The organism is Mucilaginibacter sabulilitoris, assembly GCF_034262375.1.
GTDB lineage: Bacteria > Bacteroidota > Bacteroidia > Sphingobacteriales > Sphingobacteriaceae > Mucilaginibacter > Mucilaginibacter sabulilitoris.
Map to the genome: position 1 here is coordinate 5,532,323 of NZ_CP139558.1, position 230,686 is coordinate 5,763,008.

Here is a 230,686-nt window from a genome sequence, read left to right on the forward strand (position 1 = left end):
AGTACAAACCAACTTTTTGAAAACCGTTACCATTGTTGCAGCCGTCAACCCCATCACCATAAAAGAAGATACGGTTGAGTACAAGGCCAGCGCTTATAAGGTACGTGAAGGCTCCCCGGTTGAGGACCTGTTAAAAAAACTGCCGGGTGTAAGCGTTGATAAGGATGGTAACGTTACTGCACATGGCAAAGCAGTAACCAAAGTACGGGTAAACGGTAAGGATTATTTTACGGGTGACGTGCAAACAGCTACACAAAACCTGCCTGCCGACATTGTAGATAATATACAAGTAATTGATGATTATGGCGACCAGGCTAATTTAACCGGCATAAAAACCGGCGATCCCGATAAAATACTGAACATCACCATACAAAAAGGAAAAAGCCGGGGCAATTTTGGCCAGGGAAGCGTTGGTGTTGGTAACGATGACCGCTACCAGGCGCGTTTATCGGCCAATACATTTTTGGACGCCCGCCAGATAGCTCTTATCGGTACTTTAAACAACACCAATACCAACTCATTTAACCTGGGCGGCAGCGGTGGCGGCGGTGGCAGGGCCGGTCGTGGTGGTGGCGGAGGAGGCGGTGGCGGTTCGCAGATCAGCACAGCAAATGGTATTACCACCAACCGTTCCGTAGGTACCAATTACCGCGATGACTGGAGCAAAAAAATGACCGTTTATGGCAGCTACAGTTTTGCAGACAAGGATAAAGACCAAAACAGCACTACGGTTGAACAGAATCTTTTTCAATCAGGTACGCTTATTAATACTGATGACAGCAAAGATCATAACCACGGCATTAACCACCGGTTTGATTTTAACATGGAGTACAAGATTGATACTACAAATTATTTAAAAATAAACCCCAGCTTTTCATACGGCACATCAAACGATGTAAGTACTGATGTTTTCAGCAATACACGTAATAATACACTGGTTACGGGTAATGAACTCGCCCTGACCGATGCTACCTCAAAAAGCGGTGGCTTTAATGTACTATACAACCATAAATTTCATAAAAGAGGCCGTAATTTTAGTGTAAATGCTGGCATTAGCCTTTCATCAGGTGATCAGAGCCTTCATGATGAATACACTACCAAACAGGATACGATTACAACCCAGCTCTTTCAGCAGATAAATTCTAATAATAATTCACAGCGGGCTAATGTTCGCTTATCCTATATTGAGCCTATTGGCAAGTCAACCTATCTGGAAACAAACTATAGTTATAACTATTCAAACACCGATAATAACCGATACAATTATCGCATTGACCCGGCAACTGGTAAGCAAACTTATGTCGATTCGTTAAGCACCCTTTATAATAACCAGTTTATTACCAATCGCTTTGGTGTAAATTTAAGAGGTATAGGCGCTAAATATAATTACACCATTGGTATGGCCGTGCAACCGTCAACCCTTAATGGCGAATCGCATAACCAGCGCTTTCATACCAATACCATGAATTATATACCTACCGCGAGGTTCATTTACAACTTTTCACGTAATCACTCTTTTACGGTTAATTACAGCGGTTCAAACAGTCAGCCTTCATTTACACAGTTGCAGGTTCAGCCCGATTATTCTAATCCGCAAAACAGGGTTTATGGTAACCCCGATCTGAAGCCGTCATTTACTAATAATTTGAACCTGCGCTATAATCAGTTTGATATAGCGAGCGGTAATTCCCTGTTCACCAATATTTCTATCAGCGAAACACAGGATGCCATAGTGACTAATACCAAACCTGTTTTTGATAGTACACAAACACCCGGCAGTACCACACAGCATGACAATACAATACAGGAAACCCGCTACTTGAATACCAACGGCCTTTATAATATTAACGCGAACTACTCCTTTTCAAAACCATTTGCCGAACGCAAATTCACGGTATCATTAAACGGCAGCGCGGGTTACAATAATAATGTATCATATATTGAAGATGAGCGTAACGTAGGCAAAAACTGGACGCTAAGCCAGGGCGTCCGGATCAGGGCTGATATTGATAGCATTATGGACACTGAACTAAGCGCCAACTATAGTATCAATACCACCCGCTACAGCATTCCGTCATCCTTAAATACTGATGCCAGCACCTGGACGTTGGGTTTAGACGGGCGAAATTATTTCTTTTACAGCTGGGTGCTGGGTTATAATTTATCGCAAACCATAAACCATGGTTTTAGCAGCACAGTAAAGGCTAACCCTACCCTGTTAAGCACTTACCTGGAATACCAATTTTTGAAAAAACATATAGCCTCGCTGCGTTTCCAGGCTTTCGACTTGTTTGATGAAAATAAAGGTGTAACCCGTACTGCCGTGGGTAACCAGATCATAGATACGCGTACCAACCGCTTAGGCCGGTATTTCATGGTTACGTTTACCTTACGCCTGCAAAAATTTAAAGGCAGTCGCCCGGGTGGTGGTGGCGGCGGTGGTGGCCGAAGAAGAGGTTAATATAAAACGTTGCTTTTTTGAAATTGAGTAATGCTGTTTTATATTTACCCAAATTGAATTTCTGTTGAAAAGAATAATACTATCAATTACAGCCCTTTTTTATTTAAGCACCGGGTTAGCGCAAGAAACCGTCATCAGGAAACATCGCCTTACGGACGAGATAACTGAAAAAATATCGGTTTTAAAGAGCGATAAGGCTACCCGCCAAGGTTTGTACCAAGCGGTAAATGAAAAAAACATAGCCATTGCCAGCGGCAATTTTGAGAATGACAAAAAAGCTGGGGTATGGCATTATTATAACCCCAAAGGCCACTTGCTTCAAAATTATGATTATACCAATAAGAAATTATTGTTTGAAGCTCCCGAAGACACAACCTCAAGTTTGCGGTATTTTGTTGATAAACAGCTAACCGATACCGACCGTACCACCAAACCAGTTAAAGCGGGAGGCCGGTATTTTGGTTATTTACCCTATTTAAGCGTATTTAAACTTCCGAAGGACCTGGAAAACATCAACAGGATGGTCTCCTATGCTGTTGTAGAACTGCTGGTGAGCCCGGGCGGCAGGCTGGCCGATTTTAAAGTGCATATATTCAGCGGCGAGAGTTACCACCGGGTATTTAACATGAGTACCAATATGCCCAACGAAGAAGACAAGGTATTTACACCCGCAACGCTCAACGGCGAACCAATAGGCTGCCGTATCATGATCAGATGCTGGATTGATAATTATGGTGGAATAATGATGCCTTAGAGATCCTCCCTTGTCATCCTGAGGTACGAAGGATCTGTTCGCGAACTATACAAGGGGTAAAACAGATGCTTCACTCCGTTCAGCATGACAAGTGGAGTAAATTAAAAAAGCCCGTTAGTACATAACGGGCTTTCAAATTTATATGACCAACACCTGCTTAGTGAGCGTGGTGACCATCCGGGCCATGCGCGTGGCCATGTGATAATTCTTCCGGAGTTGCAGGGCGTACATTTAATATACTGCCTTTAAAATGCAATTCCTGACCAGCCATCGGGTGGTTAAGGTCAACAATAACTGAATCTTCGGCAACAGATACTACCTGTGCTTGGAAACGGTTACCGTTGTTGTCCTGTAAAGGCAAAATGCTGCCAATTTCAGGAATTTCCTGACCCTGGAACATTTCTTTTGGCAGGTTAGCTACAGCTTCTTCATCATATTCGCCGTAAGCATCCTGTGCAGCAAGACGAAACTCATAAGTATCGCCGGTTGACAATGTGCTCAGGTTTTCTTCAAATTTGGGCAGCATCTGGCCGGCTCCAAATAAAAAGGTTAACGGTTGTTCTTGTGTGGCGCTTTCGGTTAAAACTTCGGCTCCATCCTGGTCAACATACAAATCGTAAGTTAATGACACTACGTGCTGTGGTTCAATCTTCATTGTAAAGTATTTTTAAATAAGCAATCAGGCTTCTGCCATTTGTTTTAAGGCGGCGGCCGTGTTATTAGCAGGTAATCCGCAGGTTTTATCTTTACAAACAAAAATTTGTGTTGACATACCAAACTTATCCTGCAACAAAGGTAAACTTCCTTTTGTACCACCCAACATTATTTTGTTGGGTATGTAATTATTTTCCATTTCCTTTCGCATAGTTTCGGCTTCGGTACCTGTTATTGCAATTTCATAGGTTCCAAATACTTCTTCCAGCAATAATATGGTCCAGTTTGAATAAGCTGTACTATATTTAGCCAGTTGCGGCATTATATTGCGCAACAGCTGCGCCGAAACTGCTGCATACCTTTCTTCATCAAAAAGCAAGCCTAACTTTTTAAGGTTGCGTGCCATGACCGAATTACTGGCCGGGGTTACCCCATCCATAATTTCCGATTTTCGTGCTATCAATTGTTCATCATCATCGGCTGTGTAAAAGAAAACACCGCTTTGTTCATCATAATAATGCGCTATGGCGCTATCAGCCAATTCTTTGGCTTGTTGCAGCCAGGTTTCATCAAAAGTAATTTCGTACAGGCTTATAAACGCGTCTATAACATTAGCATAATCATCTAAAAACGCTACAGGGCTATCATCTGCCGTATTGCTGTTATAAACCCTTGATAGCCTGCCATTTTGGCTTAGTAAATTATTAACAATAAATCCGGCATTTTTAAGTGCCAATTCAAGATATGCCGGTTTATCAAAAGCACGGTACGCATTGCACAGGCCTTTTAGCATTAAGCCATTCCATGATGCCAGGATCTTATTATCGAGGCCCGGTCTTATGCGGTACCTGCGGGCCTCAAATACTTTTTTGCGGCTTGCCTTTATTTGTATCAACAGGTCATCAACTCCAAGTCCCAATTTCTTAGCCAGTTGTTCGTCGGTTTCCCTGCGAAATAAAACATTAGAATGTTCCTCTTCCCAATTGCCATCATCGGTAATATGGTAGTAAATACAGAACAAGTCTGCATCTTTTTCTAAAATCTGTTCAATTTCCGCTTTGGTAAAAATATAAAACTTGCCCTCTACTCCTTCACTGTCGGCATCAAGCGCAGAATAAAAGCCCAGATCTGGTGAGGCCAGCTCTCTTGTAGAAAATTCAATAATCTCATCTACTACCTGCTCGTACAGTGGGTCGTGGCTCCAGGTATTTGCATCGGCATACAAGCTGATCAACTGGGCATTATCGTACAGCATTTTTTCAAAATGCGGCACATGCCAGCGACCATCAACCGAATAGCGGGCAAAGCCCCCGCCTATATGATCATAAATGCCGCCATAGGCCATTTTATGTAAGGTGAGTTTTACCTGTTTGGCAATTTCATCGTCTTTCATTAAATGGGCATAGCGCATGAGCAATTGCCAGTTGTAGGGCTGCGGAAATTTAGGCGCGCTACCGGTGCCGCCTTCATATTTATCAAAATAACGTTTCCAGTTGTCACCAATCAGTTCCAGGTCGGCTTTGGTATATTCAGGCTGTTCTGCAATAAATTCTATCGATTCATATTGCCGGATGCCTTCGGTAAGGCGTACGGCATACTCTTCGGCTTCTTCAGGTTTTTGTTTATAAAAATCGGCGAGGTTAAATAATAAAGATGTCCAGTCGTTTTTCCGGAAGTATGTACCTCCATATATGGGTCGCTGGTCGGGCAGGCAGATACAGTTAAGCGGCCATCCGCCACGACCGCTCATAAGGGTTACCGCGCTCATATATATCTGATCAACATCAGGGCGTTCTTCCCTGTCCACTTTAATGCAAACAAAATATTCGTTCATCACGGCGGCAACCGCATCGTCTTCAAAACTTTCGTGTTCCATTACATGGCACCAATGGCAGGCAGAATAACCAATACTCACCAGTATGAGCTTATTTTCGGCTTTCGCCTTATCCAGGGCTTCTTTACCCCAGGGATACCAATTTACCGGATTATTGGCATGTTGCAATAAATAAGGAGATGTTGAATTAGCCAGGCGGTTCATAAGCAGATGTTGTTTGATTGCAAATATGCGGATATAAAAGTACCTGTAAAGTATACCGGGTTTATTTGTAAAAGTTTTTACTGAGAAGTGTTTTTTATAATGAAAGCGACTCACCCGGTCTGCGCTTCACTGGGCGACCCTCGTCGTAAGCCTCACCCAACCCTCCTAAAGGAGAGGGCTTTAAAATGTTTTTTTTAGTCTCCCCTTTGAGGGGAGATTTAGAGGGGGCTTCAGGCGCAGGCAGGGTGATTTAAATAGTAACAATCCCATTACTCTCCCTATAAAAATAAGCGAAATTCACTTATAAGCAACCGGTTATGTATTCAAATTGTCAACTTCACAAATTATTTACGTTTCTTTGCGCCTTTATTTTTAAAAAACTCGAATGCGCTATTTTAAACTGATCGACCTTTTATGCGCACTGGGCTTAATGGCCGGTGCAATACCCGTGGCAGCGCAAACTGCCGATACCTCAAAATACAATCACCAGGATGTGTTTGGCCCAGTTACCTGGCCTGTTACCGGCGAAAACACCCGGTCGGCAGGTGGTCAACCTTCCCCTAACTACTGGCAAAACCGTGCCGACTACCAGATAAAAGCGACCCTGAACGAAGGCCGCGATACCACTATAAATGGTGAAGTTACCATTACCTACACTAATAACAGCCCTGATAAGCTGGACTATCTATGGTTACAATTAGATCAGAACCTGTTCCGTCCCGACTCACGCGGCGCAGCAACTACGCCGGTATCGGGCGATCGTTTTGATGTACGTGGTTTTAGCAGAGGCGGGTACCACATTGGTTCGGTAACAGTTACGTATAAAGGCGAAACTTATACCACTACCCCCGTTATAACCGATGCCCGTATGCAGCTGCGTTTAAAAACACCGCTTGATGCTAAAGGCGAAAAAATACAGGTAAAGATCAATTATGATTTTGCCATCCCCTTTTATGGAGCCGACCGCATGGGCCGCAAAAAGTTTAAACAGGGTTATGTTTATGAAATAGCGCAGTGGTACCCCCGCATGTGTGTGTATGATGATGTAGAAGGATGGAACACACTGCCTTACATGGGCCTTGGTGAGTTTTACTGTGAATACGGCAACTTTGATTATTATATAACTGCTCCTGCAAATATGATTGTAGTTGGTTCCGGCGATCTGCAAAACCCGGAGGAAGTACTTTCCGCAACACAAATCAGCAGGCTTGCCAAAGCAAAGGAAAACGACAAAACAGAAATGATTGTTAAACCGGAAGAAGTTGGCAAAGGTGCAACCCGTCCGTTTAAAGGCACCTTAACCTGGCACTATAAAATGGAAAACAGCCGCGACATTGCCTGGGGTGCGTCGAACGCGTTCATATGGGATGCCGCCCGCGTTAATTTCCCATCTGGTCGTAAAGGCATTGCCATGTCGGCCTATCCGGTTGAAAGCGCTGGTAACGATGCCTGGGGTCGCTCAACCGAGTACCTGAAAAACAGCATGGAGATCTATTCAAAAGCCTATTTTGAATACCCGTGGAACTCAGCCGTTAACGTATCTGGTGTGGCTTTGGGTATGGAGTATCCGGGAACTATATTTTGCCTGAGCAACTTTAAAAAAGGACAGCTCTGGGGCGATGTTACACATGAAATTGGCCATAACTGGTTCCCTATGATTGTAGGATCAAACGAACGCAAATACATGTGGATGGATGAGGGTTTTAACACTTTCATTAACGAGTATGCCTCCCAGCAGTTTAATAACGGCGAATACAACGACACTACCAAGCAGGCTCAAACCATATTGGCTTCTTTTCGTAACAGCAAAGACCCGTTGATGACTGCTCCTGAAGCTATCGGCCTGAACGACTATGGCCAATACTATAACAAAACAGCTTTAGGCTTGGATATGCTTCGCAATGTAGTGCTTGGTCCGGAGCGTTTTGACTATGCCTTCCGCGAGTACATCAAACACTGGGCGTTTAAACACCCACTACCTTATGACCTTTTCAGGGCCATGAACGATGCTGCAGGCGAAGACCTCAACTGGTTCTGGAAACCCTGGTTCTTTACCACCTGGAAAATTGACCAGGCCGTAAACAATGTAAAATATATTGACAACAATGCAGCGAATGGCGCAATGATCACGCTAACCAATAACGAAAAAATGGCGATGCCTGTAGACATGAAAATTACACAGGCCAATGGCAAAACAGAAACATTGCATCTGCCGGTAAACATTTGGCAGCGTGGCGGCGTGTGGACATTCAAATACCCATCCACAACACCTATCAAAACTATTGTGATAGACCCGAATCATGAGTTACCGGATATTGATCTTAAAAACAATGTTTACAGAATGAATTAAGATTCAATTCTCGAACAAATAAAAAACAGCGATGAGGCTTTGCTTCATCGCTGTTTTTTTATACTTTTCTTCCCTTTATGAAGAAATATCTTTTTTCCTTTTCTCTCTTCGCTTTCCTGTTAATTACAAGCCTTGATGCATTAGCTCAAACTCCACAATCATGTCCGGCAACCGCCAAACGTCATCAATCCCCCGCAAAAACAACATATTATATCAACCCGCAAACCGGCGATGACGGTAACACAGGCATCAACAGTAAAATGCCCTGGAAAACTTTTAAACCTGTAAACAGCCTCATGCTTGCCGCGGGCGACAAAATAGAGATCATGGCTCCCGGCGATTTTAACGAGTCGTTGGTATTAATAGCAAAAGGTAAGAGCATGGCACATGTTACGGTAAACTTCGCGCCGGGTACATATAACTTTTACCCAAAAAATGCTTTTAAAAAACAGTTCCATATCTCCAACACCAATGATAAACCTTATGAGCTAAAGGCAATTGCGCTTTATATAAACAACTGCCGCTTTGTTGATATAAAAGCACAGGGTGCTAAAATACTGTTACACGGTAAAATGATAGAAACCTGTGTAGATCATAGCGAAAACGTCAGCATTAGCGGCATTACTTATGACTACTTCCGCCCTACAGTATCCGAATTGCAGGTTATGAATACCGGGCCGAATTTTGCCGATCTAAAAATCCATCCTGATTCTAAATATAGTATTAAGGATAGCCTGCTCACCTGGGAAGGCGAAGGCTGGCGACACAAGCCAATCGAACTATGGCAGGTGCTTGATCGGCAAACTGGCGATCTGCAGCGGACCGACATTGCCGTAAATGATATTAAATATGCAGAAACCGATAATAATATGGTTCGCGCCTATTTTAAAAAGGATCCCGGATTTAAAACCGGATTGATCTATCAAAACCGCGATGTAACCCGCGATTGTGCGGGCATTTTTATACAGCGCAGTAAAAACATCATCCTTAAAAATATTCGCATCAATTTTATGCACGGCATGGGTGTGGTGAACCAGTTTTGTGAAAACATCAGCATGGATGGTGTTAGCGTTAAACCTGATCCAAAATCGGGACGTACCTGCTCAGCCTGGGCCGACATACTCCACTTTTCGGGTTGCCGTGGTAAAATCGAGATCAAAAACTCCTATCTTTCAGGAGCTAATGATGATGCTATTAATGTTCATGGTACTTATTTAAGAATCATGGAATCGCCCAAACCTAACCAGGTCAGAGTACAGTTTATGCATGATCAAACCTATGGGTTCGATGCTTTTACAGCCGGTGATAGTATAGCTTTTATCCACTCCGAAAGTTTACAGCAATACGCAGATAACCTGGTTGTAAATGCTAAAAAACTCAACGATAAAGAAATGCTGCTTACTCTAAAAAGGTCTGTACCTGGTGGCATTAACCCTAAAGATGTAATAGAGAATACCACCTGGACACCACAGGTTTGGATACATCGCGATACTATTACCAAAATACCAACCCGCGGCGTATTGGTGACCAGCAGGCGCAAAGTAATTATCGAGGACAATATTTTTCTGCATATCCACATGAGCGCTATATCCATTGCCGATGACGCGGCCAGCTGGTATGAATCGGGCATGGTAAAAAATTTAACTATCCGCCATAACCGTTTTGTTCAATGCGGCGAGCCGGTAATTATCATTTGCCCTGAAAATACCCAATCGAACACGGCGGTGCATCAAAATATATCTATCATCAATAACAATTTTGATTTACAGGGGCAGCAGGTACTTTCGGCCAAAAGCACTTCGGGCGTACAGTTCCTGAACAATAACATTAAAGCAAGAAAGGTAGCTGATATAAAGGATATGATGACTATGAAGGATTGCACCGGAGTAAAAACATCAGGTAATACCATCAGCCAATAGATTTTTTCTTTGTTACTATAATAAATAGCGATGGGCGAAAACCACATCGCTATTTTTTTGCATGCCGTGCGGTTTATGCTTAATATTATAACAAACTTTAAATTAAACCTTTATGGCCTGCATCAAGACGTTTATTTCCGTTATCATATTTGCATTTATTTTATCTACCAACGCACTATCGCAAACAAGTCATAAGCTCAGGGTGTTGGTGTTAACCGACATTGAAGCCGACCCGGATGATTCTCAATCCATGATCAGATTTTTGACCTACAGCAACCAGTGGGATATTGAGGGTTTAATTGCCACTACTTCCATCCACCAAAAAACCCGGGTAGCGCCCGAAACCGTACGTGAAATTTTAAACGCCTATAAAAAAGTCCAGCCCAATTTATTAAAGCATGAAAAAGGGTATCCCACCTTTGAATATTTAAGTGCGAAGGTAAAAAAAGGGCTGCCGGTTTATGGCATGGAGGGTGTTGGTAAAAACCACGATTCGGAAGGTTCTGAGTGGATCATTAAAACACTTGAACAGCATGATGCACGACCAGTATGGATATGCGCATGGGGTGGCACCAACTGCCTGGCGCAGGCTTTATGGAAAATTCAACAAACCAAACCGGCTGCTGAGGCACAGGCTTTATATAAAAAGATAAGGGTTTACACCATTTCAGATCAAGATGATTCCGGTCCATGGATTCGTAAAACTTTCCCCGGTTTGTTTTATGTGTGCAGTCCGGGTTATACCTATGGGCAGGCAACATGGCTGGGTATGTCATTTTCTTTCCCCGGCTCAAATACACAGGTAATTAGTAACGATTGGCTGGCCAAAAACATACAGCAGGGCCATGGACCACTGGGTGCTGCCTACCCCGACGTTGCTTATGGCATGGAAGGTGATTCTCCGTCTTTCTTGGGGTTAATTCAGAATGGATTGAATGACCCGGAGCATCCAAACTATGGCGGCTGGGGTGGCAGGTATGAGTTTTACACTCCGCCATTATCAAAAGCACCTGATCCCTTTGCGCGACCAAACTGGCCTGTTACAGAGCAGGAAACCCGCCCGCTTTGGGCTAATGCAGAAGATTCCGTTTATGTCGATATTGATAGAAAAGGTTACAAAAGCATTCAAGCCACTATATGGCGATGGCGTCAAGAATTTCAGAATGATTTTGCAGCCCGCATGACCTGGACTACCCGAAATTACGCCGCAACCAACCATCCGCCTGTACCCATGTTGGCTCATGCCGATCATTTCACCGTAAAATCCGGACAACTATTTCATTTAAACGCGAAGGGAACTCACGATCCTGACGGCGATTCGTTAAGTTATTTATGGTTTCAATACCCCGAAGCCGGAACCTATAAAGGTCTGGTAAGCTTTAAACCATACTCATCCAACCTGTATGATCTGCCTGTTACGGCGCCGGTAGTGACATCGGCGCAAACCATTCATTTTATTTTAAAAGTTACAGATAAAGGCACGCCGGCTTTAACCCGGTACAAGCGTGTAATTGTAACCGTGCTTCCCGGATAATGAGGTCTTCAAAACTTTTTGAATGCATTTTAGAAAAGTTTGCTTATATATGCCCTCAAATTTGTATAAATCTATTTCGCATTTATGATCATTGAACCAAGAATACGCGGCTTTATTTGTTTGACTACCCATCCAAAAGGCTGTGAGCAAAATGTTATAAACCAGATTAATTACGTAAAATCAAAAGGTGCTATCAATGGCGGCAAAAAAGCTTTGATCATTGGCGCTTCAACCGGCTTCGGGCTGGCATCCAGGATCACCAGCGCGTTTGGTGCCGGAGCATCAACCATCGGTGTTTACTTTGAAAAACCACCTGCCGAAGGCAAACCTGCATCTGCCGGATGGTATAATACCGCGGCGTTTGAAAAACAGGCCCACGAAGCAGGTTTATATGCCAAAAGTATAAATGGCGATGCTTTTTCTGACGAGATCAAACAAAAAACCATCGATCTGATCAAGGCAGATCTGGGTCAGGTTGACCTGGTGATATACAGTCTGGCTTCTCCGCGCAGAACTAATCCTAAAACTGGTATCACCCATAACTCGGTGTTAAAACCCATTGGTGAAGTATTCACCAATAAAACGGTTGATTTTCACACCGGGGTGGTATCTGAAATTTCAATAAACCCTGCTAACGAAGAGGAAATAGCCAATACCGTTGCCGTTATGGGCGGAGAAGACTGGCAATTCTGGATCGATGACCTAAAAAAGGCCGGTGTTTTGGCTGATGGCGTACTCACTGTTGCTTACTCCTATATTGGCCCCGCAGTTACCGAAAAGGTTTACCGTAAAGGCACCATCGGTAGGGCTAAAGACCATCTGGAGGCTACTGCAAAACAGATCAACGAACAGTTGAAAGATATCAATGGCAAAGCGCTGGTATCGGTTAATAAGGCACTGGTAACACAAGCCAGTTCGGCTATTCCGGTTATTCCGCTTTATATTTCACTGCTTTATAAGATTATGAAGGCAGAGGGTATACATGAAGGCTGTATTGAGCAAATGCAGCGTTTATTTGAACAACGCCTCTATACCGGTGGTGAAATGCCTACCGACGAGCAGGGCCGTGTGCGCGTTGACGACTGGGAAATGCGCGACGATATTCAAGCCCAAGTAGCTGAATTGTGGCTACAATCAACCACCGAAACGCTGCCCGAACTGGGCGACCTGAAAGGCTATAAAACCGATTTCCTGAACCTGTTTGGTTTTGACGTTCCCGGAGTAAATTACCAGGAAGATGTGAACGAAATGGTAGCAGTACCGGGATTGGTGAGCTAAAAACTTCTTTGCAGACTTACGAAGTTTTAAAAACTTCGTAAGTCTCTTTTTTATCAAGCAACGTATATTAACGGCATACCGGATAAAATTAAATTCATTCTACAAACTCCAGAATATCACCTGGCTGACAGTTCAATATACGGCATATCGCTTCAAGGGTTTCCAGTCTTACAGCTTTAGCTTTCCCGGTTTTAAGTATCGACAGATTGGCCATAGTAATGCCTACTTTTTCGCTAAGCTCTGTTAATGACATTTTTCGCTTTGCCATCATCACATCCAGATTTACAATTATAGGCATGATTTATACGGTTAAATCCTGTTCGTCTTTCAATATTTTGCCCTGTTTGAAAGCTCTAAACAACAGCAAAAATACAATTCCTATGCCCATGCTTATCCAATCGTTATTTAAGCTCTGGATATTGAATACTGCATCCTCCGTAAAATAACTATGGAATATAACAGGCATCAGCATATTTAATAAAAACGCCAGTACAGGAAAACCAAGTAAACTCAATGCGATAAGCCGTAACCTGTTTATATTTTTTTTGGTAAACGAGAGGCCTTTTGACACATCAATAATAAAATTTAAAAACGCGGCTATCAGGTACAAAAAGTATAATGCAATTATTATCACAATAATCAGCATAACTGGATTTATGATATCTCTTGCCGTTTTACTAATAGGTATCATGATACAGTTTTCACGACTGTCATACCTGAATTTTACGGGCACATCGGCCTCATGTACGAGGTAATTTTTAGTACCATTCTTGTTGAGCAATACTTTATCAATAACAGCTTTGCGTACGTAAGATTGTTTATGCTCCACATAAAACTTTACAGAATCTAAATCAAACTGTACAAATGTTGATTTCTTCAATTTCCAGCCGGGCAGTTTAATATAATATTGCTTTACGCCCGGAATATCCAGCTTATCATGATTTATACTACAGGTATCGCAAAGCATACCTCCGCCCATACGCATCACCCCGCCCATCTGCGCACCTCCCAGGTCAAGAAACTCACCATTCCGTAACTGACGGGTCAGCTTAACCTTTTGTTTCAATTCCAGATACTTAAAATAAGGCAGGGATGCAGGAACCTCGGGATCAATTTCAGGCAATTGCTTGCTCCAGGTATAAGTATCACCGGGCACATTGTCGGTATGGTATATTGTATTAACGCTGGTGAAGTAAAGGCTTGTTATTATCATAACGCTATAAAAAATCACAACGCTAATAATTAAACCATTAACCAGCATGTTGGTACTGATCTTGATTTTCATAATTTGATTATCGGTTTAATGACACAATAGTATTAAATTTTATTGAATTACAAATATATTTTATTGAATTACAATAAATAACTATCATTACATAAACTTATTTGGCTTTACTTTTAAATCATTTTATCTATCACCTTCCCACTTATTGTTGATATTTTTATCGCGTCCATCGTCAATCTTCCTTTCCCCTTTCGGCCCAAAATATTAATTTCGCTGTTTCAAGAAAAGAGGAAACAGATTTTGGATTATTTACAGGGTTTAAACCCCGAGCAAAGGGCAGCGGTTGAGCAAACCGAGGGTCCGGTGATGATTATTGCCGGCGCCGGATCGGGCAAAACAAGAGTTATTACTTACCGTGTGGCGCACCTGATACGCAAGGGTGTGGATTCTTTTAATATACTGGTGTTAACCTTTACCAATAAGGCGGCGCGCGAAATGCGCGAGCGTATAACCCATGTAGTTGGCGGCGAAGCTAAAAATATATGGATGGGTACTTTCCACTCGGTTTTTGCCAAGCTGCTGCGCGTGGAAGCTGAAAAAATTGGCTATCCGAGCAATTTTACCATTTACGACACTGACGACAGCAAGAGCGTATTGAGGGCCATTTTAAAAGAAATGAACCTTGACGATAAACTGTACAATGTAAACTTTGTACTCAACCGTATATCAGCTTCTAAAAACAACCTTATATCGTGGCAGGAATACAATAAGAATGAGCAGATACAGGCCGACGATTTTTCGAGCGGACGCGGCCAACTGGGCAAAATTTACGAAATGTACGCCACCCGCTGCTACCGTGCCGGCGCTATGGATTTTGACGACTTACTGTATAAAACCAATGAGCTGCTTAAGCTACACCCAGAGGTATTGAACAAGTACCAGCATAAGTTTAAATACCTCATGGTTGATGAGTATCAGGATACTAACTTTTCGCAATACCTTATTGTAAAAAAACTGGCCGCTGTAAATGAAAATTTATGTGTGGTTGGTGATGACGCCCAAAGTATCTACGCTTTCCGTGGCGCCAATATCCAGAATATCCTCAATTTTGAAAAGGATTACCCCGATTTGAAAGTATTCAAGCTGGAGCAGAATTACCGCTCAACCCAAAATATTGTAAATGTTGCCAACAGCATCATCAGCAATAATAAAGAGCAGCTTAAAAAGAATGTTTTCTCTGAAAAGGAAACGGGAGACAAGATAAAGGTAATGCGCGCCTTCAGCGATAATGAAGAAGGTAAAATGGTTGCTGAAACCATTATGCAGGACAGGAGTCTGAAAGGCAGGAAATGGCACGATTTTGCCATTTTATACCGTACCAACGCACAGTCACGTTCCATGGAAGAGGCCCTGCGTAAACTTGGCATCCCCTATAAAATTTACGGTGGATTATCATTCTACCAGCGTAAAGAGATCAAAGACCTGATAGCTTATTTTAGGCTTACCTTTAACCCCAATGACGAGGAAGCGCTTAAACGCGTTATCAACTACCCAAAACGAGGCATTGGTGATACCTCTGTTGATAAGATCATTGTAAGTGCCGATCAGCATGGCATAACCCCGTGGGAAGTAATTGTGGAACCAGGTAAATATTTCGACGGTAAGGCTCCCTCTACCCTTAATACCTTTGCCACCATGATCCAAAGCTTCCAGGTGCTTGCAAAAACAAAATCGGCTTATGAGTCGGCCTTATATATTGCACAGCACTCGGGTTTATTAAAAGATCTGTATGAGGATAAATCTGTTGAGGGGTTAAACCGTTACGAAAACATACAGGAGCTACTAAATGGTATCAAGGAATTTTCTGAACGAGAAGATATTGAAGAAAAGGGCCTGGATGTTTTTATGCAGGATGTGGCGCTGCTCACCAATGATGATAAGGACAAGGATAAAGACGCCGATACGGTTTCATTAATGACCATACACTCTTCTAAAGGACTTGAATTTCCGCAGGTTTATGTGGTGGGATTAGAAGAAAACCTATTCCCATCACAAATGTCGCTCAATTCGCGCAGTGACCTGGAAGAGGAACGCCGTTTATTTTATGTAGCAGTTACCCGTGCCGAAACAAAGCTTACCATTAGCTATGCCACCTCAAGATTTAAATTCGGCACGCTTATTAGCTGCGAACCCAGCCGTTTCCTGGATGAGATAGATGCCAAATACCTTGAACTTGATTATAGCGCAAAACCGGCAAGCAGCGGCAACCCGTTTTTTGATGATGAGCGTAAGGCCTGGAGTGGCGGTAAACAGGCCGATGCATTTTCAAAACCAAAACCGGCCACATCGGCCCCGGTAAAAACCACATCAATACTGGCCAAGGCCCACGTACCCTCGCCAAACTTTAAACCATCAGACACTTCAAACCTGCAGGTGGGCATGGAAGTTGAGCATGAACGCTTTGGTTTTGGTAAAGTGCTGAGCCTGGAGGGTAATAAGCCAGATATTAAAGCTACTATATTTTTTAAAGAGATAGGCCAAAAACAGTTGCTCCTGAAATTTGCCAAACTTTATATTATCAACAATATAAACTAAGGGTTAAATCCCTATTTCGTGTAATTTTTTCCCCACCTTTTCCCAAATCCCGTAAAAAGCACCTTATTTACAGTGTTTTTTACGGGATTTTGATGATGGCATACCATTTGGATATGTTTCATGACTTAATTATGAGGAAATAAAGCCATGAGCGATCACACACAAAAGAAAACTAATAAATCTGTAGGGAAAAACATTAGAGCATTACGTCACCAGCGCGGATGGAGCCAGGAAGATGTGGCAAACCGTTTGGGTATTTCTATTCCCGCTTTTTCAAAAATTGAAACTGGCGTAACTGACATTAACTTATCGCGCCTGGAGCAAATTGCAAATATCTTTGAAATAAATGTGGCACAAATGCTGGCCATTGATGCCGAAGAGATTGATGTTACTCCATCAAACTTAAGTATTGCTCAAAAGAAACTTATTGATCGCGAGTCGGAGATTTCAAATCTACAACGCAAGGTAATTTTACTTTACGAAGAATTGCGTAATAAGAGCATTTTAGCCCTGTAGTTTTTTTTAAATGTGTTCTGTAAACCTTACAGTTATGGTTTTACAATTCATTTATTACTACACAACAATGATCAATTTGCCCTGCTGAAATTAAATATTGGTTAATTATATTTAATTTCAGTGAATTTTACTGGCAAATGTAAAATAAGTGCGCCTATTTACGTTTTATATGCTCCAAAATTAAAAATTTGGAGTAAAAATTGTGGCATATACATTTTATCATAAATGTATATGTCAAATTATCTTATATCTATTTCAAAAAACCAGGCTTTGAAAGATGGTACCATCCACGACCCTAAGAGCAAACTTAAGATTAAGGCATTTGACCTTTTACAATCACGGTTTAAACCCAGGCAGGGCGAAGTAAGATTTTTTGTTACTGCTGGCGACGAAACGCTTGCCTTTGAAACGGAAGGTTATAACAAGCACCGTCAGTTGCTTATTTTGCAAATGATATCCTGGTATTGCATTTATCTGGGACTATTTGAGGCGCAAATACACTCCACCTGGCCCTCAGCTTTTAGTCTTAACTAAATTAATAAATACTACACTAAAACATTGTTGATCAGGAGTTAGTTCCTTGTGACGGATTGTGGAGCATGTCGCTCATTTCTATTATCTTTTCATCAATTTCCGAAACGCATTTATCCATCATATCAATACATTCCTGCTGATCAACCAACCCTTCTTTTTCAAGGTTAATTAATCCACGCAAGGTAGCGATGGGTCCCCTGATCTGGTGAGAGAGGTACGAGGAGTGTTCCGAAAGCTTTTTGTTCTTGATCTGAAGGTCTTTTGTACGCTCGTCAATTATTTCTTCCAGGTGGTGGTTAATACGGTCAAGGTTATCTTTTTGTCTTAAAACTTCCCCATTCAACATGGTAAGCTGTGCATTGGTTTTTGCTTTACGCTTAACATTACCTACTAATAAGCCGATAACAACCAACAATAAGCCAGCAACCATGCTCACCGCCCAAAGCCTTGACCTGTCATAAGCCTGACGTTCGGCTACCCGTTCATTTTCCTTAATTTGCTCCTCTTGCTTGCGTTTCGCCTCAATCAGGTTCATCTGAACCGAGGTATTCAATTTATAGGTTGTACTGTCAAGTTTATAAATTTCCCGTAAATAGTATAAGGCCCGTTCGAAGTTTTTGCGATTATATTCCAGCTCATATGTGGTATGCTTGTAATCGTAATCAAGTTTGGGGTCTTTAACCAGTTGGGTATAGGCTACACCCTCTTTTACAATTTTTTCTGCCTCATCATATTTTTTTTCAGTAATGTATAAAGAAGCGAGTGTAAGGTTAATGCTGGCTACCGACTCATTTAAGTCCTGGTGTTTTGCAGCTCTATTAGCCTTTAATAGCAGCTCTAACGCCTTATCGTACTGATTAAGCTGATAATAAATAACGCCTCTGTTTTGCAACGCCTGTACCAGGTTTACCGAATCCTTAAGCTCTTCAAAAACAATATTACTTTTTTCGTAATAATTCAGCGCCTGCTGCAAGCTACTTTTACGTGTATAAACGTTACCTATGTTTAATTCAAGTGAAGCTATCAAACGTCGGTCCTTTATCTTAGTGGCTATTGCCAGGGATTTATTCAGGTAATCAAGGGAGCGGTTATAATCGTGGTCCCTGAATAAAATACCTATATTGTTATATACTTTTGCCTCGCCGCTTAAGTTACCCGCCTTTACGAAAAAATTAACCGCGTTTAAATAATTATCAAAAGATTTTTCTGGTTGATCAAGATAATATCTTCCTATACCTAAAACACGGTAAGCTTCGCCAATACCATTAAAATAGTTTATTTTTTTAGCCATTTCCAAAGCCCTTGTGGCATCGGTAACAGTCTGTTCCGGATCTGTTAAGCGGTTGCCATAAGCCTGCCTGTTTAAGTTTATAACCGCAGCTGTATCAATTACCGTCACTTCGTCAAAATCCTTTGCATATACAGTAAGCGATATAAAAAAGACTAATAGAAATGTATAGGTTTTTCTCATCAGAGGACTTTTACGTTCAATTAGCGTGAAAGTTATGAATTATGCTCTAATATATCTAATAACGACGACAAAAAACGTTGTGGAAAAATATTTTTATTTTTTTCTTTTAAAAACGAAAAACATATTTATATTTGCATTGTAATTAATTGATATACAATAATTTACTAAATATAAATATATATTAACATGTATTTTAACGAGCATAAAAAGGGCAAAATCACTATAATAAACAGTGAAAAATACTTGAAGGGTTTATATTTTAATTATTATACTATCTAATAATGCAAAATAATAGAAAGAGGGGTGTTTTTTTTACTTTACCAATATTCTTATAAAGTTTAAAAATACTAATTATTTAGAATATAATAACTGTAAAAAATGACACAATTCGCTATACATATTTTGTGAAAAAAAAATAGATTTTGTGTAAAAAATTGATAACAGGCAATAGTTTAACACATTATGAAATTTCAAGAAAGAACAATAAAACGGGTATTATACCCTATTATTAAATATTAGTTACAATATTATTTAACAACAGTTAATCGAATAGAATAATAATATAAATATTAACCATTATGAAAAGGATCATCTTATTAACATTACTTGTAGTAAGTACAGGAGTTTTATCATCATCATCAAATAAAACTGCGAAACAACAAATTGCAAGTTTTAATAAAACGGCTTCTGCATTTAAGAGAGATTTAGGCAGTGCTGACTAAGTTTTAAATTTTTATCGAATAAGTTTTACCCAAATGGACAGAATAAAAATACTATAAATCATGAAAAAATTAATCCTCTTCACATTAGCCCTCCTTTTTACAGGCATCATTTCGTCTTGCAAAAAAGAACATAAACAAGCTGAATTATCCTTTGTCCATTTATACGCGAACGGCTTCAAAAGAGATTTGGGCAGTGCCGATTAATTTGAAACATGATTAAAACAATAAACGCTTAAACTAAAAGGGAATATGAAAAAAATTATTGTGATAGCAATTGCAAGCCTAAGCATAGCAGGTCTGGCATCATGCAAAAAAGAAAATGTAAGGCACGAAACGGCCGGTATTAACCTCACAGTATATAGCCCCAAAAGAGATTTAGGCAGTGCCGATTAACTAAGTAACAACAAGAAATTATCATAAACAATTAAAAATATTTAATCCCTACAAAAAATTCAAAGTCATGAAAAAATCAACAATCATTGCAGCTTTAGCTCTAAGCACTTTCTTAACTTCAACAACTGTTTCATTTGCTTCAATTAACGAAGGTGGTAAAAAAACTACTGCTGTATCTGGTCCAAAAAGAGATTTAGGCAACGCCGACGCTGTTTCTGGCCCAAAAAGAGATTTAGGTAACGCTGACTTCGCCGCCGTTTCTGGTCCTAAAAGAGACTTAGGTAACGCTGATTTCGCTGCTGTTTCTGGTCCTAAAAGAGACTTAGGTAACGCTGACTTCGCTGCAGTATCTGGTCCTAAAAGAGATTTAGGTAATGCTGATTTTGCTGCTGTTTCTGGTCCTAAAAGAGACTTAGGTAATGCTGATTTCGCTGCAGTTTCTGGTCCTAAAAGAGATTTAGGTAACGCTGACTTCGCTGCTGTTTCTGGCCCTAAAAGAGACTTAGGTAACGCTGACTTCGCTGCTGTTTCTGGCCCTAAAAGAGACTTAGGCAACGCTGACTTCGCTGCTGTTTCTGGTCCTAAAAGAGATTTAGGTAACGCTGACTTCGCTGCTGTTTCTGGCCCTAAAAGAGATTTAGGTAACGCTGACTTCGCTGCTGTTTCTGGCCCCAAAAGAGATTTAGGTAACGCTGACTTCGCTGCTGTTTCTGGCCCTAAAAGAGATTTAGGTAACGCTGACTTCGCTGCTGTTTCTGGCCCCAAAAGAGACTTAGGTAACGCTGATTTCGCTGCTGTTTCTGGTCCTAAAAGAGATTTAGGTAACGCTGATTTCGCTGCTGTTTCTGGTCCAAAAAGAGATTTAGGTAATGCTGATTTTGCCGCTGTTTCTGGCCCAAAAAGAGATTTAGGTAATGCTGATTTTGCCGCTGTTTCTGGTCCTAAAAGAGATTTAGGTAATGCTGATTTTGCTGCTGTTTCTGGTCCTAAAAGAGATTTAGGTAATGCTGATTTTGCTGCTGTTTCTGGTCCTAAAAGAGATTTAGGTAATGCTGATTTCGCTGCTGTATCTGGTCCTAAAAGAGATTTAGGTAATGCTGATTTCGCTGCTGTATCTGGTCCTAAAAGAGATTTAGGTAATGCTGATTTTGCTGCCATATCTGGTCCTAAAAGAGATTTAGGTAATGCTGATTTCGCTGCTGTATCTGGTCCTAAAAGAGATTTAGGTAATGCTGATTTCGCTGCTGTATCTGGTCCTAAAAGAGATTTAGGTAATGCTGATTTCGCTGCTGTATCTGGTCCTAAAAGAGATTTAGGTAATGCTGATTTCGCTGCTTAATTATTAAGTAGTAAACACGAGAACGATATTCACTAGGTTGATAATTTTCAACCTTTATAAAGTAAAAGTTTTACAAACGCGGTTCATACTAATAGTGGTATGAACTTCTGCTGTCTAAATCAATAAACATCAATATATTTGCTGCAAACAGATAACTATGCAGCACATAAAACAATATGTAAGCGATAATAAACAACGCTTACTTGATGAATTATTTGAACTATTGCGTTTTCCTTCGGTTAGCGCCGATCCTAAATACAAACCTGAGGTATTAAAAACCGCGGAGTATGTTGCGCAAAAATTGCGCGACGCCGGCGCCGATCAGGTTGAAGTTTGCCAAACCGCCGGTTACCCCATTGTTTACGGTGAAAAAATAATTGATGCGTTAAAACCTACTGTATTAGTTTACGGACATTATGACGTACAGCCACCAGATCCGCTGGAACTGTGGAAAACTCCTCCTTTTGAGCCCACCATACGCGACGGTAAAATATATGCCCGCGGCGCATGTGACGATAAGGGTCAGTTTTATATGCATGTAAAAGCATTTGAACTGATGATGCAAACCAACATCCTGCCCTGCAATATTAAATTTATGATTGAGGGCGAAGAAGAAGTTGGCTCAGCAAATCTGGGCATTTTTGTAAAAGAAAACAAAAACCGCTTAAAGGCTGATGTGGTGCTCATTTCTGATACCTCGATGATCAGCATGGAACACCCTTCGCTGGAAACCGGGCTACGCGGGTTGTCATATCTTGAAGTAGAAGTAACGGGACCTAACCGCGATCTGCATTCGGGTGTTTATGGCGGTGCGGTGGCCAACCCGGCTACGATACTGGCCAAAATGATCGCTTCATTACACGATGAAAACAATCATATTGCTATACCGGGCTTTTATGACGATGTTGTGGAGCTTACCCCCGCCGAACGTACCGCGCTGAATAACGCTCCTTATAATGAAGAAGAATACAAAAAAGATCTTGAGGTTGATGAACTTTGGGGCGAAAAAGGCTATACCACCTTTGAACGTACTGGCACCCGGCCTACGCTTGAAGTGAACGGTATCTGGGGCGGCTACACAGGCGAAGGTGCCAAAACCGTATTGCCATCAAAGGCCCATGCTAAAATATCTATGCGCCTGGTACCCAACCAAACATCCGATAAAATAACCGAACTGTTCACCAAACATTTCTTAAGCATAGCCCCGGCTACTGTTAAGGTAAAGGTAACCCCTCATCATGGCGGCGAACCGGCTGTAACACCAACAGACAGCGTGGCCTACCGCGCTGCGCAAAAAGCCATTGCTGAATCGTTTGGTAAAGAACCTATCCCGACACGGGGTGGTGGAAGTATCCCTATTGTTGCCCTTTTTGAAGCGGAACTTGGTTTGAAAACTGTACTGATGGGTTTTGGTCTGGACAGTGACGCCCTGCACTCTCCGAACGAGAAATATGATATTTTTAATTACTACAAGGGCATCGAAACCATTCCCCTGTTTCATAAATATTTTGCCGAACTGAGTATATAAATACCTTTTGTCATCCTGAGGAACGAAGGATCTGATCGCCAAATAGATCCTTCGTTCCTCAGGATGACAATTTGTTTATCCTTGAAAGCTATTGGATAAATCCATTATTTTTTTTACTTATTCCTCAAACACCCTCTAATCCGTACTGTTTTAAAACATCTGCAGGTACGCCCTCCCATTTGCCTGGCGAATTTCCTTTGTAACCTAAATCGGCGATACCTATTTTACTGGTAAAAAAGCCAATAGCTGTAAGGTCGCGCATTTTATTAAAGAAAGTAACGCCGGGCAGCATATCAGGTTTTGCTTGCATAGGGTAAGCAATTTGAGTTATTATGTCAACCTGCTGCTTAGCTGTACAGCTCTTAAATTCATTATTGTACAAATTAAGGCATTTTACATCAAGCCAACGCAGGCCACCCCGCATAGGTAAAGCATGTTCCGGTTCATCTTTTACAATAAACTCAATAAAATCTGTCACCTTTGCATCAGATGCACTGCCGCTATGTTCATCATGCGGAATAATAATATCAGCCAATACAGTAATGGTAGCTAACTCATGATCGGTAAAAAACTTTTCGTCCTGAAGTTTTTTCTCCCTTTCAGTTTCATAAGTCTGCCTACCGAGCTCTGTAATAGGTTTCTTATTCTCAGCTTTTTCATCAGGTGTTGTTTTACATGCATCCAGCAGTACCGCTGTTGATACCGATAAACCTATGGCCTTTAAACTATCTCTTCTGTTCATGAGCTAAATGTTTTGTTTTCTTTTTTGATCTAAAATATATTCAGCAGTACGCATAGAAAGCGCGAGAATAGTCCAGGTTGGGTTTTTCTCTGATTGCTGCGTAAATGCCGCGCCATCAACCACAAAAAGATTGCGGCAGTCATGCGCCTGGCACCATTTATTTAATGCCGACTTATCGGCCTTATCTCCCATTCTCACCGTTCCTACCTCATGAATACCTTTACCCGGTTTATCCAAACCATAGTTTTTATCAGGCCCTGCGGGCTGACCAAGCGGTATACCTCCCATCGCTTTTATCAGTTCCTGGCTTGTTTCCTGCATGTGCTTGGCTTGTTTAATTTCCTGGTCGCCCCATTTATAATTAAACTTCAATACAGGGATACCGTATTTATCAACTACAGTATTATCTATTTCACAATAATTATCCTCTTTGGCAATGTCGGTGCCGTGACATCCCACGCCGGCCAGTGTTCCATAAAAACGACGGTAATCATCTTTTAACGATTTGCCAAAGCCGCCTCCCGGTTTCATCTTTCCATCGGGCCCGGGCAGGTAACCATTAATATAAGGTACCAACGAACCTTCAAATCCAAAATAACCGCCGTATGATGGCATCATCATACCACCAAATATTTCAAGATGATATCCCCGGGCAAAATCAAGCTTTTTATGATCGCCCCACCACGGCGCATACAGATGCAGACTACCCACACCATCTTCATTAAAACGCCTGCGATTAAGTAATTGCGGCAAAATAGCGGCTCCACCTCCCTGCGTTGAATCGTGCAGGTATTTGCCTACTACATTACTGCTGTTAGCCAAACCGTTAGGATGTTGCGGAGATTTGGAATTAAGCAGAATGCGAGCTGACTCACAAGTACCCGCAGCCAGGATAACCATTTTTGCTTTTACCGTATATTCCTGCATATCATCCTTATTAATATATGATGCGCCGTTGGCAAGACCATCAGTTCCGGTTAATATTTCGCGCACTACCGCATTGGTAAGCACGGTGAGATTACCGGTTTTTATGGCAGGTATAACCAGGCAGGAGGAGGCCGAAAAGTCAGCATATATTTTACAGCTCCGGTTACATTGTCCGCAAAAAAAGCATGATCCACGGTCTTTGTTACCCAGTAGAGGCGCGGTAAGTACAGAACCGCGACCAGCTATTACCTTAATACCTAAACCCGTAGCCGCTTTCTTTACAAACAGTTCATTGAGCCGGGGTTTTGGAGCCGGTAAAAAGACACCGTCGGGATCATTTTCTAATCCTTCGTTAGAGCCGTACACGCCAATGAGTCGGTCAACCTTATCATAATAAGGTTTAATATCATCGTAAGTTATGGGCCAGTCGTCGCCTACACCAAAGCTGCTGTATGCCTTAAAATCTTTCGGTCCCATTCTTAATGAGATGCGTGCCCAATGGTTGGTACGCCCACCAAGCATTTTTGAACGGAACCATTGAAAATTGCTATCACCTTTTTGAGTATAAGGTTCACCGTCAATTTGCCATCCACCATAAGCCGCATCGAAATCGCCCATGGGGCGGGTAGCGTTACCCCCGCGCCTTAATGATTCATAGGGCCATTTAAGCTGCAGCGAATCTTTAGCCGGATCAAAAAAAGGCCCGGCTTCCAGCATAAGCACCTTTACTCCTGCGTTTGCCAGCACGTACCCAGACATGCCACCACCCGCGCCCGAACCTATAATGACTACATCATAGACTTCGGCCGACTTTTTAATCTGAATATCTTTCATACCCTAGTTAAACTGCTTTACCGGTCTTTTCAACCAGTTTTTTTGTGGCCAAAACTCCGGCGTCGTCATCCAGGTATTTACTTTCGGGTGCATACATTTTAAACAAGCCACCTTCATATTCAATACTCACCCAACCATTAAAACCCGACTTTTTGATGATACTGAACATTTTATTAAAATCCGTTTCGGTATCATTGCCTTCAGCATCAAATAGATGTGTTTTAGCATGCACACCTTTGGCATAGGGCATAAGCTCGGTAATACCTTTATACCGGTCGTACTCTTCCAGGCATTTTGTTTTCATATAGGCCTCGATAGTTTGTGCTTCGGGTTTGGTACGGTTGATGCAAAAGTTTCCAAAATCGGCCAGGGTACCGCAATGGCTGTTATTTAAACTTTTCATAACACCAGCGAGCCAGGCGCCGTTGCAGGATATACCTACGTGATTTTCTACTATAACATCTACCTTACTTTTACTTCCATACTCAATTAATTTGGTCAAACTATCCTCTGCCGCTCTGGCTACCTCATCGGGTTTCCCATCTCCCTCCACATTCACCCTGACCATGGGGCAACCTAAAACAGCGGCAGCATCTATCCACTTATAATGCTTTTCAATAGCTTTTATCCTTTCTATCGCATTTGGATCGCCCAGTACACCTTCCCCATCAACCATTATACGCAGGTTATAGCAGCCATTATCGGCCGAGCGCTTTTTGAGTTCGGTTAAAAACTGAGTATCTTTTGCTTTATCGGCAAAAAACATGGAGCAGTAATCCAGCCCTTCAATTCCGAAGTCTTTTTTTGTTTTGGCCGGAAAATCAAGCGGATCGAGCTTTTTGCTCCAGAACTGGCTGGCTAATGAAAACTGCGAAAGGGCAAGTTTAAAAAACAATCCATCCTCCTTGTTCTCTGTTTTTGCATATAAATAATTGGGAATAGCGGCGGCTAATCCAATGCCTGCGGCGCCCATCACAGCAGTGGTGAGAAAGTCTCTTCTGTTTAATGTCATGAGAAAAAAAATAAGTGAGGTTTCTATTTGGTAAAATTTACAAAATAAAGATATGACTTAATTTCTATTTAGCAAATTTTACCAAATAGAAAATTTAATTCAGTATTTTTGAGCTTAATTGATGTATTTTAAGCTTTATGGATACGATAAGCGAACTGCAAGACTTTGTAAAAAACGGATATAAGCATTATATACCCCACATATCGATAGACAGCGCCATATTTGGGTACCATGACCACCAGTTGAAAATATTATTATCAAACTATAAAGCCCTTGATGGTTATTGTTTACCCGGTGGTTATATTAAGCGCACCGAAACACTGGATGAGGCTGCCAACCGTATAGTTATGGAACGAACGGGATTAAAGGACCTTTACCTGCAACAATATAAATCATTTGGCGACCCCGACCGGATAAAATGGAGTGAAATTGATTTTGAAAACTTTTTGAAGAAGATTGGTGTAGAACCTATAAAAGACAGCTGGTTGATGGACCAAACCATTTCTGTTGGCTATTACGCGCTTACTGATTTTTCGCTGGTAACCCCACAGGGCGATTTCATGTCGGATTTTTGTGCCTGGTTTAATATTAACGAAATCCCCCCCTTGCTTTTTGATCATGACCAAATGGTAAAAGATGCATTGCATACCCTCAGAATACAATTATACTATTACCCAATTGCCGAAAAGCTGCTGCCTCAAAAATTTACCCTTACCGAAATTCATTCTGTTTACGAAACTCTATTAGGCAAAAAGCTGGACATTCGTAACTTTCCGAAGAAGCTTGTATTCCTTGGCCTGATTAAAAAGCTGAGCGAAAAACGTAACATAGGTCCTCACAGGGCCCCTTTTTTATACAAATTTGATATAAAAACCTACAATAAAGCCCTTGAAATTGGAACAACATTATCCTAAATATGCCAATTTTGCATTTTATATAACGCTAAAATAATATTACCCTTTTATTTATATTTACCTATGAATAAGGCATTTAGTTTTTATTTTTTACCAAATATGTAAAAAATACACTAAGGTAAACAAGTAAAAAAGGGCAGCTGTTAGTTAATTGTTCGGGAGATAATAAAACTTGATATATGTTGAATATAGTGGCAAAAATCTAAACAGATCGTCGATGTTGATATTTGGGAGAGATTGACTTTTGATAAGCGTTGGATTGCACGATTGGTTTCTGATATTAATATGACATTTTTTATCATTATAATTAAAACAAATCAGCAAAGTAAGAAGTATTATTATATATAAAACGTACTATTATGGAAGCCAAGGACAAAGCAAAAAACGACGCCGCAAAAGAGGTTCGTGAGCAAAAAGCAACAAAACAGGAGAAAAGCGCCGCGGCCAAGGCTGCAAGCAGGTCAAAAAGACGACCACTTTTGTAATCCCCCACTAAAAAGGTATCAGGTCGATGGGCACACAGTTCACCGGCCTGTTTTATTATATTTTAACGTGTTCGCAATTGGCCAGAAAAGCTTCATTAGCATCCGCGCCAATACCCGGCTCATCGCTGATATTTAGCTTGTACCCTTCGTAAGTTACTCCTCCTATACAGGGGTCCTGCAAATGGCCCAGCATACAGGTATCCATATCATAAAATTTAATATTAGGACTGGCATATACAAAGTGCAGTTTCGCGCTCAGTGCAATGCGGCTCTCAAGCATCCCCCCCATCATGCAGGCAATACCCTTTGCAGCTGCCTCATCATGTATTTTCTTAGCTTCCAATATACCACCTGACTTAGCCATTTTTATGTTAATATAATGACATGAACCGCTGTTGATCTGTTTACGGGCATCATGATGGGTATAAACACTTTCATCGGCCATAATCTTTACCGGCGATAACTGCATGAGCTGTGGCAGGCGATCATCATACCAGGTGCGCATAGGCTGCTCGCAAAATTCAATATCATAAGCGCCCATTGCCTGCAGCGCAAACACGGCTTCGTCAAAACTCCAGCCCTGATTAGCATCAATACGTATCTTTAAATTGGCACCTACAGCCTCACGGATCTGCCTGATACGTTCTACATCTTCAATGGCATTTTTACCCAACTTAACCTTCAGAATAGTTGCGCCCGAAGCCTTAAAATCAAGCGCCTTTAATGCCATAGCGTGCGGCCCCGATATACCAATGGTAATGTCTGATTCCACCTCCCGCCTCTTGCCGCTTAATAATTGGTATAACGGCAGGCCTACATTTTTAGCAGCAATATCAAACAGGGCCATGTCAAAAGCGCTTTTTATGGTGGTGTTACCCGCGGTAAAATCATGCAGCTGCTGCATACGGGCGGGAATATCCAGCGCATCCTGGCCTTTCCATAGCCGGGCAAATTCGCGGGCCATTACCAAACACGTATCCTGTGTTTCGCCGGTAATCACCGGAAAAGCCGAGCACTCGCCAACGCCATAAAATCCTGCATCGGTGTGTATCCTTATAAAAACATTCTGCGCATGATCCATGGTTCCGGTAGCAATAGTGAATGGATCCATCGGTATGCTGAAACGGTATATATCTGTATGGGTAATAATTACTGGCGTATTTTTCAAGATTTGAAGTATTTAAAAACTAAATTAAAACAAATTATCACAGACCTTACTATTTACCAAACGACTTAACCTGTTCATAATTACATAACCATTTTAATTGCTGCATTTTTAACATTCAAGTAGCGAAAAACAAATTAAAGTAACATTTTGATTCAATAATTTGCACATTAATACTATTACATTATATTTGCGTTACTACAATACAGTACAATTCAATTTTAGCCTCTTTTACTCTTATTCACAGAGAACTTGTCAGGCTAACTTAAAACTTTTCTTAACAACAATACAATTAACATGGCTTTAACAAACACGCCTGAAAAATTTGATTATAACTCAACCAGGAATAAGCTTATCCTGTCTGAATATGGCCGCAACGTACAAAATATGGTAAAATATATTGTAGCGCTGCCCACTAAAGAAGAACGCAACCGCTACGCGCAAGTGGTAATTGACCTTATGGGTTTTTTAAACCCGCACCTGCGCGACGTTGCCGATTTTAAACATAAACTCTGGGATCACCTGCATATCATTTCTGATTACCAGATAGATGTTGATTCACCCTACCCCAAGCCATCGCCTGATGCCATACACCTTAAGCCTCAGCCATTAAGATACCCGCATCAGCGTATTAAATACAAGCACTATGGCAAAACCATTGAGCTGATGATAGAAAAGGCAAAAAGCATTGACGACCCGGACCGTAAACGCCACATGGTACAGGCTATAGCCAATTTCATGAAAATGGCCTATGTACAATGGAATAAGGACTCGGTTGCTGACGAAAGTATACTGGCTGACCTTTTCGCCCTATCAGGCGGAACATTGAAGCTGGAAGATAATGTTAATCTTAACCGTGTTGAGTTCCGTCCTAATCCGAGCAATAACAACCAGAACAACCGGGCCCGAAATAACAACCAGAACAACCGGAATAACAATAATCAAAACAATCGTAACCGGAATAACAATAATCAAAATAACCGTAACCGGAATAATGGCGCCAAGAAATATTAATTAGTAACCGCGTGCTAAAAGGCAAAGGCCTGGTTTTATAAAAACCGGGCCTTTTGTTTAAAATAATATTGAGAAAAGCCAAAAACGGGCTGAGTCCAATCGATAAATAAACGGTAGAACTAATGAGCTAATGCTAATGCAGATGTCCATTTATTTTATAATCTTTGCCGGTAATTAGCATAGTTTTTACTATGTTGAAGTATGTTAAACGAATCATCATCCAATCAATTATAAAACTCCTATGAATAACGCATTTGTGATAAACGGCGGGAAACCGCTAAAGGGCGAGATAACTCCACAGGGAGCAAAAAATGAAGCATTGCAGGTAATTTCGGCGGTATTGTTAACCGATCAGAAAATTACTATCAGTAATATACCCGATATAAAGGACGTAAATAAGCTGATAGAGCTATTGGGGGATATGGGCGTTATTGTAGAGAAAATCGATGATGATACTTATACCTTTACAGCCAAAGATATTGACCTGGATTTTTTTCAGTCAGAAGCTTTTAAATCAAAAGGGGGCGGCCTGCGCGGATCCATCATGATAGTAGGGCCATTACTGGCACGCTTTGGTAAGGCGGCTATTCCTAAACCCGGAGGCGACAAAATTGGTCGCAGACGTTTGGACACCCACTTCCTGGGATTTGAAAAACTGGGCGCACGGTTTGATTACAACCCAGACAATGGCTTTTTCAATGTGGATGCTTCGAACCTGCAGGGTACTTACATTTTGCTTGATGAAGCATCTGTAACCGGCACAGCTAATATTGTTATGGCTGCTGTTTTGGCCAAGGGTGTTACTACCATATATAATGCCGCTTGTGAACCTTACCTGCAGCAACTTTGTAAAATGCTGAACCGCATGGGCGCCAAAATAAGTGGTATAGGTTCAAACCTGCTTACTATTGAAGGTGTAACTTCACTTGGCGGTACCGAGCACCGTTTACTGCCTGACATGATTGAGATTGGCTCGTTCATTGGTCTTGCTGCCATGACCGGTTCTGAAATTACTATAAAAGATGTAAAATATCCTGAACTGGGTATGATACCCGATGTATTTAAACGCCTGGGTATTAAACTGGAGCTACGCGGTGATGATATTTATATCCCGGCACAAGATCATTATGAGATAGAAACTTTTATCGATGGCTCCATCATGACCATTGCCGATGCACCATGGCCAGGCTTTACCCCCGATTTGTTGAGTATTGTGCTGGTGGTAGCTATACAGGCAAAAGGATCGGTGCTTATTCATCAAAAAATGTTTGAAAGCCGCCTGTTCTTTGTAGATAAATTACTGGATATGGGCGCGCAGATCATTCTTTGCGACCCTCACCGCGCTACCGTTATTGGGTTAGACAAGCAGGTGCAGCTGCGTGGTATTTCCATGACCTCGCCCGATATACGGGCAGGTGTGTCATTACTAATAGCAGCGCTATCGGCGCAGGGCAAATCGACCATTTATAATATAGAGCAAATTGAACGTGGTTACCAGCATATTGATGCCCGTTTAAAAGCGCTTGGTGCGGATATAACAAGAATTTAAGCTAAAAAGCTGAAAGCATTAGAATGCTCAAATAATTTAAAGGCTTAAGATAAAGTACTTACTTATATAGTAAAAAGCTTTTTATCTTAAGCCTTTTGCTTTCTGCTTTTTTTTAATAGCTTTAGCTTTCAGCTTTGCGCCTTTGGCTCAATAAACCTATTTCTGAACAATGTCATACAAAAACCGAAGGTCTACCTACGTTTATTTTATACTGATTTTTGTATTTGTAAAGGTTGCTCTCAATTTATTTGCTATAAGTCATTTCGGTTTCCACCGTGATGAGTTTTTACACCTGGTACTTGCCGATCACCTTGACTGGGGATATAAGGAAGTGCCTCCCATTATTGCTGTACTGGCCAAACTATCTATAACATTATTCGGCGATTCCGTTTTCGCGGCACGTATTTTCCCAACTATTTGCAGTGGGCTTATCATCTGGTTCACGGGACTTATTACCATGGAATTTGGCGGGCGCAAATTCGCTATAACGCTTACCAGCCTCGCACTTATATTTTCACCTGCTTTCGCAGCAAGTGGTTATCTTTTTCAACCCGTAGTGTTTGATCAGCTTTGGTGGGTGTTAACCGTTTGGCTGCTTATTAAATACCTCAACACCACCGATGTTAAATACCTGTATTGGCTTGGCCTGGTGGTTGGACTGGGGATGCTCACCAAATACACCATGGCATTTTTCACGTTCGCGCTCATTGTGGGTATCCTCATCAGCAAACAACGTAAACTCTTATTTAACAGGCATATATTGGGCGCAGCTGTGGTGGCTTTTTTAATTTGTTTACCTAACCTGATATGGCAAATTCATCACCATTGGCCTTTAGTAAGCCACATGAAGGCCCTGCGTGAACAGCAGCTCAATTACATTACACCTGCTGACTTTATTGAGCAGCAGCTCACCGTACATGGTATTGCCTTATTCGTTTGGTTTACCGGTTTCCTTTTTTTAATATTCTCTTTCAGGTTGCGCAATTTCCAATTTTTGGCCATTGCCTATGTATTGATATTCCTTTTTTTATTAAAAATGGATGGCAAAAACTATTACCTGTTCGGCGCTTACCCTATGCTGTTTGCGGCGGGAGGCTTTGCCTTTGAACGGTTGCTAAAAACCAACGGCTATGTACTGCGCACATTTGTGGTGGTGTTGTTTGTGCTTCCGAACTTGTTTCTGTTCCCGATGGTGTTACCTGTTTTATCATTGCAGCAAACATTGGGTTTCATTGGGTTTATAAACAAAAATGTTCCGGCATTTAATTTCATAACCACCTGGGAAGATAGAAAACAACACTCCCTAACACAGGATTACGCGGATATGTTTGGCTGGGACGAGCTGGCAAAAAAAGTTGGCCAAGCCTACCGCAGCTTAACACCTGAACAGCAAAAACAGACCATTATTTATGCTGATAATTATGGCGAGGCGGGCGCCTTGCATCATTATCGTAAACAGTTTAACTATCCCGGTGTAATATCACTTAACAGCAGTTTTTCGCTTTGGGCGCCTGACAGCCTTAAGTGTAAATACCTAATTTATGTGGATGATGATAACGGCGGCAACATCAAACAATTTGTTGACGGAAAGATGATCGGTTCATTCAAAAAATTAGGCGAAATTGAATATCCCCTTGCCCTTGAAAAAGGTACCGGCATATACCTGATAACTGATATTTTGGCTCCACTACAGGAAAGATATACTAAAGAGCTGGCCAGGAAAAGACAGGAATAAAAGAGGCTAAAGCCACGTCTCTTTATTGAGAAGAAACATTTTGGTTATTTATAATGAGTTAGCTTTAACACTTGACCATCTTTAGCAGCCAGAATTATAAGAAATCCGCCCCCGAGCATCCCTTCAGGTAACGTCCCGTTTAAAACCCAATAACCGTTTATCTTATAAACCTCGTATGGTCTTTCTTGTAATATTTGATCTTTGCCGTATACTTTAAATAAAATAGGTTCAGAAACAGCAATAGCAGTTTGTTTATTTGATATTACTTTATCAACTTTTATTTTAACGTCCGTTTTATTTACCAAAGCATCTTTAAGTTCACTTTTAGCTACCTCCAACCCAAGCATTTGATGCTGTTGTGCTAAACTAAATAGAGGCATTAAGATTACTAATAAGGTTAGGCCAATTTTCATTGCTAAATCTTAATAAAAATGCACCATGCAACAGCATAACACCTTTTACCTTTATCCTTTTCGCCTTTAACCTAAAAAATTAAGCCGAAATTGCGTTTATAATATCATACTGGGTAATGATCTCAATTTTACCCTCATCCTCAACCAGCACGGCTATATTATCCTTATTGATCATTCCCGAAATTTTATCGATAGATGTGTTCAGGTCAACAAACGGAAATGGCGCTGTGGTTATGTTTTTTATCGGTTGTGATTTGATGGAAGGGTTTTCGATCAGCGAATCCAGAATATCACTTTCGGTGATCTTGCCTATTACCATCCCCTTTTGGGTAACCGGTATTTGCGATATATTAAGTGATTTGATGGTATTGATGGCCTCGAGCACGCTTTTTTCGCAATCAATGGTAATAATTTCCTGGTACTCTTTTTTATTGATGATATCGTGGGCGGTGAGTTTGCCATCCTTTAAAAATCCACGGTCGCGCAGCCAGTCGTCGTTATACATTTTACCGAGGTAACGTGTACCATGGTCAGGGAAAATGATAACTACTACGTCGCCCTCCTTAAAACGGTCTTTCATTTGCAATGTACCAGCCACTGCAGATCCGGTTGAGTTACCGGCGAAGATACCTTCCTTACGAGCAATTTCACGGGTCATCAGCGCCGCGTCTTTATCGGTTACTTTTTCAAAGTGATCAATCAAGCTGAAATCAACGTTCTGCGGTAAAAAATCTTCGCCAATACCTTCGGTAATATATGGATAGATCTCGTTTTTATCCATGATACCGGTTTCCTTGTATTTTTTAAATACCGAACCGTAAGTATCAATACCCAGTACCTGTATGTTTGGGTTTTTCTCTTTCAGATAACGCGCTGTGCCTGATATAGTACCACCGGTACCCACACCCACTACAAGGTGCGTGATCTTACCTTCAGTTTGTTCCCATATTTCCGGACCGGTTTGCTCATAATGGGCCTGCGAATTGCTCAGGTTATCATACTGGTTTGGCTTCCATGAATTAGGCACCTCCCGCTCCAGGCGAGACGATACAGAATAATATGAACGCGGATCCTCAGGTTCCACATTGGTTGGGCAAACAATAACCTCGGCGCCAAAAGCGCGCAGGGCATCAAATTTTTCTTTTGATTGTTTATCGGTACTGGTAAAAATACATTTGTAACCCTTGATTACCGCCGCAATAGCCAGGCCCATACCGGTATTCCCCGATGTACCTTCAATAATGGTACCTCCTGGTTTAAGCTTGCCACTTTTTTCGGCATCCTCAATCATTTTAAGAGCCATACGATCCTTAATGGAGTTGCCCGGATTGGTGGTCTCAATTTTAGCCAAAACCGTAGCAGGAATATCCTTTGTAACCTTATTTAATTTAACCAGAGGCGTTTGGCCAATGGTTTCTAATATATTGTTATACCACATAATTTAAATATCTACTAACCCGGTATACTTAGCCTGGTAATACCTCAAAATTAACTTTCTTAAGCGATATATTGTAATTTAAATTGGTTCAGTTGTTCACTAGTTTATTAAGCCATTTGTCTTATCTGATTTAGATTAAGTCAATATTTCAATCAATGAACAAATAAACCAATGAGCTAACTTAAAACTTCAAATGTTTTACCGTTAAGCCGTTGTTGATTAGTTGTTTTAATGATTCAATACCGATATGTAGATGCGTTTCTACATATTGCTCCGTTACTGTCGAATCACTTTCGGCGGTTTTAACACCTTCGGGGATCATAGGCTGATCAGATACCAGCAGCAGCGCACCTGTCGGAATTTTGTTGGCGAAACCGGTGGTAAAAATAGTAGCGGTTTCCATATCTACTGCCATAGCCCGCAAATCTTTCAGGTATTTTTTAAAGGTTTTATCATGCTCCCAAACCCGGCGGTTAGTGGTATAGCAAGTTCCGGTCCAGTAATCGCGCGAGTAATCACGTATGGTGGTTGATATGGCTTTTTGCAGGGCAAATGATGGCAGCGCGGGCACTTCGGGCGGCAAATAATCGTTTGAGGTACCCTCTCCCCTTATGGCAGCTATGGGTAATATCAGGTCGCCAACATTATTTTTCTTTTTTAACCCGCCGCATTTACCTAAAAATATAACCGCTTTGGGATGTATAGCGGTAAGCAGATCCATTACAGTGGCGGCAACCGAGCTGCCCATACCAAAGTTAATAATGGTGATACCATTGGCAGTTACACTTTGCATTGGTTTTTCGACACCCATGATAGGGGCGTTATCATGCCATTGCGAAAACAGCTGTATATATTTTGAAAAGTTGGTGAGTATAATATATTCGCCAAAAGCTTCCAGCGGACGGCCGGTATAACGCGGCAACCAATTGGCCACAATAGCTTCCTTAGTTTTAAGGCCCGATTTTATGGGTGTATGTACCTCTTTTACTACCGGTGCATCGGTAGGGTCTTTTTTAACATTCAATTCTTCATTCATATTTTTTCCTTTAATAGCTTATTATCAAGTAGTTAGTATAAGGTATCGGGATAGATATCTTTGATATTCGACAGAGTAAAGTCTTGATACATGATACTACCCTATTTGATACTATCTACCTGATACTGAATAAAACCTGTTTATACAACAAACCCCGGCGTTGCACCAGGGTCTGCATTTATTTTAATAAAGATAGCTGATTAACTATATCAAATTGTTACGCTACTTTTAATTTTTTCAGATCCGATTTTTCAAATTTTTCGTGGGCATAATCTAATGTTACCTGCAGGCGTTTCACATCTTTTTTAGACGGGAACTCAAACATGGCATCAATCATAATAGCCTCGCATATTGAACGCAAACCCCTCGCCCCAAGTTTAAATTCCATTGCCTTGTCAACAATAAACTCCAGCACTTCGTCGTCAAATTCAAGTTTTACGCCTTCATATTCAAACAGCTTTTTGTATTGTTTTAAAAGGGAATTTTTAGGCTCGGTTAATATATTACGCAACGCGGCCCTGTCAAGCGGGTTTAAATAGGTAAGTACCGGTAATCGGCCTATCAACTCAGGTATTAAACCAAATGATTTCAGGTCCTGTGGGGTGATGTATTTGTAGAGGTTTTTCATATCAACCTCCCCATCATCGCGTTTTAGTTTATAACCCACTGTTTGTGTACGCAGCCTGTTGGCTATTTTACGGTCGATGCCATCAAAGGCGCCCCCGCATATAAACAATATATTACTGGTATTTACCGTGATCATTTTTTGATCGGGGTGCTTACGTCCTCCCTGTGGAGGTACATTCACCATAGTGCCTTCCAGTATTTTTAACAAAGCCTGCTGCACACCTTCACCAGACACATCGCGGGTGATGGAGGCATTATCACTTTTACGGGCTATTTTATCAACCTCATCAATATAAACAATACCTTTTTCGGCCAGTGTTACATCATAATCGGCAGACTGCAACAAACGGGTAAGTATACTTTCCACATCCTCCCCCACATAACCAGCTTCGGTCAATACGGTAGCATCGCAAATACAAAACGGAACGTTAAGTATTTTAGCCATGGTTTTTGCCAGTAAGGTTTTACCCGTACCGGTTTCGCCCACCATAATGATGTTTGATTTTTCTATCTCAACCTCATCCTTATCAATACGCTGGTTTAAGCGCTTATAATGGTTATATACTGCTACAGAAAGTATCTTTTTGGCATCATCCTGACCTATAACATACTGGTCAAGATGTGTTTTAATTTCGGCGGGTTTAAGCAAAGCCGGTGCAGAAGGTGAAGCTTTAACTTTACGCACCTTTAACTCCTCAGCCAATATTTCATTAGCCTGATTCACACATTTGTCACAAATATGTGCGTCAAGACCCGCAATCAACATCAGGGAATCCTGTTTTCCGGCACCGCAAAATGAACACCTGATTTCCTTACTGCTCTTATTCATCTGATTTGTTTGTAATCCAAAATTAACTAATTGGAATGATAAAAAAAAGTAATGAGTTTTGAGTATAGGGTTTTGAGTTAAAACGAACAACTGTTAAGATATCATTATCACTCAAAACCCGGAACTCAATATTCATTACAGGCCAACTTATTTAGCGCCTTTACTACCTTTTAAAATCTCGTCAACCATACCAAATTCCTTGGCTTCTTCTGCAATCATCCAGTAGTCACGATCTGACGCGTCCCAAACTTTTTCAAAAGATGCACCACTATGATCGGCAATGATCTGGTACAACTCTTTTTTCAATTTGGTGATCTCATGGTAAGAGATCTCAATATCTGACTGCTGACCCTGAGCACCGCCCGATGGCTGATGAATCATTACCCTTGCATGTGGCAATATAGCCCTTTTACCTTCGGTACCTGCGCATAATAATACAGCTGCCATTGAAGCTGCCATACCTGTACAGATAGTGGCCACGTCATTTGATATAAACTGCATGGTATCATAAATACCTAAACCTGCATAAACTGACCCACCGGGTGAGTTTATGTAAATCTGGATATCGCGTTTACTATCTGCCGACTGCAAGAACAGCAACTGGGCCTGGATAATGTTTGCGATATTTTCATAAATGGCATCTCCCAGGAAAATGATACGGTCCATCATGAGGCGTGAAAACACGTCCATCTGGGCAACATTTAACTGGCGTTCCTCAATAATATAAGGAGTCATGCCGGTAGGCGTATATATACCACTTGGCATTCTGCTCCTGTCAACACTGGCTATAAATTTATCTACGTGAAGGCTGTTAAGACGATGGTGTTTAACAGCATAATTTCTGAATTCGTTCTTATCGATGTTACTACTCATGGTTTTTGTTATGTTGTTTTTAGGATGCAAGATTTTACTTGCGTTAAATATAGTTTTTAGTTGAATACAATTTTAGAAAGATAGTTTGTATTAAGTAAAAATATTCATGTGGTGAAGTATCTGACACACGTCATTGCCAGGTAGGAAACAATCTCTGCGGAGATAGATCAGACTGGCATGATGCTCTGTACAGCATAGAGATTGCTTCGTACCTGGCAATGACGCGTTTTTTATTTGCATACAAAGCTCTGATACAACAAAAGCAACCTTGTGAGTTGCTTTTGGTAAAATATTTTAGATTATAGACTTACGAAGTTTTAAAACCTTCGTAAGTCTGATACCGGATATCTTATTTTTCCGAAACCAATTTATTAAAATCAGTAAACAGGATATCTTTTTTATCTAAGGTTATTACGCTTTTAATAAAATCAAATACCCTTAATGCTTTTACTTCTTCAAATATTTTGTTAGCATTCTCTTTATTTTGCAGGTATTGTACAGTGTACTGGCCTAATTGCTCATCAGGAATAGGCTGAGGGCTGTACATTCTGAATTGCTGATCTAACCGCACTTTAGCAAGTTCAAATACTTCTTCGTATTTAATCTCGATCTTATTGTCCTTAATGATCTTGTTTTCAATCAAGGTCCATTTAAGGTTGGTAGCAAAATCATTATAACCACCTTCCAGCTCTTCGTCTGTAAGTTTTTCGTTAGTAGCCTTTAACCAGCGTTTTAAAAATTCGTCAGGTAAATTAAATTCAACTTTGGCTACGCTTAGTTTGTAGATATCGTCCTGCAGTTTGCGTTCTGAATCCTGAACCATCATAGCTTCCAGCTCTTCAGTAATTCTAGCTGTAAATTCCGCTTCGGTAGTTACTGTACCTTCACCAAATAATTTGTCAAAGAACTCCTGATTTAAATCGCTTTCTTCTAAACGGTTAACATTTTTAACAGTTAATTGAAAGTTTGATTTTAAATCAGCTGCCTCATCTTCTTCAATTTTTAATAAACCGGCAACTTTTGGCGCATCGTTATCAAAAGCTTTCTGAATATCAAACGTTAATACATCATCTTTTTTAAGGCCGATCAATGAAGCTTTAATAGCTTCGTCTTTGATCTGATCTAAACGTACAGATGCAGTATTGCTTATACCATCCTCAAAAACAGAACCATCTGGAGAAAGTTGAACCAATTCTGCATAAAGAACGTCATCATCTGCCGATACGTCAGGATTTGTCATTTTGCCATAACTGCGGCGAATATTTTTGATACGTGAAGCAAGCGTTTCGTCATCAACTTTGATCACATATTGGGTTGCTTTATCTTTTGATGAAAAATCAATGTTGAACTCAGGCGCCAAGCCCAGTTCGTAATTAAATTCAAAATTATCGTTGAAATCCCAATTGTATTCTTTATCGTCATCAAGCTTTGGCAATGGCTGTCCTAAAACTTCCAGCTTTTGCTCATCGATATATTTATTTAAAGAGTCTGATAACAAGTTGTTGATCTCATCAACTAAAATACTTTTACCGTACATTCTTTTTATATGTGATGCCGGTACCATTCCGGGACGGAAACCTGGTAATTTAGCTTTTTTAGCATTTTCTTTTATGGCTTTGTCAACACGTGGCTGGTAATCTTCAGGGTTGATGTTGATTTTAACAACTGCATTCAGGGCGTCTACTTTTTCCTGTGTAATATTCATCTTTTTACCGGGTAATTTAATTTAATCCTTTGAAACGTAGCCTGAAAACCAATTTGGCTATACAAATTTCGAGGCGCAAAATTACGAATTTATTTTGAATTTATTTAATCGCGCGTTGCTGCCGGAGTAAATTTATTAACCTGGTTTTTTTTAGGTTTAATCGTTTTCAGATAGGCGTATATGGCTTCAAGATCGCCGGTTTTCATGGCGCCATACCTGTACCATGGCATAATGGTTTGGTATTCACCCGGTTTTACAGCTATCGGTTTACTGCTGCTATCGGCATATTCTTTAAACCTACTCAAAAACTGTTCTTTTGTCCAGCTACCAATGCCGGTTTGCTTATCAGGTGTAATATTGGCTGATCTTACTGTACCTGCTCCCGGTACAGTATAGGCATGCCCCCCAGCATATTCCAGTCCTTCAATCAGTTTCCCTTGTTTATCCTGAGTATGGCAATCTTTGCAAGCAGCAATGGTAACCAGGTATTCACCATATTTAACGGTATCACGTTCGTTGGGTATGGTACCCAGCGTAGCCTTTTGCGGCATGGTATGTACCAATATATTTAAAGGGAAGTTGAGCTTGCTTTGAGGATAACTGACCTCGATAGGTTGAACACTGCGCAGATAAGCAATAATAGCATAAACATCCTCCCTTCCCATTTTTGAATAAGACGGCCAGGGCATTAGCGGGAAAATAGCCGAACCGTCTTTTTTCACTCCAGTGGTAATGGCCCTGAACAGTTCGCCGTCTGTCCAGTTTTTTAAATGATACGGTGTAATGTTAGGTACCTGTACGTCGCCTGGAAAACCCACATTGGCATCAAACTTTTCGCCCCCTGCTCCCAGTGTACCCGGCTTCATGGGGCCTGCAAATATGCTCCAGTCCCGGGTAGAATGGCAATCCATACATAAGGTGATATTATTGGCCAGGTATTTACCACGTTCAATACGCTGCGGTGTAGCCTCAACTTTAATGGTTTCCGGTTCGCCCACATTAGGCAAAGCCAGCGTAACATAACTTATACCGGCTACAACAATTAATACCACAACTATAACAGTATAGAGGGTATATTTTAAAAACTTTTTCATGATAAGATAAGGGGCATTAAATTTTGGCGTATCAATCAGTCAACTTTTTGAAGATGTGACGCGCCCGACTTATCATTATTTACGGTGGATGGTGAACCTTTATACTGAATATCTGAAGCGCCGCTGGAGTGCACGTTTAACGTTTTTAATACGTTAATCTTGCAATGGCTCGCGCCCGATGTGTTGATGGTATAATCGCCAACAACAAAATCAAAAGCGTTTATTTTACCTACACCACTAAAATCAACACTATGCGATGCTGCCTGCCCCTTTAAGTTCAATTCACTTACGCCGCTGCCCTCGCTTTTTACATTGGCCGCGTTTATATCGAGGTTAACTTTTGAAGCACCCGACAAGTGAATCGCAAGATCATTGGTTACTATTTTGCCGGTTGATGAAACCTCAACCGCGCCTGATGACCTGATCTCGTTAAGGTTACGTATTCCAACATTTACTACCAGGCTATCATCAAAACAGGTTGTTTTTTTTAGCTTAATGGTTAGTTTATCCCCATCAACGGAGGTGGAAATATATTTAAGTAAATTATCATCACCTGTAATTGAAATTACTGAGGAGCTATCCTGTTTTAGGTGAATTTTAAACGCACCCGATATTTCGATCTTTTTAAAATCATTTGCTTTGCGCTGCTCTGTGCCTGTCTTTCCCGACCCATGCACGCAGGCAAACTGGCATGATGATAATACACTTAATGATGCGCAAGCCACAATGGCAATGGCTAAACTTGTTTTCTTCATAGTTTTTTAATTGTGAGACGATATTTAGTAAGTTGAAGTTACATAAAAATAAAAAAAGCTACCATACAATGTGGTAGCTTTTTAGAATATATGATGAACTTTTGCAAAAGTTGGATGGATTAAAGACCAGCAAACTCGTCAACTACTTCTCTGTGAGCCAAGCCATTAAGCGTATCCCTGTAGGTTTCGGCGACAAAGTTATTATTGTTTACTTTAGTTGATATCGCGTGATTTAAAGTATATACACTTGAAGTACCGGCTAAATCAATTTTAGCGTAATCGTTCACATTAACATTAGCATTGTAGGTATCTACATTTAAACTGGCGGTAGCATTATTATGCAGGTTAACTTCAAGGTCGATGGCAGAAAGTTTGCCGAATGATTTTACCTGTGCATTGTCATAAGCGCTTATGGCACGCAGGTCATTAGCAGTTACCCAAACTACCAGTTTTTCGGGTTTGTATGATGTAATACGTAATACCCCGTTTTGGCTTTGAACCAGTGCGCTTTCGGCATAGTAACGATTGTAAACTTTTACCTGGTCAGCATTGCCTGCAGATACATACAATTCAACGTTGCCACGGATTTCAATTTTATTGATCTTGCTTACATCGGTTAAAACAGTAGCGTTGCTATTATTATTTACTGATGCATAAGTTGAGCTTGTTATTCCACCTACTAAAACTAACATAGTGATGATGGTAAATAATTTTGTTTTCATGTTATTAATATTTTGATTTTCAATTAATTGTATTGCCTTATTTTTTAAATACATCTATATGACGCCCCCAATTTTAAAACGTTACAGCTATTTTGGGCCAATTAGATGTATGGCGGTATTTTATCGGCGAACGGCACATTTATATCGGTGAATGGCGTAAATATTTTTTTGATTTTTTTGTGGATATGGCTGTTTTTTGCTGCCGCCCGAATTTCTTGTATAACTTTGCGCGGTTTCAAGCCAGATATACACTTATTATGAAGATCCACGTTATGGGCGCCTCCTGTGCAGGTTCAACCACTTTGGGTACAGCCTTGGCCAGAGAGCTCGGCTATCCTTTATTTGACAGCGATAAATACTTCTGGGAAACATCCGAACAACCTTTTACCGTAAGGCGTGATTCAGAGCTGCGCAATGCCATGATAACACACGATATCTCCGGGCAAGAAAATTGGATATTGAGCGGGTCTTTGGTAAGTTGGGGACCTGCATGGCTCCGGATGTTTAACCTTGTGATATTTTTATATATCCCCCACGACATCAGGATGCAGCGGCTCGAGGCCCGCGAACTGGAACGATATGGAGACCGCATTTTTACCGATCCCGAATACATTGTCAAATACCAAACCTTCAGGCAATGGGCATCGGGCTACGATGACAATATTACCAATGGCCGAACTCTCCAGGTACACCAAACATGGTTAAGTAAATTAACCTGCCCGGTTTTAGAAATAAAAGGCGATACCTCCATACAGCGACGTGTAGAGATAGTGTTAAATAAAATAAAAGAGATCCGCTAAAAATAAATAATAAACTCTCGGTATTTATTCGGTTCTCAAACTATTTACAGGATTAGCCAGGGCAGCCTTTATGGCTGTATATCCCACCGTTAACCAGGCTATAATTATAGAAGAAAAAATAGTAGCAGCAAAAAACCATAAACCAATCATAATATGATAAGTGTAACCCTGCAACCATTGATGCATAAAATACCAGGCTAATGGCGCCGCGATTAAAAACGCTACGATAACCAGCATTGTAAATTCCCTTGATAATAGGATTACAATATCTTTGACAGGGGCACCAAGCACCTTGCGTATACCAATCTCTTTTCTGCGTTGTAAAGCCATAAAAGATATTAAACCATACAATCCCAGGCATGAAATAAAGATAGCAATACCTGAGAATATCGTATAAAGCTTTGAAAGCTGATTTTCCTGTTTGTAATAATTGGCGATAGTTTGATCTACGAAATTATATTCGAGTGTAAATTCAGGAAAATCCCTTTTCCATATACGCTCCATAGCAGCGGTGATTGATTTTGTTTTCCTCAGATCGATTTTTATACTGGCTATTCGATATCCGTTTTTATTGGTTGTCATTACCACAGGATCAATAGGGTCACGAAGCGAATTGGTATGAAAATCTTTCATTACACCTACAATTGGAAAGGTTTGTCCGCCCACGGTAACAGGCATACCAATAGCATCTTTGGGGTCACGGATGCCTAATTTTCTGATCACGGTTTCATTAACCACATACTCATGAATAGTATCAGAAGCAAAATAAACCCTGCCGGCAACAATAGGGAGTTTATATACATCAAAGAAATCAGGCTCGGCCATTTTGATATTAACTATCACATCGGGAGTAATGCCTTTGTGGCCCTCTTTATTTAAATCGGTAAACGAGCCGCCATCGTTAGATGAGGGTAAAAACATGCTGAAGCTAAGTTTTTCTATGCCCGGGACATTTAGTAATTCATTATGCAGATAATCGATTTTTGTGCCGCCAAGGCGATCATTGGGAAATCTTGCATAGATGACAGCGTCTTTTCTAAATCCCATATCGGCCGTGCGGAAATAGTCCATTTGCGAAGCTACTACCAGCGTCCCAATAATGAGCCCCTGTGCAATTACAAACTGAAAAACTACCAATCCCCTTCTAAACAAAACACCTCTTTTTTGATCGCTGCTCGCGGCACCTTTTAAAACAGTTACCGGTTTAAACCCAGAAAGCACAAGTGCGGGGTAAAACCCGGAAAGAAATGACACCAACACTAAAGAACCAGACAAGAACACCATGAGCCTGGGGCTATAAAGCGTGGTAGCAGTCAGATGGATTTCAAGCAGATTATTTATAGCAGGTATAGTTATAACAACAATGATGAGGGAAATGAACATGGCAAGTAAGCTGGTGATCCCTGTTTCACCTAAAAACTGAAATATCAATTGCACCCTACTGCCTCCCAAAACTTTCCTGACACCTACTTCCCGGGAGCGGTTAACTGCCTGGGCGACAGTTAAATTGATAAAGTTTACGCAGGCCACAATAAGTAAAAACAAACCTATGAGACTAAGCGCCAGGATCAGGTCTTTACTAAATGTGCGCCCCGTATAATTTCCATACCTTTCATCATAATGCAGTTCGTTCAACGGTTGAGGCGAAAGGTTATAATCCGGATTTATAGGTTTAATATGCCTGTTGGTAAAGTCGCTAAGTGATTTAGTAAGCTGGCGTAGCGTGTGCCCGCTGGCAAGCTCCACAAAACAATAATTTCCGTCATTAATACCACTCCAGTTGCTTAAGGTATTTTGATTATAAAGGGTAGTATAGGACAGTACAGCTTTTATCGGAAAATCCGTGTTCGGCGGTGGGTTATCAAGCACACCGGTAACTTTTACAAACACGCCGTCCATTTTAAACATTTTTCCTACTATGCCTTTCCAACCCCCAAAGTATTTTGAAGCTGTAGCTTTAGTTAATAATACAGTATTCGGTTCGCTGATAGCTGTTTTTATATCGCCATCGACCAATTTAAAATCAAATAGTTGAAAAAACTGCGGTTCGGCAAAAAAGACACCGCTTGTTTCCTTAAACCCTTTTAATACGGAGCCGTCCTTAGCGGTTACAATTATCTGCACATCACCGCTTTTGGTTATTGCGGCGGCATTGGCTACTTCGGGCAACTCTGCACGTATCACTGATGTTACGGGCACCGGCACACCCGTTCTATATCCCCGGTTAACTGGGTTTCTCCCGATCCTCACCACACGGTATATCCTATCTTTTTTTATATGGAAGCCATCAAAGCTTTCTTCATACTGAACCACGAGAAATATTAAAAGGAAGGCGGCAAAACCTACAGTAAGACCCGCGACATTAATCACCGCGTTACTTTTATGTCTTAGTAGATTTCTTACCGCCGTTTTGAAGTAGTTTTTTAACATAGCGCTGTGATTGAAGTGATCAAAATCTCTATTATATAAAGTTGATCCTTACAATTTCAAAACAGATGCCATGCTATTAAATATCTGAAAATGTGATATTTAAATATTATTTATCAATACAAGTGTTCGTTTATGATACAAGTAATGTTCGATTTTAGTTATGACTTTTAATCATAACAAACATTTTCTCTATCGGTGACTAGCTTGTTCCTACCTATCCAGCGGTATCCAGGTTTCCATATCCACATGGCCACGGTTTCCCCAGGCATAATAAGGGATCAGCCTCACATCAACCGCATTTTGCTTGGGCGCCGATATCTCCTTGTATAATTTATTTTTCCAATTGGCCTCATCACGTACATCGGCTTTACCAACAAGACTCATGATATCACTGTTATCTATTTTGATCATCTCGGGTTGGAGCTGATTTTTTGATGAAAGTGCGATATTAAATACTTTTTGCCCTTTTGCTAAATCGGCAGATTCGAGACAGTATACCACGGGACCACGTTTAACGGCCACCTGATTGCGGGTTTCCTCAACCAAAGGATTAGCTTCCATCATGGTTACTGGCATAGGCAGATTTAACTCTATCTTATCACCAGTTTTCCAATCACGGTTAATCTCTGCATAACCGCCGCGTGAAAGTGTTTGAGTAACAGCTTTACCATTTATCGTTAAAACCGCATCTTTGCTCCATCCCGGAATACGGAAAAACATAGAGGCCGACTTACCCGGGGCCTGTTCAATCTTGATACCAATCTTACCATCCCAGGGGTAATTGGTTGTTTGGGTTAATTTTATTGCGGAACCATCCTTCAGTTTGGTTTCGAGCGTATTGCCACCATAAAGATTAAACCACAGTCCTTTATCAGATATGCTGTAGGCGTAATCACTAATTTCAGATATGGTACGCACCACATTAGGCGGGCAACAGTTTGATAGTTTAATATACCCTACCCTGTCTTTTGACCAACGTTGGCTGAACGGCAGATCATCAGAATAACTCAACGGATTAGTATACAGGAAATCGCGGCCGCTTAAACTAATACCGGAAAGCACACTGTTATACAGGGCCAACTCCATCACATCAGCATATTTCGCATCTCCCGAAATTTGCAGCATGCGCCAGTTCCATAACACATTGCCAATATTGGCACAGGTTTCATTATGCGCGGTAAAATTGGGGAGCTGATAATCGCGCCCGTAAGCCTGATGCACCTTTTGCACATCATTCGGGTTATAAGATGTACCGTCGGGCGAAACACCGTCGTAAAGTGAACCGCAACCGCCTGTAATGTACATTTTACGATTCACCACATCGTTCCACATCAAGGTGAGAGTATGCATCAGGGTAGTATCCCCCGTTTCAGCATAAACATCGGCAACGCCTGCAAAAAGATAATTGGCACGTACCGCGTGCCCCATAGCTTGTTTTTGCTGCCTGAATGGGATACGATCCTGGTTATCATCTGTTCCATTCTCCATCAACCCACGAATGTTGATTAAATTTTTGGCCAATTCGAGATACTTAGGATCGTGTGTAGTGCGGTACATCTCCACTACGCCCATATAATGCGATGGGCAAATAGCGTTTCGTGCTAATTCAGGAGAAGCTGTTTTATAAAATTTGTAAAGATAGTCTGTTGCTTTAACGGCCAGTTTCAGCATACTGGTTTTACCCGTAGCACGGTAATGCACACAAGCAGCGGTCATTAAATGGCCCAAATTGTAGGTTTCGAAATTTAAACGGTCATTAAAGGCTTTTTCCTTACTGCTGCTTTTACGTTCTTCAATAATGGTTGGGGTATGTATATAACCATCAGGCCTTTGTGCTTTGGCTATTACCGCGATAGTTTTATCCATCAGGGCATCCAGCTTAGGGTCGTGGGTTGACGCGTACATGCTGGCTACTGCTTCAAACAGTTTATAAAAATCGCCGTCATGAAACGGCGGGCCCTCATGCGATCCGGTATCCAGCCCGGCAGCTATTTCAAAATTCCGAAACGCGTGACTGATCTTTGGGTCGGTATATATTCGCCATAGGTTGGGGATCATGGTATCACGGCACACCTTAAACCTGTCGGCCCAAAAGCCATTTGTCCAGGTAACATTACCCATATCCACGCTGCTTAACTTGGCAAATTTACTTTTGTCGGTGTTTACCAAAGCCTTGTTTTGGGCATAGGCACTCCCCGTTAATACTACCAAACAAACAATCAAAAGCTTCATCATTTTGCTCCACATATCTCTAAATTTTATTAATCCCTTAAACTTATAATTTTTACCGGCCCTAATAAACCCGCCGGCAATAATGACCTACCTTCTAACCGATAAACTGCATTAGTCCAGGTAACACGTTCCTTTTCAGGCAAAGCATGATCACCCATTAAACGGTTGGCCCAGGTATTGCTAACTTCAATTTTTAGCCGGTTAACACCTTTTTTTAAGGCTTTGCTGATATTTACCTGATATGGATACGCCCAGGCCACACCACAATTTATCCCGTTTACATACACTTCGGCAAGGTTCTCTACACTACCTAAATCGAGCCATATTCCACTCTTAGCGATATTATTCCATGTAAACGACTGACTATAGCTTGCTGTACCCGAGTAATATTTGATATTATTTTCTTCACGCTTAGACCAATCCTCCAACTGATCAAATATTACAGCCTTTTCAGGCCCGGCGTATTTTGGATTGAACTGAACTTTCCATGCACCGGTAAGTGTTTGCACCGGGATTTGAACGGACCAGTTTTTACCCTTGGCAATTCCAGAAGCCACAGCTTTTTCACGCAGGACGATAAACACCGAGCCGTTTGGAGCCAAATGAACAGGTAACATGGTACGCCCATTTTTTGACTGCCATTGATTTACGGCATGAATTTCACCTGTAAGGGCGTCCCAAAGTTCGGGCACAAAACCTGCTGACCTTAAAGATATATCAAGAGTGCGTTCCGCTGCCTGTTGGTTTGATATAAAGTACAGTTCAAAATCTGATGAGCGCCTGTGTGCCCAGGCTATGTCTTTGGCTTTTTTATCGTTTTCCTGTGCTGTAAAATCACGAGCGACACCCAACTCATCAAATGTATCTTTTTGATACGGACCGATAATTACTTTACCTTTTTGAGCCGCATTACTCAATAGTCTTTTACCTTCCTTCGCAACCGTCGCATCATCAGCCATACCGGGTGCACGCATTGGCTGATTATTAATCAATACCGTTGCCCCTTCATTTACCAATTCCTGTAAGCGTTTTACAACCTCTGGCGACGTAAGCCCCGAATCCGGAGACATGGCGTGCGCGCCGGGTATCACCAGCATAGCATAACTTGCACCTCCGGGCAGCGTGATCCTGCCATTTTTCACTGTAGCTAAACGCAATAAGGCATCACGGTTAAAGGAATCGTAAGCATAACCTCGCAGCGGATCTGTCCAGTTTTCCGGTAAAGCCATGTTGGCCGAGTGGCTGGCATCAGAGATACTGTTTACTATAGGTTCGCCTTTATTAGCCAGTCTTTCCTTTTCCTGAGCCACCATTTCAGCGCCGAATATCCCGGGCAAGGTATTAACCAATCTATCAGGTAATATCGCCCGCCGGGGTGTTTCCTCGCCCGTAAACACGGCTATATCAGTTACCGGATGGCCTTGCTGCAGCAAGGCCTGGCACCGCTGTATATAATCAAACCATGCTTTACCGGGTTTCCACCAGGTTTGGTCGCGCTGAAAAAACATGCCGATGCCGTCCAGCGTCATACCGGGTTTACGGTCGAGCCATGGATTGTGCACATTTACATGAAACACATAGCGATTAATACCCAGGGCAAAATTCAAATCGGCCATGGCTTTCAACATGGCAGGATGTTCGTCCCATAATAATCTCAATTCGGTAAAAGCTTCGGCCTGGATAATATTTTTTCCGTAAATGTGCCCTCCCGAAATGGCATCGAGCATATCATTGGGCTTATCATGTGTAGGACTGCGAAACCAGAATTCACCCATCGGCACATCAGCCAGTTGATAATGCAGCATGCCGTCGCTCATCATTGTTGGGGCCACGCTTTCGGCCGTAAAAGTGCAGCCTTTTTCATATGCCAGTTTGGCCATAGTGCCATAAAAATTATCAACCAACAGCTCGGCAATGGTTTCGCGCACATCGCTCAGTACTTTTTCAGATTCACCGGCGCTTTGCACCGGTATACCAGCCATTACGGGCAGGTAAGGTAGCAGATCATACCCCCTGCGTTTTTTAAATTCTGCCGCAAATACCGGCGACCAGTTTTGGCTGCCGCATTCCCAGCTGTCGATATGGAATATCTTTAAAACTTTCTTCGCCAGTTCCGGCCCTGCTTGCCTTACCGCCTCCCCAAACCAATGATCAAACTGTACTTTAGCAGCTTCGGGATTAAATTTATCACATTCCAAACCATTACCCGCGCCACCAGTTGCATTGGTGTGCCCGGTGGAGGTGTGCCCTATACGCAAAATAGTCCATTGCCCTGCGGGTACATTCCAGTTAAGCCGGCCATTGGCATCGAGCTCATTGGTTAAATTAATGATCTTATCTTTAGGGATGCATAGCTCCTGAGGTAGTTGTGTGATGGTAGTACGTTTGCTTATACGCCATACTTCACCCGTTTTACTCTCATACTGGTGAATGCGAGGTTCGGCAGATAGCTCAATACCCGAAAGTTTAAGCGAAGGTTTCCATTTGGCAAAATCAAGATCTTCCGCGCCCGGTTCTGAGCCTGTTTTATCGTATACAAACCTGAAATATCTTGAGGTAGTGGGCACAATTTCATTTGTTATTTCTGCATCACCATCCTGCCAGCCGTGGCGCGGTGGCTGCAATTTACCTAACGAGCGAAATATTCGGCCATCGTCGCTTACTTCTACCTGTAAACGTTCAGATTGATAGTTACTGGCTGTGGTATGAATTACCAGCGAACGGCAGGTAAAAGGCTTTTCAAATTCCAGTTGTATCCAGCAGGGTTCATTAGTGGCAAAGCTTTTTTTGTTGCCGTTTTCGGCAAGATATTGCAGATCAGTACCGACAATACTGGTGGTTACCTTTGGCCGGGCATCATAACTACTTGTACCCTCACCCGGTAAAGAAGGATACGCCAGCACCTCAATGTCTTTATAGTAATTTTTGTAATGCGCGGGTTTAGGTAACGTATCCTGATAGGTTCTCCCCCCTATAACCAATGTTTTTGACCATACCACTTTTTGCATAGAAAGCTCCGGCGTAATCCAGGGGCCACCGGCCAAAGCAAAACCATCGCAATCATGCATGGCCAGTTTAACACCTATGCGGTCGGCTTCCTGCATGGCAAATTTAACCATGGCCCACCATTGCGGTGTAAGCTGCTCTATGGCAGGGGTTAAATATGGTGGATTAGCTACCCCTTTTATAGGCATCAAATAAGCGCCGCCAATACCAGCCTGTTTCATGGCCTGCAGATCGGCAGTAATACCTTCACGGGTCACGGCGGCCTGCATCCAGTACCAAAATACCCAGGGTTTAGCCGATTCGGGTGGATGAAGAAATGCCTGTTTTAGCTCATCTTTTGAACGGGAAACACTTCGTACCTGAGCTGTTACCTGCAATACCAAACAGCTAACACAAAGGGTAAGTATAAAGGTGAATTTCCTCATGCTATTATTTGAATTTTATTTTACGGGCCGCATCACCTGCTTTATCAGCAGCACCACTGTAAGGCGCGATATAAAAACTATAATGATAATTTCCCGATGGTATGCGATATTGCTCAAGTGGCTCGGCTACTTCACTCCAGCTATCATTACCTCCCACGCCCATCTGCTTCAGATCAATGTTGAGGGTAATAAAACTCGCGTCTTTCAGCTTGTTGGTGTGTTTGGCATGTACTATATTATCCTCCGTGTAAGGCCAGGCGCTCATACTAAGCAAACTATCGGCTACCACCAGCAGACCACCGGTCTTGTTGTCAGATAACAACATCCAGCGTACATCTGTACGGTTACCATTTTCCTGCGGCACCACATAGGGCTCCATAAACTGATGAATGGGTTTCGAATAAACACCTGCGTCAGACCCTGTGCGCCTGTCGACGTAGTTCTCATACGGGCCCCGGCCGTAATAGGTGATGTTGCTATCGGCCCGGAGGATAGCCGTTTGCATACCCACTTTAGGCAAGTTGGGAAGGTTTTTATCGGCGTGTAAATCATACTCAATTTTTATATTGCCATCCCCTTTTATTGAATATACTATTTTTACTATTGCGCTATCACCAATTAAAGTATAAGTGCTGTTAACTTTTACAACTCCCTTTTGGGGTTGCTCTACAGTAATACTTTTTAGCTTAGGTTCATTATTAAACCATGACTTTAATTTCTTCTCAGCTTTCCATCCGCGATGATCATTATCTGTGACAGGTCTGGTAAAGTGCGGTAACAAGGGTGCAAATATCTGCTGTTTTCCATTCCATAAGTAAGAGTTCAACGCACCATTCGTTTTACTGATTTGAATTTTAAAATTGCCCCCGCTGATATTATATACAGATGCATCATCCGCTAAAGTAATATTGGGATAATTAGCAGACCTAGATTTTGTGACAAGTGTACTCGAGTTAAGTTCAAACTGATCTTCAGCCACCTCATACCCTTTTGCTGCCCAGGGTTTATCTTCCGCAAGTGTAAAATGAATATCAGCCAGGTATTCGTGACCGGACTTTAATGTGGGCAGATAAGACTTTATGCTAATAACCGTATCCCCATCAGCTACAAGGTTAATATGCGGCAATTGTTTTTTAGCGATGATATTGCCATCTTCCCGTACCTGCAGGTACACATCATATTCATTCAGGTTAGCTACACTATGCCAGTTTTTGATATGGATGAGCCCTTTAGCTGCATCGGTTAATTCGCAAACAGCGGGTTGAAAAACATGCTTGCATTCGTATATGGCAGGCTTGGGACGACCATCTGACGCCACGATTCCCTTGATGGTGAAATTATCAAAATAATGCTCGCCATAGTCGCCGCCGTAGGCATAATATGGTGTACCGGCTGAATCTTTCTTTAACAAACCCTGATCTTTAAACTCCCAGATTGCACCACCGATAATGCGTTTGGTTGACCGCCACTGATCCCAAAATTCTTTCAGGTTACCATTAGAGTTGCCCATCGCGTGGGAATACTCCACAAAAAATATAGGCCGGGTATCGCCGTTCTGCTGGTTAGCCAGCAAAGGAGCTGTATACAAGCCGGGATACATGCGGCTCACAATATCCACATAAGGCTGATCGATTGGGTTTTGCAAGCGATGAGAATGGTCGTTAGTTTTAGGATAGCGCGGATCTGTCGGATCAATATATCCTTCTGCCTGTGGTGTTCCCTGTGCCGGTTCGTAATGCACCGGGCGGGTAATGTCAAAATCATGGATCCAACCGGCCATTGCCGCATGATTAGGCCCGCGCCCGGCCTCGTTGCCTAAACTCCAGATGATAATGCTCGGATGATTTTTATCGCGCATCACCATGCGTGTAGCCCGGTCGAGATAGGCGCCGGTCCACATGGGGTCGTTACTTAATTTTGAACCCAAACCATGCGTTTCCAGATTGGCTTCATCAATTACGAGGATACCGTACTGATCGCACAGGTCGTACAAGTATGGGTCCATTGGATAATGACTGGTGCGGATACAATTGAAATTAAATCTCTTGATCGTGCGCACATCGTTCAAAATATCCTCGCGCGACAAGGCCTTACCTTTTATCGGATCGTGATCGGGACGGTTTACACCATACAGGTAAGTTATCTTCCCGTTGATAAGCAACTTGCCGTTGCCCTTACCAAACTCAATACTCCGGATACCAACTTTGCAGCTTTTTACTTCAAGCGTGTGACCGGTGCTGTCAACCAGCGAGAGTGTCAGCGTGTACAGGTTTGGTTCTTCATCACTCCACTTATCGGGGTTTTTCAGTTTGGTTTCCAGCAAGCCGAATTTTACATTGTCTAACCGCGGATATATTTCATTAATAATGCTTTCTACACTGCGTTCAATCGGTTTCTGTAAAACCGCCTTGTTGTTTTTATCAAAAAGCCGAGCCTCGATCTTATATCCAGGAACAGCTTTACCGGTAAGGTTCTCTATCCGCGGGCGAATGCTGAACACCGCGTCTTTATACTGTTTATCGAGTTTGGCCTGCCATTGAAAATCGGCTATTCTCAATTTTGGTTCGGCCAGCAGCATTACCTCCCGGTGGATACCACTCATGCGCCATTGATCCTGGTCTTCCAAAAAGTAGCCATCGCTCCAGCGGATCACCTGTACCGATACCACATTTTCTCCGGCCTGCAAATACGGGGTAATATTAAACTCGGAGGGTAAAAAACTATCCTCACCATAGCCTAAGAATTTCCCGTTCAACCACACCTTAAAACCAGAACTAACACCGCCAAAATGCAGGGTAATATTCATATCCTTCCAGTTGGCTGGCAAGGTAAATGTGCGTTGATAACTGCCTACACCATTATAATCCTGCGGCACATGAGGCGGATTAACCGGCCGGAAAGGGTAAACCGCGCTTTTGTATATCGGCCTGTCATATCCTTGCATTTCAATACTTGATGGTACAATGATCTTTTTCCACCCGCTTACCCGGTTCCTATAAAAATCCTTTGGTGCATCGGTAGGTTTTGATGCATAGCTAAAATCCCAATAACCATTTAACGACAGTATCCTGCCCGACTTTTCCCGATCACCTGCTAAAGCTTCCTGCACACTGGCATAAGAATAAGCTGTTGCGCGTGCCGGGTCGCGGTTAATGCCATCAACCTGTGGGTTTTCCCATGGCTCTGCATCGTAAACAACAGGCACATTGGGTATAGGAGCAGGGGTTTTATCAACCAACTGAGCGTAACCGCTAAGGGTAAATAACAGATTAACTATTATGGCTATGTATTTTCGCATCTATTTTAGGTAGCTCCTATGGAGCAAAACTCTTTTGTTATTTTTCTAAAAATGTTTTGTCCCTCTGGGACATTAAGTATGCCAACAAATCCTCTCCTTTGGAGAGAATTTAGGAAAGGTTACAGCGCACTATAATCAACCGTATATTTCGTCCCTTTGGCAATGCTCAGTTCATAAATATTTTTACCTTTTGCTTTTACAGAGCCTTCTTTACAAACCGGCGTAGAACTGCTCGCAAAACGTAAAATTCCTGTACCGGTATCGCCACTTACCTTAATTTGTTTGGTACTGCAGTACACTTTTATATCTCCTTTTGGTGTGGGAACACTGCCTTCCATCCATTGCAAGCCACCCAGTTTTGGTTCTATAGTATATTGCTGATATGCCGGTGCAGTAGGTTTAACACCCAAATAGTATTTACCCAACAGGTATATGGGGCTTGCACCCCAGGCATGGCACAAACTTTTACCAAACGGACGACCATACATGGCATAGTGCGCAGATCCGCTTTTGTTAGGATCATATTCCTCCCAAAAGGTGGTGGCTCCCAGTTTAAGCATGCCTCCCCAGTAATCTTTCATTTCTTTAAGCACATAACTTTGCTCTCCCATAGCGCAAAGGGCTTCCAGTTCATAAAAGCGCATGTACGGGGTGGTTATCTTTTGAACTTTATCGTTCAGCAGTACATATTTTTTAACATCATGCTTTTGTGCCTCAGTGAAATAGTTAAAGAAAATGGAGAACATGTTGGCATAGCGGGTTACATTATCTGTTTGCTTACCATTTACACGGCTATGCACCAAAGCATGTTTCTGATTGTTCCAGTAATAAGTGAATATTTTTGATTTTAACCCTGTTGACAATTGATTATATCGCGTTGCACCCGGCTTATCCTGCATGATATTGGCACACAAAGCCATAGTTTCCAGGCTACGGCAGAGCAGCAATTGTTCAAAACTTACTTCGCCCTGTTTGCTCAGTTTATCCGCCCAGTCAATAAATACCCAATCACCGGGCAAACCTTCCATCAGCCCATCCTTATCCCTGCGAGATAAGCAATAGCTCATCAGGCTTTGCATGCGTGGGTACATTTGTTTAATAAAGCTTTTGTCGCCTGTGTACTGATAATAATCATAAATACCCATAAACCAGTAAAAGGTATAGTCCATAATGGTATTAATGTGACTGGTCACCGGATCTTTTCCCCTGAGTGCATATAAAGTGCGGGTAACAGTAGGCGAATCAAAATAGAGATAATAATTCATCAAATAGCTTTGATAGGCATCACCCGACCATACCCACCTATCGCGTTTAATGCCATCAATAAAGAATTCGCGGGTGTTCAGATGCAGGGTATAAGCCGACACATCCCATATTTTATTGATCTCGTCGTCAGAACAACGGAAGCTCCCTCTTTGCTCTACCGGCGAATATTCATACAGCATGGATATGTCATCTGCACTCACATTATCATCAAACAAAACGTTAATATACCTGAAAGCCCGTGAGCCTTCCATAGTAAAATCAGCCTTTTGCGGCTGGTTAATATGTATACTGTCTAACAGTTCGCAGGTAGCGGTAGCCAGCGCTTCTTCTTTTGACTCACCATAGCAAACCTTAACATTACCGGTTCCTTTTAGTCCGATCAACTTAGCGTAACCGAAAGTCTCCTTACCAAAGTCAACCAGTATGGAGTGTTCTTTTCTTTCTGTTTTTTCCGGACGATGTTCTTCAGTAGGCAAACGAAATGTAGATGGCGTTTTATCAGCCGAATCAAAATTCCATGCCCCGGCAGCTACGTACTGTGTAGCCGATACATCCGATGTTTTGCCTGAGGCGTCAATCCATTCCTTGTCTTCATAGGTAACCAGCCATGATGTGTCCGATGCCAGATGCGGCCCCTTTACATATATAGCAGGTACACCACCCTGGTTATACACCTTTAGGCTTAACCTATGCTTACCTGCCGGGATATTAATAGATTTTGGATAACCAGAGAAAGCTTTTCCATCAAGCTTCACATTATACTGCCCTTCAACAGCAAGTTCTACTGTTTCGGCATTGGGCAGCACGAAGTCCTTATGAAAATCAATAAGCGCGTAATGGCTGTCGAGTTTCCAGAACGGCGGAAAAAATGCCCCGCGTTCGGTACGCCTGTTTTGCATTTTATTGCTTAGCCATACTTCATAATCACCCGGGTACCAGATCCATGTTGCTTTCTGCGCTCGGGCCATGTCTGCAAAAAACATAAAGCCAAAACAGAGCATAACAACCGACCAGTTTTTAAATTTCTTATAGGTATAAATGATATTCATGATTAATGTCCGTTAAAAATGATGTATAAAATGATCATCACCACTGTAAGTAATGCCCAGGCTAACTTTACGCGCTTAGTTGGTTTTGCAATCCTGCTGATTTCCTCCGCATCGGGTTGATATATCTCGGGCGAGGAATCCAGTAAGGAGATAATAATTGCTGATACAGTAAGGAAAACAAAAATATAAAATGACAGCAGCAGATAATGCGGCCAAAAGTGATACTGATCTGAAGGAAAAACCCACAAATAAACTACACCTGTACCCAAACTAAAGGCAGAACCGACGGAAAGTACAATATTCACCGCTTTGCGGGTGGTACGTTTCCAGTAAACCGTTAACAAAAAAACCACTGCCAGCGGCGGAGCTATAAAGCCCAGTACCGATTGAAAAACATCAAACAGGTTTAACCCTTTAATACTATCAATAGCCAGCGCCATGCCAATGGCAAATATGCAGCCGGCTACAACTGTTATTCTCCCAACCCTGATCAGATCTTTATTGGTAGCATTAGGGTTTATCTTTTCGGCGTAAACATCCATGGTAAACACGGTGCTTAACGAATTTAATGAGGAACCTATGGTACCAACTAAAACAGCTATCAATACTACAATCACGAGACCATTCATACCGGGTGGAAAAAGGTTGGTAACCATGGTCATATAGGCCAGCGCCGGGTCACTCAGATGCGGGTATAGGATAAAACATAAAATACCGGTAAGAATAAATAAAGGCAGCGATAATATTTTGAGCCAGCCTATAAAATTCACACCCAACTGTCCCTGTTCCAAACTTTTGGCACCTAACACCGATTGTACCATCGCCTGGTCGGTGCAGAAAAAGGCAACTGCGGATATCGGGTAACCTAATAAAATAGCATACCATGGATATTTAACATCGCTGGCCGGATGGATCAGATTCCAGTAATTGCCTGGTACTTTATGAAAAACGGCCGATAACCCACCGGCTTTATTTACACCCAAAACGGTTAAGGTTAAGGACACACCAATGAGTAGCAGCATTTGGAACACGTTTACTTTAGCAATGGCTTTTAACCCACCCGTAAAAGCGAATAACCCCGCGAACGAAACCAGCACAATCACTGATTGCCACATAGGTATACCCAATATTTGCCGCACCAGGAAACCACCGGCAAACAAACCTAATGACAGCCAGGAGATAAGCATTTTAATAAGGGCATACCAGGCCAAGATATTACGGGTTGAATCGCCATAACGGTTACCCATAAATTCGGGCATGGTTGACACTTTCGCTGCAATATATTTTGGTGCGAAAACCAGTGCCAGCAGCATCAGGAATACAAAAGCGTACCAATCGAAATTAACAGCGACAATACCGGTTGTATAACCAATACTGGCAAAAGCCAGCAACATGGATGGCCCAACATTGGTACCCCACATGTTGAAACCGATGCTCGACCAACTCAGTGATTTATTAGCCAGGAAAAGCGTTTCGTCAGATTTCTTCTTGTTACCGAAGCTGGCCCGATAGCCGATTATCATGAGAATAATCAGGTAAAAGGCTACCACAGCATAATCTAATGTGGTTAAACGTGACACGATATTGCTCATGGCGATGATCATGCGCTTAACTGGTTAGCGGTTAAATGAAATTCAGCTAAAATATCATCTACTTTTACCGGCTGGCCAGTTTGCAGCGAACGATCCATAGCCTGTAACAGCGCTATAGTACCTATCCCCTCTTTAATATCCGGGTAAGCGGTATAGCCTTCGGTAAGGCTGCCTGCAAAATATTCTAAATAGTTTTGATATTCACCGGCATGGTGGCTTTTGCCTTCAAAACGGAAGTAGTGTTTTAATTTATGCTCCCAGGTAAGCATACGTTCCTCACCTGTTTTATCGGTTATAGCATAGCGCAGGTCCATATAATCGCCCTGACTACAACCTTCCATACCTCTTAATACGCAGCTCATTTCGCTATCCCGGGTTACAGGTTGTACCGGACCTGTATAGCAGCCGCTTACCCGGGCAATGCGGCCATCTTTTGCTTTAAAAATAAAATGCATGGTATCAGGGTTCTTTAAACCGCCCTTCGCTCCGTTAGCACTCAGCATGCCATAGCCCATTACCTCTTCAATATTGGGCAAATACCAGCGTATAAAATCGGTTGGGTGGCTTAAGCCGCCGTACAGCCATTTAAATGCCTGTTGTAATGACCATGGTTTTTCAAGAAACCAGCGGTGGTCGGCATGGTAATAAGCTTCGACGGTGATCAGCTCACCTATCAGCCCGTCTTCATAATCCTTACGTTGCTTTTTCATCGGCTCAAAAAACCGCGAACTTTGACCAACAAATACCCGTTTACCGCTTTTTTCTACCAGTTCCAACAATTCAGCAGCTTTACTCAAATCATCAATAAAGGGTTTGGTACAAACTACGTGCTTACCATGCAGCAGCGCTTGCTTTACATGGTCGGCATGCAGGTGATCGGGCGTATAAATGGCTATAATGTCAATTTCCGGGTCATCAAGCATATCCTGGTAATTGGTAGTATAATGATGGAAGTTAAACTCTTCGGCCCTGCGTTTACACATCTCTATATTCATATCGCAAACCATCTTCAGCTCTAGTTTATCGCTTTGCAATGCTGCCGACATGGTACTGCGGCCTTCGCCTAATCCTAATATTCCTATCTTCATTAATTTTTGCATCATTGATCTACTGAATTATTGATTTTATTTCTGTTTTAATATTCCCAAAGGCTTAAAAAACACCCATACTTCGCCGGGTTTTGTTCCAGGCAAACCTTCCTGATATTTTGCCATCAGTTTGTTCCATTCATCTACCCGTGGATTGTTCTTTGTTGTTAATGGATTGAGTTTATCAAGGCTTTCACCTTTGGGTATGCTGATCACCAGCATTAACTGCCTGCCGTTTTTAAATACCAGTAACTGCTGAAAATTCGCATTGCAGAACCCTTTGGATACCTCGGGCCATTGCTGAAATTGAGTAGCGTGATAGTTCAGGTATTCCTGTTGTAGTTTGGGATCATTTACCAGGTTGGCGCTTAATACTATGTTTTCCCATTTTGTTGAACTGATGGTATCCGCACACATCTTTCGGTTGAAATTGTAAAATGGGTTATCGAAATATTTAACCGTGTCCTGTGGGTATTCTGATTTTATTCTACTGACAAGTTCATCGGGATTAGGTATAGCAACATATACAGCAATGCGGTTTTTCCACTGAGTGATATCATCTGTATCAAGTGCAAAACCTTTAGCCAGGTTATTAAGTGCATGTGAATGGAATACGGAATCTTTAGGGCCTATGATCTCCACAATAACAGGTCTTTTTACTTGCTCGGATTTCGCTGATGAAGTGCTGTTTGATTTTGCGGCAGGTTGTTTACAGCCCGAAAAGCACCCGAAACCAATTGCAATACATATTAATACCATTTTAAATATCTTTTTGCTCAATCTCATTTTGATGTATCTATTTTATGATTGATGGGGCGATTATCCGGATTAACCGATCTATACTTTAGCAGATACTGGTAAGGAGCTTCCAATCCGGCAGTATTCTTAATATTGGCAGCCACCTGTGGACCATTATTTTCCCATACATCACCAGGCCCGTTGGCATTCTGTAGGAATTTCTCGGCTGGGCACCAGTTGTTTTTAACGGTGATATAAGATGAGCCTTCGTCGCAATAGAGATAAAACCAGTGTACCGGATCGTGGGCGTACGGAGCTTTATAAATGCTATCTACAACATTATTGCTGATAACAGAACCGGGCTGTGCTGATAACGTATAGATACCCGCCACATCATACATGTTGCGGGCATAATGATGTATTTTATTGGCAGTGATATGATTATCACTCATTATGTTGGCAGTCTTTGTCCACCCCCAACCAACGCTGATACCGGTATAGTTTACATCACAAACCTCATTGTGCGCAATGGTAATGCCTTTTACGTAGCCAGCGCCAATACCTACGCACCCCCAATCCTCGTTGGTGGCATCGGTTATCAGGTTATTTTCTATCCTATCATTGGTGCACACTTCCCTTTTATCCGTTGGGTTATATGGTAAATGAACCTCCACTGCCTCATCTGAATAAACACCTGTAAGTATGGCTGTACCGCCGATATCCTTAAACAGGTTGCCATTTACTTGATTATCGTGCGTGCCACGCTTATGATCCAACCCTGTTGAGGCCATATGCTCAAACCGGCATCCCTCAAATGTGGTGTGTTCTGCGAAGGATACTTCAACAGCAGCCGCAGGCCGACCAACCCAGGCCTGGTTTTCCAGTCCCTTTTTATCGGGCGTGCCCGGTATTTTGAGTTTGTAAGCATCCAGCATATACATGCCTGCCTGATGGGGTACCAAACCAGCCTTTGAGGGATATAGCCAGGTGCTATGTTGAAATGAAATATTTTTAAAACTAACATAACTTACCGGGTGATCTATAGTACCTTCTACCTTTACAATATTTTCAAGATAAGGAACTGTTACCTCGGCTGTATTCATGTCCTCGCCGGGGCGCGGGATATAATAAACTTTGCGATGCTCTGTATCTAAATACCATTCACCGGGCTGGTTTAGAAACTGCATGGCATTGTTTAAATAAAAAGCAGAATTACCGGTTTTTTTGGAGATCCACGGCGCAGGCCAGGGATGTTCTGACTGGATACGGCTTTCGGGTTGATAAAAGGATAGCTTTGCACTATCTCCCTGTACTTCAACTGATTTAATGCGCAGCATAGCTATAGCCCACCATTGGTGAATAAACATTTCCATGCCTTTTACATGGGTTAGGTCTGATGATTTTGGTTTTAGTATCCAGCAGGTTTGGTTTTGATGATCCCAGGATAAAATGCGGTTCATAACCGGTGCATCCGTTTCCCTTGCGCGAATGGCTTTGTTATTGTTAATCCAAAGCTGTCTGAATAATAAAGCCTCATTGCCAATTAAGGGGGCATCGGCTTCCCATACTTTTCCTTTAGCTTCTTCAGGCAAGCCTAGTATATTGCTTGTTAATTTATGCCAGCCAGTTATATTAATCCCTCCACTTATTACCGACTGGCCATCTGCGGCACCTTCAATAATGGTAGGATTATCAACCGTACCGGAATCCTCCGGCCGAATGAATAGAGGTTCTGATAACTGGTAAACACCTTTTTCAATCCGGATGTGAATACCCCCTTTTACGGAAGGGTCATTCAATCTGCGTAATTCGCGGGCTTTTCTAAGGGCCATCGCGACTGTTAACAACGGTTGCTGTTGCGTACCGCTATTTTTGTCCGATCCGTTGGATGCAACCCAAATTTCAGCCGCAAAAATGCTGTTTGTTAAAAGTAAATTTAACAGCAACACAAAAATAAATATGCGGCTAAAACTCATATCAGCAAGTTATTGGTTCGAAGTTTGAAAAACTGATTTTAAATAGGCCGTGTTAGCACTATAATTCCATTTCACATTATGCACATCCTTGGTATCTCGTGAGCGCTCAATCACCAGCCAGCCGCTCCATCCCATTGTATCAAGAGTGGCTTTTACTTTTTCCATGTTAATCTTTGGGTCATTCTGCAGCCATTGGCCATCGGTATCGGTACAATGGATCATTACTATGTTTTTCTTCCCCAGTATTTGCAGCTCCTTTTCCAGATCGCGGTTATTATCAAGCGCGTTCTGGAAGTTGAAGTAACTTTTTATGGCTGGCGAACCAATATCTTTCAATAACTGCAATTCACTTTTAGCATCCAGCGAAGTCTCGATACCGATTACAACACCTGCATTTTCGGCAATTTTGCCAACTTCTTTCAAGCGGGAAACAATAGCGGGGCGCAGATTAGGGTATTTAACCAAATCTCCCTTAATACCCATTGGTAAAAAGCCCACCTTTACATTCATTTGCTTCATGGTATTAATGCAATCGGTAACTGCTCTTACCGCTGTTGGCCGTTCGGCAAACGACTGCGCAAAAAAACCGGTCATACCCATAGACGGTATTTCAAGGTTCAGTTGCTTGGCTTTATCTAAAAACTGCTTCCGAACCGAATCTTTGGCCAACTGATTATCAAAGGTTTCACGATTACCCAATCCTCCCATATCTACTTCAACACCATCGGCACCAATATCTTTGGTAAGCTGAAAAGCACCCAGCTTTTGCCTTTTCAATATCATCAAATCAACTACAGCAACTTTATACCTTTGATTTGCTCCTGAACTTTGGGCAAAGGCGTATTGCAATGGTAAACCCATTAACAAAGCCATGCCTAAAACCATTATATACTTACTTTTCATAACTTAATTTTTTGTTGCAGCTGCAAAAACCTTCTGTAACTGATCAAATCCTTTTATCGCATCAGCAGGCAATTTTTCGCCTTTATCGCCAAATACATACATGGCGGGTTCTTTTTCAATGGTTACTTTTGATTCATCAATCTTTCCACTTTTATCTTTTATAGCGTTGATGTTCAGATGGAAATTCTTAGCAACGAACTCATATAACGGGAAGCGTTTGGAAGGACCAAAATCATGTCCTTCTGTCGGGAGATGTACGTTTTCTACCGAATTACCTACACCATAATAGCCGTACATCTTTTTGAGATAAGGAAAATCATGCTCAGGCATATGAGCTGTCCAGTCCTGACCATCAGATATCAGCAATTGCGGATGTGGGGCAGCCATGGCGGCAAGCTCTACATTGTCTGTTCCACCACCGCATTGGTGTATCGGCATGCCGCTTTCGCAGGGGCAACCGCCATAAAAGTATGATGATACGGCAACAACAGGTGCACTCAGCTTGATGCGATCGTCCATAGCAGCCATCAGTACTGTATGGCTACCGCCGCCTGAGCCTCCACTGATGCCTACCCTTGACGGGTCGGTTTCTTTTAAAGAAAGCACATAATCCAATATCCGGATAGCCCCTAACGTCTGAATGGTTTGTGCCAGGCTGCGGCGATGATCCTCATACTTAAATTGCAGTAATGATTCGCCCCAGGCAAACAGGTCATAGCTGTAGGCCATAGCGCCCATACGCGCCAATGTTGCACAACGGATCTGACAATCGGCCCGGTAACGCTGTTGCGGCCAATGCCCATCTGGACTTAAAATCACGGGTATTTTTCCCTTTATTTTTGAAGGTTTATATAGTGATCCGTTGATGTATAAACCTGGCAGTATTTCTATAGCGATATTTTCAACTGTATAGCCGTCAAATATTCTTTTAGTTGTAATGATTGGTTTTGTTGCGGGTTTAGCCGGTAAGGGTGACAATTCTAATGCCTTATATAACTGTGGCCTTAATATTGCCTTTCTTGCTTCCCAGCTATCTTTATCATGATATTGCAACGCGATGCGATCAAGCTCTTTCCAGCCGTCGGCCACTGGCCAGCGGTAATATTCATACTCCTTTAATTTGTACATGCCAGGACCTTCCTTGTTTACTTTCAGATCGAGTGGCGCAAGTACATTATCCAGCGTTGTATCTACATCAGGACGAAAACGCCATTCGGCATAATTTATCCATTTGTCCTTAACTTGCGCCGGTGAGTATTTGATCTTTACGTGATATTTCTCCTGTATCTGATCCAATACATCCTTTAGCGGCTTTTTGTACTGAGCATCAGTAGTTTGCTGTGCATAAATAGTATGCATGCCCAATAAAAGACATATCAACAAAACAAATAACTTTTTTCCGGCCATAACCATTTATTTTAATACATCCACTTCACCTTTTATTACAGGCAATGTATATCCCGCCACCTTTGGCCACTCACCATTCTTTATTTCCTTCAAATCCAGTTTTGACGGATCAATAACCACGTGTTTTATCTTTTTACGGCGCCAGGTATAAACTATATGCACCATTCCATCTGATGATTGTATCACCGATGGATAAGAATACTGACTAATAGGCGAATCCTCCAGAATAGCAGCAGCATACCAGTTAACGCCATCCTTAGAAACTGATACGTTTAACGGCGTACGTGCCCCTTTTGCAGCTGTACCGGGCGGCAATACATGGTTATATACTAGCAACTGTCTACCATCCTTTAGCGTTACCGCATCTGTACCTGAGTTGTTATTAGGCAGGTTGGTTTTTTCAAGTGGCGACCATGTTTTCCCGTTATCCTTTGACCAGGATGTTAGTATTGCACGGTTCTGGCTACGGCATAACACCTGCAGGCTGCCGTCTTTATGAAACAAAATACTTGGCTGTATGGCTTTCAAATCTTTCCCGTCGTTGATCGGACCTATCAATGTCCATGTTTTTCCGAAGTCTTTACTTGCCTCAAAATGTACCTGCCAGCCGCTACCTTCAGTACTTGATGGACTTAACAATGTACCATCTTTCAGCAATACCGGTTTATTTTTAATGGGCCCTAAAATATTATCTGGCAAAGCCCTTTGAGCTGACCACGTAATGCCTCCATCGGCCGACGTTCTCATGAACCCTTTCCATTTGGCAGGACTTGGGCCTATTTTGTAAAATAATAACAGATCGCCTTTCGGAACCTGATATAGCACAGGATTCCAACAGGCGTAACGTAAAGTATCGTTCTGTATACCATTGGCTACGTTAACCCCTTCGATCCACTTACCATTAACCAACCGGCTTACCCAGATACATACGTCAGGATTACGCTCCTTTGTGCCGCCAAACCATGCAGCTACCAAACCCTTAGGCGTTTCGGCAATGGTTGATGCATGGCATTCCGGATAAGATGCTTTGTCGTAAATAAATTCATCCGTCACTATTCCTTTGCGCCATGGGGTGGTTTGTGCTAAAACATTCCCGGCCATTACGCAAGTGCTTAATACAATGAGCAAAACCTTTTTATACATAACTTTAATTTTTTAGCGTTCAAAATTTACTGTGCCGGTTTCTTTGCAGCAGCATCGGCTGCCTTTTTAGCTTTAACAGCGTTTACATAGGCCTTAAATAGTTCATGCCAGTTACGGCCGTTACTGTTCAGGTACTGCTCATTTTTAGTTTTATAGATCTCAAATATGGCCGATACCTGTTTAATGTTCTTAAAATCAATTGCCTGTTCACGGGCTTGTTTCAGGTTAGCCAGGATAGCCGCCTCTTCAGTTGCCGTCAAATCGGGCACAATAGCTTTATAGCCTGCAAGGGTAAAGGCTACTTTGCCAATGGTATATTTATCCAGTATCAACTCTACCTGCTCATCGGTTAAATCTTTACGCAAACCGGTCATGAGATTTTCATGTACCGATTTGGGAAGCGAGGAATTGATAATGATCTGGCGATCCATTGTGCTCAGCATTTTGCCGGTGGCAGGATCAATACCCGCAGGCACGGATTCATAAGAGTGGCTGTTGTTCCAATCACGCACTGCTTTCAGGTGGGTAGCTATCACTTCCTTTACCTGTGTTGCTTTTGCAGCGTCGTTAAGATTAAGCGAGCTTACCCAATCGGTAGCCTTTTTATCAATTTCGGCATCGGCTTTAGCCTGTGCCTCGGGCGATGGCGCAGGTTTCGCAGCTGCCTGATCCTGTGCTTTACTTATGTTCGACAGCATCAGTAAAGATGCTAATGCCATACCTGCTATGCTTAATTTTTTCATCGTGAATAATATTTTATAATTGGTTTAACTTTTAACTTCAAAATCATAACTGCCTGATCCAATTTCAAAAACAGCCTTTCCATTTTCCATTTTGAGGAATTTAATGGTCTTTACAAAGCTTACCTTCTGGCCACCTTCAATTATATTCCCATTAGTATTTGTAGGTAAATAAACTTGCGCCTTACTATTAGGGGGTATGATAATATGCCAGACAAAATTGCTCTTATTGCTCGTCCAGTTACTTTTTACCATACCATAAGGGGTTTGATATGAAGCGTTAACGCTATCGAGGTTTTTAATAACCGAAGGGTTCATTACGATTTCCTTAAAACCGGCATTAACCGTTTTAATTCCCGCCAGATTCTGGTAAAACCAGGCAATCAAGTCGCCAAGCAACATAATATGGTTGCGCGAGTTCATTGCGGGATTGGCCGTATCACCGTTCCACAACTCCCAGATGGTTGTAGCACCATGCTTAGCCATATAACCCCAGCTTGGGTAATCGCTGTTTGATGCTATCTGGTAAGCCATATCCGGCCTGCCATATTCTGTAAGGCCACGCATAAGCCATTGGGTGCCAATAACCCCGGTACTGATATGACCGTTCGCTTCGTTCTGCACTTTATCGACTATATTTTTAAATACTGCCTGTCGGTTTACTGAGGGAGTAATGCCGAAATAAAGGGGCAGTAAATTAGCAGTAACCGTATTATTGTCGTACTTAAAATTCTTTTTGTCGAGGTATTCTTGATTAAATGCTTTACCCACATTCAACTGCAAAGAGGCAAAAGCTTGGACATCGGCGGGTTTATGAAGCAATCTGGCAAATTTTTCCATTAGCCCTGCTAAATGATAATAATATGCTGTTGCAATGAGCTGGCCATCAGTATTACGCGCCGGATCTTTAGAGTGGATAAGCTCTGGCGATTCAGGTGGCACACACCAGTCGCCGTATTTGTCTTTTGTCACCAGGTAATCCTTCATATACTTTACCCGCATATAATCCATCCATTTTTTCATGGAAGCATAATGCTTTTCAATTGGCGCTTTATCAGCAAACTGACGGTATAGCATATCGGCTACCAAAATATAAGTACCGGGCCAGGTCATGTTATCGCTGTAGTAATTCCAATAAGCCGGGGCAACATCAGGTATCGCGCCATCTGGTTTTTGCGATTCGGCAATGTCATCAAGCCATTTAGCATAAAGGTTACCGTTAGCAAACACAAAACTTTCGCCTAATGAACCAACCGCACGGTCGCCCAGCCAGGGCATACGCTCATTACGCTGCGGGCAATCAACCGGCATCCCTTTGTAATTACTTAAGATTCCCCAGTAAGCGTTTTGATAAATCTGGTTTACAAGTTGGTTGGAGGTTTCAAAATGTCCTATGGTTGTCATGGCATCATATACTACCTGCCCTTCAAAATCAGATAATTCAGGTTTGGCGGGATAACCGCTGATTTCCACATACCTAAAACCGTGGTAAACAAATACCGGGTGCCAGGTTTCTGTTTCACCTCCTTTCAGGGTATAAACATCTGTTACCTTAGCATCACGTAAATTGGCTACGTATAATTCGCCATTAGGTTGTACGGTTTCGGCATAGCGTAATGTTACTCTATCGCCACGATTACCTTTTACCCTCATTTGCAACCAACCAGCCATGTTTTGCCCCATGTCCATTATCCAGGTACCGGGTTTTAGCTGGGTAATGCCAACAGGTTTTACAACGCTCATCACTTTGATGGGCTCATTCATCTGTGCCACTAACTTGCCACCTGGTGATTCTACCAATCCGGCGTTTAACCATTTACTATCATCAAAGCCGGCGTTGCTCCATCCAATAAATTCTTTGGTAGCATCGTATTCCTCACCATCATATTCATTGTTGGTACGAATTGGACCATCTGCGGTGAATTTCCAGCTGCCATCGCTTATAATTAACTGCTTGGCACCATTGGCATATTCCACCTCCAGCTGCAGCAGCATTTTTGGAAAACCAAATTCTTTGATCTTTTTGGGCTTGTACTTTGGGCGCATCGTAAAAAAACGGCCATTACCCAATACCGTGGCAATAGCATTCGTGCCTTGCTTAATATTTTCAGTAACGTCAAAAGTGCTGTACTTTACCGATTGTGTATAATCGGTTGGAGGTTCGGCCAGCACCTGATCGCCAATAATTTTACCATTTACGTATAGTTCGTAATGCCCCAGGCCAACAATGTAAACGGTGGCCTTTTTTATGCCCGGTTTAACATCAAACTGTTTACGGTAGTAGCGGGCCGACAAACGGGAAAACTTTGAAACACTATCCCAGGGGAAGCCATTATCATAACCTACCCAGCGGGCTTTCCAGTCAGCAGCATTAAGCAAGCCTTCCGTCCATTTAGCGGGTTCGCTCCATTTACTTTCGCCGGTGTTAGTCCATACTTTAACCTTCCAATAACAAGCCATACGACTCTGTAATGGCTTGCCTGCATAATTAACCATAATAGACTGATCAGAATTTACCTTATGAGAATCCCACAAATCGCCATGGTTGGCTGCCAGCATTGCAGGACTTGAAGCTACAAGTATCTGATAAGCCGCTTGATTGGTATTACGTGCATCGCTCAAAATCTGCCAGCTTAAACGCGGATGAATAGTGCCAATACCCAAGGGATTTTCCAGCATTTCGCATTTCAGGTTTTGCAGGCTAATATTAGCATAACAATTTAAGCAGATGCTTAAAACAGCAGTAAAAATGAGGGCGATATGTGTTAATATCCGCTTCATTATTATTTGCCCGAGAAATCAAAATACAACGTTAATGGCAACGAATCTTCAATGTTCTTGTCGTAATTAAAGTATTTATTCTTTTGTCCGCTTGCTCCCAGATATTCAGGTTTCTGCGATTTGGTTCCTATAGGTGTTATGCCATGCATAAATGATATATCGCCTGACGGAAAAGCTGGTGCTACATTGTAAACTTTTTTAGGGTTTGCAGGCGTAAATAACCGCATAAATACATCCTGGTTATTGCACACTATGGTTATCGGCTGGCTTGTAGTTTCCAGTTTCATCCAGTACAGATTAGAATAATAACCTTTAAATTCAGGATATACTACATTTCCCTCTCCGGTGATGGTGTTGTTATAAACTTTATTCCAAACGTCAAGAGACGTTCCCTTCATCCGGTTTTTCCACACACGGTATGGGCCATCGCCTAAATAGGTTACGCCTTTTACTTCTTTTTCGGGGAAAGAGAAGTTTACACCGAGCATTGTCGCTTCCTCTCCAATCGGCCAGTATCTTACATCCAGCTGAACCCATCCGGATGGATAAATGACCCACTTAAGCATAGGCTCGGTTTTTTTAGGCGGGAATTGCGCTTCAATAACCAGGTTATCCCCTTCGTACCGGTGATTCAGTTTTTGAAAGCCCGACTGGTCTTGTCCTTCTATCAATACGGGTCCGTTATTAAAAGGAATATTGCCTTTAGCGTTTTTTACTTTTACCATTATGCCGGAGTTCCGGTTAAACTCCAGTTCGAGACCATTGTTAGCCTTAACTTTAAACAGCGAATCTGTTTCTTCTATTGAGGCTTTGCTACCCCCGGTTTTGGTGATCATGCCCGCAGTAATTTTATCATGACTGCTGATAGGGAAACTCCATGTAAATATTTCGTTTTTAGAAGGATCAATGGCAGTTACATACAACACGTCAAAACTTTGCCAACCGGCAGGTAATTGCAGTTGCAGGTTACCATATTGACCAGGGATTACGTCCGGCGATGTAATAACACCTGTTTTAGAGGCAACACCCGCCTTGTGATACGGATTATCAAGCTTAACCAGTTTATAGCTAAAGCTGCACTGTTTCAGGTTGGTATAGAAATATCGGTTCTCTAATCTGATAGCTCCGTTAAATGCCGGAGTTATTTCTGTTGGCTCCACGTAAACAGGGCTCCAAACTTCCTTGATAGTATAATAACTTCCTTCCTTTTCGTGATAAGGGCCTACAATACCATCCGGACCATGGTCGAGGTCAGTATCCAGTTCGCCATTCTTATCTGTGCGCACTACAGCTTCATCAGCAAAATCCCATATAAAGCCACCTGCCGATAGTGGGGTGTGCCACATCTGATCCCAAAAATCATCCAAACCAGCACCTGCCCCACCATCGTAAAGACCGTGCAGAAACTCTGTTGGGAAAAATATATCATGCCCATGCATGGCAGTACCTGTGCCGTAATCATAATTGATATAATGCTGGGTATTTGTACCCCTGAAAATACCCCATGGATGTATCAGCGGGCGCTTCTGTATATCCAATTTATCAAATAAATGGTCAAGGTCGAAGTTAAAGCCACCTTCGTTACCGTTGTCCCAAACTACTATAGATGGATGATTTATATCTTTTTCAATAAGTTCTTTCACCAATTTAGAACCAACCTGCGTATCATAATGCTGATGCCAGCCGGTCAACTCGTCGAGCACAAATAATCCCAGTGAATCACAGGCATCCAAAAAATGATCATCAGGAGGATAATGCGACATACGCACCGCGTTCATGTTCATATCCTTCAGCATCTTTACATCCCCGATGCTTATATTTTTGTTAAGCGCCCTGCCGGTTGTTGGCCAGAAAGAATGACGATTAACCCCTTTAAACTTGATCTTTACGTTATTTACATAAATACCATCGTGCACTCGTAATTCCACCGTGCGGAAACCAAACCTTTGCTTAACGGTATGTGTTGCCTTGCCATTCTGATTAAGGGTAAATACCACATTGTATAGGTTGGGTGACTCCGGAGTCCATAATTTAGGAGAAGCGATCCGCGTGGCTATGTTAACCAATGTATCGCCGACGTTCACTTTAGCCGTAAAAGCCGCTCCTATTTTTTGACCGTTGACTGCGTATATCTGCCCTGTAACAGTACCGGCTTTAGCAGACGAAAGTTTTAAAGCAGCCTTTAAATTACCATTGGCTTTCGCATCAACCGCGTAATAGTTGATATGCGCCTGAGGCATTGCCTCCAAAAATACCGGACGAAAAATACCGCCGAAAATCCAGAAATCGCCTTTTCTTTCGGCTGCATTAACCGAAGGATTCGCAGAGTGTTTAGAAACAGTTACCTCCAGCAGATTGGTTTTGCCATAATTAAGCAAACTGCTTATATCATATTTAAAACGATAAAATGAGCCCTGGTGGATAGCCCCCGCTGATTTGCCATTTATTTTAACTTCGGTATCGGTCATGGAACCATCAAAAACTATATTTATAGCTTTTCCCTGCCATGCAGAGGGTACCGTAAATTCATATTTATACAGCCCTTGTTCCTTGCCCCTTAAACTATCTTTGGCCAATCCATAATTATATTTGCCAAAGCCTTGAAACTCCCAGTTTGATGGTACCGGGATGGTAGTCCATTTGCCGGAATTACGCCCCTGGGTGCAGAAAAACTGCCAGTTAACGGTATGATCGCTACCCGTGCCTGATAAATACATTTTTTGTGTTTCCTGGGCGCGGGCTTTTAACCCGGTTACAATAAACAGTGCACATATACATATTTTTAAGCAGGCAGATCTCATAGGTTTATTAGTTTGAGGTTAAGGTGAATTTTAAAGGATTATCTGTGCGAAATGGTACCGCCGGTAATCCGTTCTTATTATAAAAATTAGGTTGGGCCGACTCTGACCATGCAAAGCGGGAGGCCATAGGGTTACTTACAGAGGAAGCCGATACTACCACAGTATTGCCTTTTATTGTAGCTTCGGCAGGCACAAATTTGCCGTCCTGGCCGGCTATGGTAAAATCGGTAAGCGGTTTACCGTCATGGCTTACCAATCCGCTGCCTTGATAATTAAACTGCAGGATGATTTTATTGCCGCTCACCTTCATGCTTTTGTACATTGGCCCGGAAAAGACTACGTTCTTTTGCCCATAAGTGTTAGCCAAAGCCTGTAATTCCAACCGGTGACCTACCTCCCATTTAAATGGGGGGTGAATATTTTTCAAATCATCGTTCAGATCGGTAGTTACGATCATACCTGTATGTGGAATTTGCAGCGCCAATGTTTGCGCCTCGCGGAGTTCAGGCTCAGTAAATTCTGTAAAAGGCACTTCGCCTTTACTTTTAGAATAATAGAACGGCGCTATTTGCACGTAATAAAACGGCATATTTTTATTGCCCCACAGCTTGCGCCAGTTATTGATCAGCGCCTCCATTTTGTAGGTATAACTAATGGTTTCGGCCAAAAAGCAACTGGTTTCGCCCTGGTACCATAAAAATCCTTTTATGGCAAATGGCGACAAAGGCTCTATCATTTTAGCATAGAATTTACCAGGGTCATTTGAAATTTGAATATTATTGGCCTTAAAGTAAGGAATTGCATCATATGCCTCCTGTGGCGCCCAGGGCTCAATATGGCTACCACTTACAGCCGATGAAATGATACCTACGGGAACTTTTAAATCATCATTTAAATTTTTACCGAAGAAATATCCGGCTGCCGAAAATGCCCTTAAAGCCGAATCTTCTGCCACACTCCAGCCCGAATGGGTAGCATCTGGTTTTTGCAGATTTTTTTGGGTAACCAGAAATATCCTGATCTGGGGGTTATGTGCGCGTTGCAATTCATCAACGGGAGAATTAACCGTACTGGTATCGGGCTTTTTTACCTTGCTGTTCTTACGCATTTCATACTGCATATTTGACTGTCCGGAGCACAACCAAACTTCGCCAACCAAAATATTATTAAGCTTTATGGTATTGATGCCGGCGATTGTTAGCGTTGCCGGTTCAGCAGATGCAGGCATGGGGCTAAGCGTTACCATCCATTTACCTTCGGCATTAGCTACAACTGTTTTGGTTTGATTTTTAAAGTTAATGGTAACCTTTTCGCCCTTAGCAGCAGTACCCCAGATTGGTACAGGCTGATTACGCTGCAGCACCATTCCGTTACCTAATATTTTAGGCAAAACAATCTGCGCCCTGCTTTTGGTAAAATAAAACAAGCTTATGGCCATCCAGCAAAAAAAAGTTGCTCTCTTCATCCTTAATAGTTGCTTGTTTTAAATGATTTTATATAGAACACTGCCTGTTTAACAGCCTCGCCAGGTTTAGGCAAATCATAATCCTGATCTGTAGGAGTATCCGCATTGGGGAAACGCCTAACGTCGCCAGTTCTGAAAACTACGCGGTTAACGGTAAGCACAGGCGCGAAAAATAAACTGGTTAAAACATCCTTCCCGTTTACGTTTACAGTATAAAAGCGGGTATTTGTATGCAGTTTTAAAATAATGTGGTAAGATTTCCCTGCTTCGTATTTCATAATATTCTTATCGCGATAGCCCGCTTTGGTATAAAACCTGCCAGCCGAATCAAGTGTAAGCCTGATAGCGGCATCGCCCTTTTCATTCTGAAATTCTATGTCCAGCTTACCGGTATTATTTTGGCCTGGAACTATGGTAAAATCGGCCAGTAGTTTTTTTGATGCGGGTACAACCCGCTCTGCTTTAGCATAATCAAACGGGTCGCTATCCTTTAAAGTCAGACTGCGTTCTCCGTCAGGGGCTTTTTCTATCGTAACCGGAGCCCATTGCGGACTGTAGGTATTCCATTTTTCCAGCTCCTTACCTGCCGGCATATCGTTAAATACTTCATTAGCATGCGCATCGGAAACTTCAGTTACTGGTACAGGTATAGATGATACCCAAATGTCCTCTTTATTCATACTATAGGTAACCCATAGTTTGCCGTCGGGTGGCATACCGTTACCTTCTTCGATACCGCGTACATATTGAGGGCCATAAGATTTATAAGCTCCGCCGTAACGTAACGAAGTGATCTCTCCATTCACCAGTAAAAGGTTAGTATAATTCAAACCGTCCTGACTTGTAGAAATAGCCAGCGGCCACCGAAACTCTGACGGATTATAAACCGTAGCGTATTTACCGTCAGACGTACGTTGCCCCCATATTTTGGCATTACTATTTACAAAGTGCGGAGCTCTTGAAGCATTTGCCGGCCAGGTTTTACCATTGTCGGTACTGATAGCAGTGAGCGCGTTTTTCCATAAACCTACTACCCTCCCATCTGTCAGATGATAAAAGTTAAAGGCTTTATACTCTTTATGCAGCGGTATTAAAGGGTCTTTTCTGTCGGTTTCCTCAGCCCATTGCATCATCATTAATGGGTTATCCATTAGTTCATCACACGCCTGTACAAAGCCTTTATCCTTACTCTTTTTATAAAATGGATAGCTGGTATTTTTTTCAGCCCATTTAGGATTGTAATGGATAAAATAGATGGGGCCATATTTACCATCGGGCAAAACCTCACGCACTACACGACCTATACCCAAACCATCATTAGGATCATCATGGCCATCTAAACAAATACCGTAAAAACCAAGTACCAGCAAACGTTTTGATTTGGCGGTATAAAACCCCATACGCTGGTGCATTACCGAATACAGGTCCTTAGCTACGCCCGGATGTCCTTCTTTTGTAGTACCATCGGGTATTTTATACTGAGGGAATACTACGGTTGGTTTTGACCAGGTTTGACCATCTTTGGAAGTAATTACCAGGGTTTGACCCGGAGGAACACTCTCGCCAACCTTGTCACTCAGGTATTCCACATAAAAAGTATTGTTCCAGTAAGCCAGCATGGGCGCATGGTTATAGGTAAAACCAAAGCCATCTGCCAGTTCAGGATGTTCGCGATTGGCACGAAATATTTGCTGACTATGTACACCCACTACCGGGCTTAGTTGCCCGTGATGATAATCTACATTAACAACAGTATTACCGGTGTAATGCACCGTATCCTGCGCCATTGTGGTAAAAGCAGTTAAAATTAATATAGACAATATACTAAATGTTTTATTCATGTCGGCTTTGTAGTTTTTCAACCGCGTTCCTTTAACAGTAAGTTCAGTTGCTTTTTAGTCACTTTAAATATGGTACCGTGCTTATGCCCTTCGGGCACTTTTACACTGTCTGATATATCGGTAAAAGTTTTAAAGTCGGTAGTGCGCATAGCACCATATCTTTTCAAACGGTATGAGTCATAGTAGATCAACCAATTGTCACCGGCTTTGGTCATCGACGGCCCTTCGCTGTACATTTCGGTAAAGCGTTTAGTGTAATTGGTATAAGGCCCAAGCGGGTTATTGCTGAATGCCACCAATATGTTCCGGTTTGGCCGGGTATTATCTTTCATCACCAGTACGTAATCATTTTTTGCCCGTTTAACAATTTCAGCATCAATTACGCTGAATCCCGGATCGAGGAATAATTTTGTCGGTGCAAAGGCTTTAAAATCTTTAGTTGTGGTGTAATACAACCGGTGATTATTGTTTTCGGGTTCCTCACCTTTTGGGAATCGGTTAGGGATAGTTGAGGCCCAAACAATTATAAACTGACCTGCTTCATCATCGTAAAAAAGTTCCGGTGCCCAGGCATTAACCGCTGTTGGCTCATAAGCCATTACATTAATATGCTGCTGAGCCGACCAATGAAGCAGATCTTTTGAACTTGCGTAACCGATACCCTGGTCATCCTTCCAGCCTGTTGTCCATACCAGGTGATAAACACCGTCAGGTCCCTGTGCTATGGAGGGATCGCGCATGATCTTGGCATTACCGGCCTCAGGCTTTAGAAATACATGGTTAAGGGCATTCCAATGGTAAGCATCATAACTGTACAAAAACCTAAGACCTCCACCTGCAGGTTCACGAAACGAAGTGAACATGTATACGCTTTTGCTTGTTTTGCATGATAGTATCAAAACAGAAACAAATGCTAAGACTATATATTTTACAGATCGGTTCATGTGTACTATTTTATGATATGTTTATATAGCATCAATGATCAGTACCCAATCATTGCCATTTGCTTTTTGGCCGGGAGGTTTAAATTTAAGCGTTTTTGCTTTGGCAACCGTTCCAATCCCTGTAATTTGTCCGTTACGCGGGTTATACCACGATGCCTTTATTTTAGTTCCGGTCAGTTTATCTGTATTGATGTTTATTTCCCTGCCTGTATAAGTGTACACAAAAGCATAGTTTTTACCGCGGGTGGCAATTAACCTGTCATATTTTTGACCCTGGCTACCCACAATTAAGGATTGATCAGGTATCCGCTCAAAATACGGACGGGATAACATCAGCTTTTTCAGGTAAACCATTTGTTGTGCACCGGCATCGTTAATAGAATTAAACCAGTATCCTTTTGAACCATACGCAGTTTTCTTCTCGCCGGGTTTGTGCATTTGCATTACATCGTTGTTACCATAAGTATAACCGCACGCCCCTGCAAATACCGACCAGTAACCATAACGTCTTACATCAGCCGCTGTCCATCTTGGCAGGTTAACATTATGCAAACCATGTGGTATTCTTTCATAAGATGGCTCGGCATCAAGTGTAGGCTTTATGGGTGTTTTAGCATAATCAACCTGCACATATTTCCAATTATCTTCACCATAGTTCAGATCCTTTTTGGAAGTGTCCTGTGCATAGGTACGGTGACCTGATTGAAAACAATTGAAGCTTAACCACAGCTGGTCATGAAACCATGTAGATGATTGTGTGCGACCACGTGGATGGAAGGTAATTAGATGCTCCTTATCCAGCTCATTCAACGTACTGCCAATAGCATTCCATGTTTTCAAAGAATCGGTTCCGGGAATATCCCCGCCATTCATCCAGATAATGTTCGGACGGTCACGGTATCTTTTAGCCAAAAACTCAGCATATATTTTCGCTTTGGCTGCACCAATATGATTTCCCTTTACTACTGATCCCCATACAGGTACCATTGCAATATATATCCCCTTTTCGGCGGCTTTACTAACTATCCAGTCAATATGATCCCAATAATCGTATTCGTTGCCTTTACCAAAAGTATTACCAGGAGTAACTTTAGGCATGGCTATATTTTTACCGCTTAAAGCCGAATCGCCATAGACATTCGCTTCGCCTATGCTGTGCACCACCATCACCTGAATTACGTTAAACCCTTGTTTACTGCGGGTATCCAGATATTGTTCAGCTTCTTCCCTTTTCAGTTTTGAAAACAGAAGCCAGCCGGTATCACCCAGCCAGAAAAAGGGCTTACCATCGGCAGTAAAATACCGGTGATTATCGGATACCTTTAAAGGTTGCATGGCTGGGTTATCGCTCCTAAAGGAGAAAAACAAGACGCATGCAAATACTAACCAAACAATTTTCTTCAACATAAATAATTAGTTATGGGTTAACCATAAAATGGAAGTTCCGGCTTTCGGGCTTTTTATTTCGATACCATTGCCACCTTTGATTTGTTCTCCCGCAGTGGCCTTGCCTGTCTGGGGATCTATCCATTGAGTTTTATAATCGCCAGCTGCCAAATCCAAATGAATGGCCTTATCAGCACTGTTGTAAACAATATAACCCTTTACCGAACTTAAAGCCCATTGGTCTTTCGGTGTACCTGGTAAAGCAACTGGTTTCATACTGCTTGCTGCAGTTAAAAACTTCCCATCGGTTTCGGCGGGTAATACCGGTAACGAACCACCCGCTATAAAAACAGCCCATCCAAAATGATCATAACCATCGGCCGAGTATAATACAGCCTTATCCGGATATTTTGTACGGTATTCATTTACAGCACGATAAACCTGCTCAAATGATGACGCTTTAGGTTTAAAAATACGGGCCTGCTGGCGCGGAGCAAGGCTTTGGCCTCCTATCGGTGCATAAGCCGTTCCGTTGGCCTGATAATACCAATACCTGATATCAATAGCGTTAATAACCGACGCCTTTGTTGGATCAGCCAGGATGGCGTCCTGCACATCCTTTGTGGCGCTGAGTCCTATAATTTCTTTCTTTTTATGGGTGACTTCCCATTGCTTAATGGTTTCAACCCAAAATTGCACAAAGTGAAGCGGGCCGGTGAACTCTGCCCCAATCAACTGAATCACACCGTTATTTCCCGCAAAATTGTCAAGACATTTATTGATATAAGCCTGGTGCAGTTTACGCCTTGCAGGATTTGTTTCATCATAAAACTGTTCGGCCATAAACTGGCGTTTGTCGCCTGCATAGGGCACAGGTTCCGGAAAACCACTGCTGTTGATATTGTTGGCGGTACGCCATGGAAAATCAGTATAATGCGCCCCGGCTTCAATAATATTATGCTGGAAATAATTCTGATGAACAAGAACCAAGCCTTTCTGATCGGCCAGATCGGCAAATTTCTTTAAGCGATCCCAATACCATGTATTGTATTTGGTAAGATCATATTTGCTTAGCCCGTCATAGGCAAGCTCTTTACCGCTACGGGCAAAAGGCAGTTCATAAAACGGCGCCCATACATCGCCGTCCATACGGCGGATGCGCTCATGATCATCACGGCGGCGGTCATACCATAAACCGTAATTATGTTCAAATGCCACAATATTATCTTTAACCATCCAGTTACTCACCTGATCCAGATCGTCGGTTAACCCGGTTCCGGTTTGTCCGGGCACCCAGCGGGTAATAGCCGGTTTGGCGGTTGTTGATGTATAATCGGGATGAACCGTACCGTTCCACCATGGGGTTTCAAAATGCTTACCAGCCATCACTGTATTACCGCGTACCAACCAACCATTTTCAACGCTCATTTTAGGAGCCTCGGCAGTTGATGCGGGTTGCTTATAAGTAACCTGATCAATGGTTTTAACACCAGTTGACGCAGTACTGATCGGGTTTCTTTCAGATGCTTTCCCAATCCAATCGTTAATGGTTACAGCAGGTTTTCTTGCCTGGGCCATTAATTCTGCAGCCTGCTCAACAGTTGGGCTGCTTGACGGCTCCGTTGCCGGATATAAAATAGCAGCTTGTTTGCTCACATCCTTATTTAAACGGTTGGCCAGTTGTGTATAGTAAAAGCTGCGCGGATTAATAGTGCTATTTGATGTTGACCAGTAACCGTCGCCTGCAAACTGTGCCCACGTACCAAAAGCCCAGTTTTGAGCGGTTGGCGGTTGGTAGCAATCCACGCGGGCGGCAGTACAGTTCCAAAACAAGCTGTTGGCCGTATTCCAGCCAGCCCCTTGTCCATCCTGACCACGATTCATATAACTCAGCGCCTGACCATCTATATTGCCTATATCAAACAATATTCCTGATGCCCAGCTATCGATAGAGCCGCTGAAACTGTATGATTGAGATGACAAACATTGTACAAAAGCATTTGGGCCCGGAGCGCAATATCCCGCAGCAAAATCATGAAAACCTTGTTCTGAATATAAGCGTTGAAAAAGGGTTTGACCGCCCATAGTAAGGAATGTATTACGACGCTGCCCCCCTATTTCGGATATTGGAGCAAGTGATCTGCAATCCTCAACAGTGATACGGTTGCCCGTTGGTGTTATAAATACTGCTGAGCCGGCGAAATGTTCAAACGTTACCTGGCGTACCCAGGCATCAGAAACATTTTCCATGGTAATAGCCATCCAGCGATGAGCTTCATCCTTTGGGTTTGCTGTATCATAAGCAGATCGCAGCAATAAGTTTTCGATACCTACCTGTGCTATCCGGCCCGGCCATTGGTAGGCAGCAACTAAGCCTCCGCCATAAGCAGTATCTAAAGCTGTGGTAAGCGGAGCATCAAGCGTAATTATATCGCCATTAACTGTTGTTACTTTACGATCCCAGTAAAGATCGCGTTCGCCGGGTTTCCAGGCTAAGGCGGTAAGATCGCCGCCAAAATGATCTGTTTTTAAGGTATTGATCCAGGCTTGTGTGCTTGGCCGGTGTACTAAAACCATATCTCCGGCTTTAATACCAGAGCCTGCGCCTATATGCAGGGTGTTGGCGTTTACAGGTACATAAGCATCTGTAATTTTAATTTCTTTTTGAGTTTGCCTGTCGTTTTTACCTAAAACATGTATAAAAGTTTCCCGGTCTTTCCCGGCTGCGAGTAATATGGTTCCGTTTGTTCCCATGCCGCTGCCCCGCAAAATTATTCCAGAGGCATTTATCTTAAGACTACCATTAACCTGATACGTTCCTTTAGTTAGCAATACCGCTCCACGGATACCATCCTGATCAGCAGATAATGAGGCTACATAATCTAAAGCCGCCTGTATCCGTAAAGTGGCATCGCCAGATTTTACCGGTACTACAATACGTATTGGGGCTTCGGGTATAGCTTTTTCAGAAGCCATGTAGCCGCAATATGAATAATCAGGAATACGGTCGCCGTTGGGGGCAATGGTATAAATCAGCTTCCCGCTTTTGTCGGCAGCAACAGGAGGTTGCGGTTTGACTACTTTCTTTTTATTCTGAGCAAACAAGGGTGCATGCAATTGCACACACCCTAACATTAACCAAATCAGAACATAAAGATTTTTATTAAGCTTAAATCCAAACATCACCGTTCGTATATACTTATTTTATATTAGCCAGTTTCTTTTCGCCTTTCATGGCTGCTGTATTCAAATAAACCTCAATATTGCTATAGCCACTGCCATCTTTTGCAGGCTGTGCAGAATCATCCGGGTTTTTAGGATTTAACCCATGTGCTTTTTCCCAGTCATCAGGTAATCCGTCATTATCAGCATCTTTGTAAGGTGTACCTTTGTACTCAGGGTAACCACCAACTTGCCATGGCGAAGTGATGATGCCCAGTTTATAAGAGTCTCTTGGTAATTTACGTACCTTAAACTGATAATCGGTATCGGTTTTCATTTCCTTATAAGCAATTTTACCGGTACGTACCTGCTCGGTTATACGAATATCAACAGGATCGCGTTTTGGTAAAGTAGCACCTGCATTCGCGATAACAAACTTAAGCGCGTCGTTAGCCGAAAGAATATTTACGGGGGTCATCGCGAAAGGTACATTTGATTTCATATAATCTTTATACTCACCTGCATCAGATAATTCTTTACCTCCCGGACCCTCAACTTGTATACCACCAGCCCATGGATCTTTTGTAATTGCAGGATAGCCTTCCATTACGTTACCAACGGCATATACACGGCCAAATACTTTTTCCTTTAGCTTGCTGCGACCTGATTCTGGTTTAAGTATGCGATGCCCAACCGGTTCGTCTTTCGGAGTAACCGGACCCGGTTTAAAATAATTGTTAATGATATTATAATTAGTAGTATAGTCGCCACCATCCATTGAGCGGTGGTGCCAGTTGAATACTACGTTATTGATAAAGTTATAAACACCATTCCAGCCTACTGATGGGTTACGACCTGTATTATCAGCCCAAAGATTGCGGAGCATAGTACTGTTTTCACCACCGGTAGTGCTACCGAAAGCGTGGTTCCAATAGTCAAGCGATTCAGAGTAAATACAATTTTGTATAGTGATATTAACCGTTCCTAATTTCTGTTCCTTTGAGCCATCCTCCGGATCAAACATGTGCCTGTACATCGAAAAATTTTCGTCAAGACCCCAGCTTGCAGATACGTGATCGGCAATGATGTTACCTATAGGGTTGCCGCCTAAAGCATCGTCCCTGCGGCCAACATTGGTTTCGCCACGACGGAAGCGCATGTAACGGATAATTACATCATGAGTGTTTACCCAAAAGGATTCTCCTGCAACACAAATACCATCACCAGGCGCGGTTTGGCCTTCAATAGTAATATAAGGAGCCCTTACTATAATTGGAGTTTTAATACGGATTATACCAGCAACGTTAAATACGATAATACGGGCACCGCCTTTTTCACAAGCATCACGCAAGGTTCCGGGTCCACTATCAGCAAGACTGGTTACTACATAAACCTTCCCTCCGCGACCGCCAAACGTAAATTTACCACCGCCCTCAGCACCCGGAAACGCGAGTATTTTAGCCTGCGGCAAATCGGTTGGCCTTGCAGCCCACGGCACGTATACTTTTCCTTTTCGCTGATCGGCCTTAATGATTGGTAATGCTACCTGCCATGCTGAATCTGAGCGGCGTGTTGCCTCTTTCATCAATGCTTCACTCTCTTGTTTAACCTTCGCCGGTATATCGGGATATTGCGCAAAAGCCGGCTCAGTAAAACCCAACGCTGCTGCTATTAAAAATAGGCCTGTGTGTTTTTTCATATTTAAATTCAAATTATTAGACTTTTAAAAGAGCAGAAAACAGTTCGTCCTCTGCTCTTTAATATTATTGCTGCGGATCGAAAGAACCTCCCCAACCCTTATTTTGAAGTATATTGGGGTCGCTGCTTATTGTAGCTGTAGGTATACCAAAGAAATCAACAGATGTTTGTACATTCAATGTGTATTTATTATCGAGCGTTACCGGGGTTATCGTAAAATAAGCATAGGCTGCGTCCGCAGTCAGCTGATCACGACCCGGATATGGAGGAAACAGGCTGGCAGGAGCACCTGCATTCAATGTGATCCTGATTCCAGATCTTCTTGTTCCATTAAGCGTGCTTTGCAGCATATTTCTTCTTCTCAGGTCCCAGAATCTTTTACCTTCGTAAGCCAGTTCAATTTTTCGCTCAAGCATAATAGCGTTGATCATTTGATCATGATTCATAGTAGGAGCTAAACCATAAAGGCCATCGCCTCCAGCCTCAACTCCGGCACGCTGACGTAAAGAGATTAATGCACTATATGCTTCCTGGCCCTGATTTAGATTACCAATTTCTGCCGCGCATTCACCTAAATTCAGCAACACTTCTGCATAACGTATCTCAATCCAATCATTTCCTGAATACATAACATTAGCGGCTGCCAGCGTTGGATCAATAGCCTTGCGCAAATAGAAACCGGTTGTTGTAGCTGACCCGGTAATTGGCTCAGTTGTTACAATTTTGTTTGATGATGGGTCGGTGTAATAGTAAGTCCATAACCTGAACGCATTATTGCTGTTTATTGGCCAGTTACAGCCATTAAACCCTATAGTTTTATCAAACCGCGGGTCACGGTTTTTGTAAAATGATTGCAATGTGTACGGATATTTAGTTGACGCATTAGGCGCCAAACCATCAAGCATTGGGTATGATTGTACCATTTCCCATATTGGTTGGTTTGATACAGATGGATTACCAGTACCTGTATAAGCCGGTCTTGTAGAAAGATCGTAACCATTATTATCCTTTTGCTGATCGCCGGTAGCTGAATTATACCCTGTAACCATTATGGCTTCGGTATTTGAATAGCCTTCAACAAACCATAGGCCTGCATAATCGGGCATTAATTTATTACCCGCTGCATCACAAATATTTTTTGCTTGCAGGTTAGCATCATAAGCCTGTTGCCACCTGGCACGATCATTTGTTGGATTGAACTCCGGGCTTGCCCAGGTTAGCAGAACCCGACCTTTAAAAGCTGCTGCAGCCTGAGAAGTAATTCTGCCGTAATCATTCTTAGAATCAGGCCATCTTTGTGGTAAACTTTTAATGGCAGAATCTAAATCGGCAACAATTTGTTTAATACAATCCGACGTTTTGCTTCTGGGTAACAAGGCCGCTTGTTTATTTGCATCACCCACCGCATCTAATGGAGTTAATACCAAAGGAACTCCCCCATATAATCTAACCAAATCAAAATAACGATAAGCTCTCCAAAATAGAACCTGTGCAGCAAATCTCTTTTTTGTATCTGGAGTCAGTTTACCGGCTGCCAGATCGCGTAAAAAGGTATTGATTATCCTGATTTTATTATATGGGCCCGATGTGTTACTACTGCCGATGTCATTAACATCATTGTTAGTGAGGGTGCCTTGCATAAATTTATTATCATTATAAGCTTCATCACAAATACCATTTAAGGTACTTGATACAGAGCCTCCGGTATTACCATACCAGTTAGGTAAATTCTGACCATATATAAAGTCGACATTTTGTTTTACCAAAACTGAGTCGCCAAATATCAAATCGGGAGAAGCGCTTGTAAGATCTTGTTTGTTTAATACTTTCTTACAGCTTGTTGATAGCAATGTATAAACACACCCTGCTAAAATTATAATATATAATTTTTTCATCTTAATAGTCTTTTAAAATCCAACATTTAAACCAAACGAATATGTTTTAATAGTAGGATAAGTGTCAAACGTACTTCCATTATCTCTGTAATCGCTATATGGATTATAGAAGTTAAACGGATTAGTTGCCACCGCATACACCCTCAAACTTGCAACACCTAACGCATCGGCAAATTTTTTAGGTAAATTATAACTCAAATTCATATTTGTTACCTTAAAGGTTGTTGAGCTTCTGTACCATAAAGCCGACGGCTGGTCATATTGCTTAGAAAAATAAGGGGCTGGATATTTTGCGTCCTGATTAGTTGGCGTCCAATGGTCTGCCCAAAAAGCTGGCGCATTTTCAAGTGCGCTTGCGGTTTCTTTTGCATCTCCTTCAACCTGTCCGTATCCGCCATATGATATACCCATGGTAACTCCCAGTGTTATTGATTTATATGAACCTCCGAAGTTTAATCCCACATTATAGTGGTTGCTTGATTTTTTGGCAATATAATCTAAGTCTTCAGTATTAATTTTACCATCAGGGGCGGTATATTGGTTGTTTGCATCTTTTGGCCCTCTTACATCCTGATAATACGGCATACCTGGTTGCGGAGCCTCTCCGAATAAAGTATAGCCCGGATGCGTTGTAAGCCAGCTATCAACTTGTGCCTGATTTTTGAAAATTCCAAGATAACGGTAACCTAAAAATCCAGGATCGTCTGACTTGCCAGCGACATCAAGATATGTACCGATATCGCCCGGCTTCTGATCAATTAATACATTTCTTGCATCTGACCAGGCGAAGTAAGGATTGAAGTTATATGTAAAATCTTTTCCTATATGATCTTTCCATCCTACAGATATTTCATAACCAAAGCTGTTTATGGACAGCTTATTTTCAGCCGGAAGAGCTGCTCCAATTAAAAATGGAACAGATGCAGATAGCTTAGTCAACATGTTATAACGATGGTCATGATAATAATCAGCGCTTACTGACAAGCGGTTTGAAAAGAATTCTGCATCAAAACCTACATCTACCTTCAGGTTACTATCCCATGTTACATCAGGATTTGCCAGCAGAATGTTTGGTTCAACCGTTGTACCTCTGTCCAAAGTAGTATTCGAGCTGCCTCCGCCGTTGCCAAAAACAGCCGCATGCCCGGTGGCAAATTTATAACTGTTTACAAATTGCCATGGTGAAGTATTATCGTTTCCTAATAAACCTACTGAGCCTCTGATTTTGAAGAAATTAATAAATTTCAAATTGTCTTTAAAGAAATTTTCATCAGACATTACCCAACCGGCAGATCCCGAAGGGAAATAACCCCATTGGTGGCCTGGTGCAAAATTCGTATTAGCATCAGCTCTGAAAGCTAATTGTAAAATATACTTACTATCGTAATTATAATCTAAGCGAGTAGCATAAGCTTTTCTGCCATACTCTTTTACCAGGCTGGCCTGATTTGATGATTGCGTACCATAGGTAAAGTTCTGATTGTCCTTACCGCCAACAAAAGTACCGTCAGCTTCGGCAGCCACACCTTCCATGTAATTTTCTGATTGCTCATAAAGTGCAAGGAAAGAAATATCGTGTTTACCAAATTTACGCTGATAATTGATGATGTCGTTTAACTGGTAAGTGTTAGTATAGTTCGGGTTTAACCTTACACGGTCGCCGTTCTTAATTGGAGGAGGGGTGCCTACTATTGTACCACCTGGTATATGCCCGTTAGTACCCGTGCCCGAATATTGGTAGAACTGATGGGTTGAACCATACTGTTTACCAAAGAAATTATTTATATTTCTGTTATAAGTTATAGTAGCGCTTAAGCCCGGTACAAAAGGCACATCATATCGTCCGTTAGCAGCTACGTTAAGTATATAATTATTTTGCTGTGTGTAATCACCTGATTTTTGAATTTCAAAAAAATTGATATTATCTTTTGATGCATTACCGCTTGGGGTAAGCAATACAGGATTACCATCAATATAATATTTTGTCCACTGCGGAGTCTTTGCAAGTGTACCAACGTCATCATCTAAACTCTCCCCGCTGGTTTTAAACCAAAAGCTTTTTGACTGGTAAATATCACCACTAACTGATAAGCCAACTTTAAGCCCTTTAGCAACTTTTGCATCAGCGCTTGCACGATAAGTCCATTTGTCGGTGTTAACTCCATCAAAATTTGAACCCTGTTTTACATAGCTGCCCCCGGCAAAAAAGGTAGCCTTGTCTGTACCACCGCTTACGTTTAACGCATGGCGCTCAACCGTCGCTGTTTTCCATGCCACAGGTAGCCAATAAGTTTCGTTGGCCGGATTTGCAAAGTAACTAAGCTCATCCGGAGTATAATATCCGGCAACCTTCGCGTTAGTTACTGTATTAAAGCCAAGTTCATTCAGATTATAGTTATTTTGTGTTTGGTAGTAATCATTAAGATAGGTAGCTTGCTGCAAGCCAGTCATCATTTTAGGCAGCATGGCAGCGTCAGACAAACCGTATGAACCTGCATACTCTACTTTAGCATTTCCAGCTTTACCACGTTTGGTTTTAACTATAATTACACCATTTGCACCCTGTACACCGTAAATTGCTGCGGCTCCATCTTTTAGTATAGAAATACTCTCAACCTCACTTTGGTCAAGCAGGTTAAAATCTGCCGGAGTTCTGAAAGCATCGTCAATAATATAAAGCGGAGCTGTTGTGACTGAGTTAAGGTTCCCAAATTTAGGATTTCGGATAGTTATAGCTCCCGCCGCGCCTGGCCGGGTATCGCCCCCACTAACAGATACATTTGGCAACTGGCCTTTTAAAGCCTCTGACAGGTTAGTTGTAGGGATATCCTGAATAGCTTTAGTGTTGATTGTTGCAACGGCACCGGTTAAGTGAACCTTTTTTTGTGTACCATAACCTACTACTACTACTTCGTCCAGACTGTTAGAAATAGGTACCAATTTAAAATCGGCGTTCATTTCACCTATTCTCAAAGTCTTTTCCTGGTATGCATAACCAATGTATCTTACACCAACCACTATGCTTTGTAAGTTGGTAGCCGTAAGTGAAAAGTGCCCGCTGGTATCGGTAGTAGTACCAACGTTACTGCCTTTAACCTGAACAGCAACGCCTATAAGTGGTTCATTTTTGTCGTTGCTCCTAACCGTTCCAGTTATGGTTCGGTTTTGCGCCATTAGTGTACTACCTGTTAGAAGCAATACGGCAAACAAGAGGAAAATTTTTCTCATAAAAAATTAATTTGGGTTTCATATAATTGGGTTAATTAGTTGGTTATAATCTAAAATGCGCTGTAATTAATACTTCTCAATTATTAATTACAGCATTTGGATTGCATAAAACTGTCAGTTTTTAGCGTTCCTTTCTTTTATACGTTTTTGCCATTCTTCGCCCTCCTTTTTCATATCGTAGCCTTGTGCTGATAAATAATTATTTATGCGGCCTTTAAATTTGCCAAACCAGGCATGTTTTTTTTCTGACGACTCTGCATCTATCGCATTTTCACGGGCCTCTATTAACCATCCTTTGATCTTTCCTTTTTGCTCCTCCGTAAGATTTGGTAATTCATCCTGATATGCAGTATAAGTAATGGGATATACTCTATAAGTCATACCATCCTTTACTTTGTCTATTTGTTCGGCATTTAATTGTGTGCTTAATTTTGAGAGGTAGGCAGAGTGCAAAACCTTCAACTGTTTGTTTACATTACTGTCTATATCAGCCATTTTCGCATTCGCAGCTGTTTTGTCATCGCCTGCCTGTTCTTTTATTTGCTTGCGTTTTGCATTTCGCTCCTCATATATATTGTTTAAATCGCGGTATTGATCTACAATAATATCAAGTACCTTTTTAAACTTTACCGAGTCGGTAATACCTAATGCATCTACTATTTTACCTGAACGTAGCGTAATTACTTGTGTATAACTGTCCTGACTGTTGGCTGCCGGCGACGTTTGCGCACAGGCTAACATAACTCCCGAAAAAGTTATCATCAACGTTATTATATATTTTCTCATTCTCATCATTACTAATTAAAATCTATTTTAAATACATTTCTCTCCCGCCGAAATTAAAGGAGATACCGATAAAGCCTATAAATTAAACTTGCATCATCCTTCTCATTCTGCTATAATTTAATTGTGTTTATCACAATTAATTAAATACACATATTTTATCAATTATCTAAATAAAACTAAAATGTACGTTAATTACGTTGGTTTATGTTCTTGGGGTAAAGCACTCCGTAAAACAGGATGCTTTAACAAATATCAAATATTAGCCATTGCTATTTCTACCTGTATTTATCAATTTATTGTACGATCCTATCATAACGCCATTTTTTGCCCGTATCTTAACAACGTCAAAAGAATGTTACTTTTTTATAAACGGTGTTTACTTAAAAATTCATAATTTTAAAAATTATAAACCAATCAATACACAGAATACAATCTGTTTTTTATAACCCAGTTAGTGATTTTTTAAAAATGAAGCCCCATTTTCTTAAGGTTGCTGTAAAACCGCAAAACTCATTTAGTATCAGGCATGACATTTTACCCACCTTCAGGGGTATATGGCATTACCATCCGGAATTGGAACTTCACTATGTAATTAAGGGAGAAGGGGTGCGGTTTATTGGTGATAATATCAGCAATTTTTCGCCGGGCGAAATCACATTGCTTGGAGAAACACTTCCACATTGCTGGCGCTGTAAGGATGAGTATTTTCAACCTGATTCTGGTTTGAATGTAGAAGTGATCGTTATTCACTTTTTACCAGACTGCCTGGGCAAGTACCTGCTTAATTTACCCGAAGCTTATTTGTTGCCCAAACTATTTGAAAAGGCTAAAAGCGGAATGGTAATTGGTGGCACTGCAAAAACAGAATTAGCCAAACTAATGCGAAAAGCGGTAAATGCTACCAATCTCGAACGCATCATCGTGTTGCTGTCCATACTTAAAATATTGGCCGAAAATGAAGACTTTGATCCTATCATATTATCACCTAACGAATTCCATCAATCTAACGAGTCTGATACTATTCGCCTTAATAAAGTTTGCTCCTATACATTAGCTAATTACAAAACCGAAATTAGTTTAGAGAAAATAGCTGCCATAGGAAACCTTAGTGTAACTTCTTTTTGCCGATATTTTAAACTGATGACCAAAAAAACCTATTTTGATTTTTTAACCGAGATCAGGATAAGTCACGCCTGTAGGTTTTTAATTGAAGATAAACTACCTACCGAAGTATTATGCTTTGAATGCGGATACAACAATATTTCGAACTTTTACCGTCATTTTAAAAGGGTTACCAAAATGACCCCACTGGAATACAAAAGAAAATACCTGAAAGGACAGCCAACTAACTGACCTTTAGTAATTTTTTATACCAACACTGTTTTGCAAATGTGTGTAGTCGCTAAATAAATGCTCAATCTGGCTGCGAACAGAAGATGTAAAATTGCCTACTTCGCGCCTGGTAGTGGTTGATATTTTCAATCCGCGTTTTGTTAAACAATATTTCGCCACTACCGGGTATACATTATGCATAACATCCATATTATCAATCAGAAACTGCTGCACCATATCCACTTCCTGTTGCAAAACCGGGTTAGCATAATTATTGCATAACCAAACAATCATTTCAGGAAAAAAATTGCCCTGGATACAAGAAAGCCCCGCAGAACCAGCTTTCAGCGATTCAACCGCATGCGCCATATAAGCGTCATATAAGCCAAACGCCGGATTAATTTTCTCGGCTTCCAGCTTTTGTATTACTTGATTGATATCCAGGCAAGTATCTTTATGATAAATAACCCTGCCCGTTGCCACAAAAGCGTTTAATTGTGATGGGGATAATAATCTTTTGTATGGAACAGGACATTCGTAAAACCCTAATGGAATGGATGAAGTTTGGTCAATCAGTTCAAAAACACGGTCATTAAATAGTTCATCCGATTCGTTTTGATCGGCCAGTAAGCTGGTAATGGCTATTACAGCGGCAGTACCGGCATCGTGTATCCTTTTTACAAAATCTGCTTGTTTGCTAATTTCCCCGCCAAATGTACCGGTGGCCACTACTGGCACTGCCCCATTGGCAACTTTTATAACGTGCTTAATTACCTGCAGGCGTTCCTCACCGGTAAGTTCAAACATTTCACTGGATAAGCAGTTGGCAAACAAGCCCGATGCGCCGGCCTGCAAATACATTTCGGTTAATCGCGTAAGCGCATCATAATCAACATCACCATTACTTTTGAAAGGAGTAAGCATTACGGGTATAAAACCTTTATTTTTTTGTTCCATTTTAGTGTTTTTTTGATGTGTTTTTGTCGATTTTAACAAATTTTCACATCGAAAGCTGCCTTGTTTTGGTTAATAGTATTCCCGTAAGGAAAATAGTGAGCGTACCCGCCACAATAATCATATTGGTATTTAAAGTACTGCGGAGTGACGCGTATTCATCAGGAATAATTGTTGGGAATGTGAGCCACAAAATAACCACTAACCCTATCAGTGTAGCGATGATGGCCTCATGGTTGCGGGTTTGCCTGCTAATGATACCCAGCAAAAACAACCCAAGCATACCCGCGGCAAATATGCCCGAAAGCTGCCACCATAAATCGAGTATACTTTTTACACCTATCATGGCTATCCCCGCTCCCATGCCCGCTAATCCGAATATTACAGTGCCAATGTGCAGTAAATTAAGTGTTTGCTTTTCGTTAAGCTGAGGTTTAAAGTATCGCTTGTAGATATCTACTGTAAAAACCGTTGCTGATGAATTCATACCTGAGCTAATAGTGCTCATGGCTGCTGATAATATGGCCGCTACGATAATACCAACCAATCCCGCAGGTATTTTAGTTACCATAAAATGCGGCATTATTTTATCTCCATAATCGGCTGGTGTTAGTTTGGTCATTAAACCGCTAATCTGCTCGGGTGTAGCTGTTAAAGGCAGGCGCTCTATAGCCGCCTGATGTTTTATGCTTAAAATAAGATCGGGGTGCTGACTGTAATAGGCATATAAACAGGAGCCTATCACAAAAAACAGAAACGATGCAGGCACATATATCCACACACACAACCATACCGATTTTGCAGCCTCTTTGGTTGATTTAGCAGCATGATAACGTTGTATATAGTTCTGATCCATCCCAAAGTTATTGAGATTGATAAAGAACCCGTAAAACAACACCACCCAAAAAGTTGGCCCGGTAAAATTAAGGGAGAAATCGCCCAAACTAAATTTATGATCGGCCTTGCCAATATCCATGATCTTTGTAAAGCCGCCAGGTATGTTGGTAACTACCAGATAGATAATTAATATAGCGCCCAATGTTTTAATAATTCCCTGTACTACCTCTGTCCATATTACTGCTTTTATTCCACCCGATACAGTGTACAGGATAATGGCAATTCCCATGATCAGCATGATCATTTTCATAGATATGCCGGTAAGCGCCTGAAGACTCAATGCAATACCAAAAAATACCGATCCCATACGGGCCAACTGTGTTAATAAAAAGCAAACAACTGCATAAGTACGTGCCCACGGGCCAAAGCGTTTTTCAAAATGAGTATAGGCTGATATCTCCCCGGTACCACGATAAAATGGTACAAAATATTTTACCGCTACCCATGCTGCCAACGGCATCGACAGGCTAAAGACAAAAGCATTCCAGTTACCACCGTATGCCTTGCCCGGCACGCCCAAAAAAGTGTTACTGCTTAAAAATGTGGCATATATAGAAAGCCCGATAGCCCAACCCGGTATTAAACCTGATGCCATGGTAAACTGTTCGGCATTCTTATTTTTACGCGAAAAATAAAAGCCAACCAATACCATCCCGATCAGGTAAATACCTATAATGGTAAAATCGAGCACAGGCAACACTTTCATGCTTTAAATTGGATTTTCATTAAGATTTATATATAGTGGTTTACTATTGTATAGGCAAATGTAGTATTGTACTACTGCCCTTTCATATAATATTTTTTCAGGGTATTGTATGATATTATCATTTGGCTTTACAACTGCTAACGGCTTGCAACACTAATTTGAGCCGGTTGCAATCCATCGGCCGCTGCACTGATTGTTATAGATCCAGCCCTTATTTTTGACTGTATAACAGCGAGCCCTAAACCATTGAATACACGGTGCTCGTTACCCGCAAAAGGGTCAAGATCTGTTTGCGATCCATTATCAACGGCTTTTAATATACCGCTACCTCTTACCTTAAATTTAATAAGCTGATTGGCATTGGGCACCAGATTGCCGTTTTTATCCAGAACTGATACGGTGATAAAAGATAGATCTTTGCCATCGGCTTTTAGGTTTATTCTGTCGGCTTTAAGCTGTATGCGGTAAGGCTCGCCGGCTGTGGCAACCTGTGTTGTTAAAACAATCTTACCATTTTTGCGCGAAACTGCTTTTAATATGCCTGGTTCATATTTAACCCGCCACATTACATGCAGATCATCGCCGTTCTTTTTCCTGATGCCCAATGATTTGCCATTCAAAAAAGCTTCTACCTCATCGGCATTATTATAATAGGCCCAAACATCAACGGTTTGGCCAGGTTTCCAGTTCCAGTGCGGCAACAGGTGCAAAACAGGCTTGTTTGTCCACTCGCTCTGATACATGTAATAAACGTCCTTGGGGAAGCCTGCCAGATCAACTATCCCAAAGTAAGAGCTGCGTGCCGGCCACAAATACGGTGTTGGCTCGCCTATGTAATCAAATCCCGTCCACACAAATAATCCCGACAGGAAATCATATTTCTTAATGATCTTCCACGTTTCTTCATGAGTTGAACCCCAATAAGCCGATACATTGTCATAGGCCGATACGGTAAAATCAGCATTGCCATTTTTCAAAGGCGTTTTACCATCCTTTGGCCAGCGCCTGATGCTGTCTGACGGCATATCATAATGCCCGCGAGTAGCCAGTGCCGACATATTTTCGGTTGCAATAAATTTTTGACCCGGATAATTCTTCTGAAAATCAGCATAAACTTCCTGGTGATAATTCAATCCAACCAGATCAAGCGCTCCTGACTGATAAATAAAATTCTTTTTAGGATCAGCATCACTCAGCGCCGAAGTAACCGGCCTTGTTTTATCCAATTGTTTCACCAAGCCAACCAGCTCGCGGCCAATGCTAATACCTGTACTATCAAACTGTTCCCTGATCTCATTACCAATGCTCCAGACAAATATGGAAGGATGGTTGCGGTCACGCAGCACCTGATCCTGCAAATCCTTCACATGCCACTGATCCCAGTCCTGGTGATAGTCGAACTTGCTTTTCTTTTTCTTCCACATGTCAAAAGCCTCGTCCATTACCAAAAAGCCCATCTTGTCGCACAGGTCAAGCAGTTCCGGAGCAGGCGGATTATGAGATGTGCGAATAGCATTGCAACCCATAGTTTTTAATATTTGCAGCTGGCGCTCAATAGCGCGTATGTTTACCGCAGTCCCCAAAGCCCCCTGATCATGGTGCATACATACACCCAATATTTTCATGGGTTTGCCATTTAAGCTAAACCCTTTATCAGCATCAAAATTAAAATAGCGGATGCCTGTTTGTGTGGTATGGTCGTCAACTACTTTGCCGTTTTCCAACACTTTTACCACTACTTTGTACAGGTATGGATCGGTAACAGACCATAAACGTGGATTATTTACCTGCAACGATTGGTCAACGGTAACAACCGTATCAGTAGTGTTATTTATGGCCGATATTTTTTGTACAACCAGCTTCCCTGCGGCGTCATATACTACGGTTTGAACAGCTAATTTTTTATTTATTGCAGGCGATTGATGTACAGCTACATTCAGGGCTATCTCCGCTGATTTTTCATCAACATGCGGGGTAGTTATAAACGTACCCCAATTGGTAAGGTAGGTTTTGGCAGTTGTTGCCAGCCAAACATTACGGTAAATACCTGAGCCGGTGTACCAGCGCGAATTTGGCTGATCGGTGTTATCTACCCTTACAGCAAGGGTATTTTGCCCGCCAAATTTCAGGTATTTACTAAGATCATACCGAAAGGATATATACCCGTTTGGCCGTTTACCAAGATAATGCCCGTTTATCCAAACCTCGCTGTTATGAAATACCCCATCGAAATCAATAAACACATTCTTGTTTTTTGCAGAAGCAGGAATTGTAAAGCTCTTCCTGTACCAGCCTATGCCCGCAGGTAAACCACCTTCGGCTTGTGTGGTTGGATTTTTTGCATCAAACCGTCCTTCAATACTCCAGTCATGAGGCAAATTTAAATTGCGCCATTTGGCATCGTTAAATGCAGTATTTTTTGCCTGGGGTTCATCACCCAAAAAGAATTTCCATCCGGCATCAAAATTCTCGGTTTTGCGTGTATTTTGGGCCTGTACCGTGATTGCACAACTAAACCAGATCAACAATAAAAAATAGCGGTAATTCATAAACTTATATTAACTCGTACGAGGCGCATGTGATACGTCTCTACATCCTTCATTTATTGTTTCTTCTTTTTAACCGGTGGTGTTACGAAATTCAACTCACTTTTACCCATATCTTTAGACGTAGCCACCGCAATACCCCGCTGATCTGATTTGTTAACCGCGCAGTAATAGTGATAAACCACACCCTTATATTTCACCACGAATGATTTATGGGCGAACATATTATCATAAGGTTCTGACGATTCAATGAGCTTTTCTCCAGTCCAATCCGTCCAGTGCACCAGGTCGTAAGAGGCTGCAAAGCGGTTAAACACGCCCGATGTACCGGTTTTCCAGAAAGCCCCGAAATAAAACATCACATAAACGTCACCTATCTTTTGAATGTAAGGGTCTCCGGTAATGCCGTCGCCATGATTCAGCACCGGATCTTTACCAAAACGCTGCCAGTGCAGCATATCATCAGATACGGCCATGCCTATACGCTCGGCTCCGCGCTTTTTGTTCACGCTATCGCCATTGGCATTGTAATACATTACGAAAGGATGCCCGGTAAGTTTCGTTTTATCCCATATTACGGTTTCTTTGTACTGGGTATGATTATCCCACCAGCTTACGTTGGCGTCGGTACTTGACAATACCGGATGCCCTAATCGCTGCCAATCATGAACGGTGCCCGGATCTTTGTCGGTATAGGCTATACTGATAGACAGCAAGCCTTTTTCATACCCGGTGCTATGTCCTCCGAAATATGACATCCAATACTTATCCTGATATTTTTGCAACTCATAAGAGCCTCCCCATTTATAATCCTGTAAGGCTATATATCCAGCTTTCTGGTTACCGTCCCATTGCGAAGTGTCAGAAAAAGACAAAATGCGGCCCTGGGTTTTCCAGTGCAGCAGGTCTTTACTATCGGCCAGCCAGGTTTCATAACCCCGGCCATTAAATATAATGTAGGTCATGTACCACTTGTTCCCTTTTCTGAAAACACTTGGGCAGTCGGCTTTTCTCGAATTGCTGTCGGGCACTATAACCAATCCATACTTATAAGGTGTCTTTACCTGCTGATATATATCCTGCATTACCTTATCGGGTACAGTTTTAGCCTGGGTTTGCGCGTTTGCTTTAACTGATGCTATGATGCAAACCAATAATAAAATGTGCTTAAATGTGTATTTCATACTTTTCTTACAATCGTTTTACCTGGCAGTGAAGGTGTAATTACCAGAACCGGCCTTAACCAGTGCTTTACCGTCACGGTAACCTATAAACTTCATATCTTTCCTGCTTTTTATATTTTGCCCGTCCGCGGTAATCAAAGCAGTTTTATTCACCGGCAGACAGATGGTAGCAGTAGTATTTGCGGGGATGCTTACGCTCAGTTCAAACTTACCCGCTGCCTTTTTCCAGCTGCTTGATATAGTGCCATAAGGCGATTGGTAACTGGCACTGGCCGAGGTTACATTCCCTACTGTTTCGGGCCTGATCTCAATTTTGTTAAACGCAATGGCATCATCCGCGGGGCGGATACCTGCCAGCCCGCTATAAAACCACTCCATTAAATGGCCCAGCATAAAGTGATTGTTTGATACAGAAGGCAGTGCTGCCCATGATTCGGTTAAAGCAGTTGCCCCATGAGCCAGCTGATAGCCATAACCCGGCACATCATCACGGCTATTCATATCAAATATCACATCTGAGCGACCTTCGTCATCCAATACCCTCAGCAGGTAGCGGTAACCAATATCCCCCGCGGTAAGGCTATTACCACGGTCGCGGATATCTTTCACAATGTTGTTCACCACAGCCGTTTTATATTGCGGCTCAACCAGGCCTGCATAAACGGACATGGCATTTGCAGCCTGACTGCCGCTGCCATATTGTTTGGTTTCGGCATTGAAGAATTTTTTGTTATAAGCTGATTTTACTTGTGCTGCCAGTTTTTTATAAGCTGCAGCATCTTCCGTTTTCCCTAACATCACCGCAATTTTACCGGCAATATCCAGATCGTAATAATACAAGGCCGATGCAGTGATACCTTTAGGGGTTAATTGCGAAACACCGGGATGCTTTGGCCCAAGATCATACCAATCGCCCAGACCCTGGTAAAGCAGGTGATCTTCTGCTTTTTTATCAAGATAAGTGAGATAGCGTTTCATCATATCATAACTTTCGGTCAATACCTGTTTATCGCCATACCACTGGTATACATACCATGGCAAAATGATGGCATTACTCCCCCACTCCGGCGAATCGCGAAAAGGTTCATCAAACTTTACAAACTCAGGCGCTATCTCCGGAATCAACCCATCCTCGGTTTGCGCTATACGCATATCATTGATGCATTTATGGGTTAAACCGGTTATATCATAATTATAATGTAACGAACTGCCAACCAGATGCGCCTCTTCCAGCCAGCCCAGCTTTTCGCGGTGAGGGCAATCGGTAAATACACTAGCCATATTGCTTTTCATGGCCCAGTCAATCAGCTTGAAAGTCCGATTAAACAGCTCATTTGAGCAGGTAAATTTGCCCATAGTAGCCGCGGCGTTACGGGTATGTAAACCTTTTATAGCTACTATTACCGGTTTACGCGATGTATTGGTCTCATTTTGCGGTGTTGCACCCTCAACCTGTAAATACCGGAAGCCGTAATAGGTAAACTGCGGTTGCCAGGTTTCCAAGCCATCACCCTTTAAAATATAATTGTAATAATGAGGGTTACCGGATGCTTTTTGATTGGCGCTCCCGTCAGCATTAACCAGTTCGGCCGGAATGATCCTTACCGTATCGCCTTTTTTGCCCTGAACGGTAATTTGTGGAATACCCGAAAAGTTTTGCCCGAGGTCATATACCCATTCACCCGAACTGAGCTGCTTTTTACTTTCAGGAGTAAATTCCTGCATGATCTTTAGCGGATCGGCCATTTGCGCATTTAACAAAGACGGCCCGTCCACAACTATTGCCTTTTGCCATTGGTTATCGTTAAATCCATTGGCATTCCACCCTGCTTGCTCCAGGTTTGCATTATAATCTTCTCCACCATAAATGCTGGTAAAGGTTATAGGACCCGGCGCTGTTTTCCAGGAGGCATCACTCACTAAATTCTCTGTCTTTCCATCCTGATATTCCATCACCAGCCTGCATATCATTTTGGGGTGACCATATCCGCCGGTAAGTTTGCGGTAACGTTTATCGCGCGGGATATAATAAAACCCGTTGCCCAACATTACTCCTATGGTATTTTGACCTGCGATAAGCTGATTGGTGATATCAAATGGCACATACAGCGCTTGTTTGTTGTATTGAGTCCATCCGGGATCGAGGAAATGGTCGCCCACCTTTTTGCCGTTCAGGCTCAGGTCAAAATGGCCCAATCCGCATATATAAAGTGTAGCTTTTTTAAGTTGATTACCGATACTGAATGTTTTACGGATGAGCGGTAATACGTCATTGGCCATGCCCAGTTTTTTGGGACCTCTGCCATGATAAAATGGAACAATGGCTGATGTATCGGGCAGTTTATCATACGCTATCCAGTCGGCTCCATTCCAGTCTGTTTTACTCAGCAAACCCATTTGCCAATTGGCCGCTGCACTCCATGCAGAAACCTGCTGGTGATTATCCCATACCATCACTTTCCAATAGTATGTTTTAGATGCCTGCAGTTTTATGCCTTTATAGATCACCTGCAACGAAGCAGACGAACTCACCTTTTTTGAATCCCACACATTACCGGTATTGTTCTTTAACTTATCAGCATCATCGGCTACTAATACCCTGTATGCGGTTTGCAATACGTTGTGCTGCCCACTTTCCAACTCCCAGCTTAACCGCGGCGATGCCGATTCAATACCCTGCGGATTTTGCTTGTATTCGCATTGCGGGTTAATAACTTTTATCCCCTGCGCAAATAACTGCACAGGTAATATCAACAGCAATAAATAAATTCTTTTGATCATGATGTTATAAGTTACTGCATTTCAATACCCGATATGCATAAGCCTGTTGCCTGTATACCTGTAATAACCAGTTTATAATTGCCTGCATTAATACTTGTGCCGGTTGTGGTTGCCACCGTGCCCGATTTGTTTTTAGGTACAGGCTTAAAGCTAATATTTTCTTCGTTCATCAACGTACCATCGGCGGCAAGTAACTGCATTTTTGCAGTGAAAGTTTTATCGGTTTGGTTATAATATTTAATGCGCAGGGCATACATAGCGCCCACACCCGGTGTTACCGGGAACGATACGCCATTACTGCCATCTTTTGTAAAGCGAACTACGTTTTTACCATTCAAAGTATCTTTTACTATCCCATCGCCCTTTAATTCGGCTGTTTCGGTTTTGTAGCTAACCGTTTTACGCAGATCGGTAGCAGGTTCTAATGTAGTTACCGGCAGTACGATAACGGTGTACATGTATTTACCTTTGTTTTCGCCCAATGAAACAAGGTCGCCTTTCTTAAATCGCTGGCGATAAACTGCCAATTTGTGCCCGCCATCGGCGTCGGTTTCTACAAACTGACCTGTTACCTCATATTTACTTAGCCATGCGGGCCGTTGTTGCGGATCTGCATCCATGGCTACAAAAACGTCTGCGTCGGCATTTACTTTAAAGGAAGCTGATGAAACGGATTTTATATTATTTGTCCGGATCCAGTCGGCACCGTATAAAACCGGAGGCAGGTTGCTAAAGGTAATTTTGTTATCTGCATATTGTTTTTGCCCAATGTCAAGCCAACTTTGTACCGAACAGCCCTTATCAGCTTTTAATTGCTCAATTACACCATGGTTATAAATGCCCGATTTTGCTATAGGATTTAATGAACTTACCGCGATAGCTGAAATAATGGCTTCACCAGCTTCAGCATCCGGGAAAGAAACCGTTAATGTTCCACCGGTTACGTGAGCGGCGACCGTTTTCTTCATGGCATTAGCATAACCGGCTTCTTTAAAAATATCGAGGTTTTTAATTTTGGTTATGCCGTTAACAGCTACATCAAATAAGCGCCATCCGGTGCAATCCATCCCCCCTCCGGTACCATACCAAGGTTCCGTAAAATAGAATTCAACTCGATAATCACCATCCGGTACTGGAAAGTTAAACCTGAGCTTATCCATGCCATATCTGAATGTCTGGAACAAAGCTTCATCTTTAGTGCCAGAAATATGATCAAACGTGCGCTGCTGACTGGCAAAAAAGGCCGGCATGCCGGGATAATCGTCAGTCCAGCTTAATGAGCCGGTTTGTTTTTTATTGTCCTGGTGCTTGTCTGCTACCCATATATTTCCGTAACTGTCTTTATAATCAGGGCCTCCGCAATTTATACGATACAGGTAATTATACCCTGCGGCAGGTTTAAGCAAAACAGTGTTTTGGATAGCTGTTTTTAAATGCGGGGCAGTTGGCAAATGATTAAGCACGATCTGGTCATGCGTCACCGCCTTCCCATTTACATATCCAATAGCATACAAAACATTGTATTTTATATCAACCGCATCCCATTGAAAATGGGTACCGACGCCGCCACGCTTCTTTTTTCCAAGCGAAATATGCTCAACATCGTTAAACAGCTCCACCTCATCGCAATTGGAATAAACAGTTATGCTATCCTTTTTACCTGCTGTTAACCAGCGGTTTGGCCAGGTATGTGATACAATGTAAACCATCGGTCCCCTATCTTTTGGAGCATAGTTGGCCCGGTACATATAAAATGCGTCCGTAGGTTGCCCCCAGGGAGTAAACAGCCCTTTATAATTTATGGGGCCAACCCTGTCCAGCTCACGTTGCCCTTCGCCGCCTTGTATGCGGCCCGGATTTTCGTGCGAATATAACAGCCACTGAAAATGCCCTGCAACCTGATCTTTAACCGATTCGGCCAGGCGCACTTTGGTTTCCATCAGTTGGTTTAACCTGTCCTCGCTTAGCGGACCGTTTTGGTTAAAAGCTCCTTCCGTATGCAAACCAAGGCTTCTCCATGCACCGTATTCGCCTACCAGGACCTGTTTTTTAAGGTCTTCGCCATAAGTTAGCGGGTTGCCACCATACGTACCTGTCCAGTTTTGAGGTACGTCCCAGTCGGTGCCGGAACCACCGTTGCAGGTAGTAATTTTGCGCTGGAATGAGGCTGTTGGGTCAAGTTTGCGGATCAGTTCGCTGCATTCCCGGGCAAAATCAGTTGGTAACTTGCTTTCGTTCTGTAAACCCCACAAAATAACAGAAGGGCTATTGCGGCGTTCCTTGATCCAATCAACCAGCAAAGCCTTATAATTTGCCCTGAACTCAGGCGAATTGAACCAAATATGTGCCGAATATTGCGGCCACCACAGGATGCCCAGCTTATCCCAATATTTGTTATATTCCAGATTATGAGGCTGATGCGCGTCTCTGAAGGCATTAAAACCAGCAGCTTTTACCTGCGTTACTCTCGATTTGATCTCGGCATTGCTGAAAGCCTGGCTTTTTCCCATCAGGTGCTCGTACTCGGCAACGCCGTTTATAAAGACTGGTTTTCCATTCAGGTAAAACCGGTTGTCGCCGTTATTCCGACCGATAGGCCAGCTGATCCAACGGATACCGTAGGGTGTCTTGATTTGGTCTTTCAGGGTACCATTTTCCCATATTTGCGTGATCAAATTGTATAAATACGGGTCATTTAACGACCATAAATGAATGTTTTTAACATTTTTCAGCGCATTTTTGACCACTATTTTATCTCCTGACTCCACATTGCCGGTAGAGCCCGTTTGCGCAACTGACTTCCCCTTCTCGTCAACCAAAATATTTACAATTTTTACATTTGCTGACAGGTTACCATAATTTTTTATCTCTGTTTCGAGGTTGAGGGTAGCTGATTTTTCCGACACGGTGGTATCGTTCCAGATGTGTACCCCAAAAGGTTCAATCCGCACGGGATTGGTAACTATCAAATGCACCGGCCGGAAGATACCCATAGGCTGCGAACCTTCCGAAAAACCGGTTTCGTCTGAGCAGCCCCCGCACACCCACGGCAGATCTTTAATGTAGGCTGGATGATCGGCCCTGACGGCTAACAGGTTTTGCTTACCCGCTTTTATAACATCGGTAACATCAAGGGTAAAAGTGGTGCGGCCGCCGGCATGGTAACCTACTTGCCTGCCATTCAGCCACACCGTTGCGTAAGAACCCACGCCTTCAAACCATAAAAAATATCTTTTGCCTGTTTGCTTTACCGGTAAGGCAAACACCTTGCGGTACCAGGCATACCCATGTTTGTTTCCATGTTTCAGGCGGCGATAGCCTTCGTACGTATCCCAGTTATGGGGTATATTTGCGGGCAGCCAGGTTTTTGTTGAAAACCCCGCCTGTTCAAAACCTGCATAGGCTTTACTATTTTGCTCATCGGCAATGGTATGCCAGTTAGTGTTGAGCAATATATCCTGCCGTGTATTTTGCTGAGCGGATGCGATATTCGGCATAAAAGCAGGCAGCAGACCGATAAAAAGCACAATAGCCAGCTGATGTTTCAGCCCGCTAACGCGTGTTTTTATGTACCCAATACCTCCCCCCATTTTATAATTGTTTCAGATCGGCACTAAACCGGTAGGTTTTACCTTGCTGTGTGTTAAGGCTCGTAGTTTTGTCCTGATAGCGCAGATGGCAAACGCCGCCTGTTTTTGACAGCACCTCTACACTTTGCAATTTTCCGTTTTGCCAGGTAAAATTCAGTTCAAAGCCGCCGCGGGCGCAAATGCCTTTAATATTGCCCTCTGCCAGCGCAGATGGCAGCGCCGGAAGCAGTTCAATATCATTACCCTGGCTTTGCAGCAGCATTTCGGCCAGACCTGCCGCGCCGCCAAAGTTCCCGTCAATCTGAAACGGTGGGTGTGCGTCGAACAGGTTATGATAAACACCACCTTTTTCTTTTCCGGAGGTTACATCGGCTGGTGAAAGCAGTTTCCTGAACATCATGTAAGCATGATCGCCTTCGCGCATCCGGGCCCATATATTTACCTTCCAGGCTATGCTCCAGCCTGTGCCTTCGTCGCCACGGTATTGCATTGATTTTTCGGCAGCCTTCATCAATCCGGGTGTGTCCCAGGTAATATCGGTGCCCGGAAATACTCCCCACATGTGCGACACATGGCGGTGCGTATCGGCAGTATCGTCCTTATCTTCCATCCACTCTTGCAACTGGCCATATTTGCCAACCTTGTTTGGCGCTATCTTGTTATATGTTGTCCTCAGTGTATCTGCAAATGTTTTGTCGATGCCTAAAATTTCTGATGCCTTGATGCAATTTTTAAACAGGTCGCGGATGATCTGGTGATCCATGGTCGGCCCGACCACCAGTCCGCCATGTTCCGGCGAATTGGATGGGGCGCTGATAAGGTATCCGGTTTTAGGGTCTTTCACTAAAAAGTGTACAAAAAACTCCGCCGCGCCCTTCATTTCGGGATAGGCATGGTTCTTTAAAAAATCTTCGTCCTGCGAGTATAAATAATGCTCCCACAGCTGATGGCAAAGCCAGGCGCCGCCGCTCACCCAGATACCATGATTTGAGGCATTTACCGGCGCGGTACCCCGCCACTGATCGGTATTATGGTGCAGCACCCAGCCCGGCGCTCCATAGTGTGCCTTTGCTGTTTGCCTACCGGTTTGTACCAGATCATCAACTATACTGAGAAATGGCTGGCTGCAAGCAGAAAGGTTTAGCACCTCCGCAGGCCAGTAATTCATCTGTAGGTTAATATTGGTGGTGTATTTACTGCCCCACGGTGGTGTAAGCAAATCGTTCCATAAGCCCTGCAGCGTTGCCGGACCATTGCCGGGGCGTGAAGAAGATATGAGCAGGTACCGGCCATACTGGGCATATAGCGTTACAAACTCCGGATCGGGAGTTTCCCCGAACTTCAGTATCCGCTCATCGGTTGGCAGGTCCGCGTTAGATCCTTTGCCCAGATCGATAGAAAAGGTGTTGAAATACTTTTGATAATCTTTAACGTGTGCTGTTTTGACGGCGGCGTAGCTTTTATTGGCGATAGCCGCTATTTGCTTTTTACATATTGCCCCGGCATCTCCCGAAACATCATGATAGTTTTTAAAATTAGTTGCGGCAGCTAAATAAAAGGTGGCTTCGGTAGCGTCCGTAACACTGATATTATTTGCGGTTACCGATACCCTACCGCCTTTATGCTGAACATGCAGATAACTTTCACCTTTTAACACCCCGTCATGTATTTTTAATGACAGCGCCAGCGTATGATCATCTATTTTGCGGGTGATATAGTTTTTATGCAGACTTTTCAACAATGCCTTTAAGGTGATGCTGCCCGGTTTGCTAGCAGTTAAATGAATAGCGATCACCTGGTCGGGCGCACTGCTCAGGTATTCGCGGGTATAGGTTATACCGTTCGCTTTGTAAGTTACATGGGCTGTAGCGTTACTGATATCCAGGTCGCGTTTATAATCTGCTACTGTTTGTTTAGGAAATTGCAGATATACATCGGCAAATGGCTGGTAGTCGGCGTTGTAGCGCGGGTATGATGGCGGGTTTTCATTCTGTACCCAGTATTTCCATTGTGATTTTAACAGGATGCCATTCTCGGGTTTCTCTCCTTCTGGATAAACGGCGAATTTTTCTTTAACAGTAGTAAGTCCACCTTTGTCAAAAAAATTAATGACCTGAACTGCTATAGTGTTTTTACCAACATGCAGCAAACCTGCCGGAATGGTATACTTACGACTATTAGTATTTGCCGATGAACCAATGAGTTTACAGTTAACGTAGGTAAAATCCATATCGCGCACGCGGCCAATATTCAATATCATGTTTTTGCCTGTCATGTTCGCCGGAACATCAATGGTAGTCCTCAACCAAACAGCACCATCAAGGCCTTCAAAACCGGGAATAGTTTCCCAGCCATTTGCTGCAGGGAACGTGATGGTTTTCCATTGGCTATCATTAAAACCGGCAGCGGCAGGTGCTATAGCCGAGCTTACCTTTTTTAACCAGGCGGCAGAATCCGCTGCATAATTAGCTTCATTGCTTTTCATGCCCATAAAATGTTGCTGGGCCAACGCCTCGGCTTCGGGTTGTTTGCCGTCGAACAAGAGCTGACGTATGGGTTGCAAATACTTTACCGCCCCTTCGCGCTCATAATGGCGCGGGCCGCCTGTCCACAGTGTTTGTTCATTAAACTGGATACGGTCTTCATCTGCTCCACCAAATATCATGGCCCCTAAACGACCGTTCCCGATGGGTAAAGCATCAGTCCATTTTTGAGCTGGCTGTTTATACCACAGTTTTAAATTGGTTTGCGCACTGGCCGAACCAGCTGTAAGTGTTAGTATTGCAGCAAAGCCTAATTGTTTAAAGGCCAATGATAGCATGTTTTTCATAGCCTAAATTTAATTAAACAACCAGCGTAAATCCTTAATATTTCCAGCATTGCTTAAACCGGCATCATAAACCGGGATAACAGCGCTATCGTCAACTATACCTAAAATTAAACAGGCTCCCTTACCCAGGGTAAGCGTATTGGTACCTGCTTTAAAAGTGTAAGAATGAACATTAACAGGCGGCATCCCTTCAATTTGTATGGCATTGGCAATTTTACTATCGGCCTGGCCGTAATCATTGGCGCTGGCATCAGTTTCCAGCTGCGGCGCGGGAGAATAACCAGCATCTTTGGTGCTGAAAAAGCCCACTAATACTTTTACAGGTTTACTGTTGGTAAATTTTAGTTCTGTACCATTTTTAAGCTGACTGGCCTTGTTTAGTTTTATAGCTTTTAATCCGGCCAGTTCAGGTGCCACATTTTTTATCGCGACGGTTGTATCTGCAAACACCTGCTCACCGGCAGTAAGTTTATAATAGCCTGCCGATTGGATATTTACAGCGGCATCGGTTAAAACAATCTTTTCTGTTTTTTTGGCCGAAGCTTGCGGCGATTTCAATGAATCAATGTTCCGTTTAAAATTATCAAACTCCTTTTGGTAAACCGGTAGCAACTCTACCCACGTTTTCATTTTGGCATCGTTGCCCCCAACCGGTATTTTACGCTGCTTGGTTTGCATGCTGTTGGCATACAGATAAGTACTTTTGGTCAAATCGACCAGTTCCCTGAAATATTCCAGGCTACTTTGCAATTCGGGCAGGGCTTTTTCAAGGTCGGCCACGTTATCTGAGTATTTATAACGCAGCACCCACAACGCCGCTTTTGCCTTATAAGCGTAGCTGTTGGCCAGCGCGTTATAGCAGTACATATCGTTTTTGAGCCTGTTAAACTCGGCTTTGTCTTTTGTTATACCTGCCGATGCCTGGTCAATAGCTTCAACCGCTTTGCGGCCCTGGGCTATTACACTGTCAATCACTTTAACAGGGGTTTCGCCAATATGGGGCTGATGCTTCCATTCCTTTTCGACGTATTCACTCATCATTTCGCCTACGGGGCCTTCGGAATTATAAAGCAAGGAGAACAGGCCAAATTTCTCGGGGTTAACAAACTGCGCCATCAACATACCCAGTGTCATGGTTTGGCGGTTACCATCGGTAATACCAAAACGCCTTAACAATTCGGGAGCAATATTGCCTGATTGCTCATAAGCCGTTAAAATATCCTTGCCGCCTGTTTGATTACTGCCATATTTACCGGCAAGTTGTTTTGCCCAATAATTTATTTCGTCTGAGCGGTCGCGGTGACAATTCCAGGCATAACGGGCCCATTCTTTATACCAGATCCAGTCACGGTCAATTTGCAATAAACGCGTGTTACCGCTATTATCGGCAGTGTATGGCCAGTCCCAGTAGGAGGCCTGCGGATAAATATGTAAGCCATTGGCGCCATAGCTATTATGCATAGCCAGCACACATTTCTGTATAAAATCGGCCGACCCATAACGGAATGGCTCGAGGTTGGCCAGAATATGCACGTTTTCTATCTGCACGGTGCCAATGCGGCTTAAAGTACGGTGCAGATCGGCCCAGGGGCCATGGGGCTCATACGTGGTAAGCGCCTCGCCGTTATATTTGGCCATAGTGTACAGGTTGCTATATAATGGCTTGGCATACTTCATTACCGAAGGCGCGTCGCTGTCATGTGCACGCAGTACAATAGGCGGCTCATCGGTACGGTTTAATGCTTTTAAGCCATCCTGTACGCCCGGGATAATGGTTTTGGTGAACCAGTCTATATCGTCCTGCCCTACACCTTCCATGGCTTCGCCCAGGGTAATGAGCAAACCTACGTTAGGATATTTTTGCACAAAAGTGGCGATTGATTTGCGGGTATAATCGGCAATAATGGGCACTATATGGCGGTTGCGGTCCTGCGTTTTGAGGTTGTTTTTTTCGGCAAATGGCTTGGATACAATAATGTTGTAAAAACCCTGTATCAGCCAGATACCGCGTTTATCGGCCTCACTGGCCAAAAAGCGGTACATGTCTTCATTTTTTTTGAAGGTAGCATCATCCACCTCTACAGCGTAAGGATATTCCTTTACTTTTACCAGCGAGGCAAAAGGGTGACCGTTCCAGAGGTAGAGGGAATTCATCCTGTTTTCGGCCAGCGAATCAAGGTATCTTAACCATAAAGCCTTATTATAAAACCAGGGAAAGTTTTCGGGCGTGTACGGATATTCATAAACACCACGACCGGGCAACAGGGCAGGTTTCTGCACTCCTACACAAGCGCCACGCAAAACCATTTCGGGCTGATCTGTTACCGATAGTTTAGCAGGCAAGGCGCGGGCACTTTTAATACGATCGGCCAGTTCAAGGCAGCCATATAAAGCCCCCGAGTTATCGGCACCTGCTATAATCGTAGTATTACCATTGCTATTGATGGTGAAACCTTCCTTACCGGGCGTTTTAGCAATGGAGATGTGCTGCTTTGATAATGCGGCTTTAATAACAACGTCCTGTGAAAGACCGATGAAAATGATATTGCCCGCAACGGCCTTAGCGCCTTTTTGCGTGGTAACGGTGTACCCTGCCTGCTGCAAGGCCAGTTTTAATTTTTGAGCGCCATAGTCGAGCCGCTCATGGTGTTTTGCGGGCAATACGATGGTTAACTTTTTAACCGGGTTTTTAGCTGTTACCGATAAGGCAAAACAACTGAATAACAGTATAAAAAAAAAGTGGCAAGTGTGGGCTGTTTTTATTTTCATTTTCAAAATCATTTGCCGCAAAGCCATTTCAGGGGACTTAACTTTGGTAAAGCAGGTATGTTAAGATGGTATTAAGATTTGTACTTAATTGGTTGTATAATATCCAAAAATATTGGTCTGAGATGGTTTTTTCATCTGATATTTTTTCAAGGTACTATACGATATTACCATTATCACCAAGCTATTAAGATGAGCTCGTTCATATCCGTTGACTAAAATCAACGAATATGAATTTATGGAATAACTAATAATAAACTATTTTATACAGTTTATTAAAGATGACATGGTCAGTAGCGCAGTAAAGATCTGCTATGGTTAACCAGGCAGCTTTACCAGCACATGCTTTAACAGTTTGCTGCGTGTAAGCACCTTGCCGTCGGCATAAATGATAAACCCTTTGCCTTTATGATATTTGGTTCCGGTTTTATCCCACAAGATGCTGATGGTATGGCCGTGATACAGCACATTATCCAAAGCAAACCATTTCCATTGATTTTGCGGAATGAGGGGATAAATTTCGAGCATATTATCTGCCCGTGGTTTCAGGCCCACTAAATCACTGATTACCAGATCACAGAAACCCGAGTGGTTGTAATAGCTGCTGCGCGGATTGTCGCCTTTAAGCCAGTAACCGGTCTTCTCGTCCTGGTATTCACCTAAATAAGGCACGCCTCGCTTGATGTGCGACATGGCATATTTATGCAATTCGTTATAAAAAACAGTTGGCGTCATACTGCCTTTGTTCTGGTAGTTGGTAAGCAGATTTGCCAGCCCCTTAAGGGTTTGCGTAGTGGCGAACGGCCATACCGCCCCATCCCACTCGCAGCCATGCCCGGTACCATGCGTCCGGAACAAGGGGTGCCGCCGTTCGGCTGTGGTGATACCCCATGGCGCGTTGAAACCTTTGGTATCGGTTAACTGATCCCATTGTTTGGCATAGTCCGGTTTATCTGCCGGCAGGTTAAAATACCAGGGAATAAAACCAAGTTCCTCACGTGCATCGGCGAAATTTCCGTTGGGCTTTCGCACTTCAAAAAATGAGGCAGAATCGCTCCAAAGGCTGTCCTGTACCAGTTTTTTTAATTCGGCTGCCTTTTGGGTGTATTTGGTTTGCAAGGTATCGTTCCCCAGCAGCGCCGCCATTTTGGTGAGCGCTATGGCGTTGCCATACATATAACTGTTGATGGTAGGCCGGATATTTTTAATTTTTCTCGCCCCGCTGATGGATTCTTCCATGGCGTCGCGCACGTCAAACTGCCAGAATAATTTGGAGGGTAATTGCTTTTCGGTCTCCCATTTGTTATAATCTAAGTTTAGTGGAATCAATGCCTGCCGTATGAAAGGTTTATTGAGGTTAACGAGGTAATAATTGTAAACCGCATCATCAATCCAGCTGCTGAAGGCATGCAGGTGTGGCTTTTTCTGCTTTGGATCGGCATACAGCCAGAAGTTGATATACTGGTTAATATACTGCGGATCATGCAGCCAGCGGCCCTCGTAAACCTGGTGACCAAGCGCGCTGCTGGAGCTATTGTAAACCCCGGTAAAGCTTACCGGGGTAATAAATTCGGTAAAGATGAATCCGTCGGGTGTTTGCTTGAGGTGTTTTCGGAAGGTCCACCAGCGGTAATAATATATTTTCTGGATAGCCGAATCGGGACATTCAAACAGCGGTACGTTGTTGGCGAGCCATTCATACGCATGATCGTTGGTGATGTAATTCTTTACCGTTTCGGTATCAATAGCATTAAAATAGCCAACGTAGCTTTTCAGCTTATTTGGGTTGAGCAAATGTTTTTGCTGCGCGAAAGTATTACCCGCAGTAAAGCCAAACAAACCGGCAATCAACCCCAGTATTACAGATATCTTCTTCATTATTTTATATTTCAACCATGGCTTTAATTACACCATTGGCCGGATTGAGCCAGCTTTCAAACTGATCTTTCACCTCGTCAAATGTTACCCGATGAGTGATATAGGTTTGCGGGTCAACCAATCCGTTTTTCATGGAGCGGATAACGTGCTCAAAATCTTCGCGGGTAGCATTGCGGCTGCTCATGAGGGTAGCCTCGCGCTTATGAAATTCCGGGTGGCTCACGATGATCTCGTCCCTTTGCAGGCCAACTAATACGTATCTTGCCCCATGAGCCATATATTGAAACGCGCCGTTTATAGCCCTTTGGTTGCCTGTGGCATCAATTACCACGGTTGGCATATCGCCATTGGTGATGGAAGCCAGGCGCTCCGTCATGTTTTCGTCTTTTACGTTTATGGTATGGGCCACCTTTAAATTATCCTTGCAAAAAGCCAGGCGCTGCAGGTTAACATCGGCAGCAATGACGCTTGCACCGGCAATACGGGCAAACTCCATAATACCCAAACCAATAGGTCCGGCACCGATTACCAGCACAAACTCACCAGGTTGTACATTGGCCCGGCGCACGCCATGCGCGCCTATGGCCAGAGGTTCAACCAGCGCCAGTTCATCAAAGCTTAAACCTTCGCCATGTACCAGTAAGTGCGATGGCACCTGCAGATATTCGGCCATACCGCCATCGGTGTGTACGCCGCAAACCTGTATATTAACACAGCAATTAGGTTTACCCGAACGACAAGCTATGCAAAGCCCGCAATTAAAATAAGGTATAAAAGTTACTGATTCGCCTTTTTCAAAACCCTGCGCATTGCCGGCATCAATGAGTTCGGCAGCCAGCTCATGGCCCAGCACTCGGGGGTAGCTAAAGAAAGGCTGTGTACCTTCAAAAGCATGCAGATCGGTTCCGCAGATACCTATCCGTTTAATTTTAAGCAGGGCGTTTCCGGGTTTTACCTGGGGAGCTTCGGCGGTGCCGTATTCCAGTTTTCCGGGTGTTATACAGGTTAGTACTTTCATTATTTACACAAATATCATTTTACAAAGAAACGCCTCTTTTCCACGGAATAAAATCATCCTGACCATGCCTTACGGCACTTACTTCAATTTCGCCGCTGGCTACTTTCACTACATAGTCCAGTATCCGTTCGCCGGCCTGCTCAATGGTTTCATCCCCTTCTACAATAGTACCGGTATTGATATCGATTATATCGCTCATACGATTAAACAAAGTGGTATTAGTAGCGATTTTTACTACAGGAGTTATCGGGTTACCGGTTGGCGTGCCCAACCCGGTAGTAAATAAAACAACATTGGCACCTGAACCAACTTCGGCAGTGGTCGATTCCACATCGTTACCCGGGGTACATAATAAATTCAATCCGGGCTTGGTCACCTTTTCGGGATAATCCAGCACATCGGCTACCGGCGACGTACCGCCTTTTTTGGCAGCTCCCGCCGATTTGATAGCATCGGTAATCAAGCCATCCTTAATATTGCCCGGCGATGGGTTCATGTAGAAACCGGAACCTGCCTCCTCGGCACGTTGGCTGTAGCTGCTCACCAGGCTTGCAAAACGTTCGGCTTTATCTTTATCAAAGCAGCGATCAATCAGGTTTTGTTCTACACCACACAGTTCAGGAAACTCAGCAAGTATAACCGAACCTCCCAGCGCCACCAGCAGATCGGATGTATAACCGATAGCCGGATTAGCCGAAATGCCCGAAAATCCATCAGAACCACCACATTCCAAACCGATAACCAGTTTGCTTAATGGTGCAGGTTTACGCACATTGGCATTGGCCTGCATTAAACCGGCCAGTGTTTGACGGATAGCCTGTTCCAGCAGGTCAGATTCTTTACCTGTTTTTTGCTGATCTAATATGTAAAGCGGTTTATTAAAATCTGGCGACCGCTTGTTAATTTCTTCCTGTAATATCCTTACCTCTGCGTTTTGGCAGCCCAGGCTTAATACAGTAGCGCCCGCAACATTTGGGTGGGTAATATAACCTGCCAGCAAGCCACATAAAGTAGTAGCATCCTGACGGGTACCGCCGCAGCCTCCTGTGTGCGATAAAAATTTAATACCATCCACATTCGGGAACAGCTTATCGCCGGTACTTTGGGCTGTGCCGGCGTCAATTTCGGTATACAAAACCTCATCTATAGTACTGCCCCCTTTTATTTTATTGATCAGTTGCTGTGCTTTTACCTCGTAAGTTTTTTTGCGGCCATAGCCCAGCTGTTTTACAAGCGCTTCCTGCAATACCTCAATATTACGGTTCTCGCAAAACACCATGGGTACCACCAGCCAGTAATTGGCAGTGCCTACGCTGCCATCTTCCCTGTGGTAGCCGTTAAAGGTTTGACTTTGCCATTTGCTTACATCGGGTTTGTGCCAGTCGGTATGGCTGCTGCCTGTTAAAAAGCTATTGGCAGCATGTACCACATTACCTGTTGATAATAAACCGCCAACGGGGATATGGCTTTGCGCCTTACCAACCAACACACCATACATAATAATTTCGCCACCTTCGGCAATATCGGCAATGGCAAATTTATGTTTAGCAGGTATGGTATCAACTAATTTATAGGAGTTGTTTTGGTAAACAACCTCTTCACCGGCCTGCAGATCGGTAAGGGCTACCAGAACATTATCTGCCGGATGTACTTTTATAATTCTTTGTTTCATGACGGTTTAATATTAAATAGTGCTCAGTTCCAGCTGCCCTTTCGCGTTAATCAGATTAAATTGCTCAATTACGGCATCTTTAAATCCGGGTAAGGCGCTCAGGTCAGCATCCCACAGTTCCTTATTACTTAATACGTTTTGTACTACAGTATTGATATCAGCATTTTCCCAAACTTTTGAAAAATATTCAGCCTGACTATCAGTAACCTTATAAATATGGCCATTTGCTGTTCCGGTATACTGGCCCAGTGTACCGCCTTTAAGTTGCATAAACCTGATGAAAGCCGCGAAACCAAGCGCCATACACTCCGGCACGGCATTGCTCTGCTTGTAATGGTTAAGCAATAAAGGGATCACCCTCATTTTTATTTTGGTGCTGTACTGCATGGAAATGCTTAACCACTCGTGCCTGATGTTCGGGTTGCGGAACCTGTCCAAAACCTTACCAGCAAACTCCGTTGCTACGGCATCATCAATCTGATAAGGGATGGCAGGTTTAATTTCATCAAGCATTAACCGGGTAATAAAGCGGGTAAACTGCTCGTTGTCCATGGCTTCTTTCACCGTTTTAAAGCCCGACAGGTATGCTACCGCGCAGCTTAACGTATGTGTACCGTTCAATAAACGCAGTTTTAACTCCCTGAACAATTCAATATCAGGTGTTATAACCACCCCTTTATCGGCCTGACTGAATGATAATACCGACGCTATTTTCTCGTCGCCTTCAATTGCCCACAGGCTATAAGTTTCAGACATGATGCTCAGGTTATCAGTGTAACCATTTTGAGCTTCAAGCGTTGTGTTTAATTCTTTATCGGGGCTGCCGGGTACAATCCTGTCGACCAGCGAATTGCAAAAACTGTTGCTGCTTTCCAGCCAGTCCATGAAGGCAGGTTCCAGCTTGTTGAGATGGGCAAGCTCCAGTACTATTGATTCTAATTTTTTACCGTTATCAACAATCAGTTCGGTAGGTATAATGGTCAGGCCGCTGTCAGCGCTGCCGTTAAAGGCCTTATAGCGTTCATACAAAACAGCAAGCAGCTTACCGGGGAATGATTCCGGCGGATGTTTGCGTATATCTTCCTTTACCAGTTTAATGCCTACCTCGGTGGTATTGGAAATTACTACCTCCAGATCGGGACTTTGGGCTACCTCTAAAATGGTGTCCCACTCCTTAGCGGCTGATAATACCCGGCTGATGGATGAACAGATCATTTGCTCGTTTACCTCTTTGCCATTTTCAATCCCTTTTGAATAAATGGTGTATAAGTTATCCTGTTTATCAAAATCAGTTACCGAACCGGTGTCTGTTGATTTTACCACTACTATCCGGCCGTTGAATATGCTTTTACGGTTGGCCTTGTCAATGTAATAATCGGGCAAGCCTCTTAAAAGCACTCCTGTACCAAATTGTAATACTTTTTCGGGCAGTTCAAATATTGACGTTCCGGGAAGTTCAAGACCGGGAACATTGATTTTTTTTAAGTTGTATTTTGATAAGATCATTCTACTAATTGCTTTGGGGTATCTATTTAATTTGATTTACTATTACTTTGCTGTTGTTTGTTTTACCAGCCACTGCACTACATCGTTGGCTGCTTTAAAGTTGTCAAAATCGGCCGGCAGTTTACGGCCATCGGTATATTCATTGTAAAACCACGGATCACCTACTGCCAGTACTGTGCCTTTGCCATACCTGGCTGTGGCAACAACGATATCGTTTTTGTTGCTGAGCCGGGCCACAGCAGGTAATGTGAGCTGTAGAGTACTTAGCTCCTTGATGTATATCTTTTTAGCGGTTTTAAATATGGTATTGTCATCGGGTATATTTATTGCCCCCATTTCAAACTGGCGACCAACAACACGGTTAACACTGTTTTCATTAAACTGTATGCCGAATTTGGCCATCAACTTGTTCAGGTGTTTAAATTCGGCATTGCCAGTATCATTATTTAAAACCAGCAGTACGCCGCCTTTTTTAACCCAGTCGCTTATGGCTTTAACATGTGATTCCTCAATGTATTTCGCATCCGGATTTTCTTTAGGGATATCAGGATCTGTAATAACATAAACCGCCGCTTTTTTAAGGTTTGCAGCATCGGGGGCTTGGTATAAGGTTGCTGTATGTAAGCCGTACGTATTAAAAATATGCCCGAATAAAGAGAAACCATTATTGTCCCACTCCTCCCATTTATAGTGAAAAGGGATATTGGCGCCGGTCATATCTTTATGATGCTCATTATTAAAATAGCTATCGAGCAATACCGTTTTACCCATGCCGGCTTTTGCATTTGCCAGGCGCTCTATTTCGGCGCTGGCCAGCATAAAGCTGCCTACGCCTTTGGTTTCGTTTACTACAGGGCGTTCGCTGGTATAGTATTTATAGCTGCCATCCCTGTATGGGTTTCCACCCAGGCCAACAGCGCCGCAAACACCTTTGATATTAACCTGTCCGGCAGCATCGGTTTCTATAAACTGTTTCAGGATACCGGCATAGGCTTTTTGCGCCACTGGCAGGTATTTAGCGGGCAGATAACCTTCCCTTACACCTTTGGCTAATGTGTAAACAAACATGCACGATGCCGAGGCCTCCAGGTAATTGTCTTTTTCTCCTGCTTTATCCAATACTTGGTACCATACACCGGTATTTTTGTCCTGGTAGTTGGTAATAGCAGCAGCAAAACGATTTAAAATTGTCAGTAACTCGGCACGTTTTGGATGATTTGCCGGGAAATAATCCAGGGCATCCACCAATCCCATACCGTACCAGCCATCAGCGCGTCCCCAAAATACAGGAGATTGCCCTGTTTGCGGGTTGGCCCATTTTTGTTTTTTACTTTGATCCCAGCCATGGTATAATAAACCGGTTTTAGGGTCGCGGGCATGTTTTTCCATCAGGATAAACTGGTTCGCTACATCATCAAAATCAGCATCTTCATGAAACACGGCAGCATACTGTGCATAAAAAGGGCCGGCCATATATAAACCATCGAGCCACATTTGATCTGGATATATTTTTTTGTGCCAGAAACCGCCTTCGGGTACGCGCGGGTGCTTGCTCAACTGGTTACGCAGCAAAGTAACTGCTTTATAGTATTTGGGAGTGTTTAAAACATTGGCCAGCATAAGCACACTACGCCCGGCCAAAATATTATCAAGCGTATAATTTTCGGCTTTGTAGGTACGAATGGCACCATCGGCAGTTACATACCTGTCTGCAGCGCGCTGTATGTATTTAAAATATTCATTGTCAGCAGTTTGCAGCCAAACACTTTGCAAGCCTTGCAAAACCACACCCTGGTCATACGACCAGTTATGCCCCGGTAAAGAGTCCTGCCACAAATGCATAGCGGTAGCCGCCATCCGCTGCGACCAGGGTTTTTCTGTTTGCGCATGCAACAGCAAGCCCGAAAAAAGTAAAGTAAATGCCAATAATAATTTCTTCATCATACAGATTATTTTAATGCTGATACATCCCAGTTATCATTACCGCCAAGGATGTTTTTTACGGTGTATTTTTTTATTTCAGATTCGGTAAGCTGGTGCGACCATGCTGCCCTGCCCTGCACACTGGCTCCCTTGCCTGTACTTTTATATTCGGCAAAAAAAGCTGTCTTCTCATTTTCGGGATTACGCCAGTTATCCCAGCCTGTTGCAGATACCGGGCTGGTCATATCAGTATTGATAAACACAGTTTTTCCGTAAGGGCGCCACGGCCTGCCCAGTAAAACTTTGGTCACGCTATCGGCAGCGGTAAGTGTGCAATTAAAAAATACAAACCCGAACTGCTGACGTGGCGTTGTAGCCGGAGCTGTAATAAACGAATTCCGGAGATTTTTGATTGTACAATGCTCAAATACCGCGGTTGCTTCGCCAAAAATAAAATCGGTAGTACCTTCAATGTAGCAATCCTTATAAAACTCGCGGCTACCCTCTGTAGCGGCATATAAGGTATCCTGATTACCTAACAGGCGGCAATTAAACACAGCGCACCTGTCGCCCTCAACGTGCAGTGCCACGGCCTGACCAACAGGTCCCGAGGCATTTACGATAGTTAAGTTTTGCGCGATAAAATCATCACCCTGCACCAGAACGGTGTAGGTGGTATAGGTAGTAAATTTTGGCTTGCCGAAAGCATCCTTTCCCTGCGGATTTTCCTTGCCTGAATAATCGCTGTTGGTAATAATGGTATTTTCCTTGTCCTCCCCAATCAGCGAAATCCTGGTTTTCCATGAAGGAATAACCAGCTTTTCGTGATAAGTGCCTTTTTTAATAAAAATAGAAATCTGCTGCTGCGACAGATCGCGCACGGCATTCACAGCTTCCTGTATGGTCTTAAAATCGCCGGTACCATCCTGCGCTACTGTAAAATGGGTTGGATAGGTAACTGCCTGCGCCAGCAAGACAAGCGGTGCAAAAAGGGTTAGCATTAATAACTGTAATCTCTTCATCTTTTCCCTCTCCAAACTATTTTACTACTAATACATTGTTAGCTACCCCCGCGCCAAATACAGCCTTATTTTTTGCCTTTGATGTATCCGTATTTAACAACTTAATCCCCGCCGATTTTTTACCGCTGATTTTGAAAAGCAACTCAGCGTTCTTATAAGTTACATGATCAAACATGATGTTACTGCCATTTTGGATGTTGATAAGCGGATTGCTGTCTTTACTTTGCAGGTACACATTTTTCAGGCTCACATCCTGCCCTTCAATAATATCAGCTCCTTTGTCGGTTTGAAATGTACTGTTTTCTATGTGGATGCCCTTGATGCTCATTTCGGGCAATCCCCTGATCATAAGCGCTTTTTCTGCGCCGTTGCACGCTACATTATTTACATAGAAATTCCGGAACGATGGGGTGGCTTCCGTTACCGGGATAGTAGCCTCATCTTTAACTACATCATCTTCGCCGGGCGATTTACCGCCGTAGTACATATCAAACAATATGGCCTCATGAAGAATAGCCCGCATACTGATATTTTTAATAAAGATATTTTCGACAACGCCGCCGCGGCCACGGGTAGTTTTAAAGCGTAATCCAATATCGGTACCGATGAAGGTACAGTCGTACACAAAAATATTACGTGCACCGCCAGACATCTCGCTGCCTATTACAAAACCACCGTGTGCACGGTAAACCACATTATTGCGTACCACCACATTTTCAGTTGGCTTACCTCTCTTGCGGCCTTCCTCGTCGCGGCCAGATTTGATACAGATGCCATCGTCGCCGGCATCAAACGTGCTGCCTTCTATCAGCACATTTTTACACGATTCCACATCAATACCGTCGCCGTTTTGCGCGTTCCAGTTATTCCTCACCCTAACATTCTGCACATTCAGATCTTCGCACAACAGGGTATGAATATCCCAGGCCGCGGAATTTTGAAGTGTTACTCCCTGCAGCAATACTTTTTTACAATTGGTAAGCACCAGCATGTTCGGCCTGAAAAAATCTTTCATGGGCTCATTATCGGCAAGGGTTTTGCCCCGGCCCAAAATACCTGCGCCTGGTGTTTGAAGGCCCTTTACATAACTTGCAGATGGGTACCAGGTTTTTCCGTTCTCGCTCACTATACCGCCAGATGCCACCAGCTTTTTCCATTCGGCTTCGGTGAGCCTTTCTTTACTGATGGCGCGCCAAACTTCGCCATGCCCGTCAATAATACCATCGCCGGTTATGGCTATATTAGTCAGGTTAATACCCGAAATTGGCGATTCGTTACGTACGGCTACATGTCCTTCATAATTCCCCTCAACCAGCTTGTACTGGCTTTTATCATCAGTAAACTGCAGCAGCGCAGCCCTGTTTACATGCAGGTTTACATTACTTTTCATTACCACAGGTCCGGTGAGCCAAAGCCCCTGCGGAATAAGCACAACGCCTCCTCCTTTCGCACTGCAGTCGGCAATAGCTTTATTGATGCTGCCTGTATTTAGTGTAAGCCCGTCGGGCTTTGCGCCGTACTTTAAAATATTGAAAGTATCTTTTTTAAATACCGGCATACTTACCCGCGGTAAATTTTTCCAGGAATATGGCGAAACCTGGGCTGATGCCGACAACGCCCCTGCAACAAGCAGGGCCACTATACCGAATGATCCTTTTACAGACATGTTTTTATTGTAATGGTTGTTATAATTGGTGCAGGACAAGTACAATTCAAGAGTTTTTAATCACCCGAAAGCAGCCAATCCCTAAACAAGATTAATTACTCTGGGTTAATAAAAAAAAGATATGCCCAACTAAAACTATGCAATCGTTCCCGGAAACGATTGCAGGATTTCCGGCTTATTAATTGTATTAAAGTAAACTTTGCAAACTCTAACAAATTTCATTTTTTACAGTAATTTAGCCGCATAACAAATGATTCCTATAATTATAAAACCGTTTGATCTTAACAGGATCAGTACAACAAATCATGTTTGAATCTTACACCATAAAGGATATAGCAAAGGCTCTTGGTTTATCAACATCAACCGTATCAAGAGCGTTAAACGGGAGTTATGAGATAGGCGCCGAAACCAAAAAACTCGTACTGGAGTATGCCGAGAAGGTAAACTACCGCCCCAACCCTATTGCTTTAAGCCTTAAGGAGCAAAAAAGCCATTCTATTGGCGTAGTGGTGTGTGAGGTGGCCAATGACTATTTTTCGCAGGCTATTAACGGTATCGAATCTATTGCCTATAACCGGGGCTATCATGTTATCATCACGCAAACGCACGAATCGTTTGATCGGGAAACGGCCAACGTGCAACACTTGCTGTCAAGACATGTAGATGGCTTGCTGGTTTCCTTATCTGCCGAAACAGCCGATACCTCACAATACAAATATCTGCATGAGAAAGGTTTTCCGATTGTATTTTTTGACCGGGTTGCGCCTGATATTAATACGCATAAGATTATCGCCAACAACTTTAAAGGGTCATTTGATGCTACAGAACTTTTGATAAAAGAGGGCTTTACCAAAATTGCGCACCTCACCAGTTCAAGCAACCTGGTGATTAGCCGCGAAAGGTTTGATGGTTTTAAAGCCGCGCTTGATAAATACAGCCTTCATTTTAAGCCCGGCTATTTAAAATATTGCAACCATGGCGGCATGATACAGGACGAGGTTGAGTTTGCCGTTAAAGAGCTGTTAAACATGGACGAACGCCCCGACGCCGTTTTTATAGGCAGCGACAGGCTTACCATCAGCTGCATGCACATACTCAAAAAAATGGGTATGAAAGTCCCTGAGGATATTGCCATTGTGGGCTTCACCAACTCAGATGCTACGGAATTATTTGATCCGCCTTTAACGGTGGTACGTCAGCCGGCTTTTCAGATAGGGCAGATGGCTACCGAAATGCTCATCAAAACAATTGAAAGCAAATGGCCGGTTGAAGAATTCACCACAGAACAGGTAGAAACCGAACTGATTCCCAGGTCATCATCCCAAAAGCCGCTTTAACGCAGGTACTGGTACAGGAAGGCGGCTATACCCGCACCCACTACCGGGCCTAAAATGGGAATCCAGGCGTAGGCCCAGTCGCTGGTGCCCTTGCTTTTCATGGGTAAAATAGCGTGCATAATACGCGGGCCAAGGTCGCGGGCGGGGTTTATGGCATAGCCTGTTGTACCCCCGAGGGCCAAACCTATCACCCAAACCAGCAATGCCACCGGAACAGCCCCCAATGAACCCATGCCAACGGGCGTTTTACTTGGCGTAATTTCGGCTCCTGAAATATAAAAAATAGTAAATATCAACACAAAAGTACCTATGATTTCGCTGGCAATGTTTGATATGTAGTTACGCACTGCAGGGCCTGTACAATAAACCGCCAGCACAGACCCCGGATCATTGGTACGCTGAAAATGGTCATAATACATCAGCCATACCAGGAATGCCCCGGCAGCCGCGCCAAGCATTTGCGCCGCTATGTAAGGCAGCACGCTTGCCCAGACAAACTTACCCGCAATGGCCAGCCCGATGGTAACTGCCGGATTAAGATGGGCCCCGCTGTAAGGCCCGGCAACAACCACCCCTACAAAAACGGCAAGCCCCCAGGCGGTGGTGATCACCATCCACCCGCTGTTATTTCCTTTGGTATCTTTTAAAACTACATTGGCAACTACGCCATCACCTAAAAGTATAAGCAGCATAGTGCCTATAAATTCAGCCATGAATGGAGACATATTTATATAATTTAATGGTAAATAATTGGCTGGTTAAAATAGTTACAATAATTCAGAATCGGGCAATTCTTCGGCAGATACCTGTGCCGTGCGGATAGCTTTGCGCCAACCGTGTACTGCCTTTTTTATCTCTGACTCGTCGCCCTCCGGCACAAACTCTTTTTCAGATTGCCACAACTGTTGTATCTCTTCTACACTGTTCCAATACCCTACCGCAAGACCAGCCAGGTAAGCGGCCCCAAGCGCAGTAGTCTCTACTACATTAGGCCTGATCACCTTACAATTGAGCAAGTTTGATTGAAACTGCATCAGCAGGTCGTTCTTAGTAGCGCCGCCATCAACCCTAAGCTCTTTTATCTCCATTCCACTATCAGCTTCCATGGCTTTCAGCACATCCATTGTTTGGAAGGCTATGGATTCGAGCGCGGCCCTTGCAATGTGCGAGGCGGTTGTACCGCGGCTAAGACCAACTATGGTTCCGCGTACATCGGGTTTCCAGTATGGCGCGCCAAGCCCTGCAAAGGCGGGCACAAAATATACACCCTGGGTATCGTTCACGGCCAAAGCCAGCTGCTCTACCTCGGCCGATGATTTAATTATCCCCAAACCATCGCGCAGCCATTGCACCACCGCGCCACCAATAAATATGCTACCCTCAAAGGCGTATTGTATTTTGCCATTAATTTTCCAGGCTATAGTAGTTAACAGGTTATTTTTTGACTCCATAAACTGATCGCCAATATTCATCAGCATAAAACAGCCGGTACCGTAGGTGTTTTTAACCATAGCCTTATCAATACACATCTGGCCAAAAAGCGCTGCATGCTGGTCGCCGGCTATACCCGCGATAGGTACTTTTGATGCAAAAATAGTGGTAGCTGTTTCGCCATAGATCTCACTTGATTGTTTTACCTCGGGCAACATGCTTTTCGGAATGTCGAAAATCGCAATCAGCTCATCATCCCATTGCTGAGTTTGTATATTAAAAAGCATGGTACGGCCGGCATTGGTAACATCGGTGATGTGCACGCGGCCGCGGGTAAATTTCCAAACCAGCCAGCTATCTACTGTACCAAATGCCAATTCGCCTTTGTTGGCTTTTTCACGTGCGCCTTCTACGTTATCCAGTATCCACCTGATTTTTGAGGCCGAAAAGTAGGCATCTATAACCAGACCGGTTTTAGAGCGGATGAGATCAGTATGGCCGTCCTGCTTTAGCTTATCACAAAAGGCAGCGGTACGGCGGTCTTGCCAAACAATGGCATTATAAACAGGCTCACCACTAACACGGTCCCACACAATAGTTGTTTCGCGCTGGTTGGTAATGCCGATGGCCTTCAGGTTTGTTCCGTTAATGCCCATCTTAACGGTTGCCTCGGCTGCCACACTTGCCTGGGTGCTCCAGATCTCGTTCGGATCATGCTCTACCCATCCCGATTGCGGAAATATCTGTGTAAATTCTTTTTGCGCGACAGATCTAATCTGTCCTTTATGATCAAATATGATAGCCCTGGAGCTGGTTGTGCCCTGGTCTAAAGCTAAAATGTAATCTTCCATAATGTATGTTTCCCTGGTTTTGTATATAATATAATTGGTATGGTATTGTTTAATTAAGGATGATAAGGTTCAAGCAGGTAGCCATTAGCCAAATCGGTAAAAGTCTGTACCTGTTCTACTTCCCAGGCCTTGTTTTTACCAAGTTCCTTTGCTATTAAGCTGGCAACCTCTGGCGCCATATCAATGGCGGCACGCGCGTTCAGGAATAAAGCCCTCACCCGGCGGGCCAGAACATCCTCCACACTACGGGCCATTTCGTGCCTCACTGCCCATACTACCTCAACTTTAAGGTAAGGCATATCCGGGTGCAATTTACGGGCCCACTCTGAATTTTCTTTTAGCAGGGCAAGTATGGCTTCTTCATCGCTTCCGTAAACATATAAATGATCGTTACGGTCAACATTGGTTTTGCTTCCGTGTATAGGCAAATCTTTGGTTACGCTTGGTTTGGTGATTAATTTACCAATTTCAATAGCTTTATCAATAGTATCCTCTCCCATACGCCGATAGGTTGTCCATTTTCCGCCTGTTATGGTGATCAGACCTGATTCAGACACCAGCAGTTTATGGCTGCGCGATATCTCTTTTGTTTTTGATGATCCGCCTTCCGGGGCCGCCAGCGGGCGCAGGCCGGCAAACACGCTCAACACATCCTTACGGGTTGGTACTTTTGTGAGGTACTTTTTGGCGGTACGGATAATAAATTCAATTTCTTCTTCCAGTGCACGGGGTTCCAGACTGTGTTCGTTAAGCGGAGTATCAGTGGTGCCAACCACCAGCTTATCATGCCACGGCACGGCAAAAAGCACACGCCCATCTTCTGTTTTTGGGATCATCAACGCATCCTCGCCTGGCATAAATGACCTGTCGAGCACAATATGTACACCCTGGCTTGGCCTCACCATGGCCCTTTTGCCGGGCTTATCCATCTGCAGCAGGTTATCAACAAATACGCCTGTAGCATTAATAACCGTTTTTCCTTTCAGCTCATAGCTTTGTCCGGTTTCTACATCGGTAACAACAACACCCGTTATTTTTTGCTGATCGCTTTTAAGTAGGCTCACTACCTTAAAATAATTAAGAACGGTTGCCCCTTGTTCAAGTGCGGTTTGAGCAAGGTTAACCGCAAGCCTTGAATCGTCAAACTGCCCGTCGTGGTATACAACCCCTCCGTACAACCCTTTCTGATTAATGGTAGATAATTTAGCGATCACATCCTTTTTTGATATGTGCTTTGCCCGGCCAAACCCCAGCTTGCCCGCCAGCAGATCGTATATGGTTAAGCCGATGGTATAAAAAGCGCCGCCCCACCATTCATAATTGGGAATAATAAACGATTCATTTTTTACCAGGTGCGGCGCGTTTTTAAGCAGCAACCCACGTTCATACAAAGCCTCACGCACGAGGCCAATATCGCCCTGGGCCAAATAGCGCACCCCGCCGTGTACTAATTTGGTACTGCGGCTTGATGTGCCCTTTGCAAAATCAGCCTGTTCAAGCAGTATGGTTTTATACCCCCGCGAAGCCGCATCCACCGCGGCGCCTAAACCGGTGGCCCCGCCCCCCACTATAATTACGTCCCATATTTTTTCGGGGCCTACTATTGACGTTACGATATCGTCCCGATTTGTTTCAACCATGATTACTGCATTATTAGCCTGTATTGAGCTATTTCGATTTAAATTTCAAATTTATACAATAATAACAATTCGAAACAAATCAAAATATTAACAAATTGAATTTTTAAGAAAAAGCCGCGAAAAACGCACGATTGATAATTGGTTTACAAAAACAACTATAATGTTTTGCGATTTCGAAACAAAATGAAATAAAACACATTATATACCCGGCAGAACTACAAATTATATAGAAAAGCTTTAGCGATATTGTTACTTTTGGGCAATATATTAATTGAACACATGAAGAGTATAACGGAGAGGCATCAGTTAATTTTAAAGAAACTACAAGATACAGGGCATGTAAGCGTACAACAATTAAGCGCCCAAATGAAAGTATCGGAGGTAACCATCCGAAAGGACCTGAAACTACTGGAGGATAAAAACCTGCTTTTCAGGACTCACGGGGGCGGATCAAAAACTAACCCATATACCAGCGACAAGCCAGTATCAGAAAAAGAAAAACTAAACGCGGAGGAAAAAAACAAAATAGCTAAAGTGGCTGCCTCCATGATAGGCAATAACGACTCCATCATTATCGCCTCCGGAACAACCATGGTTGCGCTGGCCAGGTCAATTAATCCTCAAAAACACTTAACCGTAATTACCTCGGCCCTGAATGTGGCTATGGAGCTTTCTAGTCATCAAAACGTTGATGTTTTACAATTGGGCGGGCAACTTCGCCAAAATTCATCGTCGGTAATGGGACCTTATGCCGAACAGATTTTACAGGATGTATCGTGCAGTATTTTATTTTTAGGTGTTGATGGCATCGACCTGGAAATGGGGTTAACAACCACCAGCCTGATGGAAGCCCGTTTAAACCAAAAAATGATTGAGGCGGCCCAAATCACTATTGTTTTGGCCGACAGCTCCAAATTTGGGAAGCGCGGACTGGGTAAAATTTGCGCGCTTGATCAAATTCAGCACGTTATAACCGATAACGGCATTGCCCCAGCAATGGTTAAGCTATTGGAAGATCGTGGCATTAACGTTACCATAGTTTAGGTACCGGGTATTTGCTATATTTATAAATAAATATCCACACAATGAGCCTTATCATCAAACTGCTTATAGCCCTTATTGGCGTTATACATTGCTACATACTTTGGCTGGAGATGTTTGCCTGGACCACACGCGGTCCTAAAGCATTCAATAAACCTATTGAAGAGCTAAAAAACAGTAAAACACTGGCCGCAAACCAGGGCTTGTATAACGGATTTTTAGCCGCCGGCCTGTTCTGGACATTTTTTATTACCGACGAGCGATGGCGCGATAATGTGGCTTTGTTCTTTTTATCATGCGTAGCTATTGCGGGTTTGTATGGTTGTTTCACCGTAACCAGGAAAATACTTTATTTACAGGCTGTACCCGCCCTACTAACTATAGCATTAATTTTACTTAACAGATAACAAGCTCATTTTCTGATGCTTTTATTTTCTTCACAAGCAGATAAATGATACTGAGGCCTTTTATTTAATTAAAGGCATTCGGCCTAAAAAACGTCTCTGTATATTTATAGCCGTATTGCATTGCTGTAACCGGTTTACAAATTACAAGCTTACCTATGAGGCATTTTTTTTATCTATCTGCATTTTTTATTCTCACATTTCTGTCTTCCGGGCAAAAAGTCGCCGCCCAACAATCTAAACCCAACGTCATTATCATCTATACAGACGATTTGGGCTATGGCGATATCAGCTGTTATGGCGCTAAAAACGTACATACACCCAACATTGATCGTATTGCCGCAAATGGACTTTTATTTACTAATGCTCATGCTACTTCGGCTACCTGTACGCCTTCGAGATATTCATTGCTGACAGGGCAATATGCCTGGCGTAAAAAAGGTACAGGTATAGCCCCTGGCGATGCCGCTTTGCTGATAGACCCAGCCCGCCCTACCCTACCAGCGGTATTTAAAACCGCCGGATATGAAACCGGGGCAATTGGTAAGTGGCATTTGGGTTTGGGTGAAAAAGGCATCGGCCCAGATTGGAATGGCGAAATTAAACCCGGGCCAATTGAACTCGGCTTTAACACCTCATTTATTTTACCGGCCACGGTTGATCGGGTACCGTGCGTTTATGTTGAGGGGCACAGGGTAGCTAATCTTGACCCCTCCGATCCCATAAAAGTTGATTATAAAAACCCGGTTGGAAACTGGTCAACCGGCGCTAACCACCCGGAACTGTTAAAGTTAAAGCCCTCGCACGGGCATGACCAAACTATTGTAAATGGTGTAAGCCGGATAGGATACATGACCGGAGGAAAATCAGCATTATGGGTTGATGAGGAAATAAGCAGCGTGATAACTAATAAAGCTGTAAAATTCATTGAAACCAATAAGAGTAAACCCTTCTTCCTTTATTTTGCTACGCATAACATCCACGTACCCAGGGTTGTGAATAAACGTTTCGCCGGTAAAAGCGGCATGGGCGCAAGAGGTGATGCCATATTGGAACTGGACTGGACCACAGGTGAAATTTTAAAAACGCTTGACAGCCTGAAGCTAACCAATAACACCCTGATCATATTCACCAGCGACAATGGCCCCGTACTGGATGATGGGTACCAGGATGAAGCAGTTGCAAAATTAAATGGCCATAAACCTGCGGGTGCGCTAAGGGGCGGCAAGTATAGTGCCTTTGATGGCGGCACAAGGATTCCGCTTATTGTATCATGGCCGGGGCATGTTACTAAAGGTGTCTCAAACGCACTGTTAAGCCAGATTGACTTTTTAGCCTCATTTGCCGCATTTACAGGACGTCCGCTTAAAGATTCACATGACTTGGATAGCAAAAATGCCATGGATGTACTACTGGGCAAAAACACTACGGGCAGGGATCATGTTATTGAACAGGCGTTAAACAACACTTTGTCATTAATATCCGGCGACTGGAAATATATTGAACCAGGCAATGGGCCGCGAATGAACACCGAAGTGAATATTGAATTGGGCAACGACCAAAAACCGCAGCTTTACAATATCAGAAATGATATTGGTGAAAAACATAATTTAGCCGATGCAAACCCCGGCAAATTAAACGAGTTGAAAAATTCCCTGCAAAGTATTAAAAACCGATAATTGGCACTCTTATTTATAATAAATGCGCATTAAAACACAATTCTTTATTTATATACCATTGGCTCTTTGCTGCGCCTGCAAACCTAAAAGCCAGCCTGTGGTCAGTACCAAGCCGCAGCTAACGGCTCAAAAGAAAAAAAAGCCGGTTTGCTGCGAATCAAATATCCCCAGCAGGTTTGCCAGTTTGCAAACACCGTCTGAAAGTTCCCTTTCGGATATTCCCGCGGGAAACAGCACACATAAGGGAATGGTATGGATAAAAAACGGAACCTTTATGATGGGCGGTGATAATAAGCAGGCCGCAAATGATGAGTACCCTAAACATAAGGTAATGGTAACCGGGTTCTGGATTGATGCAACTGAGGTAACCAATGCTGAGTTTGCCCGGTTTGTTAAAGCCACAGGCTATGTTACCACAGCAGAAAAAAAGCCCGATTGGAACGAGCTTAAAAAACAACTGCCTCCAGGTACCGCAAAGCCTGATGATAAATTGCTGGTACCGGCGTCGCTGGTATTCAGTTCGCCAAAACAAGCTGTTGATTTAAATGATTATGGTCAATGGTGGTCATGGCAGACCGGAGCCAACTGGCGCCATCCCCATGGCCCTGGCAGTAACATTCTTGGTAAAGAAAACTATCCTGTTGTACAGGTTTCATGGTACGATGCGCAAGCTTACTGCAAATGGGCCGGTAAACGCCTGCCTACCGAAGCCGAATGGGAATGGGCGGCCAGGGGCGGCCTTACCAATAATATATACCCCTGGGGTAACGAACCTGTTGATTCAGGAAAACCCAAAGCCAACACCTGGCAGGGAAGTTTCCCATACAAAAACCTGCTGACCGATAAGTTTTACTTCGCGGCGCCTATAAAATCGTTCAAAGCCAATGGTTATGGGCTGTATGATATGGCCGGCAATGTGTGGGAATGGTGCAATGACCTGTACAACGATAAATATTACGCTTCCATAAATAAACCTGCTGGGGTAGCTGACCCGCAGGGGCCTGCCAAAAGCTTTGACCCCGAAGAACCATACGCTACAAAACGTGTAATAAGAGGCGGTTCCTTTCTGTGTAATGACAGCTACTGTTCAGGTTACCGCGTAGCCCGCCGCATGAAAAGCACCGAAGACAGTGGCATGGAGCATCTAGGCTTCAGGTGCGTACGGGATAGATAATACCGATTCGGTTTTTATATTACTTAACAAAAAAAGCCGCACATAATATGGAGGGCACTGAAAAAGTCCCGGAAAATCCGGCAAAAATGAAGGGGTTGTTCAATAAGCACGAACAACCCCTTTTCCTTGTCTTATAGGCCTACAAGTCTCATCGCCGAGTCGTATAAACGATTCTCAACGTATCAAATTGATTTTTTTAAGCCCTCCTTTTTACCTCACATATTAATTGGACTTTTTCAGTGCCCTCCCATTTTGGAGAGGCTTTTTTTAATACATTTAAAAGTTATATATAATTATACCTTAAAAAAATAGACTTGAAAGCACATTACCGGCACTTGGCATCGATGGCTTAAGTCCCAGAAATTTAGAGTATTGTGCCACAGTAAGAGCGGTTTTAAGTTTACCAGATAAGCCGCTTATTAAGCTGGAAGATTTGCTGGCATACGCGGTTTTATCAGTATTAGCCAAAGGCATGATGCTGGCTTTACTTTTTAAATAATCGGTAACATCGGTTGAAACGGCAGGCTTTTGAACCGCAGTTAATCCTAATGCGGGCGTAAGTTTAGCCATAATAGCATCTTTAACGCCACTGATATTACTAAGCGACGGCAACGACGATGTACTTACATTTTTAGATGCGGCTGCGCTCTGCACCTTTTTTAAAATTCCTTGTGAAAAAGCGGCACTGGTTGTAATGCTTAATGCTAAAGCAACTAATAGGATCTTCATGGTAAATATGATTTTTAAGTTATAACCAAAAATAAATAAAAAAGGAAAACAAAAAACTATATATTCAGAATGATACATCCGGCTAACCTGGAATTTCATCTTGTAGTATCAGGCTCTGTATTAACACTGATAGTGCTCCTTGTTGGGAAATTAGCAGGCACCGGGTAAGTTACCTTACCTTTGGCAAGCCATTCTGTAGCCCTTATCAAAATTGTTTGAAAATCGATACTGCGATAACTAACGGGATATATATCACCTGACCATAAATGCCCCATGCTTGATGCATACACGTTTCCTTTTCCATATTTAACCACCCATTCAACCGGCCAGTTTTTATTGGTTTCAGCATCGAATGCGTATGATAATATGGTAACATTCTCCGCAGGGCCGCGGGCGTATTTATATAGTTCAATATCGGGCGTCACCCATTCGTTTGGAAACCCTTTGTTGATGGGATTGGAATTAAGTTTATGAATGAGCAGATCGCTCCTGTTACCGTGAAAAGTGCCCTCTCCCTCGCCGGGTGGAACACGTTGAACGGCTTTGTTTTTATCTATATAAAGCGCATAACCCGTTTCTTTTGAACGCCAGCCCATGCCTATCATACGATTATAAGCATCCCAATGAGCAAAGGCGTTATTGGCCGAATGAAGTATATATAATCCCCCACCCGAACTCACGTAGTTTTCCAGTTCCTCTTCTATTCTGCGCGGCCAGCGCAGGCTTGGGTTTTGAATATTGTTGGTGTTTTGAATTACAACATCGTAGTTTTTAAATCCGGGATCCCAGGTAGCCCAGGCGGTATCATTTACTGTTCCAGGCGCTGTAGAAACAGCAACCTCAAAAAGCCCCGATTTATCAAGTATCTTTTTTACCTGTTTGGTTGTTTGCCGCCAATCGTGATTGCTAAAGCCGTCAACTATAAGTACGCGAATGAGCTTATCATGATTATTCTGCGCGTAAGTTACAGTGCATAATAAAGCCAGCACAAGGCTGGCTATCATATTCTTCATTTATTTGTTATACGTTATTTTATAAATAGTTCCCTTACTGTCATCGCTCACATAAAGTGAACCATCGGAGCCTTGAGCCAGGCCGCAAGGGCGGTGGTCCGCATGGCCCGGATCTTTTTGCGGACCTGCAAAGCCATCGGCAAAAACCTCCCATTTACCATCGGGCTTGCCATTTTTAAACGGCTGAAAAACCACAAAGTAACCGGCCTGTGGCTCGGGAGCTCTGTTCCATGATCCGTGGAATGCGATGAAAGCTCCGTTTTTATATTTTTCCGGAAATTGGTTGCCTGTGTAGAACAATAGGCCATCCGGCGCCAGGTGGCCAGGATAAGCGGCTACAGGGTCGACATATTTAGCATCAGCTTCTTTCACACCATCTCCCCCATATTCGGGGCCTTGCATCTTTTTATGTTTTACATCGTCATAGTATAAATATGGCCAACCGGCATTATCACCTTCTTTAAGCGCGTACATACACTCGGCAGGTAATAGAGCCGATTGCTGAACGGTATAAAATTTAGGAAAAAGATCATGCAGGGCATCACGGCCATGCTGCATTACAAAAAGCTGGTTATCCTGTGTATTCCAGTCCAGACCAACCACATTGCGCAAGCCGGTTGCAAAACGCACGCCATCACTTTGCTTCTGATTTAACTTATCGGCCTTAAAACGCCAAATACCACCCGCCGAATCTAAAATAGGGCATCCTTTTCCCTGCGGATCAAACTCACTGCAAATATTTGAATACGCGCCTATGTTTACGTACAGGTTCCCGTCATTATCCAACGCTATGGCTTTGGGCCGGTGAGCTCTTTTTGTGGTGAGATTACTCACTACGGTTTCGGGATGTTCGGGATCAACTACCTCATTGTTACTGTTCAACTTAAAACGGTAAACATCACGATCTGACGATGCATAAAGATATCCGTTCTTAATTTGTATACCTGTTCCACTAAATGAGCCAAAGCTGGTTTTTATATCGGCTTTATCGCCATTATCATGTAAAACGACTATACCTTTACCGTTTTTAAGTCCGCCAAGGTGCACATAAATATCGCCCTGCGGGGTTACCGCCATGTGTCTGGCACCGCCCAGATTATCAGCAATGGCTGCTGCCTTAAATCCTTGCGGAAGCGTAAGGCCTGCATTATCTGCTACACTTTTATGCGTCAATGTGCTATCACTCTTCATTTTAAATGACAGCAATCCGCCCATTGCAATAATGGAAAAACAACATGTAAAAATTATTTTTTTGTTCATGATAGGTTAAATTGATGATGAAATAAAAACAACTATAAGCACCCTCAGTAAAAACGATGATATCAATTATAACAATTAAAATTTGTCGTCATTGACTTCTATCCAGAAGTTATCAGGGTCTTGTAGGTAAACCTGTTTAATACCGTCGGGCCTTAATTGCGGCGATTTAGAATCACCTTTCCAGTTCCCATATTTCACATGCATCTCGTCAAGGTGTTTTGTAAAATTTTGCAGATTAGGTACCGCATACGCAAAATGTGAATTGATATCGTGTTCGGTAACCGCCGCCGCGCCCTGAATAATATGCAGCTGATTATGCTCGCCGGTTTTAAACCACACGTGCTTGCCATCGTGAAATGGTTCGGGTATCACTTCAAGCTGCATCACGTCTTTATAAAACGCTGCGCTTTTAGCCATGTCTTTTACATAAAGCGCTACGTGATTAGCCCGGGGACCTCTTTGGGCAAATGCGTATTGCCCTGCTGTTAATGCCAACAGAATTAATAATGCTGTTTTTTTTATCATAATGTATTAAAGATTTAATGAATTAGCCTTTTGTTCAAATGTAGATACTAATTTCAACGCATAATAATTTTCCTTTGCATCTTTCCTGCTTTATATCATTATTGTTGCATGAAGGTTTTTATTAAATTTCTCATTTACCACATTTTGTTATACAATGCAGTTACTTCATGTGTTAATTACACCCGTTTTATTTAACTTGCAGCTAAATAATTAACCATCTGTCCAAATATTTTCCCATGAAAGCTTTAAACAATGGTGTTTGTAAAATTATCTTGCTTGTAAATATATTTTTGATACTTACGGGTACTTAAAATTTATCTTTCACAACTTATCGCATTATTATACAATTCTTGACCAGGCAAGCATTTCACCTTGTCACGTGCTATTTTTTGCATAAATTGTATTAAAAAAATCTATAACAGGTGTTATTTATGTCGACTAAAAGCCTAAATATGTTTGATCGTGTTATTCATTATATGAGAAACAATGGTCAGTTTTCAAAAAGAATAAAAAAAAGATATGAAACATTCTGGCACGATTCACAGGCAGAGGAAATAAGAAATACACCCATGAGCCAATACGACAGCATTGAAAAATGGAAAGCCGCTCCGTATTGGCAACGAAGGCTAAGCAATAAACATAATGCCCGTGAATTTGCCAAAAAGAACGGTTGTAAAGTACCCGATTTGTATTGGAAAGGTACCGATATTGAAAACCTTGATTTTTCAAAGCTACCGTCCCATTATGTTATTCGCCCCACCATAGGCCATTCCTGTAATCATGTTTTTGTTATGGATAACGGGCAAAATCTTTTTGATAAAAAACAGTATTCACACGAAGAGATAAAGAAAATTTTAAAATGGGAAGTGACTAAGAACCCCGTCCTGGAGTTTTTGGTTGAAGAGTTTTTGCAAAATGAAGAAGGAAACTATGCTATACTTACCGACTACAAATTTTATTGTTTTAATGGCGAGATAGCCTGCTTATACGCTATTAACAGATTAAGTCCCAAAAGTGGTTTCGGTACATTTTATGATGAGCATTGGAACCAGTTAAAAAAGGTACAGTTCAATTACCCCCCAATAGACAATCAAAAGGCACCACATTGTTTTAAGGAAATGGTAGAAACCGCTAAAAAGCTAAGCAAAAGCTATGACATGTTTGTACGTATTGACTTATATGCTACGGCTAAAGGCTGTGTTTTTGGTGAGTTTACACCCACGCCATCAATGGGAATGAACTTTACAAGTTTTGGTAAAAAGTTAATGTTAGCCTACTGGGATAAATACTGCTATGGTTACATTTAGTCTAACCCGATTTCAGGACACCTGATCCCGATTTGTTGCTTTATATACACATTCCTTCACAATAAAATTCCATTATGTTCTATTTGTGTGTACTAAAAAGAGGATCGCTTGGAATACACTTTATTAAAAAACACACAACTAATAAGAATATCCTATAATATATACAATAATACTTTCGAGAATAATTTGAATATCAAGTCATTTATTACACATACAGTGTATTTTTTTTGTTAATTATATTCAGCGTCAAAAATTCAGGCATGCATATTGTTAATTAAAATAATAATCTGCCTTGAGCGGGTTATTTTTAATTAATAGTAGTAGGGAGACTAGCAGGGGTGCTAATCTCCCTCTTTTTTATAAGGAGTCGTATCAGCGTATAGCAAAATTATTAGCACCGCGTTAATGGGTAATAATTTCCCCAAAACGTGCAAGTGAATTAAATAAATTTCTCAGAACGAGGAGGTGCTGTTATTTATTGAGAGGGCAAAAGAAATATTATTAATGATACACTTACGCAGTGGCTTTGGTGCGCCTTAATTCTTCAAATAATTCAATTATTTTTTTTTGCAGATCAATGATCTGGGCTTCATGCTCCATCAAACGCTTATTGGCTATTTCAAGTTCAATCATACGCTGCGGGTCTGGCTTACTCTCCTCTTCCAGGGTAATTAGCTCAATTATGGACATTTCAAATAAGCCTGCCATTTGCTCAAGCCTGGATAAACTAATATCCGTTACTCCCATTTCAATCTTTGATAAGGCTAGAATAGAAATATCAATCCGTTTTGCAACATCATCCTGGCTCCATCCTCTTTGATAACGCAGATATCTGATCTTTTTCCCAATTGTATTCATGTTACTAAAATAAACAGAAATTGATAAAAAATATTATAGAAAATAAAGATCAATTGCAAAACTGCTTGCAGCGTAACATCTCAGCCATCCACTGTAATAAATTATAAAATTTTATATCACGGATGTTCCGAAAACGGAGATGTAACAATTGTGTAAAATCTGCGGCAGACAGTCCTAACAATGTCATACTTAACTTAAGGTTAAGGTAATCCATTGCAATTATATTAATTTTACTTTTTGGGAGAATTGTTAACTGACAGGATCCAACCTATGTAACAAAGTTGTAGCAAAGACGAATATCGTCTGATTGAAAGCAGTTAAAAATGAGGAGAGGGCGTATATTTCAAAGTTAATATACAAACTTTACAATTTTATAAATTCATTATTACTTCATAAACAAACCTCATATTGGTATCATCACGAGCTTGTTTAAATAGTAATTGATGTTAAAAACACTATTTAAAGCTAACCGGATTCATCCAGGAACATCATTTTAATAAGATGCACCGGGCCTAAATGAACCAGGTTAAGCAAAAGGAACTTATTCTTCTGCAGAACAAAAAATAATTCCTAAAAAATCTAAAAAAACGTAACTTTCCTGCGAATTTTACGTATTATGTATATTAATTAATAATTAATACGTTGAGACTTATTTTAGCAGTCTTTCTTTAAGGTCGGCGTTTAATTGTGTTACCGTTATAATAGTTGAAAAGAATGATCAGCAGACAAAGAAAACGCGCTTTAAATATCATCAGATGCCATAAAAATGTGGAGGTTTTAAATTTGATCAAATCTGAACAAGCTAAAATTGAAAATCTGAAAAGCGAGCTATGGACTACACCCAGTCCTGAATTTATCCGCTATTTAAACGGCGACGTTTATATTATCAACGGTTTTACAAAACACCAGACTGTAAAAATTGAGCTTGAGGCATTGATGACAGCAATTGAAAAGGCTGAGTTAAATTTTAAAGATTATCATCGTCATCTGGATTCGTTATTGAACCAAATCAATGCTATTAATTCCCAGTAATTAACCGGCTTATCCTATAATATAATCCAAACGCTACTCAACATAATTTTCATCAGATATTAGTTTCAGCTCGTTTAAGGCGATTTTGAGTTGGTTAATTACCTCCCGGGGCGTTATAAACTTCATGCAAATATTATCTTCGCAACTAAGCTTTCCGCAGCCGGTACCATGATCACATGGAACTGACTTATTTAAGAGCAAAACCTGATCTTCAAAAAAACTAAATGGTTTCCATACATTTTTATTTACTGTGCCGCTGAACAGTACAATAACCTTTTTCTTTAATAAAGCGGCTATGTGCGAAAACCCGGAATCCAAACCTAAAAACAAGCTGCATTTTTTCAATATATAAACTGATTGAAGAATAGAGTATTTGCCAATGCACGGAACCACGTTTGGCATTGCCGAAATGATATTATGCTGTTCAACAGACAAATCCTGATTTATGCCTACTACATAAACAGGTATTTCTTTTGATAGCGCTTCAATTGTTTCTATGAAAAATTCAACGGGCCATTTTCTGGCCTGGGCACCTGTACCTATATGAACTACTAAAAACTGGCTCGGGAAATTCAGATCGGGAATTTCTTCATAAGGCATATCTTCCTCGTTCCAATAGTCAGATAAATGATTGGGAGGCAGCTTCAAATAATTAAAAAGGGGGTTAAACAATCCGGAAACATGCCCTTCATGTTGAAATGGCAATACAACATCTAACAAAGCCCCGCCGCCGCCAACATCATAACCAACGAACAACTTTTTACGAACAAAAAACTTTATGAAAAAGTTATTCCTCAGGTCGCCCCTTACATCGTATATTAAATCGGTTGTTATTTTACTTAACTGATTTATATAGCTTAAATAAGACGTCTTGTTATTCCTTGCAAAGTAAGGGGCATCTGCAATTGTTACCGAATCAACATATTTTAGCCTGCTTGCAATGGTAAAATTTTGACTGCTCACTAATAGATTAATATGATAACCGGTAATGCTCTTCAGCACTTTTATAGCCGGCAGCATAAGTATCATATCGCCGATATGTGCAAGCTGAACAATGGTAATTTTACTAAAATTTTGTGTGCTTAGCTTTTTATTCGATGCTTTGGGCACCGTCGTATACAGTAATCTATCAATTAGTTTAATCCTTTTTATTGTTTTCCCGGGCATATTGGGAGAAAACCTATACTTTATTTCTTTCATTTCAAGGTAGTTTTCGTATCATCTGTAACTTATAGGACTTATCACAAACAGGTTTAAAAATGACTAAGGAGGATTTTTTCGCTTAACGAATTTTAATAAGCGTTTACAGCAGTAAAGGCAGGGAATATTCGGCTATACTGTGCATGTAGCGGAACATATTTCAACGGCTAACCTGGGCAAGTTGCCTGATATATTTATTTAATTAACTGATCAGGGATCTGATTCCGGATTTTTTCGATTATTGACGTGGAGGAATATCCACTTACAAAGTCAATTGTTTTTACTTCTCCGCCATTGGCTATAACTTCCCTGGCGCCAATTATACTCTCAACCGAATAGTCTGCCCCTTTAACCAAAATATCCGGCATAAGCTTATTTATTAAGTTAAGGGGGTCATCTTCGGTGAATACAACTACTGCATCTACAAAAAACAACGAGGCGAGCAATGCAGCCCGGCTATTTTGATCATTAACAGGCCGGTCTTCGCCTTTAATACGTTTAACCGAACTATCGGCATTAAGCCCAACAATAAGTTTATCGCCAAGCGTAGCCGCCTTTGAAAGATAAGTAAGATGCCCGATGTGCAGTAAATCAAATACACCGTTTGTAAAAACCACCTTTTTTCCTTCGCATTGCCAATCCTGCAGGCGCAGTTTGAGTGTGCCGGCATCACTTATCTTGTTCAGTAATAATTGTTCAAGGCCAATTTCCATAGTTATTAAAACAGATTATCAACGGCTTTACAAAATATATGCCCAATCAATATGTGCATTTCCTGTATACGTGCGGTAGTATTTGAAGGCACAATGATATTCACATCACACATACCTTTCATTTTACCTCCGTCTTTACCCGTCAAGCCAATGGTTCTGCAGTTTAATTTTTGTGCCGATTGAAAAGCTTTTAAAATCCCCTCGCTATTACCACTGGTTGAAATACCTATAAACAGATCGCCGGGTTGCGCTAATGCTTCTAATTGCCTTGAAAAAACAAAGTCATAACCGTAATCATTGGCAATAGCAGTAATTGCCGATGTATCAGTAGTTAATGCAATACCTGGTAATGGTTTACGCTCTTTAACAAAGCGGCCGGTTAATTCTGCGGCAATATGCTGGGCATCGGCAGCGCTGCCGCCGTTACCTGCAATTAATACCTTATTCCCGTTTTTGATAGTGGTACTGATAAGTTTACTGCCTGCCTCAATATCTGCAACAAGTACTTCAATAATTTTTTTTATGGTGTGGTAATGCTCATTAAGTTCTTCTAAAACCATTTGGGCTGATGTTAATAGTTAATAAGATTTGGTTTGATATTCAAATTGTATTTGCACTGTTTACGCGCAGTTTTAAAGCAATGGTTTAACTTGCTGCTTTTTGCTTTCGGCAATATCCTTTATAATTTCTGCTACAGTGGTAGTGGCGCTTCCCATGTGGCGTATTACAATAGCTGCAGCATGATTAGCCAGCTCACATGATTCTTCTAAATTTAACCCGATGCCCAAAAAATAAGCTATGGTTGCTAAAACAGTATCTCCTGCACCTGTAACATCAAAAACTTCGGTAGCTTTTACAGGCAGGGCAATTTGATCATCCTCGCTCAAAATTACCATCCCTTGTTCCGACAGGGTAACTACTAAATAATCGGCAGCAGTTTGTTCAAAAACAACATTGGCGGCGTGTTTTAGGCCCTCCATTGTATTGATCCTGTCTATTTTTGCAGCTTCGGCAAGTTCTTTTCTATTAGGTTTAATAATATAAGCGCCTCTGTATTTAGTAAAATCGGTACCTTTAGGATCTATGATCACCCTTTTACCGCAATCTTTGGCTGCCTCAATAATCCGCTGGGTTAAAACCGGCGAAAACAAACCTTTGTTATAGTCAGATAAAACAACCAGATCGACCTCATTAATGCAAGCCATGATCTTATCCATCAGCGCATCTTCGATATCTAAAGGCAGTACATCTGTAACTTCTTTATCTAACCGTACCAACTGATGACTTCCGACCAGCACACGTGTTTTTACTGTAGTTGTTCTGTTATCCTCTTTAATAATAGTATCAATCTCCGTTCCTTCATCTGTTAATAACCGGATAAGCTGGTGTCCCATTCCATCATTACCAATTACTCCGGCAACAGTTACCTGTGCTCCCAGGGATACCAGGTTTTGCACTACGTTACCAGCCCCGCCCAAAGTGGTTGATTCGCTGTTTACATTAACAACAGGCACAGGTGCTTCGGGAGAAAGCCGGGTTGCGTTACCCCATATGTAATGATCGATCATCAGATCGCCTATTACCAGAATTGTTGGTTTTTTTGTTGGTTGCTGAATATAATTTAACGTGGCTGCATTCATAGGTTTTGCTTTTTATTTGTTAAGGGGATTCTGTTAATAAGCGTTTTCTTCTCCTTTTATAATATTGGCTACGGTCATATAAATTATTTTCAGGTCCATCCACATCGACCAGTTTTCAAGGTACCAGATATCAAATTCAACCCTCTTTTGCATCAAAATAGGATCTTTAGTTTCACCGCGGTACCCATTTACCTGGGCCCACCCGGTTATTCCTGATTTTAAAAAATGACGTACCATGTATTGGTTGATGATTTCACTGTATTCTTTTGTCATGTTCAGCGGATGCGGGCGCGGGCCTATAACACTCATATCGCCCAGCAGTACATTAAAAAACTGCGGTAATTCGTCGAGGCTTGTTTTGCGCAGGAAACGGCCGATCTTAGTAATTCGGTCATCGTCTTTGGTGGCTTGCTTATCCGTTTCATTATTCATTTTCATGCTCCTGAACTTATAGCATAAAAACGATTCATTATCCTTACCGCTTCTTAACTGTTTAAACATAACAGGCCCCGGGCTTTGTAGTTTTATAATTAACCCAATAATTGGATAAAGCCAGCTTAATAAAAATATGATCACCAATGAGCTGAATACAATATCAAATAGCCTTTTCTTAAACCTGTTTTCTACCTCTTCCAGTGGCTCGTTCCTGTTACTTAATACAGCAAACTCACCCATGTAACTCAGTTTTAAACTATCGGCCATTGAACCTGATATATCTGGAACCAGTTTTAAACGAAGGCAATGTTTTTCTGCTTCTCTTTGCAGGAAAGCGTATTCTCCAATCCGTTCAGGCGTCAGGGATACATATATATCCTTTATTCCGCTTTTTGCCGCGTAATCTATCTGCTCCATTATGGCCGGCAAAATTTTCCCTGAATTATCCAGGTATGAATTGTTTTCCTGATTTAAAAAACCCTCAAAAGCAAAATGATTATCACGATCCTGAAAAAAACCAGCCAATCGCAACCCCATTGAGTTTAAACCAATAACGGCAACCGGACGGGTAATCTTAAAGTGTTTTTTTAGATTACTTTCAAAAGTAGAGCCTACAAACCTTGTTGAAAGCATACCAAACAGCGTCACTCCATAAAAAATCACTAATTCACTAAATGATATGTGATGACTTGACAACATCACATACGAGAAAAACAGGATTGTGTACAGCAGAAAGCTCTTAATTGTTAACCGGTATATATCCTCCAGTTTATGTTTTACTTTACCGGTATAAAGGCCAAAAGTTATAGCAGCAAGTATCCATAGATAATTGGTTACTATTAATACACTCATGTCGATACCAGTTTTGGGATTAAAAAAACCGTCTACCATTAAAAATGACAGGTTGACAACTACAATATCAATAACCGACATTAGCAAATAAATCAGGTATAAGTAACGTGTTTTCATAGTGATTTGAATTAATGCATGTTATGATTTGGTTAGGGAGAAAACATAGTTATCTGAAGTACAACTATGTTGTTTATTCACAAACTGATAAAGTCTAACCCTATCATTTATGATTGTATTAATCAATAGCTTAAATACTTAACAATAATACAATTTAACCAGCTTAAAACAGGGCGAATTAAATCAATGGGTAAATAATGTATAAAAACGAGAAATAATGTACCGTTTTTGTGCACACTTGTTCAGGCATAAAAAACAGCTGATGAATGTTAACGGCGCTGGGCAGCCTTACCCAAATTAACCATAAATTTTTCACGGGCAGTAATTACAGATAAATAATACCTGATATAAAATACCACTATTTTTTCTGCTAAACGCAGGTCTCTGCCTTTTTTTTGAATGAGCTTAATACTTCTTACCGGCGGCCTGAGGTCATAAATAAAACTCATGATTGATTGGAATTTACTTTTATTGCCTGGTTTATCAAAACCAGCTTGTCCTCCGCCTACACGCTTTGCTTTGCTTATCAATTCGGTTATACTATGCCTAGCCGGATGATTAATTATAGCATCATCAGCATATTTAATATTAAAACCTGCATTACGGGCCCTTATTGACCATTCATAATCACCACCAGATAGCAGATTTTCTTTAAATAGGCCTATTTTATCAAAAACATGCCGATAACTAAACATATTTCCGGTAACACCGGTACCATCCTGGTTTACATACAGATCCTGATTAAAAGCATATATTTTTTCATATAGTTCAGCTTCTGTAAGCTTTTTTGAATGATAATATAAATTGATCCTGCCCGCTATCCGGTCACAATCACTGTTACCTTCTAAAAACTTTACTGCATTTGTTATCCAGTCTTTATCAGCAATGCAATCAGAATCTGTAAAACCTATGATTGTTCCTTTTGACAACGCTATACCGGTATTACGTGCAGCATATGATCCGGGAATTTTTTCTGTAATTACTTTACAATTTTCGGGTATAAAAAAACCTGCAGGAATTTTATCCTCCGTGTAGTTATTTACCACAATAATTTCAAAAAAGTTGCGATCATAGCTTTGTTCATTTAGCGAATTGAGACACAACGATAATCTTTCCCAATCTTTATAGGTTGGGATAATTATTGATACCATTTCTTTGTTCATAAGTTAAGGGTTTATTTAAGGCAAATTGTTTCCATAAAACAGGTGGCTTTACGCTGGCACTATAAGCGCCTTTAAACGTTTTAAAAACACTTTTGCATTAAGGCTCACCACCTTTGAGTATTTAACATCTAAATGATACTTACCCATGAGTTGGTTAACATACTCAGGTATAGAAAGATAATTATTCATCAATTCGGTATATATGTAAGTATCAATAGCCCTGGCCAATTGGGGTGTAAGTTTGTTTGAAGCCCGTAGTTCATCTTTAATTTTTAGTCGCAGGCTGATGCGGTTGTCCATTATCTGTTTCAGTTTTGCCTTATTGCGGCTCTTGGAAACGGAGTTATCCGAAAAATAAACTATTGTTTTTACTGAATCATCAACCGCTACCTTTGCGTTATTTTTTAAAAGGCGAAAAAGCAGATCATATTCCTGTGAAGAGCTAAGTGTTTCATCCCAGCCGTTAACATCAAAAAATGCCGGTTTATACCATAAATTTGAACTGGTAATACCCAGGTTTGATGTAATTAAGCCTCTCCAAACATTTTTATCTGCATGTCTGATTATTTCAACAGTCCTGTTCTTTATTTTATAAATAAGTAAACAAGCACCAGCAATTATATCGGCCCCTGTGGTAAGCGCTATATTAAACTGCTGCTCCAGTTTATCCGGAAGCAACTCATCATCAGCATCTAAAAACTGTATCCAATCTCCTTTAGCTTTATATAAACCATAATTACGGGCGGCAGGGGCTCCTTTTTTAGGCTCGTCATAAACGAAAATCTTATCAGGAAATTCCGACTGGTATTTATTCAACAATGCTAAAGTGCCATCAGATGAATTATTGTTTACTAAAATAATTTCAATATCCTGATAAGTTTGATTTAAAACACTATCAACGCTCCGGTTTATAAAACCCTCACAATTATAGCAGGGAATAACTACTGAAATCATTTGTTAATTAGCTTTATCAATTGGTGATACGGACTTTTTTCTTAAACCTGCCAGGGTGGCTTTGAGCTCGGAACCCATCATTAAATAAATCACACCTGAATAAGCGGCACAGAGAATAAGCCCGCCTATGATATAGTTTACACCGGCAACATTTAACAGATATGCGACAGCAAAACTACAGACCGATGCAACTATTGGAGCCTTAAGAGCTATCAAAAATTCAATTACCGATATTTTTATCGGGATGAGGTAATTGAAAGAGTATTGTGCTACCAGAACTACTACAATTTTATTGAGTAATACAGCCCAGGAAGCACCTATTATTCCGTAATAATATATACCCAGCGCTAATGTTGGTAAAAATATCAGCGCTTTAAATATCTGCTGCTTCATTTCAAGGCCGGGCCTACCCAGTCCTCTTAACAGGGAGGTATTACCACTTACCAAAATGTGGCACATTACCGAAACTGATAATATTTGTAACGGACCTACCGTTTGCTGCCATTTTGCCCCAAATACGTGATTTATAAATTGACTGCCCTCTACAACAAAGAAAATCATTACCGGAAAAACAAAAATGCAGTTAAACAATACTACCTTGAGGTAATATTTTTTAAGCGAAACCATGTCACTTTGGTTTTTGCCATATATGGGGTACATTACATTATTGATAACAGCCATTAACCTGCCCCTGAAGGTATCAGTTAATACAAAGGCCAACGTATATACCCCTAAAGCAGAGGCACCTAAAAGTTTCCCTATTAATAAATAATCAATGTTATTATACAGGTAATTTAAAATATTTGAACCCGTTGTATAAACGCCAAACCCAAAGACTTCTTTAAAGGCCTGTTTATCCATTATAAACGCAGGTTTCCAGCCTGTGGCTTTAAAAAATAATGGCATCGCGAAAAACACGTTCCCTACCGAGTTAAAAACCAGGGCCCAAACCCCTGCGCCCCTTAAAGCCATGATTAGCGCAATAACACCAACTACTATATTTGAAATATTATCAATAAGCGCCAGTTTTTTGAATTTCATTTGCTTGGTAAGCTGTGCTTTATGCACCAGGTTTACAGGGCTTACCAAAATACCAATACTAAGTACCGGGACAATGAGTTTAAGGATAGGTTTGTCATAAAACATGGCAGCTAAGGGGCCCACTCCTAAACTCATTATAACAAATAATAAAACAGACCAGATTACTCCCGTCCAGAATGCCGTATGGTAATGTTCATTACGTAAATGTTCATCTTTACGCTGTACCAGCGCGGCGCCCACTCCCAAATCATTAAGGATCTGTACAAATCCGGTAAACACCGTCGCCATTCCTACCACTCCAAACTCACTTGGGAACAGGAGCTTGGCAAGTACCAACTTTAAAATAAAATTAAATGACTGATTTATAACCAGCTGGATAAAATTCCAGAATATTCCGGAAGCGACTAACTTTTTATCCGTAGTAGACGCGGTTTCAGTAAGTACACTACCCATTTGATTTAAAATGTTTTTTTAGATCAATAATCATATTTTTTATATAGGCTTTTTGCAGATGTTAAATCAATCCTATTGATTATGTAAAACAGGATATGATTTTGTTTTACTTAATTCGGGCTGAGGGTTGGCAATCTGGTGGTATAGGCGCAGGTGGTTTTTGATGTAATTATCCACAGAAAAATCATCGGCATACTTGACACAATTTTTCTTTTTATCAGCTATTTCGTTTTTATTATCCAGGATATGCCCTATTACTGTGGTGAGGTTATCTTCATCCGGCGAATAAATCCATGAACTATTAGGGTCGTAAATTTCCTTGAGCCCTCCCCTGTCTGACTGGCAAACCGGCACCGAATACGATAATGACTCTATCACTGTGCGGCCGAAAGGCTCGTTCCACAAAGCAGGAACTATCAAAACATCAATTTGTTGGTAAAAGTCATCAGGTTTTGATACCCCCATAAACTCATACTCGATACCTTTTAATTTTCCCTGAAGCTGAGTTATAAACTGAGGATCGCCTTTGCCTGCAAAAATAATTTTCAGGGATAATTTTTGCGTGTCACTCAACTTAGCCAATTCATTTGCCAGGTATAACACACCTTTATCTTCCGCTATTCTTCCAATATATCCAAAATGGATTTTTTCGGTAACCGGTCTTCCTTCTGCATCCGCCGAGCTTTTGGCAGCGTTATAAACCACGTTACTAAGCTGATCAGGAATTTGTAAAAAGGCCTTATGCTTGTTCAGTATATATTGGCTTATTCCTATAAAATAGTCAGGGTACGAAATAAAATTTCTTTTTACACTGTTGGTTACCTTACATGGCAAGCACAGGGTGTCGCAATTTTTATCGTTGTTAAATAAACTGCATTTATGGCAAAGCAGGTAATAATCGCGCGTAGTGTGCACCAGCGGTATTTTATTATCTTTTATAGTTTTCCAGATAAAAGGCGAAAACCCCTGTATGGTATTGGTATGAACAAGATCGGGATGTATTTTTTTAAGAATTGCCGATATGCTGAAATGATAAAATATATTACAGCTATCAATAAAATGCCATAAAGATTTTAAAGCTCCATTTGCATTGCCCGCACCGCCGTAAGTAGAATATATATTCCGTTGTTTTAAGCTTATTACCGTAACACGGTTAACACGATAAACTTTATTAGCAGGGCCTGTAGTAAGTACATACACCTGATTACCCGCTTTTGTTAATCCTTCGGCTAATAGCTGAACCGATATTTCGGCTCCGCCAACAAATGAAGGGTAATAAAAACTATTTATAAGTAAAATTCTCATACGGCTTTATTGTATGAACCATCGGTATCCATAACTACGGGCGCAACTGCTTGGTCGGCTAAATATTTGCTCAATACATATGATCTTATTTTTTCAACAAAGCAGCTTTCATCAAAAGATTGAGCATGAGCGCGTAGAAAATCAGGATTAAACTCCAATTGTTCAAACAGATTAACCGCATTTGTTAACGCCGGCACAGTTTGTTCATCAAAAAATACCGCAGTAGCTCTTGATGCATCTCTTTTAAAGGGAATCATGGTATCTAACACACCTCCTTTACCATAAGCAATAACCGGCCTTCCGGATGCATTTGCCTCAAGCGGAGTAATTCCGTAATCTTCTAACTGTGGAAATATAAATGCTTTACAGTTAGCATAAAGCCTTGCCAGGTCGGCCGCGTCTAAGCCGGTTAAAAATGTAATATTACTGCCGGCGTTTTCCTTTATTTCTTTTTCCCTGGATCCCTTGCCTACAATAACCAATTTTTTATCGGGCATTTGATTAAAGGTCTCAATAACCAAATCAACCTTTTTATATGATTCAAAACGCGATACCACTAAATAGTAATCGCTTACCGATTGAGATACATAAAAGTTTTTACACTTTACCGGTGGGTTAATTACGGTAATTTCATTTGCTGGACTGTAGGCGTTCTTGATACGATGCACAACTTCCTGTGCATTTGTAATAAACCAATCGGTTCTTTTTGCAGATTCAATATCAATTTTCTTCAATATCGAAATTACTTTCCCATATGCAGCTCTTTTCAGCGGGTTAGCGTGTGTAACTTTAGCGTACGATTCAGTATCCCATACTAAGCGGAACGGATTATGGCAGTAGGTGATAACAAGCGCATCATCAGCTGTTTGTACAAACTTGGCACAATGCGTGGTTGATTGCAGGATCACATCGTAATCGCTTAAATCCAAACGCTGCATGGCCAAAACACCTAAAGGGTAAAAAAAGAGCTTCATTCTTTTTTCACTCTTAATATATTGTCCAAACCTGCTGGTTATAATGTTGCAGTCTTTAAACTCCGGATAAGTGTTATTTGCGTCATACGCCAAGGTATAAATAGGAGCATCAGGAAATGCATTGTGAAAACTTAATGCTACCTGCTCTGCACCGCCTTTACGTACAAGATCATCATGCACAATTGCAATTTTCATATATAGATGTTTAATTATTGAAAAATCCTCCTGTATATCTGCCTCGCTTTAATTATACCTCTGCCCAAGTATCAAAATCAACCATTATAGTGTGGGCGTTGAAATGAAATTAATGGTTAAAGCCAGTTATATTTTTTTGCTACACAGATAAAACAGCGTCGATAATGGAACTTTCGGATGCCGGATCAAAATATTTTGTCTTTTCATTGGTGATGCCTTTAAAGGCCTGTATGTCTGAAAGCACTAAAAGACAGTTATTGCTTATGGCTTCAATAACACCAGGCTTTGAATCACCGTTAGATGAACAATTGACAAAAACACTGGCTTTTTTATATAAGTAACTAACCAACTCTTCATCAAAGCTGTTGATTATAGTAACATTGGTTGATGATACCCATTCCATTACATAAAATGACTCACTTTTTTCTTTTATGACGACGACTAATTTTCGCCCCTTCAGTTTTTCAGATGAAAAGGCTTTTAATAATATTTTCAAATTCTCCTGCTGATCAATTGTGCTTATCAGCAGAAAAAAAAAATCCTTTTCTTTTGATGGAGCAATGTCTGGCTTAATCTCAGGCGCTACATATGATACCGACATCCCCGATGATCCTGTTAAATCAGGCTCAATTGTGGCAGTTTTAACCAGGTAGCATTTAACATTGCCGACAATTACCCTTATAAGCCGCAATAATAAACCGGCCTTTGGTTCACTAAGGTCAAATGCCAATGAATAGGGTTTCATGTTCGATATTTGTAAACCGTTAAATAGCTTACTTTCCAACAAATTGCTTGTAACCCTCGTAAGCATCCTTTTTAATATACTGGCCCGAGCTGTCTTTATAAATAAGGCCATAGCATGCTTCTTCCGGATAGCGTTTTTTCAAGGATGACTGATCAAATAATTCATAAATGAAAAAACCTTTGATAATCCCCTGATCTATAATTTTTCTGATGTTTTGGGTGATGTAATTATTCTGCCTGACAAAATCTACACTGGTAGTGCCCTTGAACTGATTAAACTCTGTTATCCAGATAGCTTTATTAAACCGCTTACTTATGTAAGACAACACATTACCAACGGTTGGTTTTACATTGGTGATATCACCCATATTTGAATACCAGTGACACCCGATTATGTCATAATTCACATTATTTTCCTTCAGCAACTCCAGATAGTAATAATGTATGTAGCTAACAGACAGGGTGATTTTTATATTAGGCTTAACTGCTTTTAGCCCATCTATAAAGCCTTTTATAGTGGCTATAAACTTTACTGCTTTTACGGTATCATAAGAACCCTGTTTAACCTTGCCTCCGGTGTTATGTAACCTGATTTTATTATCTCCTTCGTTATTTACCTCCACTACCGGAAAGTAATCGCCATAACGCGCACCAAAATTTTTTCCTTGCTGGTAAGCTATTTGGTAAACGGAGTCGGCATTGTTGCTTTTAAGTCCGCTTTGCATAACCGCCGGAAGGGCCGAAATATTATTTTTTTTTAACGAGTTTAAAACTTTAATAAAATCAGGCTCTTTTTTGGCATACCCGTTCGCATCCAGTAAAACATCAAACCGATAACTGCTTAATTTAAGATCGGTTATAGCACTTATTTGTTCATCCAGATTATTGCTATAATCCCGTTGTGTTAACGGATGACCATTTATGCCCCATACAAATGGTGCATTATTGTTTTGGGCTTTAACCGTTATACTCAAAAAGCACAACAAGATTACAAGGCGCATAACTTTGCAAGCTTTTAACATGGTCATATCAGCATTAAACATTAAAAATATCAGCTTATCAGAGCTTGCTTAAATTCGGGTTTTTGGCTTGCTTTAGTTAGTACAAAACCTAACCCTATGAATACCCATAATGAAGGATAGGCAAATTCAGGAACAGATACCATCATTATCAGATAAACAATCAGCAGCCCAATGCTATAACATGTGGACAAAATGGGTACAGATATTTTTAGCCATATATTTTTTAAAACAAACCAGGTGAAAACAAGAAATCCGATAACACCATTATTGGGTAACAAAGTGGAGAAAAAATCTGTTGAGCGTACATATCCAAAGCCTACGCCAAACGCCTGGTTAAATCCGTTAAGGCTCGCCCAAAATTCTATCTGGGTCATAAAGCTCTTCCCTCTTTCGCGCGAAGAACTGGCGTCTCCTTCTATTTTACCACCAAAAATAAAGTTGTATAAAGCATCCAACAACTTTTGGAATATACTTAACTGGAGCACAAAACAAATTACAATGATGGCAATACACGCATAAAAGAAAACTTGATAATGCCTTTTATAAATACACCAGTACGCCATAAACAGCATTATAAAAAAGTAGGCTGTAGTTGAAAATGTAAGTAGCAAACACCCCAGAAGCAGGTACGTGTCAAACCGCCTTTTTAAAGCAAATGTGATAACCCAAAACGGAAATACGGTAAAAACAAACATGGAAGGTTCGCCTGTATACGATTTCAGGCGCATTAATCCAATTCCCCCTAAGCTAAACGTTTGAAATAAGGAGGCTGATCTGTTTCCATATCCCACGGTACGATTAACCACAAAATCGCCGTTTATACCTGTTGCTGCAAATAAAAGAAACTCATACAAACCATAAAAGCACAATAAGCGCAGCCCCCAGTAAATGTAATCTATTGTCTTTTCGTCAGCGAAATATTTAACATAGCCATATACAATAAAACCAGCTATAAGAGACAGTGACTGTGTTATATGCGAAACACGATAAAATGTCTTGGTTAAATCGCCCCTGTTGATCAACTTCAGATCATCGGTAAGTTTTAATTGGCTCACCAGGTTAATAAACTGCGACCCTATACTTAAAACGATTATGATGCAAAAAAAGTAAAGAAGTTCAAGGTAAAACTGTTTCTTTTCTTCCTTTAACGGTGATAACGGTATTATAAAAAATAGCAAGCCCGTGAACACCGCAGTAATTGTTGTGCCGGGTATTGAAGGCACAAGAACAAATGAAGTAACAGGAAAAAATAACATCAGGATATTGACATATTTTTTCACAAATGTCCCGGTATCCTGCACTGGGCTGTGCAAAGTTTGGCTATGTATCATGTTTATACAAATAAGACGATATTATGGCAGCGGTTTTGAAAGCTTAGGAGATAATACTTACCGTGTAAGCTTATCTTTCGCCGTACCCTATGCCATAGCCATAGCCAAAATATCCCGCCTTTGAAAAATTGACATCATTGATAACCAGGTACAAATTATCAACATTATCTTTTGTTTTGATCTCGTTGATAATTCCTATCTGTGCTTTATCGGTATAATTATGCCTGCAAACATAAATTGTAATATCCACATGCTTCTGAATAATCAAAGCATCTGAAACCAAACCTACCGGCGAACTGTCAATGATGACATAATCAAATTTCTCTCTTAAATCTTCAATAAGATAATTCAACTTATCACTAAGCAATATTTCACTGGCATTGGCCACAACCGGACCCGATGTAACGACAAAGCAATTCGGGTGGAATAAACTGGGTTTGATAAGGCTGTCTACATCCAAATCCTCCAAAACATAATTGGAGAAGCCGAAATCGTCGTTATTAATACCCAGCGCATGGGATAATTTGGGTTTACGCAAATCCAGTTCAATCAGCACTACTTTTTTGCCGGTCATGGCTAAGGTATTACCTAAGTTGCGGGTTAAAAAGGTTTTGCCCTCACCATTAATACTTGATGTGATCATGATAACATTTGATCGCTGATCATCAAGTATATTGCCCAGCTTTGTTCTTAAGGTTCGCAGGCTTTCTGTTACCTGTGACCGGGAATAAAGATCAGCTTTAGATCTGCCCGATAATGACTGATGACCTATCTTTCCAATAATTGTTACGTCGGTATGTTGTTCAATATCATCTTCCGAGCTTATTTTAGATGCCATCATTTTTCTGGTGTTCACCAAGCCAAAAGGCATGATCAACCCTAAAAAGAACGACATAATGTAAATAATAGGTTTTATTGGCTTTGCGGGTTCTTTACTGCTCTTTGCGCTATCAATTATTCTTGAATAAGGCATATCTGCAGCCTTAGCCATTGATGTTTCTTCCCTTTTTTGTAGCAAATAAACATACAGCTGTTGTTTCAGCTCTTGCTGTCTTGAATAATCCATTATAGTGCGCTGCTTGCCAGGTACGCTTCGTATGGAGCTGGTCAAAACATTGTTTTGCTTGTTTATTCCGCTGCTGCTCAGCTCCATTTCATTTTTGTAGCTATCAATGCTTTGCAATAAATTATGCCGTACAACTGCTATCTGCTGATCCAGGTTAACAATTACAGGGTTGGTTTCTGTATAAGATAATCTTTGCTTTGTCCTTTCGTTCTGCAGTTCATTGTACTGGCTAAGGCTCGAGGCAAAAGACGAATTCTGAATGTTTAGCGAACTTGGGATAACTTTATCATTCCCGGGATCATTTAAGCGCTCTTTCAGATCTTTAATAATTGAAAGCTGAATTTGCTGTTGCTGGTATTTATTGTCGTTGTCGCTTGCGTTACCTACCAGCACTTTTGCCTGCTCATCAATATCGGTGATATTATTGCTGCTGCGATAATTCTGATACTTCTTTTCTACGTTGGTTAACTCATCGCCAACAACAGCTAAACGACCATTAATAAAGTTGATCGTACTGTCAATGATGCTTTTCTTATGCTGAATATTATCGTTCAGATATTGGTTCATCAGATTTTGCAGAATAACCTCACCTTTTTTAGAGTTTGGATAATATAAAGTTAAAGCAATGGTTGTTGTACCTTTATCTGTGAACTCCGCATCGTAATTTCTGGTTATATCAGCTATCGCGTCATCTTCAGACACAATTTGGGTAGAATATTCTTGCTGATAAATGGGTACCCCCGGCCGTCTTGTCAGGCTGATATTATACTGAGGAAGATTTATTTGTTCACCAAATTTAACATTGCGGTCAATATTTTCTTTTTCATTAACAATATGTACCATTTTATTGTTAATCACATCAATTACGTATTCACGTCTTTTCAGCGAATCAACTTTGGTGTTCAGTATTTTAACATCAAACGGCGACTCATCATATATTTCAGTTGCCAGAAACCCGCTGTTTAAAAACAACTTTATGTTGAGATGCATACCCTGAACCACTTCCTTTATGAGGTTACGTGACAGTAACACATCGCCTTCGTTTTTCACAACCTCGGTAAGGTTTAATGCAGATGCAACTCCGCCATTAGCATAGGCCGAACTGGCATCGGGATTATTGGGTTGCTGCTGTAAAAGCAATGAACTACTTATAAGATATTGCTTTGTAGCATAAGTATTATAAACATAAGCCAGCCCAATACAGAGTACAAGACTTATTGCAAACAAATACCAGTAATTTTTAAATTGTAACAGAATGCTCTTAAAATTCATGATGCTTTTCCTTTTGAGAATAGATTTTAATGTCGTTGTTGCTGCAGGTTCAATTAACAGGATAATTTTATTGTGCTTAAGGTATTTACCAATAGCGTTTGGCTAAGATTATAGCCGAAACGACAGTTGCTGCAAGCGTAATGTATTTGATTAAGTTATTATCGTTATTTAACACCTTGGTTTTAAGTGGCTCAACATACACTACATCGTTTTGCTTCAGGTAGAAATAAGGAGAATTAAGCGTTTCCTTTTTCGTCATATCCAACTTTACCGAGAAGCTCCTTCCATCAGGCTGTTTACGTATAAGCAATACATTACTGCGTCGACCATAGATTGTCATATCGCCGGCATAACCTATGGCATCTAACAATGTTACCTGCTCATTTGGAAGAATATAAGCTGCCGGATGGTTTACCTCTCCCAGTACAGTAACTTTAAAATTAGTAAACCTCACATCAACTACCGGATCGTTGAATGACTTTACAGCTTTTTCCCGTACCGCCGCCCGGGCTTGCACAGTGGTTAATCCGGCCAATTTTATTTTTCCTAACACAGGAACCTCAACATCTCCTTCTTTACTAACCAGGTATCCGGCAAGTGGGTTTGCAGAACCTGAATTTGGGTTGCTGCTGTTCACATAAACCCCATTTCTGCTGTTGATACTTACAGTAGCAGCCGGATCAGTTGTATTTACATTTATTGCCAGGATATCATCAGGTTGAATGATAGGTTCAGTATAGGAAGCTAAAGCCAGCGGTGTAGCTGTATTTGCCTCAGACATATCCTGAAAGTATTTGATTTTCTTGGTGTTAGCACAAGAACACATCAGGAACAGTATAATAACCGTAAATGAAAGCGATACCGGGAAACATGTTTTTTTCATAAAAATTAAAATGAGTTATTATGTAGTTTAGTACTATATCAACCATGCTCTTAAATTACGGGCCTTATTAATAATCGGCCTGAATAAACGCGTGTGGAGGTTAATATAGATAGTTGAGCAACCTACATTGTCTTTTTTATCTCGCTGCATTATAAAGCTTCGCCATTTCGCTTACAGAGCAATTACTTTTATTTAAGACAAATTGTCAGCAATGGAAAATTATAGCTGTTTAACAATATTTTTTCCATTGAATTCTAACAAATATTATCAAAATATTAAAGAATATCGCCTAAGTTTTGGTGTTGATACATAAATGTAAAAATTTGTGTAGCAGATGAGAAAAGTGAGAAATCACCTATTCAACAAGCAATTTTGACGATAAATTCCCGGTTAATGACGTTGTATTGATGATGTAAACACCGCGGTCTAACTTGCTAAGTAAGGTTATATATAAACTTGCCGTTCCCGTGTCATCGGTCACAAACTTTTCAGTTTGCAGCAGCTTCCCCGACATATTACTTATCGATACCGACACATTCTCGCCCTTGGCAAAGTTGTTTGCATTTAAATAAAAACTACTACCTGAATTCGGGTTCGGATAAACGGTTATTTTCTTTGTTCCCACATCAAGCAGCCTGTTAACTTGTAACGCTGCTACAGAAGTATTTGAAACCTGAAATAGCTCTACACCGGCAATACCTACCCTATCGGCAGTTGGGTTAAACCTTAAGGTTAAAACACCATCATTTACGGTGGTACTGAAATCTTTAACCAGGGCAGTTCTATATCCTACTTCCCTGAAAATATCGAAATTGGTCAACACCTCCTGGTTTTCTATAAATGTTGAAAACACCCTCGACGCCGGAGCGGTCCAGTAATTTTCAACAAAATGCATCCTAACCAGGTAATCGCCATTGGTAACAGGTATTTCTAACCTTGTTTCAGCAAGCGCTGCTGCTGCTGATAAATAAGAGAGATATAACGAATCAATATCAGTACCCGCCACACCTGTTGGAGACACCTGCTGATCAAGCTTTACCGATCCTTTGCGAAAGTTTTTATCAGTCTCATACACGTTATTACCTATTGTTACATTAGCATCTCCTCCGCCGGCTTTTATCCGTCTGATTACATTCACGGTACTGGTACTGCTATTGCCAATGCCATAAAGCGGGATGCGAAGCGGTGCAGAGGCGCTGTTATAATTTACCAGCAAAGCCGCGTTTTTAATGCCCACCGACGATGGTGTAAATTTCACTGTCAAAGGTGTAGTTACCTGTACTTTAAGGGTTGATGTTTTCAATGCGGTTACGCTAAACTCGCTGGCGTTGGGCCCGGTGATGCTTACCCCCTTTAATGCTATATCCGAATCGGTTGTACCATCAGGGTAAGTTAGTCCGGTATTTTTAACGGAGATAGTAACCGATGTGGATGCTCCTGTAAGGGTTGGATCAAAATTCACAGCAGTTACGGGCGTTGCAGCCAGGTCTGAATAATGAACCGATCCCGAATCAGGTTTTATATTATCTACGTAATATACATTATCCTGATAATCATAGTTAGTGGCTGCAATGCCCACATAATCACAATCCAAAATGTAAGCATTAGGCACAATATTTCCATTGGCATCCATTACCTTCATTACCCTGATACCTATAAGTCCATCAGCATTCTTTGTCCTGTCTGAGTACGAACTTCCTACCTTAATTCCAAAAGCAGTGGTTGGGTTAAATGTACCCATGGCAGGTGAACTGGAAGTATTTGCAAGCCTCGGCATTAATGACTGGCCATCCAAACTGTTGTGTGTAAATACGGTATTAGGCGTTGGTGAACCCTTCCTGTAATATTGGAAAGATTCAACTGCCGCGCAGCATCCGTGATAGGCAGCCATTTGATGAACAGTTACGGGTTTGCTCGGATCGGCCTTTACAAAATAGGAAGCAACCACTTCGCTTGAATTGGGTACACGAGTGGTACCATTAATATTGCCATCATCATGCCCAAAACCTGTGGTTGTTTTAAAACCAAATGCCGATATAATTTGGCTGGCATAAGGCTCATATATACTCTCACCTTCTTTTTGCCAAAGACCAACAAGTACAACTTTTTTAACCGGGGCCAGGCTATCGTTGCTGGCGATCGTTAACGTATCTGTAAAGAAGCTACGCGTTGAAGCAGCATCTCTGGCTCTGAACTGTATGGTTATCTGGGTAGAAGTTCCCGGGTTTATCCCTATAGGTACTGTTCCGGTAGAATCGCCGCTTGCTGTGACTATTTTCCAGGCTGCGGGTTTAGATAAGGTTAATTTATTTATGTTCAACCTTGCTGTTCCCTCATTACCTATCTGGAGCTTTATTTTATCATGATTGGCGTTATATGGCGTAATGGGATCTGTCCTTCGCCATGGGACCTGGATCAATGAAAATATTAAACGGTCATCTGAAGGGAAGGCGTCAGGGTTTTTCAAAACCATATACACTCCTTTTGATGATTGCGCGGCTATACTAAATGTATAATCACTGGTTATTCTCTGGTTATTATTAGCGTCAACCGCCTTTACTTTCAGAGTGTAATTACCCGCTGCAGTGATACTGAATGGTGCTGTATAATTAACATAAGTACCATTGTTTACTGAATATTGTAATGAAGCGAGCCCCGAGCCGCCCAAATCGTTAGCGGTTATAATTACTTGTACCTGACCATCATATACACCTGCCGATTTCAGTGTACCTGTAAATCTTGCACTTGCCGTGGGCAAGGTAGCATCTGTAACGGGGGTGGCAGGAGCAAAGGTTAAATAGTTCATTTTGGTATTACTACCTCCATTGGCATCAATGGTTAACTTGCCATCGCTCACCTGTACAGTTGCAATCGCCGATTTATATTTCGAAGATGCAGAAGGTATAAAATCACTTATTGTTGGTAATCCTTCTACATTTATCTCGTGATTGCTATCATAGTAGCCATCATCACCCGCACTTACTGTTACGCGATATAGTCCGTTGGGTACAACATACTCCCAGGTACCCGGTCTTTGACCGGCGGTAGAAGCCTGCATTTGTACAATTGAGCGCAGTTTTTCGTCACTGGTACCGGTCCGGATACGCATATTAGCCTGCAAATCTGCTGGCTGTTTGGTCACAGGGTCTATCCAGCCATATTTCCGGGTTGCATCAAAAGGCAGGCCTGTATCCCCGGTATAGCCTGCCGGTACAGTTGAACCTGATGGTAAGAAATCAATATTTACGCTTTGCGATACGGGAATATCCGTACCGATAATTGAAAAATCATCAAAACTATAAGTAACCGCTGTTGTCGCGTTCCGGTGGGTGGCATATATGGCGGCATAGGCTGTACTGTTAGTTAAGCCCATGCCTGTTATGTCCACACCCGTTGAAGAGTATCCTGTACCAGCATTTGTGAAATTTACACCATCGGTTGAATACAGACCATCTACTGTGTTAGTTGAAGGATCAATTACCAGGCGCAAACTCACTGTTTTTGTATTTAACCCACTTATTGCAGCGGTTATACGCTGATCAGGATTAGCTTTTCCGGATACTGAGCTTGAAACATCATTTAACTCCTTCCTTAACTCTACCTTATTTCCGCTTACCGTTAATTTAATATAAGTTTTATCATCCAAACCATACCAGATACCAGCCTGCTGAGATTGCGTACCATTTACCGGATTGATTAGCTTCACGTCAATCTGCAACTTCTTATCGGTAGGTATCTTTACTCCTAAAATATTCAGCTGGTTGTTATTGGTCAAAAAATCTATACCTTTGTTGGTTACCAGTTGCAGCCGGCCGCCAGTGAGCGTTATTTTTGATGGCTCATACCCCGGAACAAGGCTATTAGATGGTTGCCCGTCGACAGCTAATCTTGTGCCCGAATAGTCATTTACTGTAGTAAATCCCGTACCCTGTCCATTCTTATCTGCTATAGTATTATTTACGGGAGCATTGAATGATAAACTATATGGCAAGGTTACCTGTAACGATGTACAAGGAAGGGTACTTAAGGGGCTGCAGCCATCCTGTGCATAAACAGCATTACAAAGCAGGCATAAAAGCAATAGCGCTAAATTTGCCTTGTACAGCTTTGCCAAACCGAAACCGGGGTAATTGTTTTTTTTCATGACAGTTTTTGAAATTGTTTTGGAAGAGGTTTTTATGGAGACCGTTAATACGGATTGATTCCTGACAGAAGAATTAAGCAGCAGCCTCCTGATTAACACAAGAGGCTGCGCCACTAATATTTATTTATATCACTTTTTATTTAATGCATTTTTGAAACTGAAGCCTTTGCGATATTCTGATCTTCAGATTTTTTATTTACCCGCAACAGTGTAATTTGTGACGTTAGGTTAGGATTATCATTCCAGTTAAATTCACTGATATATAAATTCCCATTCATAACATCCTCCGTAATATCAAGCGGGTTGGCAAAACCGGCCATCCCATCCAGTCCATAATTACTGGCGCCCGTAGCCGCGCGTACAATATCATATAAGTGCCCGTCTTTTAAATGGGCTGGGTTGTTATCTTTAACCATTGAACCGGGCTCCAAAACCATTATATCGCCACCGCCACTAAACCTGCAAACTAATAGCTTCCCTTTAAGTGCACCATTAAAGGCATCGTTTTTATATTCAATTACGCCATTAGGCGATTTATTAAAACCAAAATCAAACGCTGCCCCGCGATAATTCACATCCGGCTTGATTGTGGCCGGGTAAACAGGATTATCACTATACCCGCGATTTATAACATATTCGCCCCTGAGCGGGTTAGGATGACCAAAAAAGCCTACCGGTTTGTTGGGGTCTATTCTGAACAGCCAATCGTGCTGAACCGGCACATTCATGGTTGAAGGAACATCCGGACCATTATAAAAGGTTCCATCAGGTCTTCGGGTACCCTTTACAGATTCGGGAGAATTTCCGCCTCCTCCCGACCCATTAGCCGGAACATATAACTGCCCATTGCTATGCCAAACCAAATCATAGGCGTTACGGATGCCCGACGCATAGATAGTAAGCGGGGAATTTACACTATATGGATTGTATGTACCATCGGGCAGTCGGTAAGGACTGGCCGACGCATGGTTAATTAAATTTTGATCGGCAGTTGTTTGTACATTAAGGGGTAACTTTATCTTATTAAGCTTCTTAATATTAAGTCGTAATATAGCTCCTGCCAGTAAGGTTTCGTCCCTTTGCCAGCCCTTATCATATTTCCCGGCCGAAGTATTACTTCCAACTGATATGTACAATGCACTATCGGGGCCAAATGCCATACTGTTAACCATATGGTCTCTGGTTGATCTGGGTAGTTTGGTAACAACCTGCTCTTCATTTTGCAGATCCGCGCCGCTTAATCTGGATATATTGCCATCAAACATAGGGGCGGCAACCAAACCTGATGATGAATATGACACCCACGCAATCAGGTTTTTTGCTGTTGATCTTATATCAAATGTTAAACCTATGGCAGTTGTTTCACCACGCTTTTTTACGAGTGTATTAATAACCCGCATGTTATTCAGCATTCCCTGGTTATGGTCAACATCATACCTTTCAATGCTGCCGTCCATTTTTAAAGCGTAGAACCGGCCATCGGGACCAAAAGTTAAAGAAGTGTACTTTTTATTTTGTGTTCCAGGGATTGATATTTTCGTAAATCCGGCTTTTAAAAGATTACTTGAATCTACTGGTGCTGCCACCGTAGAAAAGGTTGTTTCAAATGGTAAAAACGAAGCACCGCTATATGATTTTACGCTATCGGTTATAATAAATTTATATACAGTATTGGCTTCAAGTGGTCTTAACGGCGAAAAGCTTATCGCGTCGCCCCCGCCTGTTCCCTGAACATTTCCCTGAACACTGGAAACCTCACCGTTACTGATTTTCAACAATTTAACCGTTTTGGTGTTTATAGTAGCATTATCAACTCCCCCTTTAAAGCCATCTACTGCGGGTACTGACAAGTTATTTGCCGCTATTACTGAATTATTCACTACCCTGGCACCGTTAACCGGGTTTGATGATATTACATAAGGCCGGTTGTGGTCAACAACCCTTAATTCGAGATTCATTGAAGCGCTGCTATATCCATCGGCCGATAGTTTAACACTTGCTAAATAATTACCTGGGGGCAATTTTCTCGCCTGGGAATAATCTAACGTCACTGAGGTATCACTTGCCGATTTTACCGGTAAAAATTTCAGCCAATTTTTGGCGGATCCGGCATAAAGAGCTGTTAAATTATAAGCTACGTCAGCATTTACCGAATTGTGAAGCCTTAATGTACATACTTTAGCATCATTGCCTGTATTTTCAATGAGTAAATTTTGATTATTTGCCGAAAGATAGACGTAGGGAGCGATGTTAACGGGTGCAATTTCAATATAGCAAATTTTGGTGTTTGTACCGCCGTCTGCATCAATTGTCAAGAAGCCATCACTTACCGTTACCGTAACAGTGGCTGTTTTAAACCTGCCCGGACTTCTTAACCTTCCCAGCGGTTTAAAATCTGATATCGCTTTAACTCCCTCAACGTTGATACAATTATTCTCATAAGCCTTGCCCACTTCGCCATCGCCTACAGCCACATTAACTTTATAAACACCATTAAGTAATTTAATTTCCCAATAGGCTTCAGTTTTTTCTCCCTGAAATACTCCGTACAAAAAAGTGTTTATATTATTAGCCTGCATGTGAACAAATGTCGAAAGCAGAACATCCTCGGGTTCTGTACGCGCTCTGCCGTTACCCCTTAGATCAATCGGTTTACTATCAGCTCTCCTTTTCCAACCGTATTGTAGTTGCGCGCCTTCGTAAGTATCTGGCCGGTAACCAAATGATTCCCCCATGTCTTTAAGCCATCCTGGCGGCGGGCTTGTTTTATCATCCTGAAAATTTATCTTAACCGGCTCTATCAACGGAGTTTCAGTCAAGTAAAGAAAAGCTTCTGAACTTTCTTTTTGCCTGTGGGTAGATGCCTTAATTATTGATTTATAATTATTACAAAGAAAAAACGCCAGGGCGCAAAATAAAATAACATATAAATAAACCCCTCGCTTCATGCTTTTTAAGAAAATACCACTCATCTTGTATAATTAAAAATTAATCAGTACCCGCGCAAGGCACTAACTTAAATTAAGGACTGTTAATAAGGATTTTTGCATATTTAAACCCACTTGAATAAACCGCCCTTATTATATAATATTTATTACGGTCGGGCTTAATTTCAAAATGGGTATCTGCTTGTCCCTGCGCATTTGTTGTAATTTTTATCGTTTTAAGCTTTTTACCATCCATACTGTATAAAGAAATGGTTACGACTTCATTTACTTTAAAATTTCTAAGTTTTACATATAGCGGCCCGCCACCATTAGGATTCGGATAGGCCTGTAAAACGCGCTCATCACCTTTCAGATCTTTGGTCGCTTCTTTCTCGCCGCCATTTTTCTTTACTGAATCTATTATCTGGGCGCCGCTGACGTCTACCACTTTTATGGTATCCTCTATACTGGTTACCTTAAGCTTTGCATTTAAGGCATCTTTTAATGGCGAACGCAGATATACTTTAAATGTCAGGGAACTATTTTTTTTCAGTATTAAGGGAGCTTTTTTGTTAGGTAGGGGTATATTGGCTATTTTAACTTTGGAGGCATCAGTTCCATAAATGCTAATGTCTTTTACTTTTACTGTCCTATCTCCCCTATTGCTCAATGTTACTTCATACTCTTTATCCTGATACTCATTAGCTGCAGTTTGTGGGACAGCTGTGAGGGAGAGCATTGCGGGTGGTGGTGATGAACCCGTTACCTTTAAAAGCGTGATCTGCGAAATAAGGTTAGGATTATCATTCCAGTTATACTCAATTACATATAAATTGCCGTTAACAACATCTTCAGTAATATCCAGCGGATTAGCGAAGCCCGACATACCCACCAGGCCGCTGTTCCCCGAACCGGTAGTAACCTTAACAATATCATAAATACGATCATCGCTGCCCACGGAGTTATCTTTCACTAATGAACCGGGCTGCATAACAATAATATCGCCGCCACCGCTAAAACGGCAGACCAATAATTTCCCTTTTAGCACACCGTTAAAAGTATTGCTCTTATATTCCAATGCTCCGTCTGGTGAGTTATTTAAACCAAAATTGTACGCAGGGCGATAGCGTATATCGGCCACAATTGCGGGCGAATAAAGCGGATTGTCTGCAAACCCACGGTTTATTACATATTCGCCCCGTAACGGATTAGGATGACCATAATAACCTACAGGTTTATCTGGGTTAACCCTAAACAGCCAATCATTTTGCACTTGTACACCTGTAGTAGCGGGTATAACCGGGCCATTGTACAATGAGCCATCGGGCCGTCGCGTGCCGGCTACCGATGCGGGAGAATTCCCGCCTCCGCCAGATCCGTTGGTTGGAAGATATAACTGGCCGTTAGTATGCCAAACCAGGTCATAGGCGTTACGTACCCCCGATGCATAAATAGTTAATGGTGAATTGCTGCCATACGGATTATAGGTACCATCGCTCATGGTTGCTGCTACAGCAGGAGCGCTATTGATAACACTTTGGGTGGAAGTTGTTTGTACATTAAGCGGTAAAACAAACGCATTAAGCTTAGTAGTATCCAATCTTAACACCGTGCCAGAGAGCAAACTTTCGGCCCTTTGCCAGTCATTATCAAACGACCCTGCAGAGCTGTTGCTTCCCTGGCAAATATAAAGCGCGTTGTCTGGACCGAAGGATAATCCGTTAACCATATGGTCACGGGTAGAACGGGGAAGCTTGGTAACCATTAATTGCTCGTTTTGCAAGCTATCACCAGATAAACGCGAAATATTACCATCAAATGCAGGTGCGGTAGTGAGTCCTGCCGAAGAGTGCGAAACCCACACGATTACATTTGTCGCGGTTGATCGTGGATCGAAAGCTAAACCTATAGCCGAACGGTTTCCATATTTATTAATAAGGGTTCTTATTGTTTTATCAAGCGTAAGTGACCCGTCGGCATGATTAATAATGTACCGCTCAATTGCCCCATCGAGCCTTAATGCATAAAACTTATCATCGGGTCCTATTTTTACCGAACTGTATTTTTTATTTTGTGTTCCAGGTACAGCAATTTTGGTAAACTGTGCGTTAAGCAGCGTAGATGAATCTATTTTGGCTGCTTCGGTTGTAAAAGTAGCTTCATAAGGTGCAAACGCAGCACCCGCATATGACTTTACATCTGATGTGATAACAAACTTATAGATAGTGTTGGGCAACAAGCTTGATGATGGAGAAAAGCTTATGGCGTCTCCGCCGCCTGTTCCCTGTACCACACCGGGTACCAGCGTTAATGAAGTATCTACTTGCTTGTATAATTTTACACTTGCATTTGTAATAGTGCTGTTATCAACCCCTCCCTGAAAACCTGCTACAACAGGCACACGCAAATTATTGGCAGCAATACTTACTGTGCTTACCGGAATATTTATAGCTCCGTTTGCCGGCGTTGATGAAACAACATAGGGCCTTAAGCTATCAACAACACTTATTTGTACAGGAAGTACCGCACTTGTAAACTGACCTGAGGTTGCTTTTACCGTAGCTTTATAAATACCTACGGGTAAATTTTTAGCTGCAGTATAATTAAAAGCCACATTTGGTTGTACCCCTGTTTGCGCAGGATTTAAGCTAATCCATCCGGTTGCACCGCTTGCATAGGTTACTGCTACATTGTAGGCTGTTGCCAGATTATTTGAGCTCCCTAATGATACCGAAACCGAATTGGTAACAGGCGATCCCTTTTTTATAAGTAAATTTTGATTAGTTGTGGCCCAGTATAAGTATGGATTTAAAGATACCGGAACGATGTTGGCAAAGTTGAGCTTGGTATTAATACCGCCATCGGCATTTATAGTTAAATATTCATCAGCCACTGTTACCCTTGTTGTTGCTGATTTAAAACGGCCGATGGTGCCTTGTTTACCACTGGGTATAAAGAGGTTTATGGCGTTCACTCCCTCTATATTAATGCTATGCTTTTCGGGCGAGGCATTAACCGTACCGTCGCCAACCGAAACCGTTACATCATAGGTTCCGTTAGGTACTTTAGCTTCCCAATAACCTTCTATCTTTACCCCGTTAAATGTACCGCCAACAGTGCTTATGGTATTGGCCTGCATATGTATTAAAGTAGCAAGTAAAATATCTTCGGGCAGGTTACGGTTACGCGTGTTGGGCGTTAGATTGAGCAAACTTCCGTCGGTCCTTTTTCGCCAGCCAAATTCAAATCCGCTTCCCTGGTACAAGCCTGTTCGCAGGCCATAAGGCTGTCCGTAATCTCTTATATAACCTAACGGAGGTACGGTTTGTGGGTCCTGAAAGTTAATCTTCATTGTTTGCTGCTGTACAGCATTTATAACATTAAGATTAACTAATAATGTAGCCGGTTGGTAACCAGGCGCAGCAGCAGTAACTATGGCCTGATATGTACCTGCATTAGTAGTAGAATCTATAGCAGCAGAGTTAAATACTATGGTATCGGTAGGGTTTTGAGGTAAGTTCAACCAATCAGCATTGGTTTTTGTTAACGTATAAGTAGGGTGCCCCTGGGTTGATTGGATGCATACCAGCTGCGGTATAACATTCCCCCCCTTTATTAATGTAAAGTTCAGCGTGGCTGGTGCAAAAGAGAGTACTTTTACAGTGGCTGGTTCAAGATTAGTTATCGCCAGATCATCAAAGTTATAGGTTATGGGTGCGGTCCCATTTCGATAACTTGCATATATACCGGCATAAGCCGTACTATCAATCAAACCCATCCCGGTTATGTTAACCGTGCGCGAAGTATAGGCCGCCCCGGCACTAATAAAGTTAACTCCATCGGTTGAATAAAAACCCTCGGCTGTACGCGCTGCCGAATCGATCACCAAACGTAATGTTACTGTTTTAGTATTAAGTCCGCTTATAGCCGCGGTTATACGCTGATCGGGATTGGCATTTCCGGTAGCGTTGCTTGATACATCGTTAAGCTCTTTTCTTAACTCTACCTTATTTCCGTTTATATTGAGCTTAACATAGGTTCTATCGTTTAAACCATACCATAACCCGGCCTGTTGAGATTGTGTGCCATTGTATGGGTTTATTACTTTAACATCCAACTGTAGCTTTTTAATTGCCGCAATTTTCACCCCAAGAACATTTAGCTGATTATTAGCAGTTAAAAAATCAATTCCTTTATTGCTCACCAACTGCAATCTGCCGGCAGCAAGCGCTATTTTTGATGGTTCGTAACCCGGTACCTGGGTATTGGATGGCAGCCCATCTGCAGCTAACCTAACACCCGAATAATTATTTATTGTTGTAAAGCCTGTTCCAAGCCCATTTTTATCGGCTATGGTATTACTTACAGCAGAATTGAATGACAGATTATAGGGTAAATTAACCTTTACTGCACTACATGGCAAGGTACTTACATGATCACAGGTATCTAATTGCGGGTATGCCATTACTTCATAGCAATGAGCATAAGCAAAATTAATGATACTTAATATGCTAAAACAAAACGATAATATAATTCTAAGTGTCAAAATTTTGGCCATAGTCAATCGTAAATTTTGGGGGAACCAATAAATGAATGATTTTAGGAATGAAACAGTACTTGTAGCATTCCTTATCGAACCTTTGCGGTCTCGAATGTTACAGCTTAAATCTTGAATACGCTTCGCTCTTTCGCTTACATAGCAAGCGTTTCGGCAAATAAATATTGCCTTTTGTAAGTCACAAGTTTACTTAATATGTGGCAAAAAAACGGCTTTACAGAGCTGCTTGTACAGTAATTGTGTAATTGTGAGAAAAAAATCAGGCATTATATATCGTGGCTTTATTGGCACTGAACAATTTGTTAATAAGCCATTTTTAACATATAAGTGCTATAACTGTGCAAAAATCCAGTGTCACTTTACAAGTTTTCACAAATTGCTGCACAACCTTACCACAGCCCAAAATCATGCCTCCTTTTGGGTTAATTTAGAATAATTAATAATCTATGCGATTTTTTAACATTTAAAAACAACAGAAAAGGGATTTAGAGCACTAAAGTCAATAAATACAATACCTAATTAAATACATTACTTATGAAAAACGGTGAAAAAAATTGGATGGTGCTTTATACGAGGTCAAGGTGGGAAAAAAAGGTTGATCAACTATTAAAGGATCAGAACTTCAATTCTTTTTGCCCGCTTGTTAAAACAAACAGGCAATGGGTTGACAGAAATAAGGTAGTCGAGGTTCCATTATTCAGGTCATACCTTTTTGTTCAGGCAAATCACCAGGAGCAATCCAGGATCATGCAAACCTCCGGAGTAGTAAATTTTATATCGCACTGTGGTAAACCGGCAACAATTAATGATACCGAGATTGAACGGATAAAACTCATTGTAAAACAATATACCGATATCGAGGCCATATCTTTAGAAAACATCAATATTGGCGACTCGGTAAAGGTTATTAATGGGCCCCTATTAAATCATAAGGGAGAAATAGCCCAGGTACAGGGCAGATCGGTTGTTATGGTTATAGATAATATCAATTGTGCTCTTACCGTAAAAATAAATCGCAAGGAGCTTTCACATACAAATCAGTTATTGTTTTCTTAAAAAATGGTATAAGATTTTTTTTCGTTAATATATGAACTATGGCTTAAGTGAATATAACTTATCAACAGCATTCCGTTTTGATAAACCTTTTTAAATACTCACTTAGTTTCTGTTCAAATTATAGATAATCGATTATGGATAAACATTACGGTCAAATAGTTGAACTAATTATCAGAAAGAATGGCTTCAGCATAAGTGAACTTGCGCGCATTACACGTATGAACAGGAGGTCGGTATATAATTGGTTTAATCAAAAATATTTAAAAAAGGATATTATTTATCAGATAGGGATAATCATTAATCACGATTTTTCGGTAGAATTTCCTGAGTTATTCAGGAAAGATGATTTTAAAATTCAAAACCCCTCAAATTTAAATGATCTTACATTCTGGGAGGCACCGAATCCATCTTTATGGAAAGATAAATACATTGAGTTATTAGAGAAATACAATACACTGCTGATAAACAAAATAGAAAGCAACATGTAGTGTAAAAAATCCTTTTTTAGTACAGATCAGTTAATTAGAACCGTATTCCTTTCAGAATACGGTTTCTTTTTAAAAGAAAATATTTGAAAAAAATCACTATTGGGAAATAGTATATTATAAGGGGTATTAAAAACGTATAATTATATCGGGCATAATTAGGTAAGAAGCTCCTGATATAAATCAGCGTAAATAAATAAAGCAGCATGAATTTCATGCTGCTTTATTTATTTACGAATTGTTAAGTTTTAAGGAACCAATATCACAGAATTCCATGGTACGTTAACCTTTCTAACTGCCGAGTTACGGAATATTTGTTTTTCTTCCCTGCTGTATACGCTCATCTCTACTCTCTGATCCTTATCTGTAGGGGTTATCGTTATATCCAGGCTATATTTGGTTTGATACCTGAAAGTATACGTTGCTGTACTGGCATCAATATCATAATCATTAAGCTTCTCCCCTGTACCAAAGGTTACATGGCATTTACTTTCGCAGGTTACTATTATTTTTCCATAGCCGTAATAGCTCTCAGTTGGGGTTACCTCCTGTACTTTTTTACAACTTGTCCCCACCATTATTAATATGGCCGATAATATTAACCCTACCTTTTTTCCTCGGTTTAAAATCGACAAAAAGGGCGCAATACTCATGCCTACCGGTTCAATCTCACTAAATTTTTTGTTAAAATTTTTCATACTCGTACTGTTTAATTAAGTAAATGTAAAACATCCATATAGTAGAATTCCGGTTAAACTCAAAGTGTATATCATAATGTGAAAATGTGTAGAACTCTGAGAAATGATGGAAAAACTATCACAATAAGCAAGTAAATAAGTGAACAGGTGTCCACTTTTCATAAATTTTAATCCGGTGACTTTGGGGATAATTTGTAATGATGTTTTTGATTGAGGTTAGCCCTTTTATTTGAAATTGTGTGAATTTAATTGTTCAAATAACGGGAAGGGGGGTTTACAAAAAATTACTGTTTAAAATGATAGATTTGATTGACTATGAAATTGTATTCATCAGAATTAACAATTTAACAAATAGAATATTCAACTAATACAATTAATATGGAAGGGTTAATTACAGTATTGTTTTTAGCGAATATTCTGGTTTGGGCTTACAACAGGTCAAAGCAAAAAATGAATTAGCATCCCTAAGCGATTCTTTGCGTACTATCCGTTAACCAGTAATTTTTTTTCAAAATGAGTAGGCTTATTGTATTGGATGATAACCAGATTGAACTATTCATTATCAAAAAAATGTTAATGAAATACAAAGCATTTGATGATACGCTATATAGTACGGATGGTAGAAATGTGCTCAAATTTCTGCAGTTGAACAAGTTAAAAGAAAGCAGTTTGCCCGAATTACTTTTTATTGATCTTCACATGCCCAAATTAAGTGGCTGGCATTTTTTAGACAGGTTAAAAACTTTTTACCCAGAATTGCAAAAACAAATAAATGTGTATATCATCACTTCGTCCGTAGACCCGCGCGACATTAGGAAAATGGATAACTACCCCTTTGTTAAATCTTATCTGATCAAACCCTTAACCGGCGAGGTTTTAGAGTCAATTGTACGCGATATTAATTAAGCGACATTTAACCAGCATTTAAAACCTGCCTGTGTGAATTATTATTAAGCGTATGTATAACAGGTATTATTTAATTGTGAAATCCCTTCACAAATTATAAAAATTTTAACTTTTTTCTTGATTTTTAAAACAAACTGCAACAATATATGTATATTGTTAAAGCATTTTGATTTTGAAATTATCATTTTACGTATTTGTCCCTATATATTACGTGTTTATATTAAAAGGGTATTCATTATTAATACTAATTTTAAATTAAATACCATGCTGATCCTTCTTGATAAAGCAAATTTTGAAACTGGAATATGATTGTTAAAATTTTACTTATTTAATTGAGCTATGGACAAACATTACGGCCAAATAGTTGAATACAGGGTTAGGAAAAATGGTTACTGCATCAGTGACCTGGGTAGGTGTATGAAAGTAAACAGAAGATCCATTTACAACTGGTTCAATCAAAAACATTTAAAAAGAGATGTTATATTTAGGATTGGGTGTATCATAAGACATGACTTTGCCCAGGAATTTCCTGAAATTTTTGAACCGGATGACTTCAAGGTTATTTATAATGTACCTGAGCTGCCAACGCGCAATCCTTTGAGCTTTGATTATAACGAACAAGAGTGTTGGAAAAATAAATACCTCACTCTATTAGAAAAATACAATGAAGCTCTATTACAGAGCACAGAAGTATCATCTGAGTACAGTTCGTTAATATCTTCTCTGGAATTGCCGAAAGAAGCCTAACTCCTGAATCTGAAAACTGTAATCTCTCAGCTTAGCATTATGCTTTAGCTGTCATGCTACTTCCTGCGCTGTGTTCTGTTCAGTTATAATCAGATCAATTCCTCCTATCTTCTTGTTTACTACTTTTCAGTTAATTAAATCATTAACATATCGTTAAAAAAGCTATATTTTTTGCGTTAAAAGCAAAATCACATTGCTTTATTACAAATTTTTCAAACTTTTTTTTGTAACAAATTCAATACACTAAGTTTTTCGTAAAGTGCTGAAAACTAAAGCAAATAAGCGTAAAATATACAGTTTAAAATTGTTTCAAGGTATTTAATTTTTATCAAATTATTAATTATAAAGATATTTCGTGCAACATTTTTAACAAAAGTAACGTTTAGCTAATACTATTAATTAAAAATACCCGCTTATGTTAAAAAGAAATCAACTTAAAATTGCAAGTTTGACGGGCATCGCCTGCCTTATTTTAGCCTCTTGTTCGAGGAAGGATGACGTTCAACCATTAAACACACAATCAACAACAGAAACAACCACAACTCCCGAAACTTCAGACGAAGTTAAAACACTGGACGTATCATCCACTGCTAAAATCACAGTTTCCGGTTCCACTTTACAATTGGGCGTAGTAGGCCACCCAATGGGCGATGCGCCTTATGTTCAAACACCTGCCACTACGCAAATTAAATTGATCAAAGGAATGGGAATGACTTGGTACAGGGTTGGTTTCCAAACCAAATCTGACGGCACCATTAGTGTTCCCTGGTTATTTGAACCGTTACAACAGGCAGCACAGGCCGGTGGCGTAAAACTATTACCCATGTTGTACACCCGCACTTTAGATCTGTCTGCAAGCCAGTCAGCTTCTTATAAGGCCGGTAAAACATTAGGAGCTAATTTTGCTGCCAAGTACGGTAAGTATTTTACTTATTATGATCTTGGAAATGATCTTGAACTGAAATTATTGTTGCCCAACACCACGGGAACAAGCCAAACTCATTATGACAGGGCTAAGTTTAATGTCGTGGCCGCCTACCTAAAAGGAATGGACGAAGGTATCAAATCAAAAGATTCCGATGCAAAAACGATGGTGTCTGCAGGTTGGTTACATTATGGCTTTATCAGAATGTTAGACTGGTACGGTGTAAAATTTGACGTAGTGGCTTACCACTGGTATTCTGAAATGGAAGCAATTGCACCAAACAAGCCGTACTACATACCAGACATTACCAAAAAACTGGCTTCATTGTTCCCTGACAAACCTATCTGGTTTACCGAAATCGGTTTGAGGTATAAAAAAGTTAGCACGCATGAAGCGGATCAGAATGCATTTATTTCAAAATTCGTAGCTAAATGTAAAGCTAATCCTCAAGTTAAGGTGGTCATGGTTTATGAACTGTTTAACGAACCGGATAAAAGCCAGTTAGAAGCCAATTATGGTATCCTTAAATGGACCAACCCTTATACTGTTTTTGCGAAGAAAATGTCAGCTAATAACCTGACAATAAATTAATTCAGCAATAAATTAGTCAATCTTTTTAAAACACTCTATAAAGCTGCCTTAACCGCTTTATAGAGTGTTTTTTATTTTATGGCAGAGCATCCGCCTTGCGTAAATCCGTTTAACTTTAGATGGCAAAAACTCATGTAATCATACTTGAATATCCTGCCACGCACATTTCTCACTTTGTACACAATTAAGTATCAAAACGGGCATTTAACACCCGTTTACGGCCTATTTTTAATAATTTGTTGGCGTTTTTAGACATTATCATGATGAGATAATGTTCGGCAATAAAATATATAATGAAAATCAGCCAGACTAAAAAAAATTTAACCATTGAAACACTTAGAGGCCTCGCTATAATTTTAATGGTATTAGGCCATGTCATAGGCTCAGGTTCAGATAATGGGTTAAAGGTAGCAGACGATTCGATATGGAGGTTTTCCTATTACGCATTCCAATATATCCGAATGCCATTGTTTACCGTTATTTCCGGCTTTGTTTATGCTTATAAACCGGTTTCAAGATTTACTTCCAACTCTAAATTTATAACGGGAAAAATTAACCGCTTATTGATTCCCCTGGTTGTGGTGGCAACGCTTTTTTACCTGCTACAATACTTCACCCCCGGAACCAATTCCAAAAATGACCTGGGCGATATTTGGCACATTTACGTATTGCCATACGCCCATTTTTGGTTTTTGCAGGGTATGATGTGTGTGTTTCTGATCATTACCGTTCTCGAAAACTTTAAAGTTCTTGATACATTAAAATCAGCCATGGTTTGTTTGGTAATTGCGGCACTCATTTTTATTTTATTGCCTTTTAAATCTTTCTACTTCAGCTTAAACAGGGTACCATTTTTATTAACATTTTTTATCCTGGGCTTGTCGCTCAAAAGGTTTTATGATGTTATATTTAAAAAAGGCATAATCAGAATAGCAGCCGTGATTTTTGTTGTGTCCTTAAGTTACCAGCTGTATCTGTTTGATGTAGATGCAGGTGAAAGGATTGCTAATTTTTTAACATTCTGTGTTGGCTCATCTGCCTGTATATTAATGATAAGCCTGGGCTACCAGAACAGCAAACTGGTTTGGCTTGGCGATTTTTCTTATGCCATTTACCTGTTTCATATTTTTGGGGCCGTTACGGCAAGGGTGCTATTGGCCAAACTATCGGTGCATAATATCCCGCTTCAAATACTGATCGGGTTAACCGCAGGGGTAAGCTTCCCGGTACTGCTCAGGTTATTATGCGGGTCTAATAAGATATTATCCGTGGCATTTTTTGGCGATAAGATCAGTAGCAAAAAGCCTCCGGTTCCGATAAAAAGTACCGGAAGCGTACCTAATAGTCATAGTCGAATTTTCCCCTATTAACATAATTTTATCACTGAAAGAAATAATTAAATATGGCAAACCGTAAACGGATATTAATAACCGGAGCAGCCGGCTTCTTAGGTTCGCATTTGTGCGACAGGTTTATTAAAGAAGACTACCATGTAATTGGTATGGACAACCTCATTACCGGTGATCTGCGCAATATCGAACACCTCTTTAAACTGGAAAACTTTGAGTTTTACAACCACGATGTTTCCACCTTTGTGCATGTACCCGGCGAGCTGCATTACGTCCTGCACTTCGCCTCGCCGGCAAGCCCTATTGATTATTTAAAAATACCCATACAAACCTTAAAAGTAGGTTCACTGGGCACCCATAACCTGCTGGGCCTGGCCCTGGCCAAAGGGGCCCGGATGCTCATTGCCTCCACCTCTGAGGTATATGGCGACCCTAACATCAACCCGCAGCCCGAAGAATACTGGGGCAATGTGAACCCGGTTGGTCCGCGTGGGGTGTATGATGAGGCCAAGCGCTTCCAGGAAGCCATCACCATGGCTTACCATACCTTTCATGGGTTGGAAACCCGCATTGTACGTATATTTAACACCTATGGACCGCGTATGCGCCTGAATGACGGCCGGGTACTGCCTGCCTTTATCGGGCAAGCCTTAAGGGGCGAACCGCTGACCATGTTTGGAGATGGTTCACAAACCCGTTCTTTTTGTTATGTGGATGACCTGGTTGAGGGCATTTACCGCCTGCTGCACAGCGATTACCCGCAGCCGGTAAACATCGGTAACCCCGACGAAATCACCATCAGGCAGTTTGGCGAAGAGATCATCAGGCTTACCGGTACCGATCAACAGCTCATCAGCCTGCCTTTACCGGTTGATGACCCCAAACAGCGACGCCCGGACATTACCAAAGCCAAAAGCATTTTAGGCTGGGAACCAAAGGTTTCCAGAAGCGAGGGGTTAAAGATCACTTTAGATTATTTCAAATCCCTGCCCGAAAAGGAAATCAATCATAAGGATTTTGCATACTATAACAAACTGCAGAAATCATCAATACCCGAAACTAATACCAAAGCATAGAAACCTATTAATTAAAAAGAAGAAGCCCGGGCAATGAGTCAAAACAACTCAGTCCGGGCTTTCTTTTGCATCCTAAAATTTAACTTATTTCTGATAAGAGGCCTGGTAAGCTTTTGCAGAATCTTTAAGTTTAGATCCGGTAACGACATTAAATACACCGTTCTTCTTTAACGTATCAATCAGTTTTGCATTATATACGTTAACCCCTAACTGATTTAGGTGACTGTCATCATAATACATACTATCGGGCAAGTTCATTGCTTTATTAAAATTATAATACTCTCCTAAGCCGGCAAAGAGCCTGTCAATTTCATCGTTATTGGTATAAGAGTTATAGTTTGATTTGGAGAAAGGCGCCTGCACTATAATGTATTTAATATTCTTTGATTTCAACGCGGCCAAAGTTTTCTTAAAGGCTCCCAACTGCAGGGCCGATATGGTAATTTTTTGAGTAAATCTCACTTTCTTAGGTTTAAACCGCTCATACGATTGCACATACCCTCCTGAGATATAAGTATCCCCTTTTGTATCATTTTTCTTTTGTTTTTTTAAATGAAAGGCATTGTTAAAGGCGCCAAATATTAAACTATTATAAAGCCTGATATCATTTATCTCAAATGACATTTTTACGATATCCTCATCCATTAACCCGCTTGATATCAAATCTATTTGCGATTCTAAGCCATCCACACCAAATAAAATAGGATATATGTCAACTATTACCAATTTGGGTTTCAAATTTTTGACGTATTTATCAACCAAATACTTTGTTTGTAATGGCGATTGCGAGCTTGAACCCAGGTTAAATACAGTTAAGCCTTCTTTTTTAAATATTCTTGGGTCATAACCTCTGTAGGCATGTGACGACCCCACAACTATAACGTCGACTCCCTTTACCTTTTCCGCCTCACTCATACGCTTGCGGGTAAAGCCCAAACTTCCAAAATTGTCAAAGTTTTTGGCGAGCGACGCGGGCATAAACGTTCCGAATATCAATATCGTTACCACATAAAAAACGCTGGCAAACGCAATAAACAAGCATAGTCTAACTGTAAATCGCTTCATCACTAAAATTGAAAATAAATAAAATCAGACCCCGTTGTTTGCATGTACATACCTATACAAACTATGATAAACGAATAAAAGCTCCACCTTAAAACAGGTGTCCATCTTATTCCAATGTTTTCAATAGCGTATCTTCCCTCCCTGCCAATCCATTCAACAATCATGAAAGCTATTATTATAAGCAAGATCACCGGTTTAGGAGAAGTTTGGGGCGCTTTAAATAAGTCTTTAGAAAATATGCCGGTTATAATTTGCATGGCTTGCCCTAAGCTTGCCGCACGGAAAAATATCCAGGCCAGCACTGTTAAAGAGAACGTTAACAAAATATCAAAAAACTCCCTTGGTGTAGGGAGTGATCTGCCCTTTGCCACTATCTCTAAATTGCTCCTGTTTGTTTTGAAAATAATAGAGGGCATAATGAAAAGTGCATTTAAACCTCCCCATATAATAAAGGTCCAGTTTGCGCCATGCCAGAAACCGCTTACCAAAAAAATGATAAATGTATTTCTTACCCGCATCCAGGTGCCACCCTTACTGCCGCCCAGGGGAATATACAGGTAATCTTTAAACCAGCTGGATAAGGAAATATGCCACCTCCGCCAAAACTCGGCTATATCCCTTGAAAAATAGGGAAAGGCAAAGTTTCTTAATAAATCGATGCCGAATAACTTAGCTGTACCTATGGCTATATCAGAATAACCCGAAAAATCACAATAAATCTGGAAAGTAAATAACAAAGCGCCAAGAACCAATGTGCTGCCCGAGTAGTTTGACGAATGATTAAAAATGAGGTTGGCATACTCGGCGCAGTTATCGGCAATTACAACTTTTTTGAATAGCCCCCATAAAATTTGCCGCAAGCCGTCAATCGCCTTCGCGTAATTAAAGTATCTTTTTACCTTCATCTGTGGCAACAGGTGGGTTGCCCGTTCAATTGGCCCGGCCACCAAAAGCGGAAAAAAACTTACGAATAATGAATAGTCAATAAAATTACGTTCGGGTTTAATGCGGTCTTTGTAAATATCGATAACATACGATAGGCCATGAAAGGTATAAAATGAAATGCCAACCGGCAAGATCACATTAATTGTTGAAAGCTGCATGTGTATGCCGAGGTGACTAAACGAATCGACAAATGATTGCGCAAAAAAGTTATAATATTTAAACACGCCTAAAAACCCCAGGTTAACGCCAACACTTAACCAAAACCAGCCTTTTTTACTCCTTATACTGCTTGCCTCAGACATTTTTATACCTGTAAAATAATCGAGCAGGGTTGAGAAAATAAGAAGGAAAAGGAATCTGTAATCCCAGCATGAGTAAAAATAATAGCTGGCTATCAGAAGAATAACATTTTGAACCCTGAGACTCCGGTTATTTAATGACCAGTATATTATAAAGATTACAGGTAAAAAAAATGCAAAGTTTAATGAGTTAAAAAGCATGAAAGAAGATTAAAATTTTCAGTATTCCGTTTCTCGTAAATCAATAATTTATGGCGCAATATCCAACGTGCTAAATATATTCAGTTTTCAAACGCCACACGGCATATTGCTTTCTCGCTTTACTACACATTTATATACATTTTTTGTTCACCAGTATTCTACAACAACATCTGATAATGAGGATGTTGATATTAATAAATTGTTAAAATCATCGTATTAAATAAGGTAAGAGATATGGTTGCCTGACAGAAATCAACCCCTTACGGTTTGAAGCAAACCATTGGGTTATTTTGCTTGACGAAAACTTTTTTCCTACTTTTGCATCAAATAATCCCAACACTGTATTTATGTGATAAGTAATTTCTTTCAGAAAAAAATAAACGCAAACCACTAAGCCGGTCGCTGCAATTATTCAATTTAAAGAAATTATTATGCTTACCCTACAAGGTGTTACCTACATACACCCTAACAGAGATGTATTGTTTTCCGATATAAATCTCACCATCAACAAATACGATAAAATTGCACTAATAGGCAATAACGGTACAGGCAAATCAACCTTGCTTAAAATTTTAGCCGGGAACCTGCTTTCTTCAAGCGGACTTGTGAAAGCCAGTTCGCAGCCATATTACGTACCTCAGCTTTTTGGGCAATTTAATGATTACAGCATTGCCAAGGCCTTGCAGGTAGAGGATAAACTAAACGCCTTAAAAGAAATATTGGATGGCAATGTAACCGACGAAAACATGACATTGCTTAACGACGACTGGGCAATTGAAGAACGTTGCCACGAGGCCTTTGCGCATTGGCAACTTCACGGGCTGGACCTGACCCAAAAAATGGCAGCACTTAGCGGCGGACAAAAAACCAAGGTTTTCCTGGCGGGTATCAATATACACCGGCCGCAGATAGTTTTGTTGGATGAGCCCAGCAATCACTTAGATACATTTAGCCGCGATATTCTTTATGATTATATCACATCAACCACAAATACCCTGATGGTGGCGAGCCATGACAGGACATTGTTAAACCTGCTCAATAATGTTTGTGAGCTCGGCAAACGTGGTATAACTGTTTATGGCGGCAATTATGATTTTTACGCCGAACAGAAAAAGATGGAAAGTGACGCTTTGAACCAGGACCTGAAAAGCAAGGAAAAAGCATTACGCAAGGCAAAGGAAACGGAAAGAGAGTCAATTGAACGGCAGCAAAAGCTGGATGCCCGCGGCAGGAAAAAACAGGAAAAGGCTGGCCTGCCTACCATTGTCATGAATGCATTTAAAAACAACGCCGAGAAAAGCACTTCGCGAATGAAGGGTATACATGCAGAGAAAGTAACGGGCATTTCGCAGGAACTTACTCAATTGCGCTCAGTCCTCCCGGATGTTGACAAAATGAAAATGGATTTTGACAACTCCAACCTACATAAAGGTAAAATATTGGTCACCACTAAAGACGTTAATTTTGGCTATAATGGTCAGCTGCTTTGGAAACAGTCTTTGAGCTTTCAGATTATCAGTGGTGATCGTATTGTTATAAAAGGGGCTAATGGTTCGGGTAAAACCACACTTATTAGGATGATTCTGGGACAATTGCATCCACAATCAGGAAGCATTGACCGGGCCGGAGTTAAAACCATATACATTGACCAGGACTATTCACTTATTGATAATACCCTCAAGGTTTATGAACAGGCACAGTGGTTTAATTCAGGCGCATTGCAGGAGCACGATATTAAGATCCGTTTAAACCGGTTCCTGTTTACCAGAGAATATTGGGACAAACCTTGTAAAGCCTTAAGCGGCGGGGAAAAAATGCGTTTGATGCTTTGCTCTTTAGCCATAAGCAACCAGGCGCCAGATATTATGGTACTGGATGAACCGACAAACAACCTCGACATTCAGAATACAGAGATTTTGACCGCTGCTATTAATGAATACAAGGGCACGCTACTGGTTGTATCACATGATGAACATTTTTTAAAAAAAATAAACGTGGGGCACTCAATTGATATAAGTTGAGTATTGCCTCTTAACAAAAAAGATCAAGCCCCTTACAGCTATTGCCATAAGGGGCTTAATCATTTATACTGTTTTATCAGTCGGAGATTTCGTTAAATAAGATTTATTGCTTGTTCCAGAAGGTAAGCTCACTCATGTTACTGTAATTACTATCTCCGCTGTAAACCTTCATTACCCTTATACGAATGTACCGTACAGGTGGAGGGTTACTGATCAGGTCAAATTTCATAGGTGCTTGTCCATCATCTGATCTTAAACATTCTTTAAGCAATACCCATCCTTTTGATTTTGCCTCGGCCTCCCAGCCTGGATCGCTGCTTGACAGGGTTGTAGCCGCGTTTGTAATATCTGCAATTCCCCACACCTGAAAATCAAGGGGGTTATGATATCTATCATTAGAACCCTCATAGCGCCCCGTTTCTTCTATTCTACCTAAGTTATCATACACTTTTCCCAGGTCAAAGGTAATGTGATGAGGTAGCCTTTGACTGCCATCGCTATGGAAAATATTTGGATAATTTTGCGGTTCGGTAGTACCGTCCCAAAGTTTACTAACACTTGTTTGCCCCTCATAGGTTCCGACGTCATTAGGAAGCGGATTTTCTCTAAAGAGCGACTTATCACACTGAACAAATGAATACACCCTCGGAAAAGTATCATAATCAGCCACGGTAAAAGTATCAATAGCTCCTCTTTCGGGAATATATGATGATTGATATTGAATTGGAGAAGCCAGTTTATAACTCGGCAGCGTAATGGTTTTGACGTTAGGCAACAACGTAGCTGTGCTGGCTGCTCCGGCACCGTTTGTGTATTTGATAACCGTATTAATGTTAATAGTATCCGGGGTGATAAAATTCAGCACCAGTGATCCATCTTCATTAAGCACATAAGGATTAGCCGCATCATATCCCCTGTTTAATAATTTGCTTGTGTAAACCGGGCCATACACTTTTACATTATTTACTTCAGTAGGAATAGACTTATTTCCCTTGGCATCATAAGAATATATCGTAAATGAGTAGGTATATTCTGCCAAACCTTTAATAACCGTTCTTACCGAATCAGTACGGGTATTGATATTAACTATCTGCGAATCGGCCCTGTTGTTCCAGTAAACCACATATTTGGTGATAGACGGGTCGCTGCTTGCTTTCCACTTAAGACCAACCTCTAAATTACCCGGTTGTATTACAGCCGGTCCTGCGGCCCCGGTATAAACTATTTCATGACCATCAAGAAAATTTCGAAAATCAGTTGCATGGTTGTCTTTCTGGCAACTGTACATAATGACTGACAGGATGCAGCCAAAAAGTATATATATAAGATTTTTCATGTTTCTATATTTATAAACAATTAACTTATTGTGGCTGACCGTATAGTGAAAGCTCCATCACGTGCGCAATATTACCTGCTGACCATGTTTGCGATACCGAAAGACGCAGATAATGTACCACAGGCGCATTAAGCGGAACATTAAAATTAACACCGGCCAATACAAACGCATTATCCGCGGCATTGGTAGAACCTACTGGCAAACCAGATGGTGGATCGGGATAACGGTAATTAGCCAGATTTATCCAGTCGCCTACTACCGCGCCAACGGGTGCCGTTAATGGCAATTGGGCATCTTGAGGCGATGGTACATTTGAACCCCACAGTGAGAAAACCTTTGGATTACCGTGGTTAAATGCATATTTATCGCCGCCGTCTGGCCGCTCCCACATTACAAAGCGGCTTAATTTATAAGTACGGCCAACATTAAAGGTACAAACCCATGGTGGAAGAGCTCCGGGGTTAGTGTGCCAGCCATCGGAGTTTCCGTCTGTTTTTCCGTCCCACAGGTTAGGTAATACCCATCCGTAGCCTATAGGGCTGTCTGTGGCCAGCTGGTACACACTAAACTGGCTCTTATCAAGTAATTGTTCAAACAGCGGGTTTATTGTCTTTTTGAGCGTGTCTGAAATGTTTCCGAATTTATCGGTTATATAAACACCAAACTCCCTGGCATCCGTATTAAAACCACGTACAGAATAATTAATGGTATCGCTCTTGGTGTAAAACTGCTCCTGTACCTCAAGCTCATTTGTTGATTTATCAAAGGCAATCACAATTACGCCGATTGACTTTTTTTGTGGATTTAAAGCGGTTACGTTAACCCCTCCAAAATCGGTTTGTAAAGCAGAGGTTTCACTCACCAATGAAAAAACGGGAGTTTTAGGATGTACGGTAACCGTAACCGGGTCAGACATTACCTCAGAGCGGCTAACAGTATATAATGTAACATTATAATCCTTTGAGGCAGCAAAGCCTTCTACGTTTACCGTATCGCTGTAATAGGATGATTTTGTTTCCCGGTCTTCCTTATCCCTGATCTGGTATTTAGCCAGTACATAAAGGATATTATCTGACTTTGGCAAATCATAGGTTATATAAGAGCCTCCATTATAATTATCAACTTTTACATTAGTAACTACAGCCGGTTTGGTTTTATCGGTCGAAGCAGGCCTGTTATAGCCATCGTTACGTTTACATGAAATTATGCTTATCATCAACATACTTAAAAAAAGCAGCAATGAGTAATTCTTTATATTTTTCATCATCTTTCAATCATTATTTAGTATGAATTATACATTACCAGCCGGTATTTTGAACAAGATTGCTGTTATGCAATAAAGCGTCGTCTGATATGGGCCACAAATAATTCCTGACGTTAAAAACAGGTGTAATTACCGTACGCGGGCGATAGTAGTTGAGCGACTGCTCTTCGCTTACTGTCCACCCCTGAATTGGCTGGCTTAACACGCTCTGAGTTTCTTTCCATCTGCGCAGGTCCCAACCGGCCTGGCCTTCAAAAGCCAGCTCTATGCGGCGTTCCTGGTGTATGATCTGACGTAAACCATCTTTGGTAGTATATTTATTCGGGTTTCTGGAATAATTATTCCATGCTTCAACAACTCCAGGTATACCGGCCCTCGTACGTACCCTGTCTATATATGGAATAACCTGTGCAAATGGTTTACCCTGTTCATTCAATGCTTCGGCGTATAAAAGGTACAAGCCGGTAAGCCTTATCAACGGTATATGGAAATCAACCGCCTGAAAGCCATCATCATAAACTGATTGATAATTAACCAGTTTTTTAGGCCAGTAGCCGGTAATATTGATATTCACGTTATCATGCGGACCTGCAAATGACGAAGGACCGCGTCCCTGTACATAAAAGGGAGATTCCGGATTATAAATTCCATTACCAAACCATATCCCTCCGTCAAATGCCACATCGGCATAAAATCTGGGTTCGCGGTTAAAGTGCGCTTTTACAGTTTCGTATGATTGTTTAATGTAATACCGATTGGCTTCGTCGCCCGCCTGAATAGTATAGCGGTTGGTATAATCCCAGGTTTTGTCTTCATTAATTGGCACACCTTTATTGGTATAAAACAATTCCTGCTCGGCAATAGGTATAGCAAACGTTCCGGGATTTGAAAAGGCATTCACAACCGATAACGCGGTAAACCTCGGGGTACAGAAGCCTTGCCTTCCAAAAGTTGGATTTAATGCCCAAATCAATTCGGTATTAATCTCCCACTTTTCGGTAATGGCAGTTTGCAGCGTTAATTCTAATTTTAAAGAATCATTAAGACTTGGAATATTGCCCGGCGGAATAAAAGTGTGCAGTTTGACACCATTAGCTTCACAAACAGTAATGGCTTCCAGGGCAGCAGTTGCTGCTTTATCCCATTTTGTGGCATCATAAGTTGCATTAAACAGGGCCTTGCCATCTTTATTTTTCAAGCTTATATAATCCGGGTTGCCATTAAAAAGCGGGCTTGCCGCGGTTGCCAGAATTTCGGCTTTTACCGAGAGCGCGATTGGCTTGGTTATCCGGCCAAGCTCTTTAGCCTGGTTTTGTATTGCTACCGGCAAATCGGGAGCAGCCTCGTCAAGTAACCTTACCATGTAATTTACCACAGAATCAACCGGGGCACGTTTTACTTTTACGGCTTCCTCCGGACTATTGATAGGCAAGTTTACATCAGTAATAGGAATGGGGCCATATAAACGGAATAAGTAGTAATGATAATAGGCCTTCAAAAATTTCACCTCGGCTATCCACCTCTTTTTCTCATCAAGCGTAAGGTCAACAGGTTTGTCAATATTTTCAAGCATGGTATTGCAGCGCCTTAGCGCTTTGAACATAGCCTGCCCGCCATTTGTACCATCCCAAAAATTCAACCCAACGTTGCCGGTATTTTGCGTACCCCTGATCAGGTTAAAGCCTACGGGATCAAGTCCTCTAAAATCGGTTACATTATTGGGGAATACTACTTCGGCAGAGGTGGTGAAGCCTACGTTATTTTCCAGATATACAAATTGCTGTAAAGTAGCGTAGCAGCTAAACAGATAATTTTCGGCCTCATTCCGGTTCCTGAACGCATAATCTATGGTACCAACGTTTTCAGGGGTAACGTCAAGGTACTTTTTACATGACGCGCAGCTAATTGCCAATATTGCCGCACATATATATTTGTAATATGATTTCATATCTTAATTAATAATAGGTTAGTACTATAAGCTAACATTTAAACCCACGTTAAATACCTTTTGAATGGGATATGCAAAAGCATTACCGCCCTGCTCAGGGTCCCACAGTTTGAAAGGGCTCCAGGTGAACAGGTTAAGACCGTTAAAGTATATCCTGGCATTTTTAACCAGCAGGGATTTTGAAATCCGGGCCGGCAGTGTGTAGCCTATCTCTAATGATTTAAGCCGCATGAAACTGCCGTCGCGTAACCACCAGGTACTTTGCTGCCTGTTATTCTCGATAATAGCACCATTTGGGCCAAGCCGCGGATATAAAGCGTACAGGTTTTGGTTAGCTTCAGACCAGTGATCATCTGCATATGCTTTCAACAATTGTGTGTCGCCTGTATAGTAAGCGTTAGGATCGGGACTCTTGATAAAGGGAGCCGTACGGGCCGGATCAATAAAGAAAGATACTTTTGCCTGTCCCTGAAAAAATGCCGACAGATCAAAGTTTTTATAACCGGTTGAAATACCAAAGCCATATACTATCTGAGGTATTACCGGATTGCCAATAAATGTCTGATCGGCCTGATCAATTTTACCATCGCCATTTAAATCGCGGTATTTAATGTCGCCCCCCTGGGGTGCAAAACCATTAGTACTGAATATTTGTGAAGGCGAGTTGCGGGCCTCATTATCGTCAACAAATAAGCGCTCGGCTACATATCCCGAATAACGGTTAAGCGGCTGCCCTATATTGCTCCGATAGCTTTCCTTGTAATCAGGCTGTTCATACTGTGTAAACTCGTTGGCCGAATAAGTGAAGTTTCCTCTTAACTGGATATATAAATCCTTACCTATTGATTCTTTACCGTCAACTGAAATATCAACCCCCTTTGACCTTACCTTGCCAATATTGGCCGATATACTTGATTCCAAACCCATTGTTGTGGGAATGCTTTGGCGCGCCTGCAGAATGTTGTATTTATCGTTCTGATAAACCTCGGCAATCACGTTTATCTTTTTAAGCAGGGTAAATTCCATCCCCAGGTTAGTTTGCTTAGATGTTTCCCAGGTTACATCGTCATTTTCATAACTATTTATAGATACACCGTTACGATTATAACCATTGTTGGTTCCAAAACTTGCAAAGTTGCCCCCGTTAAGATTTACGTCTGACAGATAGAAAAAACGCTGGCTTCCAATTTGGTCATTACCAACCAAACCATAGCTTGCACGCAGTTTAAACCGATCGAACACGTTGTACAAACTGCCCCAGAATTTCTCTTCAGATATGATCCAGGATGCGCCGATAGTTGGAAAGAAACCAAAACGGTGGCTTTCAGAAAAACGCTCAGATCCGTTATAACCAAAGTTACCTTCAAGATAGTATTTGCCTTTATATGAATAGGTAACACGTCCGGCTAAGGTTTCATTACGATAAGGTAATGAGTAAGGTAATGTGTACGGATTTTGCTTTGTTTGATCAATATTAGGATCTTTATTGTTGGAGTACAGTTGCTGCTGACGGGTTCCGATCAGCGCTGCGCTTACTGTATGATCCTTCCCAAAAGTTCTGTTGTAATCCAATACTCCCTGCATGTAAACCTGGGTTTGCAGGTTATCAGAATAGGGATCCCGGTCATAGGAAAGATATTCTGTTGCCTGGTTAGGCTGTGAATTTATCCACTGCAGCGTGTATTGGTTTGTGGTTTTATCATAATCAGACGCGTAATAATAAAACGGATTATAATATAATTGCGACCGGAAATAAGAGTACCTGTTAGTACTGAAAATTGCATGAAAATTTAGCCCTTTGGTTAAAAACTCCATGCTTTGATTAAGCTCCAGCTGGGCCAGCATTCTTGATTCTGAAAAATTCTGGTGACCGGAAAGCAATGCCGCGTATGGGTTTGTATACTGATACGATCCTGCCCCGCCGGTAGTAGACGGTATATTGCCAAACAAAATGTGCTTGGTGTTGAGATTAGCAGCATCGGGCGGGTAATATGCCGGAAAATCAACCGGGCTGGTGTGCATCACCAGGTTATACAAATCAGTTGATAACGTATTGGCGTCATTAGTACGCGGACCATTATACTCATTAAAAGTACCTGATAAGCGTACAATCAGTTCCGTTTTATCGCTAACGTTGATATTTACATTTGAGCGCAACTGGTAGTTTTGAAACTTAACATTATTGTTGTTATTATTTCTGATGTCGGTTCGTAAAATACCGTTATCATTGCTATAAGAACCAGCCACATAATACTTGGCCACACCGCCGCCGCCGGATATACTCATGTTACCACGCTGTGTACTGGTACGGTCTTTAAACAGCATTTTAAGCCAGTCAACCGCGGGATATACATACTGATTGCTGCCGGGTTCATTATTTAAGGCAGCCTGCGTGTTGATGATTTTATTTTCAGGATACGGGATTGGGTTGAGCGGGTAACGTGTTCTTACCGCTTCGTTATAAAGCCTCATATAGGTGATAGGATCAGCGAGTTGAATCGATTGCACCGCCTGCGAAGATGCATTCTCTACCCTTACATTGATTTGGGCCTTGCCTACCTTCCCCTCTTTTGTTTTAACCAAAATAACACCGTTACCTCCCCGCGCGCCATATAATGCGGTGGCGCTGGCATCTTTCAATATCGAAAAGCTTTCAATGTCATCAACATTTAACCTGGCCAGGTCAGCTGAAGTTAATTCAACGTTGTCAATCAAAATCAATGGATCCTGTTTGTAGCCAAATGTGGTTACCCCGCGTATAAAAAACCTTGAATTATCTTGTCCGGGCTGCCCACTTGGTGTAAAGGCAATTATACCGGCAACCTGTCCGGCCAACGCATTGGTTAAGTTACTCGCCGGTATTTTTAAGTTTCCCGGTTTTACCGTGGTAACAGAGCCCACCAGGGCCTCGCGGGTTTGTTTACGGTTATAGGCTGTCACCACCACTTCATCGGCGGTCTGTACGTCTTCTGCCAGCGTGATATTAAACACCTTGTTTTCAGACGTCACCGTAAAGTTTTGTGATTTAAAACCAACAAAGCTCACTTTAATAGTAGCTCCGTCTTTCACATCCAAAATAAACTTACCGTTATTATCCGTAACTGTACCCTGCTTAGGGTTGTCCACAACGGAAATGTTTACACCCGGAAGTGTTTCGCCTTTTGCATCTTTGACCGATCCTGTAATGGTTATATCAGCCATGATCATAGCTAGCTTAACGGGAGGCTTTATAACAGGTGCATCTTTAATGATGATGGTTTTACCATCAATAATGTAAGAGAGCTGAAATTTCTTCAGGGCTGTATTTAGCACATCCTTAAGGTCGATGTTCTTAAAATCAACACTGAGTGTATAATTCTTCTGCGGCCCCTTCGGCGACCAGAACACGTTGTATCCGGTTTGCTTGTTAATTTCGCTGAAAAGCTGTTTCAGGGTAACATTGCTTTGCTTATAAGTTATATTTTGTGAAAAAACCGATGCGCTAACCTGCATAAAAGCAAGCATGATTATGAGGCTCGTTATTTTCATTATCAGAAGGAATTTCTTGATGTAGCACGAAGGCTTACAAATGTTTGTAGTAAAATTTTTGTACATTTGTTTAGGCTGGTTAATGTTAAAATGTTATCTCCAATAGCAATTAATTTAATAAGCTCTGAGGTCAGGGACATCGCGAGTGTCTCTGATCTTGCCTTTAAATTATACTCTTTCTGGTCAGGTGGGGTCTTTCATTGTCTTCTCGGTTTAAATAGTTTAAAGAATATATAATTAGGTTTATTTATGTTTTGCAACCCTGATGGTAGACCCCTCAATAATGAACCGGGCATCAGTGGTTTGCTCAATGATCTTTAATAATTTGGCTATACTGTCAAATCGTTTGGTTACAGCAACAAGCGTTTCTTTTTTTACGCTCTCATCCTCAAATACAACTTTTACATCATACCACCGGGCTATCTGCCGCATAACAATTTCCAGAGGCTCTTCATCAAACCTGAAATCGCCATTTTTCCAACTTATCGCTTCCTGCGCGTCTACGTCCGAAATTTTAAAATTGGTAGTAAGATCAGATTCCTGGTTTGGCTTTAATATAGCCTTATCGTTTCCTGAAGTAACTTTAACAGAACCTTCCAACAGCGTGGTTTTGGTGTTGGGTTCATCGGGATAGGCATTCACGTTAAAATGAGTTCCTAAAACCTCCACACTCTGTTTATTGCTAACCACCCGGAACGGATGTGCTTTATCATGCGCTACTTCGAAATAAGCTTCGCCATTGAGCTCAACTACACGCTCTTTTGATAATGCGAAGCTAACCGGGTATTTTAATGATGTGGCCGCATTAAGCCACACCCTGGTGCCATCGGGCAAAAGCAGCTGATACTGCCCTCCTTTTGGTGTTTCCATGGTATTGTATTGCAACGCATCGTTCGCCGGCACACCTGAACCAGCGTCATAAATCAATTTTCCGTCGGTTGTTTTTATAACACGGCTTCCGCCCTGCTGCAGTATTTTACCATTGCTGATATCGGCTAACCGCACTTTAGTTCCGTTAGCAAGTGTTAAAATGGCTTTGTTGCTACCAGGCTGAATATTTTGACTGAGTGCGGCACCTTGTTTTTTGCTTTCCTTGTATTTGGCGTTAAATACAATTAAGCCGGCAGTAAGCATAATCAGTACCGATGCGGCAACGGCCCATTTTTGGTAGTTAAAAGATCTTGTTTTTGGGAAATTGATCTCGCTCATCAGGCGTGCCAGCATTTCCTCGCGAACACGTTCTTCGTCTTCCGGAAATTCAGCTTCCTGATTGGAAACACTGTTGTACCATTTGGCCAACGCCTGCTTCTCTGAAGCTGTGGCAGTGCCCTCCTTATCTTTTTTTATTAAGTCGTAAATTGTTTGGCGGTTCAATTGGTATTGCGCTTTATAAGTACATGTTACGCAAACCACACTTTACCCTACATCAACTTTAAAAAATTTAATATTTTTTTGAACCCTGCTAAAATGGGAGGAGAATCAGAAAATAGAACGGTAAACATGAATGGCGACAATTAACATTACGCCGTATTTTTTAAGCCCCCCACGAATGATCTTAAGGGCACGGGTCAGGTTAGCCTCTACCCCTTTTTCAGAAATCTGCATTTGGGCAGCTATCTCTGAGTTTTTCATACCAATTTCACGGCTGTAGCGAAATACCAGGCGGCATTTTTCAGGGAGTTCTTCAACCATCCCATCAATATACTGCTGCAAAAAGCGAGCGTCCAGTTTATCTTCTTCTTTAGCAATGGTTTCATATTCAAAATTTTTCCGGGCGAGCTCACTGCGCCGTTGCTCTTTTTGATAATAGTGATACACACTTAATTTTACCGAGCCAGCCAAAAAGCCGGGCAGGTTTTGAATATTTACCTGGTCACGTCTTTCCCATAGCGAAATAAACACATCGTGCACAATGTCTTTAGAAATAGCCCGATCCTTACAGTGATTCCATGCCACAGCCAGCATTACCCGCCAGTATCGGTTATAAATCTCGGTAAAGGCAGTTTGCTCACCTTTTTTTAAATAAAAGGTTAACTGCTCATCTGTATATGAGCCATAATCAGACATTAAATTTCAGCTTATTATAATAATTGCGGAAACTTGTACAGGAATAAAAGAAAAAATGACCGTGCCGACAGTCCATGCTGTAAGGAAATACAAAAATAGATAGTTCTTTTTTTAGGGGTAAATATTTCTTCATACTTTAATTTTCGCGATGGAAAATAGTTAAGTTGACTTATCAGATTACAATTGGTTATGGAAATGCACTTTGAAACCGTACACTCAAGGGCTAAAAATAGATAAAAGCTATTAAAAAGAGAATTTTATCTATTGCAATCTGCAAAAAACCTTATAATACCTGTCTTCTATTCAACACAACTACTGAGCTGCATTAAATTGTGCGAAGCCATTTATTTGCCGGCATATATAATTAAACCTATCCCAATTATAAAAAACAAAAACATAACCATAAGATATGAATTTACGCTACGGGGTGCATTCCTGAATTCTTTCCAGATAAATACTCCCCACAATGCCGCTATTAAAGTTGCGCCCTGCCCTAAGCCATAAGAGATTGCAGGCCCTGCCTTACCGGCTGCTATAAGGTTAAGGGAGTTACCCAAGCCCCATATTAAACCACCAAGAATACCAACCAGATGCGTTTTAAACTTTCCTTTAAAATATGCCGCATAAGTAACCGGGTTCCCATCTATTGGTTTCCTCATCAAAATAGTATTAAAAACAAAATTGCTTATGAAAATACCTACCGAAAAGACCAACACAGCGGTATAGGCGGTCATTTTGCCCGCCACCGGACTTGCAAAGTTTTCTAAATCCATAGATGCAGCTATAAAGCGATAAAAAAACGACATCAGGATACCGGCCAACAACGAAATAAGAATCCCTTTTGATGACACTTGCTTATTAGCCGAGGAAGCCTTTTTATAGGCTATGGCGTTAAGAATAATAGCAATTACAATTAACCCTACACCCAGAAAAAGGATAACCGGATCACCTTTTTGAGCTGCAGCGTAATTAATAAACACACCCACTACTAGCGCAAGACCTATACTGATCGGGAAAGCCACTGCCATACCCGCAATAGCAATAGCCGCCGAAAAAAGAATGTTCGCGGCATTAAATATAATTCCGCCCAGTAAGGCGCTGCCTATATTATCGCTATCGGCCTGCATAAGATTAGGCAGGAAACTCCTTCCCTGGTTACCCATGCTACCCAGCGTAAAAGCCGAAATAATAGAAAATAGTAAAATGCCGATAACGTAATCCCAATAAAATAATTCAAACCGCCATGACCTGGCCGACAGTTTTTGGGTATTGGCCCATGATCCCCAGCAAACCATGGTTATTACGCATAATAACACGGCTGTACCATAATTCTCAACGATAAACATAATTGGTTATTTAAATTAGGTTAAACTATTTGGCGTGTGAAGTTTCAGCAGGTTTATCTGAGTAAACCAAATATTCTGTGGCCCTCAAATCATAATCCGGATTAGGGTTTTTAATTAAAACCCGTACGGTGTGCTTTTTATTGGGTAATTGGTATTTCCAGAATAATTCATAGCGGCGAGTAGTATACCTGGTTGGTAGTTTGGCCGTTTCCACCTTATTCCCGTCAATGTACATATCTGCTTCAAAAATATAATCGGGCAACTTATTTTTCTTTTTATCGGCTGCGCCACGCAAGGCAAAGCCTGTACCTTCAAAATCAAATGTGATTTCATTTGGATTATTAACAGGCGGCAATGATTTTTTAGCCACTGGATACAAGCCATCAAAGCTTTTTTCATACCTCACTGCTTCCGGTTTCTGCAGCTTTATAGTAACATCAGCTGCCTCTACAGTCCCTCCATTTCTTTTTATCATTTCTAGCGCATGCTTATAACTAATGGCGTAAACCTTATTAAGCGACATGGTGGTGTATTTAAAATCCATATCTTCTATATCTTTTAAGCCCATTTTCCAGTATGCGGGAATTTTATTATATCCTAACATGGCGCCCAGGATACCACCAACAGACGAGGGGTTACAATCTGAGTCCTGACCCGCACGGGTAGCTATTTCGAGCGTTTTGGTAAAATCACCATTGCCATATAATAAACCCAATACTATATATGCCGAATTAAGTTTAGCGTCGATATCAAAAGGATGAAAAACGCCTTCGGGACAGCCAACATCAGACGACCATTTCTTTTGGATCTCGAACCAGCTTTGTTTCCAGTCTTCAGGATATTGCTTATGCCATTTGATCACATCTGAGATACACTGATAAAATTCGCTTTGCTCAGGTATGGCTTTAAGCGCTTCCGTTACTACATAATTAATATCGCTCGATGTAAATGCTAAACTATACATGGAGCTTACGTATACACCGCCATACCAACCATCACCATAATTCATGATGTGCCCTACCTTGTCGTCAATTTTTGTAGCTGCTTTTGGCATACCCGGGCTCATTAAGCCAGAAAAATCGGCTTCTATCTGAAAATCGATATCATCTGCATGTGGGTTATTTATCCAATAACCCGATTGAGGCGCTTTAATACCGTTAAGAATATTAAAACGAGCAGCCTGATTAGCATGCCATAAATTATACCCGGCATGTGCAAACGCGTTCGCAAAGGAATCTACAGGCGCATCAAGGCCTGCTTTTTCAAGTACATCCACAAAGGTCAGGTCCATATAAATATCGTCATACAGATCAGGCGACTCCTCCATAGTTTTTTTCAGGTATCCATCATACCACGTTATCGGCTGATAATCCTGAATAAGCGTACCCTGAAACCTGAACTCCGTTGGCCCGCCGAAGGTAACGCCGATGGTTTGCCCGGCCCATCCACCTTTTATTTTATCCATTAATGCATCTTTGGTAATTTTCAGGGAAGAGTCCTGATTTTTGTTTTCTGTACAGGCTATGCCGCCAAGGCATAATAGTACAGCTAAGGCCAATATTTTTAATCTGGTCATATTATAATTAGTTTCTGTATGTCTTTTATAACAGGTTAAGCAGCAATATTTATTAATGCCTGGATAACTGAAAAATTCGGTTTAGAAATTGGTTTTATACAATCTAAATTTACTGATCTTTATTTAACCATTTAAGTATAAATTCAAACGCTTAACTAAGCAGCCATTAGCACTATCTTTATATCAGGATCAATTATATAATTCATCGTATGTGCGCTAAAATTTTAGTAGTAGGAAGTAACAATACCGATATGGTTATAAAAGCAGATCGCCTGCCCAAAGCCGGTGAAACCATACTCGGAGGAACCTTTTTTATGAATCCGGGCGGCAAGGGTGCCAACCAGGCTGTGGCCGCCGCGCGATTAGGCGGACAAGTTACTTTTATTTCAAAAATAGGTAACGATGTATTTGGTAAACAAGCCGTTCAGCTATTTAAAGATGGGGGAATTGACACTTCATTTATATTTTCAGACCCGGACAACCCGTCGGGTGTGGCGCTGATTACCGTTGATAACGCAGCCGAAAACTGTATAGTGGTGGCATCCGGCGCCAATGCTACGCTGTTACCCAAAGACTTGCAGGAAGCAAAAACGGAAATTGAAAATGCCGGTGTCGTTTTAATGCAGCTTGAAATCCCTCTTGAAACTGTTGAATATGTTACCGCGATAGCCAGCTCCTGCAATGTTCCGATAATCCTCAATCCGGCACCAATATGTGCTTTATCCGATAAGTTATTGAAGAACCTTTACATTATTACTCCAAACAGTGTTGAAGCGAGCATGCTTACAGGGATAAAGGTAATTGACCAGGAGTCGGCTAAACTTGCTGCAATAGCAATACACAAAAAGGGTGTAAAAATTGTAATCATTACCCTGGGGGCTGAAGGTGCTCTGATTTTTAACAACGGCGAGTTTATAATGGTAGCTGCCGAAAAAGTTAAGCCTGTTGATACTACCGCGGCAGGCGACGTGTTCAATGGAGCTCTGGCCATAGCCGTTGCGGAAGGAAAAGGTATAGAAACCGCTGTAAGGTTTGCCTGTAAAGCCGCGGGGATAGCAGTAACCAGATTGGGCGCACAATCATCAGCTCCTTACAAAAGAGAAATGGGAATTTTTTAAAGATTTAATAGAAATTTAATTTCGTAAAATACTGTTTGACAATGTTTTTTCAGAACTTTATTAAATGTCAAAAAAATATTCCCTGCTCTTCTGTCTATTTATCGCAGCCACATTTACAGCATATGCCCAGTCGCCGACACTCAATGGCGTTTACGTTGGTGCAGAGTTATATACCACGCCTTTTCAGGGTATGCAGATCAATAACATCGTTATCTATTTCAAAAATAATGGAACCTTCAATAATACATTAAACCAAACCGATTGGAAGACCAAAGTTAGTGGGGCCTATACCATTACAAATAACATGGTACATTTGGCCTTCAAAAACGGTGATGAGGGTAAAAAATACAAATTGGCGGCCAACGGCAATCTCGAAAGCACGGCTGGCATTAAACATACTTTACACAAGGTAAAAAAAGTAACAATCCTTCCTGCTGCCTCGTATGAAAAAAGAACGGCTTCTACCAGCGGTGGTATGGGTACAGGCATGCCGGCTGTAGGTGCCTTTTCATCAGATTTTTTATATTTTGACGGAAAAGGGAATTTTTCTGCAGACCGCTCCAGTATTGTGGGGATAACGGGTGATGCAGCAGGCGGCACCGTGGGTGGCAAATTCGAAAAAAATGGTAAAAGCAGCGGGACTTATAAGCTGGGTGACGGAGAAATAACATTAACATTCGGCAACGGGACTGTTGCCAAACACAGCTTTTTTTACAGCCCGCCAAACGAGGAGGACCTGATTTTACTGGACGGGGAATTCTATTTCCGGGAGGATGAGAAGGAAAAATCTGTAACCACTCAGCAAGTAACCAGAGATACCAGACCCCAAACCAATGCACCCGCAACAACCGGGTTACCTACACCGGCCGATTTGCTGACTAAGCTCCGGGCACAATACGGTGGTGAAAGTATAGATAAAATTACAACCATTAAGGAAACAGCCACCATAACAGGCAATATACAGGCTATCGTTTTGACAGATATCGCTAATAATAGGATACGCGCCGAGCTAAGCCAAAACGGAAAACTACTGCTGGTAAAGCAATTAGATGGAAATAACGGTTGGCAATGGCTGAGAGGAACAAAAAAAGCGCTGTCGCAAGATGAAAAGGATGAACTAATGATAAGCCTGTACCAGAGCATATTGGGTTTGCATAAAAAACTGAGCAGCAGCTTCCTTACAGGTACGGTAGCTGCATCCGGAGACGATTATATCGTCACTTTTTATCGGAATAAAAACAAACTTGTTTACCTGATTGGCAGTGATTATACCATTAAAGGAAACGCTTATAATATTAATGCATCGGCGCCCAATATCTCTGTATATAAAGATTTTACCAAAGTAAATGGGATAACTTACCCTGCCATTACAGAATCTACTGATGGAAGAACCAAGATCACTACAACCACTACCTCAATAGAGTTTAATCCTGTTTTGACGGATGATGCCTGGAAAATACCCGTTTATTAGTTAAAAGTCAACACCTGAAATATCATTTTGATGTAGCATAATTATATGTTTTGTATTTAGAATACAACAAAGATGAGCAGATGCCGTTGACTGCGTGTAGGCCGATTGAGGATTTTTGCCAGCAAAATGAGAAAGTTAATATTATCGTAACATTTTTCGCCTCGAACCCGTGCTGCTGAAATTAATTGAACAGAACAATTTGCTTAAATATGCCAAAACATAAGGTTAAATACAGATTTAAGTGTAAATTAGAACTAAAATTTTAACGTTTCTAACATAATAGAATGACTGTATAAATACCCGCTTTATTTTTTTATCAATAAATTATTTATTCAGTTGGCTTTTATTTTTTGGAATCCGCTTACACGATTGGCTTCTGTTACGTGGGCGATAACCCCGCCCCAAAGTGTTTACAAATTTAAGAAACTAAGTTTTTTATACTTTATTTTCATTTCGCTAAGTGCATCAGCACAACAACAAAGTAATACCGTAACACAGGTAAGCGGGCGTATTACCGATGCCGCATCCGGGGCGCCGCTTGCGTATATCCGGGTCAATTTTACAGGCAGTTCTTACAATACAACTTCCGATAAGCATGGCAATTATTCATTAAGCGCTCCCGGCTCATTTAACCAGGTATCCTATTCGTCTATGGGATATATAACCGAATTCAGGAAAATTGATCCCGGGCAGGTCAATAACGTATCTGTTAAACTCAGGTATGCTGAAACCCAGTTAAAAGAAGTCAAAATAACATCTGCAAAAAGTAAACGGTACCGCAACAAAGGAAATCCCGCTGTTGAACTCATTCAGCAGGTTATTGATCATAAAGACAGTAACCGGATGCAAAGTTCAAATTACCTGCAGTATGATCTGTATGAACGTATCGGGCTTTCATTTTTCAACCTTTCCAACAAATTCCTGAACGGGCGCTTTTTCAGCAAGTACAAGTTCATGCTGGATACAACTTCAAAAATAAAAGGGCAAACGCAAACTTCGTTACCTGTCTTTTTTAGCGAAAAACTGTTTCAAAACTATTATCGCAAAGATCCCTCAACGTCTATCCAGATCCTTAATGCTCAAAAACAAACCAACATCCTTAAATTTATCGATACCACAGGGCTCGATATTTATGTCAACCGCCTTTATGGTAATAATGTTGATATCTATTCAAATAACATTTTTATTATCAATAGGCAGTTTCTGAGCCCGATTGCAAACCACGCACCAGACTTTTATAAGTTTTTTATTACTGATACTGTTAAAACAACCGCCGAAAAATTAATAGAAATCAGCTTTACCCCACGCACCAGAGGCGACCTTTTGTTTGAGGGTAGGTTATACGTTACAATGGATGGAAAATATGCCGTTAAATCGTGCGAACTGAATGTAAATAAAGAGATCAATCTCAATTTTCTGCGCAGCCTCAAAATACAACTGGATTTTAAGCGTGACTCAGATCGTTATTTCCTGGTAAAAAGCGATGTTAAAGCTGATTTTGGTCTTTTAAAGGAGAAAGGGATGGGGGTATTTGGTGAACGCACGGCCGTATTTTCCAACTATAAATTAAATGCCCCGCAGCCCAACGCCTTTTATGAGGGAAAAAGTCAACAGGTTCTTGAAAACTCTAACAAGGCTGACACAGGTTATTGGGCTCATCACCGCCCGGATACATTAACCGCCCAGCAGGCTACTGTATATGCGCATATTACTAAATTAGAGAATATGCCCTCATTTAAAAGAACCACGTGGATCGCTTCTGCACTTACCGGAGGTTACGCCAATGTCGGGCCGGTGCAGTTAGGACCTCTTGGGTCTACTTATGCATACGATTCGCAGGAGGGTTCCCGGCTACAGATAGGCGGAAGAACAACACCCCAGTTTAGCAAGGTTATTTATCTGGAAGATCACATAGCTTATGGTTTTAGGGATAAACAGGTAAAATACAACCTTAACACCTATTTTTCGCTAAACAAGGTGTCTGCTTTCCGGTTCCCTCATGACTATTTTAAAATAAGCTACCGGTACGATGCCGACCTGCCGGGACAAAGCCTGACCATTATTCCTGAACAAGCTGCACTTACATCTTTCAGTACAGGCAGAACTGCTTATTGGTTGTATAACAAAACCTATACAGCTGCTTACGTACGGGACTTTGAAAATCATTTTTCCTTTAACATTGCTTTCAGAAACTGGAACCAGCAACCGGCAGCTGCATTGAGATTCCGGTCGAATAATCCTGATCATAACCTCATACATGACTTAACTACCAGTGAAGTTGAGCTGAACATGAGATATGCGCCACACGAACAAATAATACAAGGTACGGAGGAGCGGCATACCATTCATAGCAGGTACCCCATCTTCAACCTGCAGGTAAGCCACGCGTTTAAAGGGGTATTTAACGGCGCATACACCTATAACAACGTTACCGCCAACATTTACAAGCGTTTTTATATGTCACAGTTAGGGTACTCGGATATTACCCTATTGGGAAGTATCACAACAGGGAAAGTGCCATTTCCGTTACTTAGCATCCTGCGGGCTAACCAATCCATAGCCTATGATCCCGACGCATATAACAAAATGAACTACCTGGAATTTGTTAGCGACCACTATGTAGGTCTCAACTTTACACACAGCTTCAGCGGCTTCATCCTTAATAAGATACCATTGATACGGCGTTTAAAATGGAGAGAATACCTTTCCTTTAAAGTACTGTATGGTGGTTTACGCAACGAAAATAATCCGTTATTTTCAAAAGACCTCTATCAATTTCCGGTAGGTTCAAACGGATCAAACGGCACCTTTGCATTAGGCGACACACCGTATATTGAGGGAGGTGTAGGTATTGGAAATATTTTAAAATTTTTAAGAATAGACGTGATTAAAAGGTTCAACTATCTTGATCATCCCGCGGTTTCGCCATACGGCGTTAAACTTAGCTTTAGCCCACATCTCTAATTTTTTTGTTAATCAATCATCGATTTTATACCAGCAGTTTATCGATAAAAAAAGAACCAGTTAGTACTAATGCTTTTTATTTGTTATTTGCCAATCAATATATTGTCACATACCGCCGATTAGAACACCCTGATGCTATTTTGGATATTTGTCCAATCGAACCAGAATCTTCTCTATTGTTTTGATGGTAGCCTGTATTCTTTTCTGCACATCGTCGAGGTCTCCATAAAATGATAAGATATTTTTAGTTTGTGCAGAAATAAAAAAGGATTTGTCAAACAGGACGTTGTTATCGCTATCTCTTTTAAAGTTTTGGATCAGATAATTCTTTACACTACTGTTCATGAAATCATTAAAGAAATTAATCTGTTCCTGAAGATCCGGTATCTTCGTTTGGTAAAGATCAATGATATCATCCTGTAATCCCTTATCGACTATAACACTAAGCTTGCCGGTTGATTTTAGCGATTCATACCGGTTGCTATTGGGGAAAAAGTACACGTTATGAAATAGCTGATAAGCGTAATGATTGATGCTATCGGCGGACCAGTTTATTTTTATAGCTGGCTTTAAAAAATATCCAGCTGCTTGCTTCATAGAATTGCACCTGGCAGAAGATAATCGGAGTTCCTTTAAATCTGTCCCGAGATCAGATTTTAGCCCTTCCAGGAACCTGGTTTCGATGTGATGATCGTCTTTTTCCTCACGCCATCTTTCCAGATATAGAGATAGGGAAATGGCGAACACGATAATCGCTATCTCAATGAATACTTCAACTATTTTGTGTTTTGATTTTAACGTTTTACCTTTTATGATCGAAAACACATTGCGTGCATGTTTCAAAACTTCGAGTGAACTCATGGAGCAAGTTTTTAGATAATGAAACGATTGGTTATTTTAAATATCAAACTTAAGACTACCGGAAAACTACAGTCGGGTATTTGATCAGATTAAGACGAGGTTAATAGCTTGTCATTCAATATCCTAAACCAAATATATCAGATAAATTTAACAAACCCAACCGGCATGGTTTTAAAATCATTCGGCTCATAAATCTTGCTATTGATTTAACAGTGGATTACCAAAACGTTGTATTCGTGGTATTAAATAACGAAACCCCGTCACGACCAGGTTTCGTTTTACATTAGCCTATGGCCGGGTTATCACCACATCATCTATATTCTGCAGGCGGACAATCCCGATAAGATCGTCGTTTGCGAGAACCTGGACTTTTTAAAACGCCCCTCCAGGCCACGAAAGCACCATATCGAGCTTTGGTACGCCGGGGGTAAGAATATCGAGAAGTTGAACTATACCGGTGAGATAACACTCCCTATCTTCTATTCCTGTGACTGGGACTACGATGGACTAATGATCTATCAGCTGGTAAAGGAGAAGATTTCGCAGATCAGGTTGTTATTTCCGAACGGTCCGCGCAAAAGTATTAAGACCACGGAACATAAAAGCTTATGGCGTTCCGCCCATGACTCGCGACTGCTGTCTGGGCTTGACCGAGCACTATACAATGAAAGGGAAAGGCAACTGATCATGGAACTCATCCGCAATGATGAATGGATAATCGAAGAGAAAAATGACCTGATCGCGATGCTTAACGCCGCAGGACCCTTTTAAGAAATACTATGACTGGATATTGTTGTTTTTTGGCTAGCGGCATTTTGCGTATATATTTCGGCTTCGCTGATTCAGGCACTTACCGGCATTGATAACTTATAGCTATCTTAAAATGTTTAGTATCCGGTGGTCAGGTCTGGCGACTGGTCGTGGTTGACGACCGGGTGCGCGGAGAGTGCATTATAAGCTCTGGATAATTCCGCTAATAAATATTCTCCTGTATAAAAACGGATTTAATAGCATTTCAACTTATTCCGTTTGATAAAGCTATCAAGTTAAGGTATTGATCAAAACCGATAGTCACATCTTCAAAGATTGTAACTTGACCAATGTGGCCGCGTTAATTTTTCTATATCCTGCCAGATCCTCATCAACGATGAAGGGTTGTCAGCACAATTTTATTATCAATCCGCCTGCGACAACAAGCTTATGTAATGATCAATTGCCAAAAAAGGCGGGGGACATATTTTCTTGTTCCCTGCGTGACATTCCATGTTTTCCCGCAATGGTACGCCATTGGGCAACCTGTCCGATCATATTTTCCAGAATTTTTTCTGCATCAGATGCTGCCAGTCGAAAAAATGTAGCCACTGAAAGAGCCAATTCCGGATCCAGCGAATTATCATCATCAGAAATATTGAGTGTTAAACCCTGACCAGATGGATTGGCGTTCATATCATAAGCTGGTGATAATTCCCATCCATCTTCACGAAGTAGAAAGCCATGATTGCGAAGGTGATCATCTGTGTTTTTGACTAGGATATTAAAAAGCATTCGCATCCATAGTTCCCGCAAATTTTCGTTAACCTGCTGCCCGTTCTGAATAATAAAACCGGCAATATCCAGATAGCTGACACCATTGTTAAAATCTGCGCCGTCCTGCTGGCCAAGCAAGGTCATTGCAGAAGCAAAGTGAATGCGTTGCCCACCGTTTCGGTCGAAACGGTTTGTCAGAAAGGTGTGATGTCTGCCAGAGTATTTACCAAGCTGTGATTGACTAACCCGGATACCGCAGTTTACCGCTAACTCATGGACGACCATTTCCCACCCCCCAATGTCATGGTCATCATTAATGCTCGGGAATTTAGCTATCCAGAGTCCTCCATTAGGGTCAGTTACGCTTGCTTTAGGACGTGCACCACCAAGCGATGAACCGGGAGCAAGTAACATATTTAACCAGCGTAATTCCTCAGTTGCGTTCATGTCTTCGTTTTCTAAGCGCTGGCTGGCGTATTCCAAATCACGGAGACTTACCCACGGTGGAGCTGCTAATTCCGTAGCATGACTTAAAAATTCACCATCTTCTATATATTTAAATCTCAGTCCGCCCATTCGGGTTCCGTCATATATCCCAAGTAAAAAATCAGATTCCATTAAAGGTTGTGTACGGCGATCTTCCTGCCGGGCGAGGATGGCCTCGCGTCTTTTCATAAGCACGCGGCCCCAGCGGTCGGGCGAGGAGTCCAGAAACATACCAAAATTCGGTTTTTCATCGTTGAGGAACTGAGGCCCTGAATACAACTGCAAATCCGGATCAAGGATTTGTGCTTGCGGGGCCTGAAGCCATTTCGGCATATATTCGAAAGAAAATATTTCCTTTCCGCGAGTTGTTTCGGCGTTCAGTGTTCCAACCTGAATAGTCTCTGGCAATCCTTGCCAGTCCGCATAAACCAAAATTCTTTTTGCCATAAGACTATTTTTTAGGGGCTCGTTCTTTAGTTAGTAAACCGGCATCTTGTAGCTTTCTACCTAATTCATCATCTGACCCCAGTTTCAGGAAATCTTTTTCCAGCCCCATAGCAAATAATACCTGGAAATAAGCTCCCATGGCCACGGTGGGCGTACCCTTTTCGATTTGCCATAACGTGGCCCTGCTAATGCCGGCCCGTTCTGAAATCTGGGTAGTGCTCAGCTTTCTGCGTAAACGGGCAAGCTTAATGTTCTCACCCAGGTCATTAAGCACCTTTTGGGCTTTAGGTAAAAGAACTATTTGCTGTTTCATAATGTTGTATATAATAAACAAATATATTTAAATTGTTTAATATATAAAACATTATAATGATTATATTATCCTCGATTTGCAGATCGCGAATCGAGAATATGTAAATGAGATTAATCTTATTATATCCTACAGAATTGCCTGGTCACTCCCGCTGGTAAGTGGAAAAGGTTTAGCATTAATTGTGATAAGGTTTATTTTAAAGAAGACAATTGAATAACCATATACTAACTGAACTGTTATTCTAATTTATTTTATATTTGTTGTAACGATTTAGAATCATTTTTCCATTGCGTGATTCGTAAAGTACTTGAGAATTGAATTTGTAACATATTGGAAATAAGTAAGTTGTGAGAAATGTTCATGACCCGTCCATTGTTCCCGATAGAGCACACCTTACGGGCGGTGATCGCTTTATTTTACCGGTTGCATAATCATCCGCTCCTTTTAGTGGTGTTTGGCGAGTCTCCGGAGCAGCAGCTTACCCTATTTTGCAAAGATATTCTGGAAAGGGTCATTGTAATGTACCAACCTAAAGAAGTTGTCTATCAAAGTTTACGGCATAATACAACACTGCTGCAGGCTTACTATCCGTTAGGTTTTCAAGCCATTCGATCGGTCCTGGCCGAAACATTTGAAAAATAGAAAATCGGTGGCCATCAGTACCGATTTGGATAGTTTTTGGATTTGTATTATTTTTACAAATAAATATTTATTTATCTCTATTACTTTATTAGTTCTTTTATTTTTCTATTTCCACTATTTGATATCGCTGTATCAAGCGGTTTATCTTATGGGCGAATTTCACGCCTCTCCCCCGTATAATAATCATCAGAAAGCGCCGATTCTTTCAGCTTGGTTAACTGTGTTTTTTCAAAACAAGGGTGGTCTGCGAAGAAAAAGAATTCTGAAAACGCAGCGTAAGGATTCTGTATCTCCTCGAAATACAGATTTTTAGGGTAGTGTTCCCAAGGTACGTAATGACGAAAATACATATAGTTTGATTTAACTGGCGATGACTGTCATCGCCGGTACAAACTTTTGAATATTATGTTTTCTAACCTAATCGAGTCATATACTATCTAATACTCTTTCAAGGATAGATTACCGGATATTATTTCTATATTAGATAAAGCGGGGCTTTTTAATATTTTGTTTAATTTTGATCGAATTCTACACACTGATTTATGAATACTGGATATACCAATGATATTTGATGGCCTTATTCAACATGCTAAAACAAGGTTAGCATATAAAAAGTAAAAGCCCAACACTTGGTTGGGCTTGGTTGTTAGTATTTTGTTAGCATAATTGTCCAAAGTCGCAGACATTCGGATAGCGCACAATCCTTCACTCAGCCTTGGATTCTACGAACAACGCGTTGTTTATAAGTTAGTTTGTAATGGAATATATGCAATATTATCTATCAGCGTATTTTTCATGAAGGATACTCTCTTTTCTAAGAGTGTTGCCATTTCTATAGTTGGTTCTGCCTTAAACGGGTAACAGTTATTGATAGATTTCCCGTCCTTAACATGGTCAATCCAGTCTTCTGCCAATCTAATGTAGTCCTCCAGGACATGCTTAGTTGTTTGGGGGCCATACGTATCTAAGTACATTGGTGGAATGTCACCAACTATAACCCATAAATTATTATCATCTGTACTGGCACTGTTCTCTATTTGAAAGACAAAAATGCATAGGGTTGAACCCAAATTTAAGTATACGTCACTATGCACTATTTTGCGACACCAGGCAAACGCTAAAAGGTACAAGGAAGCTTCTTCATGCGCCTTAATAAGTTCTTGATAAAAGTCTGTTTTGACTGTAATCCGATTGTAATCTATTGGGTAGTTCATAATTATTAGTTTAATCTACGTCTCCTACTCTTTTTGCACCCCAACGGGCAAAGTCTCCTAACATTTGATTCCATGTTCTGTGATCTGCAGCTGGCTTAGGCTCAATATTTGGATAGCCATCTTCTCCACCATCCGCTAATGGCTTTATGTGGTGAGCGACTTGGTTCTTATTAGGATCTCCTGGTTCCTTTGGCCATTTTTTACCAGTTGCTTTTTCCCATTCTTATAAATACGAATTGTTGCAAGTGAGGTTTAAAACCTAATATTAAGGTTTAACATGGAGGTTTTGAATTGGAAATTGTTCTCTTGGTATAAACTGTTTTCCCGGATGTTAGGCAAATATATTAACAGCAATGCTACTTCGTGTAGCCTAAGAACATGATATTCATACCCAGTCAATCAAAATTTAATCGTTGTTTAACTGCCGGAAGTAGAAAAATTTGTCCTTTATTTGCCAGTTCTTTAATTCCGTGAATCGTTAATGCCTTTTCTACTAGCGGCATTATAAATTCATTAAATAATTGTCCTAATTTCTCTTTCCGCAGTTTGTCTTCCATTGGTACTTCGAGGTCTAAAACATCTCTAAAGTCATTTGGCTGCCTCAAGAAAATATCGCCTATTTCTTTTTTTACTAAATCTTTGTTTTTAGAATAGCTATTACCAAACATTCCTTGTATAAAGATTTTTATGTTTAACTCATAATAGACTCCAAAATTGGATTTTTGCAAGTCGAGTACTGCAATACAGTCACGGCTTTCTTTAAACCAACCATGAAATGCCTTTTCAAAAGAATATTCGTTGGCTATATTATCAAAAGCAATTTTAAATTCTTTACTATTCATGATTTATTTTTTAATATGTTTCTAAAACGGTGTTCCAGCTAATACCTTGGAAACGCTCCATTGTTTGCAGTTCTTTCATATAAATGTCTAATTGTTTCAACCCAGCTCTTATAGCTCGTGCGTTATTGGGCTTAACTTCGTAAATTATGTTATTTTTTATATCTAAAAAATCTATGCGCTTACTACTTGGTAATCTGAATTCTCTTGCTCCATCTTCTCCCAATCCATATACTTTATGCATCATTTGACCTGCTCTATTAGCAAGGTGCTTCTATGTTTTGCGGCGATGTTTTCAGCATGCCCCTCAACAAAATGGGCTTTTCTTACAACTCCATTGATCAAGAAATTACCTTCAACCTCTCCTGCTCCCAATCCTCCATTCAAAACTATTGTTGCCCCAATAGCAGTTCCTTTAGCTAACTTTAAGCCTGTCTCATTTTTCAGATACCTGATTGGAAACCGGCCCATGAACTTGCCCAATCTTTTATTTGCCGCCATATGCTGCACTAATTGGATCTTTTCCCGCGTTTGAAGACGCTCAATACATAGACTCCAATTTAGAATTAGGAGCCTAAAGGAAAGGACGCCGGCCCAATTAGCGATCGCCTGGGTCAATGCCCGGGGTGCGCATATCATGCCATTGGTGAGCATGAGCAAAAGGTCCAGATTGCCGGAAAACATCGCCGCAATGGATATCAGCTTCAGTGCCGGAGAAATGAAACTTTTAAATGATACTTTTGCAGCAGGCGCGATTTTGGGCAGCACCTATTTACAACGCCAATGACCAACCCAGCAGAAATACTACCCGGTGTGATCTTCTACGCTTACCTCTCTACCGAGCGGAAAGACAAGGTCTGCTTTTGGGCGAACCATGCGATGGTCATGATGGTCTCCGGCCAATTCAACCTGGAGACCTCCGGCCAAAGCATTTCCATCAAAGCCAGCGAAATGCTGCTGATCGGTAAGAACCAGCTGGGCACGCTAACGAAAACGCCGTTGCCCGGACAGGATTACGAAAGCATCGTCATCTCCCTGCAGGAAGACCTGTTGCGCAAGATCGCACTGGAAGAAAAAATCACAGCAGACAGCAAATACACCGGCCGCCCTAATATCCAAATCCCTTCCAATACCTTCCTGCAAGGATTTTTTCAATCCATTATGCCCTATGCCCGGGGCGCAGCCGGGACCCTTAATGAAGAAATGGGCACTCTAAAGGTTAAAGAAGCGGTCAAACTGCTGCTGCATACCCTGCCTGTCCTACGCAATTTTTTGTTTGATTTCTCCGAACCCCATAAGATCGACCTGGAGCGTTTCATGGTCGGCAACTACCATTTCAATGTACCGGTCGAAAAATTCGCTCAACTCACCGGCCGCAGCCTCGCCGGTTTCAAACGCGACTTCCAGAAGACTTTCAACGCACCGCCACGACGGTGGCTGCAAGACAAGCGCCTCAACGAAGCCAAACATCTGATCGAGCACAAGCATCAGAAACCTTCGGCCATTTACCTGGACCTGGGTTTTGAAAGCCTGTCACATTTTTCGTATTCCTTCAAGAAAAAATTTGGCAAAGCGCCGACCGCTTGAGTTAAAACAAGGATCATACGATATTGTAGATGCTTACCTTTCATGGATGAAAAAAGCAGGTTTCATCCGGACATTGGTCTGACCATCCAGTTATCAAATCCTATACCAGGCAATACCTTACTAGAGTCTATTGCTCTGACTGTTGCCGAAGGAAATAGGTTTGCGCTGATTTCCCGGTTCATCATTGTACACGCTAACTGGCATGACCGTGCTCATGGCTTTCAGCTATTGGAGCAAGAACCAGCACGATATAGATTGGAAATGGCATCATTGATTTGCGCTATGAGAACCGATGTATATGGTGGAAGATGCAGGTGCTGCCGGTTTGATCTCAGTAGGACGTTTACCATCGGGCATCAGCCGGGGTTCGCCCCCCATCACTGAAGTCTTTCATACCGAAATAAATATGTGCGTAATCCAAGGCGGTCAGGAAATATCTTTACCGGAATCTTCGATATCAGTAAGATGTTCCGGACAATACACAGGGATTAGCTTTTAGTCCAGCCAGTTTGATACATAATGCTGTGCAGGGTTATTAAAACGAGTTCAGTCTTGTTTCTATAAAACTGGAGATGCTGATGATAACAACATCCTGGGTGCTAATATAGGTTTCGCTTTGCGGCGTAATAATAAAGCTGGATTCAGGCTCCAGATCTGCTATGCAGTTTAGAAAGCCTTTGGATACGACAGGTGCATTTGATAACTTGATCTCGATGCATGCCCGTGGGCGAACGCCCTCGACAAGCAGTAAATCGCATTCAGCACCGGCCTGGGTCCGGTAAAAAAAAAGATCAAGGTGATCCGGCTTGGCCTGAAATATTTGTTCCACAACATAACCCTCCCAGGAGCCGCCCACGCCAGGATGACCGAAAAGATCTTCCTGGTTTGCTATATTGAGTAACCGGTGAAGTATTCCTGTATCCCGTATATACGTTTTGGGAGACTTTATTAATCGTTTCTTTGCATTGACAAACCAAGGCTGTAAACGCCTCACCATATAGCCCCCTTCCAAAAAATCAAGGTACCTGGTCACCGTGGTGGCACTCACACCGAGCGATCTTGCAAACACCTCTGTATTGAGCAGATTCCCGTTCGAATGCGCCAGCATACTCCAAAAATTACGCAGAAGAACAGGAGAAAGCGCAACGCCGAACAATAGGGCGAGGTCGCGTTCTACATAGCTTCTTATAAAATCATTGAGCCATTCAATGGCATAACCGTTATTTTCGGCCAAAAAAGCTTCCGGAAAACCGCCCCTAAACCAGTTCATCCTGTAATCCAACACACTGCTAACCTCGGTGATTCCGATGGGTGTTAACTCTGTATAGGCAATGCGGCCCGCTAACGTCTCTGATACGCCTTTTACGAGTGAGGGAGAGGCTGAACCGAGCAGAATAAACCTGCCTGGTGTGCGTTTCGCATCGATCAAAGGCCTTAAGATGCTGAACAAGGCAGGCATCAGCTGGATCTCATCTATGATGACTCTGTCGTTCTCGTGTGAAGTTAGATAACTGAATGCATCTTGTAGTTTATTTTGATCAATGGGGTTTTCCATATCAAGGTACACACTGCGTTGCTCATCAGTGTTCAGGTGTTTAGCAAGTGTAGTCTTTCCTACCTGACGAGGACCTAATATGGCGACAGCAGGAGACTTTTTAAGTTTATGCACCAGTAACACTTCCAGATTTCTTTTAATCATAGCCTAAATTACATATTTACCTAGTAAATCCAAACTTTAAGTTTGGATTTACTAGGTAAATATTTTACCGGATAAATCATGACTTAATTTGACGGATATTAATTTTAAGGCACTTTTCGTGCGTGTTTTTTGTCTTATTAAACTAACACGCACGAATCGCACACTTTTTTATGCGATTTAATGCATACTTTGGCTATTTGGGAAAACAAAAAAGCCTGTAATCATATGATTTACAGGCTTTTGTTGTGTTTTGTTATTCTTTTCAGCGGTGAGGGAGGGATTCGAACCCAACCTTATATCAAATTGATAATTAACAATTTACACTACAAACATAAATCATACTACATGAATCGTACACTTTTCTTTTGACCGCAGCAAATCCTTAATTCAAAGATACAAGTCCCTTGTCTAAAAACCTAATGTCTTACCATTTAGCGATAAAAACTATACCTGAGTTTGCCAATGAAACGGATTCCACAGCTTCAGCCCGCTACATTAAACAATTACCCCCTATATTTGAAACGCCAATGATTTTAAGCCCCTGTTGCTTCACAGACTATACGAATTACGGACCAGAAAGGTGACCTCCCTTATTTCGTGTCCTTTGAAGCATCTGCTTGCCAAAGTACCACCAAGTCCAATATTGGTGAGTCCATTTTCGACTTTAAAAAAAGCGTTTGTATCCATCCACCGTTCTCCGACTATTGGTAGATTGGGCAAAGGATTTACTTTTGCCGAGTTCCTTACACCTATGTCTGCCGGCTCTGCTAATGTTTGAACAGCTGACGAACTATAAAGATGGGTATAATTCGGAAACGGAGTTCTTGCGCTCCCAGGGCATTTATAGCTTATCTCCCCTATAATACATCTTTATAATAATATTGTTCTCCAAATTCGAATACTTGAAACAACTGTCGTTTAAAGTAATAATTTTGTACTTCATCCCTCCAACATTTATAATACTATCATTAACAAATTTCCACGATTCGATTAACTGAATGTCTCCAAAACTTGCCTTTTCAAAGGTTTTAGATCCCTTGTGCCGCTTATAAACTAACCATTTCCCGTCCTTGCTGAAACTATAAAATGTGGAATCCCTTCCATTTTTGGTACCCGCCTCTACTTGCCAAAGTTTGCCATCAGAATACAGGAGTTTCTCTTTGTTTCGTTGATTATTGCATGCAAATGTTAAAAGTGCAAAAAAAATCGACAGACAACTGTATTTATTACTTTTTATTACTCTTTGCTTTATCATTGGTATCTATAATTACAAGTTTAATATGGCCCGTTGGGGCATTCGGATCTATTCCTATTACCATGTCGCTTTTGTTAGCAATTAATGATTGATTTGCCCTGATAACCAACTTCTCGATATCTTCACTCTGAACATAATCTTTTTCATACGCATCTTCTAAATAACTAATAAAACTTCCTAATACGCCACTCTTGAAGCTCTCAGTAGTTTTTCTAAAACTTTTATCAGCTATTTCATCTGCATAAACTTCAGCATGCTCGATGTTGGTAGCTCCTAAAAAACCTTGTTTTCGATCCCTATGGAGTTTTTCGTGATATAATGCATTGATCAAATTATCATAATTTCCTAAATCGCGATCAATATTTCCTGATGTATTATTTAAATAGATATTAGCTCCGGTGGTAAATGCCAAGCCATCCTTATTTCTACCCCTCGGTTTTACCCCAACTACCCCTCGGGGTATTCCTATTTTACTTCCATAATAGCCGGCTATGTTAGCGATTAACTGTTCATTATTACCGCTAAAGGGGAGATCTGCAATGTTCACTAGTTGACCTTCATTCGTTCTTACTAAAATATTGTGTCCTTTTGGTGTTATTTGAACTAATTCACCCTTTAAATTAAAAATATGATCTTTGGGGCCCATTCCGTCTGGGTCGGTAAATCGAATGGGATTGTTAAGTGCATAAATATAGGGTGACCATCTGGGATATTTTTCCGCCAGCGGATCCACACTGGTCCACCTAACAACCAACTTAATTCGAGTACCATTCTTTATTCTCAACATAATTTATACTATGTTGCTACTTATCATAAGTTGATAAACGAACGAACATACTGGCACGATGGCTTCTTTGATCTACGATGGTGCTGTACGAAGACCGGTTATTCAAAGAGCAACTTCATCGGTACCATAAACAGACCACTGGCAAACATTGTGAAGGGGCTCCGGATATTACTTGATGCTTTGATTTCAACCTGCTTTTATTACAAAATAAACTTCTTACAGCTTTATAATATAATAAAAAAACCTCGTTGCACTTGCTCCGCAGAGGTTTTACCTAAATCATATGAAGATATTACGTCTTGAATATGAACTACGAGTATATGGGTTGCTGTTTATCTGCAAAGTTTTATTCACAGACTATGTCGGCATATATAATCGATTCTACAGTTATCCTATATCGGCCGATATTTAGCCTTTCTAAGAGGACCGTTGTCAAGATAATCAAGATATAAGTTACCGGTCACTATTAAATACCGCTAATGCTATTTTCGAAAGATATGGTTGAACTTTTTTGGCGACATCGCTGTCGGAATAAAGGGGCTGAAAAATTTCTATCACAATAGCATCCTTTGTTTTTTCTTTTCCAAGCTTCATTGCTTCGTTAATAAAATCTACGCAACTATGAATGATGTGCTTATTATCAATATTTGACATCATATATTGATAAAAGTCTGCTAAGATGAGATATACTCCATCCTCTTCGTCGAATATGGTCTGAAATCCAGGGACAAATGATCTTAAACGGTTGATCAGTCTTGGATAATATTCATCTCTATTGACCTGAAATTGCATGTTGTACTTGAATTAACATAGATTTTACAATTTGTCTATCAGCAGCTGACAGATTAGCTCTGTTTCTCCATACTTTAGTTAAAGCAGTTCTTAATTCAAAAATTTTTTGCGTGTGGTTGCGCCCACCAACAGCGACACCGGATGCTTGCTCAAGTCGATACGCTGCCATTGTACTACCATCTCCAACCTGTGCACCTTCTCTATAAGTATATTCAATAAGACGGCGCAATTTAGAATTTTGTGCTGAATTTAACAAATTTGAGCGAGTAGTTCCGATTAATTTACCCGGCGATGCAACACCTAATATTCCTAAAAGAACAGTAGCGACATCGTCGCACTCTTGTACATTCGACTGATTTCCAGGAGCATTTATATCTCTCACCAATATCTGCCACCATCTATTTATTACCCCTTCATCACCCCCATCTGTTCCATTTAATATAAATTCTAAATCTTGGGACTGTTTATCGGGCATATCGCCTTGATTGTAATTATAGGCAGATGCTGGAATTAAATATTGCCCACCGTAATTTTTTGCTTTTGTAGGATCATAAAAGGTATATTGATCTCCTTTTTTATATTTTTTATCTGGATCTTCATAGCCAACCAATGCCTTAGTCCCATCTCCAAAATCCATATAAACTCCATGATCATCGTCATCAGTATGATCTATAACAGTGCCGCCCGGATTAATAATCGTTGAAGCATATGCCATACCATTGGGGTCGATGTTTTTAACTGGGCTATTAGCCGCATAATTATAGGGAGTTGACTTTCTATATGCTTCCGCCAACGGATCTATGCTTGTCCACCTTGCTATAACCGGGTCATAGAATCTGGCGCCGTAATCGTACCATCCCAGGTTTTCCTGCAATTCCTTCTTATTATAAAGATAATTATTTTTTAAGCTTGGTATCGTAGCCGATTTAATATCCATGCCGAAGGGATAATAGTCATCCGTCTGTTTGGCTGTAGCTGTTGCCCCGAAACTGTCAAAACTTACCCTGCTGTTACCCAGGTGGTCCGTTAAAGTGTATTCGTAGTTATACGTGCTGGCGTCTTTAGGCAATGCCCGTCCTTCCTCCGTTTGGATAAAAGCGATGGCCGTGCTCCCGCTGCTGTTGTCATACTGGATGCCATTAATATAGTCGGTTATATCTGTCCCAAGCACCCGCCTCAGCTTCTGTCCTGTAGCATCATAGGTATAGGTTGTATTCTTGCCCGTGATCGTCTGCGGCAGGTTCAAAAGATTATACGAAATACCGGTGATTCCCTTGCCGCTGTCCTGGGTCAGGTTACCATTTCCGTCATAAGCGTAGGTTGTTGTCCCCTGTTTTAACCCAAGATCATTTGTCGTCGCGTCATTTACACTTGCAAGCCGGATGCTATTTGTACCATAGGTATACGTCAGCTGGTCGATCAGCACCGCTCCTGCAAAACGTTTCATCGCCGTAATACTGCCCATATTATCATAGGTAATACTGTTCTCGTTGTTTGCTAATGTCCCGCTGCTAATAGTACTGTTGCCAAGCGTCAATCGGTTCAACTGGTCGTACAAATAAGTATAATGTTTATCCAGGTTTCCTGGCACGCCCCAGAACTGGTAAGCAATATTGCCGTTATAAAATTTGGTAACCCCGGTATTGTAACGCAGTTCTTCGGCAAAAAGCGGTGCGCTGCTCGTCCTCAGCCAGCCACGTTCATTGTACGCATAGGTGATATCTTGCCGGAAGTTGACGCTGTCGGTACTATGCAGGTGCTTTTTCCACAACTGGCCGACCTCATTATAATCAAGTTGGGAGATCAATGTACGGGTGTCAGCCGCCTGATCGCCATTGGTAATCTGCTTCCAGGTCTTGATCTTCCTGCCCATGTGGTCATAGATGTATTGATCATTCACAGTTACAAATGGCACGGTAGCGCTTGATGAGGTAAAATGCCTCCGCTGTGTCCTGGTAATCTGATTGTTGAAGTTATACCTCACAGTTTCCACGTCATAATTTGAGGCACTCAGTATACCGCCCAGGTAATGGCGCTCCGTCGTTTGTCTTTGCCTGCCTTTGTCATCATAATAATGTACCGCCCACATCATATCCGGCGCCGAATTATTGACGGTGTTCAGTACCATTGTACGGCTTGCCGTCAGCAATCCGGTTGGATTGGTCAGCGTGCCGGTAACTGCAGGGTTAAAAGGTTTGGCCGGAAATAGGTAATCGTCATAGTAATTGATCTGCAATGTTTTGCTCAGCGTCGGATAGCTGGTCGGGTGATATCCTGGAGTGATACCGGTGGTGATTGTATTGTCGCGAACATCCGCCTGTGTTCCTCCATAAATGCTGGCCTGTAAATTGGCTAAAGTTCTCACGGAGCCTGCGTTCCAGAGACCAGTGATGACTACTCGTCCAAATGCATCATATTTATTCACTGTCCATTGGTTAGCCAGCCTTTGGGTACTATCCTGGGTCAATACAGGTTGATCCAACTGATTGTACACCGTAAACTCCCATCCTTTACCTGGGATCTTTTTCTGCGTCAGCCGGTTCCGCTCATCATAGCGGTACCAGTAGCACAAATTATTCAATATCGCTCCTGTAGGCGTTACGACGTCGGCATTTGATCCCGGTGTCAGCACATATGCCAAATTCCCCGAATCGTCGTATACATAATATGTTGACAGCATTTGCAAAGTTAAAGGTGCTCCTGTATAGTTAAATGTTCGTTTAAGTACCACATGCCCTTCTTTATCCTTGTATTCTTCAGTTGTTCCCCCTCTGCCATTAGTCCAGTTCTCATCTTTGCTCACGGTTACGTAAAGCTCACCCGTTTTATAGTTCAAATCAGTCGCATTTCCACGTGTAAGCGTCCGGCTTCCGTTCGGATTGGCTGTCGCCATATATAAAGGCACAATCCTGCTCGTTACGGTATCAGCCCCCGAAAATGCTATTTCATTATTCGTCGCGTATACTTGTTTTACGGTATGCCCCGAAGTGGAGATACCCGCATTCAGCGGTTGCCAGGCCGCTCCCGGTGCGCCTTGTTCCAGTACCCGGTTCAGCGGGGACGATTCATAAACCGTTTGGGCGTAAGGATTTGGAATATTGGGTATACCGGATATCGGAGTGGAGTAAAAATTCGGCTGACCCAGTCCTGAAGACAGCGCATCCGTTTTATAACTGCCATTGCTCGTTCCCGTTTTTAAGGCATAGGGCAAATATTTTTTCACTTCTCTGCCAAACTCGTCATATTCGATCGGCTGTACTACATCCTTATACATCTTGGACCCTTTGACATCAACCGATTGTATCGGACGGCCCAGGCCGTCAAAGTATTGTATATTAACATCAACGCTTCCGACATTCATACCCGAAAGCTGGGTTATTCCGGTGACATCATCTACCTCCGTCCGTAGGGTGCTATTTACAATATAATTCATATTGCTACTTGGGGTGATAGCCATCGGCTGGTTGTTGATCACGGTAACGATCGCAGCTGCAGTGTAAGCTCTTGCGCCATTACTGATGGCGACCCTTCGAAAATACGTTGTTGCATAAAGCGTTCCTGGTGCATATCCGTTAGAGGTTACCGCAGGTGAGATATCAGTCCAGGAACTGCCATCATCAGAGATCTGCCAAAGATAAGTAATGGTGCCATTACCCCCTGAACCAGACGCTGAACTGGCGATCGGGGCTGCAGCTGTGCTGTAATTGATCGACTGGGAGGCCGGGCTTATCGTTCCGGCCAGCAGCTGGGGATAAACGGTGATCTTGACTGAATTGGTATAAACGATCGCGTCATTGCTGTTTACTGATCTGCGAAAGTAGGTTGTCGACAATAGCTGTGTCGGTTTGTAGGTAAGCCCCGTCGCCGTAATGATATTAGTCCAGGTAGCATTATCCGGGGAGCTTTGCCAAACGTAATCATATGCGCCGTCTCCCCCCGATGCTGTACCCACGCTTGCCAGCGTTGCCGCATCAGCCCCGTAGTTAATCGTCTGGGGAGTGGTCGTGATGCTCCCGGGCATGAGCTGAGGGTAAACTGTTGCGGTATAATTACCAGTATAAACCGTTTCTGTCTCGCAGCTGATTTTACAGCGGTAGCCAGTTGTCGCCGTCAGGTTTCCGGGCGTATAGCTTTGACCGGTCGCCCCGCTGATATCAGTAAAGCTGACATTGCCGTCTGTGCTGACCTGCCAGCGGTAGGTATAATTACCTCCGCAGGTTCCTCCTGTGGCTGAGGTTGTGCTGATCGTACCCGGACTTTCTCCATAATTGACATTGCTCCCGGCAGAACTGATCGTGCCTGGCGCCAGGTGCGGATAAACATTGACGGTGGCAGTTGTGGAATAAACTGATTCACCTCCGCAGGTAACCATCCGTTGATAATACATCGTTTGTGTGAGCGCAGGTGGCGTATAAGAACTTCCGGTCGCGCCGGATATTGGGTAGAATGTGGAACCGTTACTCGAATTTACCCATTGATATCCATAAGAACCATTACAGTTCCCGCCTGATGCCATCGAGCAACTTAAGACCGCCGGTGCCGCTCCGGTAAGCACGCTCTGACTCGCGGGACTGGCATTTCCGCCATTCAGCGCCGCCAGGACATTGACCACCGCAATTCCGGAATAGCCGCTTTGTTGCGCATTGGTTAACACATACCTGCGGTAATAATAAGTGTTCGCTGATAATGCTCCTGAAAAACTCAAATTCTGCCCCGTCGCGCCTGGAACATTGGTCCAGGTAGACTGATCAGTGCTCTGCTGCCATTGATAGCTATAGGTGATCGGCGGGCATCCACCGTTGGATGCAGCGCTGCAACTGATGGTACCCGGCGTGGTTTTATAAACGGTCTGCGCGCTATTGCCGTTAATAACTCCTGGCGAAAGTATCGCTGTAGCACTTACATTTAGCGAGGCGCTGTAATTACCAGAACTATAGACGTGAACATTCACACTGCCCGATCCTGAATTCCAGATAACTGAAACCGAGGAAAGGCCTGTTCCGTTCTGACTGCTGCTACTGGTGCCCGCTATTAGACCTCCAATAATCTCCCATTGGGTGGGATTACCGGAGGTGTAGCTGCTGCTCACGCTGTAGGTATAAGTTTGCCCTGCCGCAGCACATGTAGGACCAGAAATAGTCATTTGGGCTAAAGCTGTTTTCATGAAACCGGCAAGCAGCACTATTGATAAAATCAGCACGCGAAGACTAATTTGAGCGGAAACTGACTTGTATATCTGGATATCATTCCGCAAAATCTTACGGGAACTTATTCTAAAAAGTCTCATATTGGTGATAATGGTTCAGGTGTTTACTTTGGTTATTGTCCCGCGTAATGATAATCGGTGTGCTTTACTACATGTCCATCCTCGTCTTTTACATTTTTCAATCGCTGAAAACTGTCATATTCGTAGGTGGTTGTTATGCCTTTCGCATCCGTCGCACTGGTCATACCCACCAGCGGATCATAGGTATAAGTCGTCATTTGCGCATCGGATGGGCAAAAGCGTACATCGTCGATTTGTCCGCTGGGAATATTAATCGTATAGCTGCCCCCTGTTACACTCACCGGGGATTGCGTTTGTAAAGTCCAGCTATTTCCGCTCTTCAACCAGTAGCTGAGTACGTAATTCCTGACTGACAGCCCATTTAAGTTTTTGGTGTAAGCTCCGGTATAACTTAAATGACCGGTTCTGGCGTCATTTATCGTGCTGTTCCCGCCGCCTTCCTCGAAACCTTCGTAGTAAAAATCTTTGGTCCCGGTTATGGTAGTTACCGTTGTGCTTACCGGGTAAAATATGCCCAGACCAACATCAGAACCGGTGTTCTGACTTTCATAGATCTGAGCAGTGACAATGTAATGGCCAGGTATAAAGTTACTATTGGACCAGGCCGTACTATAACTGCCGCAATTGCCTCCGGGACTTGATACGCAAAGCGGTATGGTCGTGCCTGTAGTTGACGGCCCGCTGATAATCACACTTACCTTCATAGAACCATTGGTTCCCGGGTTGCCCGTAAAACCAAGGCTCATACTGATAGTACCCGTGGCGGTCATGTCAAAAGCCGTGGTATAGGTAGTTGTACTACCATTGGTTAAACGGATGTAACCGGTACCTTGATCTGTGACAATATTGTCTGTACTTACAGATAAATTTGCAGCATTTGCTACTGTCACGGTCGGATAATTATTATTATATCCCCATTGAAATGCTTGCAGCGTACCATTGGTTTGGTGCATTTGCAGGGCATGACCGAAGGCGTCATAATTGCCAACCGACATCCTTGGTTTATAGGATGGATCTTTAGTCAGTTGTCCTGATGTGTTTATCGTAGATGGGACAAAGCTTGTAACCGGGTTTATGCTTTCGGAAACATAGGAAAGGTCCGGAAGCGGCAACGTACTGTTGTAGCTGTTTAATGATGCGCTTATAGTCCTTAAACCGGTACCGTTTGTATTGACGCGTTGATTATAAAGCTCAACAGGGACGCTTACTGCATAATTATCCTGAAGGTTCTTAACACCTTTTGAGAAGTCATCGGTATTTGACGCGACCGTATAATTTTTCGGATAAATATAATTGGTGATCAGTTTTTCGCTACTGCTGTTTTGTACGGCCTGCTGAACCAGATTGCGGGTACTGTTACCGGGATCGTAAGTATAGTCGGTGGTGGTTACGGTATTAGCCGAAAGCGGTTCCGTAGGGTATACCGTTTCTACTCGTCGTTTTAAGAATGGATAAAACGTATAATTCCTGACAGCCGAAATCCTGAAAAAATTCATTCTATTTCCGTTACTCGGAATTATTTTCGCTGACGTCAGTATTGATTTAACATATGCATTAAATCTGCCCGGATCGTCATTGTAGGTATTTTCAACACTTTGAACAGGCCGACTATTATTGTTATAATAAAATTCTGTAAGAACGTTTCCCCGTTCAAAACTACGATCAGTATAATTGCAGAGCAATCCGTCAGTAGGCGCCATATAAAGATATGCGTCCGGCGTATGATCCATATAGCCATTATCATGGTTGGTGAATGTGGTTGCTTTCATTCCGTTATAAACCCCATTTGCCGATTGTCGTTCGATAACTTTGGTATAGGTGACGATGGTCCCGTCATTATTATGGACCGGATATTTATTGTTGCTAGTGAAATACCAATAACTTACATTGCTCATGGTCACTGCCGAATATCCGGGGGCATTGTAAAAACTTAAATTGGGCTGATTGACAATGTATTCCGGTAACGGAGAACCCAGCACACCACTTGATACGTTAGTTGCGAGGTCGTTGACATAACTATATTCAAATACAAGGGGCTTACCGGTTACGTTGTCCGTTGAGGTTATTTTACTGACGCGTACCCCCCCGCCTGTAGCCTCTGTTCCCAATATGTTTAATCCGGCCGGATAATTGCCTACCCAGCTTTTAAACTTATTCGGCTGGTATTCAAACATGGTATACCCACCGGTTGGATAATTGATTTGTGTTAATATGCCGGCCTTCACAAAGGTTGCATCCGGCGTACGAAAGGCGTTATAATCGCTGACGCTGTTCGGGCTACCCGGAGCAATCGTCGGGAAACTTCTTAGTCCTGTATAATATCCCCAATGGTCTACATTGATAGAGCAATATTTCGGTAGGACAGTCGAATTATATTGAAATGTATAGGGAGGCATTGAGATACCGCCCGGATTATTATAATAACCGAAAGCCTGAACGGACTGCAGAAAATAGCGGGTATTACTTGGAAGCTGCGGTTGATTATAGGTAAATTTTGCTTCTTTGAGTTTTTTACCGTTATAATCCTGCAATTCAATGCTGTTCAATTTGTACCAGTTGGAAGGCGCAGCTCTTCCGTTACCCATGGCAGAGAGCTGACTTCCGTTTGGTGGTGTAATTTCAGGGTAGGCGCCATAAATATCATGTGCTATCCTGGCGCCCGCGGAACTTGATGTGGTAAAGTAATTAAAGGATGAAAAAGTTGATTCCAGATTGTCGGGCTCAAACGTTGGCTCTGAATTAAGGACCAGTTTTCCCTGTGGGAAGCTAATACTCCGAAGGTACACCGGGTCGATAATATTAACATTCGCATCGATAGGCTCCTGATAAAAGGCATTCTGAACCGAACCGATCCCCCAGGGGACGGAATAGGTTACATTGTACTGTTCCGAATTACCTGACGGTGAATAAATATATTGATTGCCATCCCGAAAATAATCAAAGATGATCTCTTTTTTATTGGGAAGGGTGATTTTACGGATATGCCAGGCGGTAGCAACTACATTGTTATTAAATATTGAAAAAAATAGCCCGGCCCGGTTAAATTCAATGGCCGTGTTGGTCGCAACGTTATCCTCGGAACCTACCTTTTTATAGTCTCCGAAATAATATTGCGTCCCGTCACCTGTAGTTATTTTAAATCCGATAAACGTCCCGACGCCGGTAACACCGGTTGCTGAAGGAAATGGTTTAAAAACGTATCTATCATATATTTCCTCGATTTTAATGGTTTTGCCATCTTTCGATCTTACTTTCCAGTTCCCATCCTCGCCCATAAAAAAAGCGCCGCTCAATCCGAAAATGTTAAAGTCAAATTCATCGGCCGCATAATCTCTTATCAGCGACTTTCCATCAATATAGAGCATTCCGGGATAAAAGGCACCGTTGCCGATGTTGGTTGTCCAGGCGCTGTTATTTGTTGGATTCGTATGTTCAATAGAGGAAAAATACCATCCCAGGTGATCGCCGGCATGAATTGTTGAAACATTATCTGCATAGTCATATGGTGCGATAAATTCATCTATGCTGCCGTTTACCTTCCGGGTAATTGTTGCTCCTGCCATAAGGTTCCAACCGGTTCCAACCCAACTGGCATGTGAATTCGGCTGTATCCCGGTTGAGGAATAGGACAAACTTACCGGCATATCAAAGTCATCCACCTTTATATCATACAAAGGAATACTGATATCTGCCGCGCCCGTAAACAAGCTTACCGGCACTTTGCCATATTGAGTAAAAGCGGTAGTCGTCGGAGACGTCAACAATTCTTTGCCGGTTATGTCGGCGTAATTTAGAGGGATTTGATTGGGTATTGATTGTTGCCCGTTTACAGCCTCGCTTGCTATCGATAACATTAAAACCGCAATTGCGCGGCATACTCTTATTTTCATACTTATTATAGTGCGCTGGGATAAGGTTTGTGGGGTTGGTTTATTATTTTCAATTTGGCCTTTAGCCAATTTAAAGCTCTCCTGAATTATGTAGTCGATGTAAACAGCTTAGCATCAATTTGTTAAAAAGAGAAGATGTGCGCTATTTATACGGATGAATTGATCCGGGTATTTCCTCTAAATGCGATGGCATTCAGTATGACTAACTTGGCAGCAATTATTGTTAAATTCCAGGAAGACTTGTTGGGCGAAGGAAGTTAGTTGTAATAGGTTCATGAGCAGGTTTAAATTAGGTTTTTCAAATATATATAATTATTATTCCAAACAAATAGTTTCTAATAATATTTTCAAATGTAGAATATAACAATTCTGAACGCCTACTTGTGAAACAGAAACGTTGCCTCACAAAAAAAATCGATAGAATGTTTGATGGAATGCCTCACAAGCAACCGCGGGAGAACTATTTTGCCCTGATTTTCTTTAACCGGAATTATGAACTTAAGCCCGTAGCATAGACTGATTCTGATCCACGGAAATGAAGATAACAGGTTTGAACATATTCGCAGACGATATGAATTTTATAGCGGCAAAACGTATTGGGGAGCAGGAGAATATGATAAAATCTGCCTGAATCCAATAACAAAAACTGTTTGAGCTTATGCAATTTAAACACACTGTCTATACTACTTATGCCCTTACATTTTTGTATTTCTAAACTTTCCAGGGACTGTAACGCTTCTATACCTCGAAGCGAGGTTAGCTTTTTTAAATTTCCGACGCTAACATATTTTAATTTTTTCAAAAGGAATATTCCTTCCATACTTTCTAAATTTGAATTTAATACCGTTAATTTTCCAAATTAATTAAATTGGAAAAATCAGTACTACTTTTCATGTTTAATTTATTTATTCCAAGACTGCATAGGGTTTTGCATTCAAATAATGAATCAGACCCTTTTCTCCATTCAAAACCACAATTAATAAGTTTGGGAAAGGCATTGAAATTTATTGGCGTTTTACAATAGGTTGATATTTGAATATTTAATAACTCATGCAAATAATGAACAGCTTCTATTGATCGGATACGTAAATCGATAATAATTAATGATTTCAGATTAGTAAGATATTGAAGAAAATTCACATTGTCACCATACCAGCCCTTTCCGTCATTCAATTCTAATTCCGTTACTTCGTTATCCAATAGTAGTTTTAAAAATGAAGCTTGCCATCCTGTTCTTATTACAGCTTTTGTTCCATACATTCCTTTTTCGAATTCGATGTTGTTGCTCATAAATTTATGGGATTTTAGGTAATAAATATTGTCGCGAAAGTACGATGGGGTTGCGCACATTTTCGAGCACTTTCACTCCATTTTGATAAATTCCCAGCAAAGGATTGATTCTTAACTATTCAGCAATTTATCGACCAGTTTTACCACCAAGAACTGTTGTTGTGTCCGAGGTATGTAAATTATTTAAACCAGCTACCGGACCTTTCTCGGCATAAGCTCCTTGTTTTTAATTTCAGGGATTTAGGAAAAAAAAGCAAATTGGCGGAAAGGAATCCGTGCTAATGGTATACTGTAAATGTCCCTGCCCTACTCTATAGTGCCATTTTTTAGGTTCGGGCGTAAAAAAAACAACCGTTGTTAAGTTACTTTAGACTCATTTTCAACATCAAAAATGGCTCTGCGATCCAAATTTTTATCATGTAAAGCATTAAATATTTCTAATTGTGTTTCGTTAATAAATTTTTTTAGGTATAAAATATCAAAGTGCCTTGCAAATTCGCTGATTTCGCCACCTTCCAATTCATAAAACGCAATTGTAAAGTATATACCACTTCTCCATTTTGAAGTAGAATGATTTTTTATAAAAAACAATCTTTTCCTCAATTGATCTAATACTAGATTATCAACGATACAATCATCTGAGATTTTCTTATCGTTAAAGCTTAAAGTTCCAATTACAGGACCTCCCATATTCACAACTTGGCGATCATTAGTGATCGAAAAAACTAATCCTGAAATTATTGTATATCGCATTTTTATATATTGTTATTTTAACGGAACAGGTGTAGGCGTGTATAATTGTGGCCATGTACCTGGTCCCAAACCAGCTTGAGGCCCTACGAGGCCCACTTTTACAAACGTTCCTACCGGAATGACTTGACTAGTCCATGGTCCCAAAGGATCTTGCCACTCCGGAAGAATCTGAAGCAGATTACGACAAACCATTCAGTATTTCCTACTGCTTTGGTGCCAAAATGCTTAAGGGAAATGCCCCGCTTTTAATAATTTTTTGAGACATCTCAACTTACATTAATAATGATAGGAGCCTAAAAACGATTATCAATCATGAAGCCACAGATATTAAAATAGCGGTCTGTAATATTTTTATGCACAATACCATCGTATTGTGCTACAACGATTTTACATATATTTTGGGATTTTTCGTATGGCAAAATCGTTAAATCCTACAGAAACTAACAACGCTTGTATATCACTTTTAATTTTGTGATTATGAGAAACTTCTAAAATCACCTCTAATATATCTAAAGATGATGTAACTTCCACTACTTGTCCAATGTGCCTACCCTCTATTGTATCGATAATTAAACCTCTTAGATTCAAATCAGTTAGAGTATTACCTTTTTCAGATAAATTTCAATTTGGCAAGTTCTCTAGGTTTTATCTTACATTAACATTTTCGCGACGTCCGCCTTCAATAATGCAATATTAGTATCAAGTTTCTTCTTTTTAACTACCTCTGCTAAAAGCTCCAATTTGGTTAAAATTGCTTGTTTTAAAAAAGCACGCCGATCCAATTCTGATTTATTGAAGAAGTTTTCATCCGTCACAATTATCGGTATTCCTATGGATTTTTCGTTTTTTCTATAGTTCTCAATTTCTTTTAAATTCTGAAGTAAATATGGTATTGGCTTCACATAAAACTGAAATAAAATTATAGCCAAGTCTTTTCCATAGGTTTCATTTCTCAACTTTTGCAAAGTATCACTAATGCCATTTTTATCCCATACATAAGTGCTAAATAGATCGCCTTGATCTCTTGCCATTTTTTTTTCTTCCTCGCTCGCTCCGTAAACAAGTGAAGGATAGGAAACATAACACCCTAAAAATTTATCTTTATCTTCCATCGTTCTAATGGATATTTAAGCTTAATGGCCCCCGCTTAATTTGATTTTGTTGAAATTCCCATTCATCTGCTGCGGCTCTATTTGGAAATAATATTGGATCTACCATTTTCTTATCCATCATAAATGATTTTGTGTATCTTGTTTCCGGTACTAATTTAGAAGTAATTCCATTCTTTAAAAACTCCCCTTCTTCTGTATATAGTTTGTACCCCCAGGTTGGCCTCAAACTCTTCAATGAATTGCCATGTACTAATATCTCTTCTGCTGTTAATACTTCAGCTTTTTTTGCCGCAATGCTTGCACCGTCAGTTGCTAATGCTAAAGCAACATCGAATTCTATATATGTGGATTCGGCTGTCCCCCTACCCTTTGTATAGCCAGTATATTTATTATAATCACCTACTCTCAAAAGACTCTCATAGTTCTGTCGGACTGAGTTATAAGTTATCTTATCTATCATTTGAGTCATCTGAGATCCGTCACCATAATGCGGCTGAGAAGTCTCTACATGAAACCTCTATAATATTCAAAATAATTACGAGGGATCGAATAATCAAGGTGCCCAAAGTAGTTATAGTACGTTCAACTTTAATCCTATAGAAAAGCTTATAGAGCTTTTCGAAGAGAACAAAAAACTTTATGAGCGTCTCTTAAAAGCCGAACAGGAGAAAAACGAACTGCTGAAAGGTAAATAACAATAAGCAGTGTCAAAAAAATATTAAATTGCCATCATCAAAAAAGGACAATTCTTTTGTCCAATTGTGATAAAAAATAACCCCATATAATTTATTCCTATACTAATATTAGGGGTATTCAATAAATTGCAGCGATGAATGATAACCATATTGCGAAAATTGCTTTTTTTTTGATAATACTTTGTCTCACGAAATCAATTGCTGAAGCCCAAAGTGCTATAAATCTCACACTTAAGCGAAAATTGGATAGCATTATGGTGCTGGATCAAAAATATAGAGAGGATATTGTTTTACTTATGAGTCCTGGGAATGAAGAATACCTGTCTAAAAAGTATAATGTACAAAAAAAACTTTTAAATCAGACGCTTTGGAAGAAACAACACACAATTGACTCTGCCAATATTGTTTATATCTCGGCAGTAATTAAAAGATATGGTTATCCCGGTAAGTCTCTTGTAGGGACACCTAGCAATGAAGGTGCCTATTACGTCATTCAACACTCCTCAAGAATCGAGGAATACATAAAAACTATCGCTATAGCTGCTAAAAGAACTGAATTACCGTTCCATTTATACGCAATGATGGAAGATCGTTTTTTAATGGATAACAATAAAGAGCTAATTTACGGTAGCCAAGCAGCGTCTATTACCTTAAACGGCAGTATTAACAGTTATATAATTTGGCCTATCAAGGATCCTTTACACGTAAACGAGCTCAGGAAAAAAGCTGGCTTTGAGCTAACTGTAGAACAAAATGCAGAACGATTAGGCGTTAATTATAAAGTAATTCGAATGTCTGAAATTAACATGAAGAAATAAGCTGTACATCAGCTGCTATTTAAGTGAATTTTAAAAAATAAGTTTCCTCTGCGTTCTCATGGAACAAACCTGGGTGCTATCTACAGTTTTGGCAGCTTAGGTTTCAGACTCTTTATTTATTCTATTACCTTACGATAATCTTCAAAATAGCATTTTTTGAGTACAGTTCCGCCTTTAAAAACCAGGCCGTTTCTTAACTTTTCGTTCTTCGAAACGCCGATGAGTACCCAGGTTAGCACATAATCTTTTTCAATCTGCGGCGTATTTACTTTAGCCTCGGTCGCCCGTTTATTAATTTCTTTTGGTGATATCATTTAGGTATAGATAGGTGAAAGTATGGATTGATGATCGATGTTTTCCTGAATATTCCAGCGGGAAATCAGCCGTCCCTCTTTGGGCCTGGAAGGATCCAGCAAAGGATAACCAGATACTTTTATTTGCCGCAGGCTGTCAATAATGGGTGTGTCGATTTCTAATAACTCCAATAAATAGCCCAGCCTTTTGAATACTGCTTTACTACCAAACCGCTCAGCATATTTTAATAGCTGGGTATAATTAATTTTGTCGCGGGTCTTGTAAATTGCCTTAGCAATCTCTGTGATGCCGCCGCCATATTCAGGCATAAATAAAACATCGATAAAGGTTTTCTCCAGGTCAGAGCACAATACACGGTCCTGTCCGTTGATCCATATCTTTTTACTGCCAAAAAAATGCTGGTGGTTATGGTAGATAAATTGGAATTTAACTCCTTTTACCTCCATAATTGACGGCCTCAATTGACGATCAACAACAATCTGCTCACTCAACGAAGGCTGCGTGATCAGGCTGTGCAATTGCATAGCCGAGTAATAACCAATATAGTATTTGGCGTCACCTGCCAGCTGTGCGCCAACCAAATGCCAATCGGGCAGAAAGGACTCAGCTTCCTGATCATAAGGAATGACATAATACCGGCCTGATTTCAGTCGCATGATCAAACCTCTGTCAGTCATATCACTTAACAGCTTTACAACAGTATTGGGCGAAGTTGCCATCATATTGATCGCATCTAGGGTTGTAAACGCGTTAGTTCCCTCTCCGTTCAATTTTGCCAGAAGTGTTGCAGACTGAGGTCCTAGTGTTTTATGTTTCATAGTTGAAATATTACTTCAAAGGTAATAAAAATACTATAAGATATAATATTAAGTTATTTTTGTAGTACAAAAGTGAGTTTTCAGGTAATAAATCGACTATGAAACTTACATTTAAAAAAGGTCATTCTATTATTTGGTGTTGTAAAGTCGTTTTAAAGGATTAAAAACCAATACTGACTACCGATTAAAAGACCTTCAATTACATGTGATCCATCTATTCAATAGATAACTTTCAATAGGATAGCCTTCAACGGACAATGACCAATATGGGAGCCAAAAAGCCGTGAGCAGATAGCTAATGCCCTAAACATAGCTTGCCGCTTTTGAAGCATTTCTAAGTGTTGGAGTAATTCGGCTTTCAATAAAGCTTAATCAAGTTTTCGTAAACATTAACAACCTCTCCTGCATATAAAGCCTCTATATCTGCATGATTATAAAGCGCTAAGTGTGCCCATTCATGCAATTGATCCCTGTATTCCTGCGGTTTAATTTTCTGAAACACTTTCTTGACCGCTTTATACGATTCGATCTGTTCTTTCAGGGACAGGTTTTTAGGATAGTATTCCCAGAGTTCCTTTTTCTTCCTCCAATTGGGCTTCTGTAATCTTTTCCCGCTGGTAAGCGAAGTTCTGGTAACCACATAACAGCAGGTACATCGCTTCCAAAATCCTCAAGTTGAGGTCATAAATGAAAAGCAATATGCCGGGGCCATGACGCTTGTCATCATAATGCTCATCGTTAACCACGTAATAACGCCATTCCTTTAACCGCTTGCCGTGGCCTTTTACGGAATCAGCACTAAAAAAATCGACTACTACAGCCATTGGATTTTCTACTTCGTAATGGCGAAGCGTCTTGGGGTAATGTTCCCAGGGGGCATAAGTTCCGTTATTCATGATGCTCTTCTTTTTCACCGGCCTCCATCAGCTGGCAAAACAAATTTGGCACGTCAAAAAATTCTAAACTATTCTGTGACTTTCTATCCGATACCTCAAAAAGCATATTTTACCGGCTATTATTTCTATATTAGATGGAGTCCGGCTTTTTATTATTTTTATTAATTTTGAGACAACGATAAATACTACCTATGAGTACCGCTACCGATAGACCAAATCAAATACACCAAGGGCACAATCTGAAACGTTTCAGAGAAATGCTTTCCTGGAAACAAGAAGCCCTTGCAATAGCATTGGGAGAAGATTGGAATCAAAAGAAAGTGTCACTACTGGAACAAAAAGAGATAATAGAAGAGGATGTACTTCAGCAAGTGGCTAAAGTACTTGGTGTTCCAGCGGAAGCAATAAAAAACTTTGATGAAGAAAAAGCAATCAATAATATCCAAAATAATTACGATAATTCGACTGGTGCTATGATGAACTATGGATGCACCTTTAATCCGATTGAAAAAATAGTTGAACTTTACAACGAAAAAGTTGAATTACTTGAAAGATTATTACAGGCTGAAAAGGAGAAAAACGAACTGCTGAAAGGCAAATAACAATAAGAAGTGTCAAAAAAATATTAAATTGCCATCATCAAAAAAGGACAATTCTTTTGTCCAATTGTGATAAGGTTCCTCTAAAAAAGATAGGGAACCTTATTTCTTTTAAGATTAACCCCCGAAAAGGATTGCCTCTTTTGGTCATCATGTTTAACTTTATGTTATCTATCAAACTCCAAAGAAGTAAGAATAATGAAGATTGTTTTAATAGGCGGAAGTGGTCACATTGGAAGCTATCTGATTCCCAAATTAGTTCATGCAGGACATAAAGTTTTAAATATATCCCGTGGTCAAAGCAAGCCGTACAAAGAAGATAATTTATGGCGCGAAGTTGAAAATATTGTTCTTAATAGAGACAATGAGCCTAATGGTGAATTTGAAAGAAAAATTGCAGCGATCAATGCTGACATTGTAATTGATCTGATCAACTTTTCGCTTGCTGACACGAAAAATATGGTCGAGGCATTAAAAAACACAAACCTTTCGCATTTTCTTTACTGCTCATCGATCTGGGCGCACGGAAAGTCAACCACTCTGCCCATATTGGAAGATCAGCCTAGGTTTCCGTTAGATGAATATGGCATAGACAAAGCTAAGAGCGAGGCATTTCTGCACGACTTATATCGCAAAGAAGGTTTTCCAGAAACAGTTATTATGCCAGGGCAAATATCAGGCGCAGGATGGGTCATCATTAATCCTGTCGGTAACCTGGATGTTAGTGTTTTCAAAAAAATTCAGCGAGGCGAAAAAATTGCGATTCCAAATTTCGGAATGGAGACACTTCATCATGTCCACGCTGATGATGTTGCACAAGTTTTCTTCCAAGCCATTAGCCATCGCAATTCCGCTTTGGGAGAAAGTTTTCACGCCGTAGGGTCGCAATCAATAACGCTTTTAGGCTATGCACAGGCATTATACCGTTGGTTTGGCCATGAAGAAAATATTGATTTTCTACCTTGGAATGAATGGTGTGATTACACGAAAGACAAAGAGCATATAGAAAAAACGTATTTACACATTGTCCGCAGTGGTCATTTCAGTATCGAAAAAGGAAAACGCCTAATTAATTACTGTCCGAGACATACGTTATTAGAAACGGTTTTTGAAAGTGTTACCTTTTTATCAAAAAATAATTGGCTTGAGAAATAGAAATATATGTTCAGCAGAACGAAGTCTGAAAATAAAAAGATTTTATATTAACATCTTCGTCAGATCTGAAAACCTTCAAAATATAATAAGTTTCCTCTGCGTCCTTTGACGACAAGCCTGGGTGCTATTAATAGGTTTGGCAGCTTAGGTTTCAGACTATTTCTTCTATTACCTTTTCCGTCCTTTTGATTTCATTATTCGGCGTGGAGATTTGGCCACGCCGATTTTGTGTTATAATACAAATTGGCTTTCGCTTGAAGATCCACAAAGTGAGCTATACCTTTTTCTTGATAAATTGTCAATGTATCCACGGTTTTGTAAACAACCTTAAGCAATCGTCGCGCGACAGCCTCAATTGCTTTTTGCGCTTTCATTCGCTTTCGCAACTTTTCAAATAAGGCATGCCAATATGAGTTCTTCATCCGTACCGCAGCCCAGGCAGCACCGACTATGGCTACTCTTAAATAATTGTTCCCTTTCCTGATTGCGGTGTTTTTCCACTTGCCGGCACTTTCATTATTTCCAGGAGCAATGCCACACCATGCGGTAAAATGACCGCCAGTAGGAAACCGGCTCATGTCTTTACCGGCTTCACTGATTATTATTTCAGCAGATTTTACACCTATTCCGCTTATACTATCAAGGCATTGAAATGCTTCTGCATAATGTTCTTTTATAATTTCAGAGATAGCATTATTTAAAAAATTCACCTGCTTTTGTATGTGGTCATAATCATCTAAAAGCATCTGTAGTTGTATGTGATGATGATTTTCAAGTGTTCCGTCCAATGCTTTTATAAGTAAATCTTTCTTATCTTTTAGCATCCCTGGATTTGATGTAACTGTCCAGAATGAACAGGAATTGCTTTTTCAGGTGTTCTTTGTTTTTTTGGCTTTTCGAGATCGTATCCATCAGCGCATCTATACAGGTTAACTTTTGTGCCAGGGCATATTGATTATTCAGCAGGTCTGCATTGGCTTTTAGGATTTGTGTATTAAAACTTTCGATGATCCTCGCTTGTGATAGCGACACCCTGTCCATTTCTGTTTTGATCGGAATAAGCAGCATGTTCTCCTGGCTTCTGATAAAACCGATATACTGTTGGTGATTTTTCATCAGGGTGTTTTTTAATAATTCATCATTCAGGTCCAACGGATCTTTCTTGCTTTTATAAAAGTAATCGATCATCTGGATAAACACCTGCCGCTTCGTCCTGCCCAGTTTAAGGGCAATCTTTTCAAACTTCTGATCTACCGTAACCGGGTATCTCACCGATCTGATATTGATATCTTCCATGTTATTCCTTTCATATTGACGGCATAGCTGTCTGTACGATTATGTCATTATTCCTATATGCAGGATACCGCCAAGTATCCTGTTTTTTTTTATTTCATAGGCGTAAACGCCCTTAAGTATCCCCGGAGGATACGTAAACCCCCCGTAGCGAAGCGTAGGGCAAGCAAAGTAGGGCTCTGCCCGACTTCCGCTTGCTTTCTTGCTCCTTGCTCCTTGCTCCCTTGACTCGCGGAGCGACCTGTGCGCTTCATACCTGATTTGCGATGCAAATCAAATCCGATAAAGCTAAAAGCTGTACTGGATTTATGGAAATAAAGTATCGGGTTATACTTCTTAACCGGCAGGCCAGTAAACCTGGCTGCCGAGTTTTGGATGATAAGATGGCTGGTAACGGATATAACCGTATTCATCCAGTTCCCGGATGCATTTATGGTAGGTCGCAATCGAAGCAATCCTGCTGAACGCCATCAGGTCCCTGCGGGTAACCGCAAATGGGCTGACAAAGCCATTCCGTTGCCACTGGATAAATAAAGCGGAAAACAGGCTGATATGTGTTGCTATCAGCCGCTCGTCCCGGCTCATACGACGCAGGAGCTTGCCGTAACCGGCGAGCTCTGTATTGGAAATGGTTTGTCTCATCTCAAGCCCCTTTCCAGCAGCTTGTTAATATCCTCCAACTTGTAATACATGATGCTGCCTATCCTGGTAAAACTCAATGTACCATTGATCCGTAGATTCTGCAACGTCCCCGGGGAAATGCCCAGTAGTTTTCTAACCTCGGCACTCCTCAGCCATTTCTTAGTGCTGCCCTGTCCAGGCTGCATCAGCTTTTTAATCTCGCCGAGCATTTCGTTTTTAAACTCTCTCAGTTCTTCTTTTGTAATTAATTCAATTGCTGTCATCATCTAATTCCTTTTGTTATTTTCTGTGTTAGCTAACTCCGCAAATAGTTCAATTTGCAGAGATATAAAATCTCTAGTATGGATAAATAAAATGTACTTGATGCGTTCGACCTCCTTTCCTAATTGAACCGGTTCAGCGGAAAGATCAAATACTAGCCGCTGAATACTATGATTCAAAAGTGAAGGCTAAAACAGGAAAGTGAATGACCATTGGAGGCGTTTGGTCACGAATGAATCAAGGATTACTTCTTTTTTGGGATAGGAACTATCTCGAAAAGCTTGTCTTTTTCGTCAATGTTCAGATATTTAGTAAAATCTGTATCTTTCTGAGATGGGAAATAATTCTGGGCAGTGCCAATTGGTATATTGTTTTCTCCATGCTGGAAATACTTAGCGATCATCTTATACCAGGGGCTTTGTGTTTGGGAGCGGGTCAGCTTATTGTCGTTAGGCAAGGTCAGTCTTTGGAACTGCTTAAGTAAATGAATGAAAACCGGTAACCCGCTTTTGTCGATAACAATCTTTTCAATCGTATCGTACTTTGTAGCTTCTTTTAATTGGCTTTCCAGTTCTATAATTCGTTTCTGTAACTGATCGATCAGCTTATTTTTGTCACTGATGACCGATTCTATCGCCTGCGTTTTATGCCATTGGTCAATAGTTTTCAGAAAAGCTACGAAAGTCTCGAGTTTAGGGATATAAACCAAACCTGAAGCATATTTTTCGGAGAAAGGATCAAGCCGTTTAAAATGCTTGATCCGATTTGTAACTATGTCGTATACATAATTGAAGAAATTCTCTTCATCGTCTGGGTTTGATTTTAAATAAAACGCCAATTGATAATCGTAAAATGGTTTATAATCTGAATCATTAATCTCATAAATCTTCAATAAAAAGAAGTTGCCTTATAATCGCCTGCTACGGAAAAACAGCCTGCCAATGTCGTAGCGATGGGCAAAGACCCGGAAGCGGCTTTTAAACTTGAAATATCCCTTGGTATTCATCATATTCATATTTTATGATGAACATAAAATTCAATTTGTAGTTTGGGTATATCTAATAAAGGATTTTAAAGAAATGTATTTGGATATTAAAAAACAAGTGGAATAAGAAAAATGACCAGCAGTTAAATAACAGATATTTTAATAAACATTAATACGCATTCTGGTTATGCTTTATCTTACGCAGGTAATTCCTTTGGCAGGATTAAGGAGCTTACATCCTTAAAAGTATTGTACCAGCAGATTTGGTTAAGAAAAAATCCCCGCCAATAATTTTAATAAACTTAAAATTGATCCGATTTTGAGGACTGCATCTTTTTTCTTATTGAAAACACGCAGGAACGATTTGGATTTGACACCCTCTTTAAGCAGATTGAAAATTTCGCGATCATTACCTAAATATTTTTCTTCAACGCCCGATAATGCTGCTGCTGCTTCCTTAATTAAATCTTTTAATTCAATAAAGGCATCTTCCAATTTTTCCTCTTTTAGCTCAACGATGAAGGAGTCTGTTATAGCATTATTATTTGTCTGAAAAAATAAAACAAGTGGAGTCTTGACAGCCTTATCTATAACGAAACTATCTTTCAAGAAGGGACCGGCACGTTCGATGGGGGTAGGTTTAAGTACAATTGGTACAAAAAAAGATATCGCTCCTTCTCCGGATCTGCTATTTTGTTCCTTAATTCTTTCCCGATAAATTTCCTGATGCCTTTTTTTATAATAGCGATCTGCAGAATCAATATAGAATATGCTCAGGAACTTCCCTGAAATGGCATCTAAAGCGTTCCAATAGGACTTATCTTTTAGAATCTTATTTACCGTATGATCTTTAAAATCGTATATCAAAAATGCAAATGCTAACGCCCTTGATTCATCCTTATGCTTTTCGCATATAGTTAACAAGTATTCATAGAAGCTTAGTGCATCAAATTTCTCATCATTTTTAAATACTAAAGGAACCATTTTCTTAGAATAATTTTTAGTGATTAAGGTTAGCTGTACCGTTATTGTCCAATAAATTCTGCATATGATTAACAATAATTTCCATATCAAATCTATAAATTTGATATGGATCTATGCTAAATAAATTTATTGACTAATATGTATGTGGACTTTAAAGGTATAGGAGCGCGTCTACATTGAAAAGATACCTTTCTTGTCTTGATTATTACTTTATAAAGATATTAGTTTTATGATGCTGTAAGTATTTTAAACTACTCTCAAAAACATTTCTTAGTTTTATATGAGGTCCGATATTCAGTAGCTCCTGTTCTTTGCGCAGTTGCTTCGATATAATAATGTAACCATCATCTTCGAAAGATATAAATCCCCTATCAAAAAGAGCATCTATTGTGGGTGACAGTAGTAATCCATTATACGGATCTAAACGCTCAATATTAGTAGAAGACCTCCATGGCTTTATATGAGATGCTTTGAGAATTTCAGGGATATTTACGTTTGTGATCGCACAGGTGCCCCATAGTTTTATTAAATGGATGCGGAATGCGCCTTGTCCAATTCTGCTAAGTGCTAGTGACCTTCTCTCCGTTTCTCGTTCACTGATGATATTTGGCTGAATTTCATCAGTCGAAGTAGTAAAAGCAGGGTTGCCGATTATTTGATA

General features: G+C 41.4%; 165 protein-coding genes (2 of these 165 cut by a window edge). 46 read left to right on the forward strand and 119 right to left on the reverse strand.

From position 1 onward, the window contains the following. Both SNE25_RS23655 and SNE25_RS23660 read left to right on the forward strand, forming a co-directional pair. Positions 1-2,461: the 3' portion of a TonB-dependent receptor gene (locus SNE25_RS23655; RefSeq protein ID WP_321561486.1), read on the forward strand. Its footprint begins 311 nt before the window's first position; only the last 2,461 of its 2,772 coding nucleotides appear in the window; its start codon lies beyond the left edge, outside the window; the stop codon is at positions 2,459-2,461. Positions 2,462-2,525: 64 nt separating this feature from the next. Further along, complete coding sequence (locus SNE25_RS23660; protein WP_321561487.1) at positions 2,526-3,215, forward strand: toxin-antitoxin system YwqK family antitoxin; 690 nt, start codon at positions 2,526-2,528, stop codon at positions 3,213-3,215. Between the two features lie 157 nt (positions 3,216-3,372). On the opposite strand, the gene SNE25_RS23665 is transcribed toward SNE25_RS23660, so the two are convergent. Both SNE25_RS23665 and SNE25_RS23670 read right to left on the reverse strand, forming a co-directional pair. Then, positions 3,373-3,870: an FKBP-type peptidyl-prolyl cis-trans isomerase gene (locus SNE25_RS23665; RefSeq protein WP_321561488.1), complete on the reverse strand. Its 498-nt coding sequence runs from the start codon at positions 3,868-3,870 to the stop codon at positions 3,373-3,375. 24 nt (positions 3,871-3,894) lie between these two features. Further along, positions 3,895-5,907, reverse strand: coding sequence for a thioredoxin domain-containing protein (locus SNE25_RS23670; protein WP_321561489.1), 2,013 nt, complete (start codon positions 5,905-5,907; stop codon positions 3,895-3,897). Between the two features lie 385 nt (positions 5,908-6,292). Here SNE25_RS23670 and SNE25_RS23675 point away from each other — a divergent pair, with 385 nt between their 5' ends. The 4 genes from SNE25_RS23675 to fabV all read left to right on the forward strand — a co-directional run bounded on the left by SNE25_RS23675 (position 6,293) and on the right by fabV (position 12,988). Further along, a complete protein-coding gene (locus SNE25_RS23675; RefSeq protein WP_321561490.1) occupies positions 6,293-8,257 on the forward strand; it encodes a M1 family metallopeptidase in 1,965 nt (654 codons plus the stop codon). Positions 8,258-8,334: 77 nt separating this feature from the next. Further along, positions 8,335-10,176, forward strand: coding sequence for a right-handed parallel beta-helix repeat-containing protein (locus SNE25_RS23680; protein WP_321561491.1), 1,842 nt, complete (start codon positions 8,335-8,337; stop codon positions 10,174-10,176). A 112-nt stretch (positions 10,177-10,288) separates the two neighbouring features. Further along, entirely contained in the window at positions 10,289-11,710 is a 1,422-nt protein-coding gene (locus tag SNE25_RS23685; RefSeq protein ID WP_321561492.1) for a DUF1593 domain-containing protein, read from the forward strand. 84 nt (positions 11,711-11,794) lie between these two features. Beyond that, positions 11,795-12,988: an enoyl-ACP reductase FabV gene (gene fabV, locus SNE25_RS23690; RefSeq protein ID WP_321561493.1), complete on the forward strand. Its 1,194-nt coding sequence runs from the start codon at positions 11,795-11,797 to the stop codon at positions 12,986-12,988. Between the two features lie 94 nt (positions 12,989-13,082). Here fabV and SNE25_RS23695 read toward each other — a convergent pair whose 3' ends face one another. Next, entirely contained in the window at positions 13,083-13,286 is a 204-nt protein-coding gene (locus SNE25_RS23695) for a helix-turn-helix domain-containing protein (RefSeq protein WP_321561494.1), read from the reverse strand. 3 nt (positions 13,287-13,289) lie between these two features. After that, the gene (locus tag SNE25_RS23700) at positions 13,290-14,273 is read right to left on the reverse strand and encodes a DUF2975 domain-containing protein (RefSeq protein WP_321561495.1); all 984 of its coding nucleotides are present in this window, start codon (positions 14,271-14,273) and stop codon (positions 13,290-13,292) included. A 240-nt stretch (positions 14,274-14,513) separates the two neighbouring features. Between SNE25_RS23700 and SNE25_RS23705 the strand changes: the two genes are divergently transcribed. From SNE25_RS23705 to SNE25_RS23715, 3 genes are all read left to right on the forward strand, one after another. Further along, positions 14,514-16,808 carry an ATP-dependent helicase gene (locus tag SNE25_RS23705; RefSeq protein ID WP_321561496.1) on the forward strand — a complete coding sequence of 765 codons (2,295 nt, stop codon included), beginning with the start codon at positions 14,514-14,516 and terminating at the stop codon, positions 16,806-16,808. A gap of 147 nt (positions 16,809-16,955) precedes the next feature. Continuing rightward, positions 16,956-17,324 carry a helix-turn-helix domain-containing protein gene (locus tag SNE25_RS23710; RefSeq protein WP_321561497.1) on the forward strand — a complete coding sequence of 123 codons (369 nt, stop codon included), beginning with the start codon at positions 16,956-16,958 and terminating at the stop codon, positions 17,322-17,324. Positions 17,325-17,555: 231 nt separating this feature from the next. Next, complete coding sequence (locus tag SNE25_RS23715) at positions 17,556-17,858, forward strand: hypothetical protein (protein ID WP_321561498.1); 303 nt, start codon at positions 17,556-17,558, stop codon at positions 17,856-17,858. 31 nt (positions 17,859-17,889) lie between these two features. Here SNE25_RS23715 and SNE25_RS23720 read toward each other — a convergent pair whose 3' ends face one another. Then, the gene (locus SNE25_RS23720) at positions 17,890-19,329 is read right to left on the reverse strand and encodes a tetratricopeptide repeat protein (protein ID WP_321561499.1); all 1,440 of its coding nucleotides are present in this window, start codon (positions 19,327-19,329) and stop codon (positions 17,890-17,892) included. Positions 19,330-19,907: 578 nt separating this feature from the next. On the opposite strand from SNE25_RS23720, the gene SNE25_RS23725 reads away from it, so the two are divergent. The 5 genes from SNE25_RS23725 to SNE25_RS23745 all read left to right on the forward strand — a co-directional run bounded on the left by SNE25_RS23725 (position 19,908) and on the right by SNE25_RS23745 (position 23,311). Further along, positions 19,908-20,051, forward strand: coding sequence for a hypothetical protein (locus SNE25_RS23725; protein WP_321561500.1), 144 nt, complete (start codon positions 19,908-19,910; stop codon positions 20,049-20,051). A 60-nt stretch (positions 20,052-20,111) separates the two neighbouring features. Continuing rightward, positions 20,112-20,255 carry a hypothetical protein gene (locus SNE25_RS23730; protein ID WP_321561501.1) on the forward strand — a complete coding sequence of 48 codons (144 nt, stop codon included), beginning with the start codon at positions 20,112-20,114 and terminating at the stop codon, positions 20,253-20,255. A 45-nt stretch (positions 20,256-20,300) separates the two neighbouring features. Next, a complete protein-coding gene (locus SNE25_RS23735; protein WP_321561502.1) occupies positions 20,301-20,444 on the forward strand; it encodes a hypothetical protein in 144 nt (47 codons plus the stop codon). Positions 20,445-20,511: 67 nt separating this feature from the next. Next, positions 20,512-21,783: a hypothetical protein gene (locus SNE25_RS23740; RefSeq protein ID WP_321561503.1), complete on the forward strand. Its 1,272-nt coding sequence runs from the start codon at positions 20,512-20,514 to the stop codon at positions 21,781-21,783. A 157-nt stretch (positions 21,784-21,940) separates the two neighbouring features. After that, positions 21,941-23,311 carry a dipeptidase gene (locus tag SNE25_RS23745; RefSeq protein WP_321561504.1) on the forward strand — a complete coding sequence of 457 codons (1,371 nt, stop codon included), beginning with the start codon at positions 21,941-21,943 and terminating at the stop codon, positions 23,309-23,311. Positions 23,312-23,435: 124 nt separating this feature from the next. Here SNE25_RS23745 and SNE25_RS23750 read toward each other — a convergent pair whose 3' ends face one another. The 3 genes from SNE25_RS23750 to SNE25_RS23760 are packed head-to-tail and all read right to left on the reverse strand — an operon-like array spanning position 23,436 to position 26,826. Beyond that, positions 23,436-24,053: a gluconate 2-dehydrogenase subunit 3 family protein gene (locus SNE25_RS23750; RefSeq protein ID WP_321561505.1), complete on the reverse strand. Its 618-nt coding sequence runs from the start codon at positions 24,051-24,053 to the stop codon at positions 23,436-23,438. Positions 24,054-24,056: 3 nt separating this feature from the next. After that, complete coding sequence (locus tag SNE25_RS23755; protein WP_321561506.1) at positions 24,057-25,814, reverse strand: GMC family oxidoreductase; 1,758 nt, start codon at positions 25,812-25,814, stop codon at positions 24,057-24,059. 7 nt (positions 25,815-25,821) lie between these two features. Beyond that, positions 25,822-26,826 (reverse strand): sugar phosphate isomerase/epimerase family protein, encoded by a 1,005-nt coding sequence (locus SNE25_RS23760; protein ID WP_321561507.1) that lies wholly within the window; start codon positions 26,824-26,826, stop codon positions 25,822-25,824. 137 nt (positions 26,827-26,963) lie between these two features. On the opposite strand from SNE25_RS23760, the gene SNE25_RS23765 reads away from it, so the two are divergent. Further along, a complete protein-coding gene (locus SNE25_RS23765) occupies positions 26,964-27,740 on the forward strand; it encodes an NUDIX hydrolase (protein ID WP_321561508.1) in 777 nt (258 codons plus the stop codon). A gap of 359 nt (positions 27,741-28,099) precedes the next feature. Then, positions 28,100-28,225, forward strand: a complete 126-nt coding sequence (locus SNE25_RS23770; RefSeq protein WP_321561509.1) for a hypothetical protein — start codon at positions 28,100-28,102, stop codon at positions 28,223-28,225. A gap of 55 nt (positions 28,226-28,280) precedes the next feature. On the opposite strand, the gene SNE25_RS23775 is transcribed toward SNE25_RS23770, so the two are convergent. After that, a complete protein-coding gene (locus tag SNE25_RS23775) occupies positions 28,281-29,336 on the reverse strand; it encodes a mandelate racemase/muconate lactonizing enzyme family protein (protein WP_407667054.1) in 1,056 nt (351 codons plus the stop codon). 351 nt (positions 29,337-29,687) lie between these two features. Between SNE25_RS23775 and SNE25_RS23780 the strand changes: the two genes are divergently transcribed. The 3 genes from SNE25_RS23780 to SNE25_RS23790 all read left to right on the forward strand — a co-directional run bounded on the left by SNE25_RS23780 (position 29,688) and on the right by SNE25_RS23790 (position 33,688). Then, positions 29,688-30,404, forward strand: coding sequence for a DUF4290 domain-containing protein (locus SNE25_RS23780; protein ID WP_321561511.1), 717 nt, complete (start codon positions 29,688-29,690; stop codon positions 30,402-30,404). A 241-nt stretch (positions 30,405-30,645) separates the two neighbouring features. Then, complete coding sequence (gene murA / locus SNE25_RS23785; protein ID WP_321561512.1) at positions 30,646-31,953, forward strand: UDP-N-acetylglucosamine 1-carboxyvinyltransferase; 1,308 nt, start codon at positions 30,646-30,648, stop codon at positions 31,951-31,953. A gap of 169 nt (positions 31,954-32,122) precedes the next feature. Further along, on the forward strand, positions 32,123-33,688 hold the full coding sequence (locus SNE25_RS23790) for an ArnT family glycosyltransferase (RefSeq protein WP_321561513.1): 1,566 nt from the start codon (positions 32,123-32,125) through the stop codon (positions 33,686-33,688). Between the two features lie 44 nt (positions 33,689-33,732). Here the strand turns inward: SNE25_RS23790 and SNE25_RS23795 are convergent, their stop codons facing one another. The 9 genes from SNE25_RS23795 to SNE25_RS23835 form a co-directional block, all read right to left on the reverse strand. Further along, on the reverse strand, positions 33,733-34,101 hold the full coding sequence (locus SNE25_RS23795; protein ID WP_321561514.1) for a YbbC/YhhH family protein: 369 nt from the start codon (positions 34,099-34,101) through the stop codon (positions 33,733-33,735). 79 nt (positions 34,102-34,180) lie between these two features. Further along, positions 34,181-35,539 (reverse strand): pyridoxal-phosphate dependent enzyme, encoded by a 1,359-nt coding sequence (locus SNE25_RS23800; protein WP_321561515.1) that lies wholly within the window; start codon positions 35,537-35,539, stop codon positions 34,181-34,183. Between the two features lie 181 nt (positions 35,540-35,720). Then, a complete protein-coding gene (locus SNE25_RS23805) occupies positions 35,721-36,575 on the reverse strand; it encodes an AMP nucleosidase (RefSeq protein ID WP_321561516.1) in 855 nt (284 codons plus the stop codon). A gap of 217 nt (positions 36,576-36,792) precedes the next feature. Then, the gene (gene clpX / locus SNE25_RS23810; RefSeq protein ID WP_321561517.1) at positions 36,793-38,031 is read right to left on the reverse strand and encodes an ATP-dependent Clp protease ATP-binding subunit ClpX; all 1,239 of its coding nucleotides are present in this window, start codon (positions 38,029-38,031) and stop codon (positions 36,793-36,795) included. A gap of 147 nt (positions 38,032-38,178) precedes the next feature. Then, positions 38,179-38,904 (reverse strand): ATP-dependent Clp protease proteolytic subunit, encoded by a 726-nt coding sequence (locus tag SNE25_RS23815; protein WP_321561518.1) that lies wholly within the window; start codon positions 38,902-38,904, stop codon positions 38,179-38,181. A gap of 349 nt (positions 38,905-39,253) precedes the next feature. Beyond that, on the reverse strand, positions 39,254-40,609 hold the full coding sequence (gene tig, locus SNE25_RS23820; protein WP_321561519.1) for a trigger factor: 1,356 nt from the start codon (positions 40,607-40,609) through the stop codon (positions 39,254-39,256). 104 nt (positions 40,610-40,713) lie between these two features. Further along, complete coding sequence (locus SNE25_RS23825; RefSeq protein ID WP_321561520.1) at positions 40,714-41,703, reverse strand: c-type cytochrome; 990 nt, start codon at positions 41,701-41,703, stop codon at positions 40,714-40,716. A 35-nt stretch (positions 41,704-41,738) separates the two neighbouring features. Further along, positions 41,739-42,458, reverse strand: a complete 720-nt coding sequence (locus SNE25_RS23830; protein WP_321561521.1) for a head GIN domain-containing protein — start codon at positions 42,456-42,458, stop codon at positions 41,739-41,741. A gap of 119 nt (positions 42,459-42,577) precedes the next feature. Next, positions 42,578-43,180: a GIN domain-containing protein gene (locus tag SNE25_RS23835; RefSeq protein WP_321561522.1), complete on the reverse strand. Its 603-nt coding sequence runs from the start codon at positions 43,178-43,180 to the stop codon at positions 42,578-42,580. Positions 43,181-43,437: 257 nt separating this feature from the next. Between SNE25_RS23835 and SNE25_RS23840 the strand changes: the two genes are divergently transcribed. Next, positions 43,438-43,980, forward strand: coding sequence for an AAA family ATPase (locus SNE25_RS23840; protein ID WP_321561523.1), 543 nt, complete (start codon positions 43,438-43,440; stop codon positions 43,978-43,980). A gap of 24 nt (positions 43,981-44,004) precedes the next feature. Here the strand turns inward: SNE25_RS23840 and SNE25_RS23845 are convergent, their stop codons facing one another. The 24 genes from SNE25_RS23845 to SNE25_RS23960 all read right to left on the reverse strand — a co-directional run bounded on the left by SNE25_RS23845 (position 44,005) and on the right by SNE25_RS23960 (position 89,260). Continuing rightward, positions 44,005-46,410 carry an ABC transporter permease gene (locus SNE25_RS23845; protein ID WP_321561524.1) on the reverse strand — a complete coding sequence of 802 codons (2,406 nt, stop codon included), beginning with the start codon at positions 46,408-46,410 and terminating at the stop codon, positions 44,005-44,007. A 210-nt stretch (positions 46,411-46,620) separates the two neighbouring features. Then, on the reverse strand, positions 46,621-48,657 hold the full coding sequence (locus SNE25_RS23850) for an aceric acid hydrolase (protein ID WP_321561525.1): 2,037 nt from the start codon (positions 48,655-48,657) through the stop codon (positions 46,621-46,623). Between the two features lie 14 nt (positions 48,658-48,671). Beyond that, positions 48,672-52,073: a glycosyl hydrolase gene (locus SNE25_RS23855; protein ID WP_321561526.1), complete on the reverse strand. Its 3,402-nt coding sequence runs from the start codon at positions 52,071-52,073 to the stop codon at positions 48,672-48,674. Between the two features lie 4 nt (positions 52,074-52,077). Continuing rightward, positions 52,078-55,371: a glycoside hydrolase family 2 TIM barrel-domain containing protein gene (locus SNE25_RS23860; protein WP_321561527.1), complete on the reverse strand. Its 3,294-nt coding sequence runs from the start codon at positions 55,369-55,371 to the stop codon at positions 52,078-52,080. 119 nt (positions 55,372-55,490) lie between these two features. Beyond that, the gene (locus SNE25_RS23865) at positions 55,491-57,686 is read right to left on the reverse strand and encodes an alpha-L-rhamnosidase-related protein (RefSeq protein ID WP_321561528.1); all 2,196 of its coding nucleotides are present in this window, start codon (positions 57,684-57,686) and stop codon (positions 55,491-55,493) included. 2 nt (positions 57,687-57,688) lie between these two features. Further along, positions 57,689-59,278 carry a sodium:solute symporter family transporter gene (locus SNE25_RS23870; RefSeq protein WP_456085502.1) on the reverse strand — a complete coding sequence of 530 codons (1,590 nt, stop codon included), beginning with the start codon at positions 59,276-59,278 and terminating at the stop codon, positions 57,689-57,691. An 8-nt stretch (positions 59,279-59,286) separates the two neighbouring features. Beyond that, the gene (locus tag SNE25_RS23875; RefSeq protein WP_321561530.1) at positions 59,287-60,381 is read right to left on the reverse strand and encodes a Gfo/Idh/MocA family protein; all 1,095 of its coding nucleotides are present in this window, start codon (positions 60,379-60,381) and stop codon (positions 59,287-59,289) included. Between the two features lie 21 nt (positions 60,382-60,402). Further along, entirely contained in the window at positions 60,403-61,152 is a 750-nt protein-coding gene (locus tag SNE25_RS23880) for an L-rhamnose mutarotase (RefSeq protein ID WP_321561531.1), read from the reverse strand. Further along, positions 61,149-63,080, reverse strand: a complete 1,932-nt coding sequence (locus tag SNE25_RS23885) for a right-handed parallel beta-helix repeat-containing protein (protein ID WP_321561532.1) — start codon at positions 63,078-63,080, stop codon at positions 61,149-61,151. Before SNE25_RS23885 ends, SNE25_RS23880 begins: the two co-directional genes overlap by 4 nt. 9 nt (positions 63,081-63,089) lie before the next feature. Then, positions 63,090-63,983 (reverse strand): sugar phosphate isomerase/epimerase family protein, encoded by an 894-nt coding sequence (locus SNE25_RS23890; protein WP_321561533.1) that lies wholly within the window; start codon positions 63,981-63,983, stop codon positions 63,090-63,092. A gap of 3 nt (positions 63,984-63,986) precedes the next feature. After that, positions 63,987-65,390, reverse strand: a complete 1,404-nt coding sequence (locus SNE25_RS23895) for an acetylxylan esterase (protein ID WP_321561534.1) — start codon at positions 65,388-65,390, stop codon at positions 63,987-63,989. 6 nt (positions 65,391-65,396) lie between these two features. After that, positions 65,397-66,533, reverse strand: coding sequence for a sialidase family protein (locus tag SNE25_RS23900; protein ID WP_321561535.1), 1,137 nt, complete (start codon positions 66,531-66,533; stop codon positions 65,397-65,399). Positions 66,534-66,559: 26 nt separating this feature from the next. After that, the gene (locus tag SNE25_RS23905) at positions 66,560-67,276 is read right to left on the reverse strand and encodes a DUF3826 domain-containing protein (RefSeq protein ID WP_321561536.1); all 717 of its coding nucleotides are present in this window, start codon (positions 67,274-67,276) and stop codon (positions 66,560-66,562) included. Between the two features lie 24 nt (positions 67,277-67,300). Continuing rightward, positions 67,301-70,054 (reverse strand): alpha-L-rhamnosidase, encoded by a 2,754-nt coding sequence (locus SNE25_RS23910; RefSeq protein ID WP_321561537.1) that lies wholly within the window; start codon positions 70,052-70,054, stop codon positions 67,301-67,303. A 2-nt stretch (positions 70,055-70,056) separates the two neighbouring features. Continuing rightward, on the reverse strand, positions 70,057-72,855 hold the full coding sequence (locus SNE25_RS23915; RefSeq protein ID WP_321561538.1) for a glycoside hydrolase family 2 protein: 2,799 nt from the start codon (positions 72,853-72,855) through the stop codon (positions 70,057-70,059). A gap of 7 nt (positions 72,856-72,862) precedes the next feature. After that, complete coding sequence (locus SNE25_RS23920; protein WP_321561539.1) at positions 72,863-74,320, reverse strand: sialate O-acetylesterase; 1,458 nt, start codon at positions 74,318-74,320, stop codon at positions 72,863-72,865. A 2-nt stretch (positions 74,321-74,322) separates the two neighbouring features. Beyond that, a complete protein-coding gene (locus SNE25_RS23925; protein WP_321561540.1) occupies positions 74,323-76,161 on the reverse strand; it encodes a sialidase family protein in 1,839 nt (612 codons plus the stop codon). A 17-nt stretch (positions 76,162-76,178) separates the two neighbouring features. Then, positions 76,179-77,105, reverse strand: a complete 927-nt coding sequence (locus tag SNE25_RS23930) for a glycoside hydrolase family 43 protein (protein ID WP_321561541.1) — start codon at positions 77,103-77,105, stop codon at positions 76,179-76,181. Positions 77,106-77,126: 21 nt separating this feature from the next. Continuing rightward, a complete protein-coding gene (locus SNE25_RS23935) occupies positions 77,127-78,512 on the reverse strand; it encodes a glycoside hydrolase family 140 protein (RefSeq protein ID WP_321561542.1) in 1,386 nt (461 codons plus the stop codon). Positions 78,513-78,518: 6 nt separating this feature from the next. Then, positions 78,519-81,614, reverse strand: a complete 3,096-nt coding sequence (locus SNE25_RS23940) for a DUF6298 domain-containing protein (RefSeq protein WP_321561543.1) — start codon at positions 81,612-81,614, stop codon at positions 78,519-78,521. A 76-nt stretch (positions 81,615-81,690) separates the two neighbouring features. Next, positions 81,691-83,352, reverse strand: a complete 1,662-nt coding sequence (locus SNE25_RS23945; RefSeq protein ID WP_321561544.1) for a pectate lyase family protein — start codon at positions 83,350-83,352, stop codon at positions 81,691-81,693. 64 nt (positions 83,353-83,416) lie between these two features. Continuing rightward, positions 83,417-85,246 (reverse strand): RagB/SusD family nutrient uptake outer membrane protein, encoded by a 1,830-nt coding sequence (locus SNE25_RS23950; RefSeq protein ID WP_321561545.1) that lies wholly within the window; start codon positions 85,244-85,246, stop codon positions 83,417-83,419. A gap of 12 nt (positions 85,247-85,258) precedes the next feature. Next, on the reverse strand, positions 85,259-88,474 hold the full coding sequence (locus SNE25_RS23955; RefSeq protein WP_321561546.1) for a SusC/RagA family TonB-linked outer membrane protein: 3,216 nt from the start codon (positions 88,472-88,474) through the stop codon (positions 85,259-85,261). 114 nt (positions 88,475-88,588) lie between these two features. Beyond that, positions 88,589-89,260 carry a DUF3826 domain-containing protein gene (locus SNE25_RS23960; protein WP_321561547.1) on the reverse strand — a complete coding sequence of 224 codons (672 nt, stop codon included), beginning with the start codon at positions 89,258-89,260 and terminating at the stop codon, positions 88,589-88,591. A gap of 468 nt (positions 89,261-89,728) precedes the next feature. On the opposite strand from SNE25_RS23960, the gene SNE25_RS23965 reads away from it, so the two are divergent. Then, positions 89,729-90,613 (forward strand): AraC family transcriptional regulator, encoded by an 885-nt coding sequence (locus tag SNE25_RS23965; protein WP_321561548.1) that lies wholly within the window; start codon positions 89,729-89,731, stop codon positions 90,611-90,613. A gap of 3 nt (positions 90,614-90,616) precedes the next feature. On the opposite strand, the gene SNE25_RS23970 is transcribed toward SNE25_RS23965, so the two are convergent. The 15 genes from SNE25_RS23970 to SNE25_RS24040 all read right to left on the reverse strand — a co-directional run bounded on the left by SNE25_RS23970 (position 90,617) and on the right by SNE25_RS24040 (position 119,531). After that, entirely contained in the window at positions 90,617-91,549 is a 933-nt protein-coding gene (locus SNE25_RS23970) for a dihydrodipicolinate synthase family protein (protein WP_321561549.1), read from the reverse strand. 43 nt (positions 91,550-91,592) lie between these two features. Next, on the reverse strand, positions 91,593-93,149 hold the full coding sequence (locus SNE25_RS23975) for a sodium:solute symporter (RefSeq protein WP_321561550.1): 1,557 nt from the start codon (positions 93,147-93,149) through the stop codon (positions 91,593-91,595). Between the two features lie 137 nt (positions 93,150-93,286). Beyond that, positions 93,287-95,698 (reverse strand): beta-galactosidase GalB, encoded by a 2,412-nt coding sequence (gene galB, locus SNE25_RS23980; protein WP_321561551.1) that lies wholly within the window; start codon positions 95,696-95,698, stop codon positions 93,287-93,289. Between the two features lie 53 nt (positions 95,699-95,751). After that, on the reverse strand, positions 95,752-96,879 hold the full coding sequence (locus SNE25_RS23985) for a glycoside hydrolase family protein (RefSeq protein ID WP_321561552.1): 1,128 nt from the start codon (positions 96,877-96,879) through the stop codon (positions 95,752-95,754). Positions 96,880-96,897: 18 nt separating this feature from the next. Beyond that, positions 96,898-99,660 carry a family 78 glycoside hydrolase catalytic domain gene (locus SNE25_RS23990; protein ID WP_321561553.1) on the reverse strand — a complete coding sequence of 921 codons (2,763 nt, stop codon included), beginning with the start codon at positions 99,658-99,660 and terminating at the stop codon, positions 96,898-96,900. 11 nt (positions 99,661-99,671) lie between these two features. Further along, positions 99,672-103,250, reverse strand: a complete 3,579-nt coding sequence (locus SNE25_RS23995; RefSeq protein ID WP_321561554.1) for a malectin domain-containing carbohydrate-binding protein — start codon at positions 103,248-103,250, stop codon at positions 99,672-99,674. Between the two features lies 1 nt (position 103,251). After that, positions 103,252-106,080, reverse strand: coding sequence for a glycoside hydrolase family 95 protein (locus SNE25_RS24000; RefSeq protein ID WP_321561555.1), 2,829 nt, complete (start codon positions 106,078-106,080; stop codon positions 103,252-103,254). A 9-nt stretch (positions 106,081-106,089) separates the two neighbouring features. Then, positions 106,090-108,849, reverse strand: a complete 2,760-nt coding sequence (locus SNE25_RS24005; RefSeq protein WP_321561556.1) for an alpha-d-galacturonidase — start codon at positions 108,847-108,849, stop codon at positions 106,090-106,092. 315 nt (positions 108,850-109,164) lie between these two features. After that, complete coding sequence (locus tag SNE25_RS24010) at positions 109,165-110,724, reverse strand: MGH1-like glycoside hydrolase domain-containing protein (RefSeq protein WP_321561557.1); 1,560 nt, start codon at positions 110,722-110,724, stop codon at positions 109,165-109,167. A 4-nt stretch (positions 110,725-110,728) separates the two neighbouring features. Then, positions 110,729-111,742: a zinc-binding alcohol dehydrogenase family protein gene (locus SNE25_RS24015; RefSeq protein ID WP_321561558.1), complete on the reverse strand. Its 1,014-nt coding sequence runs from the start codon at positions 111,740-111,742 to the stop codon at positions 110,729-110,731. Between the two features lie 19 nt (positions 111,743-111,761). Then, the gene (locus SNE25_RS24020; protein ID WP_321561559.1) at positions 111,762-113,414 is read right to left on the reverse strand and encodes a UxaA family hydrolase; all 1,653 of its coding nucleotides are present in this window, start codon (positions 113,412-113,414) and stop codon (positions 111,762-111,764) included. Positions 113,415-113,426: 12 nt separating this feature from the next. Beyond that, a complete protein-coding gene (locus SNE25_RS24025) occupies positions 113,427-114,920 on the reverse strand; it encodes a tagaturonate reductase (protein ID WP_321561560.1) in 1,494 nt (497 codons plus the stop codon). Between the two features lie 42 nt (positions 114,921-114,962). Then, positions 114,963-116,864: a glycoside hydrolase family 88 protein gene (locus tag SNE25_RS24030; protein WP_321561561.1), complete on the reverse strand. Its 1,902-nt coding sequence runs from the start codon at positions 116,862-116,864 to the stop codon at positions 114,963-114,965. Between the two features lie 5 nt (positions 116,865-116,869). After that, entirely contained in the window at positions 116,870-117,865 is a 996-nt protein-coding gene (locus SNE25_RS24035; protein WP_321561562.1) for a pectinesterase family protein, read from the reverse strand. Positions 117,866-117,881: 16 nt separating this feature from the next. Beyond that, positions 117,882-119,531 carry a glycoside hydrolase family 28 protein gene (locus tag SNE25_RS24040; RefSeq protein WP_321561563.1) on the reverse strand — a complete coding sequence of 550 codons (1,650 nt, stop codon included), beginning with the start codon at positions 119,529-119,531 and terminating at the stop codon, positions 117,882-117,884. A gap of 305 nt (positions 119,532-119,836) precedes the next feature. Here SNE25_RS24040 and SNE25_RS24045 point away from each other — a divergent pair, with 305 nt between their 5' ends. Then, positions 119,837-120,868, forward strand: coding sequence for a LacI family DNA-binding transcriptional regulator (locus SNE25_RS24045; protein ID WP_321561564.1), 1,032 nt, complete (start codon positions 119,837-119,839; stop codon positions 120,866-120,868). On the opposite strand, the gene SNE25_RS24050 is transcribed toward SNE25_RS24045, so the two are convergent. From SNE25_RS24050 to SNE25_RS24060, 3 genes are read right to left on the reverse strand one after another with little or no spacing between them, the layout of a single operon-like run. After that, on the reverse strand, positions 120,865-121,593 hold the full coding sequence (locus SNE25_RS24050) for an MIP/aquaporin family protein (protein WP_321561565.1): 729 nt from the start codon (positions 121,591-121,593) through the stop codon (positions 120,865-120,867). The genes SNE25_RS24045 and SNE25_RS24050 overlap by 4 nt on opposite strands. 42 nt (positions 121,594-121,635) lie before the next feature. Continuing rightward, on the reverse strand, positions 121,636-123,150 hold the full coding sequence (gene glpK, locus SNE25_RS24055) for a glycerol kinase GlpK (RefSeq protein ID WP_321561566.1): 1,515 nt from the start codon (positions 123,148-123,150) through the stop codon (positions 121,636-121,638). A gap of 53 nt (positions 123,151-123,203) precedes the next feature. Then, positions 123,204-124,790: a glycerol-3-phosphate dehydrogenase/oxidase gene (locus tag SNE25_RS24060; protein ID WP_321561567.1), complete on the reverse strand. Its 1,587-nt coding sequence runs from the start codon at positions 124,788-124,790 to the stop codon at positions 123,204-123,206. Positions 124,791-125,069: 279 nt separating this feature from the next. Here SNE25_RS24060 and SNE25_RS24065 point away from each other — a divergent pair, with 279 nt between their 5' ends. The 4 genes from SNE25_RS24065 to SNE25_RS24080 all read left to right on the forward strand — a co-directional run bounded on the left by SNE25_RS24065 (position 125,070) and on the right by SNE25_RS24080 (position 129,088). Then, positions 125,070-125,834 carry a DeoR/GlpR family DNA-binding transcription regulator gene (locus SNE25_RS24065; RefSeq protein WP_321561568.1) on the forward strand — a complete coding sequence of 255 codons (765 nt, stop codon included), beginning with the start codon at positions 125,070-125,072 and terminating at the stop codon, positions 125,832-125,834. Between the two features lie 41 nt (positions 125,835-125,875). Next, positions 125,876-126,238 carry a DUF1304 domain-containing protein gene (locus tag SNE25_RS24070; protein ID WP_321561569.1) on the forward strand — a complete coding sequence of 121 codons (363 nt, stop codon included), beginning with the start codon at positions 125,876-125,878 and terminating at the stop codon, positions 126,236-126,238. A 155-nt stretch (positions 126,239-126,393) separates the two neighbouring features. Continuing rightward, on the forward strand, positions 126,394-127,914 hold the full coding sequence (locus tag SNE25_RS24075; RefSeq protein WP_321561570.1) for a sulfatase family protein: 1,521 nt from the start codon (positions 126,394-126,396) through the stop codon (positions 127,912-127,914). A 22-nt stretch (positions 127,915-127,936) separates the two neighbouring features. Continuing rightward, positions 127,937-129,088, forward strand: a complete 1,152-nt coding sequence (locus tag SNE25_RS24080) for a formylglycine-generating enzyme family protein (RefSeq protein ID WP_321561571.1) — start codon at positions 127,937-127,939, stop codon at positions 129,086-129,088. 300 nt (positions 129,089-129,388) lie between these two features. On the opposite strand, the gene SNE25_RS24085 is transcribed toward SNE25_RS24080, so the two are convergent. The 4 genes from SNE25_RS24085 to SNE25_RS24100 form a co-directional block, all read right to left on the reverse strand. Then, positions 129,389-129,817: a hypothetical protein gene (locus SNE25_RS24085; RefSeq protein WP_321561572.1), complete on the reverse strand. Its 429-nt coding sequence runs from the start codon at positions 129,815-129,817 to the stop codon at positions 129,389-129,391. 95 nt (positions 129,818-129,912) lie between these two features. Next, positions 129,913-130,830, reverse strand: coding sequence for a ThuA domain-containing protein (locus SNE25_RS24090; protein ID WP_321561573.1), 918 nt, complete (start codon positions 130,828-130,830; stop codon positions 129,913-129,915). Further along, positions 130,831-132,090 (reverse strand): PQQ-dependent sugar dehydrogenase, encoded by a 1,260-nt coding sequence (locus SNE25_RS24095; protein ID WP_321561574.1) that lies wholly within the window; start codon positions 132,088-132,090, stop codon positions 130,831-130,833. It lies immediately after the preceding gene. Positions 132,091-132,165: 75 nt separating this feature from the next. Further along, positions 132,166-132,615, reverse strand: coding sequence for a VOC family protein (locus SNE25_RS24100; RefSeq protein WP_321561575.1), 450 nt, complete (start codon positions 132,613-132,615; stop codon positions 132,166-132,168). A 476-nt stretch (positions 132,616-133,091) separates the two neighbouring features. Between SNE25_RS24100 and SNE25_RS24105 the strand changes: the two genes are divergently transcribed. Continuing rightward, entirely contained in the window at positions 133,092-133,922 is an 831-nt protein-coding gene (locus tag SNE25_RS24105) for an ATP-grasp fold amidoligase family protein (protein WP_321561576.1), read from the forward strand. A gap of 513 nt (positions 133,923-134,435) precedes the next feature. Here SNE25_RS24105 and SNE25_RS24110 read toward each other — a convergent pair. Then, on the reverse strand, positions 134,436-134,780 hold the full coding sequence (locus SNE25_RS24110) for a helix-turn-helix domain-containing protein (protein ID WP_321561577.1): 345 nt from the start codon (positions 134,778-134,780) through the stop codon (positions 134,436-134,438). Positions 134,781-135,485: 705 nt separating this feature from the next. On the opposite strand from SNE25_RS24110, the gene SNE25_RS24115 reads away from it, so the two are divergent. Then, positions 135,486-135,812, forward strand: coding sequence for a hypothetical protein (locus SNE25_RS24115; RefSeq protein ID WP_321561578.1), 327 nt, complete (start codon positions 135,486-135,488; stop codon positions 135,810-135,812). A 33-nt stretch (positions 135,813-135,845) separates the two neighbouring features. Here the strand turns inward: SNE25_RS24115 and SNE25_RS24120 are convergent, their stop codons facing one another. The 18 genes from SNE25_RS24120 to SNE25_RS24205 all read right to left on the reverse strand — a co-directional run bounded on the left by SNE25_RS24120 (position 135,846) and on the right by SNE25_RS24205 (position 164,708). Next, complete coding sequence (locus SNE25_RS24120; RefSeq protein WP_321561579.1) at positions 135,846-137,012, reverse strand: glycosyltransferase family 9 protein; 1,167 nt, start codon at positions 137,010-137,012, stop codon at positions 135,846-135,848. Between the two features lie 194 nt (positions 137,013-137,206). After that, on the reverse strand, positions 137,207-137,725 hold the full coding sequence (gene rfaE2 / locus SNE25_RS24125; protein WP_321561580.1) for a D-glycero-beta-D-manno-heptose 1-phosphate adenylyltransferase: 519 nt from the start codon (positions 137,723-137,725) through the stop codon (positions 137,207-137,209). Positions 137,726-137,730: 5 nt separating this feature from the next. Beyond that, the gene (gene gmhA / locus SNE25_RS24130; RefSeq protein ID WP_321561581.1) at positions 137,731-138,285 is read right to left on the reverse strand and encodes a D-sedoheptulose 7-phosphate isomerase; all 555 of its coding nucleotides are present in this window, start codon (positions 138,283-138,285) and stop codon (positions 137,731-137,733) included. Between the two features lie 72 nt (positions 138,286-138,357). Further along, positions 138,358-139,365 (reverse strand): D-glycero-beta-D-manno-heptose-7-phosphate kinase, encoded by a 1,008-nt coding sequence (gene rfaE1 / locus SNE25_RS24135; protein WP_321561582.1) that lies wholly within the window; start codon positions 139,363-139,365, stop codon positions 138,358-138,360. Positions 139,366-139,398: 33 nt separating this feature from the next. After that, positions 139,399-140,769, reverse strand: a complete 1,371-nt coding sequence (locus SNE25_RS24140) for an undecaprenyl-phosphate glucose phosphotransferase (RefSeq protein WP_321561583.1) — start codon at positions 140,767-140,769, stop codon at positions 139,399-139,401. Between the two features lie 269 nt (positions 140,770-141,038). Then, complete coding sequence (locus tag SNE25_RS24145; RefSeq protein ID WP_321561584.1) at positions 141,039-141,932, reverse strand: glycosyltransferase; 894 nt, start codon at positions 141,930-141,932, stop codon at positions 141,039-141,041. Between the two features lie 48 nt (positions 141,933-141,980). Beyond that, positions 141,981-142,886: a glycosyltransferase family 2 protein gene (locus SNE25_RS24150; protein WP_321561585.1), complete on the reverse strand. Its 906-nt coding sequence runs from the start codon at positions 142,884-142,886 to the stop codon at positions 141,981-141,983. Positions 142,887-142,889: 3 nt separating this feature from the next. Beyond that, the gene (locus SNE25_RS24155) at positions 142,890-144,380 is read right to left on the reverse strand and encodes a lipopolysaccharide biosynthesis protein (protein WP_321561586.1); all 1,491 of its coding nucleotides are present in this window, start codon (positions 144,378-144,380) and stop codon (positions 142,890-142,892) included. A gap of 72 nt (positions 144,381-144,452) precedes the next feature. After that, positions 144,453-145,685: a glycosyltransferase family 4 protein gene (locus SNE25_RS24160; protein ID WP_321561587.1), complete on the reverse strand. Its 1,233-nt coding sequence runs from the start codon at positions 145,683-145,685 to the stop codon at positions 144,453-144,455. Then, positions 145,682-146,854 (reverse strand): glycosyltransferase, encoded by a 1,173-nt coding sequence (locus SNE25_RS24165; RefSeq protein WP_321561588.1) that lies wholly within the window; start codon positions 146,852-146,854, stop codon positions 145,682-145,684. The genes SNE25_RS24160 and SNE25_RS24165 overlap by 4 nt, the downstream gene beginning before the upstream one ends. A gap of 139 nt (positions 146,855-146,993) precedes the next feature. After that, complete coding sequence (locus tag SNE25_RS24170) at positions 146,994-147,599, reverse strand: glycosyltransferase (RefSeq protein ID WP_321561589.1); 606 nt, start codon at positions 147,597-147,599, stop codon at positions 146,994-146,996. Between the two features lie 28 nt (positions 147,600-147,627). Then, entirely contained in the window at positions 147,628-148,599 is a 972-nt protein-coding gene (locus SNE25_RS24175; RefSeq protein WP_321561590.1) for a glycosyl hydrolase, read from the reverse strand. Between the two features lie 50 nt (positions 148,600-148,649). Next, on the reverse strand, positions 148,650-149,951 hold the full coding sequence (locus SNE25_RS24180) for a hypothetical protein (RefSeq protein ID WP_321561591.1): 1,302 nt from the start codon (positions 149,949-149,951) through the stop codon (positions 148,650-148,652). A gap of 70 nt (positions 149,952-150,021) precedes the next feature. Next, positions 150,022-152,289, reverse strand: coding sequence for a GumC family protein (locus SNE25_RS24185; protein WP_321561592.1), 2,268 nt, complete (start codon positions 152,287-152,289; stop codon positions 150,022-150,024). Between the two features lie 85 nt (positions 152,290-152,374). Next, complete coding sequence (locus tag SNE25_RS24190) at positions 152,375-153,172, reverse strand: polysaccharide biosynthesis/export family protein (protein ID WP_321561593.1); 798 nt, start codon at positions 153,170-153,172, stop codon at positions 152,375-152,377. A gap of 355 nt (positions 153,173-153,527) precedes the next feature. Further along, positions 153,528-157,316 carry a malectin domain-containing carbohydrate-binding protein gene (locus SNE25_RS24195; RefSeq protein WP_321561594.1) on the reverse strand — a complete coding sequence of 1,263 codons (3,789 nt, stop codon included), beginning with the start codon at positions 157,314-157,316 and terminating at the stop codon, positions 153,528-153,530. 140 nt (positions 157,317-157,456) lie between these two features. Beyond that, positions 157,457-160,288, reverse strand: coding sequence for an Ig-like domain-containing protein (locus SNE25_RS24200; protein ID WP_321561595.1), 2,832 nt, complete (start codon positions 160,286-160,288; stop codon positions 157,457-157,459). Positions 160,289-160,337: 49 nt separating this feature from the next. Further along, complete coding sequence (locus SNE25_RS24205; RefSeq protein WP_321561596.1) at positions 160,338-164,708, reverse strand: Ig-like domain-containing protein; 4,371 nt, start codon at positions 164,706-164,708, stop codon at positions 160,338-160,340. 627 nt (positions 164,709-165,335) lie between these two features. Here SNE25_RS24205 and SNE25_RS24210 point away from each other — a divergent pair. Together SNE25_RS24210 and SNE25_RS24215 are read left to right on the forward strand one after the other, a co-directional pair. Further along, positions 165,336-165,857 carry a UpxY family transcription antiterminator gene (locus tag SNE25_RS24210; protein WP_321561597.1) on the forward strand — a complete coding sequence of 174 codons (522 nt, stop codon included), beginning with the start codon at positions 165,336-165,338 and terminating at the stop codon, positions 165,855-165,857. 134 nt (positions 165,858-165,991) lie between these two features. Continuing rightward, positions 165,992-166,345 carry a helix-turn-helix domain-containing protein gene (locus SNE25_RS24215; RefSeq protein WP_321561598.1) on the forward strand — a complete coding sequence of 118 codons (354 nt, stop codon included), beginning with the start codon at positions 165,992-165,994 and terminating at the stop codon, positions 166,343-166,345. Between the two features lie 245 nt (positions 166,346-166,590). Here the strand turns inward: SNE25_RS24215 and SNE25_RS24220 are convergent, their stop codons facing one another. After that, on the reverse strand, positions 166,591-167,040 hold the full coding sequence (locus tag SNE25_RS24220; protein ID WP_321561599.1) for a hypothetical protein: 450 nt from the start codon (positions 167,038-167,040) through the stop codon (positions 166,591-166,593). A gap of 513 nt (positions 167,041-167,553) precedes the next feature. Here SNE25_RS24220 and SNE25_RS24225 point away from each other — a divergent pair. From SNE25_RS24225 to SNE25_RS24245, 5 genes are all read left to right on the forward strand, one after another. Beyond that, positions 167,554-167,946: a response regulator gene (locus tag SNE25_RS24225; protein ID WP_321561600.1), complete on the forward strand. Its 393-nt coding sequence runs from the start codon at positions 167,554-167,556 to the stop codon at positions 167,944-167,946. Positions 167,947-168,285: 339 nt separating this feature from the next. Next, a complete protein-coding gene (locus tag SNE25_RS24230; RefSeq protein ID WP_321561601.1) occupies positions 168,286-168,693 on the forward strand; it encodes a hypothetical protein in 408 nt (135 codons plus the stop codon). Between the two features lie 415 nt (positions 168,694-169,108). Next, on the forward strand, positions 169,109-170,209 hold the full coding sequence (locus SNE25_RS24235; RefSeq protein WP_321561602.1) for a glycosyl hydrolase: 1,101 nt from the start codon (positions 169,109-169,111) through the stop codon (positions 170,207-170,209). A gap of 293 nt (positions 170,210-170,502) precedes the next feature. Further along, positions 170,503-171,579: an acyltransferase family protein gene (locus SNE25_RS24240; RefSeq protein ID WP_321561603.1), complete on the forward strand. Its 1,077-nt coding sequence runs from the start codon at positions 170,503-170,505 to the stop codon at positions 171,577-171,579. A 32-nt stretch (positions 171,580-171,611) separates the two neighbouring features. Continuing rightward, a complete protein-coding gene (locus SNE25_RS24245; RefSeq protein ID WP_321561604.1) occupies positions 171,612-172,634 on the forward strand; it encodes a UDP-glucuronic acid decarboxylase family protein in 1,023 nt (340 codons plus the stop codon). A gap of 84 nt (positions 172,635-172,718) precedes the next feature. Here SNE25_RS24245 and SNE25_RS24250 read toward each other — a convergent pair whose 3' ends face one another. Then, entirely contained in the window at positions 172,719-173,699 is a 981-nt protein-coding gene (locus SNE25_RS24250; RefSeq protein WP_321561605.1) for a hypothetical protein, read from the reverse strand. Positions 173,700-173,701: 2 nt separating this feature from the next. Next, complete coding sequence (locus SNE25_RS24255; RefSeq protein WP_321561606.1) at positions 173,702-174,946, reverse strand: MBOAT family O-acyltransferase; 1,245 nt, start codon at positions 174,944-174,946, stop codon at positions 173,702-173,704. A gap of 629 nt (positions 174,947-175,575) precedes the next feature. Between SNE25_RS24255 and SNE25_RS24260 the strand changes: the two genes are divergently transcribed. After that, on the forward strand, positions 175,576-177,165 hold the full coding sequence (locus tag SNE25_RS24260; RefSeq protein ID WP_321561607.1) for an ABC-F family ATP-binding cassette domain-containing protein: 1,590 nt from the start codon (positions 175,576-175,578) through the stop codon (positions 177,163-177,165). A gap of 103 nt (positions 177,166-177,268) precedes the next feature. Here the strand turns inward: SNE25_RS24260 and SNE25_RS24265 are convergent, their stop codons facing one another. The 8 genes from SNE25_RS24265 to SNE25_RS24300 form a co-directional block, all read right to left on the reverse strand. Next, entirely contained in the window at positions 177,269-178,501 is a 1,233-nt protein-coding gene (locus SNE25_RS24265) for a DUF4998 domain-containing protein (protein WP_321561608.1), read from the reverse strand. Between the two features lie 25 nt (positions 178,502-178,526). Further along, positions 178,527-179,768, reverse strand: coding sequence for a DUF5000 domain-containing lipoprotein (locus SNE25_RS24270; protein WP_321561609.1), 1,242 nt, complete (start codon positions 179,766-179,768; stop codon positions 178,527-178,529). Between the two features lie 31 nt (positions 179,769-179,799). Continuing rightward, positions 179,800-181,713, reverse strand: coding sequence for a RagB/SusD family nutrient uptake outer membrane protein (locus SNE25_RS24275; protein WP_321561610.1), 1,914 nt, complete (start codon positions 181,711-181,713; stop codon positions 179,800-179,802). Between the two features lie 24 nt (positions 181,714-181,737). Continuing rightward, complete coding sequence (locus SNE25_RS24280; protein ID WP_321561611.1) at positions 181,738-185,217, reverse strand: TonB-dependent receptor; 3,480 nt, start codon at positions 185,215-185,217, stop codon at positions 181,738-181,740. Positions 185,218-185,484: 267 nt separating this feature from the next. Continuing rightward, on the reverse strand, positions 185,485-186,615 hold the full coding sequence (locus tag SNE25_RS24285; protein ID WP_321561612.1) for a FecR family protein: 1,131 nt from the start codon (positions 186,613-186,615) through the stop codon (positions 185,485-185,487). 105 nt (positions 186,616-186,720) lie between these two features. Continuing rightward, on the reverse strand, positions 186,721-187,308 hold the full coding sequence (locus SNE25_RS24290; protein WP_321561613.1) for an RNA polymerase sigma-70 factor: 588 nt from the start codon (positions 187,306-187,308) through the stop codon (positions 186,721-186,723). Positions 187,309-187,652: 344 nt separating this feature from the next. After that, positions 187,653-188,654 carry a GRP family sugar transporter gene (locus SNE25_RS24295; RefSeq protein ID WP_321561614.1) on the reverse strand — a complete coding sequence of 334 codons (1,002 nt, stop codon included), beginning with the start codon at positions 188,652-188,654 and terminating at the stop codon, positions 187,653-187,655. A gap of 25 nt (positions 188,655-188,679) precedes the next feature. Continuing rightward, on the reverse strand, positions 188,680-190,230 hold the full coding sequence (locus SNE25_RS24300) for an ADP-ribosylglycohydrolase family protein (RefSeq protein WP_321561615.1): 1,551 nt from the start codon (positions 190,228-190,230) through the stop codon (positions 188,680-188,682). A gap of 209 nt (positions 190,231-190,439) precedes the next feature. On the opposite strand from SNE25_RS24300, the gene rbsK reads away from it, so the two are divergent. The 3 genes from rbsK (at position 190,440) to SNE25_RS24315 (ending at position 195,783) form a co-directional block, all read left to right on the forward strand. After that, on the forward strand, positions 190,440-191,348 hold the full coding sequence (gene rbsK / locus SNE25_RS24305) for a ribokinase (RefSeq protein WP_321561616.1): 909 nt from the start codon (positions 190,440-190,442) through the stop codon (positions 191,346-191,348). 64 nt (positions 191,349-191,412) lie between these two features. Further along, a complete protein-coding gene (locus SNE25_RS24310) occupies positions 191,413-192,819 on the forward strand; it encodes a hypothetical protein (RefSeq protein WP_321561617.1) in 1,407 nt (468 codons plus the stop codon). Between the two features lie 336 nt (positions 192,820-193,155). Beyond that, on the forward strand, positions 193,156-195,783 hold the full coding sequence (locus SNE25_RS24315; RefSeq protein ID WP_321561618.1) for a DUF5686 family protein: 2,628 nt from the start codon (positions 193,156-193,158) through the stop codon (positions 195,781-195,783). A gap of 135 nt (positions 195,784-195,918) precedes the next feature. Here SNE25_RS24315 and SNE25_RS24320 read toward each other — a convergent pair whose 3' ends face one another. Next, on the reverse strand, positions 195,919-196,644 hold the full coding sequence (locus SNE25_RS24320; protein ID WP_321561619.1) for a hypothetical protein: 726 nt from the start codon (positions 196,642-196,644) through the stop codon (positions 195,919-195,921). A 510-nt stretch (positions 196,645-197,154) separates the two neighbouring features. Here SNE25_RS24320 and SNE25_RS24325 point away from each other — a divergent pair. Further along, entirely contained in the window at positions 197,155-197,415 is a 261-nt protein-coding gene (locus tag SNE25_RS24325; RefSeq protein WP_321561620.1) for a hypothetical protein, read from the forward strand. 438 nt (positions 197,416-197,853) lie between these two features. Here SNE25_RS24325 and SNE25_RS24330 read toward each other — a convergent pair whose 3' ends face one another. Both SNE25_RS24330 and SNE25_RS24335 read right to left on the reverse strand, forming a co-directional pair. Then, positions 197,854-199,104 (reverse strand): type II toxin-antitoxin system HipA family toxin, encoded by a 1,251-nt coding sequence (locus SNE25_RS24330; RefSeq protein ID WP_321561621.1) that lies wholly within the window; start codon positions 199,102-199,104, stop codon positions 197,854-197,856. Positions 199,105-199,108: 4 nt separating this feature from the next. Continuing rightward, positions 199,109-199,417, reverse strand: a complete 309-nt coding sequence (locus SNE25_RS24335) for a helix-turn-helix domain-containing protein (RefSeq protein ID WP_321561622.1) — start codon at positions 199,415-199,417, stop codon at positions 199,109-199,111. 360 nt (positions 199,418-199,777) lie between these two features. On the opposite strand from SNE25_RS24335, the gene SNE25_RS24340 reads away from it, so the two are divergent. Beyond that, positions 199,778-200,059: a hypothetical protein gene (locus SNE25_RS24340; protein ID WP_321561623.1), complete on the forward strand. Its 282-nt coding sequence runs from the start codon at positions 199,778-199,780 to the stop codon at positions 200,057-200,059. Positions 200,060-200,799: 740 nt separating this feature from the next. Here the strand turns inward: SNE25_RS24340 and SNE25_RS24345 are convergent. The 3 genes from SNE25_RS24345 to SNE25_RS24355 all read right to left on the reverse strand — a co-directional run bounded on the left by SNE25_RS24345 (position 200,800) and on the right by SNE25_RS24355 (position 202,359). After that, positions 200,800-201,273, reverse strand: a complete 474-nt coding sequence (locus SNE25_RS24345) for a hypothetical protein (RefSeq protein ID WP_321561624.1) — start codon at positions 201,271-201,273, stop codon at positions 200,800-200,802. Between the two features lie 395 nt (positions 201,274-201,668). Further along, complete coding sequence (locus SNE25_RS24350; protein WP_321561625.1) at positions 201,669-202,115, reverse strand: DUF4304 domain-containing protein; 447 nt, start codon at positions 202,113-202,115, stop codon at positions 201,669-201,671. A 10-nt stretch (positions 202,116-202,125) separates the two neighbouring features. Beyond that, positions 202,126-202,359: a hypothetical protein gene (locus SNE25_RS24355; RefSeq protein WP_321561626.1), complete on the reverse strand. Its 234-nt coding sequence runs from the start codon at positions 202,357-202,359 to the stop codon at positions 202,126-202,128. 387 nt (positions 202,360-202,746) lie between these two features. On the opposite strand from SNE25_RS24355, the gene SNE25_RS24365 reads away from it, so the two are divergent. Next, the gene (locus tag SNE25_RS24365) at positions 202,747-202,899 is read left to right on the forward strand and encodes a hypothetical protein (RefSeq protein WP_407667055.1); all 153 of its coding nucleotides are present in this window, start codon (positions 202,747-202,749) and stop codon (positions 202,897-202,899) included. Further along, a complete protein-coding gene (locus SNE25_RS24370) occupies positions 202,896-203,699 on the forward strand; it encodes an AraC family transcriptional regulator (RefSeq protein WP_321561629.1) in 804 nt (267 codons plus the stop codon). The genes SNE25_RS24365 and SNE25_RS24370 overlap by 4 nt, the downstream gene beginning before the upstream one ends. A gap of 535 nt (positions 203,700-204,234) precedes the next feature. On the opposite strand, the gene SNE25_RS24375 is transcribed toward SNE25_RS24370, so the two are convergent. From SNE25_RS24375 to SNE25_RS24415, 9 genes are all read right to left on the reverse strand, one after another. Then, on the reverse strand, positions 204,235-205,398 hold the full coding sequence (locus SNE25_RS24375; RefSeq protein ID WP_321561630.1) for an ATP-binding protein: 1,164 nt from the start codon (positions 205,396-205,398) through the stop codon (positions 204,235-204,237). Between the two features lie 1,226 nt (positions 205,399-206,624). Next, on the reverse strand, positions 206,625-207,440 hold the full coding sequence (locus tag SNE25_RS24380) for a hypothetical protein (protein ID WP_321561631.1): 816 nt from the start codon (positions 207,438-207,440) through the stop codon (positions 206,625-206,627). A gap of 453 nt (positions 207,441-207,893) precedes the next feature. Then, on the reverse strand, positions 207,894-208,232 hold the full coding sequence (locus tag SNE25_RS24385; RefSeq protein ID WP_321561632.1) for a DUF7674 family protein: 339 nt from the start codon (positions 208,230-208,232) through the stop codon (positions 207,894-207,896). Then, positions 208,213-213,519 (reverse strand): DUF6443 domain-containing protein, encoded by a 5,307-nt coding sequence (locus SNE25_RS24390; RefSeq protein ID WP_321561633.1) that lies wholly within the window; start codon positions 213,517-213,519, stop codon positions 208,213-208,215. Before SNE25_RS24390 ends, SNE25_RS24385 begins: the two co-directional genes overlap by 20 nt. 32 nt (positions 213,520-213,551) lie before the next feature. Next, entirely contained in the window at positions 213,552-217,409 is a 3,858-nt protein-coding gene (locus tag SNE25_RS24395) for an RHS repeat domain-containing protein (RefSeq protein WP_321561634.1), read from the reverse strand. An 846-nt stretch (positions 217,410-218,255) separates the two neighbouring features. Beyond that, a complete protein-coding gene (locus tag SNE25_RS24400) occupies positions 218,256-218,699 on the reverse strand; it encodes a hypothetical protein (protein WP_321561635.1) in 444 nt (147 codons plus the stop codon). A 357-nt stretch (positions 218,700-219,056) separates the two neighbouring features. After that, positions 219,057-219,452 carry a hypothetical protein gene (locus SNE25_RS24405; protein WP_321561636.1) on the reverse strand — a complete coding sequence of 132 codons (396 nt, stop codon included), beginning with the start codon at positions 219,450-219,452 and terminating at the stop codon, positions 219,057-219,059. A gap of 650 nt (positions 219,453-220,102) precedes the next feature. Beyond that, a complete protein-coding gene (locus tag SNE25_RS24410; protein ID WP_321561637.1) occupies positions 220,103-220,564 on the reverse strand; it encodes a hypothetical protein in 462 nt (153 codons plus the stop codon). A gap of 4 nt (positions 220,565-220,568) precedes the next feature. Then, positions 220,569-221,024, reverse strand: coding sequence for a hypothetical protein (locus tag SNE25_RS24415; protein WP_321561638.1), 456 nt, complete (start codon positions 221,022-221,024; stop codon positions 220,569-220,571). 369 nt (positions 221,025-221,393) lie between these two features. Between SNE25_RS24415 and SNE25_RS24420 the strand changes: the two genes are divergently transcribed. After that, complete coding sequence (locus SNE25_RS24420; protein ID WP_321561639.1) at positions 221,394-222,077, forward strand: hypothetical protein; 684 nt, start codon at positions 221,394-221,396, stop codon at positions 222,075-222,077. A 116-nt stretch (positions 222,078-222,193) separates the two neighbouring features. Here the strand turns inward: SNE25_RS24420 and SNE25_RS24425 are convergent, their stop codons facing one another. The 3 genes from SNE25_RS24425 to SNE25_RS24435 all read right to left on the reverse strand — a co-directional run bounded on the left by SNE25_RS24425 (position 222,194) and on the right by SNE25_RS24435 (position 224,106). Next, positions 222,194-222,391 carry a nucleotidyl transferase AbiEii/AbiGii toxin family protein gene (locus SNE25_RS24425; protein WP_321561640.1) on the reverse strand — a complete coding sequence of 66 codons (198 nt, stop codon included), beginning with the start codon at positions 222,389-222,391 and terminating at the stop codon, positions 222,194-222,196. After that, the gene (locus SNE25_RS24430; protein ID WP_321561641.1) at positions 222,392-223,210 is read right to left on the reverse strand and encodes a type IV toxin-antitoxin system AbiEi family antitoxin domain-containing protein; all 819 of its coding nucleotides are present in this window, start codon (positions 223,208-223,210) and stop codon (positions 222,392-222,394) included. 551 nt (positions 223,211-223,761) lie between these two features. Continuing rightward, positions 223,762-224,106 carry a hypothetical protein gene (locus tag SNE25_RS24435; protein WP_321561642.1) on the reverse strand — a complete coding sequence of 115 codons (345 nt, stop codon included), beginning with the start codon at positions 224,104-224,106 and terminating at the stop codon, positions 223,762-223,764. A 191-nt stretch (positions 224,107-224,297) separates the two neighbouring features. Between SNE25_RS24435 and SNE25_RS24440 the strand changes: the two genes are divergently transcribed. Both SNE25_RS24440 and SNE25_RS24445 read left to right on the forward strand, forming a co-directional pair. Next, positions 224,298-224,708 (forward strand): helix-turn-helix transcriptional regulator, encoded by a 411-nt coding sequence (locus tag SNE25_RS24440; protein WP_321561643.1) that lies wholly within the window; start codon positions 224,298-224,300, stop codon positions 224,706-224,708. A 195-nt stretch (positions 224,709-224,903) separates the two neighbouring features. Beyond that, on the forward strand, positions 224,904-225,860 hold the full coding sequence (locus SNE25_RS24445) for an NAD-dependent epimerase/dehydratase family protein (RefSeq protein WP_321561644.1): 957 nt from the start codon (positions 224,904-224,906) through the stop codon (positions 225,858-225,860). Between the two features lie 194 nt (positions 225,861-226,054). Here the strand turns inward: SNE25_RS24445 and SNE25_RS24450 are convergent, their stop codons facing one another. From SNE25_RS24450 to SNE25_RS24480, 7 genes are all read right to left on the reverse strand, one after another. Next, positions 226,055-226,684, reverse strand: a complete 630-nt coding sequence (locus SNE25_RS24450) for a transposase (protein WP_321561645.1) — start codon at positions 226,682-226,684, stop codon at positions 226,055-226,057. Continuing rightward, on the reverse strand, positions 226,671-227,156 hold the full coding sequence (locus SNE25_RS24455; protein ID WP_321561646.1) for a BfmA/BtgA family mobilization protein: 486 nt from the start codon (positions 227,154-227,156) through the stop codon (positions 226,671-226,673). Before SNE25_RS24455 ends, SNE25_RS24450 begins: the two co-directional genes overlap by 14 nt. A 333-nt stretch (positions 227,157-227,489) precedes the next feature. Beyond that, the gene (locus SNE25_RS24460) at positions 227,490-227,795 is read right to left on the reverse strand and encodes a hypothetical protein (RefSeq protein ID WP_321561647.1); all 306 of its coding nucleotides are present in this window, start codon (positions 227,793-227,795) and stop codon (positions 227,490-227,492) included. Beyond that, entirely contained in the window at positions 227,792-228,058 is a 267-nt protein-coding gene (locus tag SNE25_RS24465; RefSeq protein WP_321566242.1) for a helix-turn-helix domain-containing protein, read from the reverse strand. The genes SNE25_RS24460 and SNE25_RS24465 overlap by 4 nt, the downstream gene beginning before the upstream one ends. Before the next feature lie 242 nt (positions 228,059-228,300). Continuing rightward, positions 228,301-228,894: a hypothetical protein gene (locus SNE25_RS24470; protein WP_321561648.1), complete on the reverse strand. Its 594-nt coding sequence runs from the start codon at positions 228,892-228,894 to the stop codon at positions 228,301-228,303. A 414-nt stretch (positions 228,895-229,308) separates the two neighbouring features. Then, positions 229,309-230,025 carry a hypothetical protein gene (locus SNE25_RS24475; protein WP_321561649.1) on the reverse strand — a complete coding sequence of 239 codons (717 nt, stop codon included), beginning with the start codon at positions 230,023-230,025 and terminating at the stop codon, positions 229,309-229,311. A 205-nt stretch (positions 230,026-230,230) separates the two neighbouring features. Beyond that, positions 230,231-230,686, reverse strand: the 3' portion of a protein-coding gene (locus SNE25_RS24480) for an HNH endonuclease (protein WP_321561650.1). 381 nt of this gene lie beyond the right edge of the window; 456 of the gene's 837 nt are visible here — the last part of the coding sequence; its start codon lies beyond the right edge, outside the window; the stop codon is at positions 230,231-230,233.

What these genes read in the sequence shown, in the direction of transcription:
- SNE25_RS23665 (WP_321561488.1), bottom strand. Translation starts at nt 3,870, where the DNA reads ATGAAGATTGAACCACAGCACGTAGTGTCATTAACTTACGATTTGTAT.
- SNE25_RS23670 (WP_321561489.1), bottom strand. Translation starts at nt 5,907, where the DNA reads ATGAACCGCCTGGCTAATTCAACATCTCCTTATTTATTGCAACATGCC.
- SNE25_RS23675 (WP_321561490.1), top strand. Translation starts at nt 6,293, where the DNA reads ATGCGCTATTTTAAACTGATCGACCTTTTATGCGCACTGGGCTTAATG.
- SNE25_RS23680 (WP_321561491.1), top strand. Translation starts at nt 8,335, where the DNA reads ATGAAGAAATATCTTTTTTCCTTTTCTCTCTTCGCTTTCCTGTTAATT.
- SNE25_RS23685 (WP_321561492.1), top strand. Translation starts at nt 10,289, where the DNA reads ATGGCCTGCATCAAGACGTTTATTTCCGTTATCATATTTGCATTTATT.
- fabV (WP_321561493.1), top strand. Translation starts at nt 11,795, where the DNA reads ATGATCATTGAACCAAGAATACGCGGCTTTATTTGTTTGACTACCCAT.
- SNE25_RS23695 (WP_321561494.1), bottom strand. Translation starts at nt 13,286, where the DNA reads ATGCCTATAATTGTAAATCTGGATGTGATGATGGCAAAGCGAAAAATG.
- SNE25_RS23700 (WP_321561495.1), bottom strand. Translation starts at nt 14,273, where the DNA reads ATGAAAATCAAGATCAGTACCAACATGCTGGTTAATGGTTTAATTATT.
- SNE25_RS23710 (WP_321561497.1), top strand. Translation starts at nt 16,956, where the DNA reads ATGAGCGATCACACACAAAAGAAAACTAATAAATCTGTAGGGAAAAAC.
- SNE25_RS23715 (WP_321561498.1), top strand. Translation starts at nt 17,556, where the DNA reads ATGTCAAATTATCTTATATCTATTTCAAAAAACCAGGCTTTGAAAGAT.
- SNE25_RS23720 (WP_321561499.1), bottom strand. Translation starts at nt 19,329, where the DNA reads ATGAGAAAAACCTATACATTTCTATTAGTCTTTTTTATATCGCTTACT.
- SNE25_RS23725 (WP_321561500.1), top strand. Translation starts at nt 19,908, where the DNA reads ATGAAAAGGATCATCTTATTAACATTACTTGTAGTAAGTACAGGAGTT.
- SNE25_RS23730 (WP_321561501.1), top strand. Translation starts at nt 20,112, where the DNA reads ATGAAAAAATTAATCCTCTTCACATTAGCCCTCCTTTTTACAGGCATC.
- SNE25_RS23735 (WP_321561502.1), top strand. Translation starts at nt 20,301, where the DNA reads ATGAAAAAAATTATTGTGATAGCAATTGCAAGCCTAAGCATAGCAGGT.
- SNE25_RS23740 (WP_321561503.1), top strand. Translation starts at nt 20,512, where the DNA reads ATGAAAAAATCAACAATCATTGCAGCTTTAGCTCTAAGCACTTTCTTA.
- SNE25_RS23745 (WP_321561504.1), top strand. Translation starts at nt 21,941, where the DNA reads ATGCAGCACATAAAACAATATGTAAGCGATAATAAACAACGCTTACTT.
- SNE25_RS23750 (WP_321561505.1), bottom strand. Translation starts at nt 24,053, where the DNA reads ATGAACAGAAGAGATAGTTTAAAGGCCATAGGTTTATCGGTATCAACA.
- SNE25_RS23755 (WP_321561506.1), bottom strand. Translation starts at nt 25,814, where the DNA reads ATGAAAGATATTCAGATTAAAAAGTCGGCCGAAGTCTATGATGTAGTC.
- SNE25_RS23760 (WP_321561507.1), bottom strand. Translation starts at nt 26,826, where the DNA reads ATGACATTAAACAGAAGAGACTTTCTCACCACTGCTGTGATGGGCGCC.
- SNE25_RS23765 (WP_321561508.1), top strand. Translation starts at nt 26,964, where the DNA reads ATGGATACGATAAGCGAACTGCAAGACTTTGTAAAAAACGGATATAAG.
- SNE25_RS23770 (WP_321561509.1), top strand. Translation starts at nt 28,100, where the DNA reads ATGGAAGCCAAGGACAAAGCAAAAAACGACGCCGCAAAAGAGGTTCGT.
- SNE25_RS23775 (WP_407667054.1), bottom strand. Translation starts at nt 29,336, where the DNA reads ATGGATCCATTCACTATTGCTACCGGAACCATGGATCATGCGCAGAAT.
- SNE25_RS23780 (WP_321561511.1), top strand. Translation starts at nt 29,688, where the DNA reads ATGGCTTTAACAAACACGCCTGAAAAATTTGATTATAACTCAACCAGG.
- murA (WP_321561512.1), top strand. Translation starts at nt 30,646, where the DNA reads ATGAATAACGCATTTGTGATAAACGGCGGGAAACCGCTAAAGGGCGAG.
- SNE25_RS23790 (WP_321561513.1), top strand. Translation starts at nt 32,123, where the DNA reads ATGTCATACAAAAACCGAAGGTCTACCTACGTTTATTTTATACTGATT.
- SNE25_RS23795 (WP_321561514.1), bottom strand. Translation starts at nt 34,101, where the DNA reads ATGAAAATTGGCCTAACCTTATTAGTAATCTTAATGCCTCTATTTAGT.
- SNE25_RS23800 (WP_321561515.1), bottom strand. Translation starts at nt 35,539, where the DNA reads ATGTGGTATAACAATATATTAGAAACCATTGGCCAAACGCCTCTGGTT.
- SNE25_RS23805 (WP_321561516.1), bottom strand. Translation starts at nt 36,575, where the DNA reads ATGAATGAAGAATTGAATGTTAAAAAAGACCCTACCGATGCACCGGTA.
- clpX (WP_321561517.1), bottom strand. Translation starts at nt 38,031, where the DNA reads ATGAATAAGAGCAGTAAGGAAATCAGGTGTTCATTTTGCGGTGCCGGA.
- SNE25_RS23815 (WP_321561518.1), bottom strand. Translation starts at nt 38,904, where the DNA reads ATGAGTAGTAACATCGATAAGAACGAATTCAGAAATTATGCTGTTAAA.
- tig (WP_321561519.1), bottom strand. Translation starts at nt 40,609, where the DNA reads ATGAATATTACACAGGAAAAAGTAGACGCCCTGAATGCAGTTGTTAAA.
- SNE25_RS23825 (WP_321561520.1), bottom strand. Translation starts at nt 41,703, where the DNA reads ATGAAAAAGTTTTTAAAATATACCCTCTATACTGTTATAGTTGTGGTA.
- SNE25_RS23830 (WP_321561521.1), bottom strand. Translation starts at nt 42,458, where the DNA reads ATGAAGAAAACAAGTTTAGCCATTGCCATTGTGGCTTGCGCATCATTA.
- SNE25_RS23835 (WP_321561522.1), bottom strand. Translation starts at nt 43,180, where the DNA reads ATGAAAACAAAATTATTTACCATCATCACTATGTTAGTTTTAGTAGGT.
- SNE25_RS23840 (WP_321561523.1), top strand. Translation starts at nt 43,438, where the DNA reads ATGAAGATCCACGTTATGGGCGCCTCCTGTGCAGGTTCAACCACTTTG.
- SNE25_RS23845 (WP_321561524.1), bottom strand. Translation starts at nt 46,410, where the DNA reads ATGTTAAAAAACTACTTCAAAACGGCGGTAAGAAATCTACTAAGACAT.
- SNE25_RS23850 (WP_321561525.1), bottom strand. Translation starts at nt 48,657, where the DNA reads ATGTGGAGCAAAATGATGAAGCTTTTGATTGTTTGTTTGGTAGTATTA.
- SNE25_RS23855 (WP_321561526.1), bottom strand. Translation starts at nt 52,073, where the DNA reads ATGAGGAAATTCACCTTTATACTTACCCTTTGTGTTAGCTGTTTGGTA.
- SNE25_RS23860 (WP_321561527.1), bottom strand. Translation starts at nt 55,371, where the DNA reads ATGCGAAAATACATAGCCATAATAGTTAATCTGTTATTTACCCTTAGC.
- SNE25_RS23865 (WP_321561528.1), bottom strand. Translation starts at nt 57,686, where the DNA reads ATGAATATCATTTATACCTATAAGAAATTTAAAAACTGGTCGGTTGTT.
- SNE25_RS23870 (WP_456085502.1), bottom strand. Translation starts at nt 59,278, where the DNA reads ATGAGCAATATCGTGTCACGTTTAACCACATTAGATTATGCTGTGGTA.
- SNE25_RS23875 (WP_321561530.1), bottom strand. Translation starts at nt 60,381, where the DNA reads ATGATGCAAAAATTAATGAAGATAGGAATATTAGGATTAGGCGAAGGC.
- SNE25_RS23880 (WP_321561531.1), bottom strand. Translation starts at nt 61,152, where the DNA reads ATGAGATTGAGCAAAAAGATATTTAAAATGGTATTAATATGTATTGCA.
- SNE25_RS23885 (WP_321561532.1), bottom strand. Translation starts at nt 63,080, where the DNA reads ATGAGTTTTAGCCGCATATTTATTTTTGTGTTGCTGTTAAATTTACTT.
- SNE25_RS23890 (WP_321561533.1), bottom strand. Translation starts at nt 63,983, where the DNA reads ATGAAAAGTAAGTATATAATGGTTTTAGGCATGGCTTTGTTAATGGGT.
- SNE25_RS23895 (WP_321561534.1), bottom strand. Translation starts at nt 65,390, where the DNA reads ATGGCCGGAAAAAAGTTATTTGTTTTGTTGATATGTCTTTTATTGGGC.
- SNE25_RS23900 (WP_321561535.1), bottom strand. Translation starts at nt 66,533, where the DNA reads ATGTATAAAAAGGTTTTGCTCATTGTATTAAGCACTTGCGTAATGGCC.
- SNE25_RS23905 (WP_321561536.1), bottom strand. Translation starts at nt 67,276, where the DNA reads ATGAAAAAATTAAGCATAGCAGGTATGGCATTAGCATCTTTACTGATG.
- SNE25_RS23910 (WP_321561537.1), bottom strand. Translation starts at nt 70,054, where the DNA reads ATGAAGCGGATATTAACACATATCGCCCTCATTTTTACTGCTGTTTTA.
- SNE25_RS23915 (WP_321561538.1), bottom strand. Translation starts at nt 72,855, where the DNA reads ATGAGATCTGCCTGCTTAAAAATATGTATATGTGCACTGTTTATTGTA.
- SNE25_RS23920 (WP_321561539.1), bottom strand. Translation starts at nt 74,320, where the DNA reads ATGAAGAGAGCAACTTTTTTTTGCTGGATGGCCATAAGCTTGTTTTAT.
- SNE25_RS23925 (WP_321561540.1), bottom strand. Translation starts at nt 76,161, where the DNA reads ATGAATAAAACATTTAGTATATTGTCTATATTAATTTTAACTGCTTTT.
- SNE25_RS23930 (WP_321561541.1), bottom strand. Translation starts at nt 77,105, where the DNA reads ATGAACCGATCTGTAAAATATATAGTCTTAGCATTTGTTTCTGTTTTG.
- SNE25_RS23935 (WP_321561542.1), bottom strand. Translation starts at nt 78,512, where the DNA reads ATGTTGAAGAAAATTGTTTGGTTAGTATTTGCATGCGTCTTGTTTTTC.
- SNE25_RS23945 (WP_321561544.1), bottom strand. Translation starts at nt 83,352, where the DNA reads ATGAAAAAACACACAGGCCTATTTTTAATAGCAGCAGCGTTGGGTTTT.
- SNE25_RS23950 (WP_321561545.1), bottom strand. Translation starts at nt 85,246, where the DNA reads ATGAAAAAATTATATATTATAATTTTAGCAGGGTGTGTTTATACATTG.
- SNE25_RS23955 (WP_321561546.1), bottom strand. Translation starts at nt 88,474, where the DNA reads ATGAGAAAAATTTTCCTCTTGTTTGCCGTATTGCTTCTAACAGGTAGT.
- SNE25_RS23960 (WP_321561547.1), bottom strand. Translation starts at nt 89,260, where the DNA reads ATGAGAAAATATATAATAACGTTGATGATAACTTTTTCGGGAGTTATG.
- SNE25_RS23965 (WP_321561548.1), top strand. Translation starts at nt 89,729, where the DNA reads ATGAAGCCCCATTTTCTTAAGGTTGCTGTAAAACCGCAAAACTCATTT.
- SNE25_RS23970 (WP_321561549.1), bottom strand. Translation starts at nt 91,549, where the DNA reads ATGGAACAAAAAAATAAAGGTTTTATACCCGTAATGCTTACTCCTTTC.
- SNE25_RS23975 (WP_321561550.1), bottom strand. Translation starts at nt 93,149, where the DNA reads ATGAAAGTGTTGCCTGTGCTCGATTTTACCATTATAGGTATTTACCTG.
- galB (WP_321561551.1), bottom strand. Translation starts at nt 95,698, where the DNA reads ATGAATTACCGCTATTTTTTATTGTTGATCTGGTTTAGTTGTGCAATC.
- SNE25_RS23985 (WP_321561552.1), bottom strand. Translation starts at nt 96,879, where the DNA reads ATGAAATACACATTTAAGCACATTTTATTATTGGTTTGCATCATAGCA.
- SNE25_RS23990 (WP_321561553.1), bottom strand. Translation starts at nt 99,660, where the DNA reads ATGATCAAAAGAATTTATTTATTGCTGTTGATATTACCTGTGCAGTTA.
- SNE25_RS23995 (WP_321561554.1), bottom strand. Translation starts at nt 103,250, where the DNA reads ATGGGGGGAGGTATTGGGTACATAAAAACACGCGTTAGCGGGCTGAAA.
- SNE25_RS24000 (WP_321561555.1), bottom strand. Translation starts at nt 106,080, where the DNA reads ATGAAAAACATGCTATCATTGGCCTTTAAACAATTAGGCTTTGCTGCA.
- SNE25_RS24005 (WP_321561556.1), bottom strand. Translation starts at nt 108,849, where the DNA reads ATGAAAATAAAAACAGCCCACACTTGCCACTTTTTTTTTATACTGTTA.
- SNE25_RS24010 (WP_321561557.1), bottom strand. Translation starts at nt 110,724, where the DNA reads ATGAAGAAGATATCTGTAATACTGGGGTTGATTGCCGGTTTGTTTGGC.
- SNE25_RS24015 (WP_321561558.1), bottom strand. Translation starts at nt 111,742, where the DNA reads ATGAAAGTACTAACCTGTATAACACCCGGAAAACTGGAATACGGCACC.
- SNE25_RS24020 (WP_321561559.1), bottom strand. Translation starts at nt 113,414, where the DNA reads ATGAAACAAAGAATTATAAAAGTACATCCGGCAGATAATGTTCTGGTA.
- SNE25_RS24025 (WP_321561560.1), bottom strand. Translation starts at nt 114,920, where the DNA reads ATGATCTTATCAAAATACAACTTAAAAAAAATCAATGTTCCCGGTCTT.
- SNE25_RS24030 (WP_321561561.1), bottom strand. Translation starts at nt 116,864, where the DNA reads ATGATGAAGAAATTATTATTGGCATTTACTTTACTTTTTTCGGGCTTG.
- SNE25_RS24035 (WP_321561562.1), bottom strand. Translation starts at nt 117,865, where the DNA reads ATGAAGAGATTACAGTTATTAATGCTAACCCTTTTTGCACCGCTTGTC.
- SNE25_RS24040 (WP_321561563.1), bottom strand. Translation starts at nt 119,531, where the DNA reads ATGTCTGTAAAAGGATCATTCGGTATAGTGGCCCTGCTTGTTGCAGGG.
- SNE25_RS24045 (WP_321561564.1), top strand. Translation starts at nt 119,837, where the DNA reads ATGTTTGAATCTTACACCATAAAGGATATAGCAAAGGCTCTTGGTTTA.
- SNE25_RS24050 (WP_321561565.1), bottom strand. Translation starts at nt 121,593, where the DNA reads ATGTCTCCATTCATGGCTGAATTTATAGGCACTATGCTGCTTATACTT.
- glpK (WP_321561566.1), bottom strand. Translation starts at nt 123,150, where the DNA reads ATGGAAGATTACATTTTAGCTTTAGACCAGGGCACAACCAGCTCCAGG.
- SNE25_RS24060 (WP_321561567.1), bottom strand. Translation starts at nt 124,790, where the DNA reads ATGGTTGAAACAAATCGGGACGATATCGTAACGTCAATAGTAGGCCCC.
- SNE25_RS24065 (WP_321561568.1), top strand. Translation starts at nt 125,070, where the DNA reads ATGAAGAGTATAACGGAGAGGCATCAGTTAATTTTAAAGAAACTACAA.
- SNE25_RS24070 (WP_321561569.1), top strand. Translation starts at nt 125,876, where the DNA reads ATGAGCCTTATCATCAAACTGCTTATAGCCCTTATTGGCGTTATACAT.
- SNE25_RS24075 (WP_321561570.1), top strand. Translation starts at nt 126,394, where the DNA reads ATGAGGCATTTTTTTTATCTATCTGCATTTTTTATTCTCACATTTCTG.
- SNE25_RS24080 (WP_321561571.1), top strand. Translation starts at nt 127,937, where the DNA reads ATGCGCATTAAAACACAATTCTTTATTTATATACCATTGGCTCTTTGC.
- SNE25_RS24085 (WP_321561572.1), bottom strand. Translation starts at nt 129,817, where the DNA reads ATGAAGATCCTATTAGTTGCTTTAGCATTAAGCATTACAACCAGTGCC.
- SNE25_RS24090 (WP_321561573.1), bottom strand. Translation starts at nt 130,830, where the DNA reads ATGAAGAATATGATAGCCAGCCTTGTGCTGGCTTTATTATGCACTGTA.
- SNE25_RS24095 (WP_321561574.1), bottom strand. Translation starts at nt 132,090, where the DNA reads ATGAACAAAAAAATAATTTTTACATGTTGTTTTTCCATTATTGCAATG.
- SNE25_RS24100 (WP_321561575.1), bottom strand. Translation starts at nt 132,615, where the DNA reads ATGATAAAAAAAACAGCATTATTAATTCTGTTGGCATTAACAGCAGGG.
- SNE25_RS24105 (WP_321561576.1), top strand. Translation starts at nt 133,092, where the DNA reads ATGAGAAACAATGGTCAGTTTTCAAAAAGAATAAAAAAAAGATATGAA.
- SNE25_RS24110 (WP_321561577.1), bottom strand. Translation starts at nt 134,780, where the DNA reads ATGAATACAATTGGGAAAAAGATCAGATATCTGCGTTATCAAAGAGGA.
- SNE25_RS24120 (WP_321561579.1), bottom strand. Translation starts at nt 137,012, where the DNA reads ATGAAAGAAATAAAGTATAGGTTTTCTCCCAATATGCCCGGGAAAACA.
- rfaE2 (WP_321561580.1), bottom strand. Translation starts at nt 137,725, where the DNA reads ATGGAAATTGGCCTTGAACAATTATTACTGAACAAGATAAGTGATGCC.
- gmhA (WP_321561581.1), bottom strand. Translation starts at nt 138,285, where the DNA reads ATGGTTTTAGAAGAACTTAATGAGCATTACCACACCATAAAAAAAATT.
- rfaE1 (WP_321561582.1), bottom strand. Translation starts at nt 139,365, where the DNA reads ATGAATGCAGCCACGTTAAATTATATTCAGCAACCAACAAAAAAACCA.
- SNE25_RS24140 (WP_321561583.1), bottom strand. Translation starts at nt 140,769, where the DNA reads ATGAAAACACGTTACTTATACCTGATTTATTTGCTAATGTCGGTTATT.
- SNE25_RS24145 (WP_321561584.1), bottom strand. Translation starts at nt 141,932, where the DNA reads ATGAACAAAGAAATGGTATCAATAATTATCCCAACCTATAAAGATTGG.
- SNE25_RS24150 (WP_321561585.1), bottom strand. Translation starts at nt 142,886, where the DNA reads ATGATTTCAGTAGTTATTCCCTGCTATAATTGTGAGGGTTTTATAAAC.
- SNE25_RS24155 (WP_321561586.1), bottom strand. Translation starts at nt 144,380, where the DNA reads ATGGGTAGTGTACTTACTGAAACCGCGTCTACTACGGATAAAAAGTTA.
- SNE25_RS24160 (WP_321561587.1), bottom strand. Translation starts at nt 145,685, where the DNA reads ATGAGAATTTTACTTATAAATAGTTTTTATTACCCTTCATTTGTTGGC.
- SNE25_RS24165 (WP_321561588.1), bottom strand. Translation starts at nt 146,854, where the DNA reads ATGAAAATTGCAATTGTGCATGATGATCTTGTACGTAAAGGCGGTGCA.
- SNE25_RS24170 (WP_321561589.1), bottom strand. Translation starts at nt 147,599, where the DNA reads ATGAAACCCTATTCATTGGCATTTGACCTTAGTGAACCAAAGGCCGGT.
- SNE25_RS24175 (WP_321561590.1), bottom strand. Translation starts at nt 148,599, where the DNA reads ATGCGCCTTGTAATCTTGTTGTGCTTTTTGAGTATAACGGTTAAAGCC.
- SNE25_RS24180 (WP_321561591.1), bottom strand. Translation starts at nt 149,951, where the DNA reads ATGATACATAGCCAAACTTTGCACAGCCCAGTGCAGGATACCGGGACA.
- SNE25_RS24185 (WP_321561592.1), bottom strand. Translation starts at nt 152,289, where the DNA reads ATGAATTTTAAGAGCATTCTGTTACAATTTAAAAATTACTGGTATTTG.
- SNE25_RS24190 (WP_321561593.1), bottom strand. Translation starts at nt 153,172, where the DNA reads ATGAAAAAAACATGTTTCCCGGTATCGCTTTCATTTACGGTTATTATA.
- SNE25_RS24195 (WP_321561594.1), bottom strand. Translation starts at nt 157,316, where the DNA reads ATGAAAAAAAACAATTACCCCGGTTTCGGTTTGGCAAAGCTGTACAAG.
- SNE25_RS24200 (WP_321561595.1), bottom strand. Translation starts at nt 160,288, where the DNA reads ATGAGTGGTATTTTCTTAAAAAGCATGAAGCGAGGGGTTTATTTATAT.
- SNE25_RS24205 (WP_321561596.1), bottom strand. Translation starts at nt 164,708, where the DNA reads ATGGCATACCCGCAATTAGATACCTGTGATCATGTAAGTACCTTGCCA.
- SNE25_RS24210 (WP_321561597.1), top strand. Translation starts at nt 165,336, where the DNA reads ATGAAAAACGGTGAAAAAAATTGGATGGTGCTTTATACGAGGTCAAGG.
- SNE25_RS24215 (WP_321561598.1), top strand. Translation starts at nt 165,992, where the DNA reads ATGGATAAACATTACGGTCAAATAGTTGAACTAATTATCAGAAAGAAT.
- SNE25_RS24220 (WP_321561599.1), bottom strand. Translation starts at nt 167,040, where the DNA reads ATGAAAAATTTTAACAAAAAATTTAGTGAGATTGAACCGGTAGGCATG.
- SNE25_RS24225 (WP_321561600.1), top strand. Translation starts at nt 167,554, where the DNA reads ATGAGTAGGCTTATTGTATTGGATGATAACCAGATTGAACTATTCATT.
- SNE25_RS24230 (WP_321561601.1), top strand. Translation starts at nt 168,286, where the DNA reads ATGGACAAACATTACGGCCAAATAGTTGAATACAGGGTTAGGAAAAAT.
- SNE25_RS24235 (WP_321561602.1), top strand. Translation starts at nt 169,109, where the DNA reads ATGTTAAAAAGAAATCAACTTAAAATTGCAAGTTTGACGGGCATCGCC.
- SNE25_RS24240 (WP_321561603.1), top strand. Translation starts at nt 170,503, where the DNA reads ATGAAAATCAGCCAGACTAAAAAAAATTTAACCATTGAAACACTTAGA.
- SNE25_RS24245 (WP_321561604.1), top strand. Translation starts at nt 171,612, where the DNA reads ATGGCAAACCGTAAACGGATATTAATAACCGGAGCAGCCGGCTTCTTA.
- SNE25_RS24250 (WP_321561605.1), bottom strand. Translation starts at nt 173,699, where the DNA reads ATGAAGCGATTTACAGTTAGACTATGCTTGTTTATTGCGTTTGCCAGC.
- SNE25_RS24255 (WP_321561606.1), bottom strand. Translation starts at nt 174,946, where the DNA reads ATGTCTGAGGCAAGCAGTATAAGGAGTAAAAAAGGCTGGTTTTGGTTA.
- SNE25_RS24260 (WP_321561607.1), top strand. Translation starts at nt 175,576, where the DNA reads ATGCTTACCCTACAAGGTGTTACCTACATACACCCTAACAGAGATGTA.
- SNE25_RS24265 (WP_321561608.1), bottom strand. Translation starts at nt 178,501, where the DNA reads ATGAAAAATCTTATATATATACTTTTTGGCTGCATCCTGTCAGTCATT.
- SNE25_RS24270 (WP_321561609.1), bottom strand. Translation starts at nt 179,768, where the DNA reads ATGATGAAAAATATAAAGAATTACTCATTGCTGCTTTTTTTAAGTATG.
- SNE25_RS24275 (WP_321561610.1), bottom strand. Translation starts at nt 181,713, where the DNA reads ATGAAATCATATTACAAATATATATGTGCGGCAATATTGGCAATTAGC.
- SNE25_RS24280 (WP_321561611.1), bottom strand. Translation starts at nt 185,217, where the DNA reads ATGCTTGCTTTTATGCAGGTTAGCGCATCGGTTTTTTCACAAAATATA.
- SNE25_RS24290 (WP_321561613.1), bottom strand. Translation starts at nt 187,308, where the DNA reads ATGTCTGATTATGGCTCATATACAGATGAGCAGTTAACCTTTTATTTA.
- SNE25_RS24295 (WP_321561614.1), bottom strand. Translation starts at nt 188,654, where the DNA reads ATGTTTATCGTTGAGAATTATGGTACAGCCGTGTTATTATGCGTAATA.
- SNE25_RS24300 (WP_321561615.1), bottom strand. Translation starts at nt 190,230, where the DNA reads ATGACCAGATTAAAAATATTGGCCTTAGCTGTACTATTATGCCTTGGC.
- rbsK (WP_321561616.1), top strand. Translation starts at nt 190,440, where the DNA reads ATGTGCGCTAAAATTTTAGTAGTAGGAAGTAACAATACCGATATGGTT.
- SNE25_RS24310 (WP_321561617.1), top strand. Translation starts at nt 191,413, where the DNA reads ATGTCAAAAAAATATTCCCTGCTCTTCTGTCTATTTATCGCAGCCACA.
- SNE25_RS24320 (WP_321561619.1), bottom strand. Translation starts at nt 196,644, where the DNA reads ATGAGTTCACTCGAAGTTTTGAAACATGCACGCAATGTGTTTTCGATC.
- SNE25_RS24325 (WP_321561620.1), top strand. Translation starts at nt 197,155, where the DNA reads ATGATCTATCAGCTGGTAAAGGAGAAGATTTCGCAGATCAGGTTGTTA.
- SNE25_RS24330 (WP_321561621.1), bottom strand. Translation starts at nt 199,104, where the DNA reads ATGGCAAAAAGAATTTTGGTTTATGCGGACTGGCAAGGATTGCCAGAG.
- SNE25_RS24335 (WP_321561622.1), bottom strand. Translation starts at nt 199,417, where the DNA reads ATGAAACAGCAAATAGTTCTTTTACCTAAAGCCCAAAAGGTGCTTAAT.
- SNE25_RS24340 (WP_321561623.1), top strand. Translation starts at nt 199,778, where the DNA reads ATGACCCGTCCATTGTTCCCGATAGAGCACACCTTACGGGCGGTGATC.
- SNE25_RS24345 (WP_321561624.1), bottom strand. Translation starts at nt 201,273, where the DNA reads ATGAACTACCCAATAGATTACAATCGGATTACAGTCAAAACAGACTTT.
- SNE25_RS24350 (WP_321561625.1), bottom strand. Translation starts at nt 202,115, where the DNA reads ATGAATAGTAAAGAATTTAAAATTGCTTTTGATAATATAGCCAACGAA.
- SNE25_RS24355 (WP_321561626.1), bottom strand. Translation starts at nt 202,359, where the DNA reads ATGATGCATAAAGTATATGGATTGGGAGAAGATGGAGCAAGAGAATTC.
- SNE25_RS24370 (WP_321561629.1), top strand. Translation starts at nt 202,896, where the DNA reads ATGACCAACCCAGCAGAAATACTACCCGGTGTGATCTTCTACGCTTAC.
- SNE25_RS24375 (WP_321561630.1), bottom strand. Translation starts at nt 205,398, where the DNA reads ATGATTAAAAGAAATCTGGAAGTGTTACTGGTGCATAAACTTAAAAAG.
- SNE25_RS24380 (WP_321561631.1), bottom strand. Translation starts at nt 207,440, where the DNA reads ATGTTGAGAATAAAGAATGGTACTCGAATTAAGTTGGTTGTTAGGTGG.
- SNE25_RS24385 (WP_321561632.1), bottom strand. Translation starts at nt 208,232, where the DNA reads ATGCAATTTCAGGTCAATAGAGATGAATATTATCCAAGACTGATCAAC.
- SNE25_RS24390 (WP_321561633.1), bottom strand. Translation starts at nt 213,519, where the DNA reads ATGAGACTTTTTAGAATAAGTTCCCGTAAGATTTTGCGGAATGATATC.
- SNE25_RS24395 (WP_321561634.1), bottom strand. Translation starts at nt 217,409, where the DNA reads ATGAAAATAAGAGTATGCCGCGCAATTGCGGTTTTAATGTTATCGATA.
- SNE25_RS24400 (WP_321561635.1), bottom strand. Translation starts at nt 218,699, where the DNA reads ATGAGCAACAACATCGAATTCGAAAAAGGAATGTATGGAACAAAAGCT.
- SNE25_RS24405 (WP_321561636.1), bottom strand. Translation starts at nt 219,452, where the DNA reads ATGCGATATACAATAATTTCAGGATTAGTTTTTTCGATCACTAATGAT.
- SNE25_RS24410 (WP_321561637.1), bottom strand. Translation starts at nt 220,564, where the DNA reads ATGGAAGATAAAGATAAATTTTTAGGGTGTTATGTTTCCTATCCTTCA.
- SNE25_RS24415 (WP_321561638.1), bottom strand. Translation starts at nt 221,024, where the DNA reads ATGATAGATAAGATAACTTATAACTCAGTCCGACAGAACTATGAGAGT.
- SNE25_RS24420 (WP_321561639.1), top strand. Translation starts at nt 221,394, where the DNA reads ATGAATGATAACCATATTGCGAAAATTGCTTTTTTTTTGATAATACTT.
- SNE25_RS24425 (WP_321561640.1), bottom strand. Translation starts at nt 222,391, where the DNA reads ATGATATCACCAAAAGAAATTAATAAACGGGCGACCGAGGCTAAAGTA.
- SNE25_RS24430 (WP_321561641.1), bottom strand. Translation starts at nt 223,210, where the DNA reads ATGAAACATAAAACACTAGGACCTCAGTCTGCAACACTTCTGGCAAAA.
- SNE25_RS24435 (WP_321561642.1), bottom strand. Translation starts at nt 224,106, where the DNA reads ATGAATAACGGAACTTATGCCCCCTGGGAACATTACCCCAAGACGCTT.
- SNE25_RS24440 (WP_321561643.1), top strand. Translation starts at nt 224,298, where the DNA reads ATGAGTACCGCTACCGATAGACCAAATCAAATACACCAAGGGCACAAT.
- SNE25_RS24445 (WP_321561644.1), top strand. Translation starts at nt 224,904, where the DNA reads ATGAAGATTGTTTTAATAGGCGGAAGTGGTCACATTGGAAGCTATCTG.
- SNE25_RS24450 (WP_321561645.1), bottom strand. Translation starts at nt 226,684, where the DNA reads ATGCTAAAAGATAAGAAAGATTTACTTATAAAAGCATTGGACGGAACA.
- SNE25_RS24455 (WP_321561646.1), bottom strand. Translation starts at nt 227,156, where the DNA reads ATGGAAGATATCAATATCAGATCGGTGAGATACCCGGTTACGGTAGAT.
- SNE25_RS24460 (WP_321561647.1), bottom strand. Translation starts at nt 227,795, where the DNA reads ATGAGACAAACCATTTCCAATACAGAGCTCGCCGGTTACGGCAAGCTC.
- SNE25_RS24465 (WP_321566242.1), bottom strand. Translation starts at nt 228,058, where the DNA reads ATGACAGCAATTGAATTAATTACAAAAGAAGAACTGAGAGAGTTTAAA.
- SNE25_RS24475 (WP_321561649.1), bottom strand. Translation starts at nt 230,025, where the DNA reads ATGGTTCCTTTAGTATTTAAAAATGATGAGAAATTTGATGCACTAAGC.